The following is a 226558-nucleotide window of genomic DNA, read 5'->3' as shown; positions in this document are numbered from 1 at the left end:
GGTTGACCTCGTTGCCGGCGTAGGTGAGTTTGTCCAGCACGACCACCTCGGCGTCACGCAGTGCCGGGTACGCGCCGCTCAGCGCCTGCCGGACGTAGTGCGACCCGATGAAGCCCGCACCACCGGTGACCAGGACCCGCATCTTCCCGCCTCTCCTCGGCCCCCGTCGGGGGCAACCGGACCCCAGCCTACGGAGGCCCCACAACACCCTCAGTAGAGTCCGGGTGGAGGCACACGGGTGCCCTGGGGGAAGCACGGGGTTCGCAGGGAGGAAGCGCGTGACCGATTGGCCTGCGCCGCCCGTCCCGGTGCGCCGTCGCCACGGTGTCGCCATCTTCGCCCGCCGCGGCGGCAAGGTGGTCGTCTCGTTGCTGTCCGTCGCGATCCTGGCACTGACCTGGTACGGCTGGCACTTCATCGGTGACCCGAACACCGGCCTGACCACCACGAACGTCTTCGCCGACACCGAGGCGCACGCCAAGCCGCTCGACGGCGCGGTCGACATCCTCCTCGTCGGGCAGGACAGCCGCACCGACGCGCAGGGCAACCCGCTGCCGCGCGAAGTGCTGGACATGCTGCACGCCGGCGTCTCGGACGGCGAGCTCAACACCGACACGATGATCCTGGTGCACATCCCCCAGAACGGGAAGCACGCCGTCGCGATCTCGTTCCCCCGCGACTCCTGGGTCGAGCTGGCCGGTGGCTACGGCAAGCACAAGCTCAACAGCGCGTTCGTCTACGCGTACACGGACACCTACAAAACGTTGCAGCGCCAGGGCATGACCGACCTGAAGCAGGCCGACGCGCAGGCCAAGGTCGCCGGGCGGAAGAACCTGATCGCGACGATCGAGAAGTTCATCGGCAAGCCCGGCATGATCGACCGCTACGCCGAGGTCAACCTGGCGAGCTTCTACGAGATCACGCAGTCGATCGGCGGCGTCGAGGTCTGCCTCAAGGGCCCGGTCAAGGAGAAGAAGTCCGGCGTCGACCTGCCGGGCGGGCGGCAGAGCATCGAAGGCGTGCAGGCGCTCGCTTTCGTCCGCCAGCGCTACGACCTGCCCAACGCCGACCTCGACCGGATCGCGCGCCAGCAGGCGTTCCTGTCCGGGCTGGCCCGCAAGGTCATCTCGACCGACGTGCTGACCAGCCCGACGAAGATCGCCGACCTGGTGTCCGCGGTGAAGAAGTCCGTGGTGCTGTCCCAGGGCTGGGACCTGAGCGAGTTCGCCGAGCAGATGCGCGGGCTGACCGGCGGCAACATCGAGTTCCACACCATCCCGACCCAGGGCAACGCGGTCATCGGCGGCGCCGACGTGCTGCGCGTCGACCCGGCCGCGGTGCAGGCGGAGGTGACGCGCCTGACCTCCGACGGCGACACCCCGGCCGGCCCGGCGCAGGCGCAGCTGCCCGGCGCGAACGCCGTCACGGTGGAGCTGTTCGACGGCTCGGGCTCGCCGACGCTGGCCACCCAGACGCACTCGACGCTGCAGAGCAAGGGCTTCACGCTCCCCGCCGACCAGAAGCTGAGCACCCGCAACACCACCGTCGTCCGGTACAACCCGGCCGACGACACCGCGCTGGGCCTCGTCAAGCAGGTCCTGGGCACGGCGATCCAGGCCGAGCCGGACAAGGACGTCACCGCCGGGCACGTGCGCGTGCTGCTGGGCAAGGACTTCAAGAGCTCGGCCGCCGGGTCGGGCGGGGCGCCGTCGACGACGCCGTCGAAGCCACCGGTCCAGACCTCCACCCCGTCGAGTGCTCCCCCCGCCGCGCCGCCGATCACGGCGGGCGACGTCCCCTGCGTCAACTAGACTGAGTACTCAGTGTGTCCGGGGGAGGGGAACAAGGGGTGGATGACGACCAAGAACAGCCGGAACCGGCCGCCGAGGCGGTGACGCAGAGCGACGAGCCCGAGTGGAAGCCTTCGCCGTTCCCGCGTCAGCCGATCCCCGAACCGCCCTCGCCGTCCCGCGCGCGCCGCGCCGGCCGGGTGACGCGCCGGATCGCCGTCGGCCTCGTCTCGCTGATCGCCCTGGGCGCGAGCGGCTACGCCTACGTCACGAAGGACCAGCTGCAGAGCACCGTCCCGACGACCGACGCGCTGACGCCGCGGGCCGGCGAGCCCGCTCCCCCGCCGGCCGACGACGGCGCGGACGACATCCTGCTCGTCGGCAGCGACGCGCGGACGGACGCGCAGGGCAACGCACTGCCGGCGCGGGTGCTGCGCGAGCTGCGGACCGAGGCGAACAACGGCGCCGTCAACACGGACACCGTGATCCTGCTGCGGGTGCCGAAGGACGGCGGGAAGCCGTCGGCCGTCTCGATCCCGCGCGACACCTGGACCGAGATCCCGGGCCGGGGCAAGGCCAAGATCAACTCGGCGTACGGCATCGCGAAGGCGCACTACGCCCAGACGTTGCGCGGCCAGGGCGAGCGCGACCAGGCGAAGATCGAGCGCGACTCCGACACCGAGGGCCGCCGGGTCCTGGTGCAGGCCGTGCAGGACCTCACGCAGGTGCGGATCGACCACTACGCCGAGGTCAACCTGCTGGGCTTCTACCTGCTCACGGAGGCGCTCGGCGGCGTCAAGGTGTGCTTGAACCACGCGACCGAGGACAAGGACTCCGGGGCGGACTTCCGCCGCGGCGAGCAGACCGTGTCGGGCGGCGAAGCGCTTTCCTTCGTCCGGCAGCGCAAGAACCTGCCGCGCGGCGACCTCGACCGGATCGTGCGGCAGCAGGCGTTCCTGTCCTCCGCGCTGCACCAGGTGCTCTCGGCCGGGACGCTGACGAGCCCGGGGACGCTGAGCAACCTGACCGACGTCGTCCACCGGTCGCTCACCCTCGACCCGGGCCTGGACCTGCTGCAGTTCGCGCAGCAGGCCAAGGGCATCGCGTCCGGCGACCTGGCGTTCGCGACGATCCCGGTGATCACCGCGAACGGCCGCAGCGAAGACGGCCAGAGCATCGTCGAGATCGACCCGCAGGCGGTCCGGCAGTTCGTGGCCGGCCTGGCCGGGCGCAGCGCGGCTCAGCCCGCGGGCGGCGGCTCGGCCAGCGGCGCAGCAACCCCAACCGTCACTTGCGTCAACTGAGCCCCAAAATTCGCCACTTTCCCTAGGAAAGATGCGTCACCGGCCCCCGCGGGCACATCTTTCCCAGTGAAAGTGCGGCTTTGTCACGCGAAGTCGGCGCGGTGGTCTTCGGCCCACTGGCGGAACGTGCGCGGCGCGTTCCCGGTGACGTCGCGGACGACGTCGGTGACCACCGAGGGCTCCCGCGTCGTCCGTTCCATGGCCCGGAGGACCTCCGGCGGCACCTCGGGCGGCCAGCCCAGCGCCGTCATCTGCGCGGCGGCCTGCTCCGGGGTCAGCTCCTCGACCCGCAGCGGCCGGCCGAGGACTTCCGCGAGGACCGCCGCCTGTTCCCGGAAGCTGATCGGCTCCGGCCCGCTCAGCGGCAGGGCGGCGCCGACGTGCGACCCGTCGACGAGGATCCTGGCCGCGACGTCGGCGATGTCCCGCTCGTGGATCGCGCCGCTGCGCGAGTCGGGGTAGGCGGTGCGGACGACGCCGTCGGCGATGCCCGCGCGCCAGCCCAGTGCGTTGGTGGCGAACGCGCCGGGGTTGAGCAGCGTCTCCCCGAACGACGCCGCGATCAGCGCCTCCTCGACCGCGCGGTGCAGCTGGGCGATCCGGCTCCGCGCGGACCGCGGCTCGAGCGTCGCGCCCGACGACAGCAGCACGACGTGCCGCACGCCGGCCGCTTCGGCCGCCTTCACGAAGCCGTCGATCCCCTGGCGTTGCGTGTAGAGGAACACCGAGCCGACGCCGTCGAGCGCGGCGTCGAGGGTTTCCGGGCGTTCGAGGTCGGCGCTCACCGTCGCGACGCCGTCCGGGACGTCGAGCGTGGTCGCGTCGCGGCTCGCCGCACGGACGTCTTGACCTGCGGAAACGAGCGCGTCGACGACGGCGTGGCCGACGTTCCCGCGCGCGCCGGTGACAAGGATGGTCATGGCTGTCCCCAGTCCGTCAGATAGATTTGCTTTCAAAGCAAAGCTACTCAGCGGCGTGATCCGGTGTCAACCGGCGAGGCGGGTGGTCCGCGCTTTAGCCTTGGCGCATGAGCCTCACCGACGAGCTGCTGCGGCCGCTGCAGGCCTCGCCCGCCAAGCCGTTGATCACCCACTACGACGACCAGCTCGGCAGCCGCGTCGAGCTGTCCGTGGCGACGACCGTGAACTGGGCCGCGAAGACGGCCAACTGGCTGACCGAGGAGTTCGACGTCGAGCCGGGCGACGCCGTCGCCGTGCAGCTGCCGGCGCACTGGCAGACCGTCGGTGTGCTGCTCGGCGCGTGGTGGAGCGGTGCCCGCGTGGTGCGCGAAGGCACCGGCGCGCGGGTGGCGTTCGTCGGGCCGGACGACCCGGAACCGACCGGCGCGGCCGCGACCGCCGTCGTGACGCTGGACCCGATGGGCCGCGGCCTCGACGAGCCGCCGGGCGGCGGCGCGTTCGACTACCTCACCGAGGCGCGGATGGCGGGCGACCAGTACCGGCCATTGTTCCCGGTCCCCGGCGACACGGCGGCGCTGTTCGAGTCCACAGTGGACGAGATCCTCGCGGAAGCCCGTGCCCGCGCGGCGAAGCTCGGCCTGAGCGCGGACGACCGCGTGCTGTCCACACGCGACTGGAGCGGGCCGGAGGGCATCCTCGACGGCCTGCTCGTCCCCCTCGCCGCCGGCGCGCACCTGGTGCACGTCAGCAACGCGGACCCGGCCAAGCTGTCCGCCCGCCGCGAGGCCGAGCGCACCACGGCCGACCTCCCCGCGTAAGCAGTCTGCCGCGGCCGTCGTGAGTGGCAATGAGGGTTCTAACCCTCATTACCACTCACGACCAGCCGCGGCAGACTTGAGAACTCAGGCGTTCTGGAGTTCGCCGACCTCGGTGTCGCGGCGGGCGCGTTTGCGGCCCCACAGCAGGTGGTCCAGCGTCAAGCGGCCGCCGTTGAAGCCCAGGGCGAGGCCGGCGAGCGCGAGCACCAGGACCAGCTCGTAGCCGCCCTGGCCGGTGAGGCCGTTGTCGATGTGCACCGAGAGCAGCGCACCGACCGAGATCACGACGTAGCCGACGCCGACCAGCGGCATCAGGAACCCGGCGATGAACGCGATCGAGCCGAGGATCTCGACGGTCATGGCGAAGATCGCGGCGACCGTGGGCAGCGGGATGCCCGTCATGGCGAAGAACTTCGCCGTGCCGTCGACGCCGTTGTTCCACTTCTGGATCCCGTGCGCGAGGAAGACGACCGCGACGCCGATCCTCCCCAGCAACAGGGCCACGTCCTTGAATCGTCCGAACATCCGTGCCCACTCCCGATCGGTGAAATTTCAACTGACCCGACCCAAAGTAGGGCACCCGGCACCGGTGATCGAAGCTCCGGAGGGTGATCGACAGGGAACCGACAGGGACGACGGAGGCCTGAAAACCGGTTTCGCACCCCGCCGCCGCGGGCTATCTTCGGCCTGACCTGCGTCCACGACCGCGAGGAGACCCCGATGCGCCGACAGACCGTCCGACCCGGCCTGTCCACCGCATCCCAGAGGACCTCCCGCACCCGTGAAAACCCTGAACATCGGCATTCTCGCGCACGTCGACGCCGGTAAGACCAGCCTGACCGAGCGCCTGCTCTTCGAGGCCGGCGCCATCGCCCGGCTCGGCAGCGTCGACGGCGGCGACACCCAGACCGACTCCCTGGACCTCGAACGCCGTCGCGGCATCACCATCCGCTCCGCGGTGGCCTCCTTCGTGACCGGCGGCACCCGGATCACGCTGATCGACACCCCGGGCCACTCCGACTTCATCGCCGAGGTCGAACGCGCGCTGCGGGTGCTCGACGGCGCCGTCCTCGTGGTGTCCGCCGTCGAAGGCGTCCAGGCCCAGACCCGCGTGCTGATGCGGACCCTGCGCCGCCTCGGCATCCCGACGCTGATCTTCGTGAACAAGACCGACCGGCCGGGCGCGCGTGACCTGCTCGACGACGTCCGCACGAAGCTGGCGCCGCGGGCGATCGCGCTGAACGCCGCTACGTCGTCCGACGAGCTGGCCGAGCTGCTGGCCGACGGCGACGACGCGTTCCTGGAGTCCTATGTGGACGACCGGGTCGACGCCGCGGCCTGCCGCGCCGAGCTGGCCCGGCAGGTCGCCCACGGCACGCTGCACCCCGTGCTGTCCGGCTCGGCGATCACCGGCGCGGGCGTCGCGGACCTCGTCACGGCGATGGCCGAGCTGCTCCCGGCCACCGAGCGAACCGGCGACGGGCCGCTCTCCGCGACGGTGTTCAAGATCGACCGCGGCCGCGCCGGTGAGAAGATCGCCTACGCCCGGCTGTACTCCGGCGCACTGGCGCCACGACAGCGGATCTCGTTCTACCGCGCCGAAACCGCGTTCACCGGGCGCATATCGGCGGTCGAGGTCGCCGGGGACGAGGTGGCGCTCGCCGGCGACGTCGCCCGGCTGCGCGGCCTGCGGGACGTCCGGATCGGCGACCGGCTCGGCTCCCCCGGCGGCGCGCGCGAAGGCGTGTTCGCGCCGCCGAGCCTGGAGAGCGTGGTGCGGCCGGTCCGGCCCGAGCAGACCGCGGCGTTGTTCACCGCACTGACCCGACTGTCCGAAGAGGACCCGCTGATCGACGTCCGGCGTCGCGGTCACGACCTCTCCGTGCGGCTCTACGGCGAAGTGCAGAAGGAGGTGCTGCGCTCGATGCTGGCCGAGGGTGCTGGGATCGACGTCGAGTTCGAGCCGACGAGCACCCTGTACGTCGAGAAGCCGGTCGGCCGCGGGGAGGCGGTCGAGGAGATGGATCCCGCGCAGCGGCTGTACTTCTTCGCGACGGTCGGGCTGCGCGTCGAGCCGGGGCCGGGCGTCACGTTCGGCCTGTCGGTGGAGCTGGGCTCGCTGCCGCTGGCGTTCCACAAGGCGATCGAGGAGACCGTCCACAGCACGCTCGACCAGGGGCTGCACGGCTGGGAAGTGCTCGGCTGCGCGGTGACGTTGACGCACACGGCGTTCTTCAGCCCGCTCAGCGCCGCGGGCGACTTCCGCAAGATGACGCCGTTGGTGCTGATGGCGGCGCTGCGCGAGGCCGGGACGCGGGTGTACGAGCCGGTGCACCGCTTCGAGCTGGAGATCCCGCCGAACGCCGTCAGCGCGGTGCTGCTCAAGCTGGCGGAGCTGCGGGCGGTGCCCGGCGAACCCGCCATGGGCGCGGCGTCGTGCACGCTGCACGGCACCATCCCGGCCGGTCACGTCGACGAGTTCGCCCAGGCCCTGCCCGCGCTCACGCAGGGCGAGGGCGTCTTCCTGAGCGAGTTCGACGACTACCGGCCGTACCCCGGGAAGCCGCCGGCACGCCCGCGCACGGGCGACAACCCCTTGGACCGCAAGGAGTACCTCGCCCAGCTGGCGCGGCGTTAGCGCTTGTGGGCCCAGGCCGCGCCGAAGCAGTAGGCGCCGAACGCGGCGAAGCCGAGGGCCACCACACTGAGCAGCACGGTGCCGAAGGGCTGGGCGGCGAGCGTCTTCAGGGCGGCGTCCAGCCCGCCGGCCTTGTTCGGGTCGGCGTTGAACCCCGCGTAGGCGAGGAGGACCGCGACGATCGCCAGCACGACGCCCTTGGCGAGGTAACCGGCCTGGCCGAGCCAGGTGACCCAGCGCTTGGTCTTGCCCGGCAGGTCGTTCATGTCGAGGTCTTCCAGGAACTTCTTCTTGACGCCCTTGACCCCGGACGCGATCGCGACGCCGAGCACGGCCGCCGCGGCGATGACCACCAGCGCCGGGCCGAACGGGAGCTTGAGCAGCTCGGCCGTGAACTCCTGCTGGGTCTGGTTGCTCGACCCCCCGCTGCCGCTGCCGATGGCAATCTTGAAAGCCGAGAAGCCCAATGCGATCACGACGACGCCACGCGCGCCGGCGCCGATCCGCTTGCGCGTCCGCTTGCCGCCGCTGACCCACGTGTACCCGACGGCGGCCATCATGAACTGCCAGAGGCCGAAGAGCACCAGGCCGAGGGCGAGCACCCAGAGCAGGACCTGCCCGAACGCCTTCGAGCCGATCTCCTGCAAGGCACCTTTCTGGTCGGCCTGTTCGCCGCTGCCGAACGCGACCTGCAGGGCGAGGTAGGCGAGGACGAGGTGGACCAAGCCGTAACAGGCCATCCCGATCCGGCCGAGCAACTGCGCGGTATCGGTCTTTTCGCCTCGTTGGGCCGTGGCCGCTGTCCGGTTCATGCCTGCTGGGTACCCAGTGCGAAGCCCGATCGGCTGCGCCATGCGGCCTAATCGCCCACCGTGATGGGACGATTCCCGGATGGACGCGCACCTGGTCGGCTACTGGTCGGAGTCGGCGCTGGATCCCGGCTCGCCCGAGTACACCGAGCTGGGGTTCCGCGCGGACGGCACCGGCTGGCAGTACTGGACGAGCTGGAGCACCGCGTTCGCCGTCCACCGGTTCCACTGGCACACCCCGGGCCCGGGCCGCCTCACCACGCGGCTGCGGATGGCGCTCGACGGCACGTGGTCACTCGACGGCCCGGACGTCGCGCACCGGATCGAGCGCCGGGAGCACGTCGACACCGTCGTCGAGCTCGGGTGGGAGCTGGGGCCGGGCCGGCAGCTGACACTGGACCAGCCCCTGGTCGACGTCCTCGGCGGCACGAAGTTCCTGCCGGTCGACGGCGGCGGCACCGACCCGACGCTCACCGAGCACTAGGCGGGCCGGCGGCGCTCTAGCAGCCCGTGGTCAACATTCTGGGCGGCACGAAGTTCTTGCCGGTCGACGGTGACGGCACCGACCGACACTCGCCGCGCCCGAGCGCTGCCGGAGCAAGTCCGCTCGATGGGCTTCGTGATGCGGTGCGGGCGCTTGAGCGTCGGGTCATCCCACCCGTGCCGTCGGGGATGCCTGGGCGCAGAGGCCGCCGGCGTGACCAGCACCGGCAGTGTCTAGGCGGGCCGGCGGCGCTCTTCGTCGAGGCGGGTCCAGCCGCCGTTGACGGCGAGCAGCGTCAGCACCTCTTCCGCCTGCTCGGCGAACCGCGCGAGGTCGTCGTGGAGCAGTGCCGCGCGGTCGCTGTCGAGCTGGTCGAAGTCGTCCCACCAGAGGCCGATCGCGGTGCCGGCGGTGAGGACGAGCCCCTGCACGAGGCGCAGGAAGCCGGCCGACGGCTCGGCGGTGGCGTCGCGGTAGGACGTCTCGATCTCGTCGCAGGCCGCGAGGAGGTCCCGCAGCTGGGCGACCGCACCGGCCGGGGTGCCGTCCCAGGCCGCCGTGGGCCAGGCGCGGTCGGACAGCTCGAGCCACAGCCGCCAGCCGGCGACCAGCTCGGCTTCGTCACGGGGTGTCCAGGACGCGGGGACCGGCCAGTACATGCTTCGAGCGTGACACCGCCGGGACGGAAATCCGCCCCGGCGGTGGGTTATATCTCATGTGGCGTAGCTCAGCTGATCACCGGCGGCACCAGCAAGCAGGGCGGCGTCTTCGCGTGCGCCGGGTCGAGCGCGTTGAGCACCAGCCCCTGGGCGACCGGGTCGTAGGTGATGCCGAGGTGGTCGGTGAAGTCGAGCCCGCAGACGTTCTGCAGCAGGATGTTCTTCACGTTCGGCGCGGCCTTCAGGTAGGCGCTCGTGTACGGCGTCACGACGTCGTCGTAGCGCGTCTGGATCACGGTGTAGTCGATGCCGGGCACGGTCTCGCCGCCGGCGTTGAGGTCGGTGAGGAAGGCCGACCCGACAGCCTGCTCGTTGCACGACTGGCACACGCTGCCGAGCACGGCCGGCACCCCCGGGATCATTTCGAGCGTGCTCAGCAGGCCGAAGAGGTCGGTCCCGTGGTTGGACGGCGACAGCCCGACGAGCCGGCTGATCTTGTCAGCGCCACCGAGGTACTTGATCCAGCACCGGATGTTCATCCCGCCCTGCGAGTGCCCGACGACGTCGAGTTTCGCGGCCCCGGTCGCGTCCAGGATCTTGTCCCCGAAGGCGGCAAGCGCTTTCGCGGTGTCGGCGATCGGCCCGACGGTCTGCAGGAACGTCCCGGGCGTCCCGCCGAAGTTCCCGGCGAAGACGCAGTACCCGGCGTTGGCGAGCTTCTGGGACAGGTTGGCCCAGTTCTCGTAGGCGTTCGCAGTGGTCCCGTTCGAGAGGAGCACAGGATTGGGGTGTTTGGCGGACGGTTTGCAGTTCCAGTCGTTCGTCCCGGGCGGCGCGATGGTCGGCGCCCCGAGCGAGTAGACGGCGGCGGTGAGGATGTTGGGCTGCACGGGCCCGGTGGGTTCCTTGACCGCTGCTTGGGCCGTGGTGGCCCCCAGTACGAGCGCGGCCGTCACGGCCATCCCGGCGACCAGCCACCGGCGCGTCCTCAAGCCCATCCAATTCACCTCTCTGTGAACCGACGGTGACCTGCATCACCACACTCATTAACGCGCGGGTAACTTGTCCGGACACTCCCCCTGGTGAGTGATTTTCTTTCGCTCGCTGACCTGCTATGTGTGACACAAGCCAGGTCGAGTGACACTCACGAACATGACAAACCCGCACGGCTGCGGAGCCGCGCGGGTCTCTTGGCCGAGCTCAACGGCGCGAAGGACCCGGCGAAGATGACGGCGCTCCTCAAGAGGCACCGAGCCCAGCGCCGATGAAGTCGGACGCAGGGTTCGCAAGCAGCGGGCCCGAACCTCCGGTGCTAGCGGCCGCCGATCTTGATCGCGATGTAGGCCAGCAGGATCACGGCGAGGCCGAGCAACACGACGATCGCGATCATGCCGAGCACGAAGCCGTCCGTGGAAGTGGTCACGATCATCGAGTAGTGCTCCTGTCGCCGGTGGTCGACCGGTAGTCGACTTCCTGGCGCAGTGCGTTTCAGCCGATCCGGACCGACAGGCACCCGAGGCGCGGGTCCCGCGCCTCGGCGACACGAAAACGCCCCCGGCGCCAGCAGGCACCGGGGGCGTTCGGGTCGGTCGTGGGTCAGCCCTTGAGCAGGGCCCGGGCCATGACGACCTTCTGGATCTGGTTCGTGCCTTCGTAGATCTGCGTGATCTTGGCGTCGCGCATCATGCGCTCCACCGGGAAGTCGCGGGTGTAGCCGGCGCCGCCGAAGAGCTGGACGGCGTCCGTCGTGACCTCCATCGCGATGTCCGACGCGTACATCTTCGCCGCCGAGGCCATGAAGCCCGCGCGCTTGTCGCCGCGCTCGGTTGCCGCCGCGGAGGCGTAGACCAGGTGGCGGGCCGCCTCGATCTTGGTGCCCATGTCGGCCAGCATGAACTGGACGCCCTGGAACTCCGCGATCGCCTTGCCGAACTGCTTGCGCTCCTTGACGTACGCGATCGCCGCGTCGAGCGCGCCCTGGGCGATGCCCAGCGCCTGCGCGCCGATCGTCGGGCGGGTGTGGTCCAGCGTGCGCAGCGCCGTCTTCAGGCCGGTGCCGGGCTCGCCGATGATGCGGTCCGCCGGGATCGTGCAGTTCTCGAAGTAGATCTCGCGCGTCGGGGAGCCCTTGATGCCGAGCTTCTTCTCCTTCGGGCCGACCGAGAAGCCCGGGTCGTCCTTGTGGACCACGAACGCCGAGATGCCGTTGGCCTTCTTCTCCGCGTCCGGGTCGGTCACGACCATCACGGTGTACCAGGTCGACTCACCCGCGTTGGTGATCCAGCACTTGGTGCCGTTGAGGACCCAGTGGTCGCCGTCGAGCCGCGCGCGGGCGCGCATCGACGCGGTGTCCGAGCCCGCTTCGCGCTCCGACAGCGCGTACGAAGCCGACGCCTCGCCCGACGCGATCGAGGGCAGGACCTGCTTCTTCAGCTCTTCCGAGGCCGACAGGATGATCGGCTGGGTGCCCAGCTTGTTGACCGCCGGGATCAGCGACGCCGAGGCGTCGACGCGGGCGACCTCTTCGATGACGATGCAGGCGCCGACGGCGTCCGCGCCCTGGCCGTCGTACTCCTCGCCGATGTGGACGGCGTTGAAGCCCGACTTCACCAGCGCGTTGTACGCCTCGATCGGGTAGCGCTCGTTCTCGTCGACCTCGGCCGCGTACGGCGCGATCTCCTTCTCGGCCAGGGCCCGGACCGCGGCCCGCAGCTCCTCGTGCTCCTCGGCAAGCTGGTACAGGCCGTCGGTCACTTCCGGTCACCTTCTCTACGACGTCGGGAGGGGTTCCGTCGATGTTAGCGCTCGTTCACTGACTGCGTCGGCCGTCGTCCTTGTGTCCTTGACCGCAGAATTCGTATGGTCGAGTGATGCCGCTCACCGCGCCGACGACGCCGCCCGGTTTGCCCGTCTCCCTCGACTACCCCGAAGTCCCGGTCGGTTCGATCCTCACCGCGGGCGCGACCCGCTGGGGCGACCGGACCGCCTTCGCCCAGGACAGCCGCAGCCTCACCTTCACCGAGACCCACCGCGCCGCCTGCCGGTTCGCGAACGCCCTGATCGAACGCGGCATCGGCCGTGGCGACGTCGTGGCGCTGCACCTGCCGAACTGCCTGGCCTTCCCGATCGCCTACTACGGCACGCTCATGGCCGGGGCGACCTTCAGCCCGACGAACCCGCTGCTCCCGCCGGACGACCTCGCGTTCCAGCTCGCCGACTGCGAGGCCGCGGCCGTCGTCACGTTCGGGCCGGTCGCGGGCGCGCTGGCGAGCGTCGCCGGCCGGATCCCGGCGAAGTTCGCCGTCGTCGTGAACCCGGCGGGCGACCTGCTCGAGGGCCAGGTCGAGTTCGAGGCGTTCCACGCCGGGCAGCCGGAGACGCGGCCCGAGGTCGCCATCGCCGTCCACGACGACCTCGCACACCTCGCCTACACCGGCGGCACCACCGGCCGGTCGAAGGGCGTGCGGCTCACCCACCGCAACGTCGTGGTCAACACCCTCCAGCACTCGTGCTGGGGCTCCGGCTCGGTGCCGGCGCTCGACGCGGACGGCGAGATCACGATCGACCAGATCGGCAGCGAGGACGAGTGGCCCTCGCGGCTCGGCACCGGGATCGCGATCAACCTGACGCCGTGGTTCCACGCGATGGGCATCATCGGCGGGATGAACGCGGCGATCATCGGCGGCACGACGACGGTGCTCCACGCGCGCTTCGACCCGGCCGCCTACATCGCCGACGCCGAACGCCTGCGCGTCACCGGTCTCGGCGGCGCGCCCGCGCTGTTCGCGGCGCTGCTCGCGACGCCGTCGTTCCACACCGCGGACCTCTCGTCGGTGCGGTCGATCGGTTCCGGCGCGGCGCCGATGAACCACGCGATGATCAACGCGCTGCGCGAGCGCTTCCCGGGCGTGGTCGTCGCCGAGGGCTACGGCCTCACCGAGGCGACGATGGGCGCGATCATCTCCCCGACGTACCGCTCGGGCACCCGCAAGGTCGGCTCGGTGGGCGTCCCGATCTTCGACACGCAGGTCAAGGTCGTCCCGGCCGAGGGCGGCGAGGACCCGGTCCCGGCGGGCGAGCGGGGCGAGGTCTGCCTGCGCGGCCCGCAGATCATGCAGGGCTACCGCAACCGCCCGGAGGAGACGGCGGCCGCGCTGGTCGACGGCTGGCTCCACACGGGCGACATCGGCATCCTCGACGAGGACGGCTACCTGTCCATCGTGGACCGCAAGAAGGACATGCTGCTGTACAAGGGGTACAACGTCTTCCCGCGCGAGCTGGAGGAGCTGCTGATCACGATGCCGGGCGTCGCGGCGGCCGCGGTCGTCGGCCGCCCGGACACCGAGGTCGGCGAGCTGCCGGTGGCGTTCGTGGTGCCGCACGGAGAGCTCGACGCCGACGAGCTGATGGCCGCGATCAACGAGAAGGTCGTGCCGTACAAGCGGTTGCGGGAGATCCACGTCGTCGAGCAGATCCCGGTGTCCGCCGCCGGGAAGGTGCTCAAGCGCCAGCTGCGGGACCAGCTGCCGGCCAAGCTCGACTGAAGCCGGCTGTCAGGCCAGGCGGTCGCCGGAGAGGTGGGTGGCCGCCTGTTTCACGTGCCTGAGCAGCGGGGAGACCTCCATGCTCTGCAGGCCCGGCAGGGAGCCGATCTGGTCGGAGGTGAACTCGAACAGTTCGTCCAGGTCCCGGCAGTGCGCGACCGCGTGGAGGTTGTGCGGGCCGGTCACCGCCGCGGCGAAGGCGATCTCCGGCAGCCGGGCCAGGGCGCGGCCCAGGGTCTTGACCGCCGACGGGTGCACGCGCAGCCAGAGGTTCGCTCCCGCGTGGTAGCCCAGCGCCGTCGCGGCGAGCTCGACGTCGATGTGGACGGCCCGGCGCTCCAGCAGCGTCCGCAAGCGGCGTGCCGCGCGCCCGGGCGTGAGGTCCGCCGCCGCGGCCAGGTCGACCAGGCTCGCGCGGCCGTCCTCGGCGAGCACGGCGAGCAGCCGCTCGTCGCCGGGTGTGAGGCGCACCGGCTCGCGGGCCACGACCGGGGCCTCCGTGAACGGCTCGCCGCCGGTCCCCAGCGCGGCCTCCTGCTCCGGCGTCAGCGTGCCGCGCAGGGCGGCCCAGTAGTGGCCGCGGCCGCCCATGAACTGGCGCAGCATCGCGGCCGCCTGGATGTCCAGGACGGCCGCCGTGCGCGGGAGCTGCCTGCCGAGCAGGTCGTCGCGCTGTTCCTGGCTGCGGGACCGGACCGCGCAGGTGATCTCGGCCCCCGCGGCGCACAGCGCCACCCAGCTGACGTCTTCGCGCTTCGCGAGCGCGTCGGCGATCGCCGCGACGCTGCCCGGACGGCAGCGCAACCGCACCAGCCACTTGCTCTGCCCCAGCGCACCCGGGTCGACGATGCCGGCCACCCGGACGATGCCGTCGGCCCGCAGCCGCCGGTAGCGCCGGGCGACCGCGGCTTCGGTGAGCCCGAGCGCCTCGGCGATCGCGGCGAACGACGCCCGCGGAGCTACCTGCAGCGCCCGCAGGAGACGCACATCCTCCGGCGACGCGGCGACGGATTCGGCCATCAACGCTCCTCCTGTCGAGGCAATCCTACAAATCACCCCGGCGGACGCGCGGTGAAGACGTCAGCGCGGTGAGACTGGGAAGCCGAACCCGAGGAGACGAAATGACCGAACCCACCGAACCCACCGCCCTCGTCGTCGGCGCGTCCCGCGGCCTCGGCCACGCGATCGCCACCGAGCTCTTCGACCGCGGGTGGCACGTCATCGGCACCGTCCGGGACACCACCGCCCGCACACCCCTGCACGACCTGGCGGACCGCTCCGGCGGCCGCGTCGAGGTCGAGCACCTCGACATCACCGAACCCGGGCAGCTGCCGCCCCTGCACGAGCGGCTCGCGCACCGGCGGCTCGACGTGCTCTTCATCAACGCCGGGACGACCAACAACCCGCAGACGCCGGTCGGCGAGGTCTCCACCGCCGACTTCGTCGACGTGATGGTCACCAACGCGCTCAGCCCGATGCGCGTCGTCGAGGCGCTCCGGGACCTCGTGCCGCCGGACGGGCTCATCGGCGCGATGTCTTCCGGCCAGGGCAGCATCGCGAACAACACCGCCGGCTCGCGCGAGGTCTACCGCAGCAGCAAGGCGGCGCTGAACATGTTCATGCGCAGCTTCGCGGCCCGCCCGGCCGAGGCCGAGCGCGCGCTCGTCGTCATCGCCCCCGGCTGGATCCGCACGGCTCTCGGCGGGCCGGACGCGCCGTTCACCATGGAAGAGACCGTCCCGCTGATCGTCGACGTGCTCTTGGCGAAGCGCGGCAAGCCCGGCCTCGAGTTCCTCGATCGCAACGGCGAAACCGTGCCGTGGTGACCGGCGAGTGACCGGCTAGTGGCCGGCCTTCGCGCGCAGGGCCGCGTCCTTGTCCAGGACCAGCTTCTCCAGGTCCAGCTGGAACTGCGTCATCTTCGACCGCAGGCCCTCGTCGGACGCGGCCAGGATGCGGACCGCCAGCAGGCCCGCGTTGCGCGCGCCGCCGACGGAGACCGTGGCCACCGGGACGCCCGCCGGCATCTGGACGATCGACAGCAGCGAGTCCAGGCCGTCCAGGTACTTCAGCGGCACGGGGACGCCGATCACCGGGAGGACGGTCGCCGAGGCGACCATGCCCGGGAGGTGGGCCGCGCCGCCCGCGCCCGCGATGATCACCCGGATGCCGCGCGCCACCGCCGACGTCGCGTAGTCCAGCATGCGCTGCGGGGTGCGGTGCGCCGAGTAGACGCCGACCTCGTAGCCGACGCCGAACTCGTCCAGCGCCGCGCCGGCCGCTTCCAGCACCGGCCAGTCCGAGTCGCTGCCCATGATCACGCCCACCTGCGGCGCCATAGCTGTTCTCCTAGTGGATCTCGTGGCCGTCGAGCCAGACGGCGTGGGACAGCCAGTGCGCCGAGAGCAGCGCCCGGTTGCGCAGGTCGTCCAGGCGCTCGCCGGTGAAGTTGACGTGCCCGAGCTTGCGGCCCGGCCGCTCCTGCTTGCCGTACAGGTGCACCCGCGCCTCCGGGTACCGCGCGAAGAGGTGGTGCAGCCGCTCGTCCGGCCCCATCTCGGGCAGCTCCGACGCGCCCAGCACGTTCGCCATCACGCACGCGGGCGCGACCATGTCGGTGCGGCCCAGCGGGTAGTCGAGCACCGCCCGCAGGTGCTGCTCGAACTGCGAGGTGCGCGAGCCGTCCATCGTCCAGTGCCCGGAGTTGTGCGGGCGCATCGCGAGCTCGTTGACCAGCAGGCCGGTGTCGGTCTCGAACAGCTCGACCGCCAGCAGGCCGGTGACGTCCAGCGTCGACGCGACGCGCAGCGCGAGGTCCTGCGCCTCGTGGACCCGCGCGTCCGAGAGACCCGGCGCCGGGGCGAGGACCTCGGTGTTGATGCCGCCGGTCTGGACGGTCTCGACCACGGGGTACGCCGCGCCCTGGCCGAAGGGCGAGCGGGCGACGAGCGCGGCCAGCTCCCGCCGCATCGCCACCTTCTCCTCGACCAGCAGCGGCGTGCCCGCCGCCAGGAGCTCCGGCACGGTCTCGCGCGCCTGCTGCGCGGTGTCGAGCATCCAGACGCCGCGGCCGTCGTAACCGCCGGTGGACGCCTTGAGCACCACGGGCCAGCCGTGCTCGCCGCCGAACGCCAGCACGTCGTCCACAGTGGACACTTCGGCGAAGGCGGGGCCCGGCACGCCCATGCCGGCCATCATCTCGCGCATCACCAGCTTGTTCTGCGCGAAGCCCAGCGCGGACGGCGCCGGCCGGATGACGTAACCCTCCATCGCCAGCGTCAGCAGGTGCTCACCCGGCACGTGCTCGTGGTCGAACGTGAGCACGTCGACCGAGGCCGCGAACGCCCGCAGCGCCTCGAGATCGGTGTGGTGCCCCTGCACGACGTCGCCGGCGACTAGCCCGGCGGACTCGTTTTCGCCCGCGGCGAGAACGCGCAGTGACTGACCGAGGGAGATCGCCGCCTGGTGGGTCATCCGGGCGAGCTGCCCGCCGCCCACCATGCCCACGACGGGCAGACCGGTGTGTTTGTCCATAGCGACACCAGACTAAACGGTGACCACCTGCGGTGACCGCCGGACCAGCCGTAGCTCACGCGCCGCGAGCCCGAGGATCCCCGCCGCCGCCGCGAGGACGTAGGCGTTGCCGAGGACCGAAAGGCCCAGGCCCCAGCCGAACTCCGTGTCACCGCCGTTGGGCACGAGCATCACGATCTGCGAGGCGAACAGCACCGCGACGGCCGCCGCGGCCCAGCGGCGGCCCTTCACCAGCAGCAGCGTGATCAAGGGCACGCACCAGACCCAGTGGTGCGACCACGACACCGGCGACAGCAGCAGCCCGTAGAACGCCGTCACCAGCAGCGCCGCCGCGTCTTCGCCGCGCCGGTGCAGCCGCACCACCAGCCACACCGCGGGTACGGCCAGCACCGCCGCCACCCCGACCGCCACCGCCAGCGACCAGGGCGCGAGCTCCGAAGCCCGGCTGACCAGCCCGTTGAGCGACTGGTTGAAGATCCAGTGCACCGACCCGACCCGGCTCGGGTCGGTCGCCGAATCCCGCCAGAACCGCAGCGCGTCGACCGGAATGACCGCGAACATCACCGCTTCCAGTACGACGAACGTGCCCAGCGCGCGCAGCCCGTCCTTCCACCGGCCGGTGAAGAACAGGTGCGGTACGAAGATCAGCGGGGTGAGCTTGATCGCCGCCGCCACGCCGATCAGCACGCCCGCCCAGCGCGACCGCCGCGCCGAGAGCACCAGGACGTCCAGCACCACGAACGCCATCAGTATCAAGTTGATCTGGCCCAGGAACAGCGTCTTCCACACCGGTTCCAGCGCCAGAGCGGCGGCCGTTCCCGCCGGCAGCGCCCACCACGCGGGTGAGCGCCCCGGCGACGACGAAACCACCGTGATCACGACCATAAGGGCGACCACCGACAAAAACGCGATCACGCCCCAGACCAGGCCGGACGGCACGAGCGCGAACGGCAGGAACAGCGGCGCCGCAGCCGGGGTGTAGGTGAACGGCAGCCGCACCCAGTCGGGCAGGGCGGTCAGCACGTCGCGGGTGTAGAGCGGGTCGCCGTGGACCAGCGTCAGCGCGCCGGCCCGGTACACCGCGCTGTCCGCGCCCAGGTGCCACCCCGCCAGCCAGGCGAGGACCCCGAACGCGAGGACGAGGAGTGCGAGGACCCCGGCGAGAACCCGGCCGGTGCGGGCCTCAGACGCCGGTGGGGACGTCGACATGCTCGCCGGCCGCCGCCTTCTTCTTCCGGGCCCGCCGCTGCAGGCCCCAGCGCAGCGCCAGCGCCAGCGCGAGCACCACCGGCATCAGGATGTACGCGTCGCCCAGCACGTTCTGCCAGACCGTCCAGTGCAGCTCGACGTTGCGCCCGTTGGGCAGGATCAGCAGCACGCAGCTGACGAACACGAACGCCGCCAGGAACGTCCCGACCCAGCGCTTCCACGCCGTCGCCGGGGTCGTCTTCGGCAGCCGCGACACCAGCAGCACGATCAGCGGGACCACCCACACCCAGTGGTGCGTCCACGAGATCGGCGAGATCAGCAGCGTCCAGAACGCCGTCACCAGCAGCGCGGCCAGCGCCTGGCCCTTGCGGTGGAACCGGATGAGCAGCCACAGGGCCGGGATGGCGAGCAGGAAGCCGATGCCCATGGCCGCCTTCGACGCCCACGGCGCGAGGTCGGTGGCCCGGTTCATCAGCGCGTTCAGGGACTGGTTGCCGGCCCAGTGCACCGGCCCGATCCGGCCGGTGTCGGGCAGCGTGATGGTCCAGTACTTGGCCGCGTCGTGCGCGTTGATCAGGAACATCAGGCCCTGGAGCAGCACGAACGTCGCCAGGCCACGCAGCGCGTCCTTGCGGCGGCCGGTGATGAACAGGTGCCCGAGGAACACCAGCGGCGTGAGCTTGATCGCCGCTGCGACGCCGACCAGGACGCCGCCCCAGCGACTGCCGCGCGCGCCGATGACCAGCATGTCCAGCAGGATCATGGCCATCAGGATCAGGTTGATCTGGCCGAGGAAGATCGTCCGCCACACCGGCTCGAGGCCGAGGAAGACCAGGAAGAACACGATGGTCGAGCGGGCGGGCGAGGCCCACCAGCGCGGGCCGTCGGCGGCCGGGCGGGGCAGGGCACCGATCGCGATCCGGATCGAGAGGGCCATCGCGCCCAGCGAGATCGCGGTGATCAGGCCCCAGGAGATCTGCGTCGGGAACGCCGCGAGCGGGACGAAGATCAACGCCGCCGTCGGCGGGTAGGTGAAGGGCAGCAGCGCCCACCACGGCTCGTTGGCGAGGGTGTTCGAGTCGTAGAGGGAGTCGCCGTGCAGCAGGGTCAGCGCGCCCGCGCGGTAGACCGCGCTGTCCACGCCGAGCACCCAGTCGTGCTGCCAGCCCCAGATGCCGTACCCGATCGCGACCAGCGGGATCACCGACAGGATCAAGATCGACCGCGGGCGCACGGACAGCCGGGCGAGTGACCTCCGCAGGGCCAATCGGTGCGTGGATCTGGCCGCGACTTCGCCGTCGACGTCGGTGGATACGGTCCTGGTCACCGCACCAGGAAATCATGGCGGCCCGGGTCCAGGTCAGAAGGGTCCGGGCGGAACCGGACTTTCCGGGTGTTCTACACCCTCGCGAGGCGCGCCAGCAGGTCGCAGGCCGATTCGTGGGTGGCCGGCAACCGCACCGCCGAGACGCGCGCCTGACCGGCGTCCGCCAGCTGCGCGTCGACCGACAACCGTTCGTGCAACGCCCTCCTCAGCGCGACGCCGTGGGACGCGACCTTGTCGTCGCGCTGGACGAGCGCGGCGACGACCGACGGCCCGAGCGAGGCGACGCTCTGCCCGCTGTCGAACACCGCCCGCAGGGCGTCCGCGACCAGGATCATCCCGGTCAGCCGCGGGAAGCCGGCGACGGTGCTGAGGTCCAGCGAGACGACCAGCAGCATGTGCTCCTCGGCCGCGGGCCGCTCGCGCGCCGCGGCGGCCTGGTAGAGCTCGGCCAGCCGCGTCCGCAGGTAGGCGGCCGAGGGCAGGCCGGTCAGCGGGTCGGTGACCTCGGTGTGCACGAGCTGGTCGGTGGCGACGTCCGCCCAGGCCAGCGCCGTCACCCGGAGCAGCCGGGACGGCGTGGCGTCGACGTCGGGTGAGACGAAGCCGTCACCGACGTGGTCGAGCACCGCGTGCAGCGCGGCCAGGTCGGCGAGGGTTTCGGCGAGTCCCGCGCCCGCCGCCGCGCGGGCCCGGGCCAGCCCGGCCAGCGCGATCTCGGCGGCTTCGACGCGGCCCTTGTTGAGCACGGCCGCGCAGACGGCGTCGACCTCGGGCAACGCCCAGTCGCTCGGGAAACGCCAGCCCGCGGCGAGGCTCGCCGTGCGCCAGCGGCCGCGCAGGGCGCGGAGGGTGCGGTCGCGCTCGGCGGTGGACGGAACGTCACCGGGGCCGGAACGCGTACCGGTTGCCGGAACTTCCACAGGCCACCGCCCCTTTCGTCCGGTCCGTGTCGATCTTGCTCGGTGCTTCACGATGAGGACGGTCGACGGAGTACCCCGTGACGGCGTACTCACCAGTTTTGTTAAGAAGCTTTTCTCCGAAGCTCGCGAAGGCCGGGTGATTTTCTTGCGCCGTCGGTGTCTTCACCCCCACCACGACGTGACCGCTCAGGGTGGGTCAGTCACACTTGCCTCGTGCCCCGGGCCCGCCTGTAATGGCAGGTCCAGGCCTTAGCCGACCGAGGAGTGCCGTGTCCACCATTCCCGCCGATCTCAGCGGAAAGAGTGACGCCGAGCTGATCGCGGAGGTCCGCGCCGGGAAGATCGCGTCGTACGGCGGTCTGTACGAACGCCACACCGGCGCGGCGCACAACCTCGCCCGTCAGCTGGCCCGCTCGAGCTCCGAGGCCGACGACCTGGTGTCCGAGGCCTTCGCGAAAGTGCTGGACACGCTCCGTGGTGGCAAGGGACCGGATACCGCCTTCCGGGCGTACCTGCTGACCGCCCTTCGCCACACTGCGTACGACCGGACGCGCAAGGAGCGCCGGGTCGACCTCAACGAGGACATGAGCGAGGTCGGCGGGGCCGCGGCCGAGGCGCTGACCGTCCCGTTCTCCGACACCGCCGTCGCCGGGCTCGAGCGGACGATGGCCGCGAAGGCGTTCGCGCGGCTGCCCGAACGCTGGCAGGCCGTGCTCTGGCACACCGAGATCGAGCAGCAGAGCCCGGCCGAGGTCGCGCCGCTGCTGGGGCTGACCGCGAACGGCGTCTCCGCGCTCGCCTACCGCGCCCGTGAGGGCCTGCGGCAGGCGTACCTGCAGGTCCACCTGCAGGAGAACGCCGAGGAACGCTGCCGCGCCTGCGCCGAGCGGCTCGGCGCGTGGACCCGCGACGGGCTGTCCAAGCGGGAACGCGCCCAGGTGGAGTGCCACCTCGACGAGTGCGACAACTGCCGGGCGCTGGCCGCGGAGCTGGCCGACGTCAACGGCGGCCTGCGCGCGATCATCGCCCCGATCGTCCTGGGCGGCGCCGCGCTGGGTTACCTCGCGACCATCGGCGCGGCCAAGGCGAGCGCGGCCACCGCGGCCGCGGCCGGTGCGGCCGCCGCCGGGGCCGCGGCCGCCGGTGGCAAAGCCGGCGCGGCCGCCGGGGCCGCCGCCGCGGGCCCCCGCCAGTTCGCCGGGGTCGCCGCGTCCGGGACGGCGGTCGTCGCGGCCGTCGTCATCGCGCTGACGGCCGGGGGCGGGGCGCAGGACATCCCCGCCGCGGCCCAGGTGCCGCCGCCGATCGTCCAGCCCGTCGTGCCGCCCGCACCGCCGAAACCGGCCCCGCCCGCGCCACCCGCTCCCCCGGCCCCGCCGGCGCCGCCCGCCGCGCCGCCGGTGGAACCCCCGCCCGCACCCGTCGTGCCGCCGCCCGCGCCCGCCCCCGCTCCGGAGCCGGCTCCCACACCGGCGCCGCCCGCGCCGGCCCCGCCGAAGGTGTCCGCGACGACCCCGGCCGACGGCGTCGAATTGCAGCCCGGCGCCGGGCCCGTCAGCCTGCCGATCACCGTGCGCAACGACGGCGGCAGCGTGTCCGAGCCGGTGATCGCCGCCCTGAAGCTGCCGCCGGGCGTGCACGCGGTCGAGTCGGGCGGTGGCGGCGCGCCGATGGCGTTCGCGCAGGACGCGGCCGCGCCGATCTCGGTCAACTGCCCGGGTGGCGAAGGCATGGTGACGTGCAAGACGGGCGCCGGCCTGCAACCCGGCCAGAGCGCCACGCTCAACTTCCGGCTCGAGGCCGACGAGGACGCCACGGGCGGCACGGTGACCGGCTCGGTCACCGCCGGCGTGCAGATCAACGTCGCCGTGAGCGTCAAGGTCACCGTGAAGCAGCCGCCGGACGCCGTGGTCCTGGAAGCCCAGGGCGACGGGCTTTCGGCGTTCCCGTGGACCCGCAACCCGCTGGTCTACGTGCGCGTCCGCAACACCGGCGAGACGACCCGGCCGGTCACGGTCACCTTCGACCACGCGCTCTGGCAGTGGTGGAGCCTGCGCGGCTTCCCGTGCACGCCGACCGCCGACGGCGCGAGCTGCACGACGACCGGCTCGGTGGCACCCGGCCAGCACGTCAACCTGTGGGCGCGGCTCAAGGGCCGGCCCGACGACGGGCAGGTCACGATCGGCGCGCAGCTCGGCAAGGCGTCGGCCGGACCGGTGACCGTCGACTTCGGCTGCTGGCACCACTGGTGCGGGAAGGACCCGCGGCCGCCGACCACGCCGACGACCACGCCCACTGTGCCTTCTACGTCAGACACGACGACGCCGTCGAAGCCCAAGCCGTCGCACACCCCGTCCAGCACGCCGCCGGCGACGAGCGAGCCCGAACCGACAAAAACCCCACCGCCGTCGTCGACGTCCTCAAGCGCCCCACCGGTTCCCGGCAAACCGGGCGACAAGCAGCCGACGGTCACCCCCGAAAGGGCTTTCGGCTGGTTGACCGGGTAGCGTCCGCGCGGTGCGCGAGCTGCTGAAAAAGCATCGCGAGCTCCTCCGCTTCGCCGTTGTCGGCGGGATCAGCTTCGTGATCACGATGTCCGTCAACTACGGCTTGAAGTTCACCGTGCTGCGGACCCACCCGGTCACGGCGCTGATGATCGGCGTCCTGGTCGCGACGATCTTTTCCTACGTCGCCAACCGCGAGTGGTCGTTCCGCACCCGCGGCGGCCGCGAGCGCCACCACGAGGCCGCGCTGTTCTTCCTGATCAGCGGGATCGCGCTGGGCCTGAACGCGCTGCCGCAGTGGTTCTCGCGGTACGTCCTCCACCTGCAGGCGCCGCAGCTCTCCCCGCTCGGCGTCGAAGTGGCCGACTTCGTCAGCGGCATCATCATCGGCACCCTGCTCGGCACCGTGTTCCGCTGGTGGGCGTTCAAGAAGTGGGTCTTCCCGGACGAGGACGCCCGCACCGTTGCCGTGGCCGCCGAAGCCGCGGAGGATCCGGACATTCACGGCAGCAAGGCCGCCTGAACCACAGGTCACGGCGGTGTGCTCCTAGACTGGGTCGTGTGACCGTTGTGGAGACCGTGCTCAAGCGCACGCCGGAGCCACTGCGTTCGGTGCTGATCAAGCACCGGGAGCTGCTGAAGTTCGCGATCGTGGGCGGCACGACGTTCGTGGTCGACAACGGCGTCTGGTACTTCCTCAAGCTGAGCGTGCTGGAGTCGAAACCGACCACGGCGAAGGCGATCGCGATCATCGTCGCGACGATCGTGTCGTACATCCTCAACCGCGAGTGGTCGTTCCGCACCCGCGGCGGCCGGGAACGCACCCACGAGGCCGCGCTGTTCTTCGTGATCAGCGGCGTCGCCGTCGTGGTGAACCTGATCCCGCTGTACGTCTCGCGGTACGTGCTGGACCTCGAAGTCCCGCACGTGACGCGGCTGGTGATGGAGGTCGCGGACTTCGCGAGCGGGTCGATCATCGGCATGCTGCTGGCGATGTTCTTCCGCTTCTGGGGCTTCAAGAAGTGGGTCTTCCCGGACGAGCTGGGCGAGCGCCGGCGCGACAACGGCGACGTGACCCGCCTGCGCTGAGCGCTCTCCGAAAAGTACTTGTCTCCTGACATGTAGTTGTCTACAGTCAACTCTGTCAGTGTTCCTTCGTGAGGACGCCGTCCGGGTTCGGCCGGGCGAGCGGGACGATTCGAGGTGGTTTCCGAGCGCGAAGAGGTCGCACCCGTCCGCGGGTGACGATGGAGCCTTTTCCCGACTCGACGGGACGCGTTTTCCGACGCGTCCGGACATCTCTCGTCCCTTCTTCACGAGGACATCCCTTGATCACAACCGCGCCTTCGCGCGCCCAACTGAAACATGTCAAAAAACCGGCCCTAGTCGGGCTGTTCCTGTCCGTTTTCCTCGCGATGCTCGACGCTCAGGTCGTCGCCACCGCCCTGCCGCGGATCGCCGCCGAGTTCGGCGGGACCGGGGCCTACGCCTGGGTCACCACCGCCTACCTGCTCGCCGGGAGCGTCACCGCGCCGCTCTACGGCAAGCTCGGTGACGTCTTCGGGCGCAAACGTGTGCTCCTGGGCGCGCTCGCCCTCTTCCTGCTCGGCTCGCTCGCCTGCGGCCTGGCGCCGTCGGCCGGCCTGCTGGTCGCCGGCCGCGTCCTGCAGGGCGCCGGCTCCGGAGGTCTCTTCGTCTCTGTCGGCGCTTCGCTCGGCGAGATGTTCACGCCTCGCGAAGGCGCGAAGTACTTCGGGTGGTTCTCGATCTGCTTCGCCGTCGCCTCGCTCGCGGGTCCGGTCGTCGGCGGGGTGCTCACCGGCCTGACCGGGTGGCGGTCGATCTTCCTGGTCAACCTGCCGCTCGGGCTGGTCGCCGTCGCCTTGCTGCTCAACCTCGAACTGCCGAGACGTCGCCGCGAGGCGCCGTTCGACTTCGCCGGCGTCGCTCTCCTCGGCGTGACGATCACCGGGTTCACCCTGCTCACGCCGTGGTCGATCAGCCTCGGGATCGCGGCGGCCGTCGCCTTCGTAGTCGTCGAACGGCGCGCGAAAGCCCCCGTGCTGCCGTTGCCGCTGTTCCGCGACCGGACGTTCACCGTGGCCGTCCTGCTGAGCGTGCCCGCCGGGTTCGCCTTCCTCGGCTCGATCAACTACATCGCGGTCTTCCTGCAGATCGGCGCGGGTCCGGCGGAAGGCGGCCTGCTGCTGGTGCCGATGACGCTCGCCGTGGCCGTCTCCTCCGTCGTCGCCAGCCGGGTCATCGCCCGCACCGGCCACTACCGCTGGGCACCGCGGCTGAGCATGGCGCTCGGCCTGCTCGCGATGCTCGGCCTGACGACGCTGGACGAGCACAGCCCGCTCGCGCCGGTCCTCGGCTGCCTCGTCGTCTTCGGGCTCGCGGCCGGGCTGAACATGCAGGTCCTCGCCGTGGCCACGCAGAACACCGCGCCCCGCGCGGACCTCGGCGCGGTGTCCGCGACCGTCAACCTCGCCCGCGCGCTCGGCTCGGCGCTCGGCCCGGTCGCGCTCGGCGCCGTCTTCACCGCCGGCCTGCCCGCCGGTCCCGCCCACGCGACCCACGGCGTGTTCCTCACCCTGCTGCCCGTGCTCGCGCTCGCCCTGCTCACGGCGTTCGCGCTCCCGCACGTGCCGCTCCGCGACCACCACTAGGAGAAACCCCGATGATCTTCGTCCTCGGCGCCACCGGCAAAGTCGGCCGCGCCCTCGTCCCCGCCCTGCTCGACGCCGGTGCCGCGGTCCGCGCGCTGACGCGCGACCCGGCCAAGGCCCGGATCGACCCGCGCGCCGACGTCGTCCAGGCCGACCTCGACACCGCCGACCTGCCCGCGCTGCTCGACGGCGTGGACCGCGTCTTCGTGCTGACCCAAGGGGCCCACCACGAACCGGCGGTCGCGCAGGCCGCCGCCCGGGCCGGTGCCACCCACCTCGTCAAGCTGTCCACCACTGGTGTCCACTTCGGACAGCCGGATCCGATCACGCTGGCCCACGCCGAAGCCGAGCAGGCCGTGCGCGAAGCCGGTCCGGCGTGGACGATCCTGCGGCCCGGCGCGTTCATGGACAACCGCTTCGCCTGGCTGCGCACGATTCGCGAGGAGAACGCCGTGTACGTGCCCGAAGGCGACCCGGCGTCCGCGCTGGTGCACGTCCGGGACATCGCCGCGGTCGCGACGCTCGCGCTCACGACGTCCGCCCACGAAGGCGCGACCTACCAACTCACCGGCGGCGAGGCGCTTACCACCGAACGGCAGGTCGCGATCCTGTCGGACGCGCTCGGCCGCGAGATCGAGTACGTCGAAGAGCCGGAAAGCGCGGCCCGCCAACGCATGACGCGCATGTACGGCTGGCCCGCCGAAGCCGTCGACGGCTTCTTCGCGCTGAAGCGGGCGTCCGCCGATCACGAGCACGTCGTCTTCGGCACCGTCGAGCGGCTGCTCGGCCGGCCGCCGCTGACCTTCGCCGGCTGGGCGCGTGAGAACGCGGCCGCGTTCACCTACCCTTACCGGGGGTGACGGCGGGGAGGTGAGGCGGGTGGCCGGCAGCTTGCGCGTCCTCGTCGTGGACGACCACCCGCTGTTCCGCTTCGGCGTGTGCACGCTGCTGGCCAACGAGCCCGGCATCGAGGTCGCGGGCGAGGCGGCGAGCGGCGCGAACGCGATCAGCGCGGCCGCGGCGCTGCGCCCGGACGTCGTGGTGATGGACCTGCACCTGCCCGACCTGTCCGGGATCCAGGCGACCCGGCACATCGTGGCCGAGCGCCCGGACGCCGGCGTGCTGATGCTGACGATGGCCGACGAGAGCGAGTCGGTCTTCGCGGCGATGCGCGCCGGCGCCCGCGGTTACCTGCTCAAGGACGCCGAGCCGGACGAGATCGTGCGGGCCGTGCGCGCGGTGGCGCGTGGCGAGGCGATCTTCGGGCCCGACATCGCCAACCGCGTCCTCGGCTTCTTCAGCCAGCCGCCGCCGATCAGCGACCCGGTGTTCCCGGAGCTGACCGGGCGCGAGCGCGAAGTGCTCTCGCTCATCGCGGCCGGGCACAACAACGGCGTCATCGCGAACATGCTGTGCCTGAGCCCGAAAACGGTGCGCAACCACATCTCGAACGTCTTCGCCAAGCTGCACGTCGCGGACCGGGCCGAGGCGATCGTCCGGGCCCGCGAAGCCGGCCTCGGGCTCCCCTGACCCGGGCGACAATCGGGACACCGGTCCCATGCGCCCGGGACACCCCGGCGGGCAGGCTGGAGGCCTGCACCGTGCGAGGGGAATGGGGGGCGATGTTCGAATCCGACCGGACGCCGGTGGTGGTGCGTGCCACCGATCCGATCCTGCACAACGGCGTCTGCGTGGCGCTGCGTTCGCGTGCCGACGTCCGGGTGGTGGACGGGGACCCGGCGGCGTCGGCCGGGGTCGCGCTGCTGGTCGCCGACCGGCTCGACGAGCCGATGACCCGGCTGCTGTCCGCGCTGCACCACCAGGGTTTCACCCGGATCGTGCTGGTCGCGGGCGAGGTCGACGACAACGAGGTCCTGGGCGCCGTCGAGCACGGCGTCTGCGCGGTCGCCCGCCGCGCCGACGCCGGCCCGGAGGTGCTCGTCCGGCTGATCAAGGCCGCCGCGGCCGGCGAGGGCGCCCTGCCGCCGGACCTGCTCGGCCGGCTGCTGAACCGGGTGTCCCGTCTGCAGCGCCAGGTGCTCGAGCCGCGCGGCCTGTCCGCGGGCGGCATGAGCAACCGCGAGACGGAGGTGCTGCGCCTGGTCGCGGCCGGGTATTCGACGCAGGAGATCGCCGACCGGCTGAGCTACTCGCAGCGCACGGTGAAGAGCATCCTGCACGACGTGACCAACCGGTTCCAGCTGCGCAACCGGTCGCACGCGGTCGCCTACGCCCTCCGCGAAGGGCTGATCTGACCCATGATCGCCCAGGTCGACGACGCCTTGTGCCAGCTGCTGCGACCCTGCCTGCCCGCGGGGACGCAGATCCGGCTCGATCCGCCGAAACCGACCTGGCAGACGGAGTCGCAGGTACGGAGCGTGGAGCTGTTCCTCTTCGCGCTGCGCGACGCCGTCGGGGCGGAAGAAGAGAGGGAGGGGAAGCGCGCGGCCCGGCGCTGCGCGCTTTCCTACCTCGTCACCGCACGGGCCGGGGCGGTCCGGGAGGAGCACGACCTGCTCGACGCCGCGCTGAACGCCGTCCTCAGCGCGGAATCGCCGCTGCGGGTGGAGCTGGGCGCGACCGATCCGGCCCAGCTGTGGACGAGCCTCGGCATGCCCGCGCGAGCCGGGTTCGTCCTGCTCGTGACGGCCGACATCGGTTAACGCGGGACGCGCTCGGCGGGCCAGCGCACCTCGGGGACGTCGCTCGGCTTGGGGACCTTGAGGAACAGGCTGAACACGGCCGGACGGCGGTTCGACAGCTCGAGCCGGCCGCCGTCGGCCTCGACCAGGGCCCGGGCCAGCGCCAGCCCGACGCCGGTGGAGCCACCGCCGGAGAAACCGCGTTCGAAGATGTGCGGGGCCAGCTCGTCAGGGACGCCGGAACCGGTGTCGCTGACCTCGACGACCACCGTGCCCTCGGCGTCACCGCGGCGGGCGACCACGCTCACCGTGCCCGAGCCGTGGCGCAGCGCGTTGTCCAGCAGGACGCCGATGACCTCGCGCAGGCGCCCGGGCGTGGCCCGCGCCATCAGGCCGTCGGCGACGCGCATCCGCAGGTTGCGGCCCTCCGAGCGGAGCAGCTCGCGCCACTCCTGCGCCATCTTGGGCAGCTGGTTCGGCAGGTCGACGGGTTCGGCGCCGACCTCACGCGCGGCGCGCGCGGCCGCCAGCAGCCCTTCGAGCGCCTCGGCGAGCCTGTCCGCCTGCTCCTGGGCCGCCTTCGACTCGTCGGCCACTTCGCCGTCCGGGTGGACGGTGAGCGGTTCGAGCCGCAGCTGCAACGCCGTCAGCCGGCTGCGCAGCTGGTGCGAGACGTCCCCGACCAGCTGCCGTTCCCGCTGGACGAGCTGGGCGAGCGCGGTGCCGGACGCGTCCAGCGCCTCGGCGACCATGTCGAGCTCGCCGACGCCGTAGCGGCTGGGGTCGGGCCGGAAGTCGCCGCCGCCGAGCCGCGACGCGCGTTCGGCGACGTGCCGCAGCGGCTTGGCCAGCCGCCGCGCCGTCACCAGCGCCACCACCGCGCCGGTGGTGATCGACAGCAGCACCAACAGGATGACGACGAGCGTCACCGTCGTCTGCCGCTCGTGCATCGGGCCGGCCGGGACGGCGATCTCGACCTTGCCGTCGCGGGCCAGGTCGGCCGTCTCGGTGACGGTGTCGGCGCCAGGGTCGCTGCCGTAGCGCTTCTCGATCTGGTTGCTGGCGCGGACGGTCAGCAGGCCGTTGACCGGGACCGCGGCCCGCACCTGGTCGAGGTCGATGTCCTGGCCGTTCGCGATCTCGGTGTCGAGGATCGCCGCCGCGGCGCGCGCGTTTTCCGCGAGCGTCTCGCGGTAGCTCGACTCGATCTGCCAGCTCGCCACGATGCCCAGCGGGATGCCGAGCACCGCCGCGGTGACCGCGACGGCGAGGAGGATGGCCAGCAGGATGCGGCGGCGCACGGCTTATTCGGCGTTGAAGCGGAAGCCGACGCCGCGGACCGTGGCGATCCGCCGTTCGCCGTCGTGGGTCTTGCTGGTGCGCCCGGCGGCCTCGTCGGCGGCGATGGCGAGCTTCCGCCGCAGCCACGACATGTGCATGTCGAGCGTCTTGGACGTCTTCGACTCGAGGTCGTTCCACACCTCGGCGAGGATCTCGTCCCGGCTGACGACCTGCCCGGCGCGGGTCATCAGGACGCGCAGCAGCTCGAACTCCTTGTTCGCCAGCTGCACCTCGTGCAGGTCGACGGTCACGAGCCGGGCGCCGAGGTCCATCCGGACCCCGCCGGCCTCGAGCACCTCGGGCACCCGGCGGCGCAGCAGCGCGCGGATCCGGGCGAGGAGCTCGGCCAGCCGGAACGGCTTGGCGACGTAGTCGTCGGCCCCCGCGTCGAGGCCGACGACGAAGTCGACCTCGTCGGTTCGGGCCGTGAGCATCAGGACGGGCAGCTCGGTGCCGTTGGCCCGGAGGCGCCGGCAGACCTCCAGCCCGTCCATCCCGGGCAGCCCCAGGTCCAGGACGAGCAGGTCGACGCGCTGGGCGGCGGTGGCGTCGAGCACCGAAGGGCCGTCGGTGACGACGTGGATCTCGTATCCCTCACGTTCGAGGGCGCGGGAGAGCGGTTCGGCGATAGCCGGATCGTCTTCGGCGAGTAGGACCATGCTCACCTGGCCAACTCTACGGCGGGGAGGCGTGAAACCATCGTGACCGTGCCTGGCTACGGAGATGATCTGGCCCTCGCCACCCGGCTGGCTGACGCCGCCGACGCGATCACGACGGCGCGCTTCCGCGCCCTGGACCTGAGGGTGGAGCGCAAACCCGACCGCACCCCGGTGACCGACGCGGACACCGCCGTCGAAGACGCGATCCGCGCGGTGCTGGCTGCGGAGCGGCCGGAAGACGCCGTGCTCGGCGAGGAGCGCGGCGGCTCGGCCGCGACCGGCCGGGCCTGGGTGCTCGACCCGATCGACGGCACCAAGAACTTCCTGCGGGGTGTACCCGTTTGGGCGACCCTGATCGCCCTGGTGGTCGACGGCGACCCGGTCGTCGGCATGATTTGCGCGCCCCTGCTGGGCCGCCGCTGGTGGGCGGCTACGGGTTCGGGAGCGTTCTCTTCGGACTCTGCCGGGACCCGGCAGCTGTCGGTTTCCGGCGTTTCCTCCCTTTCGGACGCCTACGTGTCCACCACGGACGTGAACTCGTGGCGTGAGTACCACTCGCGTGAGAAGTACCTGGACCTGCTCGACGCGTGCTGGGAGTCCCGCGCGTTCGGCGACTTCTGGCAGCACGTCCTGGTCGCGGAGGGCGCGATGGACGTCGCGGCCGAGTGCATCGTGAACCCGTGGGACGTCGCGGCGGCGCAGGTGATCGTCACGGAAGCGGGCGGCCGCTTCTCGGACCTGGACGGCGCGGGCCGCTACGACAACGGAAGCGCACTGTCGACGAACGGCCTCCTGCACGACGACGTGCTGGGGATCCTCAAGCGTTGACCCGGGCTCTGTTCAGGAGATCCTTCCCACGTCGAAGCCGTGCTCGATGAGACGTCGGCGCGCGGTGTCCCGCTCGGCGTCGGTGACAGCGGGGGCGTACTCGGAGCGCAGAACGGACGCTTCGATCGAGCTTCTTCTCCTACCAAAGCCTGGTGAAGCCGTCCGACGCGTCGCGCTCACGAAGCGAGGGGCGGCTCCGACACCGCTGTGCAGAGTTGACCATCTCCAGGAACTGTTTGGCGCGGTAGTTGATCGTCCTCGCCAGGTAGCGGTACCCGTCGTACAGCTCGTCGGTGAACTCTGCCCGCAGTCGATTCGCCTCGGAACGACTTGACGGGATAGGCCGCTTGGCGGGCACTTCTTGACCGGCCTGAACCGCCGGTGATTCACTCCCAGTGCTCGCCGGGTCACCCCTGCTTTCTGACAACGTTGTCAACCCCTGCGGTGACCCGCTCACCCCGGGAGGAAGAGCATGCGCAGAGTCGTCACCGCGGCTTTGATCGTTCCCCTCATCACAGCCGTGGCCACCCCCGCCTACGCCGAGCCCGACCACGCCAAGGACCTCGCCGCCTACGTCAATCCCTTCGTCGGCGCCAAGGCCGGCGACACGCCCGAGACCAACACCTACGCCGGCGACACCTTCCCCGGCGCCGACGTCCCCTTCGGCATGGTCCAGTGGAGCCCCGACACGCCCCTGCAGCCCAAGCCGCCCGCCGGGCAGGGCCGGTACTACGCCCGCGACCGCGACGGCGGTTACGCCTGGGAAGAGAACAAGCTCCGCGGCTTCAGCCTCACCCACTTCAACGGCGCCGGCTGCGGCGGTGCGGCCGGCGACATCCCGTTCTTGCCATTCGCCGGGAACATCACGACGTCGCCCGCGGTCGACGCCACCCGGTACTTCCCCACCTTCAGCCACGCCGACGAGTCCGCGTCCCCCGGCTACTACAAGGTCACCACCGGCTCCGGCATCACCACCGAGCTGACCGCGACGCAGCGCTCCGGCCTCGGCCGGTTCACCTTCCCGAAGAACTCCCCCGCGACCCTCCTGATCGACGTCGCCCAGTCCGCGATGGGCAGCGACGATGCGTCCGTGACGGTCGACCCGGCCACGCGGACCGTCGAAGGCTGGGTGTCGAGCGGGCACTTCTGCCGCGGCCCCAACACCTACAAGGTCTATTTCACCGCCTCCTTCGACCAGCCGTTCACGACGTCCGGCACCTGGCAGAACGCCGCCGTGACGCCGGGTGCGACCACCGCCCGCGGCGGCGACCTGAGCAAGGACACCTGGGACAAGCAGGTCGTCACCCCCGACGGCGGCGCGGGCGCCTACCTGAGCTTCGACCCGGCCAAGCCGGTCCAGGTCCGCGTTGGACTGTCCTATGTGGACGCCAACGGTGCGCGGCTCAACGCGAAGACCGAGCAGCGCCAGGACTCCTTCGACACCGTCAAGGCCAAGGCCCGCCAGAGCTGGAACGCGCGCCTGAACCAGATCGCCGTCGAAGGCGGCACGGACGCGGCCACGCGCACCTTCTACACCGCGCTCTACCACACGCTCCTGCAACCGAACGTCTTCTCCGATGTGGACGGTCGTTACCCCGGCTTCGACAAGGCGATCCACCGCGCCAAACCGGGCCACGCGCAGTACGCGAACTTCTCCGGCTGGGACACCTACCGCGACGAGGTCCAGCTGCTGTCGATGCTCGCGCCGCACGAGGCCGCCGACATGGCGCAGTCCATGCTCAACCAGGCGAACCAGGCCGGCGGCGTCTGGGACCGCTGGTCGCAGAACAACGACTTCATGGGTGTGATGGGCGGCGACCCCTACCACTCGATCATCGCCAGCACGTACGCCTTCGGCGCCACGGACTTCGACGCCGCGCAGGCGTTGAAGTCGATGGTCACCGGCGCCACCCGCGTCCAGCAGGCCGGTGAACGCGCCCTCGAACGCCCCGGTCTGTCCGACTACCAGACACTGGGCTACCACCCGAACAACGTCTCCGACATGCTCGAAGACACGACTGCCGACTTCGGCATCGCGCAGCTGGCGCAGCGGCTCGGCCAGAAGAACACCTACCAGCAGTTCATGACCCGCGCGCAGTACTGGGAAAACGTCTACAACCCGGCCACCGGCTACCTGCAGACCCGGATGCGCGACGGCCAGTTCCTCTCGCCGTTCGATCCCGCGGAGTACCAGGAAATGCGCTACCAGGAAGGGAACGCGGCGCAGTACACGTGGATGGTGCCGTACAACGTCCGCGGCCTCTTCGACGCGATGGGCGGCGACGACGCCGTCAAGAAGCGCCTCGACTTCTTCTTCACCAAGCTGAACAGCGACGCCAGTTCGCCGTACGCGTTCATGTCGAACGAGCCGTCGTTCGAGGTGCCGTGGGAGTACGCCTACGCGGGCGCGCCGTCGAAGACGCAGGACATCGTGCGCCGCTCGGCGGAGCTGCTGTTCAAGCCGACGGAGGACGGCCTGCCCGGCAACGACGACCTCGGCGCGACGTCGGCGTGGTACGTCTTCGCCGCGCTCGGCATGTACCCGGAGGCGCCGGGGCGCGCCGAGATGGTGCTGGCCAGCCCGATGTTCCCGAAGATCACGCTCACCCGGGCGACCGGGCAGCGGCTCACGATCACCGCGCCCGGCGCGTCCAGCTCGGTGAAGTACGTGAAGAGCCTGAAGGTGAACGGGAAGGCGAGCACGAAGCCGTGGCTGCCGGAGTCGTTCGCGGTGAACGGCGGCCGGCTGGACTTCACGCTCGGCGCGTCGCCGACGTCGTGGGGTTCCGGCGCTTCGGACGCTCCGCCGTCCTTCCGCGACGGCGAGGTGCCGGTGCGCGGCCGCGTCGGCCCGGGCCGGATCGTCGTCGCGCCCGGTGGTGCGGCGACGGCGGCCACCGTGACGGCGGAGGGCATCACCGGGTCGGGCCAGGTGACCTGGCACGCCAAGCCGCCGGCCGGGATTACCGTGACGCCGTCGAGCGGGACGCTCACGGTGGGCGCTCACGGCACGGCGTCGCAGCAGGTGAAGGTCACCGCCGCGGCCGGGACGCCGGACGCCTACGCGAGCGTGCCGGTGGAGTTCGGCGGGCAGCTGCCGTCGTACCTGCCGGTGACCGTCGGGAAGCCGGGGACGATGCAGGCGGCGAACACGAACGTCGGCGTCACGGACGACCGGTTCGTCCAGTACGGCGACTTCGGCGAGACGGACCTCTACCCCGGCCAGTTCGCCTATTCAGCCCAGGGCCTGGCCAAGAGCGGCGTCAAGCCGGGCGAGAAGGTGCGGGAGTTCACCTGGCCGTCGAGCCCGGCCGGCTCACCGGACAACGTGATCGCCGCGGGGCAAACGCTTGCGGTCCAGGCTCCGGCGGGCGCGACGAAGCTGTCGTTCCTCGGCTCGGCGACCGGCGGTGACGCGCAGGGCAGCGTCACCGTCACCTATACCGACGGCTCGACGCAGCAGGGCGCGCTGGGCCTGTCGGAGTGGCTGCTCCAGGGCGGCACGGAGACCCCGCAGTTCGGGAACACCGTCGTCGCGCAAGTGCCGTACGTGAACTCCGCGTTCCCGCGGTACATGTTCCGGCTGTCGCGGCCGTACACGTCGTACCTGTTCGCGACGGCGCCGATCGTCCTGGACCCGGCCAAGCAGGTCCGCAGCATCACCCTGCCGACGTCCACCGGCGCCGGCGCCGCGCACGTCTTCACCTACGCCGTGTCCTGAGCCTCAAAGCCGTGAATGCCACATTGAGGGACCAAGTGTCCCTCAATGTGGCATTCACGGACTTCTACTTGCCCGGCAGCAGGCCGACGGCGCCGCGGGCGACCTGCGCCCAGGCCAGCCGGCCGAAGAGGTAGTGGCACGCGACCTGTTCGCTGGTGAACCGGGCCCAGTCGTAGCGGTTGCCCTGTTCGCGCCAGAACACCTCCCACGCCCCGTCTTCGCCCTGCATCAGGCACCAGGCGTTGTCGACCTCGGCGCCGAGCGAGACGACCTCGGTCGGCACCCCCAGCACGCCGAGCCAGCGCTGGATCGACTGCGTGTTCATGCGTCCTCCCCCTTGGCCTCGGCCAGGTAGCCGAGGGTGACGAGTTCGTCCGCTCCCAGCAGGGCCCGGTACCGGGTGCCACCGCCGACCTGACCGAACCAGTGCGCCGATTCCGAGCGCCACATGGGCACCTTGCGCACCACGACGTACCGCCGGTACTCGGCGTCGCGCGTGCCCGGTGGCAGCGAGCGTTCCCCGAACGGCGTGCCGTCGGCGGCGAAAACGCGCCCGTACGCCGGTCCGAAGCGGTCGAGCACGGTGTCGACCGGGACCATCACCGGCACCGCGCGGTACAGGCTGCCGTCGGGGTACTGCTCACCCGGCGGCCAGGCGTACTCGGGCCCGAGCGGGCCGTCGCCGAGGACGAACCGGCGGATCCACACGGCCTGCGTCGCGTGCGCGTACGGCACGTAGTCCGCGGTGACGTACCGCGGGACCGGCAGCGGCGCCGCGGTCGGCGACCGGCGGAACCCGGCGGTGACGTTGGTGAGGGCCTGGTCGTCGAAGATCAGCCGGGCGTCCGGGTGGTCGTTGGGCGGGAAGCCGTCCGGGTCGTCGGGCAGCGGCAGCTGCAACGCGGGCTTGTCCATCGCGATCGGCAGGTGCCCGATCGGGAACATGTGGACCAGGAACAGCGCGACGACGCTTTCCCGTTCCGTGCGCGGCGAGCCGAGCGGCGGCAGCGGCGTGGGCGAGCCCGGGCTCATCGGCGGGCCCGCGACCGGCGGTGGCGGGCCGGCGGGTGCCGGCGGGGCCGGGGGCAGCGGGTACGGCGGCAGCAGCGGCGACACCGCGTGCGGCCACGGCGCGGGGCTGCCCGAAGGCGGCGTCGGCGCCTCTTCGAACGCGCCCGAGTCCGTCAGGCCGTAGCCGGGCAGCTGGATCGGCCCGGTATCCAGATCCGGGTCGAGGTCGACCTCGACCGGCTCGGAGCCCGCCTCGGAAGGCTCGGTCACACCCATCCTCCGGCTCGGTCGGTGCCCACGGGCACAGAACTCTTCGACGCGGCCGCGGCGCTGCCGGTCCCCCTTGATACCGCACCCCGCCACAGCCGGGTCAACCGAGGTCAGCTCAGCGCGGCGACCACCCGGGACGGGCTCGGGCGGCCGAGCTGTCCCGCCATCCACGTACTGGTCGCCACCAGGGCGGCCAGGTCGACGCCGTGGGCGACGCCGAGCCCGTCCAGCATCCACACGAGGTCCTCGGTGGCGAGGTTGCCGGTGGCCGACTCGGCGTACGGGCAGCCGCCGAGGCCGCCCGCCGACGAATCCACAGTAGACACTCCACATCGGAGCGCCGCGAGGGTGTTGGCCAGAGCCTGACCGTAGGTGTCGTGGAAGTGCACGGCCAAAGTACCGACATCGCCGAACAGCCCGATCAGCGTCTCGACCTGCCCCGCCGTCGCGACGCCGATGGTGTCGCCGAGTGAGAGCTGCGTGCAGCCCAGCTCCAGCAGCCGGCGGCCCGCGTCGGCGACCTGCTTCGCCGGCACGACGCCTTCCCACGGGTCGCCGAAGCACATCGACAGGTAGCCACGGACGTCCAGCCCGGCCTCGCGGGCCCGCGTGACCACCGGCTCGAACATCGCGAACTGCTCGTCGAGCGAGGAGTTGAGGTTCTTGCGCGCGAACGTCTCCGTCGCGCTCGCGAAGATCGCGATGTGCTCGACGCCGGCTTCGAGCGCGCGGTCCAGGCCGCGCTCGTTCGGCACCAGCACCGGGTAGCGGACGCCGTCGCGGCGGTCCAGCCCGGCCAGCAGCCGCTCGGCGTCGGCCAGCTGCGGCACCCACTTCGGGTGCACGAAGCTGGTCGCCTCCAGCGTCGTCAGGCCCGCGGCGGCGAGCCGGTCGAGGAACTCCAGCTTGACCTCGACCGGGACGATCGTCTTCTCGTTCTGGAGGCCGTCCCGCGGGCCGACCTCCCAGATCGTGACCCGCTCCGGCAACTCACCCGTGGCGGGGACCCGTTCCGGCAGGCCCAGTTCACGCGTGCCCATCAGCGTCGTCGGTCGCCGCGCGGTTGCGGCGGCAACGGCTCGGTCTGCTGGGGCGCCGGCGCGTGGTAGTCGTCGTTCGGGTTGTCGTTGACCTCGCGGTAGATCACCGTGTGCACCCGCTCGACGTGCGGGATGTCCTCGAACCGCAGCGGCTCGTGCGACGCCGACTCGATGATCAGCGTGCCGCAGCCGAAGACCCGGTCGAGCAGGCCGTGCTCGAACTGGACGCTGTTGATGCGGCTCATCGGGATGTCGATGCCGGTGCGCTTCAGCACACCCTCACGGGCGATGAGGCGGTCGGTCGTCACGATGAAGTGGGTGGTGCGCCAGCGCACGAACGGCGTGAGGAACAGCCACACGACCAGCACGAGAGCGACCACCCCGATGGCGATCAGCCCGACCGTGTTCCACGGCGAGCCGGCGTCCCTCGCGAGGATCGCGAGCCAGGTGCCCGCGCCCAGGGTGACCAGCAGCGCGAGCGTCGGGAAGATCAGCATCTTGAAGTGCGGGTGACTGTGCACCACGACGTGCTCTTGCTCGCTGAGCAAATCGTCCGGATAAGCCACGGCGGACGCTCCCAAGGTCGGTGCGGCGGTGTCGTCCCACCGTACCGGCGAGACGCCTGGCCGGTACGTGCAACGCCCCAAACTTTCAGGCCGGGCGGACGTGCACCACGTCACCCGCGAACACGGTGTGCCGCTGACCGCCCGCCATGTCGACCTGGAGCTGCCCCGCGGCGTCGATGTCGGCGGCGCGGCCGACGAGGGACGTCCCGTCCGGCAGCTGCACCTCGACGTCCTGGCCGAGGGTCGCGCAGTGGGCGCGGTAGTCCCCGAGCAGGCCCGCTTCGGTGAGGTCGCCCGCCGCGTAGCGCCAGCGCCGTTCGAGGTCGTCGAACTCCGTGAGCAGCGCGATGGCGACGTCGGTGCGGTCGGTGGTCGTGGCGCCGTGCTCGGCGAGCGACGTCGCGGGCAGCCCGCCCGGCCCCGGCCGGACGTCGCCGAGCGGCAGGACGTTGAGCCCGATCCCGAGCACGATCGACGGGTCCGTGCCGCCGACGGCCTCGGCGAGGATGCCGGCGCACTTCGCGCCGCCGATGAGGACGTCGTTCGGCCACTTCAGCACGGCGTCGACGCCGAGACCGGCGGCGGCCGCGCGGACGGCGAGCCCGGCGACGACGGACAGTGACCCGAGCGCCGAGAACGACACGCCGGAGGGCCGCAGCGCGACGCTCAGGTACAGCCCCGCGCCCTTCGGCGAACTCCAGGTCCGGGCGCGCCTGCCGACCCCCGCGGTCTGCGTCTCGGCCAGCAGCACTGTCCGGTCCGCGGCGCCGTCGTCGACGGCTTTGCGCAGGTCGGCGTTGGTGGACCCGGTCGTGTCGACGACGTCGATCTTCGCGTAGCGGTCCTTGAGCGCCGCGCTCAGGCGGGCGGCGTCGATCTCAGGCATGTGCCCACCATATGGGAGTCCCCCTAACGTGCAAGCCGCTCGCTCGTTCACACAGAGGTGCGCTCTTCTAAGTTGGACCCCGTGACGACCAAGCCGACTTCCTGGGCTCGTGGTGCGGCCCTGCGCGGCCTCGTCGCGCTCCCGCTCGTCGCCGGGCTGGTCACGGCGGGCTGGCTGCTGGCGGACCGCACCCCGGAGCCCGCACCGGCCGCCGCACCGCCGCTGCCGACGGCCGCCGGCGCGGCGTCGGGCCCGTCGGTCCTCGAAGTGAGCGCACCGGTGAAGGCCCAGGAACCGGGTCAGGGCGCGTCCGGCGCGGGCGGCAAGACCCCGCTGCAGCAGTGGGCCGACCAGCTGGCCGGCCCCCTCGACATCCCCGCGAACGCGCTCATCGGCTACGCCAACGGCGAGCTGGCGCTGCGCGGCGAAGACCCGTCGTGCCACCTGTCGTGGGTCACGCTCGCCGGCGTCGGCTCGGCCGCGTCGAACCACGGCCGCGGCGGCGGGAGCCTGCTCGGGCTGTCGGCGGCGCAGTTCAAGAAGTACGGCGCGAGCATCCCGGGCGTCGCGAAGCCTGCCGCGGACGACCCCAGCTCGGCGTCGGTCGCGGCCGGCCGGTCGCTCTGCGCGGGCGGCACCGACCTCGGCGCCGGCGCGGGCTGGTGGAAGGCGATCGCGAGCTACCACCCGGGCGGCGAGGCGGAGCTGTTCCGCCAGCGCGTGCTCGGCACGGCCCAGCTGTACGCGACGCTCTCGCTCGACCCGGCCCGCGCGGGCACCCCGTCGGTCCAGGCGGCCCGGTTCGCCCTCGGCCAGCTCGGCCTCCCGTACGTCTGGGGCGGCAACGGCCCGGACGCGGGCGCGGCCGGCTTCGACTGCTCGGGCCTGACGAAGGCGTCGTACGACAGCGCGGGTGTCGCGCTGCCGCGCACGGCGGACAGCCAGTTCCGCGCGATCCCGGCGGTCCCGCCGTCTCAGGAGCCGCGCCTGGGCGACCTGGTGTTCTACGGCAGCCCGGCGACCCGCATCCACCACGTCGGCCTGTACCTCGGCAACGGCTTGATGATCAACGCGCCGACCGAGGGTCAGGCCATCCAGATCCACACGTACCACTCGAAGGGCGACGACTACGCGGGCGCGGGCCGCCCCGCCTGAGTCACGGCTTCTGCTCGATCGTCTCCGGCTTGTAGGCGAAGACCGCGCCGTCGGCGGCGAAGACGTGCCAGTCCTCGCAGATCCGGTCGGTCCGGGTCTCCGCGCCGCGCGGCCACCAGTCGGCGGTCAGCGTGGCCGCCGTCTTCGTGGGCGCGCCCAGCACGCAGGTCGGCGGCAGTGCCGCGGTCGTGAACTTCAGGAGCCGCTCGGATCCCGTGGTCCGGATGACCTCGGTGACCCCCTTCGCCTGGTCCGGCACCCAGCCCGGCAGCCGCGCGTCCTGGTTCTTCTTGCCGTCCGCGCCACTGTCGTAGCCGACGGTCTTGACGTGCCCGTTCGCGTTCTCGTCGATGCCTTCCTTGAGACCGCACCCGGTCAGGGTGACCACCAGTGCCGCGCCGACGCCGATCATCTTCGTGCTCGTGTTCATGGGACGAGCTTCGCGGGCCGCCGGCCTCGTCACATCGGTCGTCCGGTCGTGGACGAATGGCCATCCGGCCGATTTTGTCGGTGGTCGCCGCTAGCGTCGGCGGCATGTACGAAGTCGACTTCGTCGAATTCCCGTCCACGTCGTCCGCGGCGTCGGGCCGGTTCTTCGAGCACGCGTTCGGGTGGGCGGTCACGCCGTACGGCCCGGAGTACGCGGACGTCCGCGCGGCCGGGATCACCTTCGGGTTCCAGGCCGACACGGCCGCGCAAGCCCCCGCGCCCCTCGTCACGATCCGCACGGATGACCTCGCGGCGGCCCGCACCGCCGTCGAGGCGGCCGGTGGGGTGGTCACCGTCGAGCCGTTCGGTTTCCCCGGCGGGCGGCGGTTCCACTTCCGCGAGCCGGGCGGGAGCGAGCTGGCCCTCTGGTGTCCGGAGGAGTGATCAGCCGTGACACAGGTATCCGTCGACCCCGCCGCCGTAGTACGTCGCCGGGTCGCCGGCGGCGAGGTCGCGGCCGAGCGCGAACCGCGTCACCAGGTCCGGGTTCGCGACGAAGTGCCGGGCGTACGAGACGGCGTCGGCGATCCCCGCCTCGACCACGGCGTTTCCCGAGTCCCGGTCGAAGCCGTTGTTGACGATCAGCGGTCCGTCGAACAGCCGCCGATAGCGCGCGAAGGCGGCGAAGTCCGGTCCCGTGTCCGGCCCGCGCAGGTGCAGGTAAGCGAGCGAGCCCAGTTCGCGGACCAGCTCGTCGAGGTCGGCCCGGACGCCATCGTCCACAGTGAACAGTCCGCCGGTCCAGTACGGCGCGAGCCGCACGCCCACGGCGATCCCGGCACCGGCCACGGCGCCGACGACGTCCAGCACCAGCTTCCGCCGGGCCCGCGCCGAACCGCCGTACGCGTCGCGGCGCCGGTTCAGCCGCGGGTGCAGGAACTGCGCGAGCAGGTAGACGCCGTGCGCGGCGACCTCGACACCGTCGAACCCGGCGCGCCGGGCGTTCACGGCCGCCGTCCGGTAGTCCTCGACGGTCCGCTCGATCTCGCCGGCGCTCATCTCGCGCGGCGTCACCGTGGGCCGCCGGCCGCTGGGCGTGTGCACGGACTCCGCCGGATCGACCGCGGACGGCCCCGCCGGCCGTGCGCCGAGGAACTCCGCGTGCGACACCGCGCCGGTGTGCCACAGCTGCAGCACGATCCGGCCGCCGAGCGCGTGCACGACGTCCGTGACCCGCCGCCACCCGGCGACCTGCTCCTCGGTGTGCACCCCGGGCACGTCCGGGAAGCCGACGGCCCGGTCGCTCACCCAGGTCCCCTCGGTGATGACGAGCCCGGCGCCCGCACGCTGCGCGTAGTACTCGGCGTGCAAGTCCGTGGGCACGCGGCCGCGGGCGCGGGTCGTCGGCGCCAGCACCACGCGGTTCGGCAGGCGCCAGTCGCCCAGGTCGGCCGGGGTCAGCAAGCTCATCGGTCACCTCGGGTCGCGGGGATTCGTCAGGAGAGCGACGGCTGAGGCGAGCGGAAGGTGACCGATGGACGAGCTGGCGGAACGGTTCGAGGCCGAGCGCGGCAGGCTGCGCGGGCTGGCGCACCGGATGCTGGGCTCGGCGACCGAGGCGGACGACGCGGTCCAGGAGGCGTGGCTGCGGCTGAGCCGGGCGCGCGGCGTCGACAACGTCGCGGCCTGGCTGACCACGGTCGTCGCCCGTGTCTGCCTCGACGCGCTGCGCTCGCGCAAGGCGCGCCGGGAGGACCCGGTCGAGCTGCTGCCCGAGCCGGCCGCCGACGCCGACCCGGCGGGCGAGGTGGAGCTGGCCGACTCGGTGGGCCGCGCGCTGCTCGTGGTGCTCGACGCGCTGGGCCCCGCCGAACGGGTCGCGTTCGTGCTGCACGACCTGTTCGCCGTGCCGTTCGACCGGATCGCGCCGGTGCTGGACCGCACGCCGGTGGCGGCGAAGAAGCTCGCCAGCCGCGCGCGGCACCGCGTCCGGGGCACGTCGCCCCTGCCCGCCACCGACCTCGCCCGGCACCGCCGGGTCGTCGACGCCTTCCTGAGCGCGGCCCGCGGCGGCGACCTCGACGAGCTGCTCACGGTGCTGGCCCCGGACGTCGTCCGCCGCGCCGACGCGGCCGCGTTGCCGGTCGGCGCGCCGCTCGAAGTCCGCGGCGCCCGCGCGGTGGCGGAGGAGACGCAGGTGTTCGGCAAGCGGGCGCACTTCGCGGAACCGGCGTTGATCGACGGCTTCGTCGGCGTGGTCGTGGCCCCGCGCGGCCGGCTGACGCTCGCGTTGCTGGTGACGATCGAGGGCGAGCGGGTGGCCGGCTACGACGTGGTCGCCGACCCGGCGCGGCTGGCGGCGCTGCGGATCACCTTGGTCACCGCAGCACCACCTCGACCGGGACCGGCCCCGGCGGGATGACCGAACGGATCACCGGCGGCACACGGACGTCGTCGGCTTCGAAGACCACCCGCAGCTGCTCGAGGTCCGGGTCGGCGAGCAGCTCGGCCAGCTCGTCCGCGCTGAGTTCGGCGTCGGCGTCGTCGATCACGCCCCAGACGTCCCAAAGGATCATCTCGTGCTTGTTCAGCGCGGCGAGGCCGAGCACGAGGTTATGCCGCGCGTACGGCAATCCGCGCCGGTGCGGCACGTCCAGGTCCGGGGAGACGACCAGCCGCCACGCGCCGTCGAGCCATGCCGGCCACGCCAGCGGGATTCAGCCGGCCTGCGCGGCCAGTTCGCCGCGGAACGTGACGCGGTAAGCGCTCGGTGACACGCCGAGCGCGGCCTGGAAGTGCTGGCGCAGGGACGCCGCCGTGCCGAAGCCGGCTTCGGCCGCGACGCGGTCGACCGGCAGGTCCGACTCCTCCAGGAGCTGGCGGGCGCGCTCGACGCGTTGCTGCGTAAGCCATTGCAGCGCCGAGATGCCGACCTCTTCGCGGAAGCGGCGGGTGAACGTGCGGGTGCTCATGGCCTCGCGGGCGGCGAGCTCGCGCAGCGTCAGCGGCCGGTGCAGGTTCTCCAGCGCCCACGCGCGAGCGGCCTTGGTCGACGACGTCCGCGGCTCGGGCACCGGCCGCCGGACGAACTGGGCCTGGCCGCCTTCGCGGTGCGGGGACACGACCGTGCCGCGCGCGACCTCGTTGGCGACGGCCGCGCCGTGGTCGCGGCGGATCATGTGCAGCACCAGGTCGATCCCGGAGGCGACCCCGGCGGACGTCAGCACGTTGCCGTCTTCGGTGTAGAGCACGCACGGGTCGACCCGGACCTCGGGGAACCGCTCCTGGAGCTCCTCGGCGGAGCGCCAGTGCGTGGTGGCCGGGCGGCCGTCGAGCAGGCCGGCCGCGGCGAGCACGAACGCGCCCGTGCAGATCGACGCGATCCGCGCGCCCGCCGGGATCAGCTCCAGCGCGGCCTTGAGGGCCGGCGTCAGCACCCGCGCCATGGGCTCGTACTCGGCGCGGGACGCCGGGACGATCACCGTGTCGGCCTCGGCGATGACCTCCGGGCCGCGGTCGACCGGAATGGTGAAGTCGGAGTCGGTGCGCACGAGTCCCGGCTCGAGTGCGCAGGTCACGACCTCGTACAGGGGCTCGCCCGACGCAGAGCGGGCCTGCCCGAACAGGCGGTGGACGATGCCCAGCTCCATCACGAGCATGCCGTGCCGGACCAGCACGGCCACGTGGTGACGGTCGGGGTGCACGAATTCGGCCATGGCTCGATTCTTGCACAGGTTGGCCATCGGGCCACTCGATCGCGTCCGCCGGCGGCGTGATGATCGAGGTCATGAACGTCTTGTGGGTATTCGCGCATCCCGAGCCGCGCTCGCTGGGCGGGGCCCTCCGCGACGACGGATTACGGACGCTGCGGGAGCTAGGTCACGACGTCCGGGAGTCGGACCTGTACGCGATGAAGTGGAACCCGGTCGTCGACGCGGCCGACTTCGGCACGGCGGCCGGGGACGAGCGGCTGGTCGTCGGGGCGACGTCCGCCCGCGCGTACGCCGGTGGTGAGCTGAGCGCGGACATCGTGGCCGAGCACGAGAAGCTGGCTTGGGCGGACGCGGTCGTCGTGCAGTTCCCGTTGTGGTGGTACGGCATGCCGGCGATCCTCAAGGGCTGGTTCGACCGGGTGTTCGTGAAGGGTTTCGGCTACGGCGTCCGCGCCGACGACGGCCGCACGCTCCGCTACGGCGAAGGCAAGCTCACGGGAAAACGCGCGATGGTGGTCCTGAGCGCGGGCGCCCGCGAACCCGCCCTCGGCCCGCGCGGGATCAACGGCCCGCTGAACGACATCCTGTTCCCGCTGCACCACGGGACGCTGTTCTACGCGGGGATGTCGGTCCTGCCCCCGGTCGCGGTGTACGGCGCGGACCGCGTGTCGCCGGAGGAGTTCGCCGAGTCCCAAGACCTGCTGCGCACGCGACTGTCCACCTTGGACACCGCGGAGCTACTGGGGTTCCGCACCCAGAACGGCGGCGACTACGACGACGACCTCGTCCTCCGCCCCACCTACGCGCCCGGCGGCACCGGCCTCGCCATCCACCTCGGCTGACGTGCCGTGAGGGGCACCCTCAGGGCTTTGAAGTCCCTGAGGGTGCCCCTCACGGCGGTTACGCGGGCAGGGTCAGGCGCTGGCCCAGACCGCCGTCCACCGGGAGGTCCGCGCCCGTGGTGAACGTCGCGTCGAAGGCCAGGAACAGCACCGCCGTCGCCACCTCCTCCGCGGTCGCGTGGCGCTTCAACGGCGTCACCTCGTCGCCCGTGGCCTTGAACGCCGCCAAGACGGACGCGGGGACGCCGGTCACGCCCATGGTCGGCGTATCCGTGTAACCCGGGCTGACCACGTTCACCCGGATCCCGCGCGGGGCCAGCTCGGCCGCGTACGTCCGGGCGAACGACCGGACCGCCGCCTTCGCCGCGGAGTACGGGCCCATGCCGGCGATGCCCGCCCCCGCCGCGACCGACGTCGTGAACACGAACGAACCCCCGGGCCGCACCAGGCCCGCCAGCCGCTGGGCCGTGAAGTACGCGCCCTTGGTGTTGACGTCGAACGTGCGGTCGTAGACCTCGGGCGTCGCCACCTCGTACGGCGTCAGCGTCGCGAAACCGACGTTGACGAACACCAGGTCCAGCTCGCCGAGCGTCTCCGCGGCGACCGTGCCCAGCGTGTCGATGTCGGCCAGGCTGGCCGCGTCCGAGGACAGCAGGTGCGCTTTGCCCGGTAGCTTCCCGCGCGACGACGAGACGTCGCGGCCGGTCAGCAGCACCTCCGCGCCGCCGTCGAGCAGCGCGCGGACCACCGCCAGGCCCATCCCGTGTGTGCCGCCGGTGACGACGGCTTTCTTTCCCAGGTACTTCACCGGATCTCCTCGATGACACTCGCGATCGCGTGGGCGCCGTGGCCGGCGTCGACCGCGCGGGTGAACAACTCCGCCAGCGGCGCCGGCACGACCGTGCTGATGCCCTGCGCCCGGCTCGTCTCGACCAGCAGCTTCAGCCCCGCCGCGTTGATGTCCAGAGCCGAGACGTCCGTTGTGTAGTCGCCGCTCGCCACCTGGGCGCTCATGCCCGTCAGGAACCCGCCGACCGCCGAGAGCCACGGCAACGCCATCGGCGTGAACTGCTCCGGCGTGACGCCTTCGGTACCGACCAGCGCGAGCGCGTGCAGGTAGCCGCTCATCGTCGACCACATGATGCCCAGCAGCGCCAGGTCGTACAGCGCCGCGAGCCCGGCGTCCTCGCCGAGGAACACCGGCTCCCCCAGCACTTCCAGCACCTCGCGCTGCGCCTCGAACGCCGTGGCCGAGCCGCCGTAGAGGATCCGCGCGGCCGGCGTGCCGATGCCCTGCGGGACGGCCATGATCACGCCGTCCACGTAGTCGATTCCCCTTGAGGCCGCCCACTTCGCGACGTCGCGGGCCTGCTCCGGTGTGCCGGAGGTGAGGTTCACCAGCACCGCCGGCGTCAGCTCCTCCAGCACCGGTTGTTGAGTGTCGTGTGTGGACAGACAGCTGAACACGACGTCCACTGTGGCGACCTCCGCGGGCGTGGCCGCGAGCCGGGCGCCGCGGTCCAGCAGCGGACCGGCCTTGAGCGGCGACCGGTTCCACACCACGACGTCGTGGCCCGCCCCCAAGAGCGCCCCGGCGAGGGCGGCGCCCATCCGCCCCAGGCCGAGCACGCCCACTTGTTTCTTGCTTTCTCCCATGCCCATCATGCTGCTGAAGCGCTTTACACTGGACAAGTACCGACTAAATAGTCGGGTACTCACCAAAACGTAAGGATCCTGCATGCTGACCCGAAGCTACCGGTGCGGGCTGGACGCCGCGATCGACGTCGTCGGCGGCCGCTGGAAGGCCCTGATCCTGTGGGCGCTGCACGCCGAGCCGCTGCGGTTCGGTGAGCTGCGGCGCAAGGTGACGGGGATCAGCGAGAAGATGCTGATCCAGGCGCTGCGGGAGCTGGAGGCGGACGAGGTCGTGCACCGCGAGGTGTTCCGCGAGGTTCCGCCAAAGGTCGAGTACTCGCTGACCGGCCTGGGTCAGCGGCTGAACACCGCGCTGCTGCCGCTGGGCGACTGGGGCGAGGAGAACATGGCCGGCATCGCGCAGCGCCGGGGCGTCACGCCGGCACCTTCGCATACTCCTTGAGCGTGATCGCGTTGCCCGCCTTGAGCGGCAGCTGCTCGATCACCTTGCGCCACGGCAGGTGCGGCAGCAGCCGCAGGTTGAGGTTGCGCAGCCGGATCCACGCACGGGTCGGCGGCACGAACCACTTCCCGTTGCCCTCCCCCAGTTTCTGGCACACGGCGACGAACTCGCGCATCTCGTCGTGGTACGCGGTGAACGCCGTCGCGTGGTCGCCGCCGGCCGCCGCGAGCTCGCCCGCCAGCACGTACGCGCCGACGACCGCCAGGCTCGTCCCCATGCCCGAGAGCGGCGCGGCGCAGTACGCGGCGTCGCCGACCAGCGCGACCCGGCCGCTCGAGTAGGTGTCGAGCTTGATCTGGCTCGCCGAGTCGAAGTAGAAGTCAGGTGCCTGCCGCATCCCGTCGAGCAGGGCAGGTGCCTCCCAGCCCGCGTCCGCGAAGGTCTCCTCGACGATCCGACGTTGCGCTTCGACGTCGCGGTGGTCGTACGCGAGCGGCCCGGAACCGAACCAGAACAAGGCTTTCGCTTCCGCGTGGTCGCGGGCGCTGTAGACGCCGATCGTGCGGTTCGGCTCGTTGTAGAACCGGCCGACGTGGTCGAGGCCGAGGTGGTTCGGCACGGTGAAGATCGAGACGTAGTAGCCGAGGTCGCGGCGGTACCGGGACTCGTCGCCGAAGGCGAGCGAGCGCACGTTCGAGTGCAGCCCGTCGGCGCCCACGACCAGGTCGAACTCACGCGGCGCGCCGTGTTCGAAGGTGACCGTGACGCCGTCGCCGTGCTCGGTGACGCCGGTGATCGAGTCGCCGAAGACGTACTCGACGTCGTCCTTCGTGGCGTCGTACAGGATGCGCGAAAGGTCGCCGCGCAGGATCTCCAGCTCGCCGCTCTGGAACGTCGGCGGCGTGACGACCAGCGGCCGGTTGCCTTCGTCCACATAGGTCACTTCGCCCATGTTCGTGGCCGCGACCTCGACCTGGCCGAGCAGGCCCATCCGGTCGAGGACGCGCAGTGAAGCGCCGCGGAAGTCGACGGCGTAGCCGCCTTCGCGGAGCCGAGGGGCGCGTTCGACCACGGTCGGCGTGAAGCCGTAGCGGCGGAGCCAGAAGGCCAGGGCGGGGCCGGCGACGCTGGCGCCGGAGATGAGGACTCGTCTGTTCTGCATGCCGGCAACGGTAACCCGGATTTGGGCGATCGCGCAAGGCGATCGCCTAAGACGTTCGTGCTAGTCTCGGGACATGGGCAACAAGGACGCACTGCTGGCGGGCGCGAAGCGCTGTCTCAACGAGAAGGGCTACGCCCGCACGAGCGTGCGGGACCTGGCCTCGGCGGCGAACGTCAGCATGGCCGCGATCGGCTACCACTTCGGCTCCCGCGAGGCGCTGCTCAACACCGCGCTGATCGAGGCGAACGAGGAGTGGGGCGAGACGCTGGCGAAGACCCTGCAGGTCGAGACACCGCCGGACGCGTCGCCGGCCGAGCGCTTCGAGCTGATCTGGCAGCGGGTGATCGAGTCGTTCCCCGCGCACCGGCGGATGTGGGCGATGACGTTCGAGGCCTACACGCAGCCGGATCTCGACCCGGTCGTCCGCGCGCAACTGGCGAAGGCGCTCGAACTGGCCCGCTTCGGGCTGGCGAACCTCTTCCAGGGCCTCGACGACGGCAGCCCCGAGGCCCGGGCCGTCGGCACCGTGCACCAGGCCCTGCTTTCGGGCGTGGTGCTGCAGTGGCTCGCCGACCCGGACCACGCCCCCTCGGGCGCCGACCTGATCCAGGGCCTGCGCCTGCTCACGAAGGACGTCCTGGCTTAGGCGGCGACGAGGTCCGCGCCGGTGAAGAAGGTCGACGCGGCCGTCATGGCCGCGTCGTCCAGCAGGACGTCGCCCGGGCGGCTGCCGTTGCCCAGCAGGACGCCGCCCCAGTTCATGCTCAGGTACTCCGCGCACAGCTCGAGGGTGCCGATCAGCGGCTGGGCCTCGCGCGCCGTCTCGCTCAGGACACTCACGCCCCACAACGACTTCCCGCGCATCCGCGGCTTGAACTCCACCGGCAGGCGCATCCAGCCGGACCAGTAGTCCAGGTACAGCTTCACGCTCGCCGCGACCGAGTACCAGTACACCGGCGACACGATCACGATGTCCGTCGCGGCGAAGGTCGCGTCCATCAGCAGCTGTTCGTTCGCACCGGGCGCGGGGTGTTCGCCGGCGCCGTGACGGCGATCTTCGAACGGCGCCAGCGGCACCTCGGGCAGCCGGATCCAGCGCTGGTCCGCGCCACTCGGCAGCTCCTTCGCGGCCCGCCGGGCCAGCATCTCCGTGTTGCCCCCGGCCCGCGCGGCGCCGACCAGGAACAGGAAGCTGCGGTCGCTCATGATCAGGTCCCTCCAGTTACTTGCATGTACATATAAAGAGTGTCCCTACAGGTATCCTGAAGTCAAGAGGAGGTCGCGAGATGACCGTCGACGAACAGGCCTGGGGCCGGGTTCTGGTGCTGCACGCCCGCATCGAGCAGGAGCTGGGCAAGGCGCTGCACCGCCGCCACGGGCTCGGCCTGTCCGAGTACCGCGCGCTCGGCAAGCTGGCCGCGAGCCCCAAGGGCGAGTTGCGGATGCAGGAGCTCGCCGAGGCGATCGGGCTCAACCAGAGCTCGGTCAGCCGGATGTGCGCGCGCCTCGAAGACGCCGGGCTGACCGTCCGCGACCTGTGCGAAGACGACCGTCGCGGCGTCTACTCGGTGATCACCGAAGCCGGCCGCCGGCGCTACGGCGAGACCGAGCCGACCTACGGCGACGTCCTGCGCACCGCGCTCGACAAGGCCGCGAGCGACCCGGAGCTGGCCACGGCGGTCTCCGCCGTCCGCGGCGCTTGACCCTCATATTCCGCAGTGGTTATATACCGGCACAGGCAACCTAACAGGAGGACGCCGTGCCCGCGAAGCTGCAGACCGTCGACGATCGCCCCGCGCTCAGGCTGGAACGCCGCCTGAAGCACGCGCCGGAGAAGGTCTGGCACGCCATCACCGACCCGGCCGAGCTGGCGCACTGGTTCCCGGCCGCGGTCGACGTCGACCTGCGCGACGGCGGCGCGATCCGGTTCACCTTCCCCGGCGCCGACGACGTCACCACGGGCCAGGTCCGCACCGTCGACCCGCCGCGCGAGTTCACCTTCACCTGGAACGACGACACCCTGCGCTGGCTGATCTCCCCGGACGGCGACGGCAGCCTCCTGGAGTTCACGCACACCTTCGGCCGCGGCGACCCGGCGATCGCGAAGCTCGCCGCGGGCCGCACGGCCGCGGGCTGGGACGTCTGCCTCGACACCCTCGACGCCCGCCTCGCCGGTGAGCCGCACGAGCCGCCGGAGGACTGGCACGCCCCGATGGCGTCCTATGTGGACGATTTCGGCCTCGGCGACGGCGAAGTCCTCGAAGACGGCACGATCCGCTTCCGCCGCGACCTCGTCTGGAAGCCCGTCGACGAAGTCCGCGCGCTGCTGCCCGGCGAGCCCGGCTGGCACGTGGTCCACGACCCGCTCGAAGGCACCCGCGTCGAGTTCACGGAGGCCCCTGAACCCGACGTCGCCGCGCAGCTGGCCCGGCGGCACGAGCAGCTCGACAAGCTGTTCGCCGCCACCCACGGCGTCGAATTGCCGGACTGGCCGGCCGAGCGCGTCGAGGCCGTGCGCAAGCACTACGCGGAGCGTCCGACTCAGGGTTGACGCGCGGCACGGGCGGCCGCATTACCGTCGGTTCATGCGATTTCGGACGGTCTTGGACGTCCTGGCGGCGGTCCTGCTGGGGCTCGGCGCCGGTGGCAACCTCGCCGCCGGAGCGTGGGCGCTCCCGTCTTGGCTGCCCGGGTGGCTCGGGTGGACGATCCTCGTCGCGAGCGTGGTTCCGATCGTCGTGCGCCGGTGGTGGCCGCTGACCACCTACGTCGGCTCCCTGGTGCTGACGGCGGCGGCCGTACCGATCGGCGGCCCGGTGCTCGGGGTCGCCGCGGTGGGTGCGGCCTGTGCGCTCTACGTCGTCGTGGGCCGGCTGGACAACCGGATCGTCCGCATCGGGTTCGTCGCCGGGCTGGCCGAGGTCGGCGTGCTCTCGTTCGCGCTGCCGACGCCGAGCGCGTCGCAGGCGGTGAACGTCGGCACGGGGGCGCTCATCGTCGGGTACGCGTTCGGCCTCACCGTGCGCGCCCGCCGGGAGCACGCGGTCACCGAACGGGACCAGGCGGTTTCGGCGGAACGGCTGCGGATCGCCCGCGAGATGCACGACGTCGTCGCGCACAGCATGAGCCTGATCGCGGTGAAGGCGGCCGTCGGCAACCACGTCGCCCTCGACCAGCCCGGCGAAGCGCGGGAAGCCTTGCGTGTCATCGAAGAGACCAGCCGCGAGGCGCTCGCCGAGCTGCGGCGGATGCTGGGCGTGCTGCGGGACGGCACCGGCGTCCCGGCGCTGGCGCCCGCCCCGACGCTCGACGACCTGCGTGCCCTCGCCGAACGCGCGCAGCAGGCCGGCCCGGCCGTCGACCTGGTCGTTGACGGCCTCGACGAGCTGCCGAACGGCGTCGGGCAGTCGGTGTACCGGATCGTGCAGGAGGCGCTGACCAACGTCGTCAAGCACGCGGGCGCGACGACGTGCCGGATCCGCGTCACCGGTGAGGACGGCGAAGTGCGCATCGAAGTCCGCGACGACGGCCGCGGCGGCTCCGCGGAACCCGGGCACGGCCTGATCGGGATGCGCGAACGCGTGGCCGTCTACGGCGGCGAGTTCAGCGCCGGTCCCGGCGAGCGCGGTTTCCGCGTTTTCGCGCGCCTGCCCTACGAACCGGCCGTGGCCCGATGACCCGCGTCCTCATCGCCGACGACCAGGCGTTGCTGCGCGGCAGTTTCCGCGTGCTCGTCGACAGCGCGCCCGGGCTGACGGTGGTCGGCGAGGCGTCCGACGGCGTCGAAGCGGTGGCCCTGGCCCGGTACGAACAGCCGGACGTCGTGCTGATGGACGTCCGGATGCCCGAGATGGACGGCATCGAGGCGACCCGCCGCATCTGCGCGGAAACCGAGGTGCGGGTGCTGATGCTGACGACGTTCGACCTCGACGAATACGTCTACGCGGCTCTGCGCGCGGGCGCGAGCGGCTTCCTGCTCAAGGACACGCGCCCGGCGGACCTGCTGGCGGCGATCGGGATCATCGCCGGCGGCGACGCGCTGCTGGCGCCGTCGGTGACCCGCCGGCTGGTGGCGGAGTTCGCGCGGCTGCCGTCGGGGCCGGTGACGCGGCTGGACGGCGTGACGGCCCGCGAGCAGGAGGTGCTGACGCTGATCGCGCGCGGCCTGTCGAACGACGAGATCGCCGCGCGGCTGCACCTGGGCATCGCGACGGTGAAGACCCACATCGGCCGGGCTGCTGCACAAGCTCGCGGCGCGGGACCGGGCCCAGCTGGTGATCGCGGCCTACGAGTCGGGGCTCGTCCGCACCGCCTGACGGCTACGGTGGGTCGAGGGAGGTACACCTTGAGTCGCAGCATCCTGATTTCCGGGGCCAGTATCGCCGGGCCCACGCTGGCCCACTGGCTCGCGAAGGCGGGCTGGGCGGTGACGGTCGTCGAGCGCTTCGACCACGTGCGCGAGCAGGGCCAGAACATCGACGTCCGCGGGGTCGGGCGCCAGGTCATCCGGCGGATGGGCCTGGAGGACGCCGTCCGCGCCGCCCACACCGGGGAGACCGGCACGGACTTCGTCGACGAGCACGGCCGCGCGATCGCCGCGTTCGCCGGCGGCACCGACGACACCTCCGGCGGCACGGCCGAGCTGGAGATCCTGCGCGGCCAGTTCGCCAAGATCCTCTACGCACATTCCAAGGACGACGCCGAGTACGTCTTCGGCGACCAGATCACCGCCCTGCACGACGACGGCGCCGGCGTGGACGTCGAGTTCCAGCAGGGCTCGCCCCGCCGGTTCGACGCCGTCGTCCTCGCCGAAGGCCTGCGCTCACGCAGCCGCGCGCTGGTCATGCCCGACGCGCGGATCGACGAACTGGGCCTCTACAACGCTTTCCTCGCGATCCCGCGCACCGGCGACGACACCGACCGGTGGCGCGTGCTGCCCTGCGGGCGCGGGCGAATGCTGTCGCTGCGCCCGGACAACCTCGGCACCATCCAGGCGTCGCTGAGCTTCACCTCCGACGTCCGCGGCCTGGACCGGCTCGGCCACGACGACGTCGCCGCCGTCCTGCGGGCAACGTTCGCCGACGTCGGCTGGGCGGCCCCACGCGTGCTCGCCGAGCTGGACAACGGCTCGCTGTACTTCGAGGACATCGGGCAGGCGAAGCTCGCCGGGTGGAGCCGCGGCCGGGTCGCGCTGCTCGGCGACGCCGCCTACTGCGCGTCCCCGGTCAGCGGCATGGGCACCACCCTGGCGCTGGCCGGCGCGTACGTCCTGGCCGGAGAACTCGCCGGCCACGACGACCCGCGCGACGCCTTCGCCCGCTACGAGCAGGTGCTGCGGCCGCTGGTCACCAAGGCGCAGCAGCTCCCGCCGGGGGCACCTCAGATCGCCCACCCGCGCAGCCGGCTGCAGCTCGCCGCGTTCCGGACCGCCGTGCGCGTGGCGTCGTCGCCGCTGCTCGGCCGGGTCTCGGGCGTGGCGGGCAAGTTCATGACGCCGCCGGCCGAGGCGATCACGCTGCCGGAGTATCCGATCCCGGCCACCGCGTAGGTCAGCCCACCGCCCGGGTGAACGGGGCGAACCTCATCGCGGGGTCACCGGGGAGCGGCCGGCCGTCGAGGACCAGCCGGGGTGCGGGTGCCGTCGGGACCCTGGCACCCGCCGTCGACGGCGTGCCGGGTGATCGCCCGGCCCGGACCGCGCCGCTCGAACCGGGGCGCGACCAGCACCATCGAGATCGACGCCACACGATCGAACGACACCAGGACGGCCGCTTCGGCCAGGTCGGCGCAGGCGGGCAGGTCGGCGGGGCCCAGGAGCCGGATCGGCGGGAAGGTCATGGACGTTGCCTACGCCACACGCGAAGTGACCGGCAAGTAGCTAAGCTCCCGTGGCATGAGCAGTGCGACGGAGCCGCTCGGGACGCCGCCCGAGGATGAACCGGACATCCACACCACGGCCGGCAAGCTGGCCGACCTGTACCGCCGGTACGACGAGGCGGTGCACGCGGGCTCGGCCCGCGCGGTGGAGAAGCAGCACGCCAAGGGCAAGAAAACCGCCCGCGAGCGGATCGAGCTGCTGCTGGACGAGAACTCGTTCGTGGAGCTCGACGAGCTGGCCCGGCACCGCTCGACCAACTTCGGCCAGGAGAAGAACCGGCCCTACGGCGACGGCGTCGTCACCGGTTACGGGACCGTCGACGGCCGTCCGGTGTGCGTGTTCAGCCAGGACGTGACGATCTTCGGCGGCAGCCTCGGCGAGGTGTACGGCGAGAAGATCGTCAAGGTGATGGACCTGGCGATCAAGACCGGCCGCCCGATCGTGGGCATCAACGAGGGCGGCGGCGCGCGCATCCAGGAGGGCGTCGTCTCGCTCGGCCTCTACGGCGAGATCTTCCGCCGCAACGTGCAGGCCTCCGGCGTCATCCCGCAGATCTCGCTGATCATGGGCGCGAACGCGGGCGGGCACGTCTACTCCCCCGCGCTGACCGACTTCGTCGTGATGGTCGACGAGACGTCGCAGATGTTCATCACCGGCCCGGACGTCGTCAAGACGGTCACCGGCGAGGACGTCACCTTCGAGGAGCTCGGCGGCGGCCGCACCCACAACACGAAGTCCGGCGTCGCGCACTACCTCGGTTCCGACGACGAGGACGCGATCGCCTACGTCAAGGAACTGCTCTCCTACCTGCCGCAGAACAACCTCTCGGACGCGCCGGTCTTCGAGCCGTCGGACACACCGCCGGGGTTCTTCGAAGACGTCACCGACGCCGACCGCGAGCTCGACACGCTCATCCCGGACTCGCCGAACACGCCGTACGACATGCACGAGGTGATCAACCGCGTCGTCGACGACGGCGAGTTCCTCGAGGTCCACGAGCTGTTCGCGCCGAACATCATCGTCGGCTTCGGCCGCGTCGACGGCCAGAGCGTCGGCGTCGTAGCGAACCAGCCGACGCAGTTCGCCGGCTGCCTCGACATCGACGCGTCCGAGAAGGCCGCGCGGTTCGTCCGCACCTGCGACGCGTTCAACATCCCGGTGCTCACCTTCGTCGACGTCCCGGGCTTCCTGCCGGGCACCGAGCAGGAGTGGAACGGCATCATCCGCCGCGGCGCGAAGCTGATCTACGCCTACGCGGAGGCCACGGTCCCGCTGGTCACGATCATCACGCGCAAGGCGTTCGGCGGCGCGTACGACGTCATGGGCTCCAAGCACCTCGGCGCCGACATCAACCTCGCCTGGCCGACCGCGCAGGTCGCGGTGATGGGCGGGCAGGGCGCGGTGAACATCGTGCACCGCAAGACGTTGGCCAACGCGGCGAACGAGGGCAAGGACGTCGACGAGCTGCGCGCCGAGCTGCTCCAGGAGTACGAGGACACGCTGCTCAACCCGTACGCGGCGGCCGAGCGGGGTTACGTCGACTCGGTGATCGTGCCGGCGCACACACGCGGGCACGTCGCGCGGGCGTTGTCGTTGCTGCGCAACAAACGCGAGTCGCTGCCGCCCAAGAAGCACGGGAACATCCCGCTGTGAGCGACTCGGTGAACGACTCTGTAAGCGACTCCGCGAACGACGAGGTGCGGCCCCTGCTGCGGGTGGTCCGGGGCAACCCGAGCGACGCCGAGCTGGCGGCGCTGACGGCCGTCGTCGCCGCGGCGTCGGCCGCCCGGGGTCCCGGGAAGCCGAAGCCGCGGACGTCGTGGTGGGGCGACCACGCGACTTCGCTGCGCCGGCCGCACCACCCCGGCGAAGGCGCTTGGCGCGCCTCGGGTCTGCCTAACTGACGTTGAGCGCGGTGTCGTCCACGATGAACGACGTCTGCAGCTGCGAGCCCTCGACGCCGCTGAAGGCGAGCGTCACGGACTGACCCGCGAACGCGGACAGCGAGAAGGTCCGCTGCTGGTACCCGCTGGCCGCGTTGAGGTTGCTGTACGTCGCCAGCGTCGTGCTGCCCGCCTTGACGGTCAGCTTGTCGTACGCCGTCGTGCCCGTCTCGGCGGTGTTGATGCTGAGCCAGAACGAGAACGTGTACGACGAGCAGCCGGTCGGCAGCGTGACGGTCTGGCTGAGCGTGTCCGTGTGGGCGGTGCCGTAGCCGTCGAGCCAGGCGTTCCACGAGCCGCTGCGGGCGGGCGCGTCGGAGGCGTGCTGGCCGATGACGCTCGCCGACGCCGTCCAGCCGGTGTTGCCCGACTCGAAGCCCGGGTTGACCAGCAGCTGGCCGGCGGTGCAGCCGGTCGGCGGCGGCGTGGTCGTGCCGCTGCCCGCGAGCCACGCGGTCGCGTTGAGGCCGAGCGCGTCGTTGTCGGCCGTGGTGTCGCTCCAGCCGTTGTAGAGCGTGTTGCCGGACTGGCCGGTGCCGTCGTCGATGGTCGAGCTGTCACCCCAGATCGCGACGCGGCCCGAGCCGAAGGTGCTCGTCACGAAGAAAGCGTTGCTGTTGCCCGGTGACGACGTGCTCAGGAACGCGAGGCCCTTGACGTTCGGGTTGTCGGCGGGCTTGAGGGTGAACGTCGTGCCGTTGGCGATCAGGCTCTTCTTCACCGCGCCGAACGAGCCGTTCAGCACGGGGTTCGAGGAGTCGGTGATGGCCACCGGGTGATCGCTGGTGATGTTCTTCAGGTCGACCGAAAAGCCGAACGGGTCGGTGTTGTCGACGCCGTTGTTCGTCAGCAGGTCGTTGATGATCTTCGGCGAGTCCCAGCCGTCGTTGTTGCGGTCGCTGCCGGTGTGGTCGGAGATCAGGAACAGGCCACCGCCGTTCTGCACGAACTTCATGATCGCCGTCTTTTCGGCGGTGCTCAGGACGACGTTCGGTTCCGGCAGCACGAATTCATCGAAGTTCTTGAGGTCCAGCGCGTTCGACGTGCCGTAGGTGATCGTGTTGCCCGCGGGCAGCGTCTTCAGGCTGTACTGCCCGGTCTTCTGCAGTGCGACGCCCCACGCCGAGAGCGCGCCGGTCCAGTCACTTTCCTTCTGTGGCGCGGAGTTCTGCCCGGTCGGGTCGGGCTGCGAGGTGCCGACGATCCAGTCGGCGTTGCCGGCGGTCTCGGCTTTGGTGTTGTCGAAGAGGATCCGGTGGGTGACGGCGGCGTGCGCGGGAACGGCGGTCAGCAGACCCGCGGCGAGCGTGGCGACAGCGAGCGGAATGAGGCGCTTCATGGTGCTCCTCGGCGATGGGGACCTTGGACGACATCGGTGACATCACGGTGACGAGCGGAGAAGAGGTCCTCCCGGCGGCAGGCGGACCGGCCGGTGAACTCCCGGCAACGTACCCCCGCCACGGCCCGACGAAAGTCGGGATCAGCGCACGTCGAGGAACACCGTCGGGACCTCGTTGTCCTGGACCACGCGCCCCAGCAACGTCGCCAGCAGATCGCGTTCGGCGGGCGGCAGACCGCTCGCGAGCTCCTCGATCCGGCGGCACGTCGCCGCGTAGAAGTCCGCCGCCAGTTCGCGGCCTTCGCCGGTCAGGACCACCTGCACCGCGCGGCGGTCGTCCGGGACGGGCTCGCGGCGCACGAGCCCGCGCCGGACCGCGCGGTCGACGAGGCCGGTGAGGCTGGACTTCTCGAGGCCGAGCGTCGCGCCGAGGTCGCCCATGCCGTAGGGCTGCGCCATCAGCACGCACAACAGCTGCCCCTGCTGCACGGTGAGCCCGTACTCGCGCGCGGACTCGGCGTAGACGGCATTCACCAGGAACGACGACCGCACGAGTCCGGCCACCACACCGAGAGCCTCCATCAGGCCACCCTACTTCGCGACCGCCTCGCGCACGGCGGGCACGATCTCCCCGGCCCAGCGCGCGACGTCGTCGTCGGTGGGCGGCCGGCCACCCGGGCCGAAGAGCACAAAGCCTTTCGCGTCGTGCTCCAGCACCGCGCCGGTCAGCTCCTCTATCCACTGCGCCGGCGAACCACCGATCCAGCGTCCGTCGTCGCCACGGGTCTTCGTGAGCGGTTCAGCGGTGATGCGCCCGGGGAAGTTGTAAACGGTGACGACATCCGCGGGCTCGCGGCCCGCTTCCTTCGCGGCTTGGTCGATCACGGGCCGCGACGTCCGGTAGCGCTCGCTGAGCCAGTCCGCGGCGTGGCCGGGCATCCACCCGTCGGCGACCCGCCCGGTGACGGCGAGGGACTTCGGCCCGACCGAGCCGGTCCACACCGGCGGGATCGCTTCCTGCGCCGGCTCCAGGTTGGTGACCTGGTAGAACTCGCCGTCGAAGGTCACCGGTGCCCCGCCACCGCCGAGCTGTTTGACGAGCCGGATCCCCTCTTCGAAGGCGCGCACGGCTTCCCTCGGGCTGAGCTTGGTCACGCCGAGCCGCGCGATGTCGTCCCAGAGCCCGCCGACGCCCATCCCGAGCACGAGCCGCCCCCCGCTCAGCGCGGACAGCGAGGTGACGGCCCGGGCGAGCATCGGCGCGGGCCGCGTCGGCAGGTTGGTCACGCTGACCAGCCCGGAGATCCGTTCGGTGCGCCCGAGAACGACGCCGATCTCGGCATAGGCGTCGAGGCGGTCGGCGTTGTAGGGGTGATCGGAGACGCTGAACAGATCGAGCCCACCCCGATCGGCCAGGACGGCCTGCCGCAGGGTGCTTCGCGCCGACGTCACCGCCGTCGAGCCGCCGATGCCGAAGAGCACCATGGTTCCTCCCAGTTATTAGTTCGTGCTACGAACTGACTATACATAGTTCTTACCACGAACTTCCACTAAACGGATTGCCCCGGCCGCTAACGTGGGCCACATGACCGACCCCCACCTGGACCTGGCGGCGCGCGCCGGCGTCGCCGACGAGCGCGCCCTGCTCTCGGCGTTCGCCGACAACTACCGGGCGATCTTCCGAGCGAAGGTCTCGGGCCTGTCCGAGGAGGACGCCCGCCGCAGCCCGGTGCCGACCGGAACGTCGATCGGCGGGTTGCTCAAGCACCTGCGCTGGATGGAGCAGGCGTGGTTCCAGCGCGTCCTGGCGGACGAACCGAACCTCCCCGACCGCCCGGCGGGCGAGTTCTTCCCCACGGCCGAAGACACGGTCGAGTCACTTCTCGCAGAGTACGACGAGCAGTGCGAAACCTCGCGGCGCATAGCGGCCGCACACGAGCTGTCGGACACGGGCGTGCACCACAACCTGGGCGAGGTGACGCTGCGCTGGATCTACGTGCACGTAATCGAGGAGACGGCCCGCCACGCCGGCCAGGCGGACATCATCCGCGAGCAGCTGGACGGCGTCACCGGCCCGGAGATCTAGCTGCGCGCTCGCGGGCGCGCAGCACAAGGGCCTCGGCGTTCCGGCCGGCCCGCTTGAACTCCTCCGCCGTGGCCGAGGTGTGGCTGTAGCCCGCCTTCGTCTTCAGCGCCAAGAGCGCCCGCAACGCCCGGCCGGCGTCCTTGTCCACCCTGGCCAGGAGTTCCACCGCGTCGTTGTGGTTCTCCCCCTGGGCGTGTTCGCCCAACCCGGCGCAGCAGAGCGCGTCGGCGGCCGCGATGCCCGCGTGCACGCAAAGGGTCACGTACGCGTCCCCGATCTCGCTGGGATCCTGTCCGCACTTCAGCTCTTTCCCTTGCGCACCTGCCCGGCCAGCCACGAGTGACGACCGGCGACGGTGAGCCCCTCGCGCAGCACGTCGGCGAGCACCGGCTCGTCGCGGCCACGGGTGGCGACCTCGGTCACGGTGAATTCGAGGATCCGGGCGTCATTACCCGTCCAGCGGGAAACATCGGCAGCCAGGCCGTCGACCTGAAGGGCCCAGCGATCTTCGTCGACGTCGTCCGGGCGGATCAGCACGAGGTCGATGTCGCTCTCGGCGGTCATCGAACCGCGCGCGGCCGAACCGAACAGCGCGCCGTACTTCGGTTGCGGCCGCCAGGAATCCAGCGCGGCTTCGATGCGCTGGAGCAGTTTCCCGCGCAGCCCCGACAGCGCGATGATGTGCTCCGCGGCGAGGTGGTCGCGGTTGAACCGGTAGGCGAACGCGTTGCCGACGCGGTCCGCGCCCACGATTCCCTGCAGCACCAATCGCCGCAGGACCTTCCGGATCCCCTCCTCCGAATGCGCGCCCAGGACGCGGTGCAGCTGACCGGTCGTGAACGTGCCCTCGTAGCCGGCCAGGGCGGCGAGCACGTCGCCGTCCAACGTCGGGGTCACCGTGGCCAGCGGCCTGCTCAGCTCCATCGCCACCCTCTCCAGAACCCGTACTATAGTACGTCTACCCGCACCATAGTACAGGTAGAGGCTGTTCGTACCGTGTACGCACGGTCACAGAAGACGGCGTGGACTGGTGGATAGTCTGCGCCGTATAGTCCACGTGGAATAACCGACCAGGAGTCACCCGGAGGGACCAACGATCATGGCTTCGGCCAAGCTGACCCCCCTCGGCCTCGCCGTGCTGGAACTGCTGCACGAGAAGCCCATGCACCCGTACGAGATGGCCCAGCTCATGCGCGAGCGGTACGTGAGCACCCGCGTCAACGTGAAGGCGGGCTCGCTCTACCACACCGTGGAGCGCCTCCAGCGGGACAACTACATCCAGGTCGTCGACACGCAGCGCGACGGCCGGCGGCCCGAACGGACCGTCTACGGCATGACGCCGACCGGGCTTGACGTGTTCAACCAGCGCGGCCGCGAACTGCTGGGCGATCTCGCCCAGGAGTTCCCCGCGTACCTCTCCGGGCTCGCCGTGATCGACGAACTGGGGCGCGAGACGTCGCTCATCGAGCTCGAGAACCGGCTGGTGCACCTGCGCGCCGCGGTCGCCGCGGACGACGCGGTCGTGCGGAGCCTCGTCGAGGACCAGACGCCGGAGATCTACTGGCTGGATTGGCGCTACAGCTGCGACCACCGCAAGTTCGAGCTCGAGTGGACCGAACGGCTCCGCGACGACCTGCGCTCCGGGCGGATCCCGTTCCAGGAGTGCGACGCACCCCACCTCACGCTCATCACCAGGGAAGACGACGATGAACGCAAGACAAGCTAACCCCTGGGCCGCGCTCAGCGCGCTGTGCCTCGGTTTCTTCATGATCCTGCTCGACACGACCATCGTGTCGATCGCGATCCCGACCATGCTGCGCGAGCTGAACGCCGGGCTGAACGCCGTCGTCTGGGTGATCAGCGTCTACCTGCTCACCTACGCCGTGCCGATGCTGTTCACCAGCCGCCTCGGCGACCGCTTCGGCCCGAAGCGCGTGTTCCTCGCCGGCCTGGTCGTGTTCACCGGCGCGTCGCTGTGGTGCGGCCTGTCCGGCAACGTCGAGATGCTGATCGCCGCGCGCGCCGTGCAGGGTCTCGGCGCCGCGCTGATGACGCCGCAGACGCTCGCGTTCATCACGCACCTGTTCCCGCCGGCCAAGCGCGGCCCGGCGATGGGCATGTGGGGCGGCGTCGCCGGGCTGGCGACGATCGCGGGCCCGCTGCTCGGCGGCGTGCTGGTGGACCACCTCGGCTGGGAGTGGATCTTCTTCGTCAACGTGCCGATCGGCGTGATCGCCATCGTCCTGACGGTGCTGCTGGTGCCGGACTGGCAGCCGAAGCACTCGCACGCGTTCGACGTCGTCGGCATCGTGCTCTCGAGCCTGGCGCTGCTCCTGATCGTGTTCGGGGTCCAGAACGGCCAGCAGTACGACTGGGGCACGGTCTGGGGCGGGATCACCGTGTTCGAGATCATCGGCGCGGGCGTGCTGCTGCTGGTGGCTTTCGTGGTGTGGCAACGCTTCAACAAGCGTGAGCCGCTCCTGCCGCTGCAGGTGTTCTCGAACCGGAACTTCTCGGCCGGGACGCTCACCGCGACGACCGTCGGCTTCGCGATGACCGGCATGTTCCTGCCGCTGGTCATCTACATCCAGTCGGTGCTCGGGCTGACCCCGACCATGGCCGGCCTGCTGACCGCGCCGATGTCGCTGCTGTCGGGGATCGCGGCGCCGTTCGTCGGGCGCGCGTCGGACAAGGTCAACGGCAAGTACCTGGTGATGTTCGGGCTCGCCGCGCTCGCGGCCGGACTGGGGATCATCGCGCTGCAGGCGTCGCCGGACAGCAACCCGTGGAGCTTCGTCCCGGCGCTGCTGGTGTGCGGCCTGGGCATCGGCTGCATCTTCTCGCCGATGAGCAACATGACGATGGGCTCGGTCGAGCCGCGGCTGGCCGGCACGGCGTCGGGCATCTTCAACACGTCGCGCCAGGTGGGCGGCGTGCTCGGCAGCGCCGCGATCGGCGTGATGCTGCAGGCGCAGGTGAGCTCGTCCATCGCGGACGAAGCCACGAAGGCGGCTACGCAGCTGCCGGAGCAGTACCGGGCACCGTTCGCGGAGGGCATCGCCAAGGCCGCGGCGAACACGGGTGAGTTCGGTTCGTCGGGCGGCCCGTCGCCGATGCCGGGACTGCCGGCGGAGATCGCCGCGCAGGCCGGGCGGCTGGCCACCGAAGCGGTCCACAGTGGACTGACGGACGCGGCCCGCGCGACGATGCTGCTGCCGATGGGCGTGCTGCTGCTGGGCGTCATCTCGGCGTCGATGCTGCGGAAGGTCAAGCCGCGCTGGGAAACCCCGGCCCCGGCGACCGCCGAGGCCGCGACGGCCTGAGGCTCGGAACGTCCGGAGGCCGGCATCCCGCGGGGTGCCGGCCTCCGGTCGTTTCCGGGGTCGCGAACGGGCCGTTCGCACCGCCGGTGGCGCGAGTGACCCCTTCGCGACGCAGCTGGGCGGGCACGAACGGCCAGTTCGCGACGCGAACAGTGGGACACGAACGGACCGTTCGCGACGCAGGTGTTACGAACGGTCCCTTCGCGACGAAAGTCAGCGGCACCGAACGGGCCGACCGTGGCCGTTCTCAGCAGCGGCCCTGGCGGACCACTCGCGGCGCACCGGCTGAGCACGAACGGGCCGTTCGCACCGCCACCCCGGCACGAACGGGCCACTCGCGACCGGGACACCGGCACCACAAGGGAAACCCCGGCTCCGGCGACCGCCGAGGCCGCGACCGCCGCGACCGCCTGAGGCTCGGAACGTCCGGAGGCCGGCATCCCACGGGGGAAGGTGCCGGCCTCCGGTCGGTTCCGGGGGAGAAACCGTGTGGGCCTCCGTTCCGGAGGTCGGGTTCCGGAGCGGAGGCCCACACGGACCGCGGGAGCGGTGGTCTGTCGGTCAGGTCGTCGCGGGTGGCGACGCCGCGGGCACCGAACCCGGCGACGAGCGAGCCGTCCGGGACTTCGAGGTCCGGCGTTTCGCCCACCACGGCGCTCGCGACGTCGCGGGCGAGTCCGTCACGCGCACGGTCATCAACCACCTCCGCGCATATGTTGCGAGCAACAACAAAATAACTCGTCCCGGGGTGTGGCGCCGGTCACAATTCGGTCACGACAGGCGCCCCGGTACGTTCCGGGGGTGCATTCGGTCATCCTCGCCTCGCAGTCCCCCGCCCGGCTCGCCCTCCTGCGCTCCGCCGGTCTCGACCCGGCCGTGTTCGTCTCCGGCGTCGACGAGGACGCCGTCGCCGCTTCACTGCCCGATCCGACGCCCGCTGAGCTGGTCATGGCGCTCGCCGCGGCCAAGGCCGAAGCGGTGCTGGACCAGGTCGCCGCGGCGCACCCGGACGCCGTCGTGATCGCCTGCGACTCGATGCTGAACATCCACGGCACCATGGTCGGCAAGCCGGGCGATCCGGACATCGCGCGGCAGCGCTGGGCCGCGATGGCCGGGACAACCGGTGAACTCTTCACCGGGCACACGGTCGTCCGGCTCGACGGCGGGGTGCGCGCGAAGGAGGCGTCCGGCTCGATGTCGACGACCGTCCGGTTCGGCACGCCGAGCGAAGCGGAGATCGACGCCTACGTCGGCACCGGGGAGCCGCTGCGGGTGGCCGGCGGGTTCACGATCGACGGCCTGGGCGGCTGGTTCATCGAAGGCCTCGACGGCGACCACACCAGCGTCATCGGCCTCAGCCTCCCGCTGACGCGCCGCCTGCTGGCCGAGGTCGGCGTGAGTGTCGTGGATCTCTGGCGGCCTCCCGCATCCTGAGAAGAACGCCACCCGATGAGGTGATTTGGAAGAGTCCAGTTCTGCTTGACGTCGTCTTTACCCGGCAGAACTGGAAACTTTCGAGCACCGGAGTCGCCCCGTGTCTTTCGTACGGACATACACCAAACCGCGGGTGTTCGCGGCCGCGGTTCTCGGCTCGCTCGTCGTCGGCGCCCTCCTGGGCGTCGTCGCACGGCAGACCGAGGCCGGCTGGCTGACCGATCTCCTCGACCAGATCGGCACCATCTTCACCACGCTGCTGCAGGTCGCGGTGATCCCGCTGGTCTTCACGGCGATCGTGGTCGGCATCACCAGCCTGCGCGGGCTCGGCGGCGGCCGGACGGCCGCGCGCCTGGGCGGCAAGACGGTGCTGTGGTTCGCGATCACGTCGTTCATCGCGTCGCTGATCGGCATCGCCGTCGGCCGGCTCTTCGACCCCGGCGCGGGCGGCCTCGGCGGCGTCGAGGCGACGGCGAAGAACGCCGACCGGGCCGCGAAGAGCGTCGACAGCTGGGGCTCGTGGAGCGCGTTCGTCAAGGGCCTGCTGCCGGAGAACTTCTTCTCGGCGTTCTCGGAAGGTGAGACGCTGCAGGTGCTGTTCCTCGCGCTCGTGATCGGCGCCGCCGCGTACAGCCTGGGCGACCGCGCGAAGCCGTTCGTGGACTTCACGACGAGCGTCTTCGAGATCATCCAGCGCTACCTCGGCTGGATCGTCCGGCTCGCCCCGCTCGGCATCATCGGCCTGATCGGCGCGGCCGTGTCCAACTACGGCGATGCCCTGTTCCGCCCGCTGTTCTCGACGACGCTCGCGGTGTACGTCGGCTGCCTGCTCGTGCTGTTCGTCGTCTACCCGATCCTGCTGCGGTTCGTGGCGAAGGTCAGCCCGCTGAAGTTCTTCGCCAAGGCGGGCACGGCGATCCAGTTCGCGTTCGCTTCGCAGTCTTCGGCCGCGACGCTGCCGCTGACCCGCCAGTCCGCGGTGAACCTCGGCGTCCAGCCGGCGTACGCGGCCTTCGCGACGCCGCTCGGCAGCGCCACGAAGATGGACGGCTGCGCGGCGGTCTTCCCGGCGATCGCGGCGATCTTCGTCGCGAACCTGGCCGGGGTGTCGCTCAACTTCTGGCAGTACGCCGGCATCGTGGTGGTCGCGGTGGTCGGCGCGCTGGCGACGGCCGGTACCACCGGCTGGCTGACGGCGTTCACGCTGACGACGTCGTTCATCGGCCTCGACGCCAAGCAGGTGGCCGTCGGCCTGGCGCTGATCTACTCGGTCAACCCGATCATGGACATGATGCGGACGGCCACGAACGTCGCCGGCCAGATCGCGGTGCCGGTGATCGTCGCGCGCGGCGAAGGCCTCCTCGACGACGAGGTCCTCAACGCCCCGACCGACAACCCGGAGCACAGCGACGACGGCACCACCGCCCGTCAGACCGAACCCGCCAACGCGTAACCCCGCAAAGCCGTGAAGGCCTCCTTACCGGCCGTAAGAGCCGGGAAGGGGGCCTTCACGGCGTTTCAGGGGCAGGCGCGCAGGTCGGCGCGGGTGAGGCGGACGGCCGGCCAGCCGCGCAGGTCCGACGGCGCGGTCACCTTCCGGGTGCAGCCGAGCGACTTGCCCGTCACGTCGTACACCTCGCCCAGCACCGGCGACGCCTGGCACTCGGGTGTGCCCGACGCCGCGTCCGGGCAGTCGTGGCGGACCACGATCACGTCCGGGCGGCCGTCGGCCGTGACGTCGTAGAGCGTGAGCGTCCCGGCGTCGGCGAAGTACGGCTTGCCCGGGTCGCGCCACACTCCGCCACCGCGGACGAGCAGCTCGCCGTAGGCGCCGGAGCCGTCGTCCCCGGTGCCGTCGTCCCCGACGTCGCCGCGGATCAGGCACGTCGGCGCCACGCCGTCGATGCAGGTCAGCGAGTTCGCGTCGAGCCGGGCCCCCAGCTGCGCGAGCGACAGGTCGAACACGGTGCCCGGCTCCGGGCCGACGCGCACCTGCGCCGAACCGCCGGCCGCGTCGGTCAGCAGCACCACCGGCGTACCGCCGACGGTCATCGCCGCGAGCTGGCGGCACGGGCCGCCGCCGCAGGTCACGGCGGGCGGCTCGGTGCCGGCCGCGGGCTCGGAGACGGTGTCCGCCGGCGCGTCCGGGCGCGGGCGCAGCAGGAACACGGCGCCGATCGCGCCGAGCGTGATCACCGCGGCCAGCACGGCGGTGAGCAGCGCCGACCGAGGCGTCCGCACTGCCGAAGTCCGCATAAGACAGAGCGTAAGCCGCTTCGCCACCGTGCGTGGGCAGCGCCCCGGCGGGTGTGGCTGAAATCCCCCGGGGGTGCACCACCTCACCGCGACCCCACGAAAGGGGGACGCCCCGAAGGGGGCACGAACAGCGGAGAGTGTCCGGTTATGTTGTCCGGGTGACGAACCCCAGCCTTCCCCCCGCGCTGTACCTCCCCACCGGCCCCGCCAGCCGCGAAGCCCAGGGCGCGTCGATCGAGCTGCGCCGCACGCCGGACGGCCGGACGGCGCTGGTCGCCTTCACCGCGCTGGACCGGCTGATCGACTGCTGCGGCGAGCACCAGCCGTGGGTGCTGGTCAGCACCGAGCACCTGCCGAAGGTGCACGCCGCGAACCCGTACGACGTGATCGTGCTCGACTCGCCGCTGCCGGACGACCTGCGCCACAGCCCGACGCTCGTCTGAGCGTGGTTCAGCTCTCACTCCGGAGACTCGTGCCGTCCTGTCCGTAGACTCCCCCGTACCGCGTGAGCGGTCAGCAATGCAGCTGTCGGGACGCAGGAGGTGCGGGGTGGCCGAGCAGGTCGGCGAATCCACCGGTGGTCCGGTGACCAAGATCCTGGTCGCCAACCGGGGCGAGATCGCGGTACGCGTGATCAGAGCCGCCAGGGACGCTGGCCTCGCCAGTGTCGCGGTGTACGCCGATCCGGACCGCGACGCACCGCACGTGCGCCTGGCCGACGAGGCCTTCGCGCTGGGCGGCACCACGGCCGCCGAGAGCTACCTGTCCGTCGACAAGCTGCTCGAGGCCGCGAAGCACGCCGGCGCCGACTCGGTGCACCCGGGCTACGGCTTCCTCTCCGAGAACGCCGACTTCGCCCAGGCGGTCATCGACGCCGGGCTGACCTGGATCGGGCCGAGCCCGCAGGCCATCCGCGACCTCGGCGACAAGGTCACCGCGCGGCACATCGCGACGCGCGCGGGCGCGCCGCTGGTGCCGGGCACCAAGGAGCCGGCGAAGGACGCGAGCGAGATCGTCGCGTTCGCCGACGAGCACGGCCTGCCGGTGGCCATCAAGGCCGCGTTCGGCGGCGGTGGCCGCGGCCTCAAGGTCGCGCGCACCCGCGAAGAGATCCCGGAGCTGTTCGAGTCGGCCACGCGCGAGGCCGTCGCGGCGTTCGGCCGCGGCGAGTGCTTCGTCGAGCGCTACCTGGACAAGCCGCGCCACGTCGAGGCGCAGGTGCTGGCCGACCAGCACGGCAACGCGATCGTCGTCGGCACCCGCGACTGCTCGCTGCAGCGGCGGCACCAGAAGCTCGTCGAAGAGGCGCCCGCGCCCTTCCTGTCCGACGACCAGCGCGCCCGGATCCACGAGTCGGCGAAGGCGATCTGCAAGGAAGCCGGCTACTACGGCGCCGGCACGGTCGAGTACCTCGTCGCCACCGACGGCACCATCTCCTTCCTCGAGGTCAACACGCGCCTGCAGGTCGAGCACCCGGTCTCCGAGGAGACCACCGGCCTCGACCTGGTCCGCGAGATGTTCCGCATCGCGCGCGGCGAGAAGCTCCGGATCACCGAGGACCCCGAGCCCCGCGGTCACTCGATCGAGTTCCGCATCAACGGCGAGGACGCCGGCCGCGGCTTCCTGCCCGCGCCGGGCACGGTCACGAAGTTCCTCGCGCCGAGCGGCCCCGGCGTCCGCGTCGACTCCGGCGTCGAGTCCGGCAGCGTGATCGGCGGCCAGTTCGACTCGATGCTGGCGAAGCTGATCGTCACCGGCTCGGACCGCAACAACGCCCTCGAACGCAGCCGCCGCGCCCTGGCCGAGATGGTCGTCGAGGGCATGGCCACGGTGCTGCCGTTCGACCGCGTGATCGTCGACGACCCGGCGTTCATCGGTGACGAAAACGGCTTCAGCGTGCACACCCGCTGGATCGAGACGGAGTTCGACAACCGGATCGAGCCGTTCGTGGCGCCGGACGTCGAGGCGCCCGAAGAGGAGCCCCGGCACAACGTCGTCGTCGAGGTCGGCGGACGCCGCCTCGAGGTGTCGCTGCCCGGCGGGTTCGCGCTCGAAGGCGGCGGTGGCGGCGGCACGGCCGTCAAGGCGAAGCCGCGCAAGCGCGCCGGCGGCGGCAAGGCGGCGGTGAGTGGTGACGCCGTCACCGCGCCGATGCAGGGCACCATCGTCAAGGTCGCCGTCGAAGAGGGCCAGTCGGTCGAGGCCGGCGAGCTGATCGTCGTCCTCGAGGCGATGAAGATGGAGAACCCGGTCACCGCGCACAAAGCGGGCACCGTCACCGGCCTTTCGGTCGAAGTCGGCGCCGCCGTGACGCAGGGCACGCAGCTTCTCGAGATCAAGTAGGACAGTTCGTTACAGATGTCGTGGTGGGCCGCCCCCGAGGCGGCCTACCATCGGCAAGGTGACCGAAGTCCCGTCTCCGCAGCTGCGGATCAGCGACCAGAACCGCGAGTCCGCGTTGACCGCGCTCGGTGAGCACATGACCGCGGGGCGGATCGACATCGACGAGTACGGCGAGCGCTCGGCCCGCATCACCGCGGCCAAGACGCGCGGCGAGCTCACCGAGCTCTTCGCGGATCTGCCCTCGCCCCACCCCCACTACGACGAAACGCCGCAGGCCGCCGTGGCCGCGCCCGAGCCGGACAAGCAGGCCGTGCCCGCGCAGCAGCGGTCCGGCTCGCCCGAGAACTGGGCGCCGGCGCAGCGGTTCCTCGCCGCGATCGTGCCGCTGGCCTTCATCGCGGCGATCGCGCTGATCGCCACCGGCACGCTGGCCTGGCCGATCATCTTCGTCCCGATCGGGCTGACCGTGGTCGGCAAGTCGATGTGGGGCCACGGCTGGAACCACGACCAAGACCACCACGAGCGGCACCTGCACGACCGGGAGCGCCGCCGCGAGGTGCGCGACTCCTACCGCGACCGCCGGCGCGAACTGGGCCGCTGACGCCGTCGTGAGCGACATCCGCCTGAGCGACGCCGAGCGTCAGGACGCCCTCGACGTCCTCGAAGAGCACGTCCGCACCGGACGCCTCGACATCGACGAGTACGGCACCCGCTCCGCGCAGGTCGCCGCGGCCAAGCGGGTCAGCGAGCTCATCCCGCTGTTCGACGACCTGCCCTCACCCCGGCCCAGCGCCCTGGTGGGTGGCGCCGCCGCGCCCGGGGTCCCGGTGGTGACCGGGGAAAGCACCGTGACGCGCTTCCTGAACGCGAGCGCGGTGCCGATCGCCATCGTCGTCGCGATCGCGGTGCTCATCCTCAGCCGCGGGCGGCTGCTGATCATCTCGATCGCGCTGCCACTGGTGATCGCGATGCTCGCGGGGCTCCGCCGCCGGCGCTGAACCTGCGAGAATCGGCCCCGTGATGGGCGTGGTTCCGGGCGCGCTGGACGCCCGGGGTGAGCGGCTGGCCGGGCCGATCTTCACCTTCGTCGGCTTGGCCAGCCTCGTCGCGTGCTCGTTCTGGGCGGCCGGCCGCGACGCGCACTGGGGCACCACGCTGGTCGTCGTCGTGGTCACCGCGCTGTGGCTGCCGCTGCTGATCCCGCTGTTCCCGCGCCGGAAGGCGCACCCGTGGCTGGCCGCCGGCTACTACGCCGGTGTCCTCGCGGGCGCGCTCGTGCTGGTGGCGCGCAACGACCTGTTCACCGGGTTCGCGTCGTTCGGCTACCCGCTCGCGTTCGTGCTGTTCCCGGCCCGCTGGGGGTTCTTCGCGGTGGCCGCGACCGCCGTGCTGCCGATGCTCGTCAACGGCTCGGACCCGCGGAGCCCGACGTGGGTGCTGGTCGCCTCGGTCGTCGGGCCGCTGCTGTACGCGGCCTGGTTCGTCGGCGCGGAGAGCGAGAAGCGGCGCAAGACGAACACCCGGCTGGAAGCGGCGCTGGCGGAGAACGCGGGCCTGCACGCGCAGCTGCTGACCCGGGCGCGCGAGGCCGGTGTGCTCGACGAGCGGCAGCGGATGGCCCGCGAAATCCACGACACGCTGGCCCAGGGCCTGACCGGGATCGTCACGCAGCTGCAGGCCGCCGACCGCGAGGACGGCCCGGGCCGCGACCGCCGGCTGGCCCAGGTGCGCACCTTGGCGCGCGACAGCCTCAGCGAAGCGCGGCGCGCGGTGCAGGCGCTGCGCCCCGAACCACTGGCCGAGTCCCGGCTGCCGGAAGCCCTTTCCGACCTGGCGGGCCGCGTCGCCGAGACGTCCGGGGTGGCCGTGCGCACCGAAACCACCGGCGACGTCCGGCCGCTGCTGCCCGAAGTCGAGGTCACGCTCTACCGCGTCGCGCAAGAAGCGCTGGCCAACGCGGAGAAGCACGCGAAGGCGTCCCGGATCGGGCTGACACTGTCCTATTCGGACGACGTCGTGCTGCTGGACGTCGTCGACGACGGCGTCGGGTTCAGCCCTGGTGACCGCGGCGACGGCACCGGCTTCGGGCTGGCGGCGATGCGCCACCGCGTCCAGCGAGTGGCGGGGACGTTGTCGGTCGAGAGCACCCCGGGCGGCGGCACGGCGGTCAACGCCCAGGTCCCGGCACTGCCGGCGGCGTCGTGATCCGGGTCGTCGTCACCGACGACCACCCGGTCGTCCGCGACGGCCTCCGCGGCGCGTTCACCGGCGAGGCCGACATCGAGGTCGTCGGCGAAGCGGCGTCCGGGGTGGAGGCGCTGGCCCTCGTGGCCCGGCACCACCCCGACGTCGTGCTGATGGACCTGCGCATGCCGGAACTGGACGGCGTCGGCGCGATCCGCCGGCTCGCCGTCTCCCACCCCGCGGTGCGCGTCCTGGTGCTGACGACGTACGACGCGGAGACCGACGTCCTCCCGGCGATCGAGGCCGGCGCGACGGGCTACCTGCTGAAGGACGCCCCGGTCGCGGACCTGCTGAACGCCGTCCGCGCGGCGGCCCGCGGGGAGCCGGTGCTGGCGCCGAGCGTCGCGAGCCGGGTGCTGGGCGGCTTTCGCCAGGCCGGGCCGCTGACCCGCCGTGAGCTGGAGGTCCTGCGCCTGGTGGCGGCCGGGGCGACGAACCGCGCGGCGGCGCGGCAGCTGTTCGTCAGCGAGGCGAGCGTGAAGACCCACCTGCTGAACGCGTACGCGAAGCTCGGGGTGAACGACCGCGCGGCGGCCGTCGGCGAGGCCTACCGCCGCGACCTGCTCTGAATCCCGCCCTAAACCCGTCGCGGTGCTGACGCGTGTCGGTCACATCGAACCCGGGGAGGGAATCGGATGACTTTCGGATTCGCGAGGCGTGTCGCCGTGCTGGCGGCCGCGGCCTTGCTCACCACCACGCTCACCCAGTCCGCGGAGGCCTCGCTCGGCACCTGGCGGGTGGAGCTGCTGCCGTCGCCTGCCGGGTACCCGGGCGCGACGGGCTGGGTGCGCGGCACCGACAGCCACGGCGGCTTCGCCGGGAACCTGGTGCTGGACGGGGCATCCCAGGTCGTGACGTGGTCGGGCACGCAGGCGACGGTCCACCCGCTGCCGGCCGGGCTCCAGTCGCCCGCGGTCGCGGACGAGAACTCCGCGGGGACCGTGCTCGGCGACGTCGCCGACGCCTCGTTCCAGCGGCAGGTGTTCCTGCTGGAGGCCGGGAAGTTCCGGTTGCTGCCGCGGCCCGCCGACCGGCCGTACGTGTCGGCGGCGGCCATCAACGAACGGGGTGACGTCGTCGCCACCGCGTCCGGGTGGTCCGCCGAAGACCCGGAGGTGCTGCTCTGGCGCGCGGAAGACCGGGAGCACCCGGTGGTGATCACCGGGGGCCCGTACCTGTCGGCGACCGACGTCGACGACGACGGGAGCGTGCTGGCCGACTCGTTCCCGGGTGCCGTGCTCTGGAAGGACGGCACGTTCACCCGGCTGACGGCCCCGCCGGGCGCCGGCTCCGTGCACGCGGCCGCCGTCCGGACCGGCCAGGTGGTCGGCAACTTCGCCACCGCGGACCAGACCCCGGGCGGCGTCCAGTGGCGCACCCCGGCCGACCCGGTGGTGCTGCCCGGCTCGGGCGCGGCGTTCGGCGTCAACCGGACCGGCCTGGTCGTCGGCTACGGCGACGTCTCGACGGGCCGGTTCAGCCCGCTGCGGGTCTGGCTGGGCACGCAGCCGTACGGCACGCTGCCGCCGGCCCCGGGTTTCGCGGCGGCGTGGGCGGAGGTCGTCGGCGACGACGGCGTCGTCGCGGGCACCGTGGCCAACAGCGAGCCGACGACGAACACCGGCCGGCCGGCGGTGTGGCGGTATTCCCTGCGCTGACCCGTTTCGGCGGATTGCTCCTTTCGCCGGGCAACCGGACCCCGGCCTGCGACGTGGTGATCTTGCAGGTCGGGGGAAAGGGAGAAAGCCGATGAAGAGCAAGTTCTGGGTGCGGGCCGTGGCGCCCGTCGTCGCCACGCTCACCGTGGCGGCGCTGGCGCAGCCCGCCGAAGCCGTGACGAGCCGTCTCCCGTGGCAGCCGACGGTCCTGCCGCTGCCGCCGGGCAGCAGCGGCGGGTTCCTGACCGGTTCGGACGGGAAGGGCGAGTACACCGGGACGTTCCGGGTGAACGACGTGACGCAGGTCGTCAGCTGGCGCGGCGGGCAGCCCGTGGTGCGCGGCCTGCCGAGCGGGTACGAGCGGGCGGACGCCAACGACGAGAACCCGTCCGGGCAGGTGGCGGGCACCGCGCACGACTACCAGACGATGATCAGCCGGGCGTTCGTGCTGGACGCGACCGGGTTCCACCTCAAGGACGTCCCGGCGGGCTACGACTACGTGTTCGGCCTCGCGATCAACACGAACGGCGACCTGCTGGGCCAGGCCTACCGGGCCGACAACGGGCCCGGCGCCGTCGTCCTGTGGCGGGCCGGCGGGAGCGCGCCGGTGATCATCCCGCAGTCGGCGGACGTCTCGTCCGCGCGTGACCTGGACGACGACGGCACGATCCTGGTGAACTCGGGCACCGGCTCGGGCCTGTGGAAGGACGGCGTCTTCCGGCGGCTGTCGCCGAGCCCGTCCTCCCAGGCGACCGCCCTCGCGATCCGCAAGGGCGTGGTCGTCGGCGTCCGGAACTGGGGCGGCGAGCAAGCGGCCCGCTGGACCACGCCGGACACGACCGTCGGGCTCGAAGGCGGCGGCATGGCCTTGAGCGTCAACTCCGGGGGCTTGACGGCGGGGCTGGTGCCCAACCCGTCGGGCCCGGTGATCGTCGGGAACGGCGCGGTGTGGCGCGGCACGACCCCGGGCGTCGTCCGGGGCCCGAGCGGCTACGCCGTGTTCGAAACCCGCGTCGCGGCCGACGACGGCTCGCTGGCCGGGTTCGCCACGAACGGATCGCGGGACGCGGGCGGGGTGCCGGTGATCTGGCGCCTGCTGCCTGCGTAACCGGGCAGTCTTCTTGCCTTGACCGCGTCTTGATCGCCAGGCCGGGGGCGGTGTGCCGCCGGCCTGGCTAGGCTGGGCGGAGTGGAACCGGTGGAGATCAACGCGGGCACGTACTACCTACGCCAGCTGCGCGCCGACCGGCACATCGACGACCGCGCGGTGCTGATGGAGGCGTTCGCCGACCCGACGCACCGCAAGTACGTCCTGAACTACCGCCTGCGCACCCTGGACGAGGCCACGGAGTACGTGACCCTCCGAGCGGCCCAATGGGCGGGCGACGAGCGCTGCTCGTGGGCGATCGCCGAGCCGACGTCAGGACGGCTACTGGGCGAGGTGGGCCTGCGCGAGCTGAGCCTGGACGCGGAGTACGCGGAGGCGACGATCTGGATCCACCCCGCCGAGCGAGGCAAGGGCATAGCGACAACGGCGTTGAACGCGGCCCTGCGCTTCGGTTTCGGCGGCCTGGGGCTGACGGAGGTCAGCTACCGCTACGAGGAGAGCAACACGGCGTCGGCAATAGTCGCGGAACGCTGCGGATTCACCTTGCTGGGCCCCGAAGACCACCCGGCCCCCACGGGCGAGCGCCTGATCCGCTGGCACCGCACGTCCTAGCCGCACCGGCCATCCAACGTCGCCGGCCGAAACTCCCCCCACCCTTCCCTGGGGGGCGGCCCCTAGGCCAGTCTATCGGCGCCCTCGGACGAAACCCGCCCAAAAGGGCGCCGGCGCCCGAGTTGCCCACAAGGCGGGGAGCCTGTGGACAAACGCCACGGCAAGCCGCCTGACGGCCTGCCGTGGTCGAACCGCCTGACGGCCCGCCGTGGCGAACCGCCTGGCAGCCAGGCCGCAGACGGTTCGACCACGGAAAGCCCGCGATCAGCTGACCGGCGCCACGATGCCCGAGCGGGCCTCCGGGGCCGCGATCCGCAACGCGTCCGCCGCCTCGTCGCTCGGCTGGGACTGGGACTCGCGTTCCGCCTCGACCCGTGCGCGGTAGACCTCCACCTCGCGCTTCACCGTTTCGGGTGACCAGCCGAGGACCTCGCCCACCAGGTCCGCAACCTGTTCCGCGCAGTCGGCGCCGCGGTGGGCGTACTCGATCGAGATGCGCGTGCGGCGGGCCAGGACGTCCTCGAGGTGCAGCGCGCCCTCGTGCGCGGCCGCGTACACCACCTCGACGCCCAGGTAGTCCGGCGCGTGCTCGATCGGCTTGAGCAGCTCCGGGCGGCCCTCCGCGAGCGCCAGCACCTCGTGCACCAGCGAGCCGTAGCGGTCCAGCAGGTGCCTCACCCGATAGGGGTGCAGGCCGTGCTCCGCGGCCAGGTGGTCGGCCTGGTTGACCAGCGCGTGGTAACCGTCCGCGCCGATCAGCGGGACCTTGTCCGTGATCGACGGCTGCGAGCGGCCCGGCAGGTCGACCGCCGCCGCGTCGACGGCGTCCGCCGCCATCACCCGGTAGGTCGTGTACTTGCCGCCCGCGATCGCGACCAGGCCCGGCGCCACCCGCGCCACCGCGTGCTCGCGCGAAAGCTTCGACGTCTCTTCGCTCTCCCCCGCCAGCAGCGGGCGAAGGCCGGCGTACACACCTTCGATGTCGTCGTGCGTCAACGGCGTCGCCAGGACGCTGTTGACGTGCTCCAGCAGGTAGTCGATGTCGTGCTTGGTCGCCGCCGGGTGCGCGAGGTCGAGGTTCCAGTCCGTGTCCGTGGTGCCCACGATCCAGTGATTGCGCCACGGAATGACGAACAGCACCGACTTCTCGGTGCGCAGGATCATCCCCGACTCCGACACGATCCGGTCGCGCGGGACGACGATGTGCACGCCCTTGCTCGCCCGCACCCGGAACCGCCCGCGGCCGCCCGAAAGGCGCTGCAGCTCGTCGGTCCAGACGCCGGTGCAGTTGATCACGACGGCCGCCGAGATCTCCGTCTCCCGCCCGTCTTCGACGTCGCGCACGCGCACGCCGGACACCCGGTCGGCTTCGCGCAGGAACCCGACCACCTGGGTCGACGTCCGCACGATCGCGCCGTAGTGCGCCGCGGTCCGCGCCACCGTCATGGTGTGGCGGGCGTCGTCGGACTGCGCGTCGTAGTAGCGGATCCCGCCGATCAGCGCGGACCGCTTGAGCGCCGGCACCATCCGCAGCGCGCCCGCGCGGGTCAGGTGCTTCTGCCCCGGGACGCTCTTGGAGCCGCCCATCGTGTCGTACATCAGCAGGCCGGCGGCGGTGTACGGCCGCTCCCAGACGCGGTGCGTCAGCGGGTAGAGGAAACTGACCGGCTTCACCAGATGGGGTGCAATCGTCGTCAGCATCAGCTCACGCTCGCGAAGCGCTTCCCGGACCAGCCCGAATTCGAGCTGTTCCAGGTAACGCAGGCCGCCGTGGAAGAGCTTGCTCGACCGGCTCGACGTGCCCGACGCGAGATCCCGCGCCTCGACGAGCGCGACCCGCAGCCCGCGGGTGGCGGCGTCCAGCGCCGTGCCCGCGCCGACCACGCCGCCGCCGATCACGACGACGTCGAAGGTCTCCTTGCCCAGCCGCTGCCAGGTCTCCTCCCGCTTGCGCGGGCCCAGTCGAGCCGGGTTCGTCTCCGCTGCGTGCTGCGCGCTTGCCACGTGACAGTCCTCCTCGAGCCGGCGAGGCTTCCAGCATTGCACGACCTGGTGATCCTCCGCCCGTTCGCGGAGGACACATGTGGCGTAACCCTCCGCGATCTTGAAAAGATTGCGCTAGCCGGTCCTTGGACCAGGCTTATACGCCCGGGTAACGTCGCCCGGACGTGGGTCGGCAACGGTGCCGTGGCACGCCGTGATCGACCTTGCGCAGAGTGTCCAGTGTGGCCAGTGTGGAGGTACAGCGGTGAGTGCTGGAGCAATAATCGTCTGGGAACTACTGGGAACAGCGGCGCTGATCCTGCTCGGCAACGGTGTGGTCGCGAACCACGTGCTGCGCAAGACCAACGGCAACAACGGCGGAATCCTGTTCATCAACTTCGGCTGGGCGTTCGCCGTCTTCACCGGTGCCAGCATCGCCGCGCCGAGTGGCGCGCACCTGAACCCCGCGGTGACCCTCGGGCTCGCCATCGCGGACAAGACCAAGTGGGCCGACGTGCCCTTCTACTTCATCGGGCAGATGGCCGGCGCCATCATCGGCGCCCTGCTGTGCTGGGCGACCTACAAGCTCCAGTTCGACGACCACCCCGAGCCGGAGAACACGCTCGGCATCTTCTCCACGGCACCGCAGATCCCGAACCGGGTCTGGAACCTCGTCACCGAGATCATCGGCACCTTCGTCCTGGTGGCCTGGATCCTGCTCAGCCCGACCTTCGCCACCACCGGGGACGGCGGCACGCCGAACTTCGGCAACTCGGCGCTCGGCTACGCGGGCGTCTCGTTCGTCGTCCTCGTGATCGGTACCTCGCTCGGCGGGCCGACGGGCTACGCCATCAACCCGGCTCGTGACCTCGGCCCGCGCATCGCGTACGCGTTCCTGATGCCGATCCGGAACAAGGCGAACGCCAACTGGGGCTACTCGTGGATCCCGGTCGTCGGCCCGCTCATCGGTGGCGCTCTCGCCGCGCTCGTCTACCTCCTCGTGCACAACCTGACCTGATCGCCTCCCCCACGGAATTCCTGGAGCACAGATGACTTCGTACGTAGCCGCGATCGACCAGGGCACCACCTCGACGCGGTGCATGATCTTCAACCACGAAGGCCGCGTGGTCTCGGTCGACCAGCGCGAGCACGAGCAGATCTTCCCCAAGGCCGGCTGGGTCGAGCACAACGCCGAGGAGATCTGGGAGAACACCCGCCAGGTCGCCGCGGGCGCGCTCGCCAAAGCCGACCTCCACGCCCGCGACATCGTCGCCGTCGGCATCACCAACCAACGCGAGACCGCGCTGGTCTGGGACAAGTCCACCGGCAAGCCGGTGTACAACGCGATCGTCTGGCAGGACACCCGCACCGACCGGATCGTCACCGAACTCGGCAACCTCGGCGGCGGCCAGGAGCGCTACCGCGAGAAGGTCGGTCTCCCCCTCGCGACGTACTTCTCCGGGCCGAAGATCAAGTGGATCCTCGACAACGTCGAAGGCGCGCGCGAGAAGGCCGAGGCCGGCGACCTGGTGTTCGGCAACATGGACACCTGGGTGCTGTGGAACATGACCGGCGGACCGGACGGCGGCGTGCACGTCACCGACCCGACCAACGCCTCCCGCACCATGCTGATGGACCTCGACACGCTCCAGTGGGACCCCGAGATCGCCGCCGAGATGACGATCCCGCTGTCCATGCTGCCGGAGATCCGCTCCTCGTCCGAGGAGTACGGCAAGGTCCGCGAGAAGGGCGCGCTGGCCGGCGTGCCGATCGCGGGCATCCTGGGCGACCAGCAGGCCGCGACGTTCGGCCAGGCCTGCCTCTCGCCCGGCGAAGCCAAGAACACCTACGGCACCGGCAACTTCATGCTGCTCAACACCGGTACCGAAAAGGTGATGTCGCAGAACGGGCTGCTCACCACGGTCTGCTACAAGATCGGCTCGAACGACACGATCTACGCACTGGAAGGCTCCATCGCCGTCACCGGTTCGCTGGTGCAGTGGCTGCGCGACAACCTCGGCATGATCGGGACCGCGGCCGAGATCGAAGAGCACGCGCGCAGCGTCGAGGACAACGGCGGCGCGTACTTCGTCCCGGCGTTCTCGGGTCTGTTCGCTCCTTACTGGCGATCCGACGCTCGCGGTGCGATCGTCGGGCTCACCCGGTTCGTCAACAAGGGACACCTGGCCCGCGCGGTGCTGGAGGCGACCGCCTTCCAGTCGCGCGAGGTGATCGACGCGATGAACGCCGACTCCGGTGTCCCGCTGAAGTCGCTCAAGGTGGACGGCGGCATGGTCGTCAACGAACTGCTCATGCAGTTCCAGGCCGACATCCTCGGCGTGCCGGTGATCCGCCCGGTGGTCAACGAGACCACCGCGCTGGGCGCCGCCTACGCCGCCGGGCTGGCGGTCGGGTTCTGGAAGTCCGAAGACGACATCCGCACCAACTGGGCCCAGGACAAGCAGTGGGACCCGTCGATGGACGACGCCCGCCGCGAATCCGAGTACCGCAACTGGAAGAAGGCCGTCACCAAGACCTTCGACTGGGTCGACGCCGAAGACTGACCGTCAGGGCCGGGGGCACGCGCCAAAGGTGCCCTCGGCCCGCCCGCTCAGTCGTCCCAGCCCTCCGGTTTGCCGGATTGCTCGTTGGGCGCGATGACCAGGAACGGCACGCCCTGGTCGTCGACCAGCCGCACCTGCCGGCCGTGCGGTGAGTCGAACGGCTCGCCCACGGCCCGGCCGCCGAGCTCGACCGCCTTGGCCGCGCTCGCGTCGGCGTCCGCGACCCAGAAGTACACCGACCAGTTCGACGGCACCTCCGACGGCACGTCGGTGGGCATCCCGCCGATGCCGCCGATCGGACGGCCGCCGAGCAGCAGCACCGAGTACGTGAAGCCGCCGCCCGAGATGTCGTCGACGCCGTAGCCGAAGACCTTCTCGTAGAACGCCTTGGCCGCCGGGTAGTCCCGGCTCATGCACTCGTTCCAGGCCGACGTGCCCGGTGCCGCCGTCACCTGCGTGCCCGTGTGGTTGCCGGGCTCCCAGAGGCCGAACGCCGCGCCGCCCGGGTCGGTCGCGACGGCCATCCGGCCTTCCTTCATCACGTCCATCACCGGCACCACGATCCGGCCGCCTGCCTCGGTGATCGCCGCGGCCGCCTTGTCCACATCGGACACCGACAGGTAGGTCGTCCACACCGCGGGCATCTCCTGGCCCGCCGGCGTCTGGCCGATCCCGGCGACCGGACGCCCCTGCAGCATCGCCATGCCGTAGAAACCGGTCTCTTCACCGCCCGCCTGCACGTCCCAGCCCAGCAGGCCGCCGTAGAAGGCGACCGCCTTCGCCTGGTCGGGCACCATCAGGTCCACCCAGCTGGGTGTCCCGTCGGGCCATGGCTCGTCGTGGAACAACATGTCGGCTCCCTACCCTCGTTCGCGCCGCCTCGGGTGACGGCCGACACAGTGTGGCACCGGGGTCCGACAAAAACGGAAAATCAGCTCTGGACCAGGCGTGCGTAGACGACGATGTTGTCCACGTAGTTGTGCGCGCTCCGGTCGAAGACGCCGCCGCAGGTGATCAACCGCAGCTCGGGGCCGGCCGTGTCGTCGTACACGCCTTCGGCTTCGAAGTCCTTTTTGGGTACCTGGTGCACTTTCGTCACCTCGAAGAGCGCCGTCGAGCCGTCCTTGCGGGCGACCGAAACCCGGTCGCCGCTGGCCAGTTCCTTGAGGCGGAAGAAAATCCCCTTCTGGTGGTTGCCGTCGACGTGCCCGAGGACGACGGCCGGGCCGACCTCGCCGGGCGTCGGCGCGTAGGTGTACCAACCCGCCTGCAACGGCGTCGTCACCGGCGGGACCTGGATGGTGTCGTCCGGGTTGAGGCCGAGCGGGACCAGCGACGAGTGCGCGCCGATCTTCGGGATGTCGATCGAGACGGGCTCGGACTTGGGCAGCGCCGCGACGGCGTCCTGCGCGGCGCTCGTGGGCTGCGGCTGCACCGCGACCGGCTGGGCCGACGGCGGTGGCTGGGCCGTGGACGGCTCGGACGCGCCGCCCAGCGTCAGCGCCAGCACCGCCAGCGCGGCCAGCAGCGCGACGACGAGCGCGATCAGGTAGCCCCGTCTGTTCTTGATCCTCGTGGTCATGGTCTCCCCCGTGACTGGCGCCTGCGGTTCACACGTCCGGGTGGCCCGTTCGGTTGGGTCCCGACGGTACCTCCGCGGGCGGGCCGCCCCGGAACCCCCGTTCCGGAGCGGCCCTGGAGCGTCAGCGGCGTCGTGCCCGTCGGGCCACCACGAGACCGCTGCCTCCGACCGCGAGCACTCCCATGGCGGCCGCGGCCGCGAGGGGTGCGCCGGAACCGTCCGCCGGGCCGTCCGTGCCGCCGGTCTGCGGGGCGCCCGCGGGCACCTTGGCGACCTGCTTCGGAGCCGGGCCCTTGGCCGGGAGCACCTGGAAGTACGCCGTCGAGGCCTCGATGCCGCAGTGCAGCGTGACGGCGTACCTGCCCGGCTTGACGTTCGCGACGGTGCCGGTCCCGAGACCGGGGTTGTCGGCGACGACCGCGGCCGAGCGGATGCCGACCTTCTCGCCCGGCCAGGCCGAGCAGCCGAAGTCGAAGTTCACCCGCGCCCCGGGCAGCCCCTTGCCCGGCGACAGGGACAGCTGCTTCTTGACCCGGGTCATCGGGCCATCCGGGTACTCCGGCTCGGTCGGCTGCGCCGAGGGCGACGGCGAAGCCGAGGTGGCCGGCGCGGACGGCGTGGCTGTCGGCGCAGCCGCGAGCGCGGCGGTCGGCGCGAGAACCAGGAAAGCCGCGGCGACGCCCGCAACGACAACGGTGTTCTTCATTCTTTTCTCCCCTGTGGATTACGCTCGGAAACAATGGGAACGGATGCCGTTCGCAGTTCCCCCTGCATCGGCCTCATCCGTTCACCTACGCACCAAAAGACGTCTCCAGCTGCGATCAGTTGCGCCCGAAGGTCACGAAAACGTCGCGAAAACGACGGCGGGGAACTCATGAAAAACCACCCCGAAGCGTGGCTCCGAGGTGGTCTTTTCGAGTTCGGAAATCAGCCGGCCATGCTGCCGTCGCCCGCTTTCGCCGCACCGGACGGCACCTTCGCGACCTGAGCGGCGGGCACCGAGAACTGGGTGCTGTAGGACTTGTCGCCGCACGTCACGGTGAGCGGGTACGTCCCGGCCGCGGTACCCGGCTTCAGGGTGGCGTCGGCGCTGATGTTCGCGTCGGCGCCCATGAACGGGCCCGGGGTGTAGTTGGCGAACGTCAGCGCGGGCGAGGAGAACGCCGGCGCCGCGCCTTCGCACTTCGCCAGCGCGACGTTCGGCGCGTCCCGGACGTACTTGTCCACGAGCGACTGGTTGATCGCGGTGTTGACGTTGAGCTGGACGCTGCCGGCGCTCGGCGCCGGCGCGGGGGTCGGACCGGTGCTCTGCGCTGTCGCCGGCGCCGCCAGCGTCGTCGCCCCGATCACTGCTGCCGCAACAAAAACCAACGTCTTGCGCACCTTCGCACCCTTCGCGTCCTTCAGACTTACAACCGACAAGACGCGACGGGCGCGAAGGGGTTGCGTCGTGGATCAGTCGAGATCGTCGTGGCGCATCAACTGGCGCCCGGCCTCGGTGATCGAGCCCGACAGCGACGGGTACACCGAAAATGTCAGTGCCAGGTGGTCCACTGTGAGCTGGTTCTGGACGGCGAGCGCGATGGGAAGGATGAGCTCGCTCGCCTGCGGCGCCACGACGACACCACCGACGACCACGCCGGTGGCGGGGCGGCAGAACAGCTTCACGAAGCCTCGGCGGAGGCCCTCCATCTTCGCACGCGCGTTGGTGGCCAGGGGCAGCATGATGGTGCGCGCGGGCACCTCGCCGGAGTCGATCGCGTGCTGGCTGATGCCGACGGTCGCGATCTCCGGGTGGGTGAAGACGTTGGCGGCGACGGTCTTGAGCTTGATCGGCGCGACGCCCTCGCCCAGCGCGTGCCACATCGCGATGCGGCCCTGCATGCTCGCCACCGAGGCGAGCATGAGCACGCCGGTGCAGTCGCCGGCGGCGTAGATCCCGGGAACGGAGGTGCGCGAAACGCGGTCGACGGTGATGAACCCGCCGGGGCCGGGCGAGATGCCGACCTTGTCGAGGCCGAGGTCGGCGGTGTTCGGGACCGATCCGACGGTCATCAGCGCGTGGCTGGCTTCGATCACGCGGCCGTCGGCGAGGTGGATCTCGACGCCCTTCTCGGTGCGCTCGACGCGGTCGGCGCGCGCCTGCTTCGCGACGGTCGTCCCGCGCTGCGAGAAGACCTCCTCGAGCACGGCGGCGGCGTCGGCGTCCTCGTGCGGCAGCACGCGGTCGCGGCTGGAGACGACGGTGACCTTGACGCCCATCTCGGTGTAGGCGGACGCGAACTCGGCGCCGGTGACGCCGGAGCCGATCACGGCGAGGTGCTCCGGCAGCTCCTGGAGCTCGTAGAGCTGGCGCCAGTCGAGGATGCGCTCGCCGTCCGGCACCGCGCCGGGCAGCACGCGCGGGGTGGCGCCGGTGGCGATCAGGACGACGTCGGCCGGGAGCTTCTCGGTCTCGCCGTCCTGCTTGGTGACGGAGACCTTGTGCGTGGCGAGGCCGGGCTCTTCGTCGCAGAAGCGGGCTTCGCCGATGATCACGCGGACGCCCTCGCGCTGGACGCGCGCGCGGATGTCGGCGGACTGCGCCAGCGCGAGGCCCTTGACGCGGCCGTGGACGGTCGGCAGGTCGATGCTCGTGTCGGCCATGTCGGTGTTGATGCCGAGCTCGCCGAGGTCGTGCATCTTCGCCAGCGCGCCCGAGCTCGCGATGAACGTCTTCGAGGGAACGCAGTCGTAGAGGACACAGGCGCCGCCCAGGCCGTCGCGCTCGACGATCGTGACGTCGGCGCCGTGCTGGGCTGCGACCAGCGCGGCTTCGTAGCCGGCCGGGCCCCCGCCCATGATCACGATCCTGGTCACCTGGGTCCTCCTCGAAGTGCGTGACAACGGTGGTCTCACCGTACGCGGCGAAGGTGGCCGGACACTGAAGTGGGCGAACACGCCGAGTGCGTCCACTCGGGTGAGCTGTGGGTCGCTACGCTGTCGGCGTGCCGTTGTATGCCGCTTACGGATCCAACATGGAGCCCGCCCAGATGCTGGAGCGCGCGCCGCACTCACCGATGGCCGGCTCCGGCTGGCTGGAGGGGTGGCGCCTGACCTTCGGCGGCGAGGACCTCGGCTGGGAAGGGGCCCTGGCCACGATCGTCGAAGACGCGGGTTCCCGCGTCTTCGTCGTCCTCTACGACGTCACGTCCCTGGACGAGACGGGCCTGGACCGCTGGGAGGGCGGCGAGCTGGGGATGCACAGCAAAATCCGCCTGAGAGTCCAGACGATGGACGGCTCGGTCCTGGCCTGGCTCTACGTCCTGGACGCCTACGAGGGGGGCCTGCCCTCGGCCCGCTACCTGGGCGTCCTGGCGGACGCCGCGGAAGCGGCCGGAGCCCCCGCCGACTACGTCGACGACCTCCGAACCCGCCCCTGCTCCGGCATCACCGGCTAACGGCTCCAACCACGCGAGTCACGTCCCCAGTCACGCGGGTCACGGTCTCGATCACGCGAGTCGCGGGCTGGATCACGCGGGTTACGCGGCTCGTCGGGTGAACTGCGCCCGCAGTTCGGCGAGCACCCGGCTCGGATCGCGCAGATCGGCCGCCGTGGCCCGGATCGTGACCCACCCTCGACCGGCCAGCCTTCCGTCTCGCTCGGCGTCGCGTTCCTGCCGCTCCTCGTGCGCGGCGAACCCGTCGTACTCGAGAGCGATCCGCACTTCGGGCCAGGCGATGTCGAGGACGTAGAACTTGCGCCCGTCGATGGTCGCGACCTCGTACTGGGCCTCCGGGGCCGGGAACCCGGCCTCGACCACGATCAGTCGCAGGACGCTCTCCGGCGGCGATTCGGCCTTCCCCGTGGCGAGTGCCAGCAGCATCTGCGCCCTGTGGATACCTCGCCTGCTCCGACGGTCCAGAACACGGTCACGGACGTTCTCGCGCAGCCGTCGGCAGTGGTCCGGGGCGAGCCCGTGCGTCGCCTCGTCCAGGGCGGCGAACGCCGTTCGCTTGTCCCCGTCGCAGAGGAAATCCGCCAGGGCGAGATCGACTGAAAACATCGCCAGCCCGTCGAGTTCGATCACGTCGGACGGCAAGAATTCGGCCCGGTGGATGATCAGGCCGACCCTGGACTCCACCCGTCGGGAGTAAGGCACCGTGAGGTGTACGGCAGGGTCGTGCGCGGCCGAAATCCCATGCAGGGCAAGGGATGTGGCTCCCGACAGAGCGGCAGGTGGACCTACGGCGATCAGCGCGGCCTGCGCCCGCGTCGCCAACTTGAGCGCATCGGCCGCGTGAATGACCACGCCTCGCCAGGGTTGCGCGAGCACGCCGGTCGCAAGCCCTTCGAGTACCGCTCTTCGCCCCAGAACCTCGTCAGCCTCGCGACGCGAGACTGCGCCGTGGCGTCCTCCCCAAGTGATCACAGAATCGAGAATGAGGCCCTTCGATGATCAAGGGAAGGGCCCCATTCTCGACCTGTGGACAACTCGCACAGCCTGTGGATAACTCTGGGTGCAGCGTTAGCCTGATCTCGCGTGTCTGAAGACGTGACCCACGTGACTGAAGCCGGAACTCGCGTGATTGGAGACGGAACTCGTCAGGCGAGGGTGGCTAGGGCTGTGTGGACCAGGGTTCGGACTCCGCAGGCCAGGGCCCGCTCGTCGAGGATGAAGGTCGGGCGGTGGATGTCCGATTGCGGGGCCGGGTCGCCTGGCCAGACGCCCAGGCGGGCGAAGGCTCCCTGGACGTGCTCCAGGTACCAGCCGAAGTCTTCGCCGCCGGAGGACTGCTCGGTGCCGGCCACCGCTTCTTCGCCCAGGGCCGCCTCGACGCCCGCGCGCATCAGGGCCGTGGAGTCCGCGTCGGAGACGACCGGGGGGACGCCTCGGCGGTAGTCCAGCTGGAAGCCGACGCCCGTGGGGGCCAGCAGGGACTCCACCGACGACGCCACCAGGGGCTCCAGCGCCGTCCAGACCTCGTGGTCCGCCGTGCGCAGGGTGCCGCGCAGGACGCCGTCCTGGGGGACGGCGTTGGCCGCCTGGCCCGCGTGGACCGCGCCCCAGACCAGCACCGTGCCGGACCGCGGGTCGACGCGGCGGGACAGCACCGACGGCAGTGACGTGATCACCGTGCCGAGCGCGTGCACCAGGTCGGCCGTCAGGTGGGGGCGGGACGTGTGCCCGCCCGGCGACGTGAGGCGCAGCTCGATCAGGTCCGCGGCCGACGTCAGGGCGCCGACGCGCATGCCGACCTTGCCGACTTCCAGCCGCGGGTCGACGTGCAGGCCGTAGATCCGGTCGACGCCGTCCAGCGCGCCCGCCGCGATCATGTCCAGCGCGCCGCCGGGCATGACCTCCTCGGCCGCCTGGAAGATCAGCCGCACCTTGCCGGGCAGCTCCGGCGCGCCGGCCAGGGCACGGGCCGCGCCGAGCAGGATCGACGTGTGGGCGTCGTGGCCGCACATGTGCGCCGCACCCTCCACAGTCGACGCGTAGGGCAGCCCCGTCGCCTCCGTGAGCGGCAGCGCGTCCATGTCCGCGCGCAGCGCGACGCACCGCTCGCCGCGGCCGATGTCGCAGACGACACCGGTGCCGCCGGGCAGCACCCACGGCTTGAGGCCGACGGCACGCAGCAGCGTGACGACCAGCTCGGTGGTCGCGAACTCGTGCCGCGACAGCTCCGGGTGCGCGTGGATGTGCCTGCGCCACGCGAGCACGTCGGTCGCGTTGGCGCGAAGCCAGTCGTCAAGCCAGAACGGGCCGCGGCCCGCACCAAGGTCCTCCACGGGAGCCATGGTTACGCCGGCTTCGGAAATGAGCGCCTCCGGCCCCTCGATAGGGGTGATGATGCGCCCGTGGGGGTCGCCTGGAACGTCCGGTCGTGAGTCGAGCACCGTCACGCCGCACCTCCTCCCGCAACACGGGTAACCCGCGCAGCGGCTGGGGTCACGCAACGTGCCGATCGTTCTTTCGTACGCATTTGCAGACGATCGTGCACCATGCAGGAGGCAAGCCGCGCCTCGAAACGAGGCGTCCTAGACGGCCGGTAGCTGATCTGCGTTGAACGGTGTGCAGTAGTTCGGCCAAGGCGAACGCCGACGGCTGCTCGCCCGTCCGGACGCAGGGTTACGACCCTTTGGCCTTCTTCGACCGGATCCGCCGGCCCCAGACGACGATGCCGAGCAGGACCACCGCGACCAGGCCGGCGATCAGCTTGGTCTTGGTCTTCTCGGCGTTCGCCTTGTCGGTCTGGGCCGGGTCGAGCACCGGTCCGGGCGCCTGGGTCTGCGTGAGCACGGGCGCCGCGCCGGCGTGCGCCACGGTCACCGTGACAGCCACCGGCCGCGCCGGTGCGGCCTGGGCGGGCGACGCGGTGAACAGCACCGCCCCCAGCAGGCCGGCAACGACCAGAGCACGCAGTATCGCCATGTCATCCCTTCGCCACGACCGGCGGTCAACCGGCATTCTGCCCGCACGGGACCCGCGGGTCAGCCACCACGTGGTGGACCGAACGCGTCGAGGATCCGCTGTGCACCGAGGGTAGCGGTCAGTTCACCGTCACGCACCGCCCGTTCGACGTCGGGAACGACCGTTCGCACGTCCGGATGCGCCGCCAGCCGACTCAGCAGATTTTCGCGCACCATCGACCACGTCCAGTCGACCTGTTGCTGCCGGCGCCGGGCGGCCAGCTCGCCGGACGCCGAGAGCGCGGCGCGGTGCTCCTCGATCGCGCCCCACACCTCGTCGAGCCGCAGGTTGTGCAGGCCACTGCAGGTCAGCACGGGTGGCGTCCACGCCGCGTCGGGCCCGTAGATCATCCGCAACGCGCCGGCCAGCTCCCGCGCGGCGCGGCGCGCGTCCTTCTCGTGGTCGCCGTCGGCCTTGTTGACGGCGATGACGTCGGCGAGCTCCAGGACGCCCTTCTTGATGCCCTGCAGCTGGTCGCCGGTGCGCGCGAGCGTCAAGAACATGAAGCAGTCGACCATGTTCGCGACGGCCACTTCGGACTGTCCCACTCCGACGGTCTCGACCAGGACGGTGTCGTAGCCGGCTGCCTCCATCAGCACGATCGTCTCGCGGGTGGCGCGGGCGACGCCGCCCAGCGTCCCCGACGTCGGCGACGGGCGGATGAACGCCCGCTCGTCGACGGCCAGGCGCGCCATCCGGGTCTTGTCGCCGAGGATCGACCCGCCGGTGCGCGTCGACGACGGGTCCACCGCCAGCACGGCCACGCGGTGCCCGGCGGCCGTCAGGTCCGTGCCCAGCTGGTCGATGAATGTCGACTTGCCGACACCGGGGACGCCGGTGATGCCGACGCGCCGGGCGCCACCCGCCGAAGGCAGCAGCTCGACGAGCAGCTCCTGCGCCTGCGCGCGGTGGTCCTCGCGCTGGGACTCGACCAGCGTGATCGCCTTCGACAGCGTGCCGCGGTCACCCGCCAGCACGCCCTTGGCGTAGGCGGGGACGTCGATCTTGCGCGGCAACGCTCAGGACTCCTGCGCCGCGAGCTGGCCGAGCAGGTCGATGGCCGCGTCCGCGAGCACCGTGCCCGGCCCGAAGATCGCCGCCGCCCCGGCTTCGCGCAGCGCCGGGTAGTCCTGCGGCGGGATGACGCCGCCGACCACGACCATGATGTCCGCGCGGCCCAGCTCGGCGAGCTCGTGGCGCAGCGCGGGCACCAGCGAGAGGTGCCCGGCGGCCAGCGAGGACACGCCGACGACGTGGACGTCCGCCTCGATCGCCTGGCGGGCGACCTCGGCCGGGGTGGAGAACAGCGGGCCGACGTCGACGTCGAAGCCGATGTCGGCGAAGCCGGTGGCGATCACCTTCTGGCCGCGGTCGTGGCCGTCCTGGCCCATCTTCGCGACGAGGATCCGCGGCCGGCGGCCCTCCTCCTCGGCGAACTCCTCGACCAGCGAGCGGGCCTTTTCGACGTTCTGCGACTTCCCCACCTCCTCGCGGTACACCCCCGAGATCGTGCGGATCTGGCCGGAGTGCCGGCCCCAGAGCTTCTCCAGCGCGTCCGAGATCTCGCCGACGGTCGCCTTCGCCCGGGCCGCGTTGATGCCCAGTTCCAGCAGGTTGCCGCCGTTCCCGGCGCCTTCGGTGAGGCGCCGCAGCGCGTCGTCGGTGGCCGATTGATCACGCTCTTCACGCAGCCGCCGCAGCTTTTCGAGCTGCTGCGTCCGGACGCCCGCGTTGTCGACCTTGAGGACTTCGATGTCTTCATCGCTGGTGACCTGGTACTTGTTGACGCCGATCACCGGCTGCCGGCCCGAGTCGATCCTGGCCTGGGTGCGGGCCGCGGCCTCCTCGATGCGCAGCTTCGGGATGCCCGCGTCGATCGCCTTGGCCATACCGCCGGCCTGCTCGACCTCGCTGATGTGGCCCCATGCCTTGCGCGCGAGGTCGTAGGTCAGCTTCTCGACGAAGGCGCTGCCGCCCCACGGGTCGATCACCCGCGTGGTGCCGGACTCCTGCTGCAGCAGCAGCTGCGTGTTGCGGGCGATGCGCGCGGAGAAGTCGGTCGGCAGCGCGAGCGCCTCGTCCAACGCGTTGGTGTGCAACGACTGCGTGTGCCCCTGGGTCGCGGCCATCGCCTCGACGCAGGTGCGCACGACGTTGTTGTAGACGTCCTGCGCGGTCAGCGACCAGCCCGACGTCTGCGAGTGCGTCCGCAGCGAAAGCGACTTCTGCGACTTCGGGTCGAAGCCCTTCACCAGCTTCGCCCAGATCAGCCGGGCCGCGCGCAGTTTCGCGACCTCCATGAAGAAGTTCATCCCGATCGCCCAGAAGAACGACAGGCGCGGCGCGAACTTGTCGACGTCCAGCCCGGCTTCGGTGCCCGCCCGGATGTACTCGACGCCGTCGGCCAGGGTGTAGGCCAGCTCGAGGTCGGCGGTCGCGCCGGCTTCCTGCATGTGGTAGCCGGAGATGGAGATCGAGTTGTACTTCGGCATGTGCTGCGAGGTGTAGGAGAAGATGTCGGAGATGACCCGCATCGACGGCTGCGGCGGGTAGATGTAGGTGTTGCGGACCATGAACTCCTTGAGGATGTCGTTCTGGATGGTCCCCGCGAGCTGCTCCGGCTTCACCCCCTGCTCCTCGGCCGCGACGACGTAGAGCGCGAGCACCGGCAGCACCGCGCCGTTCATCGTCATCGACACGGACATCTTGTCCAGCGGGATGCCGTCGAACAGCTGGCGCATGTCGTAGATGGAGTCGATCGCGACGCCCGCCATGCCGACGTCGCCGGAGACGCGCGGGTGGTCGGAGTCGTACCCGCGGTGGGTGGCCAGGTCGAAGGCGACCGACAGGCCCTTCTGCCCGGCCGCGAGGTTGCGGCGGTAGAAGGCGTTGGACTCCTCGGCCGTGGAGAACCCGGCGTACTGGCGGATGGTCCAGGGCTGGTTGACGTACATCGTCGGGTACGGCCCGCGCAGGTAGGGCGCGATACCGGGGTACGTGCCCAGGAAGTCCACATCGGACAGGTCGGCCGCGGTGTAGACCGGCTTGACGCCGATGCCCTCGGGCGTCTCCCAGGCCAGCGCGTCCGGGCCCTTGCCGGTGGCGTCCTGCACGGCCTTGGCCCAGGCCTCGCGGTCGCCCGGCTCGGGCGAACCGAGGTCGACGTCGGCGAAGTTCGGGATCGTCATCACGCAACTCCCAGCTTGGCGTGCAGACCGGTCAGGACTTCCAGGGCGTCGCAGCCGGCGAAGACGTTGCCGTCCACACCGTCGTAAGAGCCTTTGCCCGCCAGTAGTACGTGTTCGGCGCCCAAGGATGCCGCGACTTCGGCGGCTTGGGCGGCGTAGGCGTCGTCGGTGCCGCAGATACAGGCGATCTTGGCGCCGGACGCGCGGAACGCGCCGGGCAGGTCGTCGGTCGCGCCCGGGTTGACCACCTCGAGCCCGCCCGCCTGGAACAGGTTGGCGGCGAACCCGGCGCGCGTGGTGTGCGCGGCGACCGGGCCGAGCGTGGCCAGGAAGACCTTCGGCCGCTCGCCGTGCTCGGCGAGGTAGGCGTCGGACGCGTCGCGCAGGGCCTCGAAGCCCTCGGCGTAGCGGTGCCGCGGCAACCCACCGTCCACAGGGGACTCCAGCGGCTCCCGCTTCACGGGCTTCTCGGCCAGGTTCGGGAACTCGCTGACGCCGGTGAGCGGGTCGCGCCGGGTGGCGAGCCGCTTCGCGCGCTTGTCCCACGTCTCGGCGAGGCGGCCGGCGAGCGCGCCGGACGCCAGCTCCGCGACCAGGCCGCCCGCGGCTTCGATCGCGGTGAACTCGGCCCACGCGACGCGGGCCAGGTCGTCGGTCAGCTTCTCGACGTACCAGGAGCCGCCCGCCGGGTCGACCACGCCGGCCAGCTTGGACTCCTCCAGCAGCACCGCGTGCGTGTTGCGGGCGATCCGCGCGGAGAACGCGTCGGGCCGGCCGATCGCGGCGTCGAACGGCAGGACGGTGACCGCGGCCGCGCCGCCGACACCCGCGCCGAAGCAGGCGACGGTCGTGCGCAGCATGTTCACCCACGGGTCGCGCTGGGTCAGCATCGCCGGCGACGTCACAGCGTGCTGGCGCATCGGCGACGAGAAGCCGCACACCTCGGCGACGCGCGCCCAGAGGCGGCGGGCCGCGCGCAGCTTGGCGATGGTCGAGAACTGGTCCGCGGTCGCGGCGATCCGGAACTCCAGCTGCCCGGCCGCACTTTCGACGTCGAGGCCCGCGTCCGTCAACGAACGCAGGTAGGTGACGCCGGCGGCGACCAGCGCGCCCAGCTCCTGCACGTCCGACCCGCCCGCTTCGTGGAACGGCAGGCCGTCGGCGACGATCGTGCGCACCTTCGGGTACTTCCCGGCGACACGCGCGGCCAGCGCGGCGGCCGGTTCCAGCGCGACGTCGGCGCCCGTCCGGGCCGCGAGCCCGATCGGGTCGGCCCCCAGCACCGCGGTGGCCTCGCTCGCCGGGATCTCGCGCTCGTCGAAGATCTCGAACAACGCGGCCGCGGCGGCTTCGTACTCGGCGCCCGCGTCGAGGACCACCGGCGCCAGGTCGACGTAGACGTCGTTCAGCGCGTCGGCCATGGCCGCGGGCGGCACGGTCAGCCAGATCGACGTGACGCCGCCTTCGAGGTCCGCGAGGATCGCCTTGTTGACGGCCTTGGGATCGGTGCCGGTGAACCGGGCCCGGACGTCCCAGCCCGTACTGACCTGCCCTTCCGGGCTCGCCCCGCGCACGAACGGCGACAGGCCGGGGAAGCCGGCGTCGCCCGGCACGTCGTCCGCGGTGTAGAGCGGCTGGATCTCGATGCCGTCGTAGGTCCGCGTGACGAGCTTGCTCTCCGGGGCGCCTGTGAAGTCCTCCGGCAGCCTGCCGCTCTTGCGCAGCACGCCGGCCACGAGCTCCTGCCACTGCTCGCGCGTCGCCTGCGGAAACTCGGCCGCCAGGTCGAATTCGGAGATCGGCGCTGACTCCGGACCGGCCAGTTCAGTCATACCCAGTGATGGTAGAGGCACTCGACACGGACAGCCTGTGAGTCTGGTCGCCCCTGGGGGTGGTAGGGGTCGGAGCGGGGTACGACACAATTGGCGCGTGCCCCCCTCCAGCGAAGAGACACGACTGGTCGCCGGTCGCTACCGGCTGCGCTCGGTGCTGGGCTCGGGGTCCATGGGCACCGTCTGGTCGGCCTACGACGAGTTCCTGCACCGCCAGGTGGCCGTCAAGGAGATGAAGGTGCCGCCGGGCATCCCGTCGTCGCAGGCGGACGAGCTGCGGGAACGCACGTTGCGCGAGGCCCGCGCGATCGCCGTGCTGTCCCACCCGAACGTGATCATCCTGCACGACGTCGCCCGCGAGAACGACCAGCCGTTCGTGGTGATGGAGCTGCTGCCCTCGCGCAGCCTGGCGCACATCCTGCGCGACCACGGGCCGCTGACGTTCGAGCAGGCCGCCGCGATGGGCATCGCGGTCGCCTCCGCGTTGGAGGCCGCGCACGCCGCCGGCATCACCCACCGCGACGTCAAGCCGGGCAACGTCCTCGTGGCCAGCGACGGCCGGATCAAGCTGACCGACTTCGGCATCGCCCGCAACGTCTCCGAAGCGACCATGACGCGCACGGGGATCATGCTCGGCTCCCCCGCCTACATCGCGCCGGAGGTCGCCTCCGGCGGCGCCGTCACGCCCGCCGCGGACCTGTGGGGCCTGGGCGCGACGCTGTTCGCCGCGGTCGAGGGCGCGCCGCCGTACGACGCCGACGGCGATCCGCTGGAGACCGTCGGCAAGGTCGTCAACGGGAAGGTGCCCAAGCCGAAGGCCGGGCCGCTGGCCGACGTCATCTCGGCGCTGATGAAGAAGGAGCCGAACAAGCGGATCACGCTGCGCGACGTCCGGCACCGGCTGTACCCGCTGCAGACGAAGACCGCGCTCGACCTGTTCGGGCCCGAGCTGTTCCGCACGCCGGACGGCAAGAAGACGTCCGCCCAGCCGGACGCCACCGACACGCAGGTGATCAAGACCGTCCTGCCGGAGAAGGTGGAGAAGCAGGCCGAGAAGAGCGCCGAGCTGGCGTCGGACCCGGGCCCGCTGCCGTTCCTCAAGCCGCCGCCCGCCGCCCCGGCCCCGGCACCGCCGGCCGCCACCGTGTTCGTCCCGCCGCCGCCCCTGCCGCGGTCGGGACGGCGGACCGGCAAGGCCACCGCCGTGCTCATCGGCGTGGCGATCCTGCTCTTCCTGGTCGCCGCCGGCGGCGGGTTCGCGCTGGCCAGGACGGTCGGCGGCGAGTCGCTGCTGCCGCCGGCCGCCGAGCCGCGGCCGGCGTCCAACGGGCCCACCGAGGTGCCGCCGCCCGAGCTGGTGCGCCAGTCCGGCGACGCGAACGTGGCGACCGGGGTGAAGGGCGGCGAGTTCGGCCTCGGCGTGCCGAAGGGCTGGGAGAAGTTCGTCGCCCCGCACGACACCCGGTTCGGGCTGAGCACGGTCGTCCAGTACGTCTCGGACGACGGCCGCCGCGTGATCCGGCTCGAACGGCTGACGAACTACTTCGGCGACTACCCCAGCGACCAGCCCTACATCGACCAGCTGAAGCAGCTCTACCCGTCCGACGGCTTCCAGCTCTTCCCGCCGCAGCCCCTGGCCAATGGGACCACGCTGACCTTCCGCACGACCGACAGCGGCGACTCGACCAGCGTCACCCGCGTGACGTTCATGAACCTGCTCAAGGCGGGCTCGAGCCTCTGGATCTTCTCGGTCACCGCCCCGACCGAGCAGGAGGACGCGACCCGCAAGGACGTCTTCGAGCCCGTCGCCCAGTCGCTGACCATCTCCGACTGATGACCCGGTACGTCTTCGTCGGCGCGGGCGCGATCGGCAGCGCGCTCGGCGGCCTCCTCGCTCAGCGCGGTAGCTCGGTCCTGCTGGTCGCCCGCGGCGCGCACGCCGCGGCGATGGCGACCGGCGGCCTGACGCTCCGGTGCCCGGACGGCACGTCGACGCTCCGCGTGCCGGTGGCGACCGGGCCCGATGGCGTGCGGCTGACGGTCGACGACGTCCTGGTGCTGACGACCAAGACGCACCAGGCCGAAGCCGCCGTCGAGCAGTGGGCGGACGTGCCGGTGCACGACCGCGCCGGGGCCGTCGCCGGCAGCGCCGCCGAGCTGCTGCCGATCTTCACCGCGCTGAACGGCGTCGCCGGCGAAGAGATCGCGTTGCGCGCCTTCGACCGGGTCTTCGGCGTGTGCGTGTGGTTCCCGACGGTGCTGACCGAACCCGGCGAGGTCATCGTCCGCACCTGCTCGCCCCGCGGCGTCTTCCACATCGGCCGGTACGGCGCCGGCGACGACGACCTCGGTGCGCTCCCCGCGGACTGGACCGCGGCCGGCTTCGGCGTCATCCCGGCGGCCGACGTCATGCGGTGGAAGTACCGGAAGCTGCTGTCCAACCTGAGCAACGCGCTGCAGGCACTGCTCGGCGACACCACGGGCGCGGACGACCTGCGGCGAGCGGCCGAGGACGAAGGCAAAGCCGTCCTCGCGAGCGCCGGGATCGCCTACGCCGGCGACGACGAGGTCGAAGCCGACTGGGGTGGCCTGTCGTTCGAGCCGGTGCCCGGTGAGCCCGCGCAGCTGGGCGGGTCGAGCTGGCAGTCGCTCGTCCGCGGCACCGGCACGATCGAAACCGGTTACCTCAACGGCGAGATCGCCCTGCTCGGCCGCCGCACCGGGCAGCCGGCGCCGGTCAACGCCAAGCTCACGGCGCTGGCCCGCCACGCGGCTCGCGCGGGACTCCGGCCGGGCTCGCTGAGCGTCGACGAGCTTCGGCGGCTCCTGGGCCTCGGTTAGTCGGGGAGGTCGCCGAGGACCTCGCGGGACACCAGTTCCTGGCCGAGGTGGCGCAGGCCCGCGAAGATCCGGTCGCCCAGCACCGTCACCACCAGCCCGGCCTCGATGATCTTGTCGTACGACGTCAGGCCCGTCACCGTGTCGACGTCCAGCTCCGCGACGCGGATCGCCAGGTGCGCGTACTCCTCGAGGTGCTCCGCCAGCTTGTCGTGGCCCAGCTCCTTCGCCGTGGCCAGCGCCGCGACGAGGTTCTCGACCGCGACGTGCTTGCGCTTCAGCTCGCCCCAGCCGTTGCGGCGGACGATCTCGTCGAGCAGCTCCCACGCCCAGTCTGCGGCCTCGGCGGACACCTGGGGCGCCGGGCCGGCCAGCTCCTCCTGGACGACGCCCATCGTGCGGTGCGGGGTCTTGTCGCCGTCGATCGCTTCGAGCACCGTGCCGACCGAGGCCAGCGACAGCCCGCCGACCTCGGTGAGGGCCTTGATCAGCCGCAACCGCTGGACGTGCGTCGCCGAGTACCGCGCCTGGTTGGGGCTGGTGCGCTCGCCCGGCGGCAGCAGGCCTTCACGCAGGTAGTACTTGACGGTCGCGACCGGCACCCCCGACTCGGCGCTCAGTTCGGCCATCCGCATGCGTTTCCGCTCCGATCCCGCGTTCGGTTCAGGGTCCGTCTCCGGGGCAACCCTGAAGACTTCTCAGCATGGATACCTTAACTTCCCATAACGGAGAGCTTGACTATCCATTCTGAGAGGAACCATGACCATCCTTGCCGATCTCCGGACGAGAACCCGCGGGTGGCACCCGCCATCGCGGTACGCCGGCGCCGCCTTCGGCGTGGTGGCCGTGCTCTGCGTCGCCGCGATGCTCGTCGACCACCGGACGCTCGAAGGCGCGCCGATCTGGGTCAAGCCGCTCAAGTTCGCGATCTCCGGCAGCCTCTACTTCTTCACGTGGAGCTGGCTGGTCTCGCTGCTGCCGCGGTTCCGCCGCACAGCGGGCTGGCTGACGAACGCGCTCGTGGTGATCTTCACCGGCGAGTACGTCCTGCTGGCGCTCCAGGCCGCCCGCGGCCGGGCGAGCCACTTCAACAACTCGACCCCGCTGGACACCACGATCTACGACGTCATGGGCAAGATGATCATCGGGCTCTGGCTGGCGACGTTCGCGCTGACCGTCCTGGTCATGTTCACGAAGGTCGCCGACCGCGCGAGCTTCTGGGCCGTGCGCGCCGGCGCCGTCCTGTCGCTCGTCGGGATCTCGCTCGGCATGCTGATGACGAGCCCGACCGCGCAGCAGCTGGCGCAGTGGAAGGCCGGTGGCGCGCAGGACATGGTGGGCGCGCACACCGTCGGCCTGGCCGACGGCGGCCCTGGCCTGCCGATCCTCGGCTGGAGCACGGTCGGCGGCGACCTGCGGATCCCGCACTTCGTCGGGATGCACGCGCTGCAGGCGCTGCCGCTGCTCGCGATCGCGCTGCTCGCGTTGACCTCGCGGTTCCCGCGGCTGCGCGACGACGTCGTCCGCGCGCGGCTGGTCCTGATCGGCGCCGCCGGCTACACGGGCCTGATCGGGCTGGTCACCTGGCAGGCGCTGCGGGCGCAGTCGATCGTGCACCCGGACGCCGTGACGCTGGGCGCGGCCGCCGCCCTGGTCGCCGCCGTCGGGCTGAGCGCGTGGGCCGTCGTGCGGACCCCTGACCGGGTGACCGTGTGATGGCCTGGTTCACCTGGGCGTTCCCACTCGCGACGCCGTTCTGGGCGCTCATGATCCTGCTGCCGACGTGGCGCTGGACGGCCCGGATCATGCGGTCGCCGTGGGTGCCGCTGCTGCCGCTGATCTGCTACTTCGGGCTCGCGCTGCCGCACTTCGCGGAGTGGGGCCGGGCGATGCTGCGGCCCGACCTCGGCGTGCTGCAGACGCTGCTGGCCACGCCGTGGGGCGCCGGGCTCGTCTGGGCGCACCTCATCGCGTTCGACCTGTTCATCGCGCGGTGGATGTACTTCGAGGCGCGCTCGCTGGACGTCTCGCCGTGGATCGTGAGCCCGATCCTGCTGCTCACGATCTTCCTGTCACCGTTCGGCCTGGTGGCTTTCCTGGTCGTGCGGAGCGTCCGGATACGCTCGCGGGCATGAGCGCACAGGAAGCCGCGGCCGTCATCGCCGACCGCACTGGGGTGGACAAGCACGACATCGCCGTCGTGCTCGGTTCGGGCTGGCGCCCGGCCGCGGACGTCATCGGGGAGGCCGACGCGGAGATCCCGCTGGGCGAGCTGCCCGGGTTCGAGCCGCCGAAGGTGCCCGGGCAGGGCGGGACGGTGCGCTCGGTGCGCGTCGGCGACCGCCGGGCGCTGGTCCTGCTGGGCCGCACGCACTTCTACGAGGGCAAGGGCATCGACCCGGTGGTGCACAACGTGCGCACCGCCGCGGCCGCCGGCGCCCGGACGGTGCTGCTGACCAACGCGGCGGGCGGGCTGCGCCAGGGGTTCCAGGTCGGCCAGCCGGTGCTGATCGCCGACCACCTCAACCTGACGGCCCGCTCCCCGATCGTCGGCGCGAACTTCGTCGACCTGACGGACCTCTACTCGGCGCGGCTGCGTTCCCTGGCGAAGGAGATCGACCCGTCGCTGGAGGAAGGCGTCTACGCGGGCCTCACCGGGCCGCACTTCGAGACGCCGGCGGAGATCCGCATGCTGCGCACGCTGGGCGCGGACCTCGTCGGCATGTCGACGGTCCTGGAGGCCATCGCGGCCCGCGCCGCCGGCGTCGAGGTCTTCGGCCTCTCGCTGGTGACGAACCTGGCCGCGGGCATGACGGGCGAGCCGCTCAACCACGAAGAGGTGCTGGAAGCCGGCCGCGCGGCCGCGACCCGCATGGGCTCGCTGCTACGCGACCTGGTCGCCCGCGCCTGACCCGACCCGTCACTTTCGTAGGGAAAGATACGTCCGAGGGCCCTCAAAGCGGCACTTTCACGTGAAAGTGCCGCTTTGGGGGCTCAGGCGAACGACGGGAGCTGCGCGGCCACCTCGGCCGGGGACGGCATCGCCGCGACCTCCGCGGCCAGCACGCGGGCCGCGTCGCGGACGGCCGAGTCCGTCAGCAGGTGGCGGGCCTGCTCCGCGACGGCGTCCGGGGTGACCTCGGCGGCGAGCAGGCGGGTGCCGACGCCCGCCGCGAGCACCGCGTCGGCGTTGCTGAACTGGTCGGCGCCCTGCGGGAGCAGCAGCTGCCCGACACCCGCGCCGAACGCGCCGAGCGTCGTGCCGCTGCCACCGTGGTGCACCACCAGGTCGACGTGCGGCAGCAGCGCCGACTGCGGCACCCACGCCGCGAGCCGCACGTTCGACGGCACTTCGCCCAGCGCCGCCGGGTCGACGGTCGGGCCGGTGGCGACCAGCACGTCGACGTCCAGCCCGGACAGCCCGGCGATCGCCGCGCCGAGGACACCGGCGTGGCCCATCGCGGTGCCGAGCGTCAGGTAGACGAGCGGACGCTGCTTGTCCAGCACGCCCGCGGGCAGCTCACCGGGCTCGCTCCAGCCGACCGGCCGCAGCGGGACGCGCCGCGCCCGCGCCCGGAAACCCGGTTCCTGCACCGATTCCGGGCAGATGTCGATGTACGGTCCGCCGAACGAAAGGTCGTCGCCGACGGTGATGCCCAGGCTGTCGGCGTGCGCCCGGATCGCGTCACGGATGTGCGTGACCATCGGGTCGTCGCTCGACACCCGGCCGAAACCGTGCGCCACCACGGGAATCCCGGCCTGCATCGCGGCGAACGCGCCACCGGAGTTGCCGGCCTCGCTGACGACCAGGTCGGGCCGCGCGTGCTCGAACAGCGGCAGCAGGTCGGCGACGAACCGCTTCGGCATGAGGTCGCCGAAGACCTTCGCGACGATCGGGCCGAGGACCTCCGGCGGGATCTCACCCGGCTGCCGCCGCGGGCCGGGCGGGCCGGAGGTGGCGAACGCCTGGCCGAAGGCGTCCTTGAGGGCGAGCCCGGCGGCGGCCGTCTCGAGCCCGGCTTTCCGCAGCTGGGGCAGGAAGTCTTCCGAAGTGGCGAACACGACGTCGTGGCCCGCGTCCCGCGCGGCCAGCGCCAGCGGGACGAGCGGGAACGTGTGACCGAAGGACCCCAGTGAGGTGAAGAGCAAGCGCACCCGCCCGACCCTAGCCCGTAGGCTGACGCGGTGACTTTGACCTCCACGCTGCGGGACGCCGCGTTCCGCTGGATCGCCGACGACCCGGACGCCGCCTCCCGCGCCGAACTGCAGGGGGTCGTCGCCCGGGCACTGGGCGGCGACGCCGCGGCCGCCGACGAGGTGGCCGACCGGCTGGCCGGGCCGCTGGAGTTCGGCACGGCCGGGCTGCGCGGGCCGGTGCGCGCCGGGCCCAACGGGATGAACGTGGCCGTCGTCACGCGCACCACCGCGGGAGTCGCGGCCTGGCTGACCGCGCAGGGGCACGCGGGCGCGCTGGTCGTCGTCGGCCGGGACGCCCGCCACGGCTCGGAGGACTTCGCCACGGCCGCCGCGGAGGTGCTGACCGCCGCCGGGTTCACCGTCCAGGCGCTGCCCCGCCCGCTGCCGACGCCGTTGCTCGCCTACGCCGTGAAGCACCTCGGCGCGGTGGCCGGGATCCAGATCACGGCGTCGCACAACCCCCCGGCGGACAACGGGTACAAGCTCTACGACGCCACCGGCGGGCAGATCGTGCCGCCGTCCGACGGCGAGATCGAGCGGGCCATCCAGGCCGCGCCGGGCGCGGTCGACGTGCCGCGCGAGCCGGGCGCCGGGGTCGTCGACCTGCTCGGCGGCTACCTCGACGAGATCGCCGCGCTCCCGCTCGGCGCCGAGCGCATCGTGCGCGTGGCCGCGACGGCGTTGCACGGCGTCGGCGCCGAGACGCTGCGCGCGGCCTTCGAACGGGCCGGGTTCACCGACCTGCACCTGGTCGAGGCGCAGTCCACGCCCGACCCGGACTTCCCGACCGTGTCGTTCCCGAACCCGGAGGAGCCGGGCGCGACCGACCTGCTGCTGGCGCTGGCGGCCGAGGTGGACGCCGACCTGGCCATCGCGCTCGACCCGGACGCCGACCGCTGCGCGCTGGGCGTGCGCGAGCGGGACGGCTCGTGGCGGATGCTGCGCGGCGACGAGACGGGCGTGCTGCTCGGCTCGACCATCCTGTCCACTGTGGACCGCACGATGATGCCGGATCCCTTGGTGGCCACGACGATCGTCTCGTCGTCGCTGCTGGGCGAGATCGCGAAGGCCGAGGGCGCCCGCTACGCGGAGACGCTCACCGGGTTCAAGTGGCTGGTCCGCGCGGGCGACGACCTCGTCTTCGCCTACGAAGAGGCGCTCGGCCTCTGCGTGAACCCGGGGTTCGTGCGGGACAAGGACGGCATCGCCGCCGCGACGCTGGCGGCCGGGCTGACCGCGTGGCTGCGCGCCGAGGGCCGCACGCCCCTGGACGTGCTGGACGAGCTGGCGCAGCGGCACGGCGTCTACGTCACCGACCAGGTCTCGCTGCGGGTCACGGACCTGTCGGTGCGCGGCCGCCTGATGGGCAAGCTGCGCGAGGCGCCCCCGGCCGAGGTCGGCGGCGTCGCGGTGACGCTGGAGGACCTGCTCCCCGACGCGGACGTCCTGCGCCTCACCGGTGACGGCGTGCGGATCGTGGTGCGCCCGTCCGGCACCGAACCGAAGCTGAAGGCGTACCTGCAGGTCGTCGAGCCGGTGCGCGACTCACTGGCGGACGCGCGCGCGGCGGCGGGCACCCGGCTGACGGCGTTGCGGACCGACGTGGCGGCGCTGCTGTCCTGATGCCGAAGCTGCTGGTCGTGCACCACACGCCGTCGCCGTCGACCCAGGCGATGTTCGAGGCCGTGCTGGCGGGCGCGGCCCACCCGGACGTCGAGGGGGTCGAGGTGGTCCGCCGCGCGGCGCTGGCGGCCACGGTCTCCGACGTCCTCGACGCGGACGGCTACCTGCTGGGGACGCCGGCGAACCTGGGCAGCATGAGCGGCGCGCTGAAGCACTTCTTCGACACGGTCTACTACCCGTGCCTCGACGAGACGCGGGGCCGGCCGTTCGGGTACTGGATCCACGGCAACAGCGACACGTCGGGGACGGAGCGCCAGCTGCTAGCCATCACGACCGGGCTGGCCTGGGCGAAGGCGGCGGACCCGGTGATCGCGACGGGCGAGCCGGACAAGACGGTGCTGGCGGCGTGCACCGAGCTGGGCGGCACGCTGGCCGCGACGCTCATGCCTTGAGACGTCGGCGCCCTGAGTGTCGCTGCTGATTGTCCCGGAGAAAGTAAGAGGCCTGTCACCGGAAGCCCTGGGGGTCGACCTCCGGCAACAGGCCGTGCCAAGGGTTCGCTGTGAGGCGATCGACCTTGGTCTATGAAGCGTACTACAGACGGCCGATCATGACGAGTCGGAGGCGCGCTTGCCTCTCGCCTTGTGGTTCTGTACACCCCCAGGGTACGGAAGAGCAAGGCGAGAGGCGAAGCAACTGTAAACCACTGCATACGATAGCTGTCAACATGTGCGTACAGTGGTTTCCCGGCTAGAATTTTCACGGTGGAAACTTAGGGGGCGGGGATGGCACAGGAACGCACCTTCGCGGAACGCCTTGCTGCCCTGATCGAGGCGGCCCGCCTCGACGGCCGGGCGCCGCACAGCTACCGCGAGATCTCGGCGGCCGTCGAGCGCGCCGGCGGGCCGGCGATGTCGCCCGCCTACCTCCAGCAGCTCGCGACCGGCAAGCGCGTGAACCCGAAGATCCACTACGTCGAGGCACTGGCCAGACTGTTCGGCGTGCCCGTCACCTACTTCTTCGACGCCGAAGCCACCGGCCCGGCCCCGACCGGCGAGGCCCAGCTGATGGCGATGCGCGCGCAGGAGCTGTCGCCGCAGGGCCGCCGGCAGGTGATGGACCTGCTGGACCTGGTCGAACGCTACGAGCGGGCCGAACGCGACGGCCGAAATCCGGAGGACGCGCCGCGATGAAGGAACGCGAGCTGCGCCGCCGGTGCCGGAAGCTGCTGAAGGACCTCGACATCGGGCCGCCGCTGGACGTCGAGCAGCTGTGCGCGCGGCTGGGCGAGCAGCGGGGCAAGCCGATCCGGCTGATGCCCTACCCGCTGGAGGTCCCGGGGCCGTTCGGCTGCTGGATCGCGACGTCGGCGGCCGACTACATCTTCTACCAGGCCGAAACGACGAAGCCCCACCAAGATCACATCATCCTGCACGAGCTCGGCCACATGCTCGCCGACCACCACCCGCAGGGCGACGCCGAGCCGGCGGACTTCCTGCGCGGCCCCGCTCCGGATCTTGACCCGGATGCAGTACACCGCGCCCTGCGCCGGACGTCCTACGATGACGCCCACGAGTGGGAAGCCGAGACCGTCGCGACCATCATCCTCGAGTGGGCGTCGGTCCTGAACTACACGATCCCGCGGCGCGCTGCGGACCGGGATCTTCGCCGGATCCAGGGGGCGCTCGGCGATCACCAAGGGTGGTTGTGAGCACACTTTTCAGCCCCGTGAACGTTCTCGCGATGGTGCTGTTCGCCGCGGCTTTGGCGTGGCGGATCTACCAGCTGGTCCGAGCGCCGACCCTGCCCAACTGGTCCGTCACCGCGTGCATCGCCGGGTTCGCCGCCGCGTTCCTCCTCCAGCAACAGGTGATCTCGGACGCCTTCGACGCCGTCTTCGGCCTCGGCGGCGCGCGGGTGGCGAACAACGCGCTGCTCGCCTGCGCCGTCTGCGCGCTGGTCCTGTTCTTCCTCGGCTCGGCGCTGGGGCCGATCCGCCGCTACGGGCGCGTGGTCGTCGAACTGGTGCCGCTGGCCGCGGCGATCGCGCTGATGATCGTCGCGATGGACCTGACGCCGCCGGAGCTGCGCGGCGCCGCGCTCGGGCCGGCGACGATCCACGACAGCGGCGTCGCGCTGTTCTACCTGGGTGCCGGGCTGTACCTGATCTACGGCCTGATCGCCTGCACGGCGTGGATCGTGCGCTACCTGCGCGTCGCCGACCGGAACCTGCGGATCGGGCTGCGGATGAGCGCGGTCGGCCTCGCGAGCGCGGCCGTCGGCAGCATCTTCCGCGCGCTGTACATCGTGGTGGCGTGGGCGTTCGGGCCCGTCGTCCGGATCCTGCTGCTGCTCGGGGTGCCGTTCGTGATCATCGGCGGCGCGTTGTTCCTGGCCGGCGTCACCTACCCCGGCGTCCGGGCGCGGCTGTCCGCGATGCGGCGGCGACGGCGGCACCGGCACGAGCACCAGGCCCTCGATCCACTGTGGACGGTCCTGGTCGGCGCGTTCCCCAGCATCGTGCTGCGGACGCCGCCGCGCGAACGGTTCTCGCCGCGCACCGTGCACCGCGTCTACTACCGCCGGGTGATCGAGATCCGCGACGGCCTGGTGCAGCTGTCCCCGTACCTGGACGCGGACTTCGGCGAGGTCGTCGCCACCGACCCGGGCGCCGCGGCGGCCGCGTTGAAGACGGCGTTGCGGCGGCACGCGGCGGGTGAGGAGAGCGACGGCCGCGCCAAGCAGGTGCTGCCCGCGGGAGCCGACGACATCGAATCGGACGTCCGGCCGCTGCTCGCCCTTTCGGCCGCGATGGGCGCGTGACGTGGACACCCTGATCACGGCCGGCCGGGTGCTGCCACGGCCGTCGACGCCGGTTCCGGACGGCGCGATCCTGGTGCGCGACGGCGTCCTGGTGGCGGTGGGTCCGCGAGCGGAGGTGCTGGCGCAGGCCGCGCCCGGCGCTGTCCGGCACGACTTCCCGACCGGCACGGCACTGGCGGGGTTGTTCAACGCCCACGTGCACCTCGCTTTCGACGCCTCACGCGAGATGCTGGCCCACTTCCTGGCGGGCTCCTCTTTGGAGGACGCCCGCGCACGGCTGGCGTCGATGCTGCGCAGCGGCGTGACGACGGTCCGGGACCTGGGCGACCGCGGCCACCTCGGCGCGGCGGTGCGGACGTCCCTGGAGGGCGTGGCGACCCCGCGGCTGCTGGTGTCCGGCCCGCCGATCACGGTGCCGGACGGCCACTGCCACTTCTTCGGCGGCGCCACGACGTCCGACGCGTCGATCCGGTCCCTGATCGACGAGAACGCCGCGGCGGGCGCGGACGTCATCAAGGTGATGGCCACCGGCGGCCAGATCACCGCGGGCGGCGCGGACATGTGGGAGCCGCAGTTCGACGCCCGGCAGCTGGCACTGATCGTCGCGCACGCGGCTTCACACGGCTTGCCGGTAGCGGCGCACGCCCACGGCGCCGACACGATCGAGGCGGCGGTCGAGGCCGGGGTGTCGACGATCGAGCACTGCAGTTTCATGACGGGCCCCCGCACGTTCGACCGCCGGGACTCCGTGGCGGCGTCGATGGCCGCCCGGGGGATTTCGGCGTGCTCGACGAGCAGCCGCAACTGGCGGACGATCGTCGAGAAGCTGGGTCCCGAGGTGGCACAGGCGATGTACGGCCGGTTGCCGTGGCTGGAGGAGCACGGGGTCAGGTTGCTGGCGGGTACGGACGCGGGCTTGCCGGGCTCGGTGTTCGACGACCCGGTCGGCGCGCTGGAGCTGTACGAGTGGCTCGGCTTCGGCCGCCGCCGGATCCTGGAGATCGCGACGGAAGACAGCGCGGCGGGGCTGGGTCTGTCGTCCGTGACCGGACGGCTTGAGGCCGGATTGGCGGCGGACGTGCTGGTGGTCGAGGGCGACCCGCTGGCTTCGCTCGCGGCGCTGCGGAACCCGTTGCTGGTGCTGGCCCGGGGCCGCGCGGCCGCGTAGGCAGGTCGTTCGGTCGGTCGGTCGCGAACGGGCCACTCGTGCCCGTTTCGGCACGAACGGGCCACTCGCACCGGTTCGCCAAGCGCACGAACGGTCCACTCGCGCCCTCCCCGGCACGAACGGACCGCCCGCACCGCTGCAACACGAGTGGTCCACTCGCGCCCTTACGGCACGAAGGGGTCTACTCGCGCCCATTTCGGTGCGAACGGGCCACTCGCGCCGCCCCCACCACGAACGGGCCACTCGGCCCAGCCTCGACACCAGCGGGCCACTCGCGCTGTCGCACGGGGGCACGAACGGACCACTCGCGCCCGTTCCGGCGCGAACGGGCCACTCGCGCAGCCCCCAACGTCACCCGCTCGGCTGGAACCGCGCCCGGCCCACGCGTCGCCACCGCCACCCACCACTCCCCGCGGCAAGGTCACCCCCAGCCGCTTCCCCGATCGGGGAACCCCAAGTTCCGTGACACCGTTTTAAAACAGTGTTACCTTAGCCTTCACCACCCCACCACGAATGGAGTCCCGATGCACGGCCCCATCCAGCTCTTCACCGTGATCGCCCTGGTCTCGCTGCCCACCGTGATGTACGGCGGCTACGCGCTGATGGGCGTCATGCGCGACCGGAAGCTCACCGAGCACCAGCGGGCGATGTTCCGCGCCGGGCACGCGCACGCCGGCGTTCTGCTGATCCTCGCCCTGGTCGCGTTGCAGATCCTGAGTCGCACGACCTTCTCCGACACCACCCTGTGGATCGGGAGTTTCCTGCTGCTGTTCGGGATCCTGGCGCAGTCCGGCGGGTTCTTCCTGCACCTCCTCCCGAACCGGGGCAAGCTCGGCGGGCGGGTGACGTCCGTCGGTGCTCTGCTGCTCGGTGCGGCGACGCTGCTCACCGCGTACGGGGTCGCATTCCCCTGACAAAACCGGTCGTTAAGCTGGTCACGTGCCTGAATACCTGCCGACCGCGCCCTACAAGGGGACCCGGGACTTCCTGCCCGCCGAGATGTCCGTGCGCACGCAGGTGTTCGGACATCTCTACGACGTCCTCGAGCGCCGCGGCTTCCTCCGCTACGACGGCCCGATCCTCGAATCCGCCGAGATCTACGAACGCAAGTCCGGCCAGGAGCTCGCCGACAAGCAGCTGTACACGCTCACCGACAAGGGCGGCCGACGTCTCGCGCTGCGGCCGGAGATGACGCCGTCGGTGGCGCGGATGATCGCCGGGAGCGCGAAGTCGCTGTCGTTCCCCGTGCGCTGGTACAGCCACCCGAACTGCCACCGGTACGAGGCACCGCAGCGGGGCCGGGTGCGGGAGCACTGGCAGATCAACGCGGACATCTTCGGCTCGGACAGCGCCAACTGCGAGATCGAGATCTTCGAGCTGGTGCACGACATGATGGCCGCGCTGGGCGCGACGCCGGACATGTTCGTGCTGCGCGTCAACGACCGGAACCTGCTGACGTCGGCGCTGACCGACGTCGCCGGCGTCTCCGAGGACCACCTCTCCCAGGTGTTCGCGCTGGTCGACCGCTGGGAGAAGTACCCCCGCGAGAAGCTGGCGGAGGGCGCCGGCGAGATCGGCCTGTCGGACAAGCAGTTCGACAAGCTGGCCGAGACGCTCGACAAGGGCGAGGCGCTCCTGGAGGAGCTGCCGGCGGCGGTGCGGGAGCAGTCGAACCTGGTGAAGGTGCTCAACAGCAGCGCCGGTTCGCTGGTCAAGTACGAGCCGATCATCGTGCGCGGGCTGGCGTACTACACGTCGACCGTGTTCGAGGTCTTCGACACCGCGCCGGAGAACCGCCGCGCCCTGTTCGGCGGCGGCCGTTACAGCGACCTCGCGTCGATGTTCACCGCGCAGCAGATCCCGGGCATCGGCTTCGGCATGGGTGACGTCACGCTGATCGACTTCCTCGAGACGCACGGCCTCACCCCGGCCCCGCGCAGCGAGGTCGACGTCATGGTCATCCCGGTCACCGAAGACCTCTCGGACGCCGCCCGCACGGTCGCGCAGTCGCTGCGCCAGGCCGGGCTGCGCACGTCGACGCCGATCGAGCACCGCAAGCTGGGCAAGGAGCTCACCCGCGCGGACAAGGCGGGTGCGGTCGCGGTGGTGATCGTCGGCCAGGAGGACTGGGCGGCCGGCAACGTGACGGTCCGCAGCCTCGCCACGCGCGAGCAGAACCCGGTCGCGATCGCGGACGCGCCGGCGGCCGTCACCGCGCTGCTCGCCTGAAATCGGTTCGACTCCCCCTCGGCGCCCGGGCATCCTGGGCGCCGAGGGGGGGGGGATGCCGGATGCTGGAAACAGAACTGACCGTCGAGGATCTCGACGCGTTCGCCGCGGGCGATGCCCGGCGCTGGGCGGAGTTCGACCTGGCGTTCCGGGGGTCGTGGTGGACCGGACACGACGCACGGCTGAGCCGCCGTCCTTCGCGGGCCGAACTGGCCGAGGCCGCGTGCCACGGGAATGGGCGCCTGCGCGAAGCCGCCGTCGAACGGCTTGCGACCCGCACGGATCCCGAAGTGCTGCCCCTGCTGCTGATCCGCTGCGTCGACTGGGTGCGGCCGATCCGGGATCTCGCGCGGCCGCTGACACTGTCCAAACTGGACGAACCGGCGTTCCGCGCGATGCTGCCGCTGATCGGCGTGCTGCGACGGCGGCAGGTCGACGACTGGATGACCACACTGTTCCGCCAGGCGCTGACCCCTCGGCTGCTCGACGACGCGCTGGCGCTGCAGGACACCGAAAGCCGCCGCTTCGCACACAGCGAGGCGATCGGGCTTCTCCCGGCCGCGCGACTGCTCGACATCGCCACAACGGACCACGACTTCCGGATCCGATCGCGCTGCGGGGAAGAACTCCTCGACCGCGGTGCGGCCGTCGAGGAGCTGCTCGCCGCCGGGACGCCGAAGATCCGGATGCGCGCCCTGACCCTTCTCGGCGACGACACCGCGGTGGCTCACCTCGCCGATCGGGCGTCGGCCGTGCGCTCGATGGCGCAAGCGCTGGTGCTGAAGGCGGGCGGCGACCCGGCCGCGCACTACCGCGAGCTACCGATCGCGTCCGGGGTGCTCGCGGGACTCGGCGAGACCGGCACCGCGGCCGACGCCGAATCGCTGGAGCGGTACCTCGTCAACGAGCGGCCGCGGTTCCGGGCGCTGGCCGTCCGCGGCCTGCGCCGGGTGGCGCCGGAGTCGACGGCGGTGTCGCCGCTGCTGACCGACCCGTCCCCCGCGGTGACCCGGCAGGTCGTGGAGTTCCTGCGCGGCAAGCCCGCGCTGGTCGACGTGCCCGCGCTCCGGGCCCTGCTGAGCCCGGAGCACCCGGTCCACACGCGACGGGCGGCCGCGGCCCTGCTGCGCGACCGGGACACCTGGCTGCGGCTGCACACCGACCTCGGCCTGCTGCAGGACCCGGACCTGGGCGCCAACGCCCACCAGGACCTGCGAGCCTGCCGGCAGCACCTGACGAACGTCTACACGAAACCGTCCGCGGAGGTGCGCGCGGACCTCGAGGCGATCTACGCCGACCTCGACCCCGCACTGGCCCGCGAGATCCGCCTCGTACTGGGCTTCAGCACGTAACTCGCGTGATCAGACCCGGATCTCACGTGATCGGGCCCGGAACTCGCGTGATTGGAGCCGTAACTCGCGAGTTCCGGCTTCGATCACGCGAGTTACGGCCTTGATCACGTGAGTTCCGGCCTTGATCACGTGAGTTACGCGAGGTCGGCGCGTAGCAGGCGGAGGGTGAACGTCGCTCCGGCTCCGGGGCGGGCGACAGCGGCGATCGTGCCGCCGTGGCCCGTCACCACCTCGCGGACCAGGGCCAGGCCCAGGCCGAAGCGGCGGCCGTCGCCCTCGGTGCCGCGGGCGAAGCGCTCGAAGATGCGGTCCGAATCCGCCGCCGGGAAGCCGACGCCCGTGTCGCGGACCCGCAGCTCCACGTACCGGTCGTCCGGCTGGCCGAGCCACACCTCGATCGAACCGCCCGGCGGGGTGTGGCCCAGTGCGTTGTCCAGCAACGCCGAGAGCACGCGCCGCAATGCCGTCGGGACGCCCTGGACGACGTACGGCCCGCGCTCGCGCGTCACCGCGATCCGGACCTGACCCGCTCCCGCGCGCACCGCCTCGGCCGCGACCGCTTCCTCGGCCAGCACGCCCAGCTCCACCGGCACCAGCTCCGGCCGGCCACCGCACGCCTGCGCGGACAGCAGCAGGTCTTCGACGACTTCGCCGAGCTCCCGCGTCCCGCGCACCAGCTGCTCCAGCCCGTCGCGGTCCCGCTCCGACGCCCGCCGGGCCAGCAGCTGCGCCCGGGTGTGCAGCCGGGTCAGCGGGGCGCGCAGCTCGTGCGAGGCGTCCGAGACGAACGTGCGCTGCCGCCGCAGCGCGTCGGCCAGCGGCCGGATCGCGCGGCACGCCAGCACCCGCCCGCACACCACCGCCGCCAGCAGCGCCAGCAGCTCGGCGATCCCGAGCCCGAACAGCAGCGACGAGCGGTCCTGGATCTGGTACCGCTCCTCGAAGTACGCCTGCGAGACGACGCCGCCGTGGTTCTCCACGCGGATCGTGTACGTCATGCCGCCGAGCGAGCGGCGTTCCGTGTGGACATCACCCGGCGACGGCGTGAGCGCGGCCAGCCCGGCGACCGGCACCCCGGCCGGCGACGGCCCGGCGGGCGCGTGCAACGCGGGTGTGAACAGCCAGACGCAGCCGGGCGGGGTCGCGGTGGGGCCGAGTTCGATCGTGCGGGCCAGCGTTCGGTCGGCGTCGGCGTGCTGGCCCGACAGCAGCATCCCGTAGGCGATCCCGCCCGCGACGGCCACCAGCAGCGACACCACCACGGCGATCTGCGTGGTGATCACCCACCGCGCCCGGCGCAGGGCGCGGGCTTCGGGGTCTCCGGGGTCGCCGCGGGGTCTCACACCGCGCCGATTTGGTAGCCGAGCCCGTGCACCGTGCGCACGACGTCCCGGCCGAGCTTGCGCCGCAGGTAGTAGACGTAGGTGTCCACAATGGACTCGCCGGTCGAGTCGGCGAACACGCGGGTGCGCAGCGCCGCCCGCGGGTGGATCGCCTTCGGCCGCTGGGCCAGCGCCCGCAGCAGCTCGAACTCGCGCCCGGACAACGTGATCCGCTCGCCGCGCGGCAGCACGACCTCGTGACGCTGCAGGTCGAGCGCGGCGGTGCCGAGCGGGATGCACTCCGCACCGTCGAGGTCACGGCGGCCCAGCGCGCGCAGCCGGGCCAGCAGCTCCTCGGTCTCGAACGGCTTGACGAGGTAGTCGTCGGCGCCGGCGTCGAGCCCGCCGACGCGGTCGGCGAGCGTGCTCAGCGCCGACAGCATCAGGACGCGCGTGGTGACCGCCCGGGCCCGGAGCCGGGCGAGCAGCTCCAGGCCGTCGAGCACCGGCAACCGGCGGTCGATGATCATCACGTCGTACCGCCCGGTGAGGCCGAGGTGCAAGCCCCGCTGACCGTCGTACGCCGCGTCCGTCTCGTAGCCTTCGTCCGCGAGCAGCTCGGCGAGCAGGCCCGCGAGTTCGCGGTCATCCTCGACGAGGAGCACTCTCGGTTTCTCCGCCGCATCGTGCACGACCCCATACTGGCAGTTATTTTCTGGTATTGAACCCTCAACTTTTCCCGGTTAGCGGTACCGGTTCCGCCATCAGGACCACTTCGGTGGTCCCTCTGCGGGCATCACGACGGTCGAGCCAGCTGAGCACCGGCGCGGTCATGACGGTCGTCACCAGAGCGACCAGCACCAGCACGGTGAACAAAGCGGGCGAAACGATCCCCGCGGCGAGCCCGACGTTGAGCGCGATCAGCTGCATCAGCCCGCGGGCGTTGATCAGCGCGCCGACGCGCAGCGCGACCGGCTGCGACTCCCCCACCAGCCGGGCCGCGCCCCAGCAGGCGCCGAACTTGCCGATGATCGCGACCACGACGCAGAGCACCGCGAACAGCAGCAGCTTCGGGTCGGCGAGCAGGGCGAACCGGGTGTTCAGGCCGGAATAGGTGAAGAACAGCGGGAGGAACACGATCCGCCCGATCGGCATGATCTTCGCGAGCACGGCGTCCGCGGCGGGCACCCGCGGGAACACGATGCCGACGCAGAAGGCGCCGAACACCGCGTACAGGCCGATGATGTCGGTGAACCAGGCGGCCGCGAACAACGTCAACGCCGTGATCAGCATCTTCTGGTCGGCGGAGATCCGGTCGCTGCCCATCGCCTTCGCGAGCACCCGGCGTCCGACGAGCACCAGCAGCAGCGCGAACAGCAGCCCGCCGCCGACGGCGAGGGCCACCGGCCCGGCCGAGTCGGCGTGCATGCCGAGCACGACGGCCAGCAGGACCCACGCCAGGACGTCGTCGAGGGCGCCGCAGGCCAGCGCGAGCGAGCCGAACCGCGTCCCGCCGAGCCCGCGTTCGGTGATGATCCGCGCGAGCATCGGGAACGCCGTGATGGCCAGCGCGACGCCGACGAAGGCCGCCGACGTCACCAGCGACACGCCGTCCTTGCCGATGCCGGCCCAGCTCGACCCGAACACCGCGACCGCGACGCCGAGCGCCAGCGGGACGACCGTGCCGGCCGCCGAAATCGCGCCGACCGACTTCACCGAGCCGCGGATGCTGCGCAGGCTGAACTCGTACCCCGCGCCGAACATGTAGATGACCAGGCCGATCTGGCCGCCGACGTAGAGCAGCGGGCGGACGCCGTCCGGGAACAACCCCGTCTGCACGGCCGGCAGGACCAGCCCGAGCAGCGACGGGCCGAGCAGCACGCCGGCGATCATCTCGCCGACCACCGGCGGCTGGCCCAGCCGCACCGCGACCATGCAGACGACCCGGCAGACCACGAGGATGACCGCGACGGCGAGGAAGAACGCAGGCGCCGCTTCGGTGGGGGTCATGACTTTCCTCCGGCGAAGTAAGTGGTGCAGAGCGCTTGGCGACGGGCGTCGATGACCATGTACGTGCCGAACACGAGCTGGGCGAGGCTGCGCCAGACGTCCTCCCAGCGGTCGCGCACCGCGAGCCACACCAGCGGCGCGCGCTTGCGGCGGACACCGACGGGCGTCAGGAGCGCGGGGCCGCGGTTGGGGATCGAGCGGGTGTGCCCGGCGGTCGAGGCGAGGCTGAACCGGCGCAGCACCTCCCGCGCCACGACGCGCATGGTCAGCGGCGCCAGCCCGCGGGCCGGGCAGGCGCGGTTCTGAGCGATGCCGAACGGGACGAAGTTGACGTCCTTCTTGGCCTGGACGGCGTGCGAGCACCAGCGTTCCGGGTCGAACTCCTCCGGGTGCTCGAAGCCGGCGTGGTGGAAGTCGGGATAGCTGAAGCAGAGCACGGTGCCGGCCGGGATGGTCAGGTTCGCCAGCTCGATGTCGGCCGTCGAGATCCGGTGCGCGATGCCGAAGAGCGGGTACGTCCGCAGGCCTTCGTCGATGACACGGTCGAAGTAGGCGTCGTCATCAGGGTTTTCGGCGAGGCGCCGCTGCACGTCCGGGTGCTGCGCGACGATCATCAGCAGGTGCGCCATCGCCTCGGACATCTGCACGACGGCCGTGTTGAAGAACGTGCCCTGCAGGTAGTAGACCTGTTCCTGCGGCGTCAGCGACTCCGGCAGCGGGTGCGGGACGTCGTCGAGGCGCCGCCGCAGGTACTTCGTGAGCCGGGCCCGGCGGCGCATGTTCCGCGGCCGCACGCACTTCAGGGCCGAGACGACGTCGTCGGCGTTCGCCACGATGAGGTCGCGCGCCTCCGGCGGGCAAGGTTCTTCGAAGACCAGCTCGTAGTACAGCTCGGCCCAGATCGGCATCATCTCGTCGCGCAGCCGGATCAGCCCGCCGTCCAGCCGGTCCAGCACGTGCGTCGCGACGCGGCGAGTCAGCTCCTCGGAGTCCTTTTTGGACTTCACCAGGATGTGCCGGGTGCACTTGGCGACCTCGTCGTAGCGCGGCCCCGGTTCGAGGTGCTCCTGGTGCACCTCCGGGCCCGGTGCGAGCCAGTACCAGAACAGGTCCGACAGCGCCGCGCCGCGGCTGCGGCCGTTCGCCGCCGGGTCGGCGTAGACGCGCCGGAAGTCCTCGGCGCCGACCTGCTCACCCGGGATCGTCACCGTGTCCTCGCCGTTGACCAGCGAGAAGATCTTCACCCGCAGCGCGACGACCCGGCCGGGCAGCCACGCGGGCGCGGTGGCCAGGGCCGCCGCGGCAAGCGCTTTCCCGATCATCGGCGCACCTGGTCCGGAGTGAGATCCGCCGGCTGCCGCCCGCCGCACATCGCGAGCGCCTGGTCGAAGTCCTCCCGCAGCAGTTCCAGCACCTTCGAGACGCCTTCGCGGCCACCGGCGGCGAGTCCCCACACCACGGGACGGCCGACGCCGACCGCGTCCGCGCCCAGCGCCAGGGCCTTGACGACGTCGGTGCCGCGGCGGATCCCGCCGTCGAGCAGCACCGGCATCGCCCCGCCGACGGCCGCCGCGATCTCGGGCAGGACGTCGATGGTGGCCGGGACGGTGTCGAGCTGGCGGCCGCCGTGGTTGGACACGACGATCCCGGCGACGCCGTGGTGCACCGCGAGGCGCGCGTCCTCGGGGTGCAGCACGCCCTTGATCAGCACCGGGAGCTTCGTCTTCGAGCGCAGCCAGGCGATATGCTCCCAGTTCAGCCCGGCCGACATGACGATGTCGCGGACGTGGCTGGCGTTGCCGCCGCTGCGGTTCTCGCCGATATCGCGCAGGTTCTCGACGGCAAATCCCGACGGCAGGTCGTGGAAGTCGTTGCGGTCGTCGCGCTCGCGGCGGCCGAGCACCGGCGAGTCCACGGTGACGACGAACGCCTTGACGCCGGCGGCTTCGGCGCGCCGCACGATCGCCTCGGTGAACTCGAGATCCGGTTGCAGGTAGAGCTGGAACCACAGGGCCGGGTCGGGCGCGACCTCCCGCGCCGCCGCGGCGACGTCCTCGATCGCCGTGGTCGAGGCCATGCTGACGATCATGATCGTGCCCGCGAGCGCCGCGGCCCGGGCCGTCGCCAGTTCGCCGTCGGCGTGGGCGAGCCGGTGGAACGCCGTCGGCGCGATCAGGATCGGCATGGACGCCTGGGAGCCGAGCAGCTCGATGCTCAGGTCCCGCTTGTCGCTGCCGCGCAGGACGCGGGGCAGCAGCTTCAGCTTCCGGAACGCGGATTCGTTCTCGGCGAGGGTGATCTCGTCCTGCGCGCCGCCCGCGTAGTAGTCGTAGTGCGCCGGTTCGAGCCGTTGCCGCGCCACCGCCTCGAACTCCGCGATCGTGCGCATCACAGTTCCTTGGTGAAGAACGCGGTCAGCGGTCCGATGTGGACTTCCCGGTCCCACTCGTTCTCGAGGTTCTCGGTCACGTGGTGGGTGGCGACCAGCTCGCCGCGGCGGTAGTGCCGGACGATCGGGTGCAGGTAGTGGCCCTCGCCGTGGTCGTTGGCCTGGTCCTGGCTGGCGCGCGCGACGAAGTCGAACGGGTCGATCTTGTCGTGGTCCGGGCCGTAGTCGAGGGTGACGACGAAAGCGTTCTCCGGCGGGTCGTCCAGCACCCGCGCCACCGGCACCTCGTCGAGGTAGCGCGCGGTGTCGCCGTCGATCGTGAGGACGTCACCGAGGAAGCCGAACTGCTGGTACAGCGCGGAAGTCCGGTTGATCCGGGTGATCACGGCCTCGGTCAGCGCGTCCGGTTTCGCGGGCAGCTCGGTGCTCGGCCACGGCGTCTCGTGGTAGCGCTCGCCGAGGACCTTGGCCAGCGCGCGGACGCCGTAGCGGAAGCCGTGGATGAACGCGCTGGTGGCCTTCTTGAAGTCGCGGACCTGCGTGATCGTGCCCGCGAAGTAAAGGCCGGGCACGTTGACCGACTCCCAGCTGGACGTCTGCGCCGGGAAGCGGTCGTTGATGGTGAGCTGCGGGCGGGTGTCGTCGTCGAAGACGTCGGCGTCGAACCGGAAGCCGGTGCAGATGATCACGCGGTCGTAGCGGATCTCCTTGACGATCTCGTCGACGCGGGCGAAGGCGTACTTGACGTGGTAGCCGTCGGCGTCCTTGCGGATCTCGCGGACGTCGCCGTCGAGGATCGCGTGCTGCAGCTTGAGCTGGTACATGTCGAGGATGCCCGCGTTGTACGCGCGGAGGTGGCCGACGAAGTGCGTGCGCCAGGCCAGTTTCACCGGCCGCGGGCCGCCGACGTGCACGATCGCGGCCGTCTCGATCAGGTTGTCCGCCGTCTCGAAGGCGGAGTTCCCCTTGCCCAGCACCAGGACCCGCTGGTTCTTGAACTCCTGCGGGTCGACAGAGACGTCGGAGTACTGGTCGGCGAGCTCGATCCCGGGGATGTCCGGGGTGTAGGACTTGCTGACGCCGGTGGCCATGACCAGCCGTCGCGCGCGGAACTCGGCGTCACCGGCGGTGACCACGAAGATTTCGCCGTCACGCCCGATGCGCGTCACGCGCGTGTCGTACCGGACGTTGATCTGGTGCTTCGCCGTGTAGTCGGCGAGGTAGCGGAGCAGGTCCTCGGCGACCGGGAAGAGCTTCTCGCTGTAGTCGGTGAAGAGCACCGGTTCGTCGTCGCCGTCGGCGAGGATCGAGTTCCAGTCCATCCGGAGGTTCAGTTCCGGGTCGGTCCAGCCGGTGTACTTCTTGTTGATCGAGATGAGCGTCCGGTGCCGCGGGTAGGTGCCGAAGAACGTGCCGGGCGCGGACCCGCCCTCCAGCACGAGGTACCGCCGGCCGGCGTGGCCGAGGAACTGCCCCAGCTGCAACCCGGCCGGCCCCGCGCCGACGACCAGATAGTCGAGAACTTCCTCGGACACGAAGACCTCCAGGCTCGGCACCGACCGCATGATCGGGACCGAGCCTTCCCCGGAGATCTCAGAAAACCTTCAGAGGCAACTCCCAGCGTGCCCGGCCTCGCCGGTCGCGGCCTCACTGGGTGAGGATGCCGGTCAACGGAGTGGTCGAGTGGCCTGATCGTTCCCACGCCTTGCAGCCATCCTCGATGATCGATCCGTGAGTGATCTCGACGACCTCGCCGACGCGGTCTCCCAGGGGATTTCCGCGATCGAAGCTGCACAGCGAGCGGCCGCTGATGCTGCAGGAAGCTGCAACGCAGCGTCCACCACATTGGCTGCTCTGACGACCGGAAGCGCCATCGCGGACCTTCCGGCGATGTTCGATCAAGCTCGGCAAGCCCTGGAGACGCAAACAGTCCCGATCGTGGCCGTCCTCGAGTAGACGACACAAGACTCCAGGACGGCCCGCCGAAAGATGAGCGAGCGGAGGCCCTGCGGGACGAGCTACCGCCGCCGATACAGAAGAACGGCTCGGGACAGAAAACGCACGGCCGTTGGCTGACACTCACACCAGACGCCGGGGCAAAGACGATCGTGAGTGGCAAGGACGAGATGTCCGAGGCAGTGGAGCGGTACCTCCGTGAACACGACTTGGTGAAACGCGGGATGCCGTCGGCTGTGTACGACGGCGAAATGAAGCTGGCCGTCCACATGGCTACGAACGGGATCACGCACGCGGCCGTTACGATCAACAACACCCCGTGCAAAGGACCGTTCAGTTGTGACCGCCTGGTGCCAAAGATCCTGCCACCGGGAAGCACGATTGACGTATACGGGACAGCCGCGGACGGCAGCAAGACCTACCAGCGCTACGGAGGGAACGGCGAAACGTGATCGAAGCCTGGTACGACGAAGAAGCCAAGGAGCCGGTTGTGATCGAGACGGCCGCCGAGCTTGATCCCGTCTTGGACGACATCGCCGCCGTGGGCGGCCCCACGCTGGTGAACCTCCATGTCGACGGCGAGTACCCATGGCTGGAAGTCGGGCTGAACGACAACCGAGGCACTCTTCGCTACGTCGGCGACGACGCTCCGGAGGGCGCGTTCAGCCGGAACACCGAAGCTCCGTTTCCGCTCCCCGAGACAGGCGAAGTCATCTATTACTACATGCGCAACGAACGGCCCTACCCTGACGACGCGGAGATCCCCGCGGAGGTCGTGCGGAGGGCCGCGCACGAGTTCGTGGCCAGTGGCGGATCTCGACCTTCCGGCGTGTCCTGGACGGAACAGGCGGGGTCGTGAGTGGGACACGGTGTCCCACTCACGACCCACAGGCCCTTACTTGCCGGCCGCGCGGGCTAGGCGTTCCGGGTAGCGCTCTCCCGCGATCGCGTCCGCCGGGGCTGCCGCTTCGATGGCTTCGATGTCCGTCGCCGTCAGCTCCAGCGATGCCGCCGCGACGTTCTCCTCCAGGTACTTGCGCCGCTTTGTCCCCGGGATCGGGACGACGTCCTCGCCGTGGGACTGCACCCAGGCCAACGCGAGCTGGCCGGCGGTGACGCCCTTCTCCTCGGCGAGCTTGCGCAGCGCGTCGACGATCGCCATGTTGCGCTCGATGTTGCCGTCGGCGAAGCGCGGCAGGCCGCGGCGCATGTCGCCCTCCGGCAGGTCCTTCACCGACGTCACCGCGCCGGTCAGGAAACCGCGGCCCAGCGGGGAGAACGGGACGACGCCGATGCCCAGCTCGCGGCACGTGTCGAGGATTTCGCCCTCGATGCCGCGCGTCCACAGGGACCACTCGCTCTGCAGCGCGGTCACCGGGTGCACGGCGTGCGCGGCGCGGATCGTCGCGGCGCTCGCCTCGGAGATGCCCGCGTACCGGATCTTGCCCGCCTCCACCAGCGACGCCAGCGCGCCCCAGGTCTCCTCGATCGGCGTGTCCGGGTCGACGCGGTGCTGGTAGTAGAGGTCGATGTGGTCGACCCCGAGACGCCGTAGCGACTCGTCGCACGACTGCTTGACGTACTCGGCGTCGCCGCGGGCGCTCATCGCGCCGTCGGTCCAGACGATGCCGAACTTCGTCGCGAGCACGACCTCCTCGCGGCGGCCGGCGATCGCGCGGCCGACGAGCTCTTCGTTGACGCCGCCGCCGTAGACGTTCGCCGTGTCCAGCAGCGTGACGCCGAGGTCGAGGGCCCGGTGGACCGTCGCGATCGACTCGTCTTCGTTGTCGAAGACGCCGTACGCCTGGCTCATGCCCATGCAGCCCAGCCCCTGGGCACCGACTTCCAGTCCGCCGAGCATCCTGGTCTTCACGCGGAAATTCCCTCCATGTCGGGTTCGACGCCGAACGCCTTGCGCTCGATCTGCGCGTAGTTGTCGATCTTGTAGTCGAGGACGTCGAGGCAGCCCTGCAGCTCGGCGATCCGCTCGGCGACCGACCTGCGCTGTTCCACCAGGAGAGCCTTGCGGCGGCCCGCGCTGGCGACGCCGTGGCGGCGCAGCGACGCGTACTCGCGCATGCTCTTGATGGGCATCCCGGTCGTGCGGAGCTTGGTCAGGAACCCCAGCCAGCCGAGGTCGTCGTCGGAGTACGCCCGGCGGCCCGCGGTGTCGCGGGCGGGCGGGTCGAGCAGTTTGATGCGCTCGTAGTACCGGAGGGTGTCGATGGACAGCCCGCTACGTCGAGCGGCTTCCGCTATCGAGTAGCTCATGACCTCGACACTACGACCTGGAGTGCACTCCAGGTCAACTCCACGCTCTGGCCATTCATAACAGCGTTCCGATACGCTGCGTGCATGGCTCGACCACGTACGCACGACGAAGCGCTCCGGCTGAAGCTCCTCGACCGCGCCGGTGAGCTGATCGCCGCCGACGGGCCGAAGGCGCTTTCCCTGCGGAAGCTGGCCGCCGACGCCGGGACGTCGACCACCGCCGTGTACTCCCTGTTCGGCAGCAAACCCGATCTGGTGAACGCGCTCTACACGGAGGGGTTCCGCCGGTTCGGCGTCCGGATGGCCGGGACCCCGCTGTCCGGCGACGCGGTCGAGGACCTCGTGACGCTGGGAAGCGCTTACCGCGCGAGCGCGCTGGCCGACCCGAACCTCTACGGGATCATGTTCACCAGGTCCGTCCCCGGGTTCGAGCCCAACGAGGACGCCGAAGAACTCGCCCGCGAGACGCTCAAGCCGCTGGAGCGCATCATCCGCCAGGCCATCGCCGACGGCGTCTTCGTCGACGTCCCGCCGGAGACGGTCGCGGTCGCCTGCTGGGCGTTCGTGCACGGGCTCGTCTCGCTGGAGCTGACCGGCAACCTGCCGGAGGAGTTCGACGTCACGAGCACGTACGAGACGGCCTTGCGCGCGAACGCCTCCGGCTGGCTGGCTCACCCCAGCGGCAGCGTCCCGTCGTAGACGACCCCGCCGTGCGCGTCGAACGCCCGGACGTGCACCTTCGCGTCGACCTTCCCGGCGTAACCGCGCGGCACCCAGACGACGGCCATCCCGTCGATGACCGGCGTGTCGGCGCCATCGCCGGTGCCGAACTCGAACCCGGCCGAGGTCGCTGAAGCGGGCAGCACCACGGCGAGCGGCATGCGGGCCTTCCCCGGCGCCGCCCCCGCTTCGGGGCTGCCGAGCGTGTCCACCGGCAGCACCCGGGCCGGGACCTGGCGGTTGCCGGCCAAGTCGGGGTAGGCGCGGGCCTGCGTCCCTGGCCGCCAGTAGTCCGGCTCCCGGGTGCAGACGATCACCCGGTCGCCCCGGCGCCCCATGACGACCTGGTAGTCGCCTTCTTTCAGCAGCGGTCCGGGCCAGTAGGCCGCGGCATCCGGGAGCACCTCGCCGGCGTCGGCGAGGCAGTCGCCCAGGGCCTGGCCCGCGGCCGAGGTGCGATCGGCCGGTTCCGGGCGGTCGGTCACCGCGAGCAGGGGCGCCGGCGCGTCCGGCAAGGCATTCGCCCGCCGGTCCCCGACGGCCACTTCCGACTTAGCCGGTATCGCCCCGGTGAACGCCACGAACTGACGGCTGACCGGGGAAAAGCGGAGCCGCCACGAACTCACGGAGCCACCGCCCGTCTTCACGGAAAAGTCCGCCCGCGGCAAGGCCGGATCGAGCACCCCGGCCGCCAGCCCGGTCGCGCTGCGCAGCAGCAGCCCGGTCCGTGTGCCGGGCGCGTACGCGGGCGTGGCTCCCGGGTCCGACAGCGTGACGGTCGTCGCGGTCGTCTCGCAGAACATCGGCTTCCCGGCGGCGGTGGCCGCGACCACCGCGTCGCCGTCCCGCTCCTCGGTGAACACCGGGACCCACTCCGCGCGCGGCGGCACCCGATCGGTCTTGCCCGCCGCTCGGACCGCAGCCCAGCAGCGGTCCAGCGACGCGGTCGCCAGCTCGGCGTCGAGCGTCAGGCCACCACCGCCGGTGACCGCCGGCGCGGTGTCGGCAGGCGGCCGCACCTGCCGCGTCACGACCACGGCACCGGCGGCCAGAACAAGCACCGCGGCCGCGGCGGCGTACCAGACGTGGGTCTTCCGGCGTGGCTTCGCGATGCCCTCGTGGACGTTCGCCCGCAGCCGGTCGCGGACGTCGTCCGGCAGCGCACGCCGCGCCGGGAGATCTTCGATGCTCATTTCTCCTCCAGCAGGGCACGCAGCCGGGCGCGGGCCCGGGACAGGTGGGAGCGGACGGTGCCCTCGGCGACGGTCAGCAACGCGGCCGCGTCCCCGGTGCTCAGGTCGCCGAGCAGGCAGAGTTCGACGACTTCGCGCTGCGCCCTCGGCAGCGTCCGGACGGCCTCGACGACCCGCTGCAGCCGCTGCTCGCCGTCGAGCTGCTCGGCGACGGCGTCGGCGTGGTCGGACACCACCGGCGGGTCCGGGATCCGCCGGAGCAATCGCAACCGCCGTTTCGCGCCGCGGTATTCGTCGCGGGCGGCGTTGCCCGCGACCGTGTAGAGCCACGGCAACGCGCTGTCGCGCACCAGGGTGACGTCGGCGCGGCGGCGCCACGCGGTCAGGAACGTCGTGGACGTCAGATCTTCCGCGCCGGACCACGACCCGGTCAGCCGGTAGGCGTGGTTCCAGACGGCCTCGGCGTGCCGCTCGAACAGCTCGCCGAACGCGCCTTCGTCACCGCCGGCCGCCCGGTCCCACAGTTCGCGGTCACCGGCCTGGTCCACCGGTACCCCCAGATGGCTGCTCACACCTCGTCTGTGGCCGGCACCGCCGCGGGTGTTGCGCCGAACCGCGCGTCGCCGAGGTCGATGTCCGCGTGCTCGCCGCCGTCGAAGAGGACTTCGGCGTCGAAAGCCGTGTGAGAGAACTGGAACCGGCCACCCGAGCGCGTCCGGGTGAAGCGGACCTCACGGGCGAAGTGCGCCCAGGAGAAGAAGGCGCCCTCCGCGAAGACCGACTGGTCGAAGTTCGCCGTCGACGTGAACTCCGTGCCGTAGAACCCGGCCTGGCGCGTGAAGGTCGTGCCGCGGATGTGGACCGCGCCGAAGAACGTCGCGCGGCTGAAGTCCGCGGCCGCGACCGTGCAGCCGCTCAGCCGGAAGTCCACGAGCACAGCCCGCTGCAGGTCGATCGCCAGCCCCGGCCAGTAACCCGGTTCGTCGTGACCCAGGTGCGTCTTGAGCAGTTCCTGGGCGGCCAGCCGGACCTGCAGCTCGGCGTCGTCGTACCCGGGCGTCTCGCTGAGTTCCGCGGCGGACCGGCCGCGCAGTCCGTCGGGCGGGCCGGCGAACGGCATCCGCAGGTAGGCGCACAGCACGTTGACGATCGTCTGACGCTGCTTCGGGTTGTCCTGGCCGAGCCGCTCCAGCGCGTACAGCCCGCCGAGCCGGACCGGCGCCTTGTCGTTGCCGAGCTGCTCCACGGCCTTCGTGTACAGCTCGGTGACGCGCCGCTCTTCGAGGTCCCGCTCGGTCACGCCCGCGACGCGGGTCGTCTCGGCCAGCTGCAGCTCCATCGTGCGCTGGCGGCGCGTCGCCAGCCAGAGCGCGAACACCCCGCCGGCCCCCGCGCCGACGCCGAACGCCGTCTTGACCGCGTCGATCCGCACCGGCGCGTCGGGCCGTCCGGACCAGGCCAGGAACAGCCAGAGCAACGCGCCGGTGACGACCGCGACGGCGGCCGCGACCACCGCGATCCACCGCCACCGCAGGACCGGCAAGGCTAGACGGCGCCGTACTGGCGGTCGCCGGCGTCGCCGAGGCCCGGGACGATGAAGCCCGAGTCGTTGAGGCGCTCGTCGATGCTGGCCGTGACCACCCGGACCGGCAGCCCGGTCTGTTCCAGGTGGGCGATGCCCTCGGGCGCGGCCAGCGCGCAGATCGCCGTGACGTCGTCGGCGCCGCGGTCGGTCAGCAGCCGGATCGTGTACTCCATCGAGCCGCCGGTGGCGAGCATCGGGTCGAGCACCAGCACCGGCCGGTTCGCGAGCGACTCGGGCAGCGACTCGAGGTAGGGCGTCGGCTTCAGCGTCTCCTCGTCGCGCGCGAGGCCGACGAAGCCCATCTGCGCGTCCGGGATGAGCTTGTGCGCCTGGTCGGCCATGCCCAGCCCGGCGCGCAGCACCGGGACGAGCAACGGCGGGCTGGCCAGCTTGTAGCCCTCGGTGCGCGCGACCGGCGTGTGGATCCGCTCGGTCTTCACCGGCACGTCGCGCGTGGCTTCGTAGACCAGCATGACGGTCAGCTCGTGCAGCGCGGCCCGGAACGCGGCGCTGTCGGTGCGCGCGTCGCGCATCGTGGAGAGCCGGGCCTTCGCGAGGGGGTGATCGACGACGTGCACATCCATGCGGGTCAACTTAGCCGGTCGGCGAACCGTTTCACCCAGCCGCGCTGCCAGGGGGTTTCGACGGCGCGTTCGTCGTAGTTCGCGCGCACCCACGCCACGGCGTCTCCGGCCGGGACACCGGAGAGCGTCGCGAGGCACGCCATGACCGTCCCGGTCCGGCCCGCACCGCCGTAACACGCGACTTCGACGTTTTCGCCCGCCTTCGCCCGCTCGTGCAACGCGACGATCGACGCCCGCGCGGCCTTCGGGTGCAGTGGCAGCAGGAAGTCCGGCCAGGTGACCCACTCCTGCGGCCAGGTGACGCCGCCGCCGTGCTTGCGCCGCAACCGGCGCGTCCCCAGGTACAGCCCGAAATCCGGGTCCGGCCCACCCGGCGCGGGGCGGGCGAGACCGCGCCCGCGGACCTTGGTGCCGTCCGGGAATTCGACCGTTGGTGCTCCCATCGGCCCATCGTGCCCGTGTCCGCCGGAAGATGGACACGCAGTGTCGCGTTCGCCGCTAGGCTCCCCCGGGTGAGCGAACTGACGCCCGACCAGATGCGGGCCTCCGACGCCGACCGTGAGCGCGTCGCCCAGGTGCTGCACAACGCCCTCTCGGAAGGGCGAATCACGGTGAACGAACTCGAAGAGCGGCTCACCACGGTCTACGCGGCGAAGACGCTGGGGGAGCTGAAACCGGTGACGGCGGACCTCCCGTCGACCGGCGGGGCGATGGAGCAGGCGACAACGCGCGCGCTGGGCTTCCCGGACCAGCGGATCGGCGGCCACCCGGGCTCCCCGGTGTCGATCGGCGTCATGTCCGGCGCGATCCGCAAGGGCAGCTGGGTCCTGCCCCCGCAGCACAACAGCTTCGCCTTCTGGGGCGGCGCGGAGATCGACCTCCGCCAAGCGCGGTTCGCCGAGAAGCACTGCACGATCACGGCGGTCGCCATCATGGGCGGCATCCAGATCACGGTCCCGGACGACATCAACGTGGACGTCACGGGCATCGGCTTCATGGGCGGCTTCATCCTGGAGGACAAGTCGGGAGCACCCCCGGCCCCGCCGACCGCGCCGACGGTGAAGATCAACGGCCTCGGCTTCTGGGGCGGCGTGGTCGTCTATCGGAAACCGGCGCAGCGCAGCGAACCACCACAGATCGAAGGCGCCTGACCTCGACGATGTGACGCGTTATGCACCCAGCGTCACACCCAACGGGGGCTCGCGTTGCCGGACCCGCCGCCTAGACTCAGGCCCATGACAGCCACGACCAGCACGTCAGCGGCGCCGGCCACCCCGGCACCGCTGACGGACGCGACTCGCGACGAAGCGAGCCTGCGCCGCTTCCTGCTCGGGCTGCCCGGTGTCGACCAGGTCGGCGTCGAGCAGCGCGCGGCGGGCCTCGGCACGCGCAGCATCAAGAAGGACGCCAAGCGGTGGGCCATCGACACCGCCATCTCCATGGTCGACCTGACCACGCTGGAGGGCGCCGACACCCGCGGCAAGGTCCGGGCGCTCGCCGCGAAGGCGGTCCGCCCCGACCCCGAACGCCAGGACACCCCGCGCGTCGCCGCCGTCTGCGTGTACCCGGACATGGTCGAGACGGCCGTCGAGGCGCTGAAGGGCAGCGGCGTGCACGTCGCGAGCGTCGCGACCGGCTTCCCCGCGGGCCGCACCAGCCGCGAGATCAAGCTGGCCGACACGAAGATCGCCGTCGACGCGGGCGCGCACGAAGTCGACATGGTGATCGACCGCGGCGCCTTCCTCGAAGGCCGCTACATGGACGTCTTCGAGGAGATCCAGGCCATCAAGGCCGCCTGCGGCGACGCCCACCTGAAGGTCATCCTCGAAACCGGCGAGCTGGCGACCTACGACAACGTGCGGCGCGCGTCGTGGCTGGCGCTGCTGGCCGGCGGCGACTTCATCAAGACGTCCACCGGCAAGGTCTCCCCCGCCGCGACGCTGCCGGTCACGCACCTCATGCTGCAGGCCGTGCACGACTGGCACGTGACCACCGGCGAGCTGCGCGGCGTCAAGCCCGCGGGCGGCATCCGGACCACGAAGGACGCCATCAAGTACCTGGTCGCGGTGCACGAGGTCGCCGGCGAGCAGTGGCTGACCCCGGACCTGTTCCGCTTCGGCGCGTCCAGCCTGCTCAACGACCTGCTGCTGCAGCGCCGCACCCAGGTGGACGGTCACTACAGCGGCCCCGACTACGTGACGGTGGACTGATGCCTGTTTTCGAGTACGCACCGGCCCCCGAATCCCGGGCCATCGCGAACCTCAAGGACCACTACAAGCCGTTCATCAACGGCGAGTTCGTCGACGGCTCGGGTGAGCCGCTCAAGACGATCAACCCGGCCACCGAAGAGGTCCTGGCCGAGGTCGGTACCGCGTCGAAGTCCGATGTGGACACCGCGGTCAAGGCCGCGCGCAAGGCGTACAACGGCGTCTGGTCCAAGATGCCGGGCACCGAGCGCGCGAAGTACCTGTTCCGCATCGCGCGGCTGATCCAGGAGCGCTCGCGCGAGCTGGCGGTGCTGGAGAGCCTGGACAACGGCAAGCCGATCAAGGAGTCGCGCGACTCCGACGTCCCGACGGCGGCGGCGCACTTCTTCTACCACGCGGGCTGGGCCGACAAGCTGGAGTACGCCGGTTACGGGCCGAACCCGCAGCCGCTGGGCGTGGCGGGGCAGATCATCCCGTGGAACTTCCCGCTGCTGATGCTGGCCTGGAAGATCGCGCCCGCGCTGGCCACCGGCAACACCGTGGTGCTGAAGCCGGCGGAAACAACGCCGTTGACCGCGTTGGTGTTCGCCGAGATCTGCCAGCAGGCCGAGCTGCCGCCGGGCGTGGTCAACATCCTGCCGGGCGCGGGCGACATCGGTGCGTCCATTGTGGAGCACGCGGACATCGACAAGATCGCGTTCACCGGCTCCACCGAGGTCGGCAAGGCGATCCAGCGCGAAGTCGCGGGCACGGCGAAGAAGCTGACGCTGGAGCTGGGCGGCAAGGCGGCGAACATCGTGTTCGACGACGCGCCGCTGGACCAGGCGATCGAAGGCATCGTCAACGGCATCTTCTTCAACCAGGGCCACGTCTGCTGCGCGGGCTCGCGGCTGCTGGTGCAGGAGTCCATCGCCGAAGAGGTGCTGGAGAAGCTCCGCTACCGCGTCTCGACCCTGCGCCTCGGCGACCCGCTGGACAAGAACACCGACATCGGCGCGATCAACTCGGCCGAGCAGCTGGCGAAGATCCGCGGGCTCGTCGAAGCGGGTGACGCCGAGGGCGCGCAGCGCTGGACCAGCCCGTGCCCGGTGCCGGACCGCGGCTTCTTCTTCGCGCCCACGGTGTTCGCGAACGTCCACCAGTCGATGCGCATCGCGCGCGAGGAGATCTTCGGCCCGGTGCTGTCGGTGCTGACGTTCCGCACGCCGGACGAGGCCGTCGCGAAGGCGAACAACACGCCGTACGGGCTTTCGGCCGGGATCTGGACCGAGAAGGGCTCGCGCATCCTGTGGATGGCGAACCAGCTGCGGGCCGGCGTCGTCTGGGCCAACACCTTCAACCGCTTCGACCCCGCCGCGCCGTTCGGCGGCTACCAGGAATCCGGTTTCGGGCGCGAAGGCGGCCGCACCGGGCTGGAGGCGTACCTGAATGTCTGACCGAATCTCCGTAGCCAAGACGTACAAGCTGTACGTGGGCGGCAAGTTCCCGCGTTCGGAGTCCGGCCGGGTCTACCCGGTGACGGACGCGAAGGGCAAGTTCCTGGCGAACGCGGCCCACGCGTCCCGCAAGGACGTCCGCGACGCGGTGGTAGCGGCCCGCAAGGCCTTCCCGGGCTGGTCCGCGGCGACGGCGTACAACCGCGGCCAGGTCCTGTACCGGGTGGCCGAGGTCCTGGAGGGCCGCCGCGACCAGTTCATCACCGAAGTGTCCACTTCGGAGGGTCTGGCCCCGAAGAAGGCTGAGTCCATAGTGGACGCCGCGATCGACCGCTGGGTCTGGTACGCGGGCTGGACGGACAAGATCGCCACGGTCCTCGGCGCGGCCAACCCGGTGGCGGGCCCGTACTTCTCTTTCACGGTCCCGGAACCGACGGGCGTGGTGGGCATCCTGGCGCCGCAGCAGTCGTCGCTGCTGGGCTTGGTCAGCGTCCTGGCCCCGGTCCTGGCCACGGGCTCGACGGCGGTGGTGGTCTCGAGCGCGGAGCGTCCCCTGCCGGCGATCACGTTGTCGGAGGTCCTGGCGACATCGGACGTCCCGGGCGGCGTGGCGAACATCCTGACGGGCCAGGCGTCCGAGCTGGGCTCCTGGCTGGCCTCCCACGGCGACGTCAACGCCCTGGACCCCACGGGAGCAGCGGCCGCGGACCGCCCGGGATTGGCGCGCGAGGCGGCGAACACGGTGAAGCGGGTGCTGACGGTCCCGGAATCGGAACCGGACTGGACGGTGGCGCCGGACCTCTCGCGGCTGCGCCGGTACCTGGAGGCCAAGACGGTCTGGCACCCACTGGGCGTCTGAGTTTTCGCAGGTGAAGCCACCACCCGGTCGCCGGGTGGTGGCTTTTCCAACCCTGGTCGCGTTGCGCGCGAAAGGTGGCGAGCTGACCGCGTTGCGAGCACTTTCGCACCCCGAACAGGTCCGGCAGGTCCAGCCGTTGCTCCAGTTCGATCCCCAGGCCAGCGCTCCGGCGAGCCAGCTGGACGCGGTCGAAGTGGTCATCCGCGACCTGCGACGCCTCGGCCGGCACGTCATGCTGGACGCGTCCGAGGTCGCGGACCTGCCGGCGTTCGGGACCGGGCCGACCGGCGCGCTCGGCCAGATGACCGACCGCCTGGCCGACCCGGTGGACCTCCTCGACGGGCCGGATCCGATCGCGTTCATCCCCGTGGTCCGCAGCGATGCCGCGGAACAGCCGGCCGTCGCACTGGGCCGCCTGTGCCACGAGCTCGGGGCCGGCTGCGCGTTCCGCGTCCGGTCGGCCACAGCGGGGCGCGACAACATCGAACGGATCATCGAGCGGCTCGACCTCGATACCGACCGGATCGACCACGTCGCCATGAAGTACACCTGTCCGGACCACTGGCTCTATTCGCGGGAGCGGATGCCGGAGCCGGATGACCGCGCCGCCGATTCACCACGTGCCGGTGCGTTCCGGATCGTGTGCCGGCACCTGATCGAGTCGGACAACTTCGCCGGGCCGAACTTCTCGTGGGGCGACCGCGAGATCCACGAGGCCGCCACCGGCCGGAGTCGCGGCTTCGGCGACAGCAGCAAGCCCGTCGCGCTGGCGACCTCGCACCACCTGGCCTACCTGGCCGGTCGCAGCGCGGCTTGACCCAGCCCGCTAACTCATCGTCACCGAGAAGTCCGTCAGCGTGAACCTCGCCTTGCCGCCGCTCGTGGAACAGAACTCGATGCCGTAGCCGATCTGGTTGACCGTCGGGTTCGGGGGGATGAAGCCCTTGCCGATGCCCCAGGCGATCATCGCCTTCAGGTCCACCGCGCCCGAGTACTGCGTCGCCTGGGAGACGAATGCGATGTAGCCGTCGTCGTCCGCCCAGACGTCGTACGTGTGGCCGCCCGCTGTGTACGTCCCGACCTTGTCGCCCGACGGTTGCTGCTTGAGGTTCTCCGTCCAGACCATCACCTCGGTCACGCCCTTGCCGTCGCCGACGCCGTTGAGCCAGAGGTCGTACGCGACGTCGTAGATGCCCGTGCCCGGGCCGCGGCCGGCGAACGTCGAGCGGATCACCGAATAGTCGTTGAACGGCTTTCCGTTCTGGTCGTTGATGTCCTTGTGGACGTTCGGATAGGTTTTCACCGACGTCGTCGACGGCTGGGTGGAATCCACGTACCAATTGTCGTACGCACACGCGCGCAGTGTTTCTGGGCCCGCTTCGTCCGAGTTCCACATGTTGTTGTGGACGTAGTAGCCGCCGTCGGACCAGCCGCCGTCGGGGTCGCTCGTGGTGAACTCCGGGCTGCCGCAGTTGCGGACCGGGGTCGCCGACGGCGGACTAGGCGCAGGTCGGGACGCACTTTGCGGGACCGACGTCGGCGGCGCGAGGGTGCCGCTGGACGTCACCGGCGAAGACGCCGGAGGTGACGACGACGCGGCGGGCGACACCGCGGCCGGAGCGGCCGGCGCCGCCGAACCGGCGTCCTGCCCGCACCCGGCGAGCACGAAAAAGGGAATTACCGACAACACGGCCAGAGTTCTTCGTCGCATTTTCCCGCCTTGTCAACAATGGCAGAACGAGGCGGAACCCTAACACGGGAAAATGACGATCAGTGGTCTTCGGGATCGAGGTCGTGGGACGTGATCGGGCGGCCCGGCAACGGCGTTCCCGGCCGCGCGCTCAGCCCGTCGATCATGATGCCCACACAGCGGCTCGCCGCCATCGCCGCGACCTCGTCCGTCTTCGCGCGCATCTGACGCAGCATCGTCGCGAACAGGATCGCGACGTCACCCGCGCCGACGTCGTCGCGGAGCTTGCCCTCGGCCTGGGCGCCGCGGACGAACTCGTCCAGGACCACCAGGATCTCGTCACGCAGGCGGCGGACCTCCGGGTCGCCCTTCAGGATCACCAGCGCCCGGTGCGACACCATCGCCAGCTGGACGACCAGCTGCAGCTCGACCGACTGCCGCAGAAGCCGCTCGAGCGCGCGCCACGACGACGTCTCCTCCGCGGCGATCCGCTTGGCGTCGATCAGGACGCGCTCGAAGTTGTCCATCGCCACCGCGCGGACCAGGGCGTCACGATCCGGGAAGCGCCGGTACAGCGTGCCGACGCCGACGCCGGCCGCCCGGGCGATCTCCTCCATCGGCACTTCGGCACCGGACGCGGCGAAGATGCTCTTCGCGGCGGCCAGGATCTGGTCGCGGTTGCGCCGCGCGTCAGCCCGCAGGCTGGTATCGGGGTCTGCCGTCATGCCGTTCGCCTCTCGCTGAATCTGGCGCGGGGTGATTCTCGCATGGTCAGGCGCCCACACAGTGCATCCGCAAGATGTCACCCGTTAGCTAGTGGACGATGTCCTTCCACTTGGGTACGTTGGGTTCTAGAACCGGAATGTAATCCTCCACATACTTTCCGTCCGATTTGGGGATCCGAAATGACCGAAGTCGCCGAACCCGCCACGACCTCGACCGGGGAAGAGGTCTTCCCGCTGGTGCGCAGCTGCCCGTTCGCGCCACCACCGGCGTACGAGAAGCTGCGCGAAGCGGGCCCCGTCCAGCGCGTCGGGCTGCAGTCCGGCCAGGAGGCCTGGGCGATCACCCGGCTCGAGGACGTCCGGCAGATGCTGACCGACCCGCGGTTCAGCTCCGACCGGTTCAACCCGGGCTTCCCGTTCCTGACCAAGCAGGGCCGCCCGGTGCGGCGGAGCAACTTCACCGCGTCGCTGATCAACATGGACCCGCCGCAGCACGGCTCGGCCCGGCGCGAGGTCGTCGGCGAGTTCACGGTCAAGCGGATGAAGGCCCTCCAGCCCCGCATCCAGCAGATCGTCGACGAGCACATCGACGCGATCCTGGCCGGCCCGAAGCCCGCCGACCTGGTCACCGCGCTGTCGCTGCCGGTGCCGTCGCTGGTCATCTGCGAGCTGCTCGGCGTCCCGTACGCCGACCACGACTTCTTCCAGGTCCGCAGCTCGACGCTGCTCAACCGCGACGTCGAGCAGGACGACCGGATCAAGGCGGTCGACGAGCTGCAGACCTACCTCGACCAGCTGGTCTCCACCAAGGAGGCCGAGCCGGCCGACGACCTGCTCAGCCGCCAGATCGCCAAGCAGCGCGAGGAGCACGGCGAGGCCGACCACGACTCGCTCGTCTCGCTGGCGTTCCTGCTGCTCATCGCCGGGCACGAGACGACGGCGAACATGATCTCGCTCGGCACCGTCGCGCTGCTGGAGAACCCGGACCAGCTCGAGCTCATCAAGAACGATCCGGGCAAGACGCTCGACGCCGTCGAGGAGCTGCTCCGGTACTTCACGATCGCCGAGTTCGCGACGTCGCGCGTCGCCACCGAGGACCTCGAGATCGGCGGCCAGCTGATCCGCGAGGGCGAGGGCGTGCTCGGCCTCAGCTACTCCGGCAACCGCGACCCGGAGGCGTTCGACAACCCGGACGAGCTGGACCTGGAGCGGGGCGCGCGGCACCACGTCGCGTTCGGCTTCGGGCCGCACCAGTGCCTCGGCCAGAACCTGGCCCGGATGGAGCTGCAGATCGTGTTCGACACGCTCTTCCGCCGCCTCCCGGAGCTGAAGCTGGCCGTGCCGGTCGAGCAGCTGCCGTTCAAGCACGACTCGTCGATCTTCGGTCTGTACTGCCTGCCCGTGACCTGGTGAAAGAGGGGAAATCATGACGACAGTCGAGGAGCCGGTCCACCAGTTCCCGATGACCCGCACGTGCCCGTTCTCGCCGCCGCCCGCGTACCAGGAGATCCGCGAAGAGGAGCCGATCACCCGCGTCGGGCTCCCCGACGGCGGACGCGCCTGGGTGGTCAGCCGGCACGAGGACGTCCGGACCGTGCTGAACGACCGGCGGTTCAGCGCCGACCGGCAGCACCCGGACTTCCCGCAGCTCGTGGCGGGCGGGTTCCGGCGCCAGGGCGACGAGCGCACCATGATCACCATGGACGCGCCCGAGCACGGGCCGGCCCGCAAGGCCGTGCTCGGCGAGTTCACCGTGCGCCGGATGGAGGCGCTGCGGCCGCGGATCCAGGAGATCGTGGACGGGCAGATCGACGCGCTGCTGGCCGGGCCGAACCCCGGCGACCTCGTCGAGGCGCTGGCGCTGCCGGTGCCGTCGCTGGTGATCTGCGAGATGCTCGGCGTGCCCTACGACCAGCACGACTTCTTCCAGACCCACACGGCGAAGCTGATCAAGCGTTCGACGTCGCCGGAGGAGCGGCGCGCGGCGTTCGACACCATCCGCGGCTACATGGAAGAGCTCATCGCGGAGAAAGAGGCGAACCCGCCGGACGACCTGCTCGGCCGGCAGATCGTCAAGCTCCGCGAAGACGGTACTTACCGGCGTGCTTCGCTGGCCGCGACCGGTTTCCTGCTGCTGGTGGCCGGGCACGAGACGACGGCGAACATGATCTCGCTGTCGACGGTGGCGCTGCTCCGGAACCCGGAGCAGCTGGCGCTGCTGAAGGCCGACCCGGGCAAGACGCTCGACGCCGTCGAGGAGATGCTGCGCTACTGGACGATCGTCGACGCGGCGACCGCGCGGCTGTGCGTCGAGGACGTCGAGCTGAGCGGACAGCTGATCCGGGCCGGCGAGGGTGTGCTCGCGCTGGGCTACGCGGCCAACCGCGACCCCGGGGCGTTCGACAACCCGGACGACCTGGACATCGACCGCGGCGCGCGCCACCACGTCGCGTTCGGCTTCGGCCCGCACCAGTGCCTCGGCCAGAACCTGGCCCGGATGGAACTGCAGATCGTGTTCGACACGCTGTTCCGCCGGATTCCGTCCCTGAAACTGGCAGTTCCCGTGGAAGAACTGCCCTTCAAGGACGACGCGAACATCTACGGGCTGTACCGGCTGCCGGTCACCTGGTAGAGATCGAGCGGACGGCCCTCCCACCACAGGAGAAGAACCATGAAGATCATCGCGGACACCGGCAAGTGCGTCGGCGCGGGTCAGTGCGTCCTCACCGAGCCCGCGCTGTTCGACCAGAGCGAGGACGACGGCACCGTCATCGTCCTCGACGACCAGCCGCGGGGCGAGCTGATCGAAAAGGCCCGCGAAGCGGTGCACGTCTGCCCGAGCCAGGCCCTCTCCCTCGAGGAGTAGGTCTGCCGCAGCTTGTCGTGAGTGGTAATGAGGGTTAGAACCCTCATTACCACTCACGACCAGTTATCCACATCGCTCTCCGTTATCCACAGATTTGCCGCCGGCCGCCCACTCCGTTCCGGAGCGCGGCATGGTCGGGACATGCCCCTGCACACGCGCTGGTCGAGCGACGAAATACCTGCACCTGCCAGACCAAGCTGGCAGGTCTTGCTCGGCGAGCAGCACGGCATCGTCACCTACGAGCAACTCCGGTCATACGGCCATTCGGCAGCCGATGTGACGGCGAACCTCAGAGCCGGACGTTGGCGCCGTGTACTTCCCCGGGTCTACGCGACGTTCACCGGCGAACTTCCTCGACCGGCACGGCTGCACGCCGCCCTCCGATACGGCGGCCACCACGCGGTATTGAGCCACCGCACCGCCGCGGAGGAATGGGGCTTTCTCCCGATCGCCGATCACCCGGTCGAGATCACCGTGCCGTACACGAGTTCGGCGATCTCGCACAAGCCATCGGTGGTCGTTCACCGGTCCCGCGCGCTGCGCTACACGACGGTCGGCACGACTCTGCCCCGAACACGAACCACAGACACCATCCTCGACCTCGCCGTGGCCGAGCAGACCGGTCGTCAGGCAACGATGCTCATCGTGGATCTCGTCAGCCGAAGCTCGGTCTCCGTCGCTTCGATGCTGGACTGTTTCCAGCTCAGACCGCCGTTCCGGTTCCGATCCGCGATCCGGCGAGGCCTGAGTTGGTGAGCAACGGTCTGATGTCCGCACTCGAGGTCGAATATCAGGAAACGGTGGAGGACAGACACGGGTTACCGCGCGGTCATCGCCAAACGCCTGTCGAAGTCGACGGAAAGACGCTGTGGGAGGACGTCACTTACGACGGGCACGGCGCACCCGTGACGGTCCGGCTCGACGGCCGCGCCTCACACTCCACGGCCGGTGTCGCCTTCCGGGATCGCCGTCGTGACAATGCGGCCGAACTGGCGGGTCGCGCACGGCTGGTCTACGGCTGGCGCGATGTCCACGGTATGCCGTGCACAGTCGCCGACGAAGTCCGGCGCATCCTCGTCCGAGAAGGCTGGAGCCCCGGCGATGGCCGAGTGCCCACGTGCCGGCAATGCGCTCCCAGACGGTCGTGAGTGGTAATGAGGGTTCTAACCCTCATTACCACTCACGACAAGGCGACCACTACGAGAGGCGGAGGGTTGTCTCCGGGTTGAAGGCGTGCGTCTCGCCTTTGCCGCGCAGGGCCACGCGGACGTTGTCGCCCATTCGGGGTGGGCGGCGGCCGTCGACGCGGACCACGAAACGGTCGTCGCCTACCTTGCCGTGGAGGTAGGCGTCCGCGCCCAGTTCCTCCACCAGCTCCACCACCAGCTCGAAGCCGCCCTCCGAGACCAGTTCCAGGGACTCCGGGCGGACGCCGAACGTGACCTCGCGCAAACCGGCAGAAGCAGCCGCAGTGAGCACCGAACGTGGCAGCGGCAGGACGACGTCGCCCAGCCGGACGCCGACGTCCGTCAGCGGCAACGTCGCCAGGTTCATCGCCGGTGAGCCGATGAAGCCCGCCACGAAGGAGTTCGTCGGGTTGTCGTACAGCTCCCTCGGTGACGCGCACTGCTGCAACCGGCCGTCGCGCAGGACGGCGACCCGGTCGCCCATCGTCATCGCCTCGACCTGGTCGTGCGTGACGTAGATGGTCGTCGTGCCCAGGCGCTGCTGCAGCTGCGCGATGTTCGCGCGGGTCTCCACCCGCAGCTTCGCGTCCAGATTGGACAGTGGCTCGTCCATCAGGAACACGCTCGGCTCGCGCACGATCGCCCGGCCCATCGCGACGCGCTGCCGCTGCCCGCCGGACAACGCTTTCGGCTTGCGGTCGAGAAACCGCGTCAGGTCCAGCATCGCGGCGGCCTCGCCGACGCGTGCCCGGATGTCCGAAGCCGACATTCCCCGCAGCTCCAGCGCGAAGCCCATGTTGCCGGCCACCGTCATGTGCGGGTACAGCGCGTAGGACTGGAACACCATCGCGATGTCCCGGTCCTTCGGCGGCAGGCCCGTGACGTCGCGGTCGCCGATCCGGACGGCGCCCTCGTCGACGTCCTCCAGCCCGGCCAGCATCCGCAACGCCGTCGACTTGCCCGAACCGGACGGCCCGACCAGCACGAGGAACTCCCCGTCCGGCACCGAAAGGTCGAGCTGGTCGACCGCCTTCACCGACGACACGCCCGGGTAGACGCGTGACGCCTTTTCGTAGACGACTGCAGCCATGGCTACTTCACCGCTCCCATCGACAGCCCGCGGACGAGGTGGTTCTGCGCGAACCAGCCGACGATCATCACCGGCAGCGACGCCAGCAGCGCGGCCGCGGACAGCTGAGCCCAGTACAGGCCCTCACTCGTGATGAACCCGACGAGGAACACCGGCACGGTGCCGGCCCGCGCCGCCGTCAGGTTGACCGCGTAGAAGAACTCGGTCCAGGAGAAGATCACGCAGATCAGCGCGGTCGCCGCGATCCCCGGCGCGACCACCGGCATGATGATCCGGCGCAGCAGCGTCGGCAGGTTCGCACCGTCGATCCGGCCGGCCTCGATCATCTCGTGCGGCACCTCGAGGAAGAACGACCGCATCATCCAGATGGCCAGCGGCAGGTTCATCGACGTGTAGAGGATGATCAACGCCCACACCGTGTCCAGCAGCTCGGTGTTCTGGGAGATGATGTACAGCGGGATGATCGCCGCGACGATCGGCAGCATCTTCGTCGACAGGAAGAAACCCAGTGCATTGGACGTCTTCTTCACCGGCGCCAGCGAAAGCGCGTACGCCGCCGGAATTCCCAGCAGCAGCACCAGCAACGTCGAGATCACCGTGACGAACGCGGAGTTCGCCACGTAGGGCAGGAACCCGCCCTTCAGGACGTTCGCGATCTGGTCGAACGTCGGGCTGAAGAACAGCTTCGGCGGGTCGGTGTAGGCGTCGGACTCCTGCTTGAACGCCGTGAGGATCATCCACAGCAGCGGGAAGACGAACAGGATCGCGATCACCCAGGTGACGACGGTGAGCGCGCCTGGGCCGAGCTTGCGCTTCGGCTTGCGGGCGGGAGCCGCGGTGGTGGCCGCCGAGGGGCGGGTCTCCAGGGTGGTCATTTGATGCCTTCGTCCACCGAGAACGTGCGGAACATCAAGCGCAGGGCGAAGGTCGCGACGATCATCGTCAGGATCACGACGATCACGCCCATCGCCGACGACTGGCCGACGTCGAAGCCTTCGAACGCGCGCTGGTAGATGTAGTACGGCAGGTTCGTGCTGGCCGTGCCCGGCCCGCCCTGCGTCATCAGGAAGATCGCGTCGAAGCTGTTCACGATGTAGATCGCGCCCAGCAGCGTCGCCAGCTGCAGGAACCGCGACAGGTGCGGCAGGGTGATGGAGACGAACGTCCGCCAGCGGCTCGCGCCGTCGACCGACGCCGCTTCCAGGACCTCCTTGGACTGGCTCTGCAGCCCGGCCAGGATCAGCAGCATCATGAACGGCGTCCACTGCCACACGATCTGGGCCATCACCGACGCCAGCGGGAACTGCGAAAGCCAGTCGGTGTCGGTGCCGAAGACGAAGTGCAGCAACCCGTAGGTCGGGTCGAACACCGTCGTCTTCCACAGCAGCGCGCCGGCCGCCGGCAGGATGAGGAACGGCGTGATCAGCAGCGTGCGGACGAAACCGCGGCCCATGAACTTCCGGTCCAGCAGGATCGCCAGGCCGAGGCCGAGCAGCAGCGCGACGAGCACGCACACCACGGTCAGCAGCACCGTGTTGAGCAACGCGACCAGGAACGTCGTGTCGCCGAAGACGTCGATGTAGTTGTCCAGGCCGACGAAGTGCCGCGAACCCGGCCGGACCAGGTTCCAGGACTGGAACGAGTAGAACACGGTCAGCAGGAACGGCAGCTGCGTCACGGCGACGACGAAGAGCAACGCCGGCAGCAGCGGCAGGCGCCGCTTGGCCGCGGTGCTCAGGCCGCGTTTCTCCGTGACCTTCGCGTGCGACTGGGACTTGGGGGTGGATACGGAGAGCGTGGACATCACTGCACCGCCTTGTAGGAGTCGCCCACCGTCTGGGCGTAGTCCTGGGACTGCGTCAGGGCGTCGTCGACCGACTCGCGGCCGGCGATCGCCGCCGACAGCTGCTGGCTCACCCTGGTGCCCAGGTCCTGGAACTCGGGGATGCCGACGAACTGGATGCCCGGGTAGGGCACCGGGTTCGCCATGGCCTTCTGCTGGTTCGCGTCCGCGATGCCGTCGAGCGTCGGTTTCGCGTAGGCCTGCGCGGCCTTGGCGTAGTCGGGAATGTCGTAAGTGGACTGACGCACACCCGGCGGGACGCGGTTCCAGCCGTAGGTCGCCCCGACCTTCCGCACGTACGCCTTGTCGGTCATCCAGGCCATGAACTTCCAGGCCGCGTCCTTGTCCTTGGCCACCTTGGGGATGCCGAGGGCCCAGGTGTAGAGCCAGCCGCTGGCCTGCGTCTTGACGACCGGTGCCGGCGCGTACCCCGACTTGCCGACGATCTTGCTGCTCGACGGGTCCTCGTTGGTGCCCGCCATGACCGTGGCGTCGTACCACATCGCCGCGTTGCCCTGCGTGTAGCGCGTGCCGCACTCGGAGAACCCGGCGCTGGAGGCCCCGACCTCACCGTGGTCGCGGATCAGGTTGACGTAGAAGTTCGCGGCGTCCTTGAACTCCGGCGACGTCAGCTTGGCGTTCCAGTCCTTGTCGAAGTACTGGGCGCCGAAGGTGTTGGCCACCGTGCTGAACGGCGCGAGGCTCTCGCCCCAGCCCGGCTTGCCGCGCAGGCAGATGCCGGCGACGCCGTTCGCCTTGTCGTCCAGCTTCGCGGCGAACTCCGCGACCTGCTGCCACGTCGGCTTGGCCGGCATGGTCAGCCCGGCCTTGGCGAAGAGGTCCTTGCGGTAGGCCAGGAACGACGACTCGCCGTAGAACGGCACCGCGTACATCTGGTTCTGGTACGACAGCGACTGCTTGATGCTGGGGATGAAGTCGCCTTCGTCGTAACCCGGGGTGGCCGCCATGTGCGGTTCGAGGTTCTCGAGCCAGCCGTTGGCCGCCCACTGCGGCGCCTCGTAGTTGCTGATCATCACGACGTCGAACTCGCCGCCCTCGGTGGCGGTCGACGCGGTGATCTTGGCGCGGGCCTGGTTTTCCGGCAGCGACACGAACTTGAGGGTGATGCCGGTGGCCTTCTCGAACTCGGGGGCGAGCGAGATCGCGTCCTTCATCTGCGGGTTGGACACGATCGCGATGACGAGCGTCGAGTTGCCGGTGCCGACCGAGCCGGCGCCGGCGCAGCCGGTGACCAGCAACGACGTCGCGGCGAGGAGGGTGAGCAGCTTACGCACGGCCACCTCCCGGGAGTACCTGCACCTTGAGGCCGGAGCCGCTGCGCATCTTGGCGAGCGCGTCCGGGTACTGCTCCAGCGGCAGCCGGTCCGTGAGCAGCTCGTCCGTGTTGATGGCGCCGCCGGCCACGAGGTCGAGCGCGGTGCCGTAGCTGTTCAGCACGGCCATCGAGCCGACGACGGTGATCTCGTCGTTGTAGATGCGGAACGGCGAAAGCGCGACGCGGGCTTCGGCCGGAGCGACGCCGAAGACGAGCAGCCGGCCGCCGCGGCGGATCGAGTCGAAAGCGGCTTCGATGGCCGGGGCGGCGCCGGTGCAGTCGACGGCGACGTCGAACTTCTCGCCGTTCAGCTCGCCGACGTCGGCCGCGGTGGCGACGGCGCCCAGCCGGCTCGCACGCGGCAGCCGGTCCTTGTTGCGGTCGACCACGGTGACGTGGGCGCCGGCGCGCTGCAGCAGCTGCTGCATGATCAGGCCCATGGTGCCGGCGCCGACGACGAGAAAGCGCTCTCCGGCTTCGACGCCGACGCGGCGCACGCCGTGCACCGCGCAGGAAACGGGCTCGACCAGCGCGCCCTGCTCCCAGGTCATCGTGTCGGGCATCCGGTAGCAGTTGGCCGACGGGACGGCGACGAACTCCGCGAAGGCGCCGTCGACGGTGTCACCGGTGGCGTTCCAGTTCGCGCAGAGGTTGCCGTGGCCGGAGCGGCACGGGCCGCAGTAGCCGCAGAACAGCGAGGGGTCGACGGCGACGCGGTCGCCGATCTCCCAGCCACCCGGCACGTCGTCGCCGAGCTCGACGATCTCCCCGGCGAACTCGTGACCGGGGACGATCGGGTACGGCGTCGGCGGGAAGTGCCCGTCGGCGATGTGCAGGTCCGTGCCGCAGATGCCGCACGCGCCCACCTTGATGACGACCTGTCGTTCCCCTGGTTTCGGATCGGGCACCTCGCCGACCCTGATCTCGCCGGGCCGGTCGATGATGGCGGCACGCATGCCTAGCCCCTTCCTCGCGCTCATATGAGCATCGTTGACCTGATGCGTCGAGAAGTTGTGAAGGCATTACAGGTCTGACGTCGGTGTTACGTCAACCTTTCGGGCAGATTTCGCGCTATAGTGCTCATATGAGCACGTCCAAGAAGCAGCCGTCGCTGACCGAAGCCATGCTGCTAGCGACCGTCGCCCGGCGCTTCTACGTGCAGGGACGCTCCAAGCTGGAGATCGCCGACGAATTCGACGTCAGCCGCTTCAAAGTCGCCCGGATGCTCGACACCGCCAGGGAGTCCGGCCTGGTCAGAGTGGAGTTCGCGCTGCCGGCGCCGGTGGACCTGACCCTGTCGGACGAGGTCCGATCGGCCTACGGCCTGGACCGGGCCCTCGTGCTGGAACGCTCAACCGAGCGTGAACCCAAGGAGGTCGTCCGGGCCAGGATCGGCGCACTCGCGGCCCGGCTGCTCGAGGAGATCGTGACGACCGACGACATCCTCGGGCTCTCCTGGGCCCGCTCGGTGAACGCGCTGACCGAGGCGATCCGGACGCTGGCGCGCTGCCCGGTCGTCCAGCTGTGCGGAGTGCAGGCGGGGATGGACATGCGTGGCCGCTCGGTCGAGACGGTCAGCCGGGTGACGGCGGTGTCCGGCGGCGACGCCTACCCGATCTTCGGGCCGCTGGTGCTGCCGGACCGCCGCACGACCGAGACCCTGCGGCGGCAGCCCGGCATCGTGGAGACGTTCGGCCAGTTCCGGAACCTGACGAAGGCCGTGGTCAGCATCGGCGCGTGGCAACCGGGCGAGTCGACGGTCTACGACGCGCTGGACGAGGCGGAGCGAGCGGCGATAGCGGCCCGCGGCGCGACGGCGGAGGTCGCGGCCCGGCTGTTCGACGCGTCCGGCAACGCGTTGTCCACCGGCCTGGCCCACCACGTGCTGGCGATCAGCCACGAGGAGCTGATGGCGGTGCCGGAGGTGATCGCGCTGGGGTACAGCAAGCCGAAGGCGTCGGCGGTGGACGCGGTACTGCGGTCGGGCATGGTCTCGACGCTGATCACCGACGCGGCGGCGGCGGTGCCGCTCCTGGCGTTGGCGGCGAAGAACCCGCCGCGCTGAGCCGTACTCCCGGGGAGGTAGCCGGCGCCCGGCGCGCTACCCCACCGGGCGCAGATCGCGTGACGCGGGCTCCGGGGTTACGCCCGATGTGCGCGCGGGGTTCCTCCGCGAGCCTGGAAACCGTGACCCGAACCAAGGCTTCTCCCCGCTGGCGCCACGCCGTCGTCTGGCTGCACGTCCTGTCGTCGGTCGCCTGGATGAGCCAGGCCCTCGCGCTCGTCGTGCTCATGTCGCTGGCGCTCACGCGTCACGCGCAAGCCGGCGCCGCGACCGCGATGGCCGACCGGCTCGACTCCGTGCTGCTCGCCCCGATGGCGAACGTCTCCGCCTTCACCGGCCTCGTCCTCGCCGGCGCGACCGCGTGGGGCTACACCAGGCACTGGTGGGTCCTCACGAAGTTCGTCCTGACGCTCATCCAGCTCTACGCCGGCATCTTCCTGCTCTCCCCCGCCCTGCGCGACGCCGCGGACACCGCCACCGTCGCGTGGCCGCAGATCGCCGGCGCCTCGCTGATGGCGAGCGCGCTTTCCTTCCAGGCGTGGCTTTCGATCGCGAAGCCGTGGAAGAAGACGCCGTGGTCGCCCGCCGCGAAGCCGCCGGCCGCGCCGACCTGGGTGTACGTCACCGGGGTGGCCGCGCCCGCGTTCGACGTCGGCGCCGGGCTCCTCGCCGGCTACCCACTGCCCGCGTTGTCGCTGGTCACGCTGGTCGTGCTCGGATTTGAGCGGCGACGACGTCGTCGCCGTGCTCAGCCGCCCAGCGCCCGAAGCCTTCGATCGGCTCCAGGAAGCTCGAGCCCAGTGGCGTGAGGGCGTACCCGCCGTCGCGGCGCTCGAGGAGACCGTCGGACTCCAGGCGCCGCAGGGTTTCCGTGAGCACCTTGGCGCTGATCCCGCCGATCGAGCGACGCAGTTCGCCGTGCCGGCGCGGGCCGTGGCGCAGCGCCCACAGCACCACCGGGTTCCAGGTGTTGGCGACGAGGTCGAACGCGAGCCGCGTCGGGCAGTCGGCGAGAAAGTCCATGGTTACCTTTCGGTTCCTGCCGGGGTCCCTAACGTCGTGCCGGTACAGCAAAGCACGAGGAGGACACATGCGGATCGGGATCTTCGGCACGGGCGCCATGGCGACGGCACTGGGCCCGCACTGGACGAACGCCGGCCACGACCTGCGGGTGGCCGGTCGCGGTACCGGGACGTGGGCCGAGGTGGCGGCCTTCGCGGACGCCGTGCTCCTGGCGATCCCCGCGGACGCCGTCTTCGACGTCCTGCCGAAAGCGGGCCCGCTGCACGGCAAAGTGCTGGTGGACTGCACCAACCAGCCCGGCCCGACCGGCACCGAGCCCCCGCCCGGCACCCCGGTGGCGACCCGGATCGCGGCCGCCGCGCCGGGCGCGCACGTCGTCAAGGCGTTCAACCTGGCCCACGTCGACGTCTGGCGCAAGCCACCCGCGACGCTCACGGTTCCGCTCTGCGGCGACGACCCGGCGGCCCTCGACGTCGTCCGCACGCTGGTCCGCGACGTCGGCTGTACCCCGGTCCTCGGCGGCGGCCTGGACCGCGCGCACCTGCTGGAGGCGACGGCGGCGTTCGCCATCGGCCTGTGGTTCGCGGGCGAGGACGCCCAGGCGATCCTGGTCCCGGCCTCGTGAGTGGTAATGCGGGTTAGAACCCTAATAACCACTCACGACGGCGTCGACGTTGCCGGCCGCGAGGTCGGCGGCCCGGGCCCGCAGGGGTGCGCCGCCACGCGGGATGAGGGTCACCGTGCCGTCGGCCAGGTCCGTGACCAGCGTGCTCAACGTCAGCTGCGGGTCGCCGCCGGCCGCGTCGCGGTGCACGTCGTTCGTCAACGTGTCCGCCAGCCACGCCACGTCCGGGGCGGCCGGTGACAGGTGAGCGCAGACCTCGGCGCGGTCCAGGCTCTCCTCGCCCGCCGCGTCGAGGTCCGGCGGCAGCTGGCGGAAGTGGTTGGTGTGCCAGGAAAGCCCACTGGCCACAGTGGTCACGGCCGTCTCGTGGCCGGCCTTCTCGACCACCGTCACGCCGGCCGAACCGACCTGGCCCATGGTGTACGCGAACCCGCCCGCCGAAGCGTGCGAGCGCAGTGACGACACGGCGTCCGCGACGTCGACGGCCCGCTGCAGCGACCGCGCGACGAAGTGCCGCCCGGCGCACGGCGACGGCGTCACCACGTTCACGCTGTCGATCCCCCACACCAGCCCGTGCGTGGTGAGCGTGAAGGTGTTGGCCGGCACGAAACCCGGGTACCACCAGACGCAGACGCCGGGCTCGCCGTCGATCAGCAGGGTCAGCAGCCGCCCGATGCCGTCGAACACCGGGGCGCCGTCCTCGTTGTGCCCGAGCAGGCTCCGCGCGCCGACCCACGCGAGATCGGTGCAGCCGGTGCCGTCGCCGGTGCCCAGGTCGCCACGCAGGTTGGCCAGCAGCAGGTCGTCGAACGGCACCCCCGCGCCCGACGCCAGCGCGGCGAGCTCGGCGTAGGCGTCCGGGTGCTCGACCTGCGACGCCGATTCGATCGCCCGGAACAGCACCGGCGACCGCCGTGCCCGCCCGGTGACCGGCCACTCGGGCAGTCCGGCGAGGACGGTCCGGATGTCGGCCGCCGCATACGCCCCCAGCTCGGAGAACGCGGCTTCGCGGGGGCCGCGGACGACCGTCCAGCGCACGTCACCGATCCGGTGCTCCACGACCGTCGCCGCCATGCGCTCACGATGCCTGAGCAGTCAGGAAAAGGCAACGACTAGTGCGCGCCCACCGCGACCACGCGGACCACCGCCGAACCGGCTTCGTCGGACGCGGCCAGGTCGATCTCCGCGCTGATGCCCCAGTCGTGGTCGCCCGCCGGGTCGTCGAAGATCTGGCGGACCTTCCAGACGTCCGGCAGTTGCTCGATGATGATCAGCGCCGGGCCGCGCGCGTCCGGGCCGGTGCCCAGCGCGTCGTACTCCTCGAAGTAGTCCTCGATCGCGTCTTCCCACGCCCCGGCGTCCCAGCCCGAAGCCGCGTCCAGCTCGCCCAGCACGTTCCACGCGCGGCGCCCGAACAGCTCGACCCGGCGGAACAGCTCGTTGCGCACCAGCACCCGGAACGCGCGCTCGTTGCGCGTGACGGCGGGCGGTTCGGCCGGCGGCCGGTGGGAGACCGGCCCCTCCTCGTCCGGGTGCCGCAGGGCTTCCCACTCGTCGAGCAGGCTGGAGTCGACCTGCCGGACCAGCTCGCCGAGCCACTCGATGAGGTCCTGCAGCGGCTCGGTCTTCGCCTCGTCGGGCACCGTGTGGCGCAGCGCGTCGTAGGTGTCCGCGAGGTAGCGCAGCACCAGGCCTTCGGACCGCGCGAGCTGGTAGAAGCCGATGTACTCGACGAAGTTCATCGCGCGCTCGTACATGTCGCGCACGACCGACTTCGGCGACAGCTCGTAGTCGTCGACCCACGGGTGGCCCTGCCGGTAGCTGTGGAACGCGCCCTGCAGCAGCTCTTCCAGCGGCTTCGGGTAGCTGACGTTCTCGAGCAGCTCCATCCGCTCGTCGTACTCGATGCCTTCGGCCTTCATGGCGTTCACGGCCTCGCCGCGCGCCTTGAACTGCTGCTGCGACAGCACGGGCCGCGGATTGTCCACAGTAGATTCCACAGTGGACACGACGTCGAGCGGGTAGCTCGGCGACTCCAGGTCGAACAGCTCGATCGCGGCCAGCGCGAACGGCGAAAGCGGCTGGTTGAGCGCGAAGTCGAACTGCAGGTCGACGGTGAGCCGGACGACCCGGCCCTGCTCGTCCGGCTCGGGCAGCCGCTCGACGATGTCGGCGGACAGCAGCGCGCGGTAGATCGCGATGGCGCGCAGGATGAGCTTGCGCTGCGACGCGCGGTCCTCGTGGTTGTCCTCCAGCAGGTGACGCATGGAGTCGAACGCGTTGCCCGGCCGCGAGATCACGTTCAGCAGCATCGAGTGCGTGACCTTGAAGCTGGACGTCAGCGGCTCGGGCTCGGCCGCGATCAGCCGGTCGAACGTGCTCTCGGTCCAGTTGACGAAGCCCTCTGGCGCCTTCTTCCGGACGATCTTCTTTTTCTTCTTCGGGTCGTCGCCCGCCTTCTCCAGCGCCTTCGCGTTCTCGACGACGTGGTCGGGCGCCTGGACGACGACGTAACCGTCGGTGTCGTAGCCCGCCCGGCCGGCGCGGCCGGCGATCTGGTGGAACTCGCGCGCCTTGAGGTGGCGCTGGCGGATGCCGTCGTACTTCGTCAGCGCGGAGAAGACCACTGTCCTGATCGGTACGTTGATGCCGACGCCGAGCGTGTCCGTCCCGCAGATCACCTTGAGCAGCCCGGACTGGGCGAGGGTTTCGACCAATCGGCGGTACTTCGGCAGCATGCCGGCGTGGTGGACGCCGATGCCGTGGCGGACCAGCCGCGAGAGCGTCTTGCCGAAGCCCGCGGAGAACCGGAAGTCGCCGAGCAGCTCGGCGATGGCCTCCTTCTCGGCCTTGGTCGTGACGTTGATGCTCATCAGCGTCTGCGCCCGCTCGATGGCCGCGGCCTGCGAGAAGTGGACGACGTAGACCGGCGCCTGGCCGCCGTGGAGCAGCTCGGACATGGTCTCGTGCAGCGGGGTCAGCGCGTACCGGAAGGTCAGCGGCACCGGGCGCTGCACCGACGTGACCACGGCCGTCGGCTTGCCGGTGCGGCGGGTGAGGTCCTTCTCGAAGAAGGACACGTCGCCCAGGGTCGCCGACATCAGGACGAACTGGGCCTTCGGCAGCTCGAGGATCGGCACCTGCCACGCCCAGCCGCGGTCGGGCTCGGAGTAGAAGTGGAACTCGTCGGCCACGACCTGCCCGACGGGGGCGTCGGCCCCGAACCGCAACGCGATGTTCGCCAGGATTTCGGCCGTGCAGCAGATGATCGGCGCGTCCGGGTTGACGGCGGAGTCGCCGGTCATCATCCCGACGTTGTCCGCCCCGAAGATCTCGATGAGCTGGAAGAACTTCTCCGACACCAGTGCTTTGATGGGCGCGGTGTAGTAGCTGCGGCGGCCCTGGGCGAGCGCGGTGAAGTGCGCGCCGACCGCGACGAGGCTCTTCCCGGAGCCGGTCGGCGTCGAGAGGATGACGTTCGATCCGGAGACGACCTCCATCACCGCCTCCTCCTGCGCCGGGTACAGCGCGATGCCCCGATCGGCCGTCCAGGTCGTGAACGCTTCGAAGAGGGCGTCGGGGTCGGGATCCGCAGGCAGGAGGTCTGTGAGAGTCATGAGACGTCCATCGTGCCATCCGCTCGTCGCAAAGTCGGCAGGGGCGATCGCATCGCGAGTGGTAAACCCGTAGGCTTCGCGGTACCGCGCACCGACCGGGGCATACTTTCGGTCTCGCGCGCACACGGGCGGTAATCCGGAGGGCTTAGGAATGGCACAGGACATCATCCCGATCGAACTCGGCCTGCCGCAGGGGGACGTCGTCACCCTGTGGGCGCCGCGCTGGCGGGAGGACGGCGAGGAGTGGGAAGCGTTCCTCGGCGACGAGGACGACCTGTACGCGTTCCCGGACGCAGCCCACTTGGCCGCGTTCGTACGCACCTCCGAGCGGCACGACCTGCTCGATCACCCGGCGTGGGACGCGGTTCCGTCGCTGAACGTCCCGGAGCTGATCCCGGACGAGGACCACACGTACGACCTCGTCGGCGTGCCCGAGCTCGTCGCCGAAGAGCCGGACATCTGGCACATCGCGGAGCTCGCCGAGATCATCGGCATCGTGCGATCGCTCGCCGACGTCTGCGACCTCGAAGAGGTCCACGAGATCCTCGACTCGACCGAGGGCTTCTCGCTGCTCGACCAGGGCACCCTCCCGTTCACCGGGAGCGTCGGCGTCCAGGTGTGGAACGACCTGTCCGAGACGGTGTCGCAGAAGTGGGACACCGTGCTGGACGCGATCGACGGCCTGGTGACCGCACCCGACGTCGACGAGAAGATCCTGGAGCAGACCGCCGAGGAGCTGGCGGCGTTCCACGAGGAGTCCGCGGCGGCCGAAGCCGGCGCCGAAGGTGAAGAAGACCTCGAGGCGATCGACTCCGCCGACTCGGACGACGACGCCGAAGACGAGGAAGAGGACGAGGGCCCGGTCGGCTTCTGGGCCGAGGTCGGCATCGACCCGATCAAGATCATCACGTCCGGCGCGGAGTACTACACGCTGCGCTGCTACCTCGACGACTCGCCGGTGTTCCTCGGCAGCGAGGGCGAGATCGACGTCTACACCTCGGAGAAGGCGCTGGCGCGGGCCCTGGCCGACGGCAAGGACCTCGCCGACACCGACCTCGCCGACGTGTCCACCTGGGAAGAGGTGCTGGCGAAGGCCACCGCGGGCGAGCTCGAGATCGAGGTCGACCCGGAGAACACCTACGTCCTGTCCGGCATCGACGCCGACATCGCGGAAGGCCCGGAGGCGATCGACCCGACCCAGCTCGAGCTGGCCGTCGAGCTGATCACCGACGCCGCCGACTGGGCGGGCGACGACACGGCCGACACGGCACTGGCGAGCAACGAAAGCCTGGGCTGGCTGGTCTCGTTCGTCCTGCGCCCGGACCCCACACGCCTCGAGCCGAGCGCCCCGTTCGACGCGGAGCAGGGCTCGTGGCGCAAGCTGGTGGAGACGTTCGAAAACCGCCTCACGGTCGCCTGACTTCCCGACCTCACGAAGGCCGCCTCCCAGGTTCGGGAGGCGGCCTTCGTCGTGTCGACCCTTCAATCACGCGTGTCGTCCATCCAGGCACACGTGTCGTCCGTCCAGGCACGCATGTCGGCCGTTCAGGCACGCGAGTTGGCCGAACCGGTCTGTGCGGGAACGGTCGACTCGCGTGATCAGAGGGTCGACACGCGTGCTTGAGGGGACGACACGGGGTCAGTCTTCTGCGGATCGCTCCGCGCGGGTCGGGACCACCAGTACTGCCAGCGCCGGGAAGATCGCCGCGACGCAGAAGGCCAGCGCGTAGCGGCTGTCGCCGATCACCAGGCCCAGCAGGGGCGGCGTGAGGGACGCCGCGATGTTCTGGCCCGTGTTCTGCGTGCCCATCGCGCGGCCCGACCACGCCAGGCCGGCCAGCTCGGCCGACGCTGTGAAGCCGAGGCCGTTGTCGGCGACCGTGATGATCCCGGCCAGCGCCAGCGCGAGCAGCACCAGCCAAAGCCACGTCGTGTCGCCCAAGGCGACCAGCAACATCACGAAGCAGCTCAGCACGGCGAGCTGGCGCATCGGGCGCAACCGGCTGCCGACCCGGTCGGACCACCAGCCCGACCCCAGCCGCCCCGCGGCGCCGAGGATCTGGACCACCGCCAGGTACCAGCCCGCCGACAGCGCGCTCCAGTGCTGCACCGTGACCAGGTACACCGGCGCGAAGGCCGAGACGGCGAACTGCGGGACCACCAGCAACGCGCTCGCGCCGTGCACCCGCCACAGCGTCGCGTGCCGGTACGGCGACGGCGGCTTCTCACCCGAAGCCGGCCGAGGCGGCCGGGGCGGGTCCGCGACGAGCCAGGCCACCAGCAGCGCGACGACGATCGCCAGCCCGGCCGGCAGCAGCACCGCCGCGCGGAACCCGAAGTGCGCGGCCAGCGGCGGCAGCCCGAGCGCGGCGACGCCGACACCCAGCGGCTGGGCCGTCTGGCGGATCCCCATCGCGACCCCGCGCTCGGACTTCGCGAACCAGCCCATGACGACGCGGCCGCTCGCCGCGTTCACCGAAGCCGAACACGCTCCGGCAGCAAGGAACACCCCGAAGAGCAGCCCGATCGAGTGGGCGCCGAGTCCGGCGTACACCAGGAGTAACCCTGAGACCCCCAGCCCGAGGGCCATGATCAGACGCTCTCCGTAACGGTCCGCAGCCGCGCCCCACACGATCAGGGTGCACAACAACCCGATGCTCGGGGCCGCGACGACCGTGCCGGCCTGGGCCAGCGTCAGCCCCTCGGCCGCCCGCATCGCCGGGACCAGGAACGGGATGCCGTAGAGGAACGAACAGCTCGCGGTCTGCGCGGCGAGACCGAGCGCGAGGATGAGCCACCGTCGTGAACTCGCCCGAACCTGCTCGATCGAATCGCCCTTGACCTGCGCCATCGTCTTCACCGTCTCAAATTCTGAGAACAACTTCCTATATGGTGAACGATAGTTGTCGTGCCTAAGGACCGCAACCGCCTATCGGCGGTCACGGTCCCGAGGGCCTCGAGGTCAGCGCAGGGCGGCGTACCCGGGCTTGATCACGTCGTCGATCAGCGCGAGCCGGGAGTCGAAATCTATGAAGGCGGATTTCATCGCATTGATCGTGAACCAGCGCAGCTCGTCCAGGTCATAGCCGAAGGTCTCGTGCAGCGCGGCGAATTCGCTGGTCATCGTGCACCCGCTCATCAGCCGGTTGTCCGTGTTGACGGTGACCCGGAAGCGCAGCTTGGCCAGCAGGCCGATGGGGTGCTCGGCGATCGAGCGCGCGGCGCCTGTTTGGACGTTCGACGTCGGGCAGATCTCCAGCGGGATGCGGCGGTCGCGGACATAGGCGGCCAACCGTCCAAGGTGGACCGTGCCGTCGGCGTCGCTCTTGATGTCCTCGATGATCCGCACACCGTGCCCGAGCCGTTCGGCGCCGCAGTGCTGAATCGCCTCCCAAATGGACGGAAGACCGAACGCTTCACCGGCGTGAATGGTGAAATGCGCATTGTTCTGCCGCAAATACTCGAAAGCGTCGAGATTGCGGGTCGGCGGGAATCCGTCCTCCGGTCCGGCGATGTCGAACCCGACGACGCCGGCGTCGCGGTAGCGGACCGCCAGGTTCGCGATCTCGAGGGCCCGGGCGTGCTGGCGCATCGCGCAGAGCAACGTCCCGACGCGGATCGAACCGCCGGCGGCGACCACGCGGCGTGTGCCCTCCGTGAACCCCGCCTGGACGGCCTCGACCACCGTATCGAGTGACAGACCGCGTTCGACGAACAACTCCGGTGCGTAGCGCACCTCGGCGTAGACGACGCCGTCGGCGGCCAGGTCTTCGACAGCTTCCGCGGCGACTCTGACCAGGGCTTCCTCCGTTTGCATCACCCCGCAGGTGTGCGCGAAGGTCTCGAGGTAGGAGACGAGCGAGCCGGAATCGGCCGCTTGGCGGAACCAGCTGCCCAGCTCGGCGGGGTCGCTGGTGGGCAGGCCGGTATAGCCGGTGGCGTCGGCGAGCTCGGCCACGGTCGCGGGCCGCAGCCCGCCGTCCAGGTGGTCGTGCAGCAGCACCTTGGGCGCGCGGCGGAGCGTCTCGATGGGCAGAACAGGGGTTTCGTCGGACATCCCTCAACGGTAACCTCGGTGTCATTCCCCTACATGGCCGTAACTCTCAGTCTCCGGCTAACCCTGAGCGTCGAGATCAGGTAACGAATCGGCCATCCGGGGGCGGCCTCCGCAATACCCGCTTCACGGGGGCCATACGCACAGCAATTTCGCAATCGTTAAGCTTCGTGGCACGTCCCTCCATTTCCCCGCCGACGAAGGACACACAGCAGTGACCACTGACAACCACATTGCCGCCCCGTCCTTCGACCGGATGCGCAACATGCTGGTGCGCGCGGCCGAAGTGCGTGAGAGCGAGCAGCAGCAGATCTTCGACGCGCTCGACGACATCTACGCCCGCCTCGCGCCGGTCGACTCGCTGGGCGCGGTCCGCAAGCGGCTGTCCGAGATGCCCGACCGCACCGAGGTCAGCGTCCTGGCCGAGCGCCTCGACGAGACGATGTCCCGGCTGGAGGCCCAGGACAACGCCATCGCCGCGCTGACCCGCGCCGTCGAGAGCATCGTCGACAAGCTGGCCAAGCCGTTCGCGCAGCTCGACGGCCGCCTCGACGGCATGGCCTCGCGCTTCGAGGGCGTCGCGGGCCGGATGGACGGACTCGAGGACAAGCTCCAGAACATCCACCGCCGGATCGACGAGGTCGGCGGCCACCTCGACAAGCAGGACGCGAAGCTCGACTCGATCCCGCAGTCGGTGCTCGGCCCGGTCCGCGAGCGGATCGAGCAGAGCGAGGCGTCGCTGCGCGACCGCGTCGACCACGCCGACCACGAGCTGCGGAACAAGGTCGACGAGCTGAGCCGCGTCACGCAGGAGCGGATCGGCGAGCTGGACCGCGTCACCGGCGAGCGGATCGGCGCGAACACCGAGGCGCTCAAGGTCGCGCTGACCGAGACCGGCGAGATGATCGACGCCTCGGACCGCCTGGAGAAGCTCGGCAACCGCCTCGAGACGGTCACCACCCGCCTCGACGACCTGGCCGGCCGCCTCGACAAGGTGGAAGACGGCTTCCTGTCCGGCATCGGCGACCTCGACGGCGCGCTCAAGGCCGGGCTGTCCAAGGTCGAGGGCACGCTGTCCAAGCAGCCGGACACCGACTCGCTCGACACCCTGGTGCGCAAGAGCAACGACGAGAGCGTCCGCCGCATCGGCGGCCAGCTCGACGAGGCGATGGCGACGTTCGCGGAGCTCATGCTCGGCGGCGGCCCCGCCGTGCAGCAGATCTCGCCCCCGCCGCCGGCCCCGCGCCAGCCGCGTCGCAGCTCCCGCAACGGCCGCGCCCCCAAGCCGGCCGACGCCAAGGCCAAGCCGGGCGAAGGCCCGGAAGAGCCCACGGAGTAAGCAAGCCAGTCGAAGAGGCCCCCACCGGTACGCCGGTGGGGGCCTTCTCGTATCTCACGTGTCTGGAGCCGTGACTCACGTGATCGGGGCCGGAACTCGCGTGTCTGGGGCCGTACCGGCTCTGGTCACGCGAGTTCCGGGCTCAATCACGCGGGATACGACTTCGGACGTCACTCGGTCGGGTGATCATCTTCGCGATGATCATCACACCGTGCCGTGGATCGTCTCCCGGACAATCGGAGCCGCGGCAGGAGCCTCGGCGGCCACCGTGAAGCCGCCTTCGAGGGCCGCCAGGGCTGCCGGGACGGCGGACGGCGTGTCCGTGTGCAGTTCCAGCAGCGGCTCGCCCTCGGTGACCGCGTCGCCCGGCTTGGCCAGGCACAGCACGCCCGCCGCGGCCTGGACCGGGTCCTCCTTGCGGGCCCGGCCCGCGCCCAGCCGCCACGAGGCGACGCCCACCGCGTAGGCGTCCAGCGAAGCCAGCACCCCGGAGGCCGGGGCGACCACAGTGTGGATGTGCGACGGCTTGGGCAGCGGCGCCGACGGGTCGCCGCCCTGGGCCGAGATCATCCGGCACCACGTCTCGTACGCCTCGCCCGACGCCAGCACCTCGGCCGGGTCCGTGGAGATCCCCGCCAGCGCCAGCATCTCCCGGGCCAAAGCCAGCGTCAGCTCGACGACGTCCGACGGGCCGCCGCCCTGCAGGACGGAAACCGACTCCGCCACCTCGACCGCGTTGCCAACCGCGCGCCCCAGCGGGACGTTCATGTCGGTCAGCAGCGCCGTCGTCGGGACGCCGTGCGCGACGCCGATCGACGTCAGCGTCGAGGCGAGCGTGCGCGCCTGGTCGAGCGTCTTCATGAACGCGCCGGACCCGAACTTCACGTCCAGGACCAGCCCGGACGCGCCTTCCGCGATCTTCTTGCTCATGATCGAGCTGGCGATCAGCGGGATCGACTCGACCGTCGACGTCACGTCCCGCAGCGCGTACAGCTTCTTGTCGGCAGGAGCAAGCCCGGACGTCGCCGCGCAGACCACCGCGCCGACGTCCTCCAGCTGACGCGCGATCTCCGCCGTGGACAGCGAAGCCCGCCAGCCGGGGATCGACTCCAGCTTGTCGAGCGTGCCGCCGGTGTGCCCGAGCCCGCGGCCGGACAGCTGCGGCACCGCCGCGCCGCACGCGGCCACCAGCGGAGCCAGCGGCAGCGTGATCTTGTCGCCGACCCCGCCGGTCGAGTGCTTGTCGACGGTCGGGCGCGAGACGTCCAGCGAGAGCCGCTCCCCCGACGCGATCATCGCGCCGGTCCAGCGGGATATCTCCTCAGAGTCCATACCCCGCAGGAAGATCGCCATCGCCAGCGCCGACATCTGCTCCTCGGCGACGACGCCCTGGGTGTAGGCGTCGACGACCCAGTCGATCTGCTCGTCGGACAACCGGCCGCCGTCCCGCTTCGCACGAATCACGTCTACTGCCGAGAACGCCCGCAGTGCCGATGGTTCGCTCGCAAGCTCGCTCACGGCAGGTCGTCCGGGCCGAAGGCGTCCGGCAGCACGTCCGACATCGGCAGGATGCCGCTCGGCGTGTCCACCAGGCAAGCGGAGCCGCCCAGCTCGAACAGGATCTGCCGGCAGCGCCCGCACGGCATCAGCAGGTCACCGGCGCCGCTGCGGCACGCGACGGCGACCAGCTTGCCGCCGCCGGACAGGCGCAGCTGCCCGGCCATCGTGCACTCCGCGCAGAGCCCGAGCCCGTAGGAGGCGTTCTCGACGTTGCAGCCGATGACCACGCGGCCGTCGTCGACGATCCCGGCGACCCCGACGTGCAGGCCCGAATAAGGCGCGTACGCATGGGAAGCCGCTTCGATAGCGCGAGAACGCAGCGCGTCCCAGTCCACTGTAGACACTAGTCCTCACCCCGCCGGTACGGCTGCCCGTCGGCCTTCGGCGGCCGCAGCCGCTGCGAGGCGACGGCGAGCACGATCAGCGTCACGAAGTGCGCGGTGTACGGGATCAGGTCCGACGGCAGCGTGTCGTTGGCCCAGTAGATCAAGTACAGGATCCCGGCGCCGACGACGCCGAGCCCGGCCGCGATCCACTGCTTGCGGAACAGCTGGACGACGACGATCACGGCGACCAGGATCACCGCGCCGTACAGCAGCGCGAGCACCGCTTCACCGCCGCCCGAGAGCTGCAGGCCGTCGGCGTAACCGAACAGCGCCGCGCCGCCGAGGAGGCCGCCCGGGCGCCAGTTGCCGAAGATCATCGCCGCGAGGCCGATGTAACCGCGGCCGTTGGTCTGGTTCTCCAGGTAGTCCGCGCCGCCGCGCAGCAGCACCAGCGACGCGCCGCCCATCCCGGCGAACGCGCCCGAGATCAGCATCGCGACGTACTTGTGCCGGTAGACGTTGACACCGAGGGACTCCGCGGCCACCGGGTTCTCGCCGCACGAGCGCAGCCGCAGGCCGAAGCGCGTGCGCCACAGGACCCAGAAGCTCACCGGCACCAGGATGATCGCGATCATCGTCAGCGGCGCCACCTCGGTGACGAGCCCGCGGAGGATGCCGGCGACGTCGGAGATCCCGACGCGCTGCTCCTTTTCGAGGTCACCGAGCCAGTCGGACAGGCCCGAAGCCGAGTAGGTGTCGAACTTCGGCACCACCGGCGACTGCCGCGGGTTGCCGGAGATCGGCTCGAAGATCAGGTTCGCCAGGTACTTCGTGACGCCGAGGCCCAGCAGGTTGATCGCGACGCCGGAGACGATGTGGTTGACGTTGAACGTCACCGTCGCCACCGCGTGCAGCAGGCCGCCCAGCGCGCCGAACACGAGCGCGGCCAGCAGGCCGACCCACACCCCGCCGTTGTACGAACCCCAGGCGGCGCCCCAGGTCCCGAGGATCATCATGCCCTCGAGCCCGATGTTGACGACGCCGGCGCGTTCGGCCCAGAGGCCGCCGAGCGCGCACAGCAGGATCGGCAGGGCCAGGCGCAACGCCGTCGACGCGGTGTTGGACGACGTCAGCGTCGAGACGCCGGTGGAGTACGACGCCGTCGAGACGACGGCGATGGCGATCACGGCCCAGATGACGCCGCGGAGCCAGCCGGGGACGCGGGGCCGCTTGCGGTGCACCGGCATCGCGCCGGGGCTGCCGGCGTCAGGCCGGGAAACGTCGGTGACGGCCATCAGACGGCACCTCCCCCGGCGACCGAAGTGCTCTTGCCGCTGAGTGCGCGGCCGACTCTTCGTTGTTCGGCGGCCAGGTCGGCGCGCCGCACGATCTCGTACGCCACGACGACCGACAGCACGATGATGCCCTGCATGATCGTCGCGATCTCCTTGGACACGTTGATCTGCTCCAGCGACACCGCGGAGGTGTCCAGGAACGCCCACAGCAGCGCGCCGAGCGCGATGCCGCCGGGGTGGTTGCGGCCCAGCAGCGCGACCGCGATGCCGGTGAAGCCGTACATCTGCGTCGAGGTGATGCCGTAGGTGTAGTCGCGGCCGAGCAGCTCCGGCATGGCGACCAGGCCGGCGACGCCGCCCGAGAGCACCATCGCGATCAGCGTCATCTTCTTGGCGTTGACGCCACCCGCGGCGGCCGCGGTGGTCGACTCGCCGGACGCCTTGAGCTCGAAGCCGAACCGCGTGCGGTTGAGCATGAACCAGTAGGCGGCGCCGATGATCGCCGCGATGATCACGAAGCCGAAGAGCGTGCCCGAGCCGAGCGGGATGCCCGGGATCCGGCCGGACGGCGCGATCTCCCGGGTCCCGATGTTGTTGCCCCGCTGCACGCCGAACTGGTCGGCGTTGATGAGGAAGGCGATGATCCCGCCGACGATCGAGTTCAGCATGATCGTCGCGATCACCTCGCTCACCCCTCGGGTGACCTTGAGGATCGCCGGGACCGCCGCGTACGCCGCACCGGCGACGACCGCGACGATGAGGATGACCAGCGTGTGGATCACCGGCGGCAGGTTCAGCGCGCCGCCGGCGATGGCCGCGACGACCGCGGCGAACCGGTACTGGCCCTCGACGCCGATGTTGAAGAGGTTCATCTGGAAGCCGATGGCCACAGCGAGCCCGGACAGGTAGTACACGGTCGCGAGGTTCGCGGTGTCGACCGCGGTCGAGCCCTTGAACATCTGGCCGATCATCGTGCCGTACGCCTCGAGCGGGTCGGCCCCCGAGATGACCAGCGCGATCGCCGACAGCAGCACGGCGAACGCGATCGCCAGCAGCGGTGGCAGCAGTTTCGTGCGCCAGGAGGTCATTCGTCGTCACCCTCTCCGGCGCCGGTCATCGCCGAGCCCAGTTCCTGCGGCGTCACGGTCGCGGGGTCGGCTTCGCTGACGAGCCGCCCGCGCAGCATGACGCGGATCGTGTCGGACAGGCCGATGAGCTCGTCGAGGTCGGCCGAGATCAGCAGCACGGCGAGGCCGGCGGCGCGGGCCTGGCGGATGTTCTCCCAGATCAGCGCCTGCGCGCCGACGTCGACACCGCGCGTGGGGTGCGAGGCGATGAGCAGCACCGGGTTGCCGGACAGCTCCCGCCCGACGATCAGCTTCTGCTGGTTGCCGCCCGAGAGCGCCGCCGCCGGGACGTCGATCCCCGGCGTGCGGACGTCGTACTCGCGCACGATCCGCTCGGTGTCCGCGCGCGTGCCCGCGATGTCGAGCAACTGTCCTTTGGAGACGGGTTCGCGGGTCTGGTAACCGAGCATCCGGTTGACCCACAACGGTTGCGTGAGCAGCAGGCTGTGCCGCGTGCGGTCCTCGGCGATGTAGCCGATGCCCGCCTCGCGGCGGGCCAGCGTGCCCGCCTTCGTCAGGTCGCGGGCCACGCCCTCGGCGTCGACCAGTTCGATCGTGCCGCCGGATGCCTTGCGCATACCCATGATCGTCTCGACGAGCTCGGTCTGGCCGTTGCCCTCGACACCGGCGACGCCGAGCACCTCGCCCGCGCGCACGGTGAAGGTGATGTCGTCGAGCGCGTTGCGGTCGGAGCCCTCGGCGCCCAGCGTCAGCCCGGTCAGCCGCAGCACGGCCCGGTCGGTGACGGTGGACTCGCGGGTCTCCGGGCTGGGCAGCTCGGAGCCGACCATCATCTCGGCGAGCTGGCGCGAGGTGATGGTCTTGGGGTCGGCCGTGCCGACGGTGGTGCCGCGGCGGATCACCGTGACGGTGTCGGCGATCGCGCGCACCTCGTCGAGCTTGTGCGAGATGAAGAGGAACGTGTAGCCGTCGGCCTTCATCTCCCGGACGGTCGCGAAGAGCGCGTCGACCTCCTGCGGCACGAGCACCGCGGTCGGCTCGTCCAGGATGATGATCTTGGCGCCGCGGTAGAGCACCTTGACGATTTCGACGCGCTGGCGGTCGGCGACGCCGAGCTCCTCCAGCAGCGTTTCCGGCTTCGCGCGCAGGCCGGTCCGCTGCGCGAGCTCCGCCAGCCGGGCGCGGGCGGCGCGGCCGATGCCGTGCAGGCCCTCGGCGCCGAGGAAGACGTTCTCGCCGACTGTGAGGTTGTCGGCGAGCATGAAGTGCTGGTGCACCATGCCGATGCCGGCGCGGATGGCGTCCTGCGGGTTGCGCAGTTTCACCTCGTCGCCGTTGATCGCGATGGTGCCCTCGTCCGGCGGCTGCATGCCGTAAAGGATCTTCATCAGGGTGGACTTGCCGGCGCCGTTCTCACCACAGATGGCGTGCACCTCGCCGGCGGCGACGGTGAGGTTGACGTCGGAGTTGGCCACCACGCCAGGGAAACGTTTGGTGATCCCGGTCAGCTGGACGGCGGGCACGCCCCGGTCGGGGACGGCCGCGGCCGGGGCCTCGGCAGTGCTCATGGGCGGGAGAGTTCCATCTCTGTCAAAACACGTGAGGGCTCGGAGGGGAGAAACCCCTCCGAGCCCTGTCCGCGTTGTCAGTTACTTCTGCGGCTTGTCCGAAACGGTGATCGCGCCCGAGATGATCTGGGCCTTGTACCCGTCCAGGACGTCCTTGATGTCGTCGACCTTGCCACCGGAGGTGGCGTAACCGACGCCGTCGACCTTGAGGTCGAACCGCTTCGGCAGGGTCGTCAGGTCACCCTTGGCGACAGCCTGGATGTAGGAGAACACCGCGACGTCGACGCGCTTGAGCATGGACGTGATGATGACGTCCTTGTCGGCCGCGACGGTCTTCTGGTTGTACTGGTCGGAGTCGACGCCGATGGCCAGCGCGTTGCCCGACTTGGCGGCGTCGAAGACGCCCTTACCGGAGGCGCCGGCGGCGTGGTAGATGACGTCCGCGCCCTTGGCGATCTCGGCCTGCGCCTTCGCGTTGCCCTTCGGCGGGTCCTGGAACCCGGAGAAGTCACCGGCCGGCGTGAGGTACTCGTCCTCGATCTTGATCTTGCTGGAAACGGTCTTCGCGCCCTGCAGGAAGCCGGCCTCGAACTTCTGGATCAGCGGGGTGTTGACACCGCCGACGAAGCCGACGTGGCAGCTCTTGCTCTTGTACGCGGCGGCGACGCCGGCCAGGAACGAGCCCTGCTCCTCGGCGAACACCAGCGGCGTCACGTTGGGGAGCGTGATCGAGTCGTCGTCGACGATCGCGAACTTGGTGTTCGGGTACTTGGCCGCGACGGCCTTGACGGAGTCGGCGTAGGCGAAGCCGACGGCGACGATCGGGTTGAGGCCCTGCGAAGCCATCTGCTCGAGGCGCTGCTGCTTGGCCGACTCGGCCTCGCTGGCGGACGCGGTGCTCTCGTTGACCGTCGTCACGCCCAGGTCGGACTTGGCCTTGTCGGTGCCCGCGGCGGCGGCGTCGTTGAAGGACGCGTCACCCCGGCCGCCGACGTCGAAGGCCAGGCCGATCTTCAGCTGGCTGCCGTCGACCTTGCCGGTGGCGGCGGTGCTGCTGGAGGCGACGGCGGGCGCCGCGGGCGGCTTCTGCGCGGTGACGCAGTCCGAACCGCCCGACGAAGGCGCGGCACTGTTGTTACTGCTGCCACCGCTCGAGTCCTTGGCGCACCCGGCCAGGGTGAGCACCCCGGCCATGGCCACGGCGGCCAGCGCGGTTCCACGCATGCGACGCAACGTGTGTCTCCCTCCCCGCTGATCCAGCGGATGGTCAAGGGCGCGTCCCGGCCCAACTGCCGGGTCGACCGCCAGACCGTACCCAACGGACAGGAAAGCGCCATAGGAAAGGCACGCTACGTAACACAAACGTTTACTCACGAGTCGCACGCGCGACGAGATGTACACCCAACGTGATCACCAGGAGCACCGCGAGTCGCTTTCGGTGGCTTCTCGACACCTTCACGGCGTCCGGGACGGCCAAAATGCCACCGATTGTCACGGAACGTGCCGAAGGTGGGTGCCGGTCGCGTCGGGTTGTCCACACCGTTCGGCGGTTGTGGACAAGACTCTCGGTGCCGGCCGTTTCAGGCCTGGCTGTCGGGGGGCGCCGATAGACTGGACTGGGGACGTCCCCCCGGAGAGGGTGGGGGACGGGGTTCGACCGAAGCGATTCGCGGGGCGCGGGGCGGCGGCGAGAGGCGGCTGGAGGCAGGCCGCTCGGAGCGAGCGCGGCACCCGGCGCTGGGGGCCGCCAGGACGTGGCCAGGCGTCCCCTGGAGCGAGCGTGAGCCGGATGACGATCGCGCGAGCCGGATGACGACCGGGCGAGCCGGATGACGACCGGGCGAGCGCGAACCCGGCACCCGCGCAATCCCCGGCACCCGGCACTCCCCGGGGCGCGTGCGCGAGCGGGGCGTCCTCCGGAACACCGGCGAGCCGGACACCGGCCGGTGCGAGCCCGGCACCCTTACCGCCCGGACGCGTGCGCGAGCGAGGCACCCTCCGGAGCGCTCGTGACCCGGACCGGCCGGAGCGAGCCCGGCACCGCCCGGACGTGTGCGCGAGCGAGTGGTCATCCGGAGCACGCGTGAGCAGGCGCCAGCCGGAGCGAGCCCGGCACTCCAGCGCCCTGCACCCAGCGCCACACCTCGGCACCCGGCACCCGGCACCCGGCACCCGGCACCCGGCACCCGGCACCCGGCACCCGGACGAGGGTCCGCCAGGCGGGCGAACGGCGCGCCACCCGTGCACTCAGCGTCCACAGTGGACCCCCATTGGCTGTGACGGCGCCCACATCGCGACGCGTGCGCCGCAGGTAGAGCCGATACCCGCTGGGGCGCCCCGAAAGCCGTCACCCGTGTGCTCCAGACCACACCTCCGGGTGGCCCTGGCACCACTCCGGTGTCTGGTCCATCACAGAGGGGAACCCGGAGGTGAGCCGTCCGTCCGAGGCGGGTCTAGCATCCTTGGCATCCACGCTCGATGACCCTTGATCTCGGCATTGCCGCCGTAGTTCGTCCCCAGTGGACCAGCGACGATCAGTGCGGACCTCACCGGTCACCCGGGCACAAGTCAGACGTTGGAGGCCGTTCACCGATGTCCACCACGGCGAGCACTGCCACTGAGGCAGGGGCGAGCGATCGGGCGGGTGCCTCACGCCGGCAGGGGACCTTCTACCGGGGCGACCCCGGCATGTGGTCCTGGGTGCTGCACCGCATCACCGGCGTGCTCACATTCTTCTTCCTGTTCGTGCACGTGCTCGACACCGCGCTGGTGCGCGTGTCGCCGAACACGTACGACCAGGTCATCGAGACGTACAAGACCCCGATCGTCAACCTCCTCGAGGTGGGCCTGGTCGGCGCGGTGCTGTTCCACGCGCTCAACGGCATCCGCGTCATGCTCGTCGACTTCTGGTCGAAGGGTCCGAAGCTGCAGAAGGCGATGCTGTGGGTGATCGGCGTGGTCTGGGTCGTCGTGATGGTCCCCGGTGCGTTCTTCATGCTGAAGCGCACCGTCGAAACGCTCTTCGGGGGTAACTGACATGGCCGACCTCGCCCTCGCGAACCCCCGCGCGCCGAAGCGTCCCGCCGCCCGCCGCAGCAACTTCGAGCTCTACAGCTGGCTGTTCATGCGGATCTCCGGCCTGGCGTTGATCATCCTGGTGCTCGGCCACCTGCTGATCATGAACATCCTCGACGGCGGTGTGCACCGGATCAACTGGGGCTTCGTCGCCGGCCGCTGGGCGTCCCCGTTCTGGCAGTTCTGGGACCTGGCGATGCTCTGGCTCGCCGAGATCCACGGCGGCAACGGGCTGCGCACCATCATCGACGACTACGCCCGCAAGGACAGCACGCGGTTCTGGCTGAAGATCCTGCTGTACGTGTCCATGGTCCTGATCCTGGCCGTCGGCACCATGGTGATCTTCACGTTCGACCCGAACATGCCCGCGAACTGAAGCCCGGAGAGCTCCCACCATGCAGTTCCACAAGTACGACGTGGTGATCGTCGGCGCCGGCGGCGCCGGGATGCGCGCGGCCATCGAGTCCGGCCAGCGCACCCGTACGGCGGTCCTCACCAAGCTCTACCCGACCCGGTCCCACACCGGCGCGGCCCAGGGCGGCATGTGCGCCGCGCTGGCGAACGTCGAAGAGGACAACTGGGAGTGGCACACATTCGACACGATCAAGGGCGGCGACTACCTGGTCGACCAGGACGCCGCGGAGATCATGGCGAAGGAGGCCATCGACGCGGTCCTCGACCTCGAGAAGATGGGCCTGCCGTTCAACCGCACGCCCGAGGGCAAGATCGACCAGCGGCGTTTCGGCGGGCACACCCGTGACCACGGCAAGGCCGCGGTCCGCCGCGCCTGCTACGCCGCGGACCGCACCGGCCACATGATCCTGCAGACGCTTTACCAAAACTGCGTCAAGTACGGCACGGAGTTCTTCAACGAGTTCTACGTGCTCGACCTCGTCACCAGCCCGGACGAGGAAGGCAACCCGGTCGCGTCCGGCGTCGTCGCCTACGAGCTGGCCACCGGCGAGCTGCACGTCTTCCAGGCGAAGTCGATCGTGATGGCCACCGGCGGCGCGGGCAAGATCTTCAAGACGACGTCGAACGCGCACACCCTCACCGGTGACGGCCTCGGCATCATCTTCCGCAAGGGCCTGCCGCTGGAGGACATGGAGTTCTTCCAGTTCCACCCGACCGGCCTCGCGGGCCTGGGCATCCTGATCTCCGAGGCCGTCCGCGGCGAGGGCGGGATCCTGCGCAACGCCGACGGCGAGCGGTTCATGGAGCGCTACGCCCCCACCATCAAGGACCTCGCGCCGCGCGACATCGTGGCGCGCTCGATGGTGCAGGAAGTGCTGCAGGGCCGCGGGTGCGGGCCGAACAAGGACTACGTCGTCCTGGACGTCACGCACATCCCCGAGGAGACGCTGAACGCGAAGCTCCCGGACATCATGGAGTTCTCCCGGACCTACCTGGGCGTCGACCCGGTCAAGGAGCCGGTGCCGGTGTTCCCGACCTGCCACTACGTGATGGGCGGCATCCCGACCAACATCCACGGCGAAGCGCTGCGGGACAACGAGAACGTCATCCCCGGCCTGTACGCCGCGGGCGAGGTCGCGTGCGTGTCCGTGCACGGCTCGAACCGCCTGGGCACGAACTCGCTGCTGGATATCAACGTGTTCGGCCGGCGCGCCGGCATCGCGGCCGCGGAGTACGCGCTGGCGCACGAGCACGTCGAGCTGCCGGAGAACCCGACCACGATGGTCGAGGAACAGCTGGCGGGCCTGCTGTCGGAGCACGGCGACGAGCGCGTCGCCGACATCCGCAAGGAAATGCAGCAGACGATGGACTCGCACGCGTCGGTGTACCGGACCGAGGACACGCTGAAGCAGGCGCTGACCGACATCCAGGCGCTGAAGGCGCGGTACGAGCGGATCACCGTGTCGGACAAGGGCAAGCGGTACAACACCGACCTGCTCGAGGCCGTCGAGCTGGGCTTCCTGCTGGAGCTGGCCGAGGTGCTGATCGTCGGCGCGATCGCGCGCAAGGAGTCCCGCGGCGGCCACGCCCGCGAGGACTACCCGACCCGCGACGACACGAACTTCATGCGGCACACCATGGCGTACAAGCAGGGTTCCGATCTTGCTTCCGACATCCGGCTCGACTACAAGCCGGTTACCTTCACCCGCTACGAACCGATGGAGCGGAAGTACTGATGACTGCCATTGCCGAAGCTCCTTCGTCTTCCGCGTCCGACGAGCACACCCCGATCACGGTCACGCTGAAGATCCTGCGGTTCAACCCGGAGGTCGACACCGAGCCGCACTGGGAGTCGTACGAGGTCCCGGCGCAGCGCACCGACCGCTTGCTGAACCTGCTGTTCCACGTCAAGGACTACATCGACGGCACGTTCTCGTTCCGCCGCTCGTGCGCCCACGGCGTGTGTGGTTCGGACGCGATGCAGATCAACGGCATCAACCGGCTGGCCTGCAAGGTCCTGATGAAGGACCTGCTGGCCAAGGACGGCAAGCCGACGACGATCACGATCGCCCCGATCAAGGGCCTGACGACGTTGAAGGACCTGTACGTCGACATGGACCCGTTCTTCGAGGCGTACCGCGCGATCAAGCCGTACTTGATCACGTACGGCAACGAGCCGACGCGCGAGCGCATCCAGTCCCAGGCGGACCGCGACCGCTTCGACGACACGACGAAGTGCATCCTGTGCGCGTGCTGCACATCGTCGTGCCCGGTGTACTGGAACGACGGGTCGTACTTCGGCCCTGCGGCGATCGTCAACGCCCACCGCTTCATCTTCGACTCCCGGGACGAAGGGGCGGAGGAGCGCTTGGACATCCTGAACGACGGCGAGGGTGTGTGGCGCTGCCGCACAACGTTCAACTGCACGGACGCCTGCCCCCGAGGCATCCAGGTGACAAAGGCGATCCAGGAAGTAAAGCGAGCCCTGCTCTTCAAGCGCGTCTAGGTTAAGCGCAACACTGAAGGGCCCTCCGGCGACTACGTCGGAGGGCCCTTCAGTTTGTGCACCGAATGCACTATTGGGCGACGGTGTGCAGTTAGGCTAGCCTGGCGAGTTACCGGAAACGAGGCCCCTAAGGCGTGGCCCGACTACAGGAAGCGAGCGCAATGGGTGCTGCTTCAGACCTCCGCAGGCTCGTTGCCCGCAGACTCGTACCGCTGGTCGCAGATCTCGAAGAATACGTCTTCCGGCACGGCTATTTTCGCGCCTTGGCGAGCACTTTGGCGTCACTCGGAACTGTTGGACTGGTCGGCCAGATACTCGGGCTGACCTGGCTGCGAATCACCTTCGCAACCCTGGCAGCAGCCTTGTTCGTACTGGTCAGCGCGATATCGTTCGCCGGAACGCAACGCCTGCGTGGCAAGGTGAAGCACATCGAACAGCTCCTGCACACCTACGCCGACCAAATGCACTCCACCTCTCCGCTTTCGGTGCGAGAATGGCGGCAAGAGGTGATCATCGAGGAGAACGGCGACGCCCGCTGCCGACGCGAACTGGTGCTCGACGCGGCTTCCAACGGAACTCTCCGGTACGTGTCGGTCAACCTCGTCTACTACGGCAGTACACGCCTGACGAACCGCGACCGGCGCAAGGTGAGGTGCGAAGCGTTCCACGCCGGCGAGGAAGACGTCGATGAGCGGACCCGGGCCAACGCCACGTCCGTCTGGACGTTCTCCCGAGACGGGAAACCCAAGCTGGACATCTACATCCACCTCGGCTCGGAGGTCCAGGCGGGCGATCTGATCACCGTCGAGTGGGACTGGCCGGGCTATTCGGCCGACTTGATGAACGGCACCAGTCCCGAGACCTTCGACGTCCTGTTCAACAAGTCGATCGGGAGCTTCGAGCACCGGGTGATCTTCCGGAACGTCCGCTTCCCGAACGCGTTCAAGGTGCGCAACCAGGGCGCGCAGAACCTTCAGCGATTCCGCCGTGGTCAGGACACGGTCGTCGAGTTCTCGGCGCAAGAGCCCACCATGAACCAGCGGATGGGCTTCATCGCCGACTACTCGCAGAGCTGAAATGAGAAAGCCCGGAGCCAGAAGCGCTCCGGGCGAAGGGTCGGACTGATCGAAGGATCAGTTGCCGCCCGTCTCGGAGCCGCCTGACATGAAGATCCGTTCCTGAGCCCTTGAGGACAAGTGGCTCATTGCTTGGGGCCATTGGTCCGGTCAGGCTACACCTGGTGGCCGTTGAAGTCTCTTGTGTAGTGCGGGAACTACACCCGGTCAAGTGAACGATCAGCGGACTGGTCCGAGCAAGTGAAAAGGCCTCCCGGCGTGAGCAGGGAGGCCTTTTCGTTCGCCTGTTAGCGGACTGCGTCCAGGGCGTTTACCTGGCCGTGGCCGTAGTAGGAGTTGTCGCGCGCGGGGCCGGAGCAGGTTGCTTCGGCTGTTGGGCACGCCACCGGGTCTGCCTCGCCCGTCAGGAACCGGGACAGCAGCTGCGGTGGGATGCCCCGGAACCGGGACGCCAGCAGCGCCGCGACGCCCGCCGCGTGTGGGGACGCCATCGAGGTGCCGCACTTCGAGCCGTACTGGCCGCCGAAGACCGTTGATGACAGCGGGCACGCCGGGCCGGCGCCGGTGGGCGGGGTCTGCGAGAAGTCGCCACCCGGAGCCGTTACGTCGATCTCGCCGTAGTTGCTGAAGGACGACTTCGTGCCCGCGTAGCCCACCGAGGACACCGTCACCACTCCGTCGATCGCCTTGGGCAGGATGCCGCACGACGAATCCACCGGGTGGGGGCGGTTCGGGTCCGTTGTCTGCGTTGTCGTGTCGAAGCCCGAGTTGCCCGCCGCCGAGATGTTCAGGACTCCGTGGTGCGTCGAGTAGGTGATCGCGCGGCGGACCGCTTCGTACGCCGCCGCGTCGCCCGGCTCGCGGGAGCAGAAGAACATGCCCGGGTCGATGTAGTAGCTGTTGTTCGTCACCGGGAAGCCGTGCTTCGCCGCCCAGACGAAGCCGCAGACCGCGGACTCCGGGAAGATGTAGCCGTCGTCGTTGACGACCTTCACCGACGCCAGACGAACACCCGGCGCGATGCCCGTGAAGCCCGCCGCCGGGTCCTTGCCCGCGATCGTGCCCGCGACGTGCGTTCCGTGGTCGGACGTCGTCGGCGCCCACGACGCCGGCGTCAGGTCCGGCGCGCCCGTGATGCAGCCCGCCGACTCCGACGGCGAGATCGCGGCCTTGAGAGCCGGGTGCGTGGCGTCGATGCCCGAGTCCAGGACGCCGACCGTCACCGCGCGGCTGCCCTGGTACTTCTTGTTCGCCTCCGGCGCGTGGATCGCCTTCATGTCCCACTGCTGCGCCGACAGGTCACCCGCGGCGGCCACCGACTGGGTGTCCTCCAGCGTCCGGACCGCGCCGAGAGACGACCGGGCCGCACCGGCGGAAGCGACGTCCTTGCCGCCCGAGTACGCCCGGTAGACGCCGATCTTCTGCTGGAAGTCCGCGTTGCGCGAGCTGGCGATCGCGACGCCGATCTCGCCGTAGTACGCCACCTTCGTGCCGCACTTCGCGGCCAGCTCCTTGTCGACGGCCGACGCGCGGGTGCCCGGCTGGTAGGTCACGACGTACGTGTAGGCCGTGCTCGTGGTGTCGCAGGCGACCGGGGCGGCCTCGGCGGCCGGCGCGGCGGCCAGCAGGCCACCCCCGACGACCAGCGCCAGCGGAGCCGCCATTCGGCGTAAACGGGACATTCCACCTCCATGTTCGGTGGCGTCAACCTAAACCGAGGGGCAACCGGGCGCCACCGACCAAAGTCAGGAGGCGACAGTCAGGAAGCGACGCGAGCCGCGCGCACGCCGCGCCAGCCCAGCACCCCGATGAGCGTGCCCAGCACGAACGACACGACCGTCAGCACGGCGTGCACGACGAAGTACGCGGTCGGCGAGCCGTCCGGCGTCCAGGACTGGTCGCTCGCCCACAGGTTCTTGGCGAAGGTGATCCAGATGATCCACGACCACACGCCGAAGGCCAGCAGGAACAGCGAGGTGCGCTTGGAAATCCGCATGCCCCTGAGTATGCGCGGGCCGCGGCGACGCTAGATTGCGTGGGTGCACTCCGTCGCCTCCCGGTCGCTCAAGGTCTTCACGACGACGCTCACCGCCGGTCTCCTGGCCATGGGCACGCCGGTCCTCGCGGCCGCCGCGCCGCCGCAAGGAGCGCAGTGCGCGAACCACCAAGCGCCGCCGCCCGCGGTCGACACGTCGGAGCGGCCCGCGCCCGGCCGGGCGGCGCCCGCGGCGCTGCCGGTGCCCAGCGTGCCCGTCGGCGGCCCGCGGCTGGCCGAGTGCGGCCTCGTCACCCCGGACGGCGCGCTCAACCCGCCGGACGGCAACACCGCCGCGTCCTGGGTGCTGCAGGACCTCGACACCGGCGCGATCATCGCGGCGAAGGACCCGCACGCCCGGCAGCGGCCGGCGTCGCTGATCAAGACGCTGCTCGCGCTCGTCGTCGTCACCCAGCTCAAGCCCGAGCAGGTGCTCGTCGCGACGAAGGAGGACGCCGAGCAGGAGTGCACCTGCGTCGGCATCGTCGCCGGCGGCGGCTACACCGTCGACCAGCTGCTCCACGGCCTGCTGATGCACTCGGGCAACGACGTCGCGCACGCGTTCGCCACGGCGCTCGGCGGGGTCGACTCCACCGTCACGAAGATGAACGCGATGGCCGTCCGCATCGGCGCCCTCGACACCCGCGCCGCGACGCCGTCGGGGCTCGACGGGCCGGGCATGTCGACCTCGGCCTACGACCTGAGCCTGATCTTCCACTACGCGATGAAGCAGCCGGAGTTCGCGAAGGCCGTCGCGACGAAGGACTTCGAGATCCCGCCGGCCGGCGGGAAGCCGGCCATCCCGGTGTACAACGACAACAAGCTGCTCGGCGTCTATCCGGGCTTCCTCGGCGGCAAGACCGGGTTCACCGACGACGCCCGCCACACCTACGTCGGCGCGGCGCAGCACCAGAGCAAGCGGCTCGCCGTCGTCATGCTGCGCGCCGAGCAGAAGCCGACCAAGGTCGTCGACCAGGCGGGCAAGCTGCTCGACTACGGCTTCGCGCTGGAGGCCGACCACGCCGAGCCGGTCGGCCGGATCACCTACCAGCCGCCCGCGACGCCCGAGAGCGGCGAGCCGTCGATCCTGCCCGACGGCAGCACCGCGACCAACAGCGGGACGTCCACTTCGGCGGCCGCCAAGGACGACCCGTTCGGCGTCACCGGCTGGATCATCACGCTGGTGGTGTTCCTGATCATCGTCGGCGCGTTCGTGGTCGGGCACCAGCGCAAGAAGGCCGCGGGCAGCTAGCGGAACGCGGGCCCGGGCTCCGGGGTCACCTTGTCGGTGGCGATCGCGCCGCCGCAGTGCCCGCAGGCGACGTACGTCTCGGTGATCTCGCCGCAGTCGTTGTGCCGCAACAGAATCGGCGGCCCATCCGGCCCGGCGAGGTGCTTGTCGCCCCACTGCATGAGCGTGACGACGGCGCCGAAGAGGTCACGGCCGGCCTGCGTCAGGTGGTACTCGGGCCGGTCCGGAACTTCCTCGACGCGCTCCAGCACACCCGCCTCGGCCAGCGTCTTGAGCCGCGCGGACAACGTCGGCCGCGGGATGGACAGGTTGCGCGCGAACTCGCCGTAGCGCCGGACGCCGAAGAACGACTCGCGCAGGATGAGCAGGCTCCACCGCTCCCCGACCAGGTCGAGCGCCCGGCCGACCGAGTCCGCCGTGAACCGGTGCCGGAGATCGGTCACAGCGCCAGCACCAGCTTGCCGGTGTTCTCGCCGCGGAACAGTTTGAGCAGCGTCTCGGGGAACTTCGAGATCCCGCCCGTGACGACGTCTTCGCGCGTCTTCAGCTTGCCCTCGCGCACCCAACCCGCCAGCGCTTCTATCGCCTCGGGGTACCGGTCGGCGTAGTCGGAGAAGACGAAGCCGGTCATGGACGCGCGCTGCACCAGCAGCTGCATGTAGTTGGCCGGGCCGCGCGGGCCTTCGGTGCTGTTGTACTGCGAAACCGCGCCGCTCAGCACGATCCGGGCGCCGCGCGCGAGCCGGGCGAGGGCCGCTTCGAGGACGGCGCCACCGACGTTGTCGAAGAAGACGTCGATCCCGTCGGGCGCGTGCTCCTTCAGGTCCGCGCGGAGGTTCCCGGCGCGGTGGTCGACGGCGGCGTCGAAGCCGTACTCCTCGACCAGCGTGCGGCACTTGTCCGGGCCACCCGCGATGCCGACGACGCGGCAGCCGTGGATCTTCGCCAGCTGGCCGGTGACGATGCCGACCGACCCGGCCGCCGCCGACACCACGACGGTCTGGCCCGGCTCCGGGCGGCCGACGTCGAAGAGCCCGAAGTACGCGGTGATGCCGCTGATCCCGAGCGTCCCGAGGAACGTCGGCGCCGGAGCGAGGGACGTGTCGACGACCTGGACGCCCTGGCCGTCCGAGACGGCGAAGTTCTGCACGCCGAACGTGCCGAACACGCTCTGCCCGGGCTTGAACCCGGCGTGGTTCGACTCGACGACCGTGCCGATCCCGGCGGCGCGCATGACCTCGCCGATCCCGACCGGCGGCACGTACGAGCGGCCCGGGTTCATCCAGGTGCGCATGGCCGGGTCGAGCGACAGGTACTGGACCTCGACGAGGAACCGGCCGTCACCGGGCGACGGGACGGCGTCCTCGGTGTACTGCCAGTCGTCGTCCTTCGGCAGGCCGGACGGCCGGGCGGCGAGGCGGTACTGGGCGTTGACGGGCACGGGGCTCCTCAGAACTGTTCGGTGCGGGCCGGCACGCCCAGCAGCAGCTTGCCGGACAGCTCGAAGCTGGCCGGGTTGACCTGGAAGTGCGCGGTGGCCGTGTGCGCGTCGCGGAACCGGCGTTGCAGCGGTGACGTCTCGTAGATCGCCGCGCCGCCGGCGAGGTCGTACATGCTGTCGGCGACCTTCGCGGCCGTGCGCGTGGTGTGCGTCGCGGCGAGTCTCAAACCGAGCTTGAGCCGGTCCGGGACCGGGTCGGTGCCCTGCGCGGCCTGCCAGGCGTCGTCGATGCTGGTGTAGAACAACAATCGCGCCGCGCGCAGGGCGGCTTCCGCCTCCGCGACGGCGGCCTGGGTCTGCGACCGCTCGGCCAGCGACCGGCTGGAGCCGAGCGGCTTGCGCGTCGAAGCCAGCTCGATCAGGTCGTCGATCGCGCCGCGCGCGTTGCCCAGCGCGGCCGCGGCGACGGACAGCGCGAAGAAGCCGAAGAGCGGGAACCGGTGCAGCGCAACGGCTTCCTCGGGCGGGCCGCCCAGCACCGAGAAGACGCGGTGCTCCGGGACGAACAGGTCGTCGGCCACGCAGTCGTGGCTGCCGGTGCCGCGCAAGCCGTTGGTGTGCCAGGTGTCGAGCACTTCAATCCCGTCCTTCGGCAACGCGGCGACGTACAACGCGCTCTCGTGCACGAACCCGGCGAAAAGCCAGTCGCAGTGCGGGATTCCGCTGCAGAACGGCCAGCGGCCGGAGACGACGTACCCGCCGTCGACTCTTCGGCCGGTCCCGCGCGGCGCCCAGACGCCCGCGGCGACCGTCCGGGGGTCGCCGAAGACCTCCTCGGCGCACTTCCGCGGCGCGTAGGCCGAGAGCAGGCTGCTCGTCACGGCGATCGAGACGCACCAGCCGGCCGACGCGTCACCGCGCGCGACCGTCTCCGCCGTCTCCAGGCTGACGGCGGGCGGCGCTTCGGGGCCGCCGAGGTAACCGGGGACGCCGCTGCGCAGGAGCCCGCCGTCGGTCAGCTTCGCGACCAGCTCGGCGGGCAGCGCGCGCTGCCGCTCGGTGACCGGCGCGAGCGTCTTGGCGAGCGCGGCGCACTCGCGAGCGGCGTCCAGCATGAAACCTCCGGTTCAGAATTCTTACCGGTTCAGTTTCTTTACCGCACGGGTCGCTGTCAAGACTTGCGACGGCCGCCCAGCCACGCGAGCAGCGCCCCGGCGCCGAACGCTCCCGCGACGGTGCCGAGCCCCGGCCCGCGCTGCACGGTGACGCTCTGCTCGAGCCGCACCGGCGCCGGCGGCTGGACGATCTTGTGCTGGTTCTCCTTCGCCGTCGCCGTCCACGCCGTGATGAGCAGGAGGAAGCGCGAGACGAGGTTCGCGAACACGAGCAGCCCGATGACCGGCCCGAACAGCGCGGCCGACGGCGACTTCGTGACGCTCGCCAGGTAGATCGAGCCGACCTGCTGCAGGATGACGAACCCGATGGCGGCGACCACGGCGCCCTTGACGGCGCTGCGCAGCGCGACCTGCTCACGCGGCAGCCGCGCGATCACCCAGAGGAACACGAGGGTGTTGGCGGCCAGGCCGAGCACGATCGTCGCGGCCCGCAGCAGGTAGATCGCCCAGGTCTGGTGTTCGAGCCCGACGAGGTCGAGCAGGAACTGCCCGACACCGCCGCCGACGGCGGTCAGCGCGAACGAGACGATGAGCGCGACCCCGAGGCCGATGAGCGCGACCAGGTCCTTGAGCGTCTGCTTGACGACCGGCTGCGACTGCTTCTCCTGGCCCCACTGCGCGGTGAGCGCGTCGCGCAGGTTCGACATCCAGCCGATGCCGGAGTAGAGGGCGATGAGCAGGCCGAAGATCCCGATCCCGCCGCCGGAGTCCAGCGCGCCCTTGACGATGCCGTTGACGAGCTCCTTGAGGCCGTCCGGCACGGAGCTGTTGATGCCGTCGGTGATCTTCGTGATGATCGTCTGGTCGTGGTTGACGACCAGCCCGACCACGGCGAACGCCACCATGAACAGCGGGAACACCGACAGGACGCTGAAGTAGGTGATGGCGGCCGCGTAGTGGTTGCCGTACCGCTCGCTGAAGGCCTCGTTCGCCCGGATCAGGTGATCGAGCCACGGGTACTTCCGCCGCAGCCGCGGCAGGAGCTTTTCCTTCGTTTCTTCGTTCGCCACCGTGAAACGCTAACCACGCCGGGTGACTCCCGCAACGCGAGCGGCCTACGTGAGGGAGGCGAGAAGGGCCTGGTAGGTCCGATCTTGATCACCGGCGGCCGCCGGGACGACCGTGATTCCGGGCCGCTGCGCGCAGAACTCGATCACGGCGTCGTACGCGGCGCTCACCTGCCGCTCGGTGAGACGGGCGGCCGACTCGATCTCCGACGAGCCCCGCTCGGCGACTCTTCGCACGACCTCGTCGCGACCGGGCAGCAGCAGGATCTCGTGGAACCTCGCGCCCGTCTCGCGGGCCAGCGCTTCGAGGCGTTCGGCGAACTCCGGCCGGGCCAGCAGCTGCGGCACGACGACGTCGTGACCGGCGGCGAGGTGTGTCCGGGCGGCGGCTACCGCGAGATCCCGGGCCAGCAGCCCCGCCGGACCCGGCGACTCGCGCCAGCCGCCGATCAGCGCGCGGACGCGGTCGACGTCCAGGGCCAGCGCCGGCGGGTGGTCGCCGGCGTAGCGCCGGGCGAGCGTCGACTTGCCGCTGCCCGGCGGGCCGTTGAGCAGGATGAGCCTCACCGCACCGGCGGCAGGAACCCGATCCGCTGGTACGTCTTGGCCAGCGTCTTCGAGGCCACCTCACGAGCGCGTTCCGCGCCCGCGGCGAGGACCTTGTCCAGCTCGGTCACATCGTCCAAATAGGACTTGACCCGGTCCTGGATCGGCGTCACCCACTCGACGAAGACCTCGCCGAGGTCCTTCTTCAGGTCGCCGTAACCCTTGCCCTCGTATGCGGCTTCGAGGTCCGGGATCGTGCGCTCGGCGAGCGCCGAGAAGATCGTCAGCAGGTTCGAGACACCCGCCTTGTTCTCGGCGTCGAACACGACCTCGCGGCCGGTGTCGGTGACCGCCGAGCGGATCTTCTTCGCCGAGCGCTTCGGGTCTTCGAGCAGCTCGACGAGGCCGTTCGCGGCGGACGCCGACTTGCTCATCTTGCTCGTCGGGTCCTGCAGGTCGTAGATCTTGGCCGTGTCCTTGATGATGTACGGCTCGGGCACGACGAACGTCTTGCCCAGCCGGTTGTTGAAGCGCTGCGCGAGGTCGCGCGTCAGCTCCAGGTGCTGGCGCTGGTCCTCGCCGACCGGGACCGCGTCCGCCTGGTAGAGCAGGATGTCCGCGGCCTGCAGGATCGGGTAGGTGAACAGGCCGACGCTGGAGCGGTCGGAGCCCTGCTTCGCGGACTTGTCCTTGAACTGCGTCATCCGGCCGGCCTCGCCGAACCCGGTCTGGCACTCCATGACCCAGCTCAGCTGGGCGTGCTCCGGCACGTGGCTCTGCACGAACAGGGCGCTGCGCTGCGGGTCGATGCCGATGGCGAGCAGCTGCGCGGCCGAGACGCGGGTGCGCTGGCGCAGCACCTTCGGGTCCTGCTCGACGGTGATCGCGTGCAGGTCGACCACGCAGTAGAACGGCTCGTGCGTGTCCTGCAGCCGCACCCACTGGCGCAGCGCGCCGAGGTAGTTGCCGAGGTGAAACGAGTCGGCGGTCGGCTGGATCCCGGACAGGACCCGCGGACGGCGGGCGGCTGCGATCTGCTCTTCGGACACGCTGGGATTCTTTCAGGCCGCGACGCACTGACGGCGTCGAGGGGCCTCAGGCGTGCGGGTGCGGGGCCAGGAACGGGCGCGTCGGACCGGTGTCGGGCTCGGACAGGACGGCCTCCGCCAGCGCCGTCACCGGGCCCGTGACCTCCGGGACGACCGGGACGGCCTCGACGATCTCGGCGGTGGAGCGGGTCTTGCGGCGCTGGCGCAGCACACCCAGCGTCATGCCGACGATGCCGAGCGCGACGGCGACCAGGCCGACCGGGCCCAGCACACCGAAGCTGTCGGTGTTGGTGTCGGCCTGCGCGGTCGTGACGTCGGCCAGCGCGACCCCACCGGCGGCCAGCAGGCCGGCCGGGACGAGGGCGAGGACCGCGACGGCGCGGAACCCGCGCAGCGTGGACCGCATCAGGAGATGACCTGGGTTGCGCACCGGAGTGCCTCCCGCGAGTGACGAGCGAAACGCTCACCCAAATGAGTGAGACGCTGCGTGCTACTGGTCAAAAAACTACCGAGCGTGTCAAGGCCTGAAGACCCGCTCGACTCGGGGGCCGAGACTAGCGCCCATCTCGTACCACGATCCGGGCACCCCCAGGGTTCACAGCGATCACCCGAACGGTGTTGCGGAGGACGGAACGCTCATACCCAGAGTAGAAGCTGACCGATCGTTGTCCGGCCCTTGGTCACCCGTTCATCGCAACATCACCTCACGTTCTGCCGTTTGCCGCAGTTCACACTGCTCCGATCGCGGCCTCTTCGCCGTGACCCCGTTTCACTCGTTGGTGATTGGTCTATACCTCTTCACGTAACTCCGAAAGAATTCACGGCTTGGTCGGACCGCGCACGACCGGCATGACCAGAGGAGTCCCAGCATGTCGATCCCACGGTTCCTGAAGCTCGCCGGAGTGGCGGTGAGCGCACTCGCCGCCACCGCCGCGGCCGTCGTGCTCCCCACCGCGACCGCGTCCGCCGCACCGGCCACTTCGGACGCCGCGTTCGTGGTCAGCGAGGCCCAGTTCGACCAGATCTTCCCGGGCCGCAACAGCTTCTACACCTACAGCGGCCTGACGGCGGCGCTCGACGCGTACCCCGGCTTCGCGAACACCGGTGACGACACCGTGAAGAAGCAGGAAGCGGCCGCGTTCCTGGCCAACGTCAACCACGAGACCGGCGGTCTCGTCTACGTCGTCGAGCAGAACACCGCGAACTACCCGCACTACTGCGACACCAGCCAGTCCTACGGCTGCCCGGCGGGCACCGCGGCCTACTACGGCCGCGGCCCGATCCAGCTGAGCTGGAACTTCAACTACAAGGCCGCGGGCGACTCGCTCGGCATCGACCTGCTGAACAACCCGTACCTGGTCGAACAGGACGCGGCCGTCGCGTGGAAGACCGGCCTCTGGTACTGGAACACGCAGACCGGCCCGGGCACGATGACCCCGCACGACGCGATGGTGAACCAGCGCGGCTTCGGCGAGACCATCCGCAGCATCAACGGGTCCATCGAGTGCAACGGCGGCAACCCGGCGCAGGTCCAGAGCCGGGTCGACAAGTACACGCAGATCACCGGGATCCTCGGCGTGCCGACGGGTGACAACCTGTCCTGCTGAGCCCCTCCGGCGCGGCGAACAGGGCCTTCCCCCACGGGGAGGCCCTGTTCGCGTTCACGGGGTGTCGTACTCCCGCAGCAGCTTGCGCAGGACGTCGTCGAGCAGGCCGAGTTCCTTGCCCCGCAACGAAGAGAGCAGCTCGGTGACGTTCGCGGTGTGCTCGGTCATCGCCGCGTCGACGACCTCGAAACCCTTGTCCGTCAGGCGGATGCGGAAACTGCGGCGGTCGTTCGGATCGAGCGTGCGCTCGACGAAGCCGGCGGCTTCGAGCCGGTCGAGGCGGCTCGTCATGCCGGCGCGGGACATCATCAGCGTCGCGGACAGCTCCGACGGGATCAGCGTGTAGGGCTTCCCGGAGCGGCGCAGCGCGGCCAGGACGTCGAACTCCCCGCGTTGCAGGCCGAACTTGCCGAAGACGCGCTCCTGCGCCGGGCCGAGCACGAGGCTCAGCCGGCTGAGCCGGCCGGCGACGCCGATGGCGGTCAGGTCGAGGTCGGGCCGTTCGCTGGCCCACGCCGACACCACGGCGTCGACGGCGTCTTCGTCAGTCACGCGGGCAGTCTATTCGCTCCCAGATAGTTTGACAGCGAACTATCAGCCGTGGAACCATCTCCGGCATGACAACCTTGCTGGTACGCCACGACGAAGCCGAGCAGCTCGGCACCACGCCCGACACGATGACGCTGCTGGCCGACGTCTCCCGGACGGACGGGCACCTGAGCACCAACCGCGCGTCGCTGGGCCGCGGGCGCGACGGCGCGACGCCGCACTTCCACACGGCGTCGGCGGAGATGTTCTTCATGCTCGACGGGGAGCTGGAGGTCCTTCAGGACGACGAGGTGGTGACCGTGCGAACGGGCGACATGCTGTTCGTGCCGCCGCACACGACGCACGCCTTCGGCGCGTCTTCGCGGTCCGGCGCGGACGTGCTGATCGTGTTCACGCCCGGCGTCGAGCGGTTCGAGTACTTCCGGCTGATCGACCGCATCCGGCGCGGCGAGGCGTCACCGGCGGAGATCCTGGCGTCGCAGGAGCGGTTCGACAACCACTTCGTGGACAGCGAAACCTGGCGCGCGGCCCGCGCGGCCTAGATGTCGTAGGTGGCGGTGACGGGCGCGTGGTCGGACCAACGCTGGTCGTAGGCGGCGGCGCGCTCGACGACGACGGACACGACCTTCTCGGCGAGCCCGGGGGTGGCGAGCTGGCAGTCGATGCGCCAGCCGGAGTCGTTGTCGAAGGCCTGGCCGCGGTAGGACCACCAGGTGTAGGGCCCGGGGCCGTCGGGATCGAGGCGCCGCTGGACGTCGGCGTAGCCGGCCTCGGTGTAGACGCGGCCGAGCCACTCGCGTTCCTCGGGCAGGAAACCGGAGTTCTTGCGGTTGCCGCGCCAGTTCTTGAGGTCGGCGTTGTCGTAGGCGATGTTCCAGTCCCCGACGACGACGACCTCCCGCCCATCCGCGGCGGCCTTGGCCCGCAGCTCGACGAGGTAGGGCAGGAACGCGGCCATGAAGCGTTCCTTTTCGTCCTGGCGCTCGGTACCGACATCCCCGCTGGGCAGGTAGAGACTCGCGACGACGACCTTCGGCAGGTGGACCTCGAGGTAGCGCCCGCTGTCCTCGAACTCGGGCTCCCCGAAACCGACCCGCACGGCATCGGGCTCCACACGGCTGTAGACGGCGACACCGTTGCGCCCCTTCGCGGCGGAGGGAGCGTGCGCCGCGAACCAGCCATCGGGGTCGACGACGCCCGCGGGAAGCTGCTCCGCGGTGGCACGCACCTCCTGGCAGGCGACAACGTCGGCCTTGGTGGCGGCAAGCCACTCGACGAAGCCCTTTTTGGCGGCGGCGCGAAGGCCGTTGACGTTCACGGTGGAGACGGTCAGCACGAACAGCACGCTACCGGCCGGGGTGCGGGTGGCTGTGGCGCCGGGTCGGGTGTGCGGTGTTTCGCGGCCTGGCGCGGCGTCGGCGGTCGCGGGCATGGCGCCCTTCGGGCGCGCGCCGTGTTCCGGGCGGCGAAATCAGGGCGAGGGACGCGGCCGCTCTGTCAGACTGCGGGCATGAGCCGGCTGACGGTGCTCGGCAGTTGCGGGGCGTTCCCGGAGGCCGGGCGGGCGTGCACCGGGTTCCTGCTCGAACACGATGGATTCCGCGTCGTGCTGGACCTCGGGTACGGCGCCGCCTCGCGGTTGTTCGCGCACAGCCGGGACCGGCTGCCCGACGCCGTCGTCGTGACGCACGAACACCCCGACCACTGCGCGGATGTGAGCGCGCTCGGTCGAGCCTGGCACTTCACCGTCCAGGATCGGTCGCCCGGCCGGCCGCGGCTGCCGTTGCACTGCACGCCCGGCACCGTCCGGCGGCTCGAAGCGCTGGAGCCGCGCCCGGACCCGAGCGAGCTGTTCGAGGTGCACGACCTCGGCGAGCCGACGGCGCTCGGACCGTTCCGGCTCACGACGTTCGCGCTGCCGCACCACCTGCCGAGCTTCGGCGTGCGGCTCACCGCGCCCGGGCTGACGGTGGCGTACACCGGCGACACGGGCCCGTCGCCGGTGCTGGCGGACCTGGGCCGCGACGCGGACCTGCTCGTCAGCGACGCCACCCACCGGACGCCACCCGACGGCCCCCGCTTCCTGCTGACCGCGGCGGAGGCCGGCCACTGGGCAGCAGCCGCCGGCGCCCGACGGCTCCTGCTCACCCATTTCTGGCCGGGCACCGACCGAGTCGCGGCGGCAGCCGAGGCCGGCGCCGAGTTCGACGGGGAAGTGCTGGTCGCGGAGGAGGATCTCACCGTCGTGCTCTGACCCCCGTCAGGCACGGTCCCCGGGCTCGATCCTCCCCCGGACGACCTACGCGAGCACCCCGCGCTCCCCAGCTCGGTGTGCCGCCATTCCCGGCCGCCGCTCAGCCGGCTCATGCGCCCGCGAAACTCCCCCTGGAGACTCCGCGGACGCCGCCGCCGCCGTGGCGCACCCAATCACCCAGCCAACCCCTCCTCCCTCGGCAATCCCCTCGCCGACCTCCGGATTCCGATGGGATCAGTTCTAACACCCACCACCGACAAAAAAGGCGCCTTGACGCCATAAGCTACGAGCCTTAGCTTTAAAGCTATGCCAAGTAGCCAGAGTCATGTCGCCTAGGGCCGGGCTCACCACCAAAACCGTCGTCGACCTCGCGCTCGTGCTCGTCGACGAGCACGGGACCGATGAACTGACCCTCGCCAAGGTCGCCGAGCGGGCCGGGGTGGCCGCGCCCTCGCTCTACAAGCACGTCAAGAACCTCGCCGACCTGCGGCGGCTCGTCGATCTGCGGGTGGTTCAGGAGATGGCCGACGTCCTGCGCACCGCCGCCACCGGGCGCGCGGGGGACCAAGCCGTCGGGGCGCTCGCCGACGGCTATCGCGGCTACCTGCGGGAACACCCGCGCCGGACCGGTGCTCTCACCGCCGATCCGGACCGTGGGGACGTCGAACTGAGCACCGCGACCCACGCCGTCGCCGAGGTCGTCTTCGCCGTGCTCCGGCCCTTCGGCTTCGACCACGCGCGGGCCGTGCACGCGACGCGCTGTCTTCGCGCCGCCGTCCACGGCTTCGCCGGGCTCGAGGCCTCCGGCGGCTTCGGGCGGCCCGAAGACGTCGACGAGAGCTTCGAAGTCCTCAAGACCATGCTCGTCCAAGGCCTGAAAACCTATGCAGAGAAAGAGAATCCACGATGACGTTCATCATCGCCGTGCTCCTGTTCACCGTCGGGCTCGGTGTGCTCGACGCCCGCTTCCCCTGGACGGCGGCCCGCCGATGATCGCCGGGCACTTCGGGCTGGCGGCCGCGGTCAAGGCCGGCCGCCCGGCCATTCCCGTGTGGACGCTCATGCTCGCCACCGCGTGGCTGGACGTCGTATTCGTGCCGCTCTACCTGTCCGGCGTCGAGACGATCGACGGCGAAGGGTACGGCGGCGGCGTCATCCACGCCGACTACACGCACTCCCTCGTCGGCGCGCTCGTGCTCGCCGCGTTGTTCGGCGCCGTCGCCGCGTGGCGGCTCGGCCGGGAAGCCGGCCTGGTCCTCGGCGGCGTCGTGTTCTCGCACTGGCTGCTCGACCTCGTCGTGCACCGCGCGGACCTGCCGATCCTGCCCGGCAACGCGGGCGACCTGCCGACGTTCGGCTTCGGGCTCTGGCGGCTGCCCGCCGTCTCGGCCGTCGTCGAACTGCTGATGCTGGTGGTCGGCATCGGCCTCTACTGGCGCGCCGCGGCCAAGCGCGACCCGAAACGCGCGCGGGTACTGGGGCTGACCGCCGCGCTGTGCGGCGTCATCACCCTCGGCACCGACCTCCTGGGCGTCTGACCGGGACGATCAGCAGGCGGACCCGGCGACCGGCTCGGTGAACGCGGCGGCGACCCACTTGTCGTCGGCCACCTTCCGGAAGCCGTTCTGGACACCCGGCAGCGCGTCGAACTGGGCGTCACGCAGGTACTTCCCGACGACCTTCGCGTTGCCGTCGGCGGATTCGCGGGCGTTGAGGACGTCCGCGATCACCGTGACCTTGCAGCCGGTGGCCGACGCCCCGGCGGACGCTTGCTTGTTCGTGTTCAACGCGTAGATGACGATGACCGCGACGATGGCACCGACGATGATCAGCGTTTTCTTCGACATACGAGGACCACGCCTTCCTTCACCACGAATCCCGTCCTGCACGTCAGGGTAGGCAATCCTTTACCCAGACGAATAGCGCCGGGCGGCGTAACCACCCGGAGGCGCCAATCAAGGGCCTCCGATGGTTACGCAGTGTGCTCGGCCGAACCACGCAAAAGCCCCCTTCCCGACATTCCGGGAAGGGGGCTTTCGTCCGATCGATCAGCCCTGGGCGATCTTCTTGGCCAGGTTGTCGTCCAGCGTCGCGAGGAACTCCTCGGTCGTCTGGAACGGCTGGTCCTTGCTGATGAGCAGCGCCAGGTCCTTCGTCATCTGGCCGGACTCGACCGTCTCGACGACGACCTCTTCCAGCTTGTTGGCGAAGCCGATGAGCTCGGAGTTGCCGTCCAGCTTGCCGCGGTGCTCGAGGCCGCGGGTCCAGGCGTAGATCGACGCGATCGGGTTCGTCGACGTCGGCTTGCCCTGCTGGTGCTGGCGGTAGTGCCGGGTGACCGTGCCGTGCGCGGCCTCGGCCTCGACGGTCCGGCCGTCCGGTGTGCGCAGCACCGACGTCATCAGGCCGAGCGAGCCGAAGCCCTGCGCGACCGTGTCGGACTGGACGTCACCGTCGTAGTTCTTGCACGCCCAGACGTAGCCGCCCTCCCACTTCATCGCCGCGGCGACCATGTCGTCGATCAGGCGGTGCTCGTAGGAGATGCCCTTGGCGTCGAAGTCGGCCTTGAACTCGGCCTGGAAGATCTCCTCGAAGACGTCCTTGAACTGGCCGTCGTAGGCCTTGAGGATCGTGTTCTTGGTGGAGAGGTACACCGGCAGGCCGCGGTCGAGGCCGTACTGGAGCGAGGCGCGCGCGAAGTCCTCGATCGACTTCTTGTAGTTGTACATCCCCATGGCGACGCCGCCGCCCTCGGGGAACTTCGCGACCTCGAACTCCATCGGCTCGGAGCCGTCGTCCGGGGTGTAGCTGATGGTCAGCGTGCCCGGGCCGGGGACCTTGAAGTTGGTCGCCTTGTACTGGTCGCCGTGGGCGTGACGGCCGATGATGATCGGCTTCGTCCACGTCGGCACCAGCCGCGGGATGTTCTGGATGACGATCGGCTCGCGGAAGATCACGCCACCGAGGATGTTGCGGATGGTCCCGTTCGGGGACAGCCACATCTTCTTGAGGCCGAACTCTTCGACGCGCGCTTCGTCCGGGGTGATCGTGGCGCACTTGACGCCGACGCCGTGCTTCTTGATGGCGTTCGCGGAGTCGATGGTGACCTGGTCGTCGGTGCGGTCCCGCTCCTCGATACCCAGGTCGTAGTAGTCCAGGTTCACGTCCAGGTACGGGTGGATCAGCTTGTCCTTGATGAACTGCCAGATAATGCGGGTCATCTCATCGCCGTCGAGTTCGACGACGGTGCCCTGGACCTTGATCTTGGCCATGAGCAGCGGTGCTCCTTCCGCGGATCTTCGCGTTCTTCTTCTACGTCTCGCCGGTAGCGGTACAAGCGTACTGCTTGACGCAGCTGGATGGTTCAAGTAGTGGTCGGCATCAAGTCTCCACCCGTGGATTGTGGCCGGGATCACCGGGCACGACCTGCCGGTCACCCGATCCGACCGCTCGCCGAGCGATCGTCGCGCCGATGGGGTGAACCAGGGCACGATGCCATCCGTGAACTCATCATGCGGGAGGTGACGGCCATGTCGACCCATCGGTACGCCGAATACGAAGACGAATACGACGACTACGACGACACCCCGGACGTGCTCGAAGAACGGCCGCGCCGCGGCGTCGCCCACCTGGTGAGCGCGCTGGGCGGGCTCCTGCTCACCCCGGTCGCGCTGGGCCTGCTGAGCTGGGGCGGGCTGCGGCAGCAGCAGCTGATCCAGGCCACCCTGAGCACCAACCGCGACCCGCTCGGCATCGCGCTGCTGGCCGGCGGCGCGATCCTGCTGCTGCTCGTCGCCGCGCTCGGCGCGCTGTCCGCCGCCGGCCCGATCCTGGGCGGGCTGATCTACGGCGTGCTGCCCGGCGTCGCCGCGATGGCCGTGCCCGAATGGGGCTTCAAGCTGGTGAACCTGATGCCGAAGAGCGACATCGCCTACGGCGTCATGGACTTCCTGTTCATCGGCGGGCTGCTGGGGGTCGGCTTCCTGCTCGTCGGCAGCGGGCTGGCCAACGCGCTGGTCCGGCGGCGCCGCGAAGCCTGACGCGCGCCGATGGCAAAATCGGCGGATGGGACTGTTCACCGTCGCGGAAGCGTGTGACGAACTGGCGCGGCTGCGGCCGGTCCTCGACGAGCTGGTGCGCGTCCGCGCCGACGCGGCCGAGCTCGCCGCGTCACTGCGGCCGGGTGGCCGGGCGACGGTGCTGGGCGGGCTGCCCGAGTGGAAGGCCGCGCAGGCCCGGCTCGACGACCTGATGACGACGGTGCAGCACACCGGCGCCGAGCTGAAGGGCTTCGCGCCGCTGCTGGTCGACTTCCCGGCCGAGCTGGACGGCGTCGACGTCCTGCTGTGCTGGCTGGAGGGCGATCCGGAGCTGGGCTGGTACCACCGCACGGATCTGGGGTTCGCGGGCCGCCGGCGACTGAAAACCGCTGGTCCGCCCGGCTAGGTTGGGTGCTGTGGACCACGACACCAGAGCCGATTTCTTCGACAGCACAGCCGAGAACTACGACGAAGACACCTTCCACGCTTCGGTGGCGGAAGCGCTGGTCCTACCCCTGCCGGAGGGGCCTGAGCTGGTCCTCGACGTCGCGTGCGGGACGGGCTTCGCGGCGTACGCGGCGTTGCGGCTGAAGCCCTCGCGGGTGCTCGCCGTGGACCTGTCGCCGGCGATGCTCGCGCGGGCCGAGGCGAAGGCTCCGTTGCAGGACCCGTCGGGGGTGGTCACGTGGCAGGCGGGACCGGCGGTCCCGATGCCGGTCGAGGACCACACGGCCGACGTCGTGCTGTGCGCGTCGTCGCTGCACTTCCTGGGCGCGGTGGCCTTCGCCGACTGGCGCCGCGTGCTGCGCCCGGGCGGCCGGCTGGCGTTCTCGGTGGTGTCGGGCCTGCGGTTCCGGCCGTCGGGGCAGTTCGAGGCGTTCGTCCCGCGGGACCTCACGTTCCCGACAGACGAAACCGAGGCGGCGGCGCTGGCCGCGGGGTTCGTGGACGTCTCGGCGACGACGTTCGCGGTCGGGACACGGAGTGTCTTCGTGGTGCACGCGACGGCTCCGTGAATCTTGACCTGACGCGGTTCGCCGACGGCCGTCTGACGGCGGTCACGACGGACGGGAGCCGCGTCTCGCTGCGGTTGGAAGCGCACACCGGAGGGCGGTTCGTGCCCGGTGAGGTTTCCGTCTTCGAGGTCTACGAGCTGAGTACCGACCGCGGTGAACTGACGATGGCCGGACCGCCGGCCGCGGACCACACGATGGAAGAGCCGTCGTGCTGGGAAGCCGACGGGCTGACGACAGTCGAGTTCTTCGCGCCCCTCCGGATTCGCGTGACGGCTTCCGCGTTCGAGCTGACGCTGCTGCGGACGGACCGTCGTCCGGTGCTGGCGAAACCGAGCGCAAACGCTTGCACCTTGCGGCTCACCGCCCCGCCGGATCCCGCGCGGTGGCAGGAGGCGCTCGGCCTCACGGTGGCTTGGCGGATTCTCGGCGGGGACGCGGGCACGCCCGCCGATCCCGACGGCTGGTTCCTCCAGCGCCGGGACCGGCTGGCGACGTCCCGCACCGGTGTCTTCTGCCGGACCGCCGGGGACCGCGTGACCCTCGAGCGGTACCACGCCGACGACGAGCTGTGGCAGGCCGTCCGGCTGCTCGCCGCCGAGAGCGCGAGCCGCGTGTGGTGTGGGAACTGCGTGTTCGCCCCGGCCGACTGGATCATCTGGCTGACGACCGGGGCGCTGCCGCCGCTGGAGCGCCTCGTGCCGTGAGGGGCACCCTCAGGGACCTAAGCGCCCTGAGGGTGCCCCTCAGGGACTTCAGGCGTGGAAGTGCGCCTCGCCGTGGGTGGCCGGGCCGTCCGGGGTGCCGCAGTGCTGGACGAACGTCGCGTCGAGGTCCGTCACCTTGCCGTCGGCCGCCCGGTCGAGGCGGTCGATCGTGAACTCGGCGTAGTCGTCGCCACAGGCGAAGCCGCCGGTCACCGTGAAGAAACCCGGGTTCGCCGTGGCCGGGTCCGACGACCAGCGGAATCGTGCTCCCGTGTAGGTCCCGGTGTGCAGCGTCTCGCCCGCCGGCGCGCTCAGCTCGACCCGCAGGTCCTCGAAGCCGGACTGGACGTCGATCTTCAGGATGCCTTCGTTCACCCAGACACGGATCTCGTCGCCGGGTCCGCTGTAGTTCGCGAAGCTCTTCAGCGGCCAGGCGCCGTCATCCGAGGTGTAGGCGACCGTCGACACCGGATCCGCCGACGCCACCGGCACGAAAGCGAGACCCAGCGCCAGCGTGGACGCGGCGAGAACACCGGTGCGCAGCAAGGATTTCATCAACAAACCTCCCCAGTCAGGGCCGCCTCCCGCGGCACTGATGGCGATGATGGCACCGGCCACCCGGCGCGCGCCGGGTTTGCGCGGTTCGCCACTTTTCGGCGGGCCTTGCAACCGTTTCCGGTGTTCCGCTCACCGGTGCAGGGACGCGCCCTTGAGGATCTTGTCGACGGCGTTCTTCGGGCCGTGCACCGCGAGGCCGGCCAGCGCGAGCTTCTCCCCCGGCACCGCGCGGACCGCGGCCCGGTTGTCGTCGTCGTTGCCCGTGTGGAACAGCTCGTCGGTGAAGATCGAGATGCGCAGGCCGCGGCCGAGCGCGCGGCCGTGCGCCGCGGTCAGAACGTCCCCGGTGCCGGAAAAGACCAGCACCGGCTGGCCGAACATCGGCAGGTACGCCGTGCCGTCGGCGTCTTCGTAGGGCCCGCCCATCAGCTCGGGCGTGACGTGCGCGATGCCGCTGACCAGGAACGCCGTGACGTTGAGCCGTTGCCAGGACGCCAGGTCGTCCCGCAGCAGGACGGCGATCTTCGTGTCGAAGGAACTCATGCGAAAAGCGTCGCCCGCCGCCGACGCCCGCGTCTTGTACGTTCTTGACATGGAGGCGCGCGTCTCGGCTTGGCGGCCGGCGGTCCCGGGGATCGCCGAGGTCTTCCACGCGCGGTTCACCACCCACGCCTACCCGCTGCACACGCACGACACGTGGACGCTGCTGATCGTCGACGACGGCGTCATCCGCTACGACCTCGACCGCCACCACCACGGCGCGCTCGGCCCGGCGGTGACGCTGCTGCCGCCGAACGTCGCCCACGACGGGCGCGCCGCGACCAGCCACGGCTTCCGCAAGCGCGTGCTGTACCTGGACGCGCCGGTGCTGGGCGAGGACCTGATCGGCGCCGCGGTCGACCGCCCGAGCCTCGCCGACGGCCTGCTGCGCACCCGGATCCACCAGCTGCACGAGTCCCTGGCCGACGCGGGTGACGCCTTCGAAGCCGAAAGCCGGCTCGTGCTGGTGGCCGACCGGCTGCGCACCCACCTCGGGCGACCCGCGGCCCACGAACCGAAGCGCGGCCTCGCCGACGAGCTGCGTGACCTGCTCGACGCGAAGCTGCCCGAAGCGATGACGCTCGCCGAAGCGGCGGACACGCTCGGCGCGCACCCCGCGTACCTCGTGCGCTGCTTCGGCGCGCGGTTCGGCCTGCCGCCGCACCGCTACCTGACCGGCCGCCGCGTCGACCGCGCGCGGCGGCTGCTGCTCGACGGCACTCCCGCCGCCGACGTCGCCACGGCCGCCGGCTTCACCGACCAGGCGCACCTGACGCGGCACTTCAAGCGCTACCTGGGCACGACGCCGGCGCGGTACTCGAAGCCCCGCTGACCGGCCCGGGCGAACCCGCGCGACGGAGCACGTTGGGAGACGGCGCTTGTGTCAAAATGGCCACATGCTGCGTGAACTGCACCTGACCGGCGACCCCGCGGCCGACAAGCTGCTCAACGACGATCCCTTCGCCCTGCTCGTCGGCATGCTCCTGGACCAGCAGTACCCCATGGAGCACGCGTTCGCCGGCCCGCGGAAGATCGCCGACCGGATGGGCGGCTTCGACATCGCCAAGATCGCCGCGACCGACGTCCAGACCTTCGTCGAGATGTGCGTCGTGCCGCCCGCCATCCACCGCTACGGCGGGTCCATGGCGCGCCGCGTCCACGCGCTCGCCGAGCACATCATCGAGAACTACGACGGCCACGCGGAAGGGCTCTGGACCGCCGGACGCCCGAAGCCCGACGGTCCCGAGGTCCTGAAGCGGCTGCGCGCGCTGCCCGGTTTCGGCGAGCAGAAGGCGAAGATCTTCCTCGCCCTCCTCGGCAAGCAGCGCGGTGTCGCCCCGAAGGGCTGGCGCGAAGCGGCCGGCGCCTACGGCGACCGCGGGTCCCACCGGTCCATCGCGGACGTCACCAACGCCCAGTCGCTCGCCCAGGTCCGCGCGTTCAAGAAGGCCGCCAAGGCCGCCGCGGCCGAACCCGTCTCACCCGCGTAACGCACTGTCCGAAGTGGACTGACGCGGGGACGCCGATTGCTAACCGACGGCGACCTCTTCACGGCGTTCCCGGACCCGGCCCCACGCCATGCTCACGAGCAGCAGCGCGACGAGCGTCAGCGCGGCCGCGACCTCGGGCAGCACCAGCGGGCCGGCGGAGTCGAGGACCGCGCCGCCGACGACGCCCGACAGGCCGACGCCGAGGTAGATCGCGGACGCGTTGAGCGAGAGCACCAGGCCCGCGTGGCCCGGGGCCAGCTCGATCAGGCGGTGCTGCACCGGCGGGCTGAACGACCACGTCGCCACGCCCCACACGAACAGCGTGACGCCGGCCGCGATCGGCGTCGTAGTCGCGATCGGCAGCAGCGCCAGCACGACGGTGATCCCGGCCGTCACGACGAGCAGCGGCGCGCGTGAACCCCAGCGGTCGGCCGCCCGGCCACCGGCGAAGTTGCCGACCGCCCCGCCGACGCCGTAGCAGAAGAGCAGCACCGTGACCGCCGTGCCGTGGACGCCCGCGGTCGCGGCCAGCAGCGGGGAGACGAAGGTGTAGACCATGAACGCGGCGAGGCAGCCGAGGACCGTCACGGCCAGCATGACGAGCACACGCGGGTCGCGGCCGGCGGCGAACCGCTCGGCCAGGGTGACCCGCGGCGGCGCGGCGACCGACGGCAGCGCCAGCCGCACGGCCAGCGCACTCGCCAGGGAGAACACGGCGACCAGCGCGAACGCCGTCCGGTAGCCGAGGTGCTGCGAAATGAGGCTGCCCAGCGGCACGCCGAAGATGAGCGCGACGGTCAGGCCGCCGAACACGAGCGCGATCGCGCGGCCCCGGCGTTCGGGGCTGGTCAGCTCGGCCGCGACGGCACTGGCCGCCGGGGTGAACACCGCGGCACCGATCGCGGTCACGACCCGGGCGAGAAGGAGCGTGCCGTAGCCGGGCGCGAGGGCGGCGAACAGGTTGCCGGCCGCGGTGACGACGAGCGCGGCGACCAGCAGCGTGCGGCGTTCCCAGGTGCCGGTGACGGCGGCGAACAGCGGCGAGCCGATCGCGTAGGCGATGGCGAACGCGGTCACGAGCTGCGCCGCGGCGGTGGCGGAGACATGCAGCTCGCCGGTCAGCGCGGGCAGCAGCCCGGCGACGATGTAGCCGCTGGTCCCGACGCCGAACGCGCCGAAGGCGAGCACGGAGATCCTCGAGGACGAGGGTGCGGACATGGTGGAGCCCCCAAAGCGAAGCAGGCGATTGGTTCGACGAACGTCGTAGTTCGATGGCTACCGTACTACGCGGTGGCGACAATTTCGACCGGCGTCGTACTATGGACCCATGGCCAAGTCCGTCACGCTGTCGCCGCTCGTCCACCCCGGGCAGGACGAGATGACCGTCGAGGGCACGCTCCGCGCACTCGCCGATCCCGTGCGCCTGGCGATCGTCCGGCAGCTCGCGGCGTCGGAGCGTGAGGTCTCGTGCGGCGCGCTGGCCGTCTCGGTGACGAAGTCCACACTCACGCACCACCTGGGCATCCTGCGTCAGGCCGGCGTCGTCGCCAGCCGCCAGGAAGGCACGACGCGGTTCAACTCGTTGCGCCGCAAGGATCTTGACGCCCTGTTCCCGGGCCTGCTCGACGGCGTGCTCGCGGCGCCTCGCTGACCCGCGCACCCCGGGTGTGGATCGTCACCCGATATCGGGATGACAACGACCCCCCTCGTCGGTTGGACTGTCCGTAGGGCAGCTCACGGCGTCGGTGCCGGGTAGCTGTCTTCCTTTTTGCCCCCGGACTGAACCGATCCAGAAGATGGTCCAAGATCGTCCGGGTAATCGATTTCTCACCTTGGAAGGAGTGCCGTGCCCGTCGCGCTGCTCGCGCTCGCCATCGGAGCCTTCGGCATCGGGACCACCGAGTTCGTCATGATGGGCGTGCTGCCCCAGACGGCCGCCGACTTCGGCGTCGACATCCCGACCGCCGGCTACCTCATCTCCGGATACGCCCTCGGCGTCGTCGTCGGCGCCCCGCTGCTCACGGCAGCCGCGGTCCGGTTGCCGCGCAAGACCATGCTGCTGGCCATGATGGGCCTGTTCACGCTGGGCAACGCCCTCTTCGCGCTCTCGCCGAACCAGGAGTTCGGCGTCGCGTTCCGGTTCCTCGCCGGCCTGCCCCACGGCGCGTTCTTCGGTGCCGGCGCGGTCGTCGCGTCCGGCCTCGTCGGCCCCGGCCAGCGCGCCAAGGCCGTGTCGATGATGTTCCTCGGGCTGACCCTGGCGAACGTCATCGGCGTGCCGCTGGGCACGCTGCTCGGCCAGCAGGTCGGCTGGCGCGCCACCTTCGGCGTCGTCGCCGTGATCGGCCTGGTCGCCGCGGCCGCCATCGCCAAGCTGGTGCCGCACCAGGGCAAGCCCGCCGAAGCGTCGCTGCGCACCGAGCTCAGCGCGTTCAAGCGGCCGCAGGTGCACCTGGCGCTGGCGATCGTCACGTTCGGGCTGGGCGGCGTGTTCGCCTGCCTGAGCTACATCACGCCGATGCTGACCGACGTCGCCGGCTACTCGCCGTCGAACGTCACGCTGCTGCTGTCCCTGGCCGGCGTCGGCATGACGATCGGCAACCTGCTCGGCGGCCGGCTGGCCGACAAGGCCCTGATGCCGGGCCTGTACGCCGCGCTGCTCGCGCTGGCCTGCGTGCTGGGCATCTTCACCATCACCGCGCAGGGCAAGGTCGGCGCCGCGATCACGATCTTCTTCGTCGGCGTCGCCGGGTTCATGATCGGCCCGATGATGCAGGCCCGGATCATGGAGAAGGCCGGCGGCACGCCGTCGCTGGTCTCGGCGGCGGTCCAGTCGGCGTTCAACATCGCCAACTCGATCGGGGCCTACCTCGGCGGCCTGGTCATCGCGGGAGGCCTCGGCCTCGTGGCACCAAACTGGGTCGGCGCGCTGCTGGCCGTCTTCGGCCTGTCGCTGGCCATCGTCTCGGGCACATTGGACCGTCGCGAGGCCAAAGCCGAGCGTCGCGAACTCGCGATGGCGTCCTAAGAGGAGCTGAGCGGGCCGCCGATGATCGTCAGCGCCACGAACAGGATCAAGGCGGCCAAGCCCACGTAGGTGACGATGTCGACGACCTTGCCGCGGATCGCCAGCAGCCCGGCCTTCTCCGTCGACAGCACCGCCCGCAGCACCGCGGCGACGAGGAGCGCGGCGCCGATCAGCGCCGCGCCCTCGCGCCAGTGGTACTGGAAGATCCGCAGGGCGGCGACCGCCACGACCACCAGGACCGCCGCGAACGGCAGCTGGCTGAACCGCGCCTGCCGTGGCCGGCGGTCCCGCTGGTCCCGCCGGTCGTCGGTCATGGTCATCGGGCCTGGGCCGAGCGCTCCGCCGCTTCGACGACGTTGCTCACCAGCATCGCCCGGGTCATCGGGCCGACACCGCCGGGGTTCGGCGAGATCCAGGCCGCGACCTCGGCCACGTCCGGGTGAACATCGCCGGTGAGCTTGCCGTCCACGTGGGACACGCCGACGTCGAGCACCGCGGCACCCGGGGCGACCATGTCCGGCGTGATGATCCCCGGCACGCCGGCGGCGGCGACCACGATGTCCGCGCGGCGGACCTCGGCCGCGAGGTCGCGGGTGCCGGTGTGGCACAAGGTGACGGTGGCGTTCTCGCTGCGGCGGGTCAGCAGCAGGCCCAGCGTGCGGCCGACGGTGATGCCGCGGCCGACGACGGTGACGCGCGCGCCGTTCAGCTCGACGCCGTGACGCTTGAGCAGCTCGATGATCCCGTACGGCGTGCACGGCAGGGCGCCGCGCTGGCCGAGCACCAGCCGGCCGAGGCTGACCGGGGCGAGGCCGTCGGCGTCCTTCTCCGGGTCGATGCGCTCGAGGACGCGGTTGGCGTCGAGGTGCTTCGGCAGCGGCAGCTGGACGATGTAGCCGTGACAGGCCGGGTCGGCGTTGAGGTCGTCGACGACGGCCTCGAGCTTCTCCTGGGTGATGTCGGCCGGCAGGTCGCGGCGGATCGAGTTGACGCCGATCTTGCCGCTGTCGGCGTGCTTCATCCGCACGTACGAGTGCGACCCCGGGTCGTCTCCCACCAGGACGGTGCCCAGGCCGACCGTCACCCCCTGCGCGGCCAGCGCCGCGACGCGCGGCTCGAGCTCCGCGAAAATGGCGTTCTTGGTGGCTTTGCCGTCGAGAATCTTCGCCGTCACAACGCCCATTCTGGCAAAGGGGCGCCCGCGCGTCGCTTCCAGGCGTACGCGGTCGCAGCCCGTAAACTCATCGCCACTCCCGGAGCGGCCCTCCGTGATCTTGTCCGCGACCAACCTGTGATCTATGGCACGTCGCATCACGCGAGGTCAGGGCGTGTGCGGCTGACCCGTCGAGCGGCAAAACCCACATGCGGGGTGCACTCGCGCGCGCGAACAGTCAAAATGTCCCCGTGGCACAACCGACGACGCAGTTGAACGCGACGGAGCAGGACACCCTGGTCAAGCAGATCGGGCTGGCTTTGCTGCGCGCCGCCCCCCGCGACTGGCGCAAGGTCAGCGCGGAGTACCGAGCCGTCGGGAGGTACCACGAGCTCACCGGCGAGATCGTCACCGAGGACGGCACGGTGCACGAATGGCTCGCCACCCACGACATCGCGACCCTCTTCGGGCGGTTGCGCGGTGGGATGTACCGCGACGGCCGGGGTACCTGGTTCAACGCGCGGTACCAGCTGGACCACCCGTCCAGCTACAACCTCGAGTACAACCGCGACGAACCCGTGTGGAACCTCGCGCCGCCCCCACAGGCCTATTCGGACGAACTGCGCATGTTCCCCCGCACGGAGGAGAACGTGCCCGAGTGGCTGATCCGGCGGATGTCCGGGCTCGGCCCGGAGCAGCCGGGGCCGCACTTCCGGATCGCCCGGATCTTCGACACGATCGGCCCGGCCGGCCGCCCGGTGATCAACCGGCCCGACCTCGAGGTCGACGAGCAGGACCGGATGCTCGAGTACCTCGACCGGGCCCCCCTGGTCGTCACCGAGCGCGGTTACGACATCGACCGGCTGGCGCAGACGCCCGAGGCGACCGTGCCGGTCGCGTTCCACAGCGACGGCCAGTGGATCTGGCCCGCCGCCGTCAACTTCTACCTGCGCAAGTACGGCGTCTCGCCGGAACCGGACCTGGTCGAGCACGTCCGCGCCGTCGGCTTCAAGCTGCCGCCGGTCGACGAGCCGACGTTGCAGGCCGCCGGGGCGTACCTGACCCGGGGCAACCCGCAGCAGCGTCCCGCCGGGCCGCCGCCGCAGGGGCCACCCCCGCCGCAGCAGCAACAGCAGGGGCCGCCGCCGCAGCAGCAGGCCCCCGCGGGCCCGCCGCAGGCGGCGATGGCCGCGCAGGCTCCCCCGGCCCCGCCGGTGCCGCCCGTGGCGCCGCCGCAGCAGCACCAGGAGCCGCCCGCGCAGGTCGAGCCGCCGCTCCTGACGCATACGGCGGAGCCCGAGGCCCCGGCCGAGGAGCACTACGAGGACGAGGCGTACCCCGCCGCGGGCGCACCGCAGCAGGAGTACACCGAAGAGGCCGAGTACGCCGAAGACGGCTACGACGACCAGGAGTTCGACGACCGCTTCGCCGAGGACGACCAGTACACCGAAGACGGCCACTACGAGCCGGCCGGGCACGCCGCCGGGACGAACGGCACGACGCCGGAGCCCGGCCGGGTGCCGGACCTCGAGGAGACCGCGGAGTACGTCCCCGACCAGCCGATCGGGCAGGAGGAACCGGCGCACGACGGCGTCGCGTTCGACGCCGGTCAGCCTGAGCCGGCCGACCCGCACGGCTTCCCGCAGGGCCGCCACGACGAGGAGCCGGCCGCCGACGAACCGGCGCACGCCGCCTTCGAGCCCACTCAGGACGCCGCGGGGCGGACCGTCTTCCAGCCGCCGGTGCGGGACGACGACGGGTTCGACGACCACGTCGCGCACGACGACGACGAGCCGGCGCGGTCCGCGTTCGAGCCCGACCAGCCGCGGCGGGAGGACGAGCCGGCGCACGCGGCCGCGTTCGACCCCGGCCCGCCGACCATGATCACCCAGCCCGAGGTGCCCGGTGTGCTGCCGGTGCCGGAACCGCCGGCACCCCAGCCGGCCGTCCAGGCGCCGGCCGAGCCCGCACCGCGGTCCGGGCGGCGCGCGCTGCGCCGCGAGACGCCGGACCACCCGGTGCTGGCCGGGCTGCAGTCCAAACTGGACGAACTGGACGTCCCGGAGAGCGGCTACAAGCTGGGCGAGCCGGCCGAGCACGGCTGGAGCGTCGAGCAGGTCGACGACGGCTGGCGCGTCGGCTGGTACGACGGCAAGCTCAGCAACCCCGCGGTGTTCGGCGACGCCGAGGACGCGGCCGCGTTCATGCTCGGCAAGCTGCTGCTCCACCCGGAGGGCCACGTGGTCGCCGAGGAGCCGCCCGCGCCGGAGCCCGAACCGGAACCCGAGCCCGAACCGGAACCCGCGCCGCAGCGGGTCGTGGCGACGCTGTCGCCGGAGATCGCGACCGGTTCGTACCCGGTCCGCAAGCCCGAGCCGGTGCCGCTGCAGGAGCAGACGGCGTTCACCAGCGCCGACGAGCTGTTCGGCGACCTCGAAGACGACGAGCCGCCGACGCCGGTGCGTCAGCCCGGCCCGCCCGCGCCGGTCGCCGCCGGCCCGGGTGGTCCGCCGCCGCTGGCGCAGCAGCAGGCCGGACCGCCGCCCCTGGCCCCGGCCCCGCCGCGCCGTGAGCCGCCGCAGGCCGCGCCGACGGTCCTGGCGCCGGTGCCCCAGGGCGCCCCGCTGGTCCCGCCCGGCCAGGGTCGTCCGGAGCCGGTCCGCCCGGCCGTCAACGGCGGTGGTGGCGGCGGTAACCAGCAGTGGCCGATCGGGCCGATGTCCGGGGAGCCGCCGCTGACGCTGTTCCGCGGCAAGGAGCTGCGCGAGCTGCCCGCGGGCAGCGAGCTGGACCGCTTCGGCGGCCCGAACGGCAACCTGACGTACGCGGCGGGCACGCCGTTCGCCGAGCGGTCGCTGGTGCCGGAGTGGATCAACCGGCCGTACCACGTGTACCGGGTGCAGCGGCCGCTGGAGACGCTCGCGGGCGTCGCGATCCCGTGGTTCAACCAGCCGGGCGGCGGGTCGGCGTACCTGCTCCCGGCGTCGATCGAGGAACTGGTCGCCGACGGCGCCCTGCTCGAGCTCGACCCGGGCGAACCGCCGATCGACTGAGAGTCTGTGTACTGAAACCGGCGGCGAGCTTCGTGCTCGCCGCCGGTTTGTCTTAGCGGACGATCAGGCCGTGCGCGGCGGCGAAGGAGACCGCGGTCTCCATGTCGACCTGCGCGCCCCGGAGATCGGCCTGCACCAGGGCGTTCGCGTCGAGCCGCGCGCCGCGCAGGTCCGCGCCGTCGAGCTTCGCGCCCTGCAGGCGGGCGCCCGTCAGGTCGCTGCCGCGCAGGTCGGCGCCGGTGAGGTCGGCCTCCATCAGGTTGGCTTCGCGCAGCCGCAGCCCGGACAGCCCGAGCCGGCGCAGCCGCGCCTTCGCCAGCGACGCCAGCGAGAGGTCGCACTCGGTGAGCGCGATCCCGCCGAACCCGCTGTCGCCGAACGACGAACCCAGCAGCGAGCACGACGACCAGCGGCTGTCGACGAGCACCGTCCGGTCGAACGTGCACGAGCGGAACGCCGACGCCTCGTGCCGCGAGCGCGACAGGTCGGCCCGGCTGAAGTCGCAGTCGTCGAACGTGCAGCCACGGGTCTGCAGCCCGCTCAGGTCCGCCCCGGTGAAGTCGCAGCCGGTGAACCGGCGCTTTTCCCACCACTGGCCGGACAACCCCGCTTCGCGGTAGTCCTCACCGGTTTCCAGCACGGCCCCAGGGTGTCACACCGCCGCGGCCGCGCCGCAACCGTCCACTATGGACGACGGCTGACCAGGTCCGCGCCCTGGACGTAGTTCATCGCCGCGACGTACTCGGGTAGCTGAGCGCGGCGCATCATCTCGGCTTCGTCGAGGTTCTCCAGCCGGGTCTGGATCCACCAGAGGTTGCCGAACGGGTCGCGCACGCGGCCGACGCGGTCGCCGAAGAACAGCTCGGTCTGCCGCGTCACCTCGGTCGCGCCCGCTTCCAGGGCCTTCCGCTGCGTCTCTTCGCTGTCCGGGACGTACAGGCGCAGGTACGCCGGGGTGTCGGGCCAGTCGTCCGCGGCGTCGAAGGCCATCAAGACCGCGTCACCGATGCGGACCTCCGCGTGCCCGATCTTGCCGTCCTCGCCGACGACGCGCCCGAGCTCTTCGGCGTCGAAGGCGTGCTTCAGGAAGTCGAGCAGGCCGGCGGTGTCGCGGCCGATGATCCACGGGGTGACCGTCGTGTAGCCGTCGGGAACGGGGTTGACCATGGTGCCTCCATCTCGGGTGTGCGACCGAAGCTAACGGCGAAATAGGTCGGATCCTGACCGCTGCATACTGGCGTCATGGGAGTTCCGCTGCGGCCGCTGGCGGTCACCGCGAGCACGCGGTCGAGCTACCGCGAAGTCGCGCCGCCGCCCGCGCTCGCGGACGTGCTGGCCTGCGGCTGGCACGGGCGCACCGGCTGGGCGCGGCCGCTGCGCGTGCTCCCGGACGGCTGCGCGGACCTGGTCTGGGACGGCGACGCGCTCACGGTGGTCGTCACGGCCGGCGCGTCGCTGCGGCTGTGGGTCCCGGCCGCGGCGTCCCGCGTCGGCGTGCGGCTCCGGTGCGGCGCCGCGGGCGCGGTGCTCGGCACGCCGATGGCGGACCTGCCCGCGGGCGCGACCCGGCTGAGCGACCTCTGGGGCGCCATCGCTCGACGCGCTTCGGAAGTCCTGGCCGCCACTGAGGATCCCTTGCTACAACGGGAAGTTCTCGAAGATCTGGTCGCCTCGCGCGGCGTGACACCCGACCGGCGCGTGCTGGCCACGCTCGGCTGGCCGGGGACGCGGACGACCGACATCGCGGGCGAGCTGGGCGTCAGCGACCGCGCGTTGCGGCGTCACCTGGCGCACGCGGTCGGCGCCGGGCCGAAGCAGGTGCACCGGATCCGGCGGTTCCAGCGGTTCCTCCGCCGGCTCGAATCGCTCGCGGCCCGGCGGACGTCGCTGGCCGCCGTCGCCGCCGACCTCGGGTACGCCGACCAGTCGCACCTCGGCCGCGACTGCCGCCGGCTGTCCGGCTCCTCCCCCGCCGCGCTCGTGCGCGTGGCCGAAAGTTCCAGACGCCGCCCGCCGCGAAGATCCGGGGCATGACCTTTCGCGTCACGATCGCGGTGCGCGCTGACGACCTCGACGTCAACGGCCACGTCCGCGGCCGACCACGCGCGCTGGACGTGCGTCCAGGCCGCCGGGATCGACCCGGCCGAGCTGACCGCGCGCCGGATCGGGCGGCGCGCCCGACGGCACGCTCGTCGCCGAGGTCGAGAGCGTCTCCGGCCTGCTGGACCTGGACCGGCGGCGGCTGGTCGCGGACCCCGGCGCGTACTGGCGGGAGCTGGCCGCACGGCCGGAACTGCTCGGCCTGGCGCCGAAAACCGGGTGAGTTCCTCTCCGTCGGTCATTACCGTGACGACGTGCCTGATCACGCCTTCGCCGACACCGGCCTCGCCGCGCTGTACGACGCCTTGAACCCGCGCGAGAGCTCCGGCGACTTCGCGTTCTACCTGCCGATGATCATGGCCGCGGAGTCGGTGCTGGACGTCGGCTGCGGCACCGGCTCGCTGCTGCACTGGGCCCGCGAGTCCGGCCACACCGGCCGGCTGGTCGGGCTCGACCCGGCTCCCGGGATGCTCGCGCAAGCCCGCCGTCGTGACGACGTCGAGTGGGTGCTCGGCGATTTGTCGACCGCACGCTGGGACAGCGAGTTCGATTTCGCCGTGATGACCGGGCACGCGTTCCAGGTGCTGCTGACCGACGACGAGCTGCGGACGGCGTTCGCCGCGATCCACCGCGCGCTGACCCCGGCCGGCCGCTTCGGGTTCGACACGCGCAACCCCGCGCGTCGCGCCTGGGAGCGCTGGACGCCGGAGAACGTGTCGCAAGCGGGCACGGTGCGTTCGTGGAACGACGCCGGCCCCTTCGAGGACGGCCGCGTCACCTTCAAGACGACCTTCGAAAGCCCGAGCTGGGACGCGCCACGGTTCAGCGAGTCCACGTTGCGTTTCCTCGACGTGCCAACACTTTCCGCCTTCGTGGCGGAGGCCGGCCTGGTCGTCGACGAGCAGTTCGGCTACTGGGACCGCACGCCGGTGACGGACGCGAGCCCGGAGATCGTCACGATCGTCCGCCGAGCCTGAGTCACTGGAAGTCGCGCGACTTCGCCTTGATCCGCATCGGCAGCGCCTCGACGCGGTCGGCGAGGACGCTGTTCACGCCGTCGGCCTTCTCGACGACGCCGCGGATCAGCAGCGCCGAGCTGCCGCGCGCGACGCGGTGGTAGCGCTGCCACAGGCCGAGCGTGCAGATCACGTTGACCATCCCCGTCTCGTCCTCGATGTTGAGGAACGTGATCCCGCCCGCCGTCGCCGGGCGCTGCCGGTGGGTGACCGCGCCGCCGATCAGCACGCGTGCGCCGTCGTCGTGGTCGGCCAGGCGGGCCGCCGGGACGACGCCGAGCGCGTCGAGGCGGTCGCGGATGAACTCGGTCGGGTAGCTGCCCGGCGAGACCCCGGTGGCCCAGACGTCCGCGGCCGCGACGTCGAGGCCGTCCATCCCGGGCAACGTCGGAGCCTGCGCGCTGATCAGGCCCGGGAGCTTCTCCGCGCGTTCACCGGCGACCGCGCCCGCGGTCCACAGCGCCTGCCGCCGGTCGCCGCCGAAGCTCTCGAACGCGCCCGCCGTGGCCAGCGCCTCGATCTGCGGCGTGGTGAGCCGGACGCGGCGGGCGACGTCGGCCATGTCCGTGTAGCCGCCCGTTTCCCGTTCGGCCACGATCTTCTTCGCCAGCTCCTCGCCGATCAACCGGATCGTGCTCAACCCGGTGCGCACGGCGTGCAGTTTTCCCCCGTCCGGCTCCAAAGTGGCGTGCGGCAGGCTGCGGTTGATGTCCGGGCCGTGCACGGTGACGCCGTGGCGGCGCGCGTCGGCGACCAGCGACTGCGGTGAGTAGAAGCCCATCGGCTGCGCGCGCAGCAGGCCCGCCAGGAACGCGTCCGGGTGGTAGAGCTTGAAGTAGGCGCTGGAGAACACCAGGTGCGCGAAGCTCAGCGCGTGGCTCTCGGGGAAGCCGAAGTTCGCGAACGCTTTGAGCTTCAGGAAGATCTTCTTCGCGAGCTCTTCCTCGACGCCGTTGGCGGCCGCGCCTTCGAGGAACCGCTGCCGCAGCCGGTCCATCTTGCTCTCGGAGCGTTTCGAGCCCATCGCGTGCCGCAACTGGTCGGCCTCCGCCGCGGTGAAGTTCGCGACGTCCAGCGCGATCTGCATCATCTGCTCCTGGAACAGCGGCACACCCTTGGTCTTGTGCAGCGCCTTCTCCAGCAGCGGGTGGTCGTAGGTCCAGCTCTCCCTGCCCTGCTTGCGGCGGATGTACGGGTGCACCGAGCCGCCCTGGATCGGCCCGGGCCGGATCAACGCCACCTCGACGGCGAGGTCGTAGAACTCGTCGGGCTTCAGACGCGGCAGCGTCGCCAGCTGCGCCCGGCTCTCGACCTGGAAGACACCGACCGCGTCGGCGCGGCACAGCATCTCGTAGACCTTCTGGTCGGTCAGGTCCAGCTCGGCGAGGTCGATCTTGTCGTCCTTGTACTCCTCGACGAGGTCGAGCATGTAGTGCAGCGCCGAGAGCATGCCCAGGCCGAGCAGGTCGAACTTGACCAGGCCGGCGGCGGCGCAGTCCTCCTTCTCCCACTGGATCACGCTGCGGTCGGCCATCCGCGCCCACTCGACCGGCACGACCTGGCTGACCGGTTCCTGGCACATGACCATCCCGCCGGAGTGGATGCCGAGGTGACGTGGGAAGTCCTCGAGCGCGAACGCGAGCTGCACGACCTCGTCCGGGATGTCGTGGTCGTGGTCCTTTTCGGTGTCGCGCAACGAGCCCCAGCGGTCGATCTGCTTGCTCCAGGCGTCCTGCTGGCCGGGCGAGTACCCGAGCGCCCGCGCGGCGTCCCGGACCGCGGACCGGGCGCGGTAGGTGATGACGTTCGCGACCTGCGCGGTGTTGAGCCGCCCGTGTTTCGCGAAGACGTACTGGATGGCCTCTTCGCGGCGATCGGACTCGATGTCGAGGTCGATGTCCGGGTAGCCGTCGCGGTCCGGGGCGAGGAAGCGTTCGAAGAGCAGTTCGTAGGCGACGGAGTCGACCTTGGTGATGCCGAGCGCGTAACAGACGGCCGAGTTCGCGGCGGAACCCCGGCCCTGGCAGAGGATGTCGTTCTCGCGGCAGAACCGCACGATGTCCCAGACGATCAGGAAGTACCCGGGAAAGCCGAGTTCTTCGATGATGGCGAGTTCGTGCTTGATCTGCGCTTTCGCTTTGGTTTCGTGGTCCTTGCCGCCGAAGCGTTCTTCCGCGCCCGCTTTCGTGAGTTCGCGCAGGTACGTCGTCTCGGTATGGCCGTCGGGGACGTCGAACGGGGGCAGTTTGGGCGCGAGGAGCTTCAGCGGGAACGCGCATTCGATGCCCAGCAACGCCGAACGCCGTACCGCGCCGGGATAACGCCGGAACATCACGTCCATCTCCGCGCCCGAGCGGAGGAAGGCCGCGCCGCCTGCGGGCAGCCAGCCTTCGAGGTCGTCGATCGCCCGCCGGGCCCGGATCGCGGCGAGCGCGTCGGCCAGCCGGGCCCGCTCGGGCCGGGCGTAGTGCGCGGCGGTGGTGGCGACGGTCGGCAGGCCAAGCTCTTTCGCCATTTCGCTCAGCAGATCGTTGTGCGTGCTGTCGAGCGGCTGGCGGTGGTCGGTGAGCTCGACGTAGACGTTGTCGCGGCCGAATCTTTTCGCGAGGTCGTCGAGCTTCTCCGCGGCGGCCGCCGGGCCGTGCGTGACGAGGGCCGAGCGCACCGCACCCTTGCGGCAGCCGGTGAGCACCACACACTGCCCGGCGACCTCCTCGGCGACCGCGTCGAGGTCGTAGACGGGCCGGCCCTTCTCGGCCTTGACGCTTCGGCCGTCGAACCCGGACAACTGCCCGGCGGTGATGGCGCGGCAGAGGGCGCGGTACCCCTGATCACCGCGGGCGAGCAGCAGGAGGTGCTCACCTTCGGGGTCGGCAACGCCGTTCTGCGGACCGTGGAGCCCAAAGCTGAGTTCGGTGCCGAAGACGGTGTTCACGCCGAGTTCCCGCGCGGCCTCGGCAAACCGCACGACGCCGTACATGCCGTCGTGATCGGTGAGGGCGATGGCGTCGAGGTTGAGGCGGGCGGCCTCCTCGACGAGTTCTTCGGGATGGCTGGCGCCGTCGAGAAAGCTGAAGTTGGAGTGACAGTGCAGCTCGGCGTAGGGCACCCGGACGGCCTCGCCGCCGTCATCGGTGCTGCGCCCGGGCAGGTCGTCCGGCCGCTGGTAGCCCTCGCGGTGGCGGCTCCAGGCGGGGCTGTCGCCGTGGTCGCCGCGCGCACCGTGGTCGCCGGGGTCGCCGGGGTCGCCGTTCAGCCGCCTAGCGAGGTCCTTCCAGGGGACGGGCGGGTTGTTCCACCCCATCTAACGGCTCCGGTTCTCGGGATCGTCGTTGTCGTTGTTCCGGTTGCGTTTCCGAGCCGCGTCAAGCTCTTCACGGCGGCTTCGGTCGATGGCGTCGTCCAGCTCCCGCCAGGGCCGCTGCTCATCGAGCCGATCCGAGCGGCTTGGCCGTCCGGCCTGGTTGTCGGGGTCGAGCAGGGGCCAGTTCGGCTCCTCGGGCTCGGCCACGCGATCGCCGATCTCCGCACGCTCCGCAGCTTTCCGGCGATGCCAGTTGGAGGGATGGTTCCAGCGGCTCCGCTCCTCGGCCGCACTCCGGCTTTCCGGCTCCGGAGCCGGGCCGCTTCGATCTTCGACCCCACCGCGGCTGCCGGAATCCAGCAGCCACGCCGCCCCAGTTCGGCCTTCGGCTTCAGCCCGACCCTCCGCCTCAGCTCGGCTCTCCGGCTCGTCGCCCTCTCGGACTTCGGGCGCGGTCCGGTCCTTTGCGTCTCGGGGGCGGCGGTTCTCCTCGGAGCGCCGGGGCAGCGGAATCGCCACGTCGTCGGAGTCCGGGCGAGGGCGCGGCGTCCCCGGGTCGGCGCGCAACCAGTCGCGTAGCAGGCGTGCGTAGTCCTCGTCCATGCTCAGTCGTACACTCCCTCAACCGTCCACAAAGGATTCTCAGTGCCCGCGCAGTGCACCAGCACCGCTTCGGGTGGCTCATCCGGTCCGGCCGCGAGCAGCAGCTGGAGCCGCGCCCGCTGCGGACCCGGCCGCCACCGGTCGCCCGCGAGCGGCCACGGGCCGGCCCAGCCCACGACGTCCCGCTGTGCCCCGCCGGCGACACTCAGCCGCCGCGGCGGCGCGGTAACCCACTCGCGCGCGGTGATCCCGACGGCGCGGCCTTCGGCGTCGAAGACCTGGGCGGGCACCGGCCGGTCGAGGACGGTCGCCGGGGAGGGCGCGGGGAGGCGTCCCGGCCAGGTGGCGCCGGCCGGCGTCGTCCGCTCGCGCGGGTCGCCCCACGGCACGAGCCGGAGCCGGGCCGCCGGGTCGCGGCCGCCGTCGAGCAGCGGGGTGAGCACGCCTTCGGGCCCGAGCAGGCCCTGGACCCGCACGAACGCCCGCGCCGCGCGTTCGTCGGCCTCCGCCAAGCCGCCTTCGCCACCCAGCTCGAGCTGCAGCGACCGCCCCTCGACGGTCTCCTCGGGCTCCAGCCGCAGCCGCACCACGCCGGACTTCGGCCGATGCCCGGGCCGCAGCCAGCCTTCGAACTGCCAGCGCACGCGATCGGCGACCCCGGCGGGCGTCAGCGGTTCCGCGCAGCGCCACACCCGGCCGAGCTGTTCGCCGTCTTCGGTGACCGCGTGGATGCCGAGCCGGGTGCAGGCGAGCCCGTGGGCCGCCAGCCCGGCGCAGAACCGCGTCGCGAGGCCCTTCGCGATGAACGCCGCGACGTCCACCCGCTCGATGACGGGATCGAACTCCTCGGTGAGCGTCAGCTCGGGCGGTGGACGTCGCCGCAGCGGCGGACGTTCCGAGCGCCCCCGGGCCAGCCGGTGGGCGAGCATCCCGTCGGCGCCGAACCGGTTGACGACGTCACGCTCCGGCAAGGCCGCGAACGCCCCGAGCGTCCGCAACCCGAGCCGGCGCAACAGATCGACGAGTTCGAGGCGGTCGTCAAGCTCGGTGATCGGCAGCGGCGCGAGAAACTCGGCCACGCGCCCGGGTTCGACGAACTCGCCGTGCCGCGCGGCGAGCGTCGCGGCGAAAAGCCCCTCGGCGACGCCGACCTGACACTCCACACCGGCGGCGGCGGACACCTCGTCGACGAGCCGTTCGACGAGCGCGTGCTCACCCCCGAAGTACCCCGCGGCCCCAGCGACCGGCACGGCCATGAGCCCAGGACGTACAACCTCGACCCCGACGACAAGCGCCTCGACAGCCCGCGCGACGGCCTCGAACAGCCGAGCGTCACGCCCGTCATCACTCCCGAAGACGGCCAGGTCAGGACACCGCGACTGAGCCTCCCGCCGCCGCATCCCCTGCCGCACCCCGTCCCGCCGAGCGACGGCGGTACAGGCGACAACCCGGTTGCCGGCGAAGACGGCAGCAGGCCGGGTAACGGCGACACGGCCCACAGCAGCCGCGGCGACGGCAGGCCAGTCCGGGCACCACAGGACGAGCATCCGAGTCGGGAGGTCGGAAGAGTTGCGCTGACTGGGGACGGTCACGCGACCTCCCTCAGCCGGCCGCCGACGCCGCCCCGGAACGCCCGGACGACGACCTTCGGCATCCGGGCAAGACCGCCGGCGACATCGGGTACCGCGTGATCAGCGGGCCGACACACGTGATTGAAGGGACGACGCGCGTGTTTGAAAGGTCGACACGCGTGATCGACGAGACGACACGCGTACCCAGACGGTCGGCCCACGCACGCGGACGATCGGCTCGCGCACCCAGGCAGCCAGCTCGCGTACCTGGACAGTCGGCTCACACAGCCGGGCAGTCGACCTAGGTACCCAGACGGTCGGGTCGAGTACTCAGGCAGTCGGGCCGCGCACCTGAGCGGTCGGCCCACGTACCCAAGCGGTCGGGTCGCGTACCCGGACGGTCGGCCCGCGTACCCACGCAGTCGGGCCGCGCACGTGAGCGGTCGGCCCGCGCACCCGAACAGTCGGGCCGCGTACCCGGACGGTCGGCCCGCGCGCCCAAGCGGTCGGGTCGCGCAACCGGGCAGTGGGCTCGCGTACTCGGGCAGTCGGGCCGCGCACGTGAGCGGTCGGCCCACGTACCCAGGCGGTCGGGTCGTGTACCCGGACGGTCGGCTCGCGTGCTTGGGCAGTCGGCTCGCGTGCTTGAAGGGGCGACTCGCGTGATTGGGGAGTCGACACGTGTGGGCGGGTGGGCGGCGCGTGTGGGCGGGTGGGCGGCGCGTGGTGGGGCGCACGAGTCGGGTGTCTGCTTTGGACTGGGTCATGCTGTTTCCTCGCGTAGCGAGGTGACTGTGCCCAGGCGGGAGGTGGCGATGGAGCCCGTGGGGGTGGGGAGGTCGACGTGCGTCGAGAGTGGGCGGGACGCCGCGCCTCGGCCTCTTGCCCGGACCACGGCCCGGCGGTGGCGGAGGTGGCCGTAGCCGTTCTCCAGGCCTGACCAGGTGTCCAGGCGGCATGACAGCTCGACGTCCGCGGCCGGCCATGCGCCGAACGGCAGCAGGACCGCGCCGCGGTGGCGGGCGCGTGCCGACAGCCGGCGCGCCGCGGCCGGCTGGATCGTCGACGTCGATGTTGCCACCAGGTCGACTCCGTCTAGCAACGCCGCGACCACCGCCGGCAGCTCCGGGCCCGGCCGCGGGACCAGCGCCACCCGGCCCAGGTCCACGCCGTACTCGGCCGCCGCCGCGAGGCCCAGCGAGGGCAGGCCGACCACCGCCGCCCATGAGCCGGCGGCGGTGGCTTCGGCCAGCAGGGCGAGGAGCAGCGAACTCGCCCCGTGGACCGCCACGGTGGTTCCACGCCGGAGGCCGGCGTCGGGCAGCAACCCGGCCAGCGCCGGGACGACCGGGAGCACCCTTCCCGTCGCCCGCGCCTGGCCGGCCTGGGCCGCGACCCGGCTCGCCGTGCTGACCCCGGGCAGGGCCGCCAGCCGGGCCACCGGCGGCTCCACCACAGCGGTCACCGCACGCACCTCCCCACCAACGGGCCAGCGACGACGGCCGCGCCTCTCCCAAAACACGACCGGCGGCCCTGGCACGCCGCGGGGAAGGCGGCGGATCCATTACCTGCGTCGAACACCTGTTCGACGCATTCAGTCAACCGCGAACGCCCACCCCTGTCAAGTCACCCACAAGTGGGTAACGCCAGCCACGCAACGGCGCCCAGGAAGAGCAATGGCAGGCGAAGCCAGAGGAGCGGAAGTGACCGTGCTCAGCGACGCCGCCAACGCCCAGGCCCGCAGCGCGAGCGAGGGCCAGGCCGGAAAGAGCCGGAAGTCACCCCGCCGCCGTAATGAAGTTGCCCGCGTCCCGGCCGCGTCACTAAACAGACCGCCGTGGACATCACCGACGCCCGGCCCGACGACTGCCCCGAACTGCTGGTCCTGCAGCGCTGCTGCTGGGTCCAGGAGGCGATCCTCAACGGCACCCTCGACATCCCCGCGCTGCACGAGACCCTCGAAGACCTGCGCGACTGGACGAAGAAGTGGTCGGTGTGGACGCTGCGGGACGGCCACCGCCTGGTCGGCGCGGTCCGCGCCCGGCTCGACGGCGACCGCTGGGAGCTCGGCCGGCTGATGGTCGCCCCCGACCTCGCCGGCCGGGGGCTGGGCCGGCGGCTGCTCGAACACGCCGAGGCCTGCGCGCCCGCGGAGGCGCGCACGTTCGTGCTGTTCACCGGGGCTCGCAGCGTCCGGAACATCCGGCTGTACGAGCGGGCCGGCTACCGGCTCACCGACGTCCCGGACGCGCCGGGCCACATCCCGGGCGCCGTTCATCTCGAAAAGGACGTCACAGAGCGCGAAAAGCCCGGTCCGCCCGCCTGACGCTGCGGGGTCGGCTAGATTCCCGGGTGGACTTCCGGGGGTGGCGATGACGAAGAGACCGATCCTGTGGGCGGCCGGGGTGCTGGTCGTGGCGGGCGCGGTGCTGGCCGTCGTGCTCGCGTCCGGCGGCAGCGGCCTGCCCGGCGCGAAGGCCGCGGCTCCCGGGCCGACGACCATCGGCCCGGAGTGGCGCTCGTTCCGCGCCGACGTCACCGGTATCCGCCCCGGTCCCGACCCGTTCAGCCTGTTCGTCCAGGTCGCGCTGCCCGGCCCGGACCCCGGCTGCGTCCGGGAGCCGCGGATCGAGCAGGTCACCGAGGCCAAGACCGACATCCGCGCCGACGTCGTCTACTCGACGCGGCCCGCGGCGGGCGGCTGCGAGGACAAGGTGCCCGCCGAGCTGCGGCTGGCCACGACCGGACCGGTCGCGGACCGCACGGTGATCCTCAACGCCGACAACGGCAACGCCTGGCACAAGCTCGGCGCCGGCTGGGGTCACTGCGCCCCGCAGGGCACCTGCGCCCCGCCCGCCGACCACTGCGACCCGGCGTGGATCGGCGCGGCGGTGTCCGCGACGGGCGCCGAGAGCAGCGGCGCCACCCGCGCCTGCGACTCGAACTGGCTGGTCATCGACCTGCTGCTGCACCAGACCGAACCGCCGTCGCGCACGGCCTTCCGCTGGAGCGACGCCGGCTGGACGGCGTTCGCGCAGGCGAAGTCCGCGGGCTGCGCGGAGATCCGGGCGGCCGACCCGAAGTTCCCGGCGGCGCTCTGCAAGGCGCTGCCGGCACCAGCGTGAGCCGCTCCTAGCGCGGCAGCTTCTTGACGACTTCGGCGCCGACGGCCTTCACCGCGTCGTCGGCTTCCTGCTGGGGGATCGGCGAGTTCGAGAAGAAACCCTTGTCCCAGCCGGAAACCTCGACCGTGACGACGTTCGTGCCCTTCAGCACGTGCAGTTCGGCGCCGCTGAACGCGCTCTGGGTGATCAGGCGGACCAGCGCCGCTTTGTCGCCCAGACCGCGCACCTCGATCGGCGGGTTTTCCGGCTTCGTCGGCATGAAGTTGTTCTTCGCCTGCTGCAGCGCGCCCTCGCCGGAGTACTCGACGACCCGGACGTTCAGCGTCGCGTCGCGGACGTTCTCCTCAGGACCCGGCTTGAAGCCGCAGCCGATCTGCTTCAGGCCCGGCACCGTCGCGGCGGCGCCGGGGTTGCCGCTCACGAAGCTCGGGAACCCGGCCTTCGCCAGCACCTGCGGCGGCACCTGGCATTCGGCGGGCGCCGGTGACGACACCGGATCCGCGCCGGTGCTCGCGTAGTAGTCACTCGCGAAGATGCCGAGCGGGATGCCGGCGCCGAGCAGCACCACGACGCCGCCGACGATGCCGAGGACCAGCCCGGTCTTCTTTTTCTTGGGCGGCTGGTGCGGCGGCAGCGGACCGCCGTACCCGGGCGGCGGATACCCCTGCTGCGGCGGATACCCCGGCGGCGGGTAGCCCTGCTGCGGCGGGTGACCGGGTTGCTGGGGCGGGTACCCGGGCTGCTGCCCGTAGCCCGGGTACCCCTGCGGCCCTTGCTGACCTTGCTGACCTTGACCGTACTGCGGTGGTTGCTGCATCGAGCCCTCCCTCTCGAAGCCCGCGGGTCAGTGCGCGAAGTGGCGCGTCCCCGTCAGGTACATCGTGACGCCCGCCTTCTCCGCGGCCGCGATCACCTCGGGGTCGCGGACCGAGCCACCGGGCTGCACGATCGCCCGGACGCCCGCCTCGACCAGCACTTCCAGGCCGTCCGGGAACGGGAAGAACGCGTCCGACGCGCCGACCGAGCCCTTGGCCCGGTCACCCGCGCGCGAGACGGCCAGCCGCGACGAGTCGACGCGGTTGACCTGGCCCATGCCGACGCCGACGGTCGCGCCGTCGGCGGCCAGCAGGATCGCGTTCGACTTCACCGCGCGCAGCGAACGCCACGCGAACTCGAGGTCGCGCAGGGTCTGCTCGTCGGCCGCCGTGCCGGTGGCCAGCGTCCACGACGCCGGGTCGTCGCCCGGCGCGTCGATCGCGTCGACGGTCTGCACCAGGACGCCGCCGGAGATCGGGCGGAACTCGATCGGCGACGGCCGGTCGATCGCCGGCAGCTTGAGCAGCCGGATGTTCTTCTTGCGCTGCAGGATCTCCAGCGCTTCGGCGTCGAAGTCCGGCGCGAGCACGACCTCGGTGAAGACCTCGGCGATCTGCTCGGCGGCCTCGCGGCTGACCGGCCGGTTCGTCGCGATGACGCCGCCGTAGGCCGAAACCGGGTCGCACGCGTGCGCCTTGCGGTGCGCCTCGGCGATGTCGGTGCCGACCGCGATGCCGCACGGGTTGGCGTGCTTGATGATCGCGACGGCCGGCTCGGCGAAGTCGAACGCGGCGCGGCGCGCGGCGTCCGTGTCGACGAAGTTGTTGTAGGACATGGCCTTGCCGTGCAGCTGCTCGGCGTGGGCCAGGCCCGGGGCCTGGCTCTTGTACAGCGCGGCCCGCTGGTGCGGGTTCTCGCCGTAGCGCAGGACGTCGGCGCGCTCCCAGGTGGCGCCGGTGAAGTCCGGGAAGCCGGAGTCGTCCGCGGGCGCATAGACGTTGGCGAACCACGACGCGACGGCCGTGTCGTAGGCAGCGGTGTGCGCGTACGCCTGGGCCGCGAGCCGCTTGCGGTCACCGAAGTCGAAACCGCCGTCGGCGACACGCTCGAGCACCCAGCCGTAGCGGGCCGGGTCGACGACGACCGCGACGCTGCCGTGGTTCTTCGCCGCCGCGCGGACCATCGCCGGGCCACCGATGTCGATGTTCTCGACGCAGTCCTCGGGGCTCGCGCCGGACGCGACGGTCTGGGTGAACGGGTACAGGTTCACGACCAGCAGGTCGAACGCCGCGATCCCGAGCTTTTCCAGCTGCGCGACGTGGTCGGCGTTGCCCTGGTCGGCGAGCAGCCCGGCGTGCACGTTCGGGTGCAGCGTCTTGACGCGGCCGTCCAGCGACTCCGGGAACCCGGTGACCTGCTCGACCGGCGTGACCGGGACACCCGCGTCGGCGATGGCCTTCGCCGTGCCGCCGGTGGACACGATCTCGACGCCGGCCGCGTGCAGGCCGGCCGCGAGGTCCAGGAGGCCTGCCTTGTCCGAGACGCCGATCAGCGCCCGGCGGACCGGCCGCCGTCCCAGGTCAGTGCTCACGAAATGTCACCTTTCGTCCGTCCACGGTGCAGCCACCGCGGCCGAGTCGCTCGATCGTTTCCACCAGCAGCCTGCGTTCGACGGCCTTGATCCGTTCGTGCAGGACGTCTTCGTCGTCGTCGTTCTCCACGACGACCGCCTCCTGGGCGATGATCGGCCCGGTGTCGACGCCGGCGTCCGCGAAGTGCACGGTCGAGCCGGTGACCTTCACGCCGGCCGCGAGCGCGTCGCGGACCGCGTGCATCCCGGGGAACGACGGGAGCAGCGCCGGGTGCGTGTTGAGCACCGTGAACCGGCCGAGGAACTCCTCGCCGAGGATCTTCATGAACCCGGCCGAGACGACCAGGTCGGGCTGGTAGGCGGCGACGGCCTCGGCCAGCGCCTTGTCCCAGGCGGCGCGGTCGGGGTGATCGGCGACGCGGACCGTGAACGACGGGATGCTCAGGCGTTCCGCGCGGGCCAGGGCCTCGATGCCGGTGCGGTCGGCGCCGACGGCGACGACCTTGGCCGGGAAGCCCGACCGCCCGGCGGCGTCCAGCAGCGCCTGCAGGAGGGTGCCGGAGCCCGACGCGAGCACGACGAGCTTCACCGGAGTGGGCAGCTCCAACCGTTGAGACAGAGCAGGCTCCTTGCCGCCGGCGGTGCGCAGCCAGGGCGCACGGCGCTTCACCAGGTCGCGTCAACCCTAACGGTCGGCCTCGCCCGGCTCGACGTCGCCGCAGGTCTCGGTGCCTCCGGTCACAGCCTCGTCGGGCTCGGCGGCACTTTCACGTGAAAGTGCCGGGTCCTCGAAAGCGTCACTTTCACGTGAAAGTGCCGGGTCTTCGAGGCCGAGTTCGGCGTCCGCCTCGGCGTCGAACTCCGTGTCCTCGTCGGGCTCTTCCTCGTCGAAGGGCTCTTCGTCCTCTTCGGACTCTTCGAAGTCTTCGAGCGCTTCGGCTGCTTCGTCGGCGTCGACGTCTTCGGTGTCCTCAAAGGCTTCGTTGTCTTCGAGGGCCTCCGGCGGCGCGGGCGGCTCGTGCTCGCCCGCGAAGAACGCCGTGAACGCGCCCGGGATGACGATCCAGCAGAACGCGACCACCGAGGCGACCCCGACCGGCACGTTCACCGGGTCGAACGGGCCGTCGCCGAGCCGGCCGCCGGACAGCGTGCCCAGCAGGACGCAGCCGAGCGCGACCACCGCGCCGGCGACCGCGACCGTGCGGATGCGCTGGGCCGGGTCGGCGTCGACCTTGCGCAGCGACCAGCCGACCAGCACGCCGGTCGCGGCCGGCAGCACCAGCAGGGCCGGCCACCAGGTGCTCGAGTGCTCGGGCAGCCCGCCGAGGATCGGGACGCCGGGCACGGCGCCGCCGTGGTAGCCGAACATCCCGACGTTCAGGCCGCCGATCGAGAACCCTGGGCCGGTGACGAACGACAGCGCCGCCGTCACGGCGTTCGGCAGGTACAGCACGGAAAGCAGGAAGAGCCCGAAGCTGTTGCCGAGCCCGGGCTCGTACATGTCGGCCACGGTCGACCAGGACGCCGCGGTCGCGACGGTGAAGACCGCGGCCCCGCAGGCCAGCAGCACCGCGAGGCCCATGGCGCCGGCCCGGATCCCGCGCAGCGCCATCGGGTCGACGCGGTCGGCGACGAAGTCCGGCAGCCCGCAGGCCGCGGTGATGCCCACGGCCGAGGCCACGGCGGCGAGCAGCCCGGGCACGGCGCAGGCGACCAGCGGGTTCGCCGTCACCGGCGAGCCCTGCGCGCAGAGCGCGATGACGAGCCCGAACACCGCGTGCGCCGCGGTGACCGTGACGAACACCGGCAGCGCCGCACGCGGCGAGCGGCAGCCCAGCCGCTGGGTGGCGCCGGACGCCGTCCGCGCGGCCAGCGCGACCGCCCCGAGGGTCGGCAGCAGCGGCAGCAGGCCGAGCGGGTGCCCGCCGATGCCGAGGCGCACCTGGTGCGCGGCGAGCCAGCCGGGCGCCGCGGCCAGCAGCACGCCGAAACCCGAGAAGACGGTGCGTTCGGCGGTGAGCGTGACGAGGGTCAGCACAGTGGCGACGACGGCGTAGCCGGTGACCAGCGGGCCCAGCGCGGCCGCGAGCAACACCCGCACCCGCGCCGCGCCGGTGGGGTCGACGTCGGCTTCGAAGTCGCTCACCGGCTCTTCGCGGGGGTCGCGGGTGAGCAGGTCCATGATCCGCACCTTGACATCCGGGCTGGTCCGTACGGGTGAGCCACGCCGCCTCCGACCTGCGTGGCGAAGCTAACCCACCCGGTCGGGTAACCCCCTGAGTGCAAAACACCCGCTGTGACACGGTGCGTCACAGCGGGTGTTTCACGCGGTCGGCGTCAGCTCGACTTGCCGAATCCCCCGGGCGGCGTGCCCGGGTTGTCGGACGGCGGCTGCTGGAAGAACTGGCCCTGCATCGGGGCGTACGTCGTGGCCTGCGGCGGCGGGTTGGTGGACGGCGGGTTCGGCGAGCCGTACTGGCCCGGCTGTGCGAACGGCGCCGAGGGCTCCCCCGTCGAACCGGCCGGGCCCGGCTGCTGCTGGCCGTACTGGGGCCCGCCCTGGGGGCCGCCCTGGTTGAACTGCTGTCCGCCCGGCTGGCCGTACTGGCCGCCGTAGGACGGCGCGGCGGGCTTCGGCGCCGGCGGCTTGAGCACGTCGTGCTCGATGAGCAGCGCGCCGACCGCGCCGACCATCTGCAGGATCGCCAGGATCAGGACGACGATGACGAGGCCCGGCGTGTTCTGCAGCGAGACCAGCGTGTCCAGGACCTCGAGGGTGCCGAGGACGCTGAACAACGCGGCGAACGGCAGGGTCCGCGGGCCCTTCGGCAGGGCGTGCATCGCGGCGAGCAGGCCGCCGGCCAGCAGGAACGTCGTGCCGAGCCCGAGGTCGGCGTTGTCGGAGAAGCCCAGGAAGTACTGGACGAGGCCGAGGACCGCGACGATGAGCGCGAGCAGCAGCGGCAGGTTCTGCGGCAGGCCCGCGAGGCCCGACGGCGCCTGGTGCGAGTGCTGCGGCTGGTGCTGTTGCTGCTGGAAGCCACCGGGGGGCGGGGGTCCGGGGGGCTGCTGGCCGCCACCCTGCTGGGGGTAGCCAGGCCCACCGCTGGGGAAGGTCATCGGGATGCACTCCTGTCGGTTCGACCGGCACTCCGGGGCACGAGGGCGCCCGGGAAAGACGAGGCGGCTTGTGTGCGCAGAACGCTAGCGCACTCGCAGGCCACCAGCCCATCAGACGCGTGAATACCTCAGGAGGTTTCGTCTTGAAACCAGGAAAGGCCGGGCACCTTGTGGGTGCCCGGCCTCACCAGGAGTTACTCCTCGGTATCAGCCGAGGTTGTTGTACAGCTCACGCGCCAGGACGGCGGTCTCGCTCGGGGTCTTCCCGACCTTGACGCCGGCGGCCTCGAGGGCCTCCTTCTTGGCGGCGGCCGTGCCGGAGGAGCCGGAGACGATGGCGCCCGCGTGGCCCATCGTCTTGCCCTCGGGCGCGGTGAAGCCCGCGACGTAACCGACGACCGGCTTCGTCACGTTGTCCTTGATGTAGGCCGCGGCGCGCTCTTCGGCGTCGCCACCGATCTCGCCGATCATCACGATGACCTTGGTCTCGGGGTCCGCCTCGAACGCCTCGAGGGCGTCGATGTGGGTGGTGCCGATGATGGGGTCACCGCCGATGCCGACCGCGGTGGAGAAGCCGATGTCCCGCAGCTCGTACATCATCTGGTAGGTCAGCGTGCCGGACTTCGACACGAGGCCGATCTGGCCCGGGCCCGAGATGTCGGCCGGGATGATGCCGGCGTTCGACTTGCCGGGGCTGATCACGCCGGGGCAGTTCGGCCCGATGATCCGGGTCGTGTTGCCCTTCGCGACCGCGTGCGCCCAGAAGTAGGCCGAGTCGTGCACCGGGATGCCCTCGGTGATGACGACGGCCAGCGGGATCTCGGCGTCGATCGCCTCGACGACCGCGTCCTTCGCGAACTTCGGCGGCACGAAGATGACCGACACGTCGGCGCCGGTCTCCTTGATGGCCTCTTCGACCGTGCCGAAGACCTTGAGGTCCTTGCCCTCGATGGTGACGGTCTGGCCGGCCTTGCGGGCGTTGACGCCGCCCACGATGTCCGTGCCGGACTTCAGCATCTTGGTGGCGTGCTTCATGCCCTCGGAGCCGGTGAGCCCCTGGACGATGACCTTGCTGTTCTCGTTGATGAAGATCGACATCTCACGCACCTGCCGCGGCGAGCTCGGCAGCCTTGTCGGCCGCGTTGTCCATTGTGTCCACCACGGTGACCAGCGGGTGGTTCGCGTCGGCCAGGATCTGGCGACCCTCGACGACGTTGTTGCCGTCCAGCCGGACGACGAGCGGCTTGGAAGCCTCGTCACCCAGGATCTTCAGCGCCTCGACGATGCCGTTCGCCACCGCGTCGCAGGCGGTGATGCCGCCGAAGACGTTGACGAAGACGCTCTTCACGTCGGTGTCGTTGAGGATGACGTCCAGCCCGGCCGCCATGACCTCGGCCGACGCGCCGCCGCCGATGTCGAGGAAGTTCGCCGGCTTCACGCCGCCGTGCTTCTCGCCCGCGTACGCCACGACGTCCAAAGTGGACATGACGAGGCCCGCGCCGTTGCCGATGATGCCGACCTGGCCGTCGAGCTTCACGTAGTTGAGGTTCTTGGCCTTGGCCTTCGCCTCGAGCGGGTTCTCCGCGTCCTTGTCGACCAGGGCCTCGTGGCCCGGCTGACGGAAGTCCGCGTTCTCGTCGAGGGTGACCTTGCCGTCGAGGGCGATGATCTTGTCCTGCGGGTCGCGGACCAGCGGGTTGACCTCGACGAGGGTGGCGTCCTCGGAGACGAAGGTCTCCCAGAGCTTCACGACGACGTCGGCGGCCTCGTCGATGATGTCGGCCGGGAAGTTGCCGGCCTTCAGGATCTCGAGGGCCTTCGCCTTGTCGACACCGGTGATCGAGTCGACCGGGATCTTGGCGAGCGCCTCGGGGCGCTCGACGGCGAGCTGCTCGATCTCCATGCCGCCCTCGGAGGACGCCATCGCCAGGAAGGTCCGGTTGGACCGGTCCAGCAGGAAGGAGAAGTAGTACTCGGACGAGATGTCCGAGGCTTCGGCCACCAGCACGCGACGCGTGATGTGGCCCTTGATGTCGAGGCCGAGGATGGCTTCCGCCTTCTCCTTCGCCTCGTCGGGCGTCTGGGCCAGCTTGACGCCGCCCGCCTTACCGCGGCCGCCGACCTTCACCTGCGCCTTGACGACGACCTGGTTACCGATCTGCTCCGCGGCGGCCTTGGCTTCTTCGGGGGTGCTAGCCACCGAGCCCGGCAGAACCGGTACTCCGTGGGCGGCGAAGAGATCCCTCGCCTGGTACTCGTAGAGGTCCACTACTCCAGTCTCCTGACGACACGCCACTGTGGTGGTCCGCACTACCGGACCGCGCTGTCGGACCAGTCGAGGTTAGCGACCTGCGCGAACGCAGGGCACTCCGCACCTGGTGAAGTCGGTCACCGTACGCGGTCAGACGGTGTTCCCGAGGTGTGAGACCGCCCACCGCGCAACCATTCCGCCGCTTCTTCGGGGGTTTCGAAGACGCCGCTCGCCGGGTCCGCGGGCGCGTCGAGGTAGAAAACGCGAACGTCTTTCAGCGTCGCTCGCAGCTCGCCGCCGAGCACGCCGACCGCGTCCGGGTCCTCCTGCTCGGCGATGCGGAGGACCTGCTCGGCCGTGTCCAGGGGGCCGGCGTGGACGACCTCCATGCCTTCGTCACGCAGGACGCGGCCCAGCGCGACGGCGCGCGGGTCGGGCCCGCCGAGCTCGACGACGAGCACCCGCGGCATCGCCCGGCTCACGCCGTCCGCCGGGCACCCGCGGCCGACATGGCCGCCGCGGCCAGCAGCGCGACGGCCGCGGCGAGCGCGACCCAGAACCCGGTCGCCGGGCTCGCGCCGCCGAGCGAGCCGCCGACGAGCGGCAGCTCCGCGGCGTGCAGCAGGGCGAGCAGCGCGGCCCCGGCCAGCAGGGCCGCCGCCGGTTTCGGCCGCGACCGCAGGGCGAGCACGGCCGCGCCGACGACCACCGCGGCGGCCGTCAGCAGCCCCCACGAAGGCGTGTCGAAGTCCGACCAGAGCCCGGGCGCGACGTAGCCGGGCACGCTGAAGACGGGCAGCCCGAACGCCGCGACGGCCAGCACGGCCCCGGCCACGACCGGCGTGAGCACACCGCCGTCGGCCCGGCTGCCGTCCACCGCGTCCTCGCGTTCGACGACGCCGGTCCCGACGGCGGCGAGCGCGGCCAGGACGGCGAGCACGAGCGCGGCGAACGTCCACGCGGCGCCGGCCCCGAGGTCGTAGGTGAAGGCGGGCGTGGCGCCGGAAGCGCCGTTCAGGTCGGCCCCGCCGAAGCCGGCGAGGTTGCCGGCCTGGGTGGCGGTGAGCGCGGTGTTCAGCACGGCCGTCCCGGCCAGGACGATCCCCGCCCAGGCGAGCCCAAGCAGCGCCCGCGCGGCCGGCGCCGTTTTCGGTGTCAGGACGCCGAAGCTCAGCACGGCCACCACGATCGCGGCGGTGAGCAGGAACCACCGGGCCGGGCTTTCGGCGGCCGCGCTGACGGGCGTCGCGGCGGCCGGGTTCAGCGCGGTGACGGCGACCTGCGGCGCGAGGGTGCCGATCACGGCGGCCAGCGCCGTGGCCAGGCCGAGGAGGCCGGTCGTCAGCCGCCACCAGAACAGGCCGGGCAGTTTCGCTTCGCCGGCCAGGTTCTCGGCGTCTTCTTCCGAGGTCTCGGTCAGCCGGGTGCCCGCGAGCCCGGCGACGGCCGCCATCGCGACGAGCACGAGGACCGGCCCCCAGGTGACGTGCAGGTCGTCCCGGACGAGACCGGCCACCACGGGCGGCGCCGCGACACCGAACGCGGCCGCGGCGAGCCCGCCCAGGGCCCCGCGGGCCACGTGTTCGGACGGCGCGGCCAGCGCCAGCACGGCCGCGAACGGCAGCGCGACGGCGAGCAGGAGGTACCCGCCGAGAGCGGGCCACGGCCCTTCGAACGCAGAGCGGGCGAGCAGGAAACCGTTGTCCGACAACACAGGCGCGGTCAGCAGCCCGACGGAAGCCGTCACGGCGAGCAGCGGGACGAGCAGCCGCCACCGCCGCCGTTCGGGCTCGTCGTCCCGGGCCCGGACGGCCCGCCAGGCGAGCACCCCGGCGACCGCGGTGAGGACGTCCCCGGCGACGAGCAGCCAGAACCCGCCCCCGACGGCCGAGCCGCCCACGAACCGGTCGGGCAGGTAGAGCTCGGGCCGGATGGTGAGCGGCCCGTTGACGGCGAACTGCAGGTCGAGCACCAGCCGCCCGGGAGCAAGCGCGGCCAGCCCGACCACGACGCCGGCGGCCAGCCCGGGCTTGCCGCGCACGAGGAAGGCGGCCACGACGGGCCCGAGCGTGAGAACGGCCAGCCAGGGCCAGCTGGTGAACCCGGGCCCGGCGGCCGGGGAGACGTGGACGAAGGCCGCGACGGTCAGCGCGACCGCGCCGAGTGCGACCAGCACGAGGGCGACGGTGAGCTGCGGGGTGGGGCTGGGGTCGTCTTCCCAGGGGGTGATCGGGGGATCTTCCGGGGGTTCGGCCGGCTTGCCGGGGCGTCGGGCGGAGGGGGCGCGTGAAGGTGTGGCCACAGTGGAACCTGACTCGGCTGAGGGCTTGCGCCGGAATTCGGCGGCGGAGGAAGTCCGCGCGGGCACAGGGGAATCGCCGGAATCCGACGCCGCGTCGCCGGCAGGGTCGGTTGGCTCGGCGGGTTCGCGCGGGGCTGTGAAGCCGAGTGCGGGCGTCGCGGTGGAGTCCGGCGCCGATGTGGGGCCAGCTGGCTGAGGGGATCGCGCGGCGGCGGAGCCCAGCGCGGAAGTCGCCGCAGAATCCGGCGCCGATGCGGGGCCAGCTGACTGAGCGGATCGGCCCACAGCGGCAGGGTCCCGCGTCGAAGCCGCCGCAGGGTCTGGCGCCGATGCCGGGCTGGCCGACTGAGGAGATCGGGGCACGGCGGCGGAGCCCTGCGTGGAAGTCGCCGCAGGGTCCGGCGCCGAGGCGGGGCTGGCCGGTTGGGGGGATCGGCGTCCGGCGGCTGAGCCTTGCGTGGAAGTCGCAGCGGGGTCCGGTGCCGGTGCGGCTGCGGGGTCACGACGCTGTGCGGCCGCGCCGTGGGCGGCGGTCTGCTGTGCGCGGTCGGGCTCCTGGGCGGGCTCGCTCGTGGCCGTGAAGCCGAGTGCGGGCGTCTCCGTGGCGTCCGGCGCCGGTCCCGTGGCGGGGAAGCCCACCGTTGGCGGCTCCGGTGTGGAGTCCGGCGCTGCGGGCTTTGGGGCGTCCTTCGCTGCCTCGGCCGGCGCCGGCTGGTCTGGGCGCGGCTGGGGAGGCGTCCGCTTGGCGGTGGGACTTGGGGCCTCGGGGGCCGGGTTCTGCGGGGTGCCCGGGGAGGCGGGGGCGCTCCCGGCTGGGGGCTCTGAGCGTGGGGGCATTGCCCGCGAACCTAGCAAGTCCGGGCGGATTCGGACGGGTCGCCGGCGCTCCGGTCGTCGAGCGGTGTTCAACGCCCGTCCGCAAATCCTTATTCCGGCGGGTTGCGGCCCGGAGCACCCTCGGAGGTCTCCAACCAACCGGGGATCCTGTAAGCCAAGTCACACCGAACGCAGTAACCCCCCTTTAACTTTGCGTAATTCCCACAGGTGGACGCAAGATCGACGCCACCCGATCGGCCGACGCGGGGGGCAGATCTTGCCTACAGCGGTGCCCCTTCGTTACTGTCCCCCGGTCCCCATTACAGTCAGGTCACGAAGTAGGACACCGAGCAAACCACCCCCGAGGTTGGCTCACCGGGTTCCCCCGCCCGCAGTCCTAGGCCCGGCTCCCCGACGATGGAAGGCCCTGTCTTGGCTTCACACCGCTCCCCCGGCGGCCAAGCTCCTTCCCCGGCATTGAAGGACGCACTGGAAGGTGCGGTCGTTCGTGTCCGGGGTGCGCACCGCATCGCTCCGCCCTCTTCGGCCCTTCGCGGCCGTGTCGTGGTTGCCGCTGTCGCGGCCGGTGCGTTCGCTGCAGCTGCTGCGGGCTCGACCCTCAAGACAGTCACCGACTCGGACGCCGCGATCACACCGCTGGCCAGCAGCCAGGACGCCAGCGCCTCGTTCACCGCCGGAGGTGCGGGTTCCGGGGGCGCTCCCGAGCTCCTGCCGACCGGCCACGTCGTCGACGCTTCCGCCGAAGCCGCGAAGCTCGCCGACAGCGCCTCGATCACGCAGGCCCGTGAGCAGCGCGAAGCCGACGCCGCGAAGAAGGCCGCCGAAGAGGCTTCCCGGCCCAAGACCTGCCTGCCGGCGCACGGCACCTTCACCTCGGGCTTCGGTGCCCGGTGGGGCACGAGCCACCTCGGCATCGACATCGCCAACGCGATCGGCACCCCGATCTACGCCGCCTCCGACGGCACCGTGATCGACGCCGGCCCGGCCAGCGGCTTCGGCCTCTGGGTGCGCGTCCAGCTCGACGACGGCACGATCCAGGTCTACGGCCACATGAACAGCTTCTCCGTCAAGGAGGGCCAGAAGGTCAAGTGCGGCCAGCAGATCGCCGAGATCGGCAACCGCGGCCAGAGCACCGGCCCGCACCTGCACTTCGAGGTCTGGCAGGACGGCACGAAGAAGATCGACCCCCGGCCCTGGCTGGCCGCGCGCGGCATCGTCGTCTGAGTCTCCTGATCCGCCTGATCTGCAGTTCGCTCCACTCATGACGGCCGCGCGAGAGCTGCACAGCAGCCGCGCGGCCGGGGTGTCGAAACCGCCCGCGGCTCCCTGAGCCGCCGGCGACGGCCGAAGACGCCCACCGTCCACGGGAATCACCGCAGGCTCGAAGCGCCGCTCCGGACACAGGTCCTGGACGCGGCCGCCGACCACTGGACTCGCCGCCCCTTCGACCGGCGGCTCGAGTCCCGCACGACACCGGAACACCGGCAGCGCCACAGAGCGCCTCAAGGCTTCGCGGGTGGTCCGGACCACCGATCGCACCCCTGCGCCCGCCCAGCGGCTCCTCAGCGCCGGAAACCACCTACCGGTGACCGCCTGGCAAACGGCGGATGAAGTACCCCACCGCGACCTGCCACACCGTGCACAGCTCTGCCGGTCTTCGCACCGGCAGCCAGCCCCACGCCACCGAGGCCGGCTCGGTCTTCGCGGAGCGGACACGCGCGGCTCTCCGGGCCCTGGTCGTCCAGCGGCGTCCCCGGCCGCAGGTGACACAGTGCCCGTCCGCGCCGAGCTCGTGCTGCCTGAGCAGCGCTCGCCAGGCGGCGGCCAGCCGGCACGCCTCCGCTCCCGCACGCGAGGTGCTTCCCGAAGCCCCCGATGGCTCCCGACCCCGATCCGGAACCGTCGTCTCCAGGACTCCTCGCAAGTATTTTCGTACCCCTTCGGCCAGGAGCCCAAACAGCACCGCGTCCACACCACGTTCCCCCTTCGTCGAACTCGTGTTCGATCACGGGGTCAGTTCTACCGGTGGGGTACGACGATTCCGGCGGCGATCGCGGAGATCGCCGCCGGAATCACTCGGACGGGTGGTGCGGCCCTGACCAGGGCCGATGACCGGGCTAGAGCTTCACCATCGGGACGCTGCCGATCAGCATCAGCCGGACCTTGCCGGCCGCGCCGAAGTCGATCGTCGCCGTCGCGCGCGGGCCGACGCCGTCGCACGAAACCACCGTGCCCAGGCCGTACTTGTCGTGGCTGACGCGGTCGCCGACGTCCAGTTTCAGCGCCACCGTGTCCTTCCAGCCCTTGCCGAAGGAACTCACGCCCGGGGACGAAGCGGACGGCGACGAAGACCGGTTGCCCCACGTGGTCGCCGCCCGCGGCGTGCCGCGCGAACCGCTGCCGAACGACCCGAAACCGCGGTTGGACGGCTCCAGGCGCCGCCAGTCGACGAGGTCCGGCGGCAGCTCGTCCAGGAACCGCGAAGCCGGGTTCATCGACGGCTGGCCCCACGCCGACCGCGTGATCGCGCGCGAAACGTAGAGCCGCTTGCGGGCCCGCGTGATCGCGACGTACGCGAGCCGCCGCTCCTCGGCCAGCTCGGCCGGGTCGCCCAGCGCCCGCATGTGCGGGAAGACGCCATCCTCCCAGCCGGTGCAGAACACGACCGGGTACTCCAGGCCCTTCGCGGTGTGCACGGTCATCAGCGTGACCACGCCCGCGCCGCCGTCGCCTTCTTCGCCGCCGTCGGGCGACGGCACCGAGTCGGCGTCCGCGACCAGCGAGACGCGCTCGAGGAACGCGGGCAGCGAACCCGGCGCCGGGACGCCTTCGTCGACGATCAGCTCGGCGTTCTCGTCGGCGACGATCTCGGCGGTCAGCTCGGTGAACTCCCGCGCGACCGTGACGAGCTCGGTCAGGTTCTCCACGCGTGAAGCGTCCTGCGGGTCTTCCGACTCCTCGAGCTCGACGCGGTAGCCGGTCTTGTCCATCACGGCTTCGAGGACGTCGTGCACCTCGGCGCCGTCCGCGATCATCGTGCCCAGCTCGTCGAGGATCGCGACGAACCCGCCGATCGCCTTGACCGAGCGCGGGTTCAGCAGCGGCACCCTGTCCTCGACGGCGTCGCGCAGCGCCTGCGCGAACGAGATCCGCTCGCGCTCGGCGTGCGTCGCCACGACGGCTTCGGCGCGGTCGCCGATGCCGCGCTTGGGCACGTTCAGCACGCGCCGCAGGCTGACCGTGTCCTCCGGGTTCGCCAGCACGCGCAGGTACGCGATCATGTCGCGGACCTCGCGGCGCTCGTAGAACCGCACGCCGCCGACGACCTTGTACGGCAGGCCGAGCCGGATGAAGATCTCTTCGAAGACCCGGGACTGGTTGTTGGTGCGGTAGAAGACGGCGACGTCGGAGTAGTCGGCTTCGCCCTTCTCCGCCAGCGCGTCGATCTCGTTCGCGACGAACGCGGCTTCGTCGTGGTCGTTGTCCGAGACGTAGCCGACAATCTTCTCGCCGTCGCCCGAGTCGGTCCACAGCCGCTTCGCGCGGCGGTTCGGGTTCCGCTCGATGACGGCGTTGGCCGCGGACAGGATCGTCTGCGTCGAGCGGTAGTTCTGCTCCAGCAGGATGGTGTGCGCGTTCGGGAAGTCCCGTTCGAACTCTTCGATGTTCCGGATCGTCGCGCCGCGGAAGGCGTAGATCGACTGGTCCGCGTCACCGACGACGACCAGCTCGGCCGGCTCGACGCCCGACTCGTTCGGCGTGGTCCCGGCCAGCTCGCGCACGAGGGTGTACTGCGCGTGGTTCGTGTCCTGGTACTCGTCGACCAGCACGTGGCGGAAGCGCCGCCGGTAGTACTCGGCGACGGCCGGGAACGCCTGCAGCAGCGAGACCGTGCGCATGATGAGGTCGTCGAAGTCGAAGGCGTTCGCCTGGTTCAGCCGCCGCTGGTACTCGACGTAGACCTCGGCGACCCGGCGTTCGAGATCGTTGGCCGCGTTGGCCGCCGCCTCGTCCGGGTCGACGAGCTCGTTCTTCAGGTTCGAGATGTGGATGGCGAGCGTGCGGGCGGCGTAGCGCTTCGGGTCGATGTCGAGGTCCCGCGCCACGAGCGTGATGAGCCGCTTGGTGTCGTCCGAGTCGTAGATGGAGAAGCTCGACGACATGTCCAGCGTCTTGGCTTCCCGGCGCAGGATCCGCACGCACATCGAGTGGAACGTGGAGACCCACATCGCGTTGGCGCGGCGCCCGACGAGCGCGGCGACGCGCTCGCGCATCTCGGCGGCGGCCTTGTTGGTGAAGGTGATCGCCATGATTTCGCCGGGGTGCACGTGCCGTTGCCCGAGGAGGTAGGCGATCCGGCGGGTCAGCACCCGGGTCTTGCCCGAGCCCGCACCCGCGACGACCAGCAGCGGGCCACCGGCGTGGGTGACGGCTTCGCGCTGAGCGGGGTTCAGGTCGTCGAGCAGATCGGCCTGCCCGCCGGAGGCGGGCTTGCGCGCGGGGGTCTCGGCGGGGAGATCGAAGAGGGTGTCCATCGCCTGTCCACGCTACCCCGGGCGGGTGGGCTACCGCGCCAGGCGTAGCGGGAGATGTCGCCTGGCGTCCGACGCGCCGCCGGCCCGCCGCGCGGAGCATCGGCAGGTATGGAAGACATCCGCCCCGCCCGCATCCGGGCCGCCGACGCCGATCGCGAGCGCGTCGCCACCACCGTCCAGTCCGCCGGCGCCGAAGGCCGGCTCACCCTCGACGAGGTCGAAGAGCGCCTCACCCACGTCTATTCCGCGCGGTTCACCGACGAGCTGACCGCGCTCACCGCCGACCTGCCGCGGCCCGTGCCGCAGTGGCCCGGCTTCCCGCTCTCCATGGCGGCGCTGCGCCGCCATCCGGCGCTGCGGCTGCACCTCGCCGTGGTGGTCGCCATCGCGGTGGTGGCGATCGTGCGGTGGGCCGTGCTGGGCGCCGGGTTCTTCTGGCCCGCGTTCCCGATGTTCTGGCTCGCGGCGAGCCTCTTCATTCATGCCGGGGTCCGCTCGGCACGGGAGCGCGTCCGGACGCCTGTGCCATACTGAACCCATGCGGCACCACGCAAAGCGATTTTTCTACGGGACCCGGACCCCGGCTCCCGTGATCGCGTAGTGCCCGAACCCGCCATCACGCCAGCCCCGGAGTCCACGGACCCGGGGCTGTCGCCGTCCCTGGGGCCGGATCCGGGCTTCAAGGAAGAGGTTCCCGATGAACGCACAAGCGACGAACGCCGACGGCCAGCCCGCCGAGGACACTCCCGCCGGTGACGACATCGCGTCGCTGCGGCAGGAGATCGACTGGCTCGACAAGGAGATCCTGCGGCTGGTGAAGCGCCGGGTCGAGGTGTCCAAGACGATCGGGGCGGCGCGGATGGCCGCCGGCGGCACGCGCATCGTCTACAACCGCGAGATGGACGTCCTCGCGCGCTACCGCGAGCTGGGTCCTGACGGCCGTCAGCTGGCCATGGCGCTGCTGAACCTGGGCCGCGGGCGGCTCGGCCGGTAACGGTTGACCGAATTCGGGGTCTTCCCCGAGGCACCGGTGGCCCTGGTACGGGCAGACTGGGGCCATGGACTGGATCGTGAACCTCATCGCCGTCATCGTCGCTCTCGCGAGCGTGCTGGCCGCACTGGGCCATGTGGGTTATCTGGCCCTGCTCAACAACGCGGCGGGTAAGCGTGCCGGCGGTGCTCCGGTCGCGCAGTACGTCCGCGGCCGGTGGGCGGTTGCCGGCGGTACCACTGCGGCGTCACTGTTCGCCTGGCTGCTCACGGCCGGGGGACCGACGCTCGACATCTTCGCCATCATCGTCGCTGCGGGTAGCGGCGTGGTGGCCACGAAGGCGCTGCAGTCGACCCGGGATCGCTACCGCACCGGCGGCTGAATCCCGTTGAGCTGCGGCGATCGCGCTGCGTGAAGTTTCGCAGCGCCCGTCTCCCCCTTTCGGTCGCGCCCGACCGAGTGAAACCTCTGCAACTTGCAGGTTTGGGGGCGACTTTCTACGCCGGATGCTCCTAGGGTTGACGCCGTGAGGACCCTTGCGCCTGGGTCGGGCGACGCCCGGAAGGCGCGCGGGGGCACTGGCCCCGCGCGTCCATTCTCGCATGCGCGTGCATCTGCGCAGGATTCCGAACAGGATTCCGCGCGTGAGGGTGCTCCGTTCGGGTTGACCCGGCCCCGGCCGGCGTCAGACCCGGACCGGCGGGTGGTCGAGTCCGCATGAGCAACGGCACGGAGTTCCACGGCCGCGGCACCGCCCCCGCGCACCCCGGACGGCACCGGCAGGGCGTCACCGACGGCTGGACGCCGACGGCGCCGCCGTACCGCCCCGTGCGGCACTGCGCGGACGACACGGCGCCGATCGACGTGCCGGTGTCCGGCTCGCTCCCGCTCCCCCAGCCCAGTCGGCCGCTGCTGCCCCAGCCGCGCGACCGGCGGCCCGCGCTCTTCCCCGCCGCGCAAGGAAACCTGCCGCTGACCGAAGCACCCGAGATCCCCGCTGCCCCCGACTTCGGCGACCCGGGCCCGGGAACGGGACCCGTCTCGATGCCCGACACCGAGTCCCGCGCGGAACAGGCCGCCCGGCGCACCCGGGTGTCGCTCGCCACCCCGAAGCCGCGCTGCCCGGAGCCCGACGACGACGAGGTCCGGATCTACGCCGCCCCGCCGATCGACGCCATCGACGGGCTCGGCGGCTTCACCATCGGCTCGGTGCCCGCGTCGGTGACCCCGCCGAAGACGTGGCGGAAGGCGGCCTGGTTCGCCACGGGCGCGTCCGGTGCCGTGGTCGTCGGCCTGCTGTTCGCCGGGTCCTTCCTGATGGGCAAACCACCGATGGACCAGGCCGTCCAAGGCGCGTGGCCGGGTTACCAGGGCGCGCCGACGGTCGACGACCCGGTGAACGGCGGCGGCGACCGGCAGCAGCAGCCGACCTCCCGCCCGGGCGCGTCCGCGGCCGGCCCCGACAGCACTTCGCCACAGCAGCAGGACGACGCGACCAGGACGAGCAGCGGCGGGGGCGCCGGGCCGGTCGACGGCACGGTCCCGCCGCCCCCCGAACACTCTTCGGGCTCTTCGGGGTCGACGACCACCGGCGACACGGCCACGACGAGCGGCCTCCCGCAGAAGCCGCCGGTCACCGCGGCCGAGCGCGAAACCCCGGTGAAAGCGCCGTGGTGGTACTCCTTTCCGCCCGACGTCCAGACGCTGGGCGACAACTCGGAGAAGTTCTTCAACACGGTCACGACCGACCCCGGCACGGCGTCGACGGTGACCACCGGCGAGCTGCACGACCAGGGCCCGCACGCGCTCGCCGAGCGGTACGCCGGCATCGCGTACTTCGAGGTCAAGAAGGTCAGCATCGACCAGCAGCGCGGCGTCACGGTGAACACCGTCGAGATCACGCACGATGACGGGACCAAGACGATCGAGGAGCGCACGCTGACGTTCGGGGACGGCGACAAGATCAGTAGCGACGGTCAGTAGTCGATCTTGCACGTGCGGTTCGCCCGTTCCGATGCACGTGCGGTGCGCCCAGCGGTTATGCCTGGTCCGGGTGGGTGACATAAGCTGCCGCTCGTCGTATCGCGACGGCATTCCGGCGACAGAGCCTGGCGATTGCCGTCCGCACAGGGTTACCTGGCGACAGCGGCTCCGGATCCGGTCACAAGTCGGCCATCCGGAGCAACGGACATCCGGCCGAACGGCCGAGTGCCCGTCCCCGGAACCCAGAGCGAGGACTTTCGTGCTTGATCGGCAGCGCACTCGGCGTGAGGCACCCAACGCCGTCCGCGTCGAGGACGTGATCCCGGCCGAGATTCTCGACGGCGTCGGTGACGCCGATCGCGACTATCTCGAGCAGGTCTTCCGTGATCCGCAGAAGTTCCTGCCGCCGCGCCCGGAACCGGTCCGCGACGCCGAGCAGGCCGTTGACCAGGGTGAGCCGGAGAGCCGCTTCGCCCGCCGGGCCAAGCTGGCCGGGCTCCTCGCGGCCGGCGCGCTCGTCGCCGGGGCCGTCATCGCCGCACCCATGCTGACCAGCGCGCACCGTGCCGTCTCCGCGGGCGACGCGGCCACGCCGGCCGACTTCACCGGCGCCGCGGAGCTCGGCGGCCTCGCCGTCCCGCAGCGCCAGGCCGGTGGCGGGGCGCCGGAGCAGTCCGGCCCGACCACGCCGCAGGGCACGCACTCCGGCGGCGCGCCGTCGGCCCAGGAGTCGACGTCCGGTGGCAGCCCGCAGCCGCAGGCGGCCCCGAAGTCCGACACCACGGTGCCGGACGCGGCGGCCGATCCGCGCAGCGCCACCCGGAAGATCCAGGCCGTCAAGAACTTCTACGCCGCGATCGCCAAGAACTCGGACGGCGCGCTGGCCCTGCTGAGCCCGACGCTGGCCGACGGCGCGGCCGGAGAGCTCGTCCGCACCTGGAGCGCGATGGACGCCATCGACGTCCAGGAAGCCGACACGCAGATCAAGCCGGACGGCTCGATCGTCGCGGTCGCCACGCTCCACCGGCCGGACGGCGCGCTGGTGCGCGTGACCCAGCTGTTCCGGGTCGCCGACACGGGTGGGTTGATCACCGAAGCCGAGCTCGTGTCCGCCCAATACATGTAGCCCAGCGCGATCACTCCTTCACCCGTGGTTCAAGTGCCTGTACCGGATTCGTGTGCGCAGAGTGAGCGCCTAGCCTTGTCACGCGTCGGTCTCGGAAATGCCGGCACACAGCCCACGACATGTGCATACGCTCCAGCGAAGCGGCGTGCGCCTGGCCGCGTCACCGGGAACCCATCCTCACGCCCTGGTGAAGTCGGAGCCCAAAGGGAGGTCGCGTGAGCGACGAGGGTCGCCTGGTCGCCGGTCGGTACCGCATCGACGGCCGGATCGGCACGGGCGCGATGGGGGCCGTCTGGCAGGCGCACGACGAAGTCCTGGGCCGCACCGTGGCCATCAAGCAGCTCCTGCTCCATTCCCACCTGGACGAGCACGACGCCGAGGACGCCCGGCAGCGCACCATGCGCGAGGGCCGGATCGCGGCCCGGCTGCACCACCCGAACGCCATCTCCGTGTTCGACGTCGTCACCGACGACAACGGCCAGCCGTGCCTGATCATGGAGTACCTCAACTCCACCAGCCTGGCCGCCGTGCTGCAGGAGCGCCGCACGCTGCCGCCGACCGAGGTGGCGCGCATCGGCGCCCAGGTCGCCGCGGCGCTGCGCGAGGCGCACGCGGTCGGCATCGTGCACCGCGACATCAAGCCGGGCAACATCCTGCTCGGCGGCAACGGCGTCGTGAAGATCACCGACTTCGGCATCTCCCGCGCCAAGGACGACGTCACGGTCACCAAGACCGGGATGATCGCCGGCACGCCCGCGTACCTGGCTCCCGAGGTCGCCATCGGGGGTGATCCCGGTCCGGAGTCCGACGTGTTCTCCCTCGGGTCCACGCTCTACGCCGCGTGCGAGGGCCAGCCGCCGTTCGGCCTGTCCGAGAACACGCTGAGCCTGCTGCACGCCGTCGCCGCCGGGCAGATCAACCCGCCGCGCCAGTCCGGGCCGCTGGCGAGCGTCCTGGCCGTGCTGCTGCACCCGGACATCGAGCACCGGCCGACCGCCGAGGAGTGCGAGGAGCTGCTCGCCGCCGTCGCGCGGGGCGAACTGCCGCTCGGCGGCCCGGCCGACGAGACCGTGCTGGCCCCCGCGGCCGGCGTGCTCGGCGCGGCCGCCCTCGCCGACCCCGGCGCGACCCAGATGTTCGACGAGATCCCCGCGGGCCACTCCGGCACGCTGCTGGGTGGCGGCGCGGCGCCGACGCAGGCCGTGCCGTTCTACGACGATGACGACTACGCCGAGGGCACCGGCTACCCCGAGGACGACTACGACGGGTACGACCAGTACCCGGAGGACCGCCGGTACGCCTCGACCGGCGGCGTCCCGCCCGGCCTCGCGGCGACCCGCGCGGTGCCCGTGCCGCCGCACGGCCAGCAGGACCCGTACGCGGACGACCAGTACGACGACTTCGACGACGAGCCGGCCCCGCCGCCGCCTCCCCCACGGCAGCGGCCGCAGGCGAGCCCGCCGCCGGACGACGACGACAAGCCCGGGGCCTGGAAGCGCCCGGCGATCATCGGCGGCATCGTGGTCATCGGCCTGGTCGCGCTGGGCGTCTGGCTGCTGAGCCCGAACAACCCGGAAGCGCCCGCGACGCCGGTGTCGAGCAACAAGCCGACGGTCGCCGCGACGTCGGAGTCGCTGCCGTCGACGACCGAAGAGCCGACGGATACGGTGACACTGCCGTCGACGACCGAGGAAGCAACCTCGTCGTCGAAGCGGACGACGCAGCGGCAGACCGAGCCGCAGCAGACGACTCCGAAGACCACGCCGAAGACGACGACTCCCACCTCCGAGCCGCCGACGACCAGCGAGGCTCCCACCACCACGCCGCCGCCCCCTACCACCACGCCGTAACCAGAGGTTTGTGTTGAGTTCTGAAGGCACCATCGTCGGCGGCCGGTTCCGGCTGGACCAGCCGATCGGCCGCGGCCGCGCCGGGATCGTGTGGCTGGCGTTCGACACGCGGCTGTTCCGCACCGTCGCGATGAAGCGGATGTACCTCCCGGTCGGCGCCGGCGACCGCGCCGAGCAGGCGCGCGCGGCCGCGATGCAGGAGGGCAAGGACGCGGCCCGGATCGAGCACGCGTCCGCGATCAAGGTGTTCGACGTGCTGCCCGAGGGCCAGGATGTCTGGCTGGTGATGGAGTACATCCCGTCGCGCAGCATGGCGACGTTCCTCGCCGAGCACGGCCGGCTCACCCCGGACCAGGCGGCGGCGCTGGGGATCCAGCTCGGCAACGCGCTCGCCGCGATCCACGCGGCCGGGTTCGTGCACCGCACGCTCGAACCGGGCACCGTGCTGCTCGCCGACGACGGCGGCGTGAAGCTCACCGACATCGGCATCAGCGGCGGCGGGCCGAGCCCGGCGTACGTGGCCCCCGAGGTGGCGCGCGGCCTGCCGCCGTCGCCGCCCGCGGACGTCTTCTCCCTCGGCTCGACGCTCTACACCTCGGTGGAGGGCGTGCCGCCGTTCGGCGACGACGGGCAGTCTTCGGAGCGCCCGGCGCAGAACGCCGGCGTGCTCACCGCGGCGCTGCGCAAGATGCTGCGCGCGGACCCGGCGACCCGGCCGACGATGGCGGACACCGTCCGGGCGCTGAGCGCGATCACCGAAGGCCGGGAGACGGCGTTCATCCCGCCGACCGCGCCCGGGATCCCGCCGCCGCCACCCCCGCCGCCCCCGCCCTTCAACCCCGCGCACACGCCCGCGGCACCGCCGCTGCCGCTGCCGCCATCGGGACCGCAGTACCAGCAGCAGATCCCGCTCAACACACCCGCGCCCGGCTACTCCTCGGCGGAGGAGACGCAGCGGATGCAGCCGGTGCCGCCGTCCCAGCAGGCGACGCAGTACGTGCCCGCACCGGTTCCCCAGTCGCCGGCTCCGCAGGCGTCGCAGCAGACGGCGGCCACGGACGAGTGGAACCTCCCGGTGTCGAAGAAGACGCTGATCACCGTGGCCGCGATCCTCGCGGCCGTGCTGGTGGGCATCCTCGTCTCGGAACTGTTCTTCGTTTAAGCCACTTTCGCGGTCGCCGCGCGCATCGCTTCGAGCAGTGTGCGGACGGCCGGGTGCCCCCAGGCGCGTGACGCGACGGCGGCGTGGATCGCCCGGATCGGCTCCGGATGGCGGATCTTGCGCACGACCACGCCGGGGTGCTGCGAGCCGAGCCCGAGCTCCGGGATCAGCCCGACGCCGATGCCGGCGGCCACGAACCCCTGCGCCGTCTGGTAGTCCTCGGACTCGACGACGACGTTCGGCGCGAAGCCGGCCTGCGCGCACGCGCCGAGCAGGATGTCGCGGCAGACGCCGGGCATGCCGTCGACCCCGACCCACGGCTCCT

General features: G+C 71.1%; 227 protein-coding genes and 2 pseudogenes (2 of these 229 running past the window's edge). 113 read left to right on the top strand and 116 right to left on the bottom strand.

Annotated features, from left to right (window positions below; all coding sequences use genetic code 11):
* Positions 1-142: the start of a dTDP-glucose 4,6-dehydratase gene (gene rfbB, locus OG439_RS43835; protein WP_326946261.1), read on the bottom strand. The gene continues 848 nt to the left of window position 1, outside the view; only the first 142 of its 990 coding nucleotides appear in the window; its start codon is at positions 140-142; the stop codon falls past the left edge of the window.
* A 136-nt stretch (positions 143-278) separates the two neighbouring features.
* Between rfbB and OG439_RS43830 the strand changes: the two genes are divergently transcribed.
* The gene (locus OG439_RS43830) at positions 279-1811 is read left to right on the top strand and encodes an LCP family protein (RefSeq protein WP_326946260.1); all 1533 of its coding nucleotides are present in this window, start codon (positions 279-281) and stop codon (positions 1809-1811) included.
* 38 nt (positions 1812-1849) lie between these two features.
* On the top strand, positions 1850-3094 hold the full coding sequence (locus OG439_RS43825; protein WP_326946259.1) for an LCP family protein: 1245 nt from the start codon (positions 1850-1852) through the stop codon (positions 3092-3094).
* 83 nt (positions 3095-3177) lie between these two features.
* Here the strand turns inward: OG439_RS43825 and OG439_RS43820 are convergent, their stop codons facing one another.
* Positions 3178-4014, bottom strand: coding sequence for an NAD(P)H-binding protein (locus tag OG439_RS43820; RefSeq protein ID WP_326946258.1), 837 nt, complete (start codon positions 4012-4014; stop codon positions 3178-3180).
* A gap of 107 nt (positions 4015-4121) precedes the next feature.
* Between OG439_RS43820 and OG439_RS43815 the strand changes: the two genes are divergently transcribed.
* Positions 4122-4832: a TIGR03089 family protein gene (locus tag OG439_RS43815; protein ID WP_326946257.1), complete on the top strand. Its 711-nt coding sequence runs from the start codon at positions 4122-4124 to the stop codon at positions 4830-4832.
* A gap of 84 nt (positions 4833-4916) precedes the next feature.
* Here the strand turns inward: OG439_RS43815 and OG439_RS43810 are convergent, their stop codons facing one another.
* Complete coding sequence (locus OG439_RS43810; RefSeq protein ID WP_326946256.1) at positions 4917-5357, bottom strand: DoxX family protein; 441 nt, start codon at positions 5355-5357, stop codon at positions 4917-4919.
* Positions 5358-5613: 256 nt separating this feature from the next.
* Between OG439_RS43810 and OG439_RS43805 the strand changes: the two genes are divergently transcribed.
* Positions 5614-7470 (top strand): translation factor GTPase family protein, encoded by a 1857-nt coding sequence (locus tag OG439_RS43805; protein WP_326946255.1) that lies wholly within the window; start codon positions 5614-5616, stop codon positions 7468-7470.
* Here OG439_RS43805 and OG439_RS43800 read toward each other — a convergent pair.
* Positions 7467-8282: a DUF1206 domain-containing protein gene (locus tag OG439_RS43800; protein ID WP_326946254.1), complete on the bottom strand. Its 816-nt coding sequence runs from the start codon at positions 8280-8282 to the stop codon at positions 7467-7469. The genes OG439_RS43805 and OG439_RS43800 overlap by 4 nt on opposite strands.
* Before the next feature lie 79 nt (positions 8283-8361).
* Between OG439_RS43800 and OG439_RS43795 the strand changes: the two genes are divergently transcribed.
* Positions 8362-8763 carry a hypothetical protein gene (locus OG439_RS43795; protein WP_326946253.1) on the top strand — a complete coding sequence of 134 codons (402 nt, stop codon included), beginning with the start codon at positions 8362-8364 and terminating at the stop codon, positions 8761-8763.
* A gap of 233 nt (positions 8764-8996) precedes the next feature.
* On the opposite strand, the gene OG439_RS43790 is transcribed toward OG439_RS43795, so the two are convergent.
* From OG439_RS43790 to OG439_RS43780, 3 genes are all read right to left on the bottom strand, one after another.
* Positions 8997-9422 (bottom strand): hypothetical protein, encoded by a 426-nt coding sequence (locus tag OG439_RS43790; protein WP_326946252.1) that lies wholly within the window; start codon positions 9420-9422, stop codon positions 8997-8999.
* A gap of 68 nt (positions 9423-9490) precedes the next feature.
* Positions 9491-10420, bottom strand: coding sequence for an esterase/lipase family protein (locus OG439_RS43785; protein ID WP_326946251.1), 930 nt, complete (start codon positions 10418-10420; stop codon positions 9491-9493).
* 598 nt (positions 10421-11018) lie between these two features.
* Positions 11019-12176, bottom strand: coding sequence for an acyl-CoA dehydrogenase family protein (locus OG439_RS43780; protein WP_326946250.1), 1158 nt, complete (start codon positions 12174-12176; stop codon positions 11019-11021).
* A 116-nt stretch (positions 12177-12292) separates the two neighbouring features.
* Here OG439_RS43780 and OG439_RS43775 point away from each other — a divergent pair, with 116 nt between their 5' ends.
* Positions 12293-13966: a class I adenylate-forming enzyme family protein gene (locus OG439_RS43775; RefSeq protein ID WP_326946249.1), complete on the top strand. Its 1674-nt coding sequence runs from the start codon at positions 12293-12295 to the stop codon at positions 13964-13966.
* 9 nt (positions 13967-13975) lie between these two features.
* Here OG439_RS43775 and OG439_RS43770 read toward each other — a convergent pair whose 3' ends face one another.
* A complete protein-coding gene (locus OG439_RS43770; RefSeq protein WP_326946248.1) occupies positions 13976-14986 on the bottom strand; it encodes an Lrp/AsnC family transcriptional regulator in 1011 nt (336 codons plus the stop codon).
* 101 nt (positions 14987-15087) lie between these two features.
* Between OG439_RS43770 and OG439_RS43765 the strand changes: the two genes are divergently transcribed.
* Positions 15088-15792 (top strand): SDR family NAD(P)-dependent oxidoreductase, encoded by a 705-nt coding sequence (locus OG439_RS43765; protein ID WP_326946247.1) that lies wholly within the window; start codon positions 15088-15090, stop codon positions 15790-15792.
* A 15-nt stretch (positions 15793-15807) separates the two neighbouring features.
* Here OG439_RS43765 and purE read toward each other — a convergent pair whose 3' ends face one another.
* From purE to OG439_RS43740, 5 genes are all read right to left on the bottom strand, one after another.
* Entirely contained in the window at positions 15808-16305 is a 498-nt protein-coding gene (purE, locus tag OG439_RS43760) for a 5-(carboxyamino)imidazole ribonucleotide mutase (RefSeq protein ID WP_247060933.1), read from the bottom strand.
* Positions 16306-16315: 10 nt separating this feature from the next.
* Positions 16316-17500: a 5-(carboxyamino)imidazole ribonucleotide synthase gene (locus OG439_RS43755; protein WP_326946246.1), complete on the bottom strand. Its 1185-nt coding sequence runs from the start codon at positions 17498-17500 to the stop codon at positions 16316-16318.
* A gap of 12 nt (positions 17501-17512) precedes the next feature.
* The gene (locus OG439_RS43750) at positions 17513-18709 is read right to left on the bottom strand and encodes a glycosyltransferase 87 family protein (RefSeq protein ID WP_326946245.1); all 1197 of its coding nucleotides are present in this window, start codon (positions 18707-18709) and stop codon (positions 17513-17515) included.
* Positions 18684-20036 (bottom strand): glycosyltransferase 87 family protein, encoded by a 1353-nt coding sequence (locus OG439_RS43745; protein WP_326946244.1) that lies wholly within the window; start codon positions 20034-20036, stop codon positions 18684-18686. Before OG439_RS43745 ends, OG439_RS43750 begins: the two co-directional genes overlap by 26 nt.
* Positions 20037-20107: 71 nt before the next feature.
* Positions 20108-20956, bottom strand: coding sequence for a GGDEF domain-containing protein (locus OG439_RS43740; protein ID WP_326946243.1), 849 nt, complete (start codon positions 20954-20956; stop codon positions 20108-20110).
* 269 nt (positions 20957-21225) lie between these two features.
* Here OG439_RS43740 and OG439_RS43735 point away from each other — a divergent pair, with 269 nt between their 5' ends.
* The 8 genes from OG439_RS43735 (at position 21226) to OG439_RS43700 (ending at position 28795) form a co-directional block, all read left to right on the top strand.
* Positions 21226-23463 carry a sigma-70 family RNA polymerase sigma factor gene (locus OG439_RS43735; RefSeq protein ID WP_326946242.1) on the top strand — a complete coding sequence of 746 codons (2238 nt, stop codon included), beginning with the start codon at positions 21226-21228 and terminating at the stop codon, positions 23461-23463.
* Positions 23464-23473: 10 nt separating this feature from the next.
* Positions 23474-23983, top strand: a complete 510-nt coding sequence (locus tag OG439_RS43730; RefSeq protein ID WP_326946241.1) for a GtrA family protein — start codon at positions 23474-23476, stop codon at positions 23981-23983.
* 38 nt (positions 23984-24021) lie between these two features.
* Complete coding sequence (locus tag OG439_RS43725; RefSeq protein ID WP_247060924.1) at positions 24022-24549, top strand: GtrA family protein; 528 nt, start codon at positions 24022-24024, stop codon at positions 24547-24549.
* 239 nt (positions 24550-24788) lie between these two features.
* Positions 24789-26132 carry an MFS transporter gene (locus tag OG439_RS43720; RefSeq protein ID WP_442792259.1) on the top strand — a complete coding sequence of 448 codons (1344 nt, stop codon included), beginning with the start codon at positions 24789-24791 and terminating at the stop codon, positions 26130-26132.
* Between the two features lie 11 nt (positions 26133-26143).
* Entirely contained in the window at positions 26144-26992 is an 849-nt protein-coding gene (locus OG439_RS43715; RefSeq protein ID WP_326946240.1) for an NAD(P)H-binding protein, read from the top strand.
* A 19-nt stretch (positions 26993-27011) separates the two neighbouring features.
* Positions 27012-27662 (top strand): response regulator transcription factor, encoded by a 651-nt coding sequence (locus tag OG439_RS43710; RefSeq protein ID WP_326946239.1) that lies wholly within the window; start codon positions 27012-27014, stop codon positions 27660-27662.
* 92 nt (positions 27663-27754) lie between these two features.
* Complete coding sequence (locus OG439_RS43705) at positions 27755-28387, top strand: response regulator transcription factor (protein ID WP_326946238.1); 633 nt, start codon at positions 27755-27757, stop codon at positions 28385-28387.
* Positions 28388-28390: 3 nt separating this feature from the next.
* Positions 28391-28795: a Pvc16 family protein gene (locus tag OG439_RS43700; RefSeq protein ID WP_326946237.1), complete on the top strand. Its 405-nt coding sequence runs from the start codon at positions 28391-28393 to the stop codon at positions 28793-28795.
* Here OG439_RS43700 and OG439_RS43695 read toward each other — a convergent pair.
* Together OG439_RS43695 and OG439_RS43690 are read right to left on the bottom strand one after the other, a co-directional pair.
* Complete coding sequence (locus OG439_RS43695; RefSeq protein ID WP_326946236.1) at positions 28792-30075, bottom strand: ATP-binding protein; 1284 nt, start codon at positions 30073-30075, stop codon at positions 28792-28794. The two genes, OG439_RS43700 and OG439_RS43695, sit on opposite strands and share 4 nt — an antisense overlap.
* A gap of 3 nt (positions 30076-30078) precedes the next feature.
* On the bottom strand, positions 30079-30774 hold the full coding sequence (locus OG439_RS43690; RefSeq protein WP_247063947.1) for a response regulator transcription factor: 696 nt from the start codon (positions 30772-30774) through the stop codon (positions 30079-30081).
* A gap of 42 nt (positions 30775-30816) precedes the next feature.
* Between OG439_RS43690 and hisN the strand changes: the two genes are divergently transcribed.
* Positions 30817-31602, top strand: coding sequence for a histidinol-phosphatase (hisN, locus tag OG439_RS43685; protein ID WP_326946235.1), 786 nt, complete (start codon positions 30817-30819; stop codon positions 31600-31602).
* Between the two features lie 472 nt (positions 31603-32074).
* Positions 32075-35323, top strand: coding sequence for a GH92 family glycosyl hydrolase (locus OG439_RS43680; protein ID WP_326946234.1), 3249 nt, complete (start codon positions 32075-32077; stop codon positions 35321-35323).
* A 64-nt stretch (positions 35324-35387) separates the two neighbouring features.
* Here OG439_RS43680 and OG439_RS43675 read toward each other — a convergent pair whose 3' ends face one another.
* From OG439_RS43675 to OG439_RS43655, 5 genes are all read right to left on the bottom strand, one after another.
* Positions 35388-35648, bottom strand: coding sequence for a hypothetical protein (locus tag OG439_RS43675; RefSeq protein WP_247060908.1), 261 nt, complete (start codon positions 35646-35648; stop codon positions 35388-35390).
* The gene (locus OG439_RS43670) at positions 35645-36610 is read right to left on the bottom strand and encodes a TNT domain-containing protein (RefSeq protein WP_442792258.1); all 966 of its coding nucleotides are present in this window, start codon (positions 36608-36610) and stop codon (positions 35645-35647) included. Before OG439_RS43670 ends, OG439_RS43675 begins: the two co-directional genes overlap by 4 nt.
* 104 nt (positions 36611-36714) lie before the next feature.
* Positions 36715-37644 (bottom strand): hydroxymethylglutaryl-CoA lyase, encoded by a 930-nt coding sequence (locus OG439_RS43665; protein ID WP_326946232.1) that lies wholly within the window; start codon positions 37642-37644, stop codon positions 36715-36717.
* Positions 37644-38210 (bottom strand): PH domain-containing protein, encoded by a 567-nt coding sequence (locus OG439_RS43660; RefSeq protein WP_247060903.1) that lies wholly within the window; start codon positions 38208-38210, stop codon positions 37644-37646. The genes OG439_RS43665 and OG439_RS43660 overlap by 1 nt, the downstream gene beginning before the upstream one ends.
* An 85-nt stretch (positions 38211-38295) precedes the next feature.
* A complete protein-coding gene (locus OG439_RS43655; RefSeq protein WP_326946231.1) occupies positions 38296-39096 on the bottom strand; it encodes a biotin--[acetyl-CoA-carboxylase] ligase in 801 nt (266 codons plus the stop codon).
* An 81-nt stretch (positions 39097-39177) separates the two neighbouring features.
* On the opposite strand from OG439_RS43655, the gene OG439_RS43650 reads away from it, so the two are divergent.
* Complete coding sequence (locus OG439_RS43650) at positions 39178-40251, top strand: C40 family peptidase (RefSeq protein ID WP_247060899.1); 1074 nt, start codon at positions 39178-39180, stop codon at positions 40249-40251.
* Position 40252: 1 nt separating this feature from the next.
* Here OG439_RS43650 and OG439_RS43645 read toward each other — a convergent pair whose 3' ends face one another.
* Positions 40253-40681, bottom strand: a complete 429-nt coding sequence (locus tag OG439_RS43645) for a hypothetical protein (protein ID WP_326946230.1) — start codon at positions 40679-40681, stop codon at positions 40253-40255.
* 104 nt (positions 40682-40785) lie between these two features.
* On the opposite strand from OG439_RS43645, the gene OG439_RS43640 reads away from it, so the two are divergent.
* Positions 40786-41124 carry a VOC family protein gene (locus OG439_RS43640; protein WP_326946229.1) on the top strand — a complete coding sequence of 113 codons (339 nt, stop codon included), beginning with the start codon at positions 40786-40788 and terminating at the stop codon, positions 41122-41124.
* On the opposite strand, the gene OG439_RS43635 is transcribed toward OG439_RS43640, so the two are convergent.
* Complete coding sequence (locus OG439_RS43635) at positions 41125-42150, bottom strand: alkene reductase (protein WP_326946228.1); 1026 nt, start codon at positions 42148-42150, stop codon at positions 41125-41127.
* 64 nt (positions 42151-42214) lie between these two features.
* Here OG439_RS43635 and OG439_RS43630 point away from each other — a divergent pair, with 64 nt between their 5' ends.
* Positions 42215-43102 (top strand): sigma-70 family RNA polymerase sigma factor, encoded by an 888-nt coding sequence (locus OG439_RS43630; protein WP_326946227.1) that lies wholly within the window; start codon positions 42215-42217, stop codon positions 43100-43102.
* On the opposite strand, the gene OG439_RS43625 is transcribed toward OG439_RS43630, so the two are convergent.
* The gene (locus OG439_RS43625; RefSeq protein WP_326946226.1) at positions 43059-43289 is read right to left on the bottom strand and encodes a hypothetical protein; all 231 of its coding nucleotides are present in this window, start codon (positions 43287-43289) and stop codon (positions 43059-43061) included. The two genes, OG439_RS43630 and OG439_RS43625, sit on opposite strands and share 44 nt — an antisense overlap.
* A 108-nt stretch (positions 43290-43397) precedes the next feature.
* Entirely contained in the window at positions 43398-44396 is a 999-nt protein-coding gene (locus OG439_RS43620) for a GlxA family transcriptional regulator (RefSeq protein ID WP_326946225.1), read from the bottom strand.
* A gap of 71 nt (positions 44397-44467) precedes the next feature.
* Between OG439_RS43620 and OG439_RS43615 the strand changes: the two genes are divergently transcribed.
* Positions 44468-45235 carry an NAD(P)H-dependent oxidoreductase gene (locus OG439_RS43615; RefSeq protein WP_326946224.1) on the top strand — a complete coding sequence of 256 codons (768 nt, stop codon included), beginning with the start codon at positions 44468-44470 and terminating at the stop codon, positions 45233-45235.
* Positions 45236-45293: 58 nt separating this feature from the next.
* On the opposite strand, the gene OG439_RS43610 is transcribed toward OG439_RS43615, so the two are convergent.
* A complete protein-coding gene (locus tag OG439_RS43610; protein WP_326946223.1) occupies positions 45294-46043 on the bottom strand; it encodes an SDR family oxidoreductase in 750 nt (249 codons plus the stop codon).
* Entirely contained in the window at positions 46040-46897 is an 858-nt protein-coding gene (locus tag OG439_RS43605; protein ID WP_326951762.1) for an NAD(P)-dependent oxidoreductase, read from the bottom strand. Before OG439_RS43605 ends, OG439_RS43610 begins: the two co-directional genes overlap by 4 nt.
* A gap of 76 nt (positions 46898-46973) precedes the next feature.
* On the opposite strand from OG439_RS43605, the gene OG439_RS43600 reads away from it, so the two are divergent.
* Positions 46974-47333 carry a winged helix-turn-helix transcriptional regulator gene (locus OG439_RS43600; RefSeq protein WP_326946222.1) on the top strand — a complete coding sequence of 120 codons (360 nt, stop codon included), beginning with the start codon at positions 46974-46976 and terminating at the stop codon, positions 47331-47333.
* Here the strand turns inward: OG439_RS43600 and OG439_RS43595 are convergent.
* Positions 47305-48495 carry an FAD-dependent monooxygenase gene (locus OG439_RS43595; RefSeq protein WP_326946221.1) on the bottom strand — a complete coding sequence of 397 codons (1191 nt, stop codon included), beginning with the start codon at positions 48493-48495 and terminating at the stop codon, positions 47305-47307. The two genes, OG439_RS43600 and OG439_RS43595, sit on opposite strands and share 29 nt — an antisense overlap.
* A 73-nt stretch (positions 48496-48568) precedes the next feature.
* Here OG439_RS43595 and OG439_RS43590 point away from each other — a divergent pair, with 73 nt between their 5' ends.
* Positions 48569-49141, top strand: coding sequence for a TetR/AcrR family transcriptional regulator (locus tag OG439_RS43590; protein WP_326946220.1), 573 nt, complete (start codon positions 48569-48571; stop codon positions 49139-49141).
* On the opposite strand, the gene OG439_RS43585 is transcribed toward OG439_RS43590, so the two are convergent.
* Positions 49138-49701: a flavodoxin family protein gene (locus OG439_RS43585; protein WP_326946219.1), complete on the bottom strand. Its 564-nt coding sequence runs from the start codon at positions 49699-49701 to the stop codon at positions 49138-49140. The two genes, OG439_RS43590 and OG439_RS43585, sit on opposite strands and share 4 nt — an antisense overlap.
* A gap of 80 nt (positions 49702-49781) precedes the next feature.
* Here OG439_RS43585 and OG439_RS43580 point away from each other — a divergent pair, with 80 nt between their 5' ends.
* From OG439_RS43580 to OG439_RS43560, 5 genes and pseudogenes are all read left to right on the top strand, one after another.
* A complete protein-coding gene (locus OG439_RS43580; protein ID WP_326946218.1) occupies positions 49782-50198 on the top strand; it encodes a MarR family winged helix-turn-helix transcriptional regulator in 417 nt (138 codons plus the stop codon).
* A 56-nt stretch (positions 50199-50254) separates the two neighbouring features.
* Entirely contained in the window at positions 50255-51046 is a 792-nt protein-coding gene (locus tag OG439_RS43575; RefSeq protein WP_326946217.1) for an SRPBCC family protein, read from the top strand.
* A gap of 34 nt (positions 51047-51080) precedes the next feature.
* A complete protein-coding gene (locus OG439_RS43570; RefSeq protein ID WP_326946216.1) occupies positions 51081-52172 on the top strand; it encodes a sensor histidine kinase in 1092 nt (363 codons plus the stop codon).
* Positions 52169-52811 (top strand): annotated as a pseudogene (locus tag OG439_RS43565) (response regulator). The gene OG439_RS43570 and the pseudogene OG439_RS43565 overlap by 4 nt, the downstream one beginning before the upstream one ends.
* A gap of 8 nt (positions 52812-52819) precedes the next feature.
* Complete coding sequence (locus OG439_RS43560) at positions 52820-54043, top strand: FAD-dependent monooxygenase (RefSeq protein WP_326946215.1); 1224 nt, start codon at positions 52820-52822, stop codon at positions 54041-54043.
* Positions 54044-54087: 44 nt separating this feature from the next.
* Here the strand turns inward: OG439_RS43560 and OG439_RS43555 are convergent, their stop codons facing one another.
* A complete protein-coding gene (locus OG439_RS43555) occupies positions 54088-54333 on the bottom strand; it encodes a hypothetical protein (RefSeq protein ID WP_326946214.1) in 246 nt (81 codons plus the stop codon).
* 55 nt (positions 54334-54388) lie between these two features.
* Here OG439_RS43555 and OG439_RS43550 point away from each other — a divergent pair, with 55 nt between their 5' ends.
* A complete protein-coding gene (locus OG439_RS43550; RefSeq protein ID WP_326946213.1) occupies positions 54389-56026 on the top strand; it encodes an acyl-CoA carboxylase subunit beta in 1638 nt (545 codons plus the stop codon).
* Positions 56027-56034: 8 nt separating this feature from the next.
* Positions 56035-56277: an acyl-CoA carboxylase subunit epsilon gene (locus OG439_RS43545; RefSeq protein WP_326946212.1), complete on the top strand. Its 243-nt coding sequence runs from the start codon at positions 56035-56037 to the stop codon at positions 56275-56277.
* Here the strand turns inward: OG439_RS43545 and OG439_RS43540 are convergent.
* From OG439_RS43540 to OG439_RS43530, 3 genes are all read right to left on the bottom strand, one after another.
* Entirely contained in the window at positions 56270-57655 is a 1386-nt protein-coding gene (locus OG439_RS43540) for a hypothetical protein (RefSeq protein WP_326946211.1), read from the bottom strand. The genes OG439_RS43545 and OG439_RS43540 overlap by 8 nt on opposite strands.
* A 141-nt stretch (positions 57656-57796) precedes the next feature.
* Entirely contained in the window at positions 57797-58237 is a 441-nt protein-coding gene (locus OG439_RS43535; protein WP_326946210.1) for a MarR family winged helix-turn-helix transcriptional regulator, read from the bottom strand.
* 9 nt (positions 58238-58246) lie between these two features.
* Positions 58247-59140, bottom strand: a complete 894-nt coding sequence (locus OG439_RS43530) for an LLM class flavin-dependent oxidoreductase (protein WP_326946209.1) — start codon at positions 59138-59140, stop codon at positions 58247-58249.
* Between the two features lie 100 nt (positions 59141-59240).
* Between OG439_RS43530 and OG439_RS43525 the strand changes: the two genes are divergently transcribed.
* Entirely contained in the window at positions 59241-59741 is a 501-nt protein-coding gene (locus OG439_RS43525) for a DinB family protein (RefSeq protein ID WP_326946208.1), read from the top strand.
* Here the strand turns inward: OG439_RS43525 and OG439_RS43520 are convergent.
* Positions 59722-60003, bottom strand: a complete 282-nt coding sequence (locus OG439_RS43520; RefSeq protein WP_326946207.1) for a hypothetical protein — start codon at positions 60001-60003, stop codon at positions 59722-59724. The genes OG439_RS43525 and OG439_RS43520 overlap by 20 nt on opposite strands.
* A gap of 38 nt (positions 60004-60041) precedes the next feature.
* A complete protein-coding gene (locus OG439_RS43515) occupies positions 60042-60665 on the bottom strand; it encodes a nucleotidyltransferase domain-containing protein (protein ID WP_326946206.1) in 624 nt (207 codons plus the stop codon).
* Positions 60666-60840: 175 nt separating this feature from the next.
* Here OG439_RS43515 and OG439_RS43510 point away from each other — a divergent pair, with 175 nt between their 5' ends.
* Together OG439_RS43510 and OG439_RS43505 are read left to right on the top strand one after the other, a co-directional pair.
* The gene (locus OG439_RS43510; RefSeq protein ID WP_247060859.1) at positions 60841-61467 is read left to right on the top strand and encodes a PadR family transcriptional regulator; all 627 of its coding nucleotides are present in this window, start codon (positions 60841-60843) and stop codon (positions 61465-61467) included.
* On the top strand, positions 61448-63064 hold the full coding sequence (locus OG439_RS43505) for a DHA2 family efflux MFS transporter permease subunit (protein ID WP_326946205.1): 1617 nt from the start codon (positions 61448-61450) through the stop codon (positions 63062-63064). Before OG439_RS43510 ends, OG439_RS43505 begins: the two co-directional genes overlap by 20 nt.
* A 561-nt stretch (positions 63065-63625) precedes the next feature.
* On the opposite strand, the gene OG439_RS43500 is transcribed toward OG439_RS43505, so the two are convergent.
* Positions 63626-63760 (bottom strand): hypothetical protein, encoded by a 135-nt coding sequence (locus tag OG439_RS43500; RefSeq protein ID WP_256475964.1) that lies wholly within the window; start codon positions 63758-63760, stop codon positions 63626-63628.
* Between the two features lie 105 nt (positions 63761-63865).
* Here OG439_RS43500 and OG439_RS43495 point away from each other — a divergent pair, with 105 nt between their 5' ends.
* Entirely contained in the window at positions 63866-64498 is a 633-nt protein-coding gene (locus tag OG439_RS43495) for a Maf family protein (protein ID WP_326946204.1), read from the top strand.
* Positions 64499-64598: 100 nt separating this feature from the next.
* The gene (locus OG439_RS43490) at positions 64599-65951 is read left to right on the top strand and encodes a dicarboxylate/amino acid:cation symporter (protein ID WP_326946203.1); all 1353 of its coding nucleotides are present in this window, start codon (positions 64599-64601) and stop codon (positions 65949-65951) included.
* Positions 65952-66016: 65 nt separating this feature from the next.
* Here OG439_RS43490 and OG439_RS43485 read toward each other — a convergent pair whose 3' ends face one another.
* A complete protein-coding gene (locus OG439_RS43485; RefSeq protein WP_326946202.1) occupies positions 66017-66754 on the bottom strand; it encodes a hypothetical protein in 738 nt (245 codons plus the stop codon).
* 158 nt (positions 66755-66912) lie between these two features.
* On the opposite strand from OG439_RS43485, the gene OG439_RS43480 reads away from it, so the two are divergent.
* The 9 genes from OG439_RS43480 to OG439_RS43440 all read left to right on the top strand — a co-directional run bounded on the left by OG439_RS43480 (position 66913) and on the right by OG439_RS43440 (position 74719).
* Positions 66913-67197, top strand: coding sequence for an SAV_915 family protein (locus OG439_RS43480; RefSeq protein ID WP_247060851.1), 285 nt, complete (start codon positions 66913-66915; stop codon positions 67195-67197).
* Between the two features lie 106 nt (positions 67198-67303).
* Positions 67304-69097 carry an acetyl/propionyl/methylcrotonyl-CoA carboxylase subunit alpha gene (locus OG439_RS43475; RefSeq protein ID WP_326946201.1) on the top strand — a complete coding sequence of 598 codons (1794 nt, stop codon included), beginning with the start codon at positions 67304-67306 and terminating at the stop codon, positions 69095-69097.
* A 58-nt stretch (positions 69098-69155) separates the two neighbouring features.
* Entirely contained in the window at positions 69156-69698 is a 543-nt protein-coding gene (locus OG439_RS43470) for a DUF1707 SHOCT-like domain-containing protein (protein WP_326946200.1), read from the top strand.
* 7 nt (positions 69699-69705) lie between these two features.
* Positions 69706-70095: a DUF1707 SHOCT-like domain-containing protein gene (locus tag OG439_RS43465; protein WP_247060845.1), complete on the top strand. Its 390-nt coding sequence runs from the start codon at positions 69706-69708 to the stop codon at positions 70093-70095.
* Positions 70096-70117: 22 nt separating this feature from the next.
* A complete protein-coding gene (locus OG439_RS43460; RefSeq protein WP_326951761.1) occupies positions 70118-71302 on the top strand; it encodes a sensor histidine kinase in 1185 nt (394 codons plus the stop codon).
* Positions 71299-71910, top strand: coding sequence for a response regulator transcription factor (locus OG439_RS43455; RefSeq protein WP_326946199.1), 612 nt, complete (start codon positions 71299-71301; stop codon positions 71908-71910). The genes OG439_RS43460 and OG439_RS43455 overlap by 4 nt, the downstream gene beginning before the upstream one ends.
* A gap of 66 nt (positions 71911-71976) precedes the next feature.
* Positions 71977-72999 (top strand): hypothetical protein, encoded by a 1023-nt coding sequence (locus OG439_RS43450; RefSeq protein WP_326946198.1) that lies wholly within the window; start codon positions 71977-71979, stop codon positions 72997-72999.
* Between the two features lie 91 nt (positions 73000-73090).
* A complete protein-coding gene (locus OG439_RS43445; protein ID WP_326946197.1) occupies positions 73091-74107 on the top strand; it encodes a hypothetical protein in 1017 nt (338 codons plus the stop codon).
* 81 nt (positions 74108-74188) lie between these two features.
* Positions 74189-74719, top strand: coding sequence for a GNAT family N-acetyltransferase (locus tag OG439_RS43440; RefSeq protein ID WP_326946196.1), 531 nt, complete (start codon positions 74189-74191; stop codon positions 74717-74719).
* A gap of 264 nt (positions 74720-74983) precedes the next feature.
* On the opposite strand, the gene OG439_RS43435 is transcribed toward OG439_RS43440, so the two are convergent.
* Positions 74984-76723 carry a glycerol-3-phosphate dehydrogenase/oxidase gene (locus tag OG439_RS43435; RefSeq protein ID WP_326946195.1) on the bottom strand — a complete coding sequence of 580 codons (1740 nt, stop codon included), beginning with the start codon at positions 76721-76723 and terminating at the stop codon, positions 74984-74986.
* A 244-nt stretch (positions 76724-76967) separates the two neighbouring features.
* Between OG439_RS43435 and OG439_RS43430 the strand changes: the two genes are divergently transcribed.
* Together OG439_RS43430 and glpK are read left to right on the top strand one after the other, a co-directional pair.
* Complete coding sequence (locus tag OG439_RS43430) at positions 76968-77720, top strand: MIP/aquaporin family protein (RefSeq protein ID WP_247060835.1); 753 nt, start codon at positions 76968-76970, stop codon at positions 77718-77720.
* A gap of 31 nt (positions 77721-77751) precedes the next feature.
* Positions 77752-79266 carry a glycerol kinase GlpK gene (gene glpK / locus OG439_RS43425; RefSeq protein WP_326946194.1) on the top strand — a complete coding sequence of 505 codons (1515 nt, stop codon included), beginning with the start codon at positions 77752-77754 and terminating at the stop codon, positions 79264-79266.
* Between the two features lie 47 nt (positions 79267-79313).
* Here glpK and OG439_RS43420 read toward each other — a convergent pair whose 3' ends face one another.
* From OG439_RS43420 to OG439_RS43400, 5 genes are all read right to left on the bottom strand, one after another.
* Positions 79314-80117, bottom strand: a complete 804-nt coding sequence (locus tag OG439_RS43420; protein WP_326946193.1) for a VOC family protein — start codon at positions 80115-80117, stop codon at positions 79314-79316.
* 80 nt (positions 80118-80197) lie between these two features.
* Entirely contained in the window at positions 80198-80848 is a 651-nt protein-coding gene (locus OG439_RS43415) for a class F sortase (protein ID WP_326946192.1), read from the bottom strand.
* A 121-nt stretch (positions 80849-80969) separates the two neighbouring features.
* Positions 80970-81554, bottom strand: coding sequence for a hypothetical protein (locus OG439_RS43410; protein ID WP_326946191.1), 585 nt, complete (start codon positions 81552-81554; stop codon positions 80970-80972).
* 221 nt (positions 81555-81775) lie between these two features.
* Positions 81776-82231 carry a hypothetical protein gene (locus tag OG439_RS43405; RefSeq protein WP_326946190.1) on the bottom strand — a complete coding sequence of 152 codons (456 nt, stop codon included), beginning with the start codon at positions 82229-82231 and terminating at the stop codon, positions 81776-81778.
* A 72-nt stretch (positions 82232-82303) separates the two neighbouring features.
* Positions 82304-83707: an NAD(P)H-quinone dehydrogenase gene (locus tag OG439_RS43400; RefSeq protein WP_326946189.1), complete on the bottom strand. Its 1404-nt coding sequence runs from the start codon at positions 83705-83707 to the stop codon at positions 82304-82306.
* Between the two features lie 128 nt (positions 83708-83835).
* Between OG439_RS43400 and OG439_RS43395 the strand changes: the two genes are divergently transcribed.
* Positions 83836-84288, top strand: coding sequence for a gamma-glutamylcyclotransferase (locus OG439_RS43395; RefSeq protein WP_247060826.1), 453 nt, complete (start codon positions 83836-83838; stop codon positions 84286-84288).
* An 81-nt stretch (positions 84289-84369) separates the two neighbouring features.
* On the opposite strand, the gene OG439_RS43390 is transcribed toward OG439_RS43395, so the two are convergent.
* The 6 genes from OG439_RS43390 to OG439_RS43365 form a co-directional block, all read right to left on the bottom strand.
* Entirely contained in the window at positions 84370-85203 is an 834-nt protein-coding gene (locus OG439_RS43390) for an endonuclease domain-containing protein (protein WP_326951760.1), read from the bottom strand.
* A gap of 230 nt (positions 85204-85433) precedes the next feature.
* A complete protein-coding gene (locus tag OG439_RS43385) occupies positions 85434-86735 on the bottom strand; it encodes an amidohydrolase (protein WP_326946188.1) in 1302 nt (433 codons plus the stop codon).
* Between the two features lie 226 nt (positions 86736-86961).
* Complete coding sequence (locus OG439_RS43380; RefSeq protein ID WP_326946187.1) at positions 86962-87264, bottom strand: hypothetical protein; 303 nt, start codon at positions 87262-87264, stop codon at positions 86962-86964.
* 59 nt (positions 87265-87323) lie between these two features.
* Positions 87324-88319, bottom strand: a complete 996-nt coding sequence (gene meaB / locus OG439_RS43375) for a methylmalonyl Co-A mutase-associated GTPase MeaB (protein ID WP_247060823.1) — start codon at positions 88317-88319, stop codon at positions 87324-87326.
* 3 nt (positions 88320-88322) lie between these two features.
* Positions 88323-90491, bottom strand: a complete 2169-nt coding sequence (scpA, locus tag OG439_RS43370) for a methylmalonyl-CoA mutase (protein ID WP_326946186.1) — start codon at positions 90489-90491, stop codon at positions 88323-88325.
* Positions 90491-92323 (bottom strand): methylmalonyl-CoA mutase family protein, encoded by a 1833-nt coding sequence (locus OG439_RS43365; RefSeq protein ID WP_326946185.1) that lies wholly within the window; start codon positions 92321-92323, stop codon positions 90491-90493. The genes scpA and OG439_RS43365 overlap by 1 nt, the downstream gene beginning before the upstream one ends.
* A 97-nt stretch (positions 92324-92420) precedes the next feature.
* Here OG439_RS43365 and OG439_RS43360 point away from each other — a divergent pair, with 97 nt between their 5' ends.
* Both OG439_RS43360 and OG439_RS43355 read left to right on the top strand, forming a co-directional pair.
* A complete protein-coding gene (locus OG439_RS43360) occupies positions 92421-94157 on the top strand; it encodes a serine/threonine-protein kinase (protein WP_326946184.1) in 1737 nt (578 codons plus the stop codon).
* The gene (locus tag OG439_RS43355; protein WP_326946183.1) at positions 94157-95164 is read left to right on the top strand and encodes a ketopantoate reductase family protein; all 1008 of its coding nucleotides are present in this window, start codon (positions 94157-94159) and stop codon (positions 95162-95164) included. Before OG439_RS43360 ends, OG439_RS43355 begins: the two co-directional genes overlap by 1 nt.
* Here the strand turns inward: OG439_RS43355 and OG439_RS43350 are convergent.
* Positions 95161-95796, bottom strand: a complete 636-nt coding sequence (locus OG439_RS43350) for a MerR family transcriptional regulator (RefSeq protein WP_442792257.1) — start codon at positions 95794-95796, stop codon at positions 95161-95163. The two genes, OG439_RS43355 and OG439_RS43350, sit on opposite strands and share 4 nt — an antisense overlap.
* A 124-nt stretch (positions 95797-95920) precedes the next feature.
* Between OG439_RS43350 and OG439_RS43345 the strand changes: the two genes are divergently transcribed.
* Genes OG439_RS43345 through OG439_RS43335 form a run of 3 tightly spaced genes read left to right on the top strand, consistent with a single transcriptional unit; the run spans position 95921 to position 98072 of the window.
* Positions 95921-96877, top strand: coding sequence for a hypothetical protein (locus OG439_RS43345; protein WP_326946181.1), 957 nt, complete (start codon positions 95921-95923; stop codon positions 96875-96877).
* Positions 96877-97296, top strand: coding sequence for an ABA4-like family protein (locus OG439_RS43340; protein ID WP_326946180.1), 420 nt, complete (start codon positions 96877-96879; stop codon positions 97294-97296). Before OG439_RS43345 ends, OG439_RS43340 begins: the two co-directional genes overlap by 1 nt.
* The gene (locus tag OG439_RS43335) at positions 97293-98072 is read left to right on the top strand and encodes a purine-nucleoside phosphorylase (RefSeq protein ID WP_326946179.1); all 780 of its coding nucleotides are present in this window, start codon (positions 97293-97295) and stop codon (positions 98070-98072) included. The genes OG439_RS43340 and OG439_RS43335 overlap by 4 nt, the downstream gene beginning before the upstream one ends.
* 83 nt (positions 98073-98155) lie before the next feature.
* Here the strand turns inward: OG439_RS43335 and OG439_RS43330 are convergent, their stop codons facing one another.
* Positions 98156-99316, bottom strand: a complete 1161-nt coding sequence (locus OG439_RS43330) for a glycosyltransferase (RefSeq protein WP_326946178.1) — start codon at positions 99314-99316, stop codon at positions 98156-98158.
* Positions 99317-99346: 30 nt separating this feature from the next.
* On the opposite strand from OG439_RS43330, the gene OG439_RS43325 reads away from it, so the two are divergent.
* From OG439_RS43325 to OG439_RS43285, 9 genes are all read left to right on the top strand, one after another.
* Positions 99347-100981, top strand: a complete 1635-nt coding sequence (locus tag OG439_RS43325) for a phospho-sugar mutase (protein WP_326946177.1) — start codon at positions 99347-99349, stop codon at positions 100979-100981.
* Complete coding sequence (locus OG439_RS43320) at positions 100981-101433, top strand: flavodoxin family protein (RefSeq protein ID WP_326946176.1); 453 nt, start codon at positions 100981-100983, stop codon at positions 101431-101433. The genes OG439_RS43325 and OG439_RS43320 overlap by 1 nt, the downstream gene beginning before the upstream one ends.
* A gap of 333 nt (positions 101434-101766) precedes the next feature.
* Positions 101767-102174 carry a helix-turn-helix domain-containing protein gene (locus tag OG439_RS43315; protein ID WP_326946174.1) on the top strand — a complete coding sequence of 136 codons (408 nt, stop codon included), beginning with the start codon at positions 101767-101769 and terminating at the stop codon, positions 102172-102174.
* Positions 102171-102692 (top strand): hypothetical protein, encoded by a 522-nt coding sequence (locus OG439_RS43310; protein WP_247060810.1) that lies wholly within the window; start codon positions 102171-102173, stop codon positions 102690-102692. The genes OG439_RS43315 and OG439_RS43310 overlap by 4 nt, the downstream gene beginning before the upstream one ends.
* Complete coding sequence (locus tag OG439_RS43305) at positions 102689-103804, top strand: MAB_1171c family putative transporter (protein ID WP_326946173.1); 1116 nt, start codon at positions 102689-102691, stop codon at positions 103802-103804. The genes OG439_RS43310 and OG439_RS43305 overlap by 4 nt, the downstream gene beginning before the upstream one ends.
* A gap of 1 nt (position 103805) precedes the next feature.
* Positions 103806-104972 carry an amidohydrolase family protein gene (locus tag OG439_RS43300; RefSeq protein ID WP_326946172.1) on the top strand — a complete coding sequence of 389 codons (1167 nt, stop codon included), beginning with the start codon at positions 103806-103808 and terminating at the stop codon, positions 104970-104972.
* A gap of 524 nt (positions 104973-105496) precedes the next feature.
* The gene (locus OG439_RS43295) at positions 105497-105886 is read left to right on the top strand and encodes a hypothetical protein (protein ID WP_326946170.1); all 390 of its coding nucleotides are present in this window, start codon (positions 105497-105499) and stop codon (positions 105884-105886) included.
* Between the two features lie 25 nt (positions 105887-105911).
* Positions 105912-107201: a histidine--tRNA ligase gene (gene hisS, locus OG439_RS43290; protein WP_247060805.1), complete on the top strand. Its 1290-nt coding sequence runs from the start codon at positions 105912-105914 to the stop codon at positions 107199-107201.
* Between the two features lie 62 nt (positions 107202-107263).
* Positions 107264-108553: a hypothetical protein gene (locus OG439_RS43285; RefSeq protein ID WP_326946169.1), complete on the top strand. Its 1290-nt coding sequence runs from the start codon at positions 107264-107266 to the stop codon at positions 108551-108553.
* 134 nt (positions 108554-108687) lie between these two features.
* Here OG439_RS43285 and OG439_RS43280 read toward each other — a convergent pair whose 3' ends face one another.
* From OG439_RS43280 to OG439_RS43255, 6 genes are all read right to left on the bottom strand, one after another.
* Positions 108688-109896 carry a sensor histidine kinase gene (locus OG439_RS43280; RefSeq protein WP_326946168.1) on the bottom strand — a complete coding sequence of 403 codons (1209 nt, stop codon included), beginning with the start codon at positions 109894-109896 and terminating at the stop codon, positions 108688-108690.
* Complete coding sequence (locus OG439_RS43275; protein WP_326946167.1) at positions 109893-110540, bottom strand: response regulator transcription factor; 648 nt, start codon at positions 110538-110540, stop codon at positions 109893-109895. Before OG439_RS43275 ends, OG439_RS43280 begins: the two co-directional genes overlap by 4 nt.
* Positions 110541-110604: 64 nt before the next feature.
* Positions 110605-111885, bottom strand: a complete 1281-nt coding sequence (locus tag OG439_RS43270; RefSeq protein ID WP_326946166.1) for a cation:proton antiporter — start codon at positions 111883-111885, stop codon at positions 110605-110607.
* Positions 111882-113207, bottom strand: a complete 1326-nt coding sequence (locus tag OG439_RS43265; protein ID WP_326946165.1) for a cytochrome P450 — start codon at positions 113205-113207, stop codon at positions 111882-111884. Before OG439_RS43265 ends, OG439_RS43270 begins: the two co-directional genes overlap by 4 nt.
* Positions 113204-114274, bottom strand: coding sequence for an alpha-hydroxy acid oxidase (locus OG439_RS43260; protein WP_326946164.1), 1071 nt, complete (start codon positions 114272-114274; stop codon positions 113204-113206). The genes OG439_RS43265 and OG439_RS43260 overlap by 4 nt, the downstream gene beginning before the upstream one ends.
* Entirely contained in the window at positions 114274-115830 is a 1557-nt protein-coding gene (locus OG439_RS43255; RefSeq protein WP_442792256.1) for an NAD(P)-binding domain-containing protein, read from the bottom strand. The genes OG439_RS43260 and OG439_RS43255 overlap by 1 nt, the downstream gene beginning before the upstream one ends.
* A 175-nt stretch (positions 115831-116005) precedes the next feature.
* On the opposite strand from OG439_RS43255, the gene OG439_RS43250 reads away from it, so the two are divergent.
* From OG439_RS43250 to OG439_RS43240, 3 genes are read left to right on the top strand one after another with little or no spacing between them, the layout of a single operon-like run.
* The gene (locus tag OG439_RS43250; protein ID WP_326946163.1) at positions 116006-116230 is read left to right on the top strand and encodes a hypothetical protein; all 225 of its coding nucleotides are present in this window, start codon (positions 116006-116008) and stop codon (positions 116228-116230) included.
* 50 nt (positions 116231-116280) lie between these two features.
* On the top strand, positions 116281-116682 hold the full coding sequence (locus OG439_RS43245; RefSeq protein WP_326951758.1) for a DddA-like double-stranded DNA deaminase toxin: 402 nt from the start codon (positions 116281-116283) through the stop codon (positions 116680-116682).
* Entirely contained in the window at positions 116679-117089 is a 411-nt protein-coding gene (locus tag OG439_RS43240) for an Imm1 family immunity protein (protein ID WP_326946162.1), read from the top strand. Before OG439_RS43245 ends, OG439_RS43240 begins: the two co-directional genes overlap by 4 nt.
* A 36-nt stretch (positions 117090-117125) precedes the next feature.
* On the opposite strand, the gene OG439_RS43235 is transcribed toward OG439_RS43240, so the two are convergent.
* Both OG439_RS43235 and OG439_RS43230 read right to left on the bottom strand, forming a co-directional pair.
* Positions 117126-118091 (bottom strand): aldo/keto reductase, encoded by a 966-nt coding sequence (locus OG439_RS43235; RefSeq protein WP_326951757.1) that lies wholly within the window; start codon positions 118089-118091, stop codon positions 117126-117128.
* An 8-nt stretch (positions 118092-118099) separates the two neighbouring features.
* Complete coding sequence (locus OG439_RS43230; RefSeq protein WP_326946161.1) at positions 118100-118501, bottom strand: MerR family transcriptional regulator; 402 nt, start codon at positions 118499-118501, stop codon at positions 118100-118102.
* Between the two features lie 84 nt (positions 118502-118585).
* On the opposite strand from OG439_RS43230, the gene OG439_RS43225 reads away from it, so the two are divergent.
* Positions 118586-119200 carry a TetR/AcrR family transcriptional regulator gene (locus OG439_RS43225; protein ID WP_326946160.1) on the top strand — a complete coding sequence of 205 codons (615 nt, stop codon included), beginning with the start codon at positions 118586-118588 and terminating at the stop codon, positions 119198-119200.
* Here OG439_RS43225 and OG439_RS43220 read toward each other — a convergent pair.
* From OG439_RS43220 to OG439_RS43200, 5 genes are read right to left on the bottom strand one after another with little or no spacing between them, the layout of a single operon-like run.
* The gene (locus OG439_RS43220) at positions 119173-120414 is read right to left on the bottom strand and encodes a hypothetical protein (RefSeq protein ID WP_326946159.1); all 1242 of its coding nucleotides are present in this window, start codon (positions 120412-120414) and stop codon (positions 119173-119175) included. The two genes, OG439_RS43225 and OG439_RS43220, sit on opposite strands and share 28 nt — an antisense overlap.
* Entirely contained in the window at positions 120411-120986 is a 576-nt protein-coding gene (locus OG439_RS43215) for an RNA polymerase sigma factor (RefSeq protein WP_326946158.1), read from the bottom strand. The genes OG439_RS43220 and OG439_RS43215 overlap by 4 nt, the downstream gene beginning before the upstream one ends.
* Positions 120983-121957: a pentapeptide repeat-containing protein gene (locus OG439_RS43210; protein ID WP_326946157.1), complete on the bottom strand. Its 975-nt coding sequence runs from the start codon at positions 121955-121957 to the stop codon at positions 120983-120985. The genes OG439_RS43215 and OG439_RS43210 overlap by 4 nt, the downstream gene beginning before the upstream one ends.
* 2 nt (positions 121958-121959) lie before the next feature.
* Complete coding sequence (upp, locus tag OG439_RS43205) at positions 121960-122583, bottom strand: uracil phosphoribosyltransferase (RefSeq protein WP_326946156.1); 624 nt, start codon at positions 122581-122583, stop codon at positions 121960-121962.
* 5 nt (positions 122584-122588) lie between these two features.
* Positions 122589-123026 carry a protein-tyrosine phosphatase family protein gene (locus OG439_RS43200; protein WP_326946155.1) on the bottom strand — a complete coding sequence of 146 codons (438 nt, stop codon included), beginning with the start codon at positions 123024-123026 and terminating at the stop codon, positions 122589-122591.
* Between the two features lie 93 nt (positions 123027-123119).
* Between OG439_RS43200 and OG439_RS43195 the strand changes: the two genes are divergently transcribed.
* The 5 genes from OG439_RS43195 to OG439_RS43175 all read left to right on the top strand — a co-directional run bounded on the left by OG439_RS43195 (position 123120) and on the right by OG439_RS43175 (position 127902).
* Complete coding sequence (locus OG439_RS43195; RefSeq protein WP_326951756.1) at positions 123120-123734, top strand: DUF1707 SHOCT-like domain-containing protein; 615 nt, start codon at positions 123120-123122, stop codon at positions 123732-123734.
* A gap of 84 nt (positions 123735-123818) precedes the next feature.
* Positions 123819-124793: a deoxyribose-phosphate aldolase gene (deoC, locus tag OG439_RS43190; protein WP_326946154.1), complete on the top strand. Its 975-nt coding sequence runs from the start codon at positions 123819-123821 to the stop codon at positions 124791-124793.
* The gene (locus OG439_RS43185) at positions 124793-126226 is read left to right on the top strand and encodes an aldehyde dehydrogenase family protein (protein WP_326946153.1); all 1434 of its coding nucleotides are present in this window, start codon (positions 124793-124795) and stop codon (positions 126224-126226) included. Before deoC ends, OG439_RS43185 begins: the two co-directional genes overlap by 1 nt.
* Complete coding sequence (locus OG439_RS43180) at positions 126219-127085, top strand: aldehyde dehydrogenase family protein (RefSeq protein ID WP_326946152.1); 867 nt, start codon at positions 126219-126221, stop codon at positions 127083-127085. The genes OG439_RS43185 and OG439_RS43180 overlap by 8 nt, the downstream gene beginning before the upstream one ends.
* A gap of 10 nt (positions 127086-127095) precedes the next feature.
* Positions 127096-127902, top strand: coding sequence for a beta family protein (locus tag OG439_RS43175; RefSeq protein ID WP_326946151.1), 807 nt, complete (start codon positions 127096-127098; stop codon positions 127900-127902).
* A 9-nt stretch (positions 127903-127911) separates the two neighbouring features.
* Here OG439_RS43175 and OG439_RS43170 read toward each other — a convergent pair whose 3' ends face one another.
* On the bottom strand, positions 127912-128796 hold the full coding sequence (locus OG439_RS43170; protein WP_326946150.1) for a GH12 family glycosyl hydrolase domain-containing protein: 885 nt from the start codon (positions 128794-128796) through the stop codon (positions 127912-127914).
* A 59-nt stretch (positions 128797-128855) separates the two neighbouring features.
* Positions 128856-129500, bottom strand: a complete 645-nt coding sequence (locus OG439_RS43165; RefSeq protein WP_326946149.1) for a TetR/AcrR family transcriptional regulator — start codon at positions 129498-129500, stop codon at positions 128856-128858.
* Positions 129501-129680: 180 nt separating this feature from the next.
* On the opposite strand from OG439_RS43165, the gene OG439_RS43160 reads away from it, so the two are divergent.
* The 5 genes from OG439_RS43160 to OG439_RS43140 all read left to right on the top strand — a co-directional run bounded on the left by OG439_RS43160 (position 129681) and on the right by OG439_RS43140 (position 133514).
* Positions 129681-130913: a cytochrome P450 gene (locus OG439_RS43160; RefSeq protein WP_326946148.1), complete on the top strand. Its 1233-nt coding sequence runs from the start codon at positions 129681-129683 to the stop codon at positions 130911-130913.
* A gap of 13 nt (positions 130914-130926) precedes the next feature.
* Positions 130927-132132 (top strand): cytochrome P450, encoded by a 1206-nt coding sequence (locus OG439_RS43155; protein WP_326946147.1) that lies wholly within the window; start codon positions 130927-130929, stop codon positions 132130-132132.
* A gap of 39 nt (positions 132133-132171) precedes the next feature.
* Entirely contained in the window at positions 132172-132366 is a 195-nt protein-coding gene (locus OG439_RS43150; RefSeq protein ID WP_247060779.1) for a ferredoxin, read from the top strand.
* Positions 132367-132507: 141 nt separating this feature from the next.
* Entirely contained in the window at positions 132508-133122 is a 615-nt protein-coding gene (locus OG439_RS43145; protein WP_326946146.1) for a hypothetical protein, read from the top strand.
* An 11-nt stretch (positions 133123-133133) separates the two neighbouring features.
* On the top strand, positions 133134-133514 hold the full coding sequence (locus OG439_RS43140; RefSeq protein WP_326946145.1) for a hypothetical protein: 381 nt from the start codon (positions 133134-133136) through the stop codon (positions 133512-133514).
* Positions 133515-133563: 49 nt separating this feature from the next.
* Here the strand turns inward: OG439_RS43140 and OG439_RS43135 are convergent, their stop codons facing one another.
* The 5 genes from OG439_RS43135 to OG439_RS43115 are packed head-to-tail and all read right to left on the bottom strand — an operon-like array spanning position 133564 to position 138778.
* Positions 133564-134643 (bottom strand): ABC transporter ATP-binding protein, encoded by a 1080-nt coding sequence (locus OG439_RS43135; protein WP_326946144.1) that lies wholly within the window; start codon positions 134641-134643, stop codon positions 133564-133566.
* Between the two features lie 2 nt (positions 134644-134645).
* Positions 134646-135518, bottom strand: a complete 873-nt coding sequence (locus OG439_RS43130) for a carbohydrate ABC transporter permease (RefSeq protein ID WP_326946143.1) — start codon at positions 135516-135518, stop codon at positions 134646-134648.
* Positions 135515-136447 (bottom strand): carbohydrate ABC transporter permease, encoded by a 933-nt coding sequence (locus OG439_RS43125; RefSeq protein WP_326946142.1) that lies wholly within the window; start codon positions 136445-136447, stop codon positions 135515-135517. Before OG439_RS43125 ends, OG439_RS43130 begins: the two co-directional genes overlap by 4 nt.
* Complete coding sequence (locus OG439_RS43120; protein WP_326946141.1) at positions 136447-137787, bottom strand: ABC transporter substrate-binding protein; 1341 nt, start codon at positions 137785-137787, stop codon at positions 136447-136449. Before OG439_RS43120 ends, OG439_RS43125 begins: the two co-directional genes overlap by 1 nt.
* Positions 137774-138778, bottom strand: coding sequence for a zinc-dependent alcohol dehydrogenase family protein (locus OG439_RS43115; protein WP_326946140.1), 1005 nt, complete (start codon positions 138776-138778; stop codon positions 137774-137776). The genes OG439_RS43120 and OG439_RS43115 overlap by 14 nt, the downstream gene beginning before the upstream one ends.
* A 128-nt stretch (positions 138779-138906) precedes the next feature.
* Here OG439_RS43115 and OG439_RS43110 point away from each other — a divergent pair, with 128 nt between their 5' ends.
* Together OG439_RS43110 and OG439_RS43105 are read left to right on the top strand one after the other, a co-directional pair.
* Positions 138907-139887, top strand: coding sequence for a sugar-binding transcriptional regulator (locus OG439_RS43110; RefSeq protein ID WP_326946139.1), 981 nt, complete (start codon positions 138907-138909; stop codon positions 139885-139887).
* A 122-nt stretch (positions 139888-140009) separates the two neighbouring features.
* Positions 140010-140696, top strand: coding sequence for a hypothetical protein (locus OG439_RS43105; RefSeq protein WP_326946138.1), 687 nt, complete (start codon positions 140010-140012; stop codon positions 140694-140696).
* On the opposite strand, the gene OG439_RS43100 is transcribed toward OG439_RS43105, so the two are convergent.
* A complete protein-coding gene (locus OG439_RS43100; protein ID WP_326946137.1) occupies positions 140587-140910 on the bottom strand; it encodes a winged helix-turn-helix transcriptional regulator in 324 nt (107 codons plus the stop codon). The genes OG439_RS43105 and OG439_RS43100 overlap by 110 nt on opposite strands.
* A gap of 67 nt (positions 140911-140977) precedes the next feature.
* Here OG439_RS43100 and OG439_RS43095 point away from each other — a divergent pair, with 67 nt between their 5' ends.
* The gene (locus OG439_RS43095; protein WP_326946136.1) at positions 140978-141535 is read left to right on the top strand and encodes an NADPH-dependent F420 reductase; all 558 of its coding nucleotides are present in this window, start codon (positions 140978-140980) and stop codon (positions 141533-141535) included.
* Positions 141536-141556: 21 nt separating this feature from the next.
* Here OG439_RS43095 and OG439_RS43090 read toward each other — a convergent pair whose 3' ends face one another.
* On the bottom strand, positions 141557-142609 hold the full coding sequence (locus OG439_RS43090) for a C45 family peptidase (RefSeq protein ID WP_326946135.1): 1053 nt from the start codon (positions 142607-142609) through the stop codon (positions 141557-141559).
* A 38-nt stretch (positions 142610-142647) separates the two neighbouring features.
* Complete coding sequence (locus OG439_RS43085; RefSeq protein WP_326946134.1) at positions 142648-145152, bottom strand: DEAD/DEAH box helicase; 2505 nt, start codon at positions 145150-145152, stop codon at positions 142648-142650.
* 151 nt (positions 145153-145303) lie between these two features.
* On the opposite strand from OG439_RS43085, the gene OG439_RS43080 reads away from it, so the two are divergent.
* Entirely contained in the window at positions 145304-146572 is a 1269-nt protein-coding gene (locus OG439_RS43080; protein WP_247060765.1) for a primosomal protein, read from the top strand.
* A gap of 219 nt (positions 146573-146791) precedes the next feature.
* Here the strand turns inward: OG439_RS43080 and OG439_RS43075 are convergent, their stop codons facing one another.
* Positions 146792-148003 carry an MFS transporter gene (locus OG439_RS43075; protein ID WP_326951755.1) on the bottom strand — a complete coding sequence of 404 codons (1212 nt, stop codon included), beginning with the start codon at positions 148001-148003 and terminating at the stop codon, positions 146792-146794.
* 111 nt (positions 148004-148114) lie between these two features.
* Positions 148115-149209: an adenosine deaminase gene (locus OG439_RS43070; RefSeq protein ID WP_326946133.1), complete on the bottom strand. Its 1095-nt coding sequence runs from the start codon at positions 149207-149209 to the stop codon at positions 148115-148117.
* 211 nt (positions 149210-149420) lie between these two features.
* Between OG439_RS43070 and OG439_RS43065 the strand changes: the two genes are divergently transcribed.
* Entirely contained in the window at positions 149421-150545 is a 1125-nt protein-coding gene (locus OG439_RS43065) for a PA containing protein (RefSeq protein ID WP_326946132.1), read from the top strand.
* 204 nt (positions 150546-150749) lie between these two features.
* Here the strand turns inward: OG439_RS43065 and OG439_RS43060 are convergent, their stop codons facing one another.
* The 6 genes from OG439_RS43060 to OG439_RS43035 all read right to left on the bottom strand — a co-directional run bounded on the left by OG439_RS43060 (position 150750) and on the right by OG439_RS43035 (position 157606).
* Positions 150750-152033 (bottom strand): thymidine phosphorylase, encoded by a 1284-nt coding sequence (locus tag OG439_RS43060; RefSeq protein WP_326951754.1) that lies wholly within the window; start codon positions 152031-152033, stop codon positions 150750-150752.
* A gap of 26 nt (positions 152034-152059) precedes the next feature.
* Entirely contained in the window at positions 152060-152449 is a 390-nt protein-coding gene (locus tag OG439_RS43055) for a cytidine deaminase (RefSeq protein ID WP_247060762.1), read from the bottom strand.
* The gene (locus OG439_RS43050; protein ID WP_442792255.1) at positions 152449-153726 is read right to left on the bottom strand and encodes an ABC transporter permease; all 1278 of its coding nucleotides are present in this window, start codon (positions 153724-153726) and stop codon (positions 152449-152451) included. The genes OG439_RS43055 and OG439_RS43050 overlap by 1 nt, the downstream gene beginning before the upstream one ends.
* Positions 153726-154814 carry an ABC transporter permease gene (locus tag OG439_RS43045; protein ID WP_326946131.1) on the bottom strand — a complete coding sequence of 363 codons (1089 nt, stop codon included), beginning with the start codon at positions 154812-154814 and terminating at the stop codon, positions 153726-153728. The genes OG439_RS43050 and OG439_RS43045 overlap by 1 nt, the downstream gene beginning before the upstream one ends.
* Positions 154811-156382 (bottom strand): ABC transporter ATP-binding protein, encoded by a 1572-nt coding sequence (locus tag OG439_RS43040; protein ID WP_326946130.1) that lies wholly within the window; start codon positions 156380-156382, stop codon positions 154811-154813. The genes OG439_RS43045 and OG439_RS43040 overlap by 4 nt, the downstream gene beginning before the upstream one ends.
* 81 nt (positions 156383-156463) lie before the next feature.
* Positions 156464-157606 carry a BMP family lipoprotein gene (locus OG439_RS43035; protein WP_247060759.1) on the bottom strand — a complete coding sequence of 381 codons (1143 nt, stop codon included), beginning with the start codon at positions 157604-157606 and terminating at the stop codon, positions 156464-156466.
* A gap of 1368 nt (positions 157607-158974) precedes the next feature.
* Between OG439_RS43035 and sdhC the strand changes: the two genes are divergently transcribed.
* The 5 genes from sdhC to OG439_RS43010 all read left to right on the top strand — a co-directional run bounded on the left by sdhC (position 158975) and on the right by OG439_RS43010 (position 163453).
* Positions 158975-159418, top strand: coding sequence for a succinate dehydrogenase, cytochrome b556 subunit (sdhC, locus tag OG439_RS43030; RefSeq protein WP_086861784.1), 444 nt, complete (start codon positions 158975-158977; stop codon positions 159416-159418).
* A 1-nt stretch (position 159419) separates the two neighbouring features.
* The gene (locus OG439_RS43025; protein ID WP_247060758.1) at positions 159420-159833 is read left to right on the top strand and encodes a succinate dehydrogenase hydrophobic membrane anchor subunit; all 414 of its coding nucleotides are present in this window, start codon (positions 159420-159422) and stop codon (positions 159831-159833) included.
* Positions 159834-159852: 19 nt separating this feature from the next.
* Complete coding sequence (gene sdhA, locus OG439_RS43020) at positions 159853-161607, top strand: succinate dehydrogenase flavoprotein subunit (RefSeq protein ID WP_326946129.1); 1755 nt, start codon at positions 159853-159855, stop codon at positions 161605-161607.
* Positions 161607-162377 (top strand): succinate dehydrogenase iron-sulfur subunit, encoded by a 771-nt coding sequence (locus OG439_RS43015; protein WP_247060754.1) that lies wholly within the window; start codon positions 161607-161609, stop codon positions 162375-162377. The genes sdhA and OG439_RS43015 overlap by 1 nt, the downstream gene beginning before the upstream one ends.
* Positions 162378-162538: 161 nt before the next feature.
* On the top strand, positions 162539-163453 hold the full coding sequence (locus OG439_RS43010) for a hypothetical protein (protein ID WP_326946128.1): 915 nt from the start codon (positions 162539-162541) through the stop codon (positions 163451-163453).
* Between the two features lie 287 nt (positions 163454-163740).
* On the opposite strand, the gene OG439_RS43005 is transcribed toward OG439_RS43010, so the two are convergent.
* On the bottom strand, positions 163741-165135 hold the full coding sequence (locus OG439_RS43005; RefSeq protein ID WP_326946127.1) for a S8 family peptidase: 1395 nt from the start codon (positions 165133-165135) through the stop codon (positions 163741-163743).
* A gap of 77 nt (positions 165136-165212) precedes the next feature.
* On the bottom strand, positions 165213-165449 hold the full coding sequence (locus OG439_RS43000; protein ID WP_247060748.1) for an SCO4848 family membrane protein: 237 nt from the start codon (positions 165447-165449) through the stop codon (positions 165213-165215).
* A 43-nt stretch (positions 165450-165492) separates the two neighbouring features.
* On the opposite strand from OG439_RS43000, the gene OG439_RS42995 reads away from it, so the two are divergent.
* Positions 165493-166740, top strand: coding sequence for a D-alanyl-D-alanine carboxypeptidase family protein (locus tag OG439_RS42995; RefSeq protein WP_326946126.1), 1248 nt, complete (start codon positions 165493-165495; stop codon positions 166738-166740).
* Here the strand turns inward: OG439_RS42995 and OG439_RS42990 are convergent.
* Genes OG439_RS42990 through OG439_RS42960 form a run of 7 tightly spaced genes read right to left on the bottom strand, consistent with a single transcriptional unit; the run spans position 166737 to position 172364 of the window.
* Positions 166737-167183 (bottom strand): winged helix-turn-helix transcriptional regulator, encoded by a 447-nt coding sequence (locus OG439_RS42990; RefSeq protein ID WP_247060745.1) that lies wholly within the window; start codon positions 167181-167183, stop codon positions 166737-166739. The two genes, OG439_RS42995 and OG439_RS42990, sit on opposite strands and share 4 nt — an antisense overlap.
* A complete protein-coding gene (locus OG439_RS42985; RefSeq protein ID WP_326946125.1) occupies positions 167180-168181 on the bottom strand; it encodes an NADP-dependent oxidoreductase in 1002 nt (333 codons plus the stop codon). The genes OG439_RS42990 and OG439_RS42985 overlap by 4 nt, the downstream gene beginning before the upstream one ends.
* Before the next feature lie 8 nt (positions 168182-168189).
* A complete protein-coding gene (locus OG439_RS42980) occupies positions 168190-169296 on the bottom strand; it encodes an acyl-CoA dehydrogenase family protein (protein WP_326946124.1) in 1107 nt (368 codons plus the stop codon).
* 56 nt (positions 169297-169352) lie between these two features.
* On the bottom strand, positions 169353-170366 hold the full coding sequence (gene yhjD / locus OG439_RS42975; RefSeq protein WP_326946123.1) for an inner membrane protein YhjD: 1014 nt from the start codon (positions 170364-170366) through the stop codon (positions 169353-169355).
* Between the two features lie 45 nt (positions 170367-170411).
* Positions 170412-170930, bottom strand: a complete 519-nt coding sequence (locus tag OG439_RS42970) for an ATP-binding protein (protein ID WP_326946122.1) — start codon at positions 170928-170930, stop codon at positions 170412-170414.
* Complete coding sequence (trpS, locus tag OG439_RS42965) at positions 170927-171958, bottom strand: tryptophan--tRNA ligase (protein WP_247060740.1); 1032 nt, start codon at positions 171956-171958, stop codon at positions 170927-170929. The genes OG439_RS42970 and trpS overlap by 4 nt, the downstream gene beginning before the upstream one ends.
* 46 nt (positions 171959-172004) lie before the next feature.
* The gene (locus tag OG439_RS42960) at positions 172005-172364 is read right to left on the bottom strand and encodes a hypothetical protein (protein ID WP_326946121.1); all 360 of its coding nucleotides are present in this window, start codon (positions 172362-172364) and stop codon (positions 172005-172007) included.
* Positions 172365-172827: 463 nt separating this feature from the next.
* Between OG439_RS42960 and OG439_RS42955 the strand changes: the two genes are divergently transcribed.
* Positions 172828-173565 carry a chitinase gene (locus OG439_RS42955; protein WP_326946120.1) on the top strand — a complete coding sequence of 246 codons (738 nt, stop codon included), beginning with the start codon at positions 172828-172830 and terminating at the stop codon, positions 173563-173565.
* A gap of 54 nt (positions 173566-173619) precedes the next feature.
* Here OG439_RS42955 and OG439_RS42950 read toward each other — a convergent pair whose 3' ends face one another.
* Positions 173620-174117 carry a MarR family winged helix-turn-helix transcriptional regulator gene (locus OG439_RS42950; RefSeq protein WP_326946119.1) on the bottom strand — a complete coding sequence of 166 codons (498 nt, stop codon included), beginning with the start codon at positions 174115-174117 and terminating at the stop codon, positions 173620-173622.
* A 65-nt stretch (positions 174118-174182) separates the two neighbouring features.
* On the opposite strand from OG439_RS42950, the gene OG439_RS42945 reads away from it, so the two are divergent.
* Entirely contained in the window at positions 174183-174656 is a 474-nt protein-coding gene (locus tag OG439_RS42945; RefSeq protein WP_247060735.1) for a cupin domain-containing protein, read from the top strand.
* On the opposite strand, the gene OG439_RS42940 is transcribed toward OG439_RS42945, so the two are convergent.
* Positions 174653-175459, bottom strand: a complete 807-nt coding sequence (locus OG439_RS42940; RefSeq protein ID WP_326951752.1) for an exodeoxyribonuclease III — start codon at positions 175457-175459, stop codon at positions 174653-174655. The two genes, OG439_RS42945 and OG439_RS42940, sit on opposite strands and share 4 nt — an antisense overlap.
* 165 nt (positions 175460-175624) lie before the next feature.
* On the opposite strand from OG439_RS42940, the gene OG439_RS42935 reads away from it, so the two are divergent.
* The 3 genes from OG439_RS42935 to OG439_RS42925 all read left to right on the top strand — a co-directional run bounded on the left by OG439_RS42935 (position 175625) and on the right by OG439_RS42925 (position 177906).
* On the top strand, positions 175625-176368 hold the full coding sequence (locus OG439_RS42935) for an MBL fold metallo-hydrolase (RefSeq protein WP_326946118.1): 744 nt from the start codon (positions 175625-175627) through the stop codon (positions 176366-176368).
* A gap of 325 nt (positions 176369-176693) precedes the next feature.
* Positions 176694-177278, top strand: a complete 585-nt coding sequence (locus OG439_RS42930) for a TetR/AcrR family transcriptional regulator (protein WP_326946117.1) — start codon at positions 176694-176696, stop codon at positions 177276-177278.
* Positions 177279-177357: 79 nt separating this feature from the next.
* Entirely contained in the window at positions 177358-177906 is a 549-nt protein-coding gene (locus tag OG439_RS42925; RefSeq protein WP_326946116.1) for a permease, read from the top strand.
* A gap of 9 nt (positions 177907-177915) precedes the next feature.
* Here the strand turns inward: OG439_RS42925 and OG439_RS42920 are convergent, their stop codons facing one another.
* Entirely contained in the window at positions 177916-178215 is a 300-nt protein-coding gene (locus tag OG439_RS42920) for an SH3 domain-containing protein (RefSeq protein WP_326946115.1), read from the bottom strand.
* Between the two features lie 201 nt (positions 178216-178416).
* Positions 178417-179640: an NADP-dependent isocitrate dehydrogenase gene (locus OG439_RS42915; RefSeq protein ID WP_326946114.1), complete on the bottom strand. Its 1224-nt coding sequence runs from the start codon at positions 179638-179640 to the stop codon at positions 178417-178419.
* Between the two features lie 258 nt (positions 179641-179898).
* Between OG439_RS42915 and OG439_RS42910 the strand changes: the two genes are divergently transcribed.
* From OG439_RS42910 to OG439_RS42895, 4 genes are read left to right on the top strand one after another with little or no spacing between them, the layout of a single operon-like run.
* Complete coding sequence (locus OG439_RS42910; RefSeq protein WP_247060728.1) at positions 179899-180408, top strand: hypothetical protein; 510 nt, start codon at positions 179899-179901, stop codon at positions 180406-180408.
* A gap of 25 nt (positions 180409-180433) precedes the next feature.
* Positions 180434-180814: a DUF2203 domain-containing protein gene (locus OG439_RS42905; RefSeq protein WP_326946113.1), complete on the top strand. Its 381-nt coding sequence runs from the start codon at positions 180434-180436 to the stop codon at positions 180812-180814.
* A gap of 10 nt (positions 180815-180824) precedes the next feature.
* Positions 180825-181424 carry a class I SAM-dependent methyltransferase gene (locus OG439_RS42900; protein ID WP_326946112.1) on the top strand — a complete coding sequence of 200 codons (600 nt, stop codon included), beginning with the start codon at positions 180825-180827 and terminating at the stop codon, positions 181422-181424.
* Complete coding sequence (locus OG439_RS42895; RefSeq protein WP_326946111.1) at positions 181421-182128, top strand: hypothetical protein; 708 nt, start codon at positions 181421-181423, stop codon at positions 182126-182128. Before OG439_RS42900 ends, OG439_RS42895 begins: the two co-directional genes overlap by 4 nt.
* Positions 182129-182176: 48 nt before the next feature.
* Here OG439_RS42895 and OG439_RS42890 read toward each other — a convergent pair whose 3' ends face one another.
* Complete coding sequence (locus OG439_RS42890) at positions 182177-182683, bottom strand: hypothetical protein (RefSeq protein ID WP_326946110.1); 507 nt, start codon at positions 182681-182683, stop codon at positions 182177-182179.
* A 132-nt stretch (positions 182684-182815) separates the two neighbouring features.
* The gene (locus tag OG439_RS42885) at positions 182816-183229 is read right to left on the bottom strand and encodes a DUF2000 domain-containing protein (protein ID WP_326946109.1); all 414 of its coding nucleotides are present in this window, start codon (positions 183227-183229) and stop codon (positions 182816-182818) included.
* A gap of 49 nt (positions 183230-183278) precedes the next feature.
* On the opposite strand from OG439_RS42885, the gene OG439_RS42880 reads away from it, so the two are divergent.
* Entirely contained in the window at positions 183279-184058 is a 780-nt protein-coding gene (locus tag OG439_RS42880) for a helix-turn-helix domain-containing protein (RefSeq protein WP_326946108.1), read from the top strand.
* A gap of 64 nt (positions 184059-184122) precedes the next feature.
* Positions 184123-184716, top strand: a complete 594-nt coding sequence (locus tag OG439_RS42875; protein WP_326946107.1) for an HhH-GPD-type base excision DNA repair protein — start codon at positions 184123-184125, stop codon at positions 184714-184716.
* Between the two features lie 39 nt (positions 184717-184755).
* Here the strand turns inward: OG439_RS42875 and OG439_RS42870 are convergent, their stop codons facing one another.
* Positions 184756-185934, bottom strand: a complete 1179-nt coding sequence (locus OG439_RS42870) for an MFS transporter (protein WP_326946106.1) — start codon at positions 185932-185934, stop codon at positions 184756-184758.
* Positions 185935-186043: 109 nt separating this feature from the next.
* On the opposite strand from OG439_RS42870, the gene OG439_RS42865 reads away from it, so the two are divergent.
* Together OG439_RS42865 and OG439_RS42860 are read left to right on the top strand one after the other, a co-directional pair.
* The gene (locus OG439_RS42865) at positions 186044-186367 is read left to right on the top strand and encodes an ArsR/SmtB family transcription factor (RefSeq protein WP_326946105.1); all 324 of its coding nucleotides are present in this window, start codon (positions 186044-186046) and stop codon (positions 186365-186367) included.
* Positions 186368-186562: 195 nt separating this feature from the next.
* Positions 186563-187744: an MFS transporter gene (locus OG439_RS42860; RefSeq protein ID WP_326946104.1), complete on the top strand. Its 1182-nt coding sequence runs from the start codon at positions 186563-186565 to the stop codon at positions 187742-187744.
* On the opposite strand, the gene OG439_RS42855 is transcribed toward OG439_RS42860, so the two are convergent.
* Positions 187741-188064, bottom strand: a complete 324-nt coding sequence (locus OG439_RS42855) for a DUF3017 domain-containing protein (protein WP_442788251.1) — start codon at positions 188062-188064, stop codon at positions 187741-187743. The genes OG439_RS42860 and OG439_RS42855 overlap by 4 nt on opposite strands.
* On the bottom strand, positions 188061-188918 hold the full coding sequence (locus OG439_RS42850) for a bifunctional methylenetetrahydrofolate dehydrogenase/methenyltetrahydrofolate cyclohydrolase (protein ID WP_326946103.1): 858 nt from the start codon (positions 188916-188918) through the stop codon (positions 188061-188063). The genes OG439_RS42855 and OG439_RS42850 overlap by 4 nt, the downstream gene beginning before the upstream one ends.
* A 188-nt stretch (positions 188919-189106) precedes the next feature.
* On the opposite strand from OG439_RS42850, the gene OG439_RS42845 reads away from it, so the two are divergent.
* A complete protein-coding gene (locus OG439_RS42845) occupies positions 189107-191950 on the top strand; it encodes a TNT domain-containing protein (protein ID WP_326946102.1) in 2844 nt (947 codons plus the stop codon).
* A gap of 52 nt (positions 191951-192002) precedes the next feature.
* On the opposite strand, the gene OG439_RS42840 is transcribed toward OG439_RS42845, so the two are convergent.
* Both OG439_RS42840 and OG439_RS42835 read right to left on the bottom strand, forming a co-directional pair.
* Complete coding sequence (locus OG439_RS42840) at positions 192003-192590, bottom strand: pentapeptide repeat-containing protein (RefSeq protein WP_247060710.1); 588 nt, start codon at positions 192588-192590, stop codon at positions 192003-192005.
* A gap of 44 nt (positions 192591-192634) precedes the next feature.
* Positions 192635-193117, bottom strand: coding sequence for a VOC family protein (locus tag OG439_RS42835; protein ID WP_326946101.1), 483 nt, complete (start codon positions 193115-193117; stop codon positions 192635-192637).
* A 75-nt stretch (positions 193118-193192) separates the two neighbouring features.
* Here OG439_RS42835 and OG439_RS42830 point away from each other — a divergent pair, with 75 nt between their 5' ends.
* The 3 genes and pseudogenes from OG439_RS42830 to OG439_RS42820 all read left to right on the top strand — a co-directional run bounded on the left by OG439_RS42830 (position 193193) and on the right by OG439_RS42820 (position 195027).
* Positions 193193-193984: a helix-turn-helix domain-containing protein gene (locus tag OG439_RS42830; RefSeq protein ID WP_326946100.1), complete on the top strand. Its 792-nt coding sequence runs from the start codon at positions 193193-193195 to the stop codon at positions 193982-193984.
* Positions 193981-194273, top strand: a pseudogene (locus OG439_RS42825) (hypothetical protein). Before OG439_RS42830 ends, OG439_RS42825 begins: the two are co-directional and overlap by 4 nt.
* A 31-nt stretch (positions 194274-194304) precedes the next feature.
* The gene (locus OG439_RS42820; protein WP_326946099.1) at positions 194305-195027 is read left to right on the top strand and encodes a class I SAM-dependent methyltransferase; all 723 of its coding nucleotides are present in this window, start codon (positions 194305-194307) and stop codon (positions 195025-195027) included.
* A gap of 1 nt (position 195028) precedes the next feature.
* Here the strand turns inward: OG439_RS42820 and OG439_RS42815 are convergent, their stop codons facing one another.
* The 4 genes from OG439_RS42815 to OG439_RS42800 all read right to left on the bottom strand — a co-directional run bounded on the left by OG439_RS42815 (position 195029) and on the right by OG439_RS42800 (position 202009).
* Positions 195029-198370 (bottom strand): error-prone DNA polymerase, encoded by a 3342-nt coding sequence (locus OG439_RS42815; RefSeq protein ID WP_326946098.1) that lies wholly within the window; start codon positions 198368-198370, stop codon positions 195029-195031.
* The gene (locus OG439_RS42810) at positions 198371-198973 is read right to left on the bottom strand and encodes a hypothetical protein (protein WP_326946097.1); all 603 of its coding nucleotides are present in this window, start codon (positions 198971-198973) and stop codon (positions 198371-198373) included.
* A gap of 2 nt (positions 198974-198975) precedes the next feature.
* Positions 198976-200520 (bottom strand): DNA polymerase Y family protein, encoded by a 1545-nt coding sequence (locus OG439_RS42805; protein ID WP_326951750.1) that lies wholly within the window; start codon positions 200518-200520, stop codon positions 198976-198978.
* A gap of 787 nt (positions 200521-201307) precedes the next feature.
* Entirely contained in the window at positions 201308-202009 is a 702-nt protein-coding gene (locus OG439_RS42800) for a hypothetical protein (RefSeq protein WP_326946096.1), read from the bottom strand.
* 372 nt (positions 202010-202381) lie between these two features.
* On the opposite strand from OG439_RS42800, the gene OG439_RS42795 reads away from it, so the two are divergent.
* The gene (locus OG439_RS42795) at positions 202382-202870 is read left to right on the top strand and encodes a GNAT family N-acetyltransferase (protein WP_326946095.1); all 489 of its coding nucleotides are present in this window, start codon (positions 202382-202384) and stop codon (positions 202868-202870) included.
* A gap of 46 nt (positions 202871-202916) precedes the next feature.
* Positions 202917-203669, top strand: coding sequence for a hypothetical protein (locus OG439_RS42790; RefSeq protein ID WP_326946094.1), 753 nt, complete (start codon positions 202917-202919; stop codon positions 203667-203669).
* A 7-nt stretch (positions 203670-203676) separates the two neighbouring features.
* On the opposite strand, the gene OG439_RS42785 is transcribed toward OG439_RS42790, so the two are convergent.
* From OG439_RS42785 to OG439_RS42745, 9 genes are all read right to left on the bottom strand, one after another.
* Positions 203677-204486 (bottom strand): hypothetical protein, encoded by an 810-nt coding sequence (locus OG439_RS42785; protein ID WP_326946093.1) that lies wholly within the window; start codon positions 204484-204486, stop codon positions 203677-203679.
* Positions 204487-204513: 27 nt separating this feature from the next.
* Positions 204514-206076 (bottom strand): bifunctional phosphoribosylaminoimidazolecarboxamide formyltransferase/IMP cyclohydrolase, encoded by a 1563-nt coding sequence (gene purH / locus OG439_RS42780; protein WP_326946092.1) that lies wholly within the window; start codon positions 206074-206076, stop codon positions 204514-204516.
* Positions 206066-206683: a phosphoribosylglycinamide formyltransferase gene (gene purN / locus OG439_RS42775; RefSeq protein ID WP_247063916.1), complete on the bottom strand. Its 618-nt coding sequence runs from the start codon at positions 206681-206683 to the stop codon at positions 206066-206068. Before purN ends, purH begins: the two co-directional genes overlap by 11 nt.
* A gap of 78 nt (positions 206684-206761) precedes the next feature.
* Positions 206762-208267 (bottom strand): cell division protein PerM, encoded by a 1506-nt coding sequence (locus OG439_RS42770; protein ID WP_326946091.1) that lies wholly within the window; start codon positions 208265-208267, stop codon positions 206762-206764.
* Positions 208268-208413: 146 nt separating this feature from the next.
* Positions 208414-209196 carry a DUF5336 domain-containing protein gene (locus OG439_RS42765; RefSeq protein ID WP_326946090.1) on the bottom strand — a complete coding sequence of 261 codons (783 nt, stop codon included), beginning with the start codon at positions 209194-209196 and terminating at the stop codon, positions 208414-208416.
* 207 nt (positions 209197-209403) lie between these two features.
* Entirely contained in the window at positions 209404-210294 is an 891-nt protein-coding gene (gene sucD / locus OG439_RS42760; protein ID WP_247060690.1) for a succinate--CoA ligase subunit alpha, read from the bottom strand.
* A 1-nt stretch (position 210295) separates the two neighbouring features.
* A complete protein-coding gene (gene sucC, locus OG439_RS42755; protein ID WP_247060688.1) occupies positions 210296-211465 on the bottom strand; it encodes an ADP-forming succinate--CoA ligase subunit beta in 1170 nt (389 codons plus the stop codon).
* A gap of 119 nt (positions 211466-211584) precedes the next feature.
* Complete coding sequence (locus OG439_RS42750) at positions 211585-211929, bottom strand: hypothetical protein (RefSeq protein ID WP_326946089.1); 345 nt, start codon at positions 211927-211929, stop codon at positions 211585-211587.
* Positions 211926-213749 (bottom strand): hypothetical protein, encoded by a 1824-nt coding sequence (locus OG439_RS42745; protein ID WP_326946088.1) that lies wholly within the window; start codon positions 213747-213749, stop codon positions 211926-211928. Before OG439_RS42745 ends, OG439_RS42750 begins: the two co-directional genes overlap by 4 nt.
* Before the next feature lie 1380 nt (positions 213750-215129).
* Here OG439_RS42745 and OG439_RS42740 point away from each other — a divergent pair.
* Complete coding sequence (locus OG439_RS42740) at positions 215130-215810, top strand: M23 family metallopeptidase (protein ID WP_326946087.1); 681 nt, start codon at positions 215130-215132, stop codon at positions 215808-215810.
* Between the two features lie 893 nt (positions 215811-216703).
* Here the strand turns inward: OG439_RS42740 and pcrA are convergent.
* Positions 216704-219121, bottom strand: coding sequence for a DNA helicase PcrA (gene pcrA / locus OG439_RS42735; protein WP_326946086.1), 2418 nt, complete (start codon positions 219119-219121; stop codon positions 216704-216706).
* Positions 219122-219229: 108 nt separating this feature from the next.
* On the opposite strand from pcrA, the gene OG439_RS42730 reads away from it, so the two are divergent.
* The 7 genes from OG439_RS42730 (at position 219230) to OG439_RS42700 (ending at position 226233) form a co-directional block, all read left to right on the top strand.
* Entirely contained in the window at positions 219230-219655 is a 426-nt protein-coding gene (locus OG439_RS42730) for a DUF1707 SHOCT-like domain-containing protein (RefSeq protein ID WP_326946085.1), read from the top strand.
* Between the two features lie 163 nt (positions 219656-219818).
* Complete coding sequence (locus OG439_RS42725) at positions 219819-220115, top strand: chorismate mutase (protein ID WP_247060676.1); 297 nt, start codon at positions 219819-219821, stop codon at positions 220113-220115.
* A gap of 64 nt (positions 220116-220179) precedes the next feature.
* Entirely contained in the window at positions 220180-220494 is a 315-nt protein-coding gene (locus OG439_RS42720; protein WP_247060675.1) for a hypothetical protein, read from the top strand.
* 335 nt (positions 220495-220829) lie between these two features.
* Entirely contained in the window at positions 220830-222095 is a 1266-nt protein-coding gene (locus OG439_RS42715; protein WP_326946084.1) for a hypothetical protein, read from the top strand.
* 259 nt (positions 222096-222354) lie between these two features.
* Entirely contained in the window at positions 222355-223221 is an 867-nt protein-coding gene (locus tag OG439_RS42710) for a hypothetical protein (RefSeq protein ID WP_326946083.1), read from the top strand.
* Between the two features lie 215 nt (positions 223222-223436).
* Positions 223437-225071: a serine/threonine-protein kinase gene (locus OG439_RS42705; RefSeq protein WP_326946082.1), complete on the top strand. Its 1635-nt coding sequence runs from the start codon at positions 223437-223439 to the stop codon at positions 225069-225071.
* 13 nt (positions 225072-225084) lie between these two features.
* Complete coding sequence (locus tag OG439_RS42700) at positions 225085-226233, top strand: serine/threonine-protein kinase (protein ID WP_326946080.1); 1149 nt, start codon at positions 225085-225087, stop codon at positions 226231-226233.
* On the opposite strand, the gene OG439_RS42695 is transcribed toward OG439_RS42700, so the two are convergent.
* Positions 226230-226558, bottom strand: partial view of a LysR family transcriptional regulator gene (locus OG439_RS42695; protein WP_326946079.1) — the 3' portion only. 574 nt of this gene lie beyond the right edge of the window; the window shows 329 of its 903 coding nt (coding positions 575-903); its start codon lies beyond the right edge, outside the window; it ends in the stop codon at positions 226230-226232. The two genes, OG439_RS42700 and OG439_RS42695, sit on opposite strands and share 4 nt — an antisense overlap.

The organism is Amycolatopsis sp. NBC_01307, assembly GCF_035975215.1.
GTDB lineage: Bacteria > Actinomycetota > Actinomycetes > Mycobacteriales > Pseudonocardiaceae > Amycolatopsis.
Note: the sequence above shows the minus strand (reverse complement) of the source record. Positions and strands in the feature narration are given on the sequence as shown.

Coding starts and splice junctions, on each gene's coding strand:
- OG439_RS43820 (WP_326946258.1), bottom strand. CDS start 4,014: ATGACCATCCTTGTCACCGGCGCGCGCGGGAACGTCGGCCACGCCGTC.
- OG439_RS43815 (WP_326946257.1), top strand. CDS start 4,122: ATGAGCCTCACCGACGAGCTGCTGCGGCCGCTGCAGGCCTCGCCCGCC.
- OG439_RS43810 (WP_326946256.1), bottom strand. CDS start 5,357: ATGTTCGGACGATTCAAGGACGTGGCCCTGTTGCTGGGGAGGATCGGC.
- OG439_RS43800 (WP_326946254.1), bottom strand. CDS start 8,282: ATGAACCGGACAGCGGCCACGGCCCAACGAGGCGAAAAGACCGATACC.
- OG439_RS43795 (WP_326946253.1), top strand. CDS start 8,362: ATGGACGCGCACCTGGTCGGCTACTGGTCGGAGTCGGCGCTGGATCCC.
- OG439_RS43790 (WP_326946252.1), bottom strand. CDS start 9,422: ATGTACTGGCCGGTCCCCGCGTCCTGGACACCCCGTGACGAAGCCGAG.
- OG439_RS43785 (WP_326946251.1), bottom strand. CDS start 10,420: ATGGGCTTGAGGACGCGCCGGTGGCTGGTCGCCGGGATGGCCGTGACG.
- OG439_RS43775 (WP_326946249.1), top strand. CDS start 12,293: ATGCCGCTCACCGCGCCGACGACGCCGCCCGGTTTGCCCGTCTCCCTC.
- OG439_RS43770 (WP_326946248.1), bottom strand. CDS start 14,986: ATGGCCGAATCCGTCGCCGCGTCGCCGGAGGATGTGCGTCTCCTGCGG.
- OG439_RS43765 (WP_326946247.1), top strand. CDS start 15,088: ATGACCGAACCCACCGAACCCACCGCCCTCGTCGTCGGCGCGTCCCGC.
- purE (WP_247060933.1), bottom strand. CDS start 16,305: ATGGCGCCGCAGGTGGGCGTGATCATGGGCAGCGACTCGGACTGGCCG.
- OG439_RS43755 (WP_326946246.1), bottom strand. CDS start 17,500: ATGGACAAACACACCGGTCTGCCCGTCGTGGGCATGGTGGGCGGCGGG.
- OG439_RS43750 (WP_326946245.1), bottom strand. CDS start 18,709: ATGTCGACGTCCCCACCGGCGTCTGAGGCCCGCACCGGCCGGGTTCTC.
- OG439_RS43715 (WP_326946240.1), top strand. CDS start 26,144: ATGATCTTCGTCCTCGGCGCCACCGGCAAAGTCGGCCGCGCCCTCGTC.
- OG439_RS43705 (WP_326946238.1), top strand. CDS start 27,755: ATGTTCGAATCCGACCGGACGCCGGTGGTGGTGCGTGCCACCGATCCG.
- OG439_RS43700 (WP_326946237.1), top strand. CDS start 28,391: ATGATCGCCCAGGTCGACGACGCCTTGTGCCAGCTGCTGCGACCCTGC.
- OG439_RS43690 (WP_247063947.1), bottom strand. CDS start 30,774: ATGGTCCTACTCGCCGAAGACGATCCGGCTATCGCCGAACCGCTCTCC.
- OG439_RS43680 (WP_326946234.1), top strand. CDS start 32,075: ATGCGCAGAGTCGTCACCGCGGCTTTGATCGTTCCCCTCATCACAGCC.
- OG439_RS43675 (WP_247060908.1), bottom strand. CDS start 35,648: ATGAACACGCAGTCGATCCAGCGCTGGCTCGGCGTGCTGGGGGTGCCG.
- OG439_RS43670 (WP_442792258.1), bottom strand. CDS start 36,610: ATGGGTGTGACCGAGCCTTCCGAGGCGGGCTCCGAGCCGGTCGAGGTC.
- OG439_RS43665 (WP_326946232.1), bottom strand. CDS start 37,644: ATGGGCACGCGTGAACTGGGCCTGCCGGAACGGGTCCCCGCCACGGGT.
- OG439_RS43655 (WP_326946231.1), bottom strand. CDS start 39,096: ATGCCTGAGATCGACGCCGCCCGCCTGAGCGCGGCGCTCAAGGACCGC.
- OG439_RS43645 (WP_326946230.1), bottom strand. CDS start 40,681: ATGAACACGAGCACGAAGATGATCGGCGTCGGCGCGGCACTGGTGGTC.
- OG439_RS43640 (WP_326946229.1), top strand. CDS start 40,786: ATGTACGAAGTCGACTTCGTCGAATTCCCGTCCACGTCGTCCGCGGCG.
- OG439_RS43635 (WP_326946228.1), bottom strand. CDS start 42,150: ATGAGCTTGCTGACCCCGGCCGACCTGGGCGACTGGCGCCTGCCGAAC.
- OG439_RS43630 (WP_326946227.1), top strand. CDS start 42,215: ATGGACGAGCTGGCGGAACGGTTCGAGGCCGAGCGCGGCAGGCTGCGC.
- OG439_RS43620 (WP_326946225.1), bottom strand. CDS start 44,396: ATGGCCGAATTCGTGCACCCCGACCGTCACCACGTGGCCGTGCTGGTC.
- OG439_RS43615 (WP_326946224.1), top strand. CDS start 44,468: ATGAACGTCTTGTGGGTATTCGCGCATCCCGAGCCGCGCTCGCTGGGC.
- OG439_RS43605 (WP_326951762.1), bottom strand. CDS start 46,897: ATGGGCATGGGAGAAAGCAAGAAACAAGTGGGCGTGCTCGGCCTGGGG.
- OG439_RS43600 (WP_326946222.1), top strand. CDS start 46,974: ATGCTGACCCGAAGCTACCGGTGCGGGCTGGACGCCGCGATCGACGTC.
- OG439_RS43595 (WP_326946221.1), bottom strand. CDS start 48,495: ATGCAGAACAGACGAGTCCTCATCTCCGGCGCCAGCGTCGCCGGCCCC.
- OG439_RS43590 (WP_326946220.1), top strand. CDS start 48,569: ATGGGCAACAAGGACGCACTGCTGGCGGGCGCGAAGCGCTGTCTCAAC.
- OG439_RS43585 (WP_326946219.1), bottom strand. CDS start 49,701: ATGAGCGACCGCAGCTTCCTGTTCCTGGTCGGCGCCGCGCGGGCCGGG.
- OG439_RS43580 (WP_326946218.1), top strand. CDS start 49,782: ATGACCGTCGACGAACAGGCCTGGGGCCGGGTTCTGGTGCTGCACGCC.
- OG439_RS43570 (WP_326946216.1), top strand. CDS start 51,081: ATGCGATTTCGGACGGTCTTGGACGTCCTGGCGGCGGTCCTGCTGGGG.
- OG439_RS43555 (WP_326946214.1), bottom strand. CDS start 54,333: ATGACCTTCCCGCCGATCCGGCTCCTGGGCCCCGCCGACCTGCCCGCC.
- OG439_RS43550 (WP_326946213.1), top strand. CDS start 54,389: ATGAGCAGTGCGACGGAGCCGCTCGGGACGCCGCCCGAGGATGAACCG.
- OG439_RS43540 (WP_326946211.1), bottom strand. CDS start 57,655: ATGAAGCGCCTCATTCCGCTCGCTGTCGCCACGCTCGCCGCGGGTCTG.
- OG439_RS43535 (WP_326946210.1), bottom strand. CDS start 58,237: ATGGAGGCTCTCGGTGTGGTGGCCGGACTCGTGCGGTCGTCGTTCCTG.
- OG439_RS43530 (WP_326946209.1), bottom strand. CDS start 59,140: ATGGTGCTCTTCGGCATCGGCGGCTCGACGGCGGTGACGTCGGCGCGA.
- OG439_RS43525 (WP_326946208.1), top strand. CDS start 59,241: ATGACCGACCCCCACCTGGACCTGGCGGCGCGCGCCGGCGTCGCCGAC.
- OG439_RS43515 (WP_326946206.1), bottom strand. CDS start 60,665: ATGGAGCTGAGCAGGCCGCTGGCCACGGTGACCCCGACGTTGGACGGC.
- OG439_RS43510 (WP_247060859.1), top strand. CDS start 60,841: ATGGCTTCGGCCAAGCTGACCCCCCTCGGCCTCGCCGTGCTGGAACTG.
- OG439_RS43505 (WP_326946205.1), top strand. CDS start 61,448: ATGAACGCAAGACAAGCTAACCCCTGGGCCGCGCTCAGCGCGCTGTGC.
- OG439_RS43500 (WP_256475964.1), bottom strand. CDS start 63,760: ATGACCGTGCGCGTGACGGACTCGCCCGCGACGTCGCGAGCGCCGTGG.
- OG439_RS43485 (WP_326946202.1), bottom strand. CDS start 66,754: ATGCGGACTTCGGCAGTGCGGACGCCTCGGTCGGCGCTGCTCACCGCC.
- OG439_RS43460 (WP_326951761.1), top strand. CDS start 70,118: ATGGGCGTGGTTCCGGGCGCGCTGGACGCCCGGGGTGAGCGGCTGGCC.
- OG439_RS43450 (WP_326946198.1), top strand. CDS start 71,977: ATGACTTTCGGATTCGCGAGGCGTGTCGCCGTGCTGGCGGCCGCGGCC.
- OG439_RS43445 (WP_326946197.1), top strand. CDS start 73,091: ATGAAGAGCAAGTTCTGGGTGCGGGCCGTGGCGCCCGTCGTCGCCACG.
- glpK (WP_326946194.1), top strand. CDS start 77,752: ATGACTTCGTACGTAGCCGCGATCGACCAGGGCACCACCTCGACGCGG.
- OG439_RS43420 (WP_326946193.1), bottom strand. CDS start 80,117: ATGTTGTTCCACGACGAGCCATGGCCCGACGGGACACCCAGCTGGGTG.
- OG439_RS43415 (WP_326946192.1), bottom strand. CDS start 80,848: ATGACCACGAGGATCAAGAACAGACGGGGCTACCTGATCGCGCTCGTC.
- OG439_RS43410 (WP_326946191.1), bottom strand. CDS start 81,554: ATGAAGAACACCGTTGTCGTTGCGGGCGTCGCCGCGGCTTTCCTGGTT.
- OG439_RS43380 (WP_326946187.1), bottom strand. CDS start 87,264: ATGGCGATACTGCGTGCTCTGGTCGTTGCCGGCCTGCTGGGGGCGGTG.
- scpA (WP_326946186.1), bottom strand. CDS start 90,491: ATGACGATCCCGAACTTCGCCGACGTCGACCTCGGTTCGCCCGAGCCG.
- OG439_RS43365 (WP_326946185.1), bottom strand. CDS start 92,323: ATGACTGAACTGGCCGGTCCGGAGTCAGCGCCGATCTCCGAATTCGAC.
- OG439_RS43355 (WP_326946183.1), top strand. CDS start 94,157: ATGACCCGGTACGTCTTCGTCGGCGCGGGCGCGATCGGCAGCGCGCTC.
- OG439_RS43350 (WP_442792257.1), bottom strand. CDS start 95,796: ATGCGGATGGCCGAACTGAGCGCCGAGTCGGGGGTGCCGGTCGCGACC.
- OG439_RS43345 (WP_326946181.1), top strand. CDS start 95,921: ATGACCATCCTTGCCGATCTCCGGACGAGAACCCGCGGGTGGCACCCG.
- OG439_RS43340 (WP_326946180.1), top strand. CDS start 96,877: ATGGCCTGGTTCACCTGGGCGTTCCCACTCGCGACGCCGTTCTGGGCG.
- OG439_RS43335 (WP_326946179.1), top strand. CDS start 97,293: ATGAGCGCACAGGAAGCCGCGGCCGTCATCGCCGACCGCACTGGGGTG.
- OG439_RS43320 (WP_326946176.1), top strand. CDS start 100,981: ATGCCGAAGCTGCTGGTCGTGCACCACACGCCGTCGCCGTCGACCCAG.
- OG439_RS43315 (WP_326946174.1), top strand. CDS start 101,767: ATGGCACAGGAACGCACCTTCGCGGAACGCCTTGCTGCCCTGATCGAG.
- OG439_RS43310 (WP_247060810.1), top strand. CDS start 102,171: ATGAAGGAACGCGAGCTGCGCCGCCGGTGCCGGAAGCTGCTGAAGGAC.
- OG439_RS43295 (WP_326946170.1), top strand. CDS start 105,497: ATGCACGGCCCCATCCAGCTCTTCACCGTGATCGCCCTGGTCTCGCTG.
- OG439_RS43285 (WP_326946169.1), top strand. CDS start 107,264: ATGCTGGAAACAGAACTGACCGTCGAGGATCTCGACGCGTTCGCCGCG.
- OG439_RS43270 (WP_326946166.1), bottom strand. CDS start 111,885: ATGACCCCCACCGAAGCGGCGCCTGCGTTCTTCCTCGCCGTCGCGGTC.
- OG439_RS43265 (WP_326946165.1), bottom strand. CDS start 113,207: ATGATCGGGAAAGCGCTTGCCGCGGCGGCCCTGGCCACCGCGCCCGCG.
- OG439_RS43260 (WP_326946164.1), bottom strand. CDS start 114,274: ATGCGCACGATCGCGGAGTTCGAGGCGGTGGCGCGGCAACGGCTCGAA.
- OG439_RS43235 (WP_326951757.1), bottom strand. CDS start 118,091: ATGCTCGGCGGACTGGAAGTCGGTGCCCAGGGGCTGGGCTGCATGGGC.
- OG439_RS43230 (WP_326946161.1), bottom strand. CDS start 118,501: ATGAGCTACTCGATAGCGGAAGCCGCTCGACGTAGCGGGCTGTCCATC.
- OG439_RS43225 (WP_326946160.1), top strand. CDS start 118,586: ATGGCTCGACCACGTACGCACGACGAAGCGCTCCGGCTGAAGCTCCTC.
- OG439_RS43220 (WP_326946159.1), bottom strand. CDS start 120,414: ATGAGCATCGAAGATCTCCCGGCGCGGCGTGCGCTGCCGGACGACGTC.
- upp (WP_326946156.1), bottom strand. CDS start 122,583: ATGGATGTGCACGTCGTCGATCACCCCCTCGCGAAGGCCCGGCTCTCC.
- OG439_RS43200 (WP_326946155.1), bottom strand. CDS start 123,026: ATGGGAGCACCAACGGTCGAATTCCCGGACGGCACCAAGGTCCGCGGG.
- OG439_RS43195 (WP_326951756.1), top strand. CDS start 123,120: ATGCGGGCCTCCGACGCCGACCGTGAGCGCGTCGCCCAGGTGCTGCAC.
- deoC (WP_326946154.1), top strand. CDS start 123,819: ATGACAGCCACGACCAGCACGTCAGCGGCGCCGGCCACCCCGGCACCG.
- OG439_RS43185 (WP_326946153.1), top strand. CDS start 124,793: ATGCCTGTTTTCGAGTACGCACCGGCCCCCGAATCCCGGGCCATCGCG.
- OG439_RS43180 (WP_326946152.1), top strand. CDS start 126,219: ATGTCTGACCGAATCTCCGTAGCCAAGACGTACAAGCTGTACGTGGGC.
- OG439_RS43170 (WP_326946150.1), bottom strand. CDS start 128,796: ATGCGACGAAGAACTCTGGCCGTGTTGTCGGTAATTCCCTTTTTCGTG.
- OG439_RS43165 (WP_326946149.1), bottom strand. CDS start 129,500: ATGACGGCAGACCCCGATACCAGCCTGCGGGCTGACGCGCGGCGCAAC.
- OG439_RS43160 (WP_326946148.1), top strand. CDS start 129,681: ATGACCGAAGTCGCCGAACCCGCCACGACCTCGACCGGGGAAGAGGTC.
- OG439_RS43155 (WP_326946147.1), top strand. CDS start 130,927: ATGACGACAGTCGAGGAGCCGGTCCACCAGTTCCCGATGACCCGCACG.
- OG439_RS43150 (WP_247060779.1), top strand. CDS start 132,172: ATGAAGATCATCGCGGACACCGGCAAGTGCGTCGGCGCGGGTCAGTGC.
- OG439_RS43145 (WP_326946146.1), top strand. CDS start 132,508: ATGCCCCTGCACACGCGCTGGTCGAGCGACGAAATACCTGCACCTGCC.
- OG439_RS43140 (WP_326946145.1), top strand. CDS start 133,134: ATGTCCGCACTCGAGGTCGAATATCAGGAAACGGTGGAGGACAGACAC.
- OG439_RS43135 (WP_326946144.1), bottom strand. CDS start 134,643: ATGGCTGCAGTCGTCTACGAAAAGGCGTCACGCGTCTACCCGGGCGTG.
- OG439_RS43130 (WP_326946143.1), bottom strand. CDS start 135,518: ATGACCACCCTGGAGACCCGCCCCTCGGCGGCCACCACCGCGGCTCCC.
- OG439_RS43125 (WP_326946142.1), bottom strand. CDS start 136,447: ATGTCCACGCTCTCCGTATCCACCCCCAAGTCCCAGTCGCACGCGAAG.
- OG439_RS43115 (WP_326946140.1), bottom strand. CDS start 138,778: ATGCGTGCCGCCATCATCGACCGGCCCGGCGAGATCAGGGTCGGCGAG.
- OG439_RS43110 (WP_326946139.1), top strand. CDS start 138,907: ATGAGCACGTCCAAGAAGCAGCCGTCGCTGACCGAAGCCATGCTGCTA.
- OG439_RS43100 (WP_326946137.1), bottom strand. CDS start 140,910: ATGGACTTTCTCGCCGACTGCCCGACGCGGCTCGCGTTCGACCTCGTC.
- OG439_RS43095 (WP_326946136.1), top strand. CDS start 140,978: ATGCGGATCGGGATCTTCGGCACGGGCGCCATGGCGACGGCACTGGGC.
- OG439_RS43090 (WP_326946135.1), bottom strand. CDS start 142,609: ATGGCGGCGACGGTCGTGGAGCACCGGATCGGTGACGTGCGCTGGACG.
- OG439_RS43085 (WP_326946134.1), bottom strand. CDS start 145,152: ATGACTCTCACAGACCTCCTGCCTGCGGATCCCGACCCCGACGCCCTC.
- OG439_RS43080 (WP_247060765.1), top strand. CDS start 145,304: ATGGCACAGGACATCATCCCGATCGAACTCGGCCTGCCGCAGGGGGAC.
- OG439_RS43075 (WP_326951755.1), bottom strand. CDS start 148,003: ATGGCGCAGGTCAAGGGCGATTCGATCGAGCAGGTTCGGGCGAGTTCA.
- OG439_RS43070 (WP_326946133.1), bottom strand. CDS start 149,209: ATGTCCGACGAAACCCCTGTTCTGCCCATCGAGACGCTCCGCCGCGCG.
- OG439_RS43050 (WP_442792255.1), bottom strand. CDS start 153,726: ATGGCCGTCACCGACGTTTCCCGGCCTGACGCCGGCAGCCCCGGCGCG.
- OG439_RS43045 (WP_326946131.1), bottom strand. CDS start 154,814: ATGACCTCCTGGCGCACGAAACTGCTGCCACCGCTGCTGGCGATCGCG.
- OG439_RS43040 (WP_326946130.1), bottom strand. CDS start 156,382: ATGAGCACTGCCGAGGCCCCGGCCGCGGCCGTCCCCGACCGGGGCGTG.
- OG439_RS43035 (WP_247060759.1), bottom strand. CDS start 157,606: ATGCGTGGAACCGCGCTGGCCGCCGTGGCCATGGCCGGGGTGCTCACC.
- sdhC (WP_086861784.1), top strand. CDS start 158,975: ATGTCCACCACGGCGAGCACTGCCACTGAGGCAGGGGCGAGCGATCGG.
- OG439_RS43025 (WP_247060758.1), top strand. CDS start 159,420: ATGGCCGACCTCGCCCTCGCGAACCCCCGCGCGCCGAAGCGTCCCGCC.
- sdhA (WP_326946129.1), top strand. CDS start 159,853: ATGCAGTTCCACAAGTACGACGTGGTGATCGTCGGCGCCGGCGGCGCC.
- OG439_RS43015 (WP_247060754.1), top strand. CDS start 161,607: ATGACTGCCATTGCCGAAGCTCCTTCGTCTTCCGCGTCCGACGAGCAC.
- OG439_RS43010 (WP_326946128.1), top strand. CDS start 162,539: ATGGGTGCTGCTTCAGACCTCCGCAGGCTCGTTGCCCGCAGACTCGTA.
- OG439_RS43005 (WP_326946127.1), bottom strand. CDS start 165,135: ATGTCCCGTTTACGCCGAATGGCGGCTCCGCTGGCGCTGGTCGTCGGG.
- OG439_RS43000 (WP_247060748.1), bottom strand. CDS start 165,449: ATGCGGATTTCCAAGCGCACCTCGCTGTTCCTGCTGGCCTTCGGCGTG.
- OG439_RS42980 (WP_326946124.1), bottom strand. CDS start 169,296: ATGCTGGACGCCGCTCGCGAGTGCGCCGCGCTCGCCAAGACGCTCGCG.
- OG439_RS42960 (WP_326946121.1), bottom strand. CDS start 172,364: ATGCGGTCCACGCTGCGCGGGTTCCGCGCCGTCGCGGTCCTCGCCCTC.
- OG439_RS42955 (WP_326946120.1), top strand. CDS start 172,828: ATGTCGATCCCACGGTTCCTGAAGCTCGCCGGAGTGGCGGTGAGCGCA.
- OG439_RS42945 (WP_247060735.1), top strand. CDS start 174,183: ATGACAACCTTGCTGGTACGCCACGACGAAGCCGAGCAGCTCGGCACC.
- OG439_RS42935 (WP_326946118.1), top strand. CDS start 175,625: ATGAGCCGGCTGACGGTGCTCGGCAGTTGCGGGGCGTTCCCGGAGGCC.
- OG439_RS42930 (WP_326946117.1), top strand. CDS start 176,694: ATGTCGCCTAGGGCCGGGCTCACCACCAAAACCGTCGTCGACCTCGCG.
- OG439_RS42925 (WP_326946116.1), top strand. CDS start 177,358: ATGATCGCCGGGCACTTCGGGCTGGCGGCCGCGGTCAAGGCCGGCCGC.
- OG439_RS42920 (WP_326946115.1), bottom strand. CDS start 178,215: ATGTCGAAGAAAACGCTGATCATCGTCGGTGCCATCGTCGCGGTCATC.
- OG439_RS42915 (WP_326946114.1), bottom strand. CDS start 179,640: ATGGCCAAGATCAAGGTCCAGGGCACCGTCGTCGAACTCGACGGCGAT.
- OG439_RS42910 (WP_247060728.1), top strand. CDS start 179,899: ATGTCGACCCATCGGTACGCCGAATACGAAGACGAATACGACGACTAC.
- OG439_RS42905 (WP_326946113.1), top strand. CDS start 180,434: ATGGGACTGTTCACCGTCGCGGAAGCGTGTGACGAACTGGCGCGGCTG.
- OG439_RS42890 (WP_326946110.1), bottom strand. CDS start 182,683: ATGAAATCCTTGCTGCGCACCGGTGTTCTCGCCGCGTCCACGCTGGCG.
- OG439_RS42885 (WP_326946109.1), bottom strand. CDS start 183,229: ATGAGTTCCTTCGACACGAAGATCGCCGTCCTGCTGCGGGACGACCTG.
- OG439_RS42880 (WP_326946108.1), top strand. CDS start 183,279: ATGGAGGCGCGCGTCTCGGCTTGGCGGCCGGCGGTCCCGGGGATCGCC.
- OG439_RS42875 (WP_326946107.1), top strand. CDS start 184,123: ATGCTGCGTGAACTGCACCTGACCGGCGACCCCGCGGCCGACAAGCTG.
- OG439_RS42870 (WP_326946106.1), bottom strand. CDS start 185,934: ATGTCCGCACCCTCGTCCTCGAGGATCTCCGTGCTCGCCTTCGGCGCG.
- OG439_RS42865 (WP_326946105.1), top strand. CDS start 186,044: ATGGCCAAGTCCGTCACGCTGTCGCCGCTCGTCCACCCCGGGCAGGAC.
- OG439_RS42855 (WP_442788251.1), bottom strand. CDS start 188,064: ATGACCATGACCGACGACCGGCGGGACCAGCGGGACCGCCGGCCACGG.
- OG439_RS42845 (WP_326946102.1), top strand. CDS start 189,107: ATGCGGGGTGCACTCGCGCGCGCGAACAGTCAAAATGTCCCCGTGGCA.
- OG439_RS42835 (WP_326946101.1), bottom strand. CDS start 193,117: ATGGTCAACCCCGTTCCCGACGGCTACACGACGGTCACCCCGTGGATC.
- OG439_RS42830 (WP_326946100.1), top strand. CDS start 193,193: ATGGGAGTTCCGCTGCGGCCGCTGGCGGTCACCGCGAGCACGCGGTCG.
- OG439_RS42815 (WP_326946098.1), bottom strand. CDS start 198,370: ATGGGGTGGAACAACCCGCCCGTCCCCTGGAAGGACCTCGCTAGGCGG.
- OG439_RS42810 (WP_326946097.1), bottom strand. CDS start 198,973: ATGGACGAGGACTACGCACGCCTGCTACGCGACTGGTTGCGCGCCGAC.
- OG439_RS42805 (WP_326951750.1), bottom strand. CDS start 200,520: ATGCTCGTCCTGTGGTGCCCGGACTGGCCTGCCGTCGCCGCGGCTGCT.
- OG439_RS42790 (WP_326946094.1), top strand. CDS start 202,917: ATGACGAAGAGACCGATCCTGTGGGCGGCCGGGGTGCTGGTCGTGGCG.
- OG439_RS42785 (WP_326946093.1), bottom strand. CDS start 204,486: ATGCAGCAACCACCGCAGTACGGTCAAGGTCAGCAAGGTCAGCAAGGG.
- OG439_RS42765 (WP_326946090.1), bottom strand. CDS start 209,196: ATGACCTTCCCCAGCGGTGGGCCTGGCTACCCCCAGCAGGGTGGCGGC.
- sucD (WP_247060690.1), bottom strand. CDS start 210,294: ATGTCGATCTTCATCAACGAGAACAGCAAGGTCATCGTCCAGGGGCTC.
- pcrA (WP_326946086.1), bottom strand. CDS start 219,121: ATGGACACCCTCTTCGATCTCCCCGCCGAGACCCCCGCGCGCAAGCCC.
- OG439_RS42730 (WP_326946085.1), top strand. CDS start 219,230: ATGGAAGACATCCGCCCCGCCCGCATCCGGGCCGCCGACGCCGATCGC.
- OG439_RS42725 (WP_247060676.1), top strand. CDS start 219,819: ATGAACGCACAAGCGACGAACGCCGACGGCCAGCCCGCCGAGGACACT.
- OG439_RS42720 (WP_247060675.1), top strand. CDS start 220,180: ATGGACTGGATCGTGAACCTCATCGCCGTCATCGTCGCTCTCGCGAGC.
- OG439_RS42715 (WP_326946084.1), top strand. CDS start 220,830: ATGAGCAACGGCACGGAGTTCCACGGCCGCGGCACCGCCCCCGCGCAC.